Here is a 230686-nt window from a genome sequence, read left to right as displayed (position 1 = left end):
CTTTTCCTGGTATTCGGCATAGGGCGGAAAAGCCTCAACGGCCCGCTGCCACCACTCCTCGCGCTCGGCACCGTCGAGCTCGCGAGCCGTCAACGTGACAACCTTGTCGCCATCCTGCAACGTCACCGCCGGATTCGCCTTCAAATTGAAGTACCAAACCGGATGTTCCGGAGCGCCGCCGTGGGACGCGACAATCACGTAACGACCATCCTTCTCGACCCGCATCAGCGGTACGTAGCGCTGCTTGCCCGACTTCGCTCCGGTGACGGTCAACAGAACGATCGGTCGGTCGAATACCTCGACTCCATCGGTCGTGCCTCGACTCAAGATCTGTTCGGTCTGGTCGCGCACCCAGCCCCTCGGGCTCATTTCGATTTCGTCAGCCATACCTACAGCGAACACCCGGCCAGCGCCACTGCATTCCCCGGGTGTCGCCCTGCACCGCGCGTCGCCGCGCGCCTCGGTGACCCCTGCGCGCAGGAGTACAGTGGAGTCGTTTAGACAGGCTAGCTAATTTCGCCGCAGGCTGTAGAGAGGAGACGGGCGTGACCCGCACCGAGAACGACACATGGGATTTGGCGTCCAGCGTCGGAGCCACCGCGACGGCGGTTGCCGCACAGCGGGCGATCGCGTCCCAGGGCCCAGACGCGTTGTTGAACGACCCCTGGGCGGATCCGCTCGTCCGGGCGGTGGGCGCAGACGCCTTCATCAAGCTTCTCGGCAACCGGCTCGACCGTAGCGATGACCCGCTGCTGAACCGCCGGGCCGTGCGGGAGCAGATCACCGTGCGCACCCGATTCTTCGACGACTTCTTCGTGCAAGCGACCGAATCGGGTATCCAGCAAGCGGTCATTCTGGCGTCCGGCTTGGACACCAGGGCTTACCGCCTGCCCTGGCCGGCGGGGACGGTCGTATACGAGATCGACCAGCCCGAGGTGATCGAATTCAAGACGCGAACTCTGACCGAGCTGGGCGCCACACCGAGTGCTGAGCGCCGCACCGTGGCGATCGACCTGCGCGACGACTGGCCTTCGGCGCTCGTGGCAGCGGGGTTTGACGCTCAAAAGCTGACTGCGTGGAGCGCCGAAGGGCTGCTCGTTTACCTGCCGCCCGAGGCGCAAGACCGTTTGTTCGACAACATCGCCGCGGCTTCGGCGCCGGGCAGCCGGATTGCCACCGAACACATGGATCTGCGCGACATCCCCTCGGACTGGGCGAAGAAGTTGACCGAGCGGTCTCAGCGCATTGGCTCCAACATCAATCTGGCGGAGTTGTTCTACACCGGTGAGCGCAACAGCGCGGCCGAATACCTGGCCGCGCGTGGTTGGCGGATCGATATACGGACAACCCAGCAGGCGTTTGCCGCACACGGCTTCGCAGTGCCGAACGACGAACTGGCTTCCTTCGGCGACGCATCGGGGTACCTGACGGCCACGCTCCAGTAGCGCATATCAGCCTCATTGACACATATCAGCTAACTTGATATAAAGGGGACTATGACGCAGCCGACCCAAGAGATGTTCGAATCCGCCTATCGGGGTGAGGCTCCCGAGATGGGCGAGGGAAACCGGCCACCGTGGAGCATCGGTGAGCCGCAGCCCGAGATCGCCGCCCTGATCGAGGACGGCAAGTTCCACGGCGACGTGCTCGACGCCGGTTGTGGCGAGGCGGCGGTATCGCTGTACCTCGCCGAGCGCGGCTTCACCACGGTAGGCCTGGACCAGTCGCCCACCGCCATCGCGTTGGCAACCGAGAAAGCCGCCCGGCGGGGCCTGACCAGCGCCACCTTCGATGTCGCCGACATCAGCGCCTTCACCGGCTACGACGGCCGCTTCGGAACCATCGTCGACAGCACGCTTTTCCACTCGATGCCCGTCGAACTGCGCGAAGGCTACCAGCAGTCCATCGTGCGGGCCGCCGCACCGGGAGCCTCGTACTTCGTGCTCGTCTTCGACCGCGCCGCGATGCCGGCCGAAGGCCCCGTCAACGCTGTCACCGAAACCGAGCTGCGCGATGTCGTCTCGAAGTACTGGGTGATCGATGAGATCCGGCCGGCGCGCATCCACGCCAACGTGCCTGAGAGCTTCCTGGCCGGCTTTGAGGCCTTCGCCGGCGCCGACATTCGTGACGAGGACAACGGTCGCAAGTCCGTGGGCGCCTGGCTGCTCTCCGCGCACCTCGGCTGACGAACGTGGCGAACGGCGCCGCGGTGGTCAGCCAGAAGCGATTGCCGCAGCGCCGTGAGCAGCGCAATCAGCATCGACCGATCGGGCCGGGTTTCGACACCCGTCATTCGGGAGATTCTGATGGCACTGCAGCCGTTCAGAGGAGATCTCGGTGGATCAGCAAGTGAACTTCGACCCGCCCGCTGCGCCCGAGGACGCCCGCAAGGCGACCGAGGAACAGCGCAAGTTACAAGAGCAACTCGAGCACCAGGATGAGGATCCCGACGGGCCGGCATTGCACCAGTCTCGGCACGACCTGCCCGACGAGAGCACACGATAGCTCCGCCCAGCGGCTCTCGGCCAGCGAATGTCGCCTCTCAGCAGCGCATTTCGTCTTGCCGTGACGCCGCGTTGCCCGGTGATTGCGGCCGACGCGCAGATGCAGCCGGCCGCCGGTGGTCGCGGGCGACTGCCGCCGCAGCCTCCCATGTCAGCATCATCCCGCCCAGGGCCGCCGTCGGGATTGCCCATAACCGCCGGACCATCAGCGCGCTCTCGCATCGATCGACATAGTTGTGCGCCGTGCCGGCCGCGTTCGAGGCCTGGGTCAATTCGGTTGTAAAACCGTTGCCGCACTTGACTTGCCAGCCGAACTGATCAAAGGCGTCGATGAACACCGGGAAGTACAGTGCGAAGGTTCCGCCGGCCAATAGCAGCACGGCGCCGAAGACGATCAGCGGCACTCGGTTAATCACGCGGCCCCCTAAGTCATGCACACGTTGGCGAAAAGCAGCACCGGCCACGACACGATCGAGCCGAGGAAGGACACCACCAAATCGGCGCCGTGCATGTCGTGCAGGTGCTGGGTATGGGTGCTCGACCAGATCACGCCAACGATCAGGTACGGCGTCCCCAGCAGTATCGCCAGTCCCAGCAGTTCAGCGATGGTCAATTGATACTCCAGAAGTGTGCGAATCCTGTTGAGCATGGGCATGCCTTTCGCGCGGGCGCCTGCCGAGCTTGACGGCGGCCCACCGAAGCAATGCGGACTCCGGCACACCCGGCACGCGGACTAGATCCGACTATGTTAATGCCGATTCGGGCGATTCGATAGTCCGGTGCGCCCGTCGCCGTCGGTCAGGCGCGGCCAATGAGAGCGGGAGATACGCTGCCGGAAGCGGGCGTTCAGCTCGCCCGGACGCACGGCCGCGATGGACGTCCCCACAGCAAGTGGGGATGGGTTCCGCGGCAAAGGGCATCCGCGACGACCGGTCAGCGACGTTGTCGGCTGCCGGGTGGCGCAGGGGGAGAGGAGGCGGGTCGCCCCAACACCGTCACCTCCATCAGGCGACGCACCGTGAGGCTGGCGGCAGCACTGGTGTCGGAGAAGACCAGGCGCCCGACGTCCACCGCAAGCGCGAACGCGGCGTGGACGGCATATCGGGCCCGGCCCAGGGTGAGTTCCGGGCTGGCCGCGACGGCGAGGCTGGCCCAGGATTCGACGGTGGAGCGCTGAATGTTGTAGAGCAGCACCGCGTCGGTGTCGGGCAGGTTGTGGCGCTCGGTGTAGTACACGCACGCCAGTTCCGGGTTGGCGAACGACCGGTTGACGTAGGCCTCGATGAGTTGCGTGAGCGCCTGTTCCGGGTCGGCGTCGGTGGCCAGCATGCTGGAGAGGTCACCCGAGAGTTGGTCGGCGGCGCGCCGGTAGTAAACCGCCAAAATGGCGGCCTTCCCCGGAAAGTATTGATAGATAGTGGCAACCGGTATGCCGACCGCTGCGGCGATGTCCTCCATCCCGGTTTCGCGATAGCCTCGCTCGCTGAATAGGCGCATCGATTCGTGCAACAGGAGCTCATAACATCCGGCGGCGCTGGTCAGTGTCACGGGGCGCGGCTGGTCGGATCCGCGACCACGCTGGCTCGGCAGCTCGGTCCGCAACACGGCGGTCGCGATATCGGTCAGCGCCGCGCGAATTTCGGCATTGCCCAACCGAGAACGATGGTCGGTGATGCTGCCAATGACACTCAGTGTGGCCGCCGACAGTATCCAGCGCTGCCGCGACGTCAATTTCGGCCGCAACCTGATCAGCGGACGTTGCAGGCGCCGGTTGATCAATTTGATCTGTTCGGCCAGAGCGCGCTGATCGTCGCCGCGCAGGTAGCGGCCCTCCCACCGATACAGCCCACCCGCGGTGCGGTTGACGATCGTTGTGTCGATCAGCGCACCGGTGAGTGCGCTGAGTTGCTCCTCGGGATTTCCGTCGGCGGGTAAAGCATCCGCGAATGCCGTGGCGTCGACCAGTTGCTGTCCCAGCGCCAGGAAGACCTCGCGAAACAGGTCATATTTGCCCTGCGAGTGGCGGTACAGCGCGGCAGCCGAGATTCCCACCCGCGCCGCGATGTTCTCCATGCTGACCGCGTGATAGCCCAACTCGCTGAATGCATCGGTAGCGGCGCGCGCGATCTGGATCTTGCGGTCCTTCGGGCGCCGCTTTACCTGGTCCGCGGAGGAGCGGCTGGCCGACGGCATACAGATCACCGTAGCGGCCAGGGAGGCCGTTCGGGCGATCGTTAGACGACGGAATCGCGGAGCCGGCCAGCTGCGCATCCATGCCATATGCCCACCGGAGAACGCCCCGTCCGATACCGTGTTCCATTGGGAATGCGGATGGAGCTCACGAGGTTACGACGGGCTGCGACTGGCCTGGCGTGCGCCGGGCCGGTATTCGCCGCTGCGCTGATGCTCGCCGGCCGGGCCACCGCCGATCCGGGGCAGCCTCCGCCGCCGTTGCCGGTGTTCACGCCGGCGCCAAGCGATTGGTCACCGAACGTCTCCATCTGGCCGTACAACACATTCGCCGCACGGGTGACACCAGAGATGATCGGGGGAATGTCGGACTCCTGCCAATGGTACAAGTCGCAATTCGACCCGCTGATGGGCCAGGTCAACGACTTCAACCGGTACCTCGGTGATCAGCATGACGACTACTCGGCCGGCAGCGTGCAGGGAAACGCTCACACCGTGGTCGCCAATATCGATCAATCGACGGCCTTTCTGGCTCCTCGAGTAAAGCCTTTGATCATCACCAACGAGCCCGACAACCTCGGGCCGTATTCGCCGGTATACGGCGGCGAACCGATGACCCACTTGGCATTTCAACTATCGCGGATCAGCGACAGCATCAAGAGGAAGGACCCGTCAGGAGTCACGCACGCGAACATCGTCGCGGCCACCGGCTGGGGCAGCTCGCTTCGCGACTCGGGCGCATGCGACTGACGAACCATCGCCGAAACGCTTCCGCACAGTCGCCAACCCGGGACGGGTTGGCGACTCGCTTCCCCGAGGTGCCTTCAGACCGCCGCAGCTTGAGCGGCGATGATCAAGAGCGCCAGGCGATTCGGGCCACCCGATGGAAGTTCTCGCCCAATACCGCGCTGATATCGCCGGCCCTCCACCCCCTGCGCCGGAGGTGTTCACCGAGCGTCAGGAAGATCTCTGGCGGCATCCACTGGATCGGGCCCCAACGGGTGTAGCTGTCGTCGAACAGATGTGGATTGCGCTGCAGCTCATCGATGAAGTCGGCTGCGTCGAAGGAGAAGTCGGTGCTGACACCGACGTGCTCGATGCCGATCAGGTCGACGGCGTATTCCAGATGCCGAGTCATCGCGTCCAGTGTGGGCGTGTTGGGTCCCAAGAAGATGCCGACCCCGGTGATACCGACGACGCCGCCGGTTTCCGCGCACGCTCGTGCCTGATCATCGGTGATGTTGCGCGGGTGGTCCCAGACTGCGCGCATGCACGAATGGCTGTAAATGACTGGGCCAGAAGATACCTCGCACATATCCAGACCGGTGCGAGCGCTGCAATGCGAGCCGTCCGGGACGACGCCGACGGCGTTGAGCTCGGCAACGACCGCCCGGCCCCATGCGGTCAGGCCCGCATCGGTGTGGTCGAGGCAACCGCTGCCGGCGCGGTTCGCGTTGTTATAGGTCGGCAACAGGGTGCGAACACCGAGGTCGGCCAACCTTCGCACATTCGCGAGGTCGTCATTCAACGGCCGTGAGTCCTCCAGGTCGAACACCACCGCTATGCGTCCCCCTCGCGCCGCCGCATCCACCTCGTCGATGGTGTCAGCCACGGCGAAGTCCGCGCGGGCGTCGATCGCGGCGCGGTAGTGCCGCAGGAGCGCCACGGCATCGTCGAAACTGTGGGGTGAGTACCCCGCGTTGACGGAAAGCACTGCGCCGGTGGCGCCTTGATACCGAGTCAGCGGATCGATGTCGGCGTCGGTCTTGAGCGGTAGACAGGTGTGCTGGTCCCAGAGCAGCGTGGTCATCGATGCGATCTCTCCCGCTATCGGCTGTATGCGGCGAGGGCGGTGGCGAGGGCCTGATCGGGCAGCCGGGACCAGGGCAGCGGCTCGGGCGGATCCGGAGGCGGATCGACCAGCCGGCGATGCCACCAGCCGACGTCCCACCATGTTTCATGCTTGAAGCCGACGCCGGAAAAGACGCCCACCGGCGTGAAGCCCAGCGCTTCGTGTAGTCCTACGCTGGCGGGATTGGGTAGTGCGATACCCGCATAGGCGTTGATATAGCACTGTGCGACAAGCACATTCAACAGCACAGCGTAGAGCCGGCGGCCGTGTCCTTGGCGGTGAATCGATTCGTCCAGGTACAGCGACACATCGACAGACCAGCGGTAGGCCGCACGTGCGCGATGCGGGCTCGCGTAGGCAAAACCCTTGACGTCGTCACCATCGGCGACGACCAGCCAGGGCAGAAGCGCAAGCGTTGCGGTGATCCTCGACCGCATCTCTTCGGCATCAGGGGGCGCCGTCTCGAAGGAAATCGCCGTGTCGCGCACATAGGGCAGATAGAGTGCCGCCACCGCATCGGCATCCTGCGGCGTCGCCATTCGAGCCCTCATGACCACACAACGCTAGTCGGGCGCCGATGATCAGGAAAACAATTTAGACATAAGCACTTCAGCGAGCCGCCGGTGGGTGGTGTTCTGCGAGGCGGCGAGCTGCCAGCGGCCGTCCCTGCGCACAGCCACGCTGGTGTTGACACGAGCCCTGCGCCGGTTACGCCGTCGCGCCCCTTTGACCACCGACGCGTTCGCGTGCACCAGCGCGACATCAGCTGGCGTAAGCCCCTGGATCGCCTGCGGCCCAACCTGTTACCTGCTGATCGAGGAGCGCACGAATGGCTTGTTCGTCGGCCCGCTGGTCGCCACTTGTCACGATGCCTCCCGCAGTTGCACCACTATAACGGCCGGTTAGGCGATGTCGGCGCTGATCATCGAGGCGATCGCGCCGCGCGGCACCGATACCCGCGTAGCCTCCATCGCCGGCTGCAACGCGTTCTGGTCGAAGAAGAACACGATCGCGTCGTTGGTGATCGCAAAGCTCTGGTAATTCGCCGGCTCTAGACCGGTGGCCGGCGGAATCGACACCTTCGCCCGATACCGGTCGGCCAAGGTCTTCTGCACAATCGGCAAGATGGCCTGCAGCGGTTGAGTTCCCGGCTGGAATAAGGCGTCGAAGGTGATCGGCTGCCGATTGGCCAGGTTGTAGTTGAACGATTTGTACCAGACCAGCGGATGCGCGGCGCCAAGGTTCTGGTACATCTCGGTGACTACCGACTGGGTGCCCGTGGCCGGGGGACCCGAGCTGTATCGGGTACCGGTAACCTTCAACGCAGTCGGCGATTTCAACGTATTCAGCGGTCCGCGGGCGTTGCGAAAATCGTCATGGGTCTTGGTCAAATAGCCGATCATCGTCTGCTCATCGGGATAATCAGCCGGAAACACCATGCCGATATCCGACAGGGGCTCTGAGGCATCAAAATGGCACATGTGATTCGCGTCGACGCTCGACGGATTGCACAATTGCGGGTCCGCGCCGGCCACGGCAGTGCCGGTGAAGGCTAGCACCGTCACAAGGAACGCCACCGCCCCCGCTGACCACGTTGATCCGCTGCGCCGCCCGATGTCCGACTTCACCCACGCCTCCGTTGATATTCCGCAGGGTGCATTGTCACAGATCGCTGCGGCGGATGGGCCATGGTGGGCAAGCCTATTGGCGACGCCTCCCCGCCGCGCTCGTTCGGGATCTCATCGCCGTGCGTCCTGCAGCTGGACCCGCGGCAGCATGGCGGGCATGCTCTGGCCCGCTGAGCGGCTCCCGGCGGATGCCCTCGAATGGACCCAGCATGCCAGCCCGCCCAGCACCAGGCCGACCGCAATCCCCTTGTCAGGACGCTGGCCCAGGATGATCCACGACAACACGCCGGCCGCCGCCGGAATGACGGCGAACAGCATCGCCACCGCCGTCACACCGTGGGTGTTGATGGCGCGCACATAGAGGCTCACCGCCAGCGTGGCATTCAACAGCACCATGCCGCTCACCGCGATCACCGCCTTGACGCCGTCGTGCACCGTAAAGGGCGTGACGACCGCAAGGGCCGAGGCGGGTATCAATCCGACGGCGTTCTGTATGGCGCTCGTCACGCGAAAATCGACACTGCGGCAGAACCTCTGTTGATACACCCCGCCGGCCGAAAGGCCAAGCAGCCCAACGACAAGCAACAGGATGACCGGGTCGGCGCCGTGCGTGCTCATCAGCCTGCGCGAGCAGGCGGCCAACACAGCGGCCACGCCAAGCACCAGCGCAACCACCCGCAGCGCGCCGAGCGGTTCCCGCAGAAACATCGCCGCCAGGATGGCGGTGGCCACCGGGTTCATCGCAATCACCACCGCGCACAGCACCGCGGGCGCTCCGAGCTGAACGGCCTCATACAGGCAGCAGAACTGCACGCCCTGGATCAGCAGACCCGTCACCAGGACATGGCCCAGCTGCGCTCCCCGGGGCCAGCCGGCCCTGGCCACCATCGACCACGTGGCCAGAATCGTTGCGGCCAAACTGAACCGGAGCACCAGGGCGGCCATCGGCGTCATCGCCGTAACCGCCAGCGTCCCGATCGGATATCCGAGCGCGTAGAAGAATGTCACCGCCGTGGCGGTGGTCGCTGGCATGCGCGGCAAAGGCATGCCACCCATGTTCGCGTGATCGACCGACGCAGTCCAACGATTATTGGCGATCATGATCGATCGCATCACCTTATCGGTATCCCTATCAGCGGCGATGATTCAGCCGACAACGCCAGTGATTGATTAGTCAAGACGATCGGATTACAGTGCGTCTGTGGCCCAGGTGCTCGATATCGCTCCGCTGCGCAGCCTCGTCGCCGTCGCCGACTGCGGCGGCTTCCACCGTGCTGCCGCCGCTCTACATCTGAGTCAGTCCGCGGTCAGCCAGCATCTGCGCCGAATCGAAGCCGTGGTCGGCGAGCCGATAGTCCAACGCTCGGGACGCGGGGTCGTCTTCACCGACGTCGGCCAGAAGACACTGCGCCACGCCCGCACCATACTGGCCGCGCACGACGCCGCCCTCGACGACCTGGGCGCGACCGAACACAAGGCCCTGACCATCGGTGCCACCGAACACGGCGCCGACGTCATGCTGGGCGGGCTGTCCCGCGTGTTGCGCGAGCGACTCCCCGATCTACGGGTGCGCTTCCGGCTCGACCGCAATGTGTCGCTGGCCGACTCGATCGACCGCGGTCTGATCGATTTGGCCATCATGCTCGACGGGGCGGGCCTGGATCGCGCTAACGCGTCGGGACTTGTCCAGTTGCAATGGGTTTCAGCTCGCTCGCTGGCGCTCTCACGACGAGACCCGCTGCCGCTGGTGATTTTCGCCGAGCCGTGCACATTGCGCGAGCCGGCCTTCGCAATTTTGGAGAGCCACCATATCGAGTACGAGATCGCCGCCGAGTGCGGCGATCTGTCCGGCCTTTACGCGGCGGTGCGGTCGGGCCTTGGCGTGGCACTGCTGCCGATGATCGGCAAGTTCCCCGACGGGCTGAGTCCGGCCGAGGGCCTGCCATCCGCCAACAGCGCCTCCATACTGGTGCGGGGCCGCTCCGGAATCGACCACGGACTGCTGCGCACGGTCGACGATGCGGTACGCGATTTGCTCGCCGCCGCAACCTGATTCGAAAGAGACCTCACCGGGGCAAGCGCAGCGCGAAGCATTGGCCGGCGACGCACCGGCCAACAGCGGCGCCGAATCGGCAGCACACCGGCCGGCTAACCGCCGACAGTCGTCCCGATGGCGCAGCAGCTGTGCGGCACCGCGGTCGACCGCTCTTGGAGTTTGCTGCGATACTTCTCCTGTGGGTCCGAACAAACTCGGCCGCCTCTTGATGCGAGCCGCACCCGTTTTCAATGCGCCGGTGGCCGCGCTGGCCAACTCCCGTCGCTTTGGCCGCCTGATCAATCGCAACATCGCGATGCTGACTTACACGGGCCGACGCTCCGGGCGCACGTACAGCATCCCGGTGGCCTACCGACGTTCCGGGGGCGACATCCTCATCAGCGTCGGCATGCCCGAGGCGAAGACGTGGTGGCGCAACTTCCTCGACACCGGCGGGCCGCTGACGCTGCGCCTGGACGAGGCCGAACATGCCGGACACGCCGTCGCCACGCAGGACGAAAAGGGAGCTGTCACCGTCACTGTGCGGCTCTCCGGGGCGAAATCTTGAGTTCCACGATTGACGCCCAGCCGAACCGCGGCCGGCTGCTTCAACGCGAAATCCGGTTCAAAGCAACGCGTTTGAGCTTCGGATGTGGAGGACGATAAACTGTTCGCCCGTTCGCGTCAGATGCCGATCACCCCGTCTTGGTTCAGCACGGCGCTCGACCAAAAGCCAGAACACTGCGACGTCGATGTCGACGGCTGCCGCATACACCTGCGTGTCTGGGGTGCTGATGACCATCCTCCGGTGGTGCTCGTGCATGGCGGCGGAGCACATTCGGGCTGGTGGGATCACATCGCGCCGTTCTTTGCCAGCACCCATCGGGTGATCGCGCCGGATCTGTCCGGGCATGGCGATAGCGAATCGCGTGACCATTACGACCTGCGCACCTGGGCAAGCGAAGTGATGGCGGCCGCGGCGGCCGCGGGTCCCGCCGGACGGCCGACGATCATCGGCCACAGTATGGGCGGTTGGGTCGTGTCCACGGCCGCGATGCACTACAGCCAGCAGATCAACAGCATGCTGGTGATCGATTCGCCGTTGTGGGAGCGTGCGCCGGAGGAAGGGCGACTGCGCAGGCGCAAACACAATCGTTACCAAACGAGGGATGAGATCCTGGCCCGCTTCACGGCCGTGCCTTCGCAGGAGTTGATCCTGCCCTATGTCCGAGAACACATCGCGGGCGAGTCGATACGCAAAACCGACGGGGGATGGGTCTGGAAGTTCGACCCGGCCATCTTCGCCGGTGAGTTTCTCGAGCCGACGCCCGCCGACGAGGAGTCATTGGAGACCATGCTGGCCGCGATGCGTTGCCGCGTGGGGTATTTGCGCTGCGAAGCCGGTTTGGTGCCGCCCGATATGGCCGAACGGATCCGCTCCCTGCTTCAGTTGCGTGGCCCTTTCGTGGAGTTGGCCCTGGCCGGTCACCATCCGATGCTGGACCAACCGCTCCCCCTGGTCGCGACCCTGCGAACCCTCCTGGAATTCTGGTCGATCACCTAGGCAGGAACGGGCTGCGGGCCTCAAGCCCTCGCGCGGCGGGCCAGTTTCGCCGGTTGGTCGATGATGAGGGCCTTGCCCTGCTGACGGATCCATCCGCGTTGGGCGAAGTCGGATAGCGCCTTGTTGACCGTTTCACGCGAGGACCCCACGAGTTGGGCCAGTTCCTTCTGCGTCAGGTGGTGCTCGACCAGGACCGAGCCGCCGTTGCTGGTGCCGAATCGCATTGCCAGATCCAGGATTTGCTTGGCCACCCGGGCGGGGACATCGGTGAAGATCAGGTCGCTCAAGGCGTTGTTGGTATGCCGGAGTCGGCGCGCCAACACCCGCAGCAGCTGCTCTGCGATTTCGGGACGTTCGACGATCCATGTCCGCAGGGCATGGCGGTCCATCCTGACCGCCTTCACCTCCGTCAGGGTGATCACCGTGGAGGTTCGCGGGCCGGGATCGAACAGCGCCAGCTCACCGAACACATCCCCCGGCCCCAGCACCGCGAAGACGGTTTCGCGACCGTCCACCGTCTGATGGCGGATCTTCACCGTGCCCGACAAGATGACGTAGAGGTCGTCACCCAGCTCGCCTTCGACGAAGACGGTCCGCCTGCGTGGGAACGCTACGTGCTGCAGGTGGCGAGCCAACGCATCGACCGCCTCAGGGGCGATCCCCTGGAATATGCCGGCTCGCGCCAATACTTCGTTCACGCCGCCCCTTTCAACGCGTTTCGCACGGCGTTGCGCGCACTAGGCGCTGCTCCAATCTGGGGGCGTCTCGGCTCGCCACCCAGACCTTACACGAGGCCGGAGATTCGTAACGTAGCAGGTCACGACCACCGCTTCGGCGTGAAACGGTGGTCGAGCGGGCCGCTCAGGCGGCCGGCGTGGTGATGCTCGATGCGATGGTCACCTCGGAGTATTGGCTCCCGCATGCATCGCAATCCACCTGATATTCGAGCTTGGCGTCATCCCGCTCAAGAAACCGGTACTGCGCCCACGCCATGCACCGCGGGCACCGCGCACGACCGTGCTCGATTGCCATTCGCCAACCCCCTGAACTTGCCACAGACACACTGGAAGTACCCAGTTCCGAGCCCCGCTAACCATCGAGGTTGAGCCGCCCGCGGTGCCGGCGTCCGGTGGCGTTGTGCGGCTAAAAATTCAGCCCCGAATACATGACCCGCCCGGGATCGTACTTCTGCCGCACGGCACTCAGCTGCGAGAGGTTCGGGCCGAAGTAGCGCGAGGGCGGCTGGTTGGTCTCGAGGTAATTCACGTAGCCGCCGACCGAATACTGTTGCACCGCTTGATGTGCCGTGCTGAGCCAATTGGTCGCGGCCGCCGGATCGCCCGTCTCCACATACCACTGCACCAGCGCCGACTGCCGGCGCCATGGAAAGGCGGTGGCGCCCGGCGCCACCGTGGCGAGGGCGCCGTCCAGCGCGTGCATGATGGCCAGCATGCGGCCGGCTCCGCGGGGAAAGGCATTGACCGCCGCGGCGATCCCCTGTGCCACGCCCGCGTTGACGGTGGCGAACACGTCGGATCCGCCGACATACCCGAGCGGAGACGGGTTGAGGTTCCCGACGGCCAGATAATTCACCAGATCCAGGTAGTTGAAGGTGTGGTTCTCGGTACCCGACGGCTGCAGTCCCACCGCTTGGGTGATCGCGGCCGCGGCGCTGTTTCCCGATCCGGCCGGGCAGGTCGCCAGGATCCGGCAATGCATCCCCGTCGCGTCGACGGTGGCGTCCGCCAGCGCCCAACTGCTGCGATCGGCGGTGCGTAACCAGTTCTGCCAACCGACGAGAACCTGCGCGAAGGACTGCGGCGGAAAGTTGAGGTTGACGACGTCGACGTCCTTGGTGGGAAACGTGGCGAACGTGAGCGAGGTCGTCACACCGAAGTTGCCGCCACCGCCACCGCGCAGCGCCCAGAATAGGTCGGGGTTGCTGGCGGCGGATGCTGTCACAGCTTGACCGCTGGGCAGCACCACCGACGCCGACGTCAACTGGTCGCACAGCAGGCCCGCATGCCGTGACTGGGCCCCCATGCCGCCGCCCAACGCGTGCCCCGCGGCACCGACCGAGGGACAGGTGCCCGTCGGCACGCCGCGGCCGGCCGCGGCCAGCGTCCGGTGCATCGTGTACAGACTCGTCGCGGGCGTCACCGTCACCTGCCCCGTTGCGGCGTCGTAATTGGCGTCCCCGGGCAGTTGGCGCAGGTCGAGCACCATGGCGCCGTTGGCGGTCGAGGCGCCGATGTAGGAATGGCCGCCGCTGCGTGGGGCGACCTTGAGGTTGTGGGCGGCCGCGAACGCCATCGCCTTCTGCACGTCGGCCGCGGACGTGGGTGCGACGACTGCCGCCGGCGTCAACCCGTTGTAGTTGGTGTTGAAAACCTGCTTGGCCCCGGCAAATTGGGGGCTATCCGGAAGCAGCACCTTCCCGCCGAGGGCGGTGGACAGGCTTTCCCACCCGGTAGGTCTCGGATCGGCGGTCACCCGGGGCGCGCCGAGGACGGCGCCGGTGGCCAACGCGCCGACGGCGCCCCGCAAAAACGCCTGCCGCGAGATTTCACGCGCCATCGTCGGACTCCCGCGATTGCGTCATGCCCGAATTGTCGACCACGAGACCCGTAGTGCCACACGACGTGTCGGGGGGTGACCGAAACGTGCTCGAACCGTTACCGCCCCCGGGCACGTGCGCCAGGCTGGCGGCTATTCGCCGACACCCTTTGACGGCGGTTGGATCAAATACCCCAGAGGGGTACGGTGGCGCCATGTACGCAACGCAGGTTCGCTGCAAGGCTGCGGTGCCGCAGGCGGTGTTCGTAATATCACGATGTTGCATGCCATGATCGGTGACCCGGCGCTGCGCTGGGCCGTCACGGTCCTATTCGGCGTCAGCGTCGCGATGTATGCGTACGTCGCTGTCGCACAACGCGATCAATGGACGGGGACGGTCAATCACCTGATACACCTGACGATGTCGATGGCGATGGTTTCGATGGTGTGGCGCATGGGGGTCGACCTCCCGGCGGCAGGGCCGATTCTGTTCTTTCTTCTTGCCGGGGTCTGGTTCGTGGGCACCGCCGTGTGGGCCCAGCCAGTATCCCGTCAGCGACTGAAAATGTGCTACTACGCGGCGATGATGGGGGCGATGGCATGGATGTACGCGCTGATGAGCGGAGTCCTGTCGGGTGTTCCCGCACGCCTTCACTCACGGCCCGACTCGACGGCTATGAACATGCCAGGGATGAAGGTGCCCTCACCCGAAATGCCTGCAGCGCCGGCGGAATTCTCTTGGATCGCCGCCGCGAACTGGATGCTGATGGCTGGGTTTGCCGCGGTTGCACTGTATTGGTCGTACCGCTTCGTCGGCGAACGCCGCACGACCCTGGTGCCGACGACCGCGCGGCCGTTTCGGTGGGAACCGCTCTACCAGGCCTCCACAGCCGCCGGCACCGCGCTCATGTTCGACGCGCTGCTCTGGTAATGACGGGCCGTAGCGGCCTGTGTGCTGACCGTTTCCTAGCCGGCGCCTTTACCGTTGTCGACCCGATAGACAGCCCCATGGATGGCGGTCGCGGCGTCGCTGGCGAGGAAGGCGATCACGTTGGCGACGTCGAGGGGTTGCATCATGCCGCGCGGTGCGGCCGTGCGCATGATCAGGTCGTAGTTGGGATTGTCTGGCGCGCTGAATTGTTCGATCTGCGGCGTGAGCATGCCACCGGGGCATACCGCGTTGACGCGCAACCGATCCGCGGTGTATTCCACGGCCAGCGCGCGGGTGAGGCCGATCAGGCCGTGCTTGGCGGCGCAGTAGCCGGCCGAATACGCCTGCCCCTCGACGCCGGCGATGGAGCTGACGTTGACGATGCTGCCGCCGCGTTCCAGTAGATGAGGCAGCGCCGCCCTGCAGAGGTAGAAAGGCCCGTTGAGGTTGACCGCAAGGTCTTGTTCCCAGTCATCGTCGGTCATCGACTCCGTGCGGCGCATCTGGTGTCGCCCGGCGACGTTGACAAGGACGTCGAGTCCACCGAAATCACGGACACACTGCTCGACCGCGTCCCGGCAGGCCCGCACCGAACCGATGTCTACCGACGCGAATTTGCCCCGCTCGACGGCGGCGAACACGGCGGCCAAGCGATCCGCATCGCGGCCGATACCGAAAACCGTTGCGCCCTCGCGGGAAAACAATTTCGCCGTTTCGGCGCCCAGGCCCGACGACGCGCCGGTCACCAACGCCACTTTGCCCTGCAGTACAGCCATATCAGTGCACCCTAGTAGGGCCGCAGCCGCGCCACTGCACCGTGTCGAACCTGAAGCGGCGCAATGGCTTTTAACCCCCATCCGGCGGCCATGCCTGGGACCGCTTGGAACCGCTGCTGGATCCGCCGCGCAGCGATCATCGCGAGCAGGTTGAAGGCTTGCCTGCCCAGCGCGATCCGACTCGTTCGCTTCTTCCAGCTCGGCGGTGTCGAGGCCGTACGCCGTCCGAAGTAGTAGCCGATGCATGCTGCTATCGCGAGCGCGGCGATGGCCGCGATTACCGTCACGTGTTGAGCGTCCTGCGCCGCCGTCGCGGCAAGGTCACGCACGGGCTACACCTCGGCCAACAACGCCTCGGCTTTGCCTCTTCCGCGCCGCCGTGGCTCTAGCCCCTACGATCTGGGTGTGGACGAGATGCCCCACTACACGGGCCCGATCGAGCCCCGCAACCGCAACATCTTTGGAGCCTGCCTGTCGCTGGCCGGTTTGGCGGCGATGATGCTCGCGCTTTCGCTGTTGTTGATCGCCGAGAGCAATCAAGCTCTGGCGTTCAAATTGGAAGCCGGCTTCTTCCCGCCGCTGTCCGAAGCCGCAGTGCAGTCAGCGCGCACCGAAGTTGTGATCGCGGCCGTGTTGACAGTCCTGGCGACCGCTTCGGCGGTGACGGCGGTGATCTTCCGCTCGACCATCGCGTGGCGGATCGTCGGGGGGGTCACCCTGCTGGCATTCATCGTGGTCGGCCCGCTGCTGTGGGTCTGCTACGACATGGCGTTCTGAATCGACGGTCTTAGCAACGTGTTTCGCGGCAGGTGCTCTCGCGTGGCAAAGGCGACGAGGTCGGTAGGTGGTGAACCGGAAGTCCGAAAGCGTTGGCTTGGTGCAGCGATGGTCGACAGCAATTGGCCAGGACGTTCGCCGTCCGACCTCTCAGCCCCCGGAGGGCGGCCGCCGCATGATGTTGCCAAAGATCGGCGGTCCATATCCTTTCTCGTCCGGCTTATCCCGCTGGGCCTTCCGCGCTCCCGGCGGCATCGGCGGAACGAACATCGGGATCAGTGGAGCGCCTTCTGCAGAGGTTGCCACCAACGGGGCCTCGGTGGCAGCCAACTGAATCGGGGAGGTGACCGCCGAAGGCGGGACCACGAGGTTGCCCACATACAATCCTTTGCTCATATTCGCGGTGACCGAAGCTTCCACCGCCCCGGCCTCAGCGGCGGGAGGAGCGTAGAGGTTGGGCACCCCTCCAACGGCCTCTGGACCGGTGAGGTTGTATGCGAGAGCGAGGTTGCGTGGGGTGGGAGCCAGCACGTCTGGGAACTGGCCGGGGACGAAATCATGGCCTCCAGTGAACGCAGCAAGGGCGTTGAACGGGAACCCGCTCTGGACGACGCTAGCTTCCTGATTAAGGAAGAAACCGATGGTGGGATTCGAGAAGAAAGGATCCGTCGGAAGGTTCAACGCGGGCGGATCGGCAGCGGCCTGTGCAGCGGCTACGGCAGCGCGCTGGTTGGCCACGCCGGCTGAGTTGGTGGTAGCGGCGGGAGACGAGAATGTCGGCATCGCCATGGTCTGCAACCTGCTGGCGTGGTAGGCCATCAGCGCGGTCGTGTTACCCGCCCACATCTCCATGTACTGGGCCTCGGTGGCGGCGATGGCCGGAAAGTTGATGCCGAAGAAGTTCGTCGCAATCAGGTGAGACAGCAGTGCGCGGTTTGCGGCCACGACGCTCGGATGCACCACAGCTGCCTGGGTGGCGACGAATGAGCTGGCCATGGTGGTGGCCGCCACCGACATCTGAGCGGCTTGCATCGCCGTCGTGTTCAGCCAGGCGATGTAGGGAACCGTAGCGAGGGTCATCGCCGTCTTTGATGGTCCCTGCCAGGGGGTGGCGGCCACGGTGCTGGCGTAGTCCGAGGCCGTGCGCCCCAGCTCGATCGCCAACTGGCGCCATGCGGTGGCAGCGCTGAGCAATGATCCAGGCCCCGGCCCAGAATGAATTAGTGCTGAGGTGATCTCGGGAGGAGCCGAAAAGTCCATGCCCGCCCCGTCAAAGGTCGACGTCGTTAGCAGATGCGGCAAAGCCGTGCACGGTAGCCATGCTGGTAATCCTTCAATGTCGGGCTAACGGTGCCGGGGCACTTTAGTGGTCTATCACAGGGGGAGCTCGAGCGGTTGAACATTGAGCAAACTTTGCTGCTGGCGAGCGTCCGGTTGCATCACGCAGCTCCGCGCGGTGATCACGCCTACGTGAGCATCTCTTTCCATGCCGGGCGTTGGCTTTACTCGGTCGGTTTCGGCGAAGACAGTGCGACACTGGTATTGGTGACGACGACACGGCCACAGCTGAGCGGTCAGAGGAAGCAGTTGAGATGAAGACGGCAATAACGAGGGTGTCGGCGGCGGCGGCGGCCATCGCGCTGGCATCCCTTTGTGTATCCCACGGACAAGCGCACGCCGACGATCCCTGCGACGGCATCACCGATCCGGTCGACCGCCAGGCCTGCATCGACCATTCAATCCCGGATAACCCCTTGCGTACAGCCCAGGGCGATTGCCAGGCGAGCCCAGCTTACGGAGCGCTGGGCCAATTCTGTCGAAACTGAGATCCAGCCGGAACTTGCCAACATGCCTGCGGCACAGGTTGTTCCGTACCGCTTGCTGATTTCGATGCGCCGGTCCAATCAAGCAGCGCGGCGTGACAGGTAATCGGTCGAAAGTCGTCGCAAATCAGCGTTGACGAAGTCTCGCCCAGCCGGCGGCTAGCGTCATCCCTGGCGAGCCGAGCATCAGCTGCAGTATCTGCAGTGGGTGCAGGGTGGGCCGGACTTTCAGGTAGCTGTACAGGCGCAGGTCGATCACCTTGCCCTCGTGGTCAAATCGCCAGACTTCGATACCGCAACCCTGGTGACGCCCGCGCGGTCCACCGCGCCACTCGTTGACGATGGTGTCCTCGGTGGCGGCGACAAGCTGCTTTTCAAGTGTGAACCGGCGCGCTTTGAATGCCGCGCAATTCCTGGCGTACGCGTCGTGGATGGCGTGCACGCCAATCGATTCCTCGCGTGCGCCGTCGGTGATCATCACCGCCCGCGCGTTGGGGGCGTAGAGGTCATACACCATCTCGGTGAGGCATTCGTTGGTCGCGCGCGCGACGGCTTCGACGAAAGCGGCGGCGTCTTCGGGCCGCCGCCCTAGCTCGTGAGCCGCCGCCGTCGGCCCCGTCATCGATCGCCACCCCGCCGGGTCGACTGGATCGCGGAAATGCCCGCAGCAAGGATGATTCGCGTACCCTGCCGCAGCAGCGCCGCCAACGCCCGGGGTCGGCGCACCACCGACGCAGCCATTGTCAGCGCATCGCAATACAAGATCCGCCGCCGTACCCGTCCGGACCCGTCGAGCTCATAGCGGTCGATCGCCGGTACGGAGACCGACGTGCCGCCGAGCGTTCCCTTGATCAAGAACTCGATGTAGACGAGGTTGTCAGCGGAAACCGCCCAGTTCACCACGTCGATGTGCAGGTCCGGCATGAGAGTGAAGACTCGGCGCCAGTACGCGCTGGCCTGCTCGCGACCACGCACGTCGGCAATTAGCGGTTGGGTATAACAGACGTCCGGGTGGGTCAGGGCGTCCAGACGTCCGATCGTGGGTGCGGCCCACACCTCACGAAATTGTTGCACGAATGCGGCTGCCGTCGCTGAGGCTGGTTCGTCGAGTTTTCCTGTCATTTCCCTCGTTTCGATCGGTTGGATTGGTCAGACCCGGCGGGCCGAGGCGATCGCAAGCCAGTCGTCGCCGGTCAATCTGCTGGCATGCGCCGAGTCATAGCGCTGTAGTAGTGCGGACACGGTCGCATGCTCGCAGCGCTCAAAACCATGGGCCGCCAGCACAGCGTCCAGATCCGCTGCGGTGAAGCCACTTCGGTACGCTTCGCCGCGCCGCGCCACCACCCGGGCCACCCGCTGGGCGCTTTTCCACCGGGTGGTGCCGGTGATGACCCCGGCATCGACATAGTCGACGACGAGGTGACTGCCCGACGCGCACAAGACAGAGAGATCGGCAAGCGTCTGTTCGATCGTGTGGCCGGTGAGGTACGGGCTGACCCCGAGCCACACGATCACGCTGCGCTTGAACGGATCGAATCCGCTGGCGAGTAGCCGTTCGCGAAGCGCGTCATGCTCGAAATCGCATGGCACCCATACCGTTTGGCACTTCCGGGACGACGGCAACAGCCTCTCGATTGTGGGGCGCTTATCCGTCTGGGTCGTCGGCGCGTCCACCTCGAAGATGGTCAGCGGGATCCCGGCCAGGCGCAGGCTGGTCGTGTCGAACCCGGCACCGAGCAGCACCAGTTGATCGATGCCATCGCCGATCGCGGCCTGACAGACGTCATCGGTGTAGCGGACCCTCAACACGATGTGAGCGTGGAGTCCACCGCAGAGCCGGTCGAACACCCGCACGGCGGCGCCGGCCGGCAGCCGGTGAACCAGCATGGCCCGCAACGCCGGATGACGCACGAAATGCCGCGAGTACGGGTCGTCGAGGAGGCCACGGCGAGCGAACTGCAGCGTTTCTGCTGCCCGCTGCGCTGCGTTGACCTGGGCAGTCAAACTCGCCTTGGTCTCCACGCGTCGGGCGGGCACCACTCCTCCTCTTCCGCGCTGCGGTGATTTCGCGATCACGCGTCCGAAACTACAAGGCAACCGGTTCGCCTGTATGGTCCAATTTGATGCCTAATTCGTGGACCAGTAGCGGCACCGGCGTCGACCTGCACCTGGAGCTTGCGCCGAGCCGCGGTCGCCGCGAGGCGCTCGAAGATGCGCTGCGGCAGGCCATCCGCGACGGCCGTCTGGCCGCCGGCGAACGGTTGCCGTCCTCTCGCGCGCTGGCCGAGCAACTCGGCATGGCACGCGGAACCGTCGTCGAGAGCTATGCACAGCTGGTGGCCGAGGGATACCTGCGTACTCGGCCCGGTGCGGGCACCGAGGTGGCCCACGCGTTGCATCCGCGGCCACAGCCCGATGCCGAACCGGTTGCTCCCCGCATCGTCGCGGATTTTCGCCTCGGGCGCCCGGACCTGAGCATGTTTCCCCGCACGGAGTGGCTGCGCGCACTGCGGCAAGCCTTCCAGGTCACCCCGCATTCCGAACTCGGTCCGCTGGATCCGCGCGGGTCCCCGCGGCTGCGCGCTGTGCTCGCTAACTACCTGGGCCGGGTGCGCGGAGTGCTCACCAGCGCCGAGCAGATCGTCATCTGCAGCGGTTTCACGCAGGGCTTGCGGCTGGTGTGTGACGCGCTCGCCGCCGCCGGAGCCCAGGCCATCGCCCTGGAGAATCCCTGCCTTCCCGATCACCGCGCGACAGCCATCGCCAGCGGGCTCGAGGTCGTTCCCCTCGACGTCGACCGCGGCGGCGCCCGGGCGGAAGGATTCAGCACATCATCGATTGCGGCCGCCGTCCTCACCCCCGCCCACCAAGCCCCGCTGGGGGCGACGCTGGCCGCCGATCGGCGCGCACACTTCGCGCGCATCGCCGCGCAACGGGGCGCGTATGTGATCGAAGACGACTACGACGGGGAGTTTCGCTACGACCGCCATCCCGTCGGCGCGCTGCAAGGACTCGCCCCGGAGCATGTCATTTACGCAGGCAGTGCCAGCAAGATTCTGGCTCCCGGCATCCGTTTAGGGTGGCTCGCCCTGCCCGCCGATTTGCTCGGCGCGGTCATCGAGGCCAAGCGCCGCGCCGACCGCGGCACCGACATCCTCGCCCAATTGGCTTTCGCGGAATTGATCGAGTCGGGCGCGCTCGATCGCCACGTCCGACGGATGCGCCGGCGCTACCGGCAGCGCCGCGACGCTCTACTGGCCACCCTCGGCGACTCTGCGCCGGCGATGTCGGTACATGGGGTCGCCGCCGGTCTTCACGCTGTCGTCTCGTTACCCGCGGGAATAACGGAGGCTGACGTCATGGTCGCTGCGCGCAAGCGGGAGATTGCTCTAACCGCGTTGGCGCCGTTCTGGCACCGCGACCCCGGCACTGCCGGAATAGTGGTGGGCTACGGGACACCGTCGGAACACGAATACCCAGCGGCAGTCGAACGTCTCGGACACTTACTGCGCGCTGTCAATGCGCGCAGATATGCGTAACTGCAACGTCAGCGCGCCATGTTGGTGAACCGCGACAGGTGCAGCTGGTGCGCGACCGTCACGGTCTTGGTGGGGCCGTTGCGGTGCTTGGCGAGAATGAAATCCGCCTCTCCTCCGCGTGGATCATCGCGCTCGAATGCGTCCGGGCGGTTCAGCAGGATCACCATGTCCGCATCCTGTTCCAGGGATCCCGATTCGCGAAGGTCCGACAGCATCGGCTTCTTATCTGTGCGCTGCTCGGGACCGCGGTTCAGCTGGCTGATCGCGACGACGGGCACCTCGAGCTCCTTGGCCAAAAGCTTGAGTTGGCGCGAGAATTCGGATACCTCGAGTTGTCGCGACTCGACCTTCTTGCCCGACGACATCAACTGCAGATAGTCGACGACGACCAGGCGCAGGTCGGATTTCTGCCGCAGCCGACGCGCCTTGGCGCGGATCTCCATCATCGTCAGGTTGGGCGAGTCGTCGATATACAGTGGAGCCTCGCTGATTTCGCTCATCCGGCGCGCCAGCCGCGTCCAGTCTTCGTCGCTCATCCGGCCCGAACGCATATCGGCGAGTTTGATCTTCGCTTCCGCCGACAGCAGCCGCATGACGATCTCGGACTTGCTCATCTCCAGCGAGAAGATGACGCTGGCCATGCGGTGCTTGATCGAGCATGATCGCAAAAAATCCAGACCCAGCGTCGATTTCCCCACCCCGGGCCTGGCCGCCACGATGATCATCTGGCCGGCGTGCAAACCGTTGGTCACCTCGTCGAGTTCGGTGAAACCGGTTGGGACGCCGCGCGCCACACCGCCGTTGGAGGCGATGGCATCGATCTCGTCCATGGTCGGCTGCAGCAGATCCTCGAGCGGAACGAAATCCTCCGACGTCCGGCGCTCGGCCACCTCGTAGATCTCGGCCTGCGCGCGGTCGACCACCTCGGCCACGTCGGCACCCTCGGCGCCCGCGTAGCCGTACTGCACAACCCGGGTGCCGGCCTCCACGAGGCGCCGCAGGAGCGCCTTTTCGGCCACGATGGTCGCGTAGTAGCTCGCGTTGGCCGCGGTCGGCACCGTCGAGATCAGGGTGTGCAGATAGGGTGCCCCACCGATGCGACGCAGCAGGTTGCGCCGGTCCAGTTCCGCGGCGACCGTCACTGCGTCGGCCGGTTCGCCGCGCCCGTACAGGTCCAGGATCGCGTCGTACACATTCTGGTGGGCGGGCCGGTAGAAGTCGCCGGGCCGCAGCCGCTCGAGGACGTCGGCGATGGCGTCCTTGCTGAGCAGCATGCCACCAAGCACCGCCTGCTCGGCCGCCATGTCCTGGGGTGGTTGCCGCCCGAAGTCCTCGCTCGGCGGCGGGGAATCCATGCCCGACGCCAAGTCATCGACGACCGCCACGGGTTCCCTCCTCCCCTGGTTCACGCATCCGAACATACATTCGATAGCCGACAGCGAGCGTAGGTCAAGACCCTGACAACCTGCGCCGCACAGCACCCGTACGCCCGGCGCCGGGACGACGTTAAACGTTGCTGGCTAGTACGCAAAGGGGGTGCTGTTTATGAAGGTGTGCATCGTGTGTGCATATCCGTCGACACCTGTGTTGAGCGGGGTGTGGAGAACCTGTGGATTAATGCAAAGGGCTGGGACATCACTGCAGATACCGGCCATACAACGGCATCAAAATCGTGTGGACAAGAATCTCTACGGCGTGTCGCCGCAGGTTACTGCGCCGGGCGTGTTGGCTTTCCGCCATATTTTCCCAGCGTTACGGGCCGGTAAAGCGCCCCCGGGAAATGCACCCCAGAAATTGTTCGCCAGCGCGCGCCTCCGCGATCCGCACCAACGGAGGGCGCCCTCGCGGCTGCAGTACAACGAAGCCCGGCGGCGGCCCATCAAGGCCACCGCCGGGAACGAGCAAACGTCGGGTGCTTAGCTCTGCGCGACGACCTCGAGCGCGACCTCGACGTCGACCTCGGGGTGCAGGTGCACCGCCACCGGGTGGGTCCCGACGGCCTTGATGTGCGATTTGGGCAGCCGCACGATCCGCTTGTCCAGGTTGGGGCCACCGGCCTTCTTGATCGCGGCGACGACATCGCCGGCGGTGACCGAGCCGAACAGTTTCCCGGAATCGGCCGCGGTCTTGACCGGCAGCGAGACCGGTCCGAGCGCCTCGATCGCCGTCTTCAGTTCGTTGGCGTGCCCGAGGTCGCGCACGGCCTTGGTTTCGCGGGCCCGGCGGATATCGTCGGCCTGCCGCTGCGCGCCGCGGGAGGCCACGATCGCCAGACCGCGCGGGAGCAGGAAGTTGCGGCCGTAACCGTCCTTGACCTCGACTGTGTCGCCGACGGTGCCAAGGTGGTCGACGTCAGCCGTCAGAATCAGCTTCATCGTTTCGTACTTTCGGTAGGCCTGCGGCGACTATCGCGCCGAGGAGGTAAAGGGCAGCAGCGCCACCTCACGGGCATTTTTCACCGCGATGGCGATGTCACGCTGGTGCTGCACGCAATTGCCGGTGACCCGACGCGCGCGGATCTTGCCGCGCTCGCTGATGTACGTACGCAGCAGCGCGGTGTCCTTGTAGTCGATCGCTTGATCCTTCTTGGCGCAGAAGACACACTTGCGTGCCTTGACCGGCTTTTCTGGAGCCGGCCGCCTCTTGTTGGACTTGGCCATGTCTGTCTTTCTTTCCGTTCTCTATTACTGAAGTTTTGTCGAATCAGAAGGGCGGTTCGTCGTCCCCGCCGCCGAACGAACCCGATGCGGGCGCACTGCCCCATGGGTCGTCCGCGGGTGCGCTGCTCGCCGGCGCCGATTGCTGGCGGGATCCACCGCCACCGCCGCCGCCACCGCCGAAGCCGCCGCCTCCACCGCCACCGCCGCTGCGGCTGGCCTTGTTGACCTTGGCTGTGGCGTACCGCAGCGACGGGCCGATCTCGTCGACCTCCACCTCGACGACGGTGCGCTTCTCACCTTCACGAGTCTCAAAAGAGCGCTGCTTGAGCCGGCCCGTCACGATCACCCGGGCACCACGCGTGAGGCTCTCCGCGACGTTCTCGGCAGCCTCGCGCCAGATGTTGCACCGCAGGAACAGCGCCTCACCGTCTTTCCATTCCCCGCTCTGGCGGTCATAGATCCGCGGCGTCGACGCCACGGTGAAGTTAGCGACGGCGGCACCCGACGGGGTGAACCGCAGTTCGGGGTCGGCGGTCAGGTTTCCGACGACGGTGATAGTGGTGTCACCAGCCACAATTTCCTCCTGGGGCCGCTTCTGAGACGGTGTCCTGGCTGAGCCTACGCAAGTCCACCCACGGTGGACGCGCGACGCAGCCGAAGCTGTTAGTGCTTGTCGGTGCGCATCACCTTGGTGCGCAGTACCGACTCGTTGAGGCTCAGCTGCCGGTCGAGCTCGGATACCGTCGCCGGCTCGGCCTTGAGGTCGACGACGACATAGATGCCTTCGGCGTGCTTGGCGATCTCGTAGGCCAGGCGGCGCCGGCCCCAGATGTCGACCTTGTCGACGGATCCACCATCTTTGCGGACGACGTTGAGGAACGTCTCCAGGGATGGGGCCACGGTGCGTTCGTCGAGCGTGGGGTCAAGAATGACCATGATTTCGTATGGACGCATGGAAACCTCACCACCTCCTCTGGTCTCAAGCGGCCACGGGCGTTCCGTGGCAGGAGGGTCGCCTGCGTCGGCAACCGGATCAGGCTACCGGATAGTGGGCTGACCAGAAAAATCCGGCCGATTCGGCAACCTCGCTATTGCCGGGCGGTCAGGTATTCCTCGGCTCTTGCCACCGTCGCGGGAGCCGCCTTGGCGAGCGCGCCCGAGTCGAAGGGCGGGTGCGGGTCGTATTCGATGAGCAGCTGAGCCGCCTGTGCGGCCTCGCGATCGACGAGCAGTTCCACCAGACGCAGGGCCACGTCGATGCCGCTGGACACCCCGGCGGCGGTGATGATCCGCTGCGGCAGGTGTTCGACCACTCGCTCCGCAACGTAGCGGGCGCCCAAACCATTGAGGAGTTCGGCGGCCCGCCAGTGGGTGGTGGCGGTGAGCCCGTCGAGCAGGCCGGCCGCGGCCAGCAGCAGGGCTCCGGTGCACACCGAGGTGGTGAACCTGGTGTTGGGATGCACCGCCTGCAGCCACCCCCGGATGGCCTCGTCGTGAATCAGCTGCCGGGTGCCGATGCCGCCGGGGGACACCACCACATCGGGAGCGTCCACCTCCTCGAAGGTGGCGTCACAACTGACGCCGAGCATTCCGTTCTCGGTCCGCACCTCACCGCGGTGGTGCCCGACGAACACGACGTCGATCGACGGAATGCGTTGCAGGACCTCGTACGGACCCACCGCGTCGAGTGCGGTGAATCGGGGAAAGATCGGGATGGCGACCTGCGTCATGACCTGGCGCCGCTTGCCAGTGCGGGTTGCTCGTCGGCTTCGTCGTCGGACGCCGGGATGCTCGAACGGCGCGACCCAACCGGTCGCAGCCAGTCCGGCAACCAGCCGGGCGGGGCGTCAGCCGCGCGGTCGAACGGTCCGCCCGCCGGATCGTCCGCCCGCGCGCCCCATCGCACCAAATCCTCGCCGGGGCGGTATATCTGGCGAATCACCAACGCACACAAGACGATAACCGCGACGTCGCGCAGCAACACGGTGGTGGTGAAGAACTGTTCGGGCAGCGAGCGGTTGGGGTTGCCGTACAGGTAATACATCCGCGGCACCCACACCAGCGCGTCGACGGTCATCCATGCCAGCAATAGCCGGCGGTGCGGCAGAGCCAGCACCGCCAGCGGCACCAGCCACAGCGAGAACTGCGGGCTCCACACCTTGTTGGTCAGCAGGAAGGCCGCGACCACCAAGAACAGCAGTTGCGCCACCCGCGGACGTTGCGGCGCGGTCAATGCGATGAATGCGATTGCGGCACAACACGCCACGAACAACACCGCGACGACGGTGTTGAGCACTGTCGGCGGCTGCCAGAAACCGAGCTTGGGATCGAATCCCCGCCAACCGGTGAAGGACTTGATGACGTTGTACAGCGAGTCCATGTCCTCGCCGCGCCGCGTGTTGAGCCGGAAGAACTCCGACCAGCCGCGGGGGAAGAACACCAGCACGGGCAGGTTGACCACGAGCCAGGTCACCCCGGCGGCCACCGTCGTGCGGACCCACGCGCGCAGCTGCCCGGTCCGGATTCCCAGCAGCAGCATCGGGCCCAAGAACAGCAACGGATACAGCTTCGCCGCGGCACCCAGGCCGATCAGCACGCCGGCCGGCACCGGTTTTCGTCGCGCCCACGCCAATAGCCCGGCCATCGCGAATGCCGTTGCCAGCGCGTCGAAGTTGGTGAATATCTGAAAGATCAATATCGGCGAGCCCGCCACCAAGGCGGCGTCCCAAATCCGCCGCCCGGCCAGGCCCGCGGTCGCCCAGACGGTGGCCAGCCAGGCCAGCGCCAGCCCGAATGCCGCGATATCGAAGAACATCACCACCTCGGCGACAACCGGAAGCGGAGCGAGCTTGCTCAGCGCGGTGTAGGTCTTCGCCAGTGCCATCGACACGTACTGATAGACCCCCGTCAGCACTGGATACTCCATGTAGCGCACCGCGGGCCGGCCGTCGTAGCGGATCTGCTGGGCGCCGGTCGAGTCGGTCTCGATCCAGCTCGATTTATAGGGAAACTTGCCTTGGCTCAACAACTCTGCGCTGTAGAGCGGCACGGTGTCGGAGTAGCACAACTCGTAGTAAGCGCGTTGGTTGTCCCAGTTGGCCACCCGCTGATCGCCGGTCCCGGTGCCGGTGCTTTGCAGGCAGGCCGCCTTCGTCGACCAGCCCAGCGCCAGGAAGACCAGCCCGATCATGAACATCACCCGCAGCGGGGTCATCAGCCGCGAGCGGCCGATCAGCGCGTGCCGGCCCACCGGTCCACCGACGACGTCGGCGAGCGCGGCGCCCAGAAAGTCGTTGCGGCTCGGGCAATCTCGGGTGTCGGCGCTGCGCAGATCCGCCGCCAGCGGCTGCGGTGAAGTGGTCGCGCCGACCTCTGCGGCGTCGGTCACGGTGGCGGTTGCGGCGCTTGGGGTCCACCCGGCGGGACGCCACCACCCGGGGGGCCACCGAACGGGGGGCCGCCGAACGGGCCGCCCGGCTCCGGACCACCCGGCGGGCCGCCGGGCGCCGGTGGCGCCGCGGTGATCGTCGTGGGCGGACCGACCGGAATGGTGATGCCCGGCGCCACTTCGATGGTGGGCTGGATGACGGTCTCCGAGGGCGGCGGTGGCGGCGGTGGCGCGACGGGCACGCCCGCATAGCCGCCGATCTCGGTCGGCTTCGGGAAGGATTCGTTGGAGGTGCCCTTCAGGGCCCCGTCCATGGTGGATTTCCAGATGTCCGACGGCAGCCCCGAACCGTAAACCGCTCCGCCCGAAGCGGTTACCAGCGGGCTGTCGCCTTTGGCCGTGCCCACCCACACCGCCGTTGACAGCGACGGTGTGTAGCCCACCATCCAGGCGTCCTTGTTCGAGGTGGTGTCGCCGAGTTGGGTGGTGCCGGTCTTGGCGGCCGACGGCCTACCGCCGGCCAGCGCGTGGCCGCGGGAGTAGGCGGCGATCGGCACCATGGCCGCGGTGACGTTGTCGGCGACGGCCTTGGGGACGCGTTGCTCGCTCTTGTTGTCGGAGTTGGCGGCGTCGAAGAGCACCTGGCCGTCGGAGTTGACGACCTTCTGCACGAAGTGCGGTTGGTGATAGACGCCGGAGGCGGCCAGCGTGGCGTAGGCCGAGGCCATGTCGAAGACCCGGGTTTGATACTGGCCGAGCACAATTCCGTTGTTCGGTGGGCCGCCCTTGCCGTCCTCGGACAGGGTGTGGTCCACGCCGGGGAAGCTGGTGGCGACACCGGCTTGGTGCGCGGCGTCGGCGACGGCCTGCGGGCCGCCCTTGAGTTTGAGCATCAGCCGGTAGTAAGAGGTGTTCAGCGACATCTTGAGCGCCTGGGCGAGGTTACAGGTCCCGCAGCTCTCGCCCTCGACGTTGGTGATCTTGATGCCATCGACCGTCAACGGGGAACTGTCGACCTGATAGCCCAGCCCAATGCCCTGCTCGAGTGCGGCCACCAACGCGAACACCTTGAACGACGACCCGGTCTGCAGTCCGGCCTGAGCGAAGTCGAAACCGTTGGCGTCGGTGCCGCCGAAGTATGCGCGGATCGCGCCGTCGTGCGGGTCGACCGAGACCGCCGCCGAGCGCATATCGGGGTCCTGGCCGTCGAGGTACTTCGACACCGCCTTCTCCGCGGCCTGCTGAGCCTTGGGATCGATGGTGGTGGTGACCTGCAGGCCCTGCGTGTTCAGGGTGCGCTCGTCGATGTTGAACAGCTCCATCAACTCTCGGGTCACCTGACGCTCGATCAGCCCGTTGGGCCCGGTCGTCTGGTTCTGCGCGCGCGCCTGATCCGGCGGCACGGTCGGCGGAAACTGCTGCGCGGAACGGTCACTCGAAGACAGCGCCTTGGTTTCCACCATGCCGTCGAGCACCCACGCCCAGCGCGCACGGGCGCCCTGCGGATCGACCGCCGGGTCCAGTGTCGACGGGCGCCGGATGAGCGCCGCCAACAGCGCGCCTTCGGAGACGGTGAGCTGTTCGACGGGTTTGTTGAAGTAGGCCTTGGCGGCGGCCGAAATCCCGTACGCGCCCCGGCCGAAGTAGATGATGTTCAGATAGGCCTGCAGCACTTCGTCTTTCGACCACTCCCCCGACATCTTGGTGGCGATGACGAGTTCCTTGGCCTTGCGCATCAGGCCGCTGACTCCGTGCTGGGCCGATCCGACCAGCGCGTTCTTCACGTATTGCTGGGTGATCGTCGACCCGCCCTGCAGGTCACCGCTGCCGAACAGGTTGTTGTTCACCGCCCGGGCGAAGCCGCTGAAATCGAACCCGGGGTTCGAGTAGAAATTGCGGTCTTCCGCGGCGATCACCGCCTGGCGCACATGCACGGGAACCTGGTTGATGTTGACGTCGACCCGATTGCCCTCCGGCGGAATGATCTTCGCGATCTCCGAGCCATCGTTGGCCAGGATCGTCGAAACCTGGTTGGTGCGAAGGTCTCCCGGCTTCGGAATGTCGACGATGAAGTACGCCATCGCGAACGTGACGATCGGCAGCAGCACCAGCACCGCCGCGCCGATGTAAGCCCCGCGCCGGACCCACAGCCAGTTGATCCGCTCGGTCCAGGCCCAGTCGCGCCACGGTGGGGCGGGCCGCCCGCCGGGACCGTCAGGTCCTCCCGGACGTCCGGGGCGCGGCGGCCCTGGGGGCGGTCCGCCGGGCGGACCACCGCCGAGGCTGGCCCGCTCCTGCCGGCCGGACGCCGGACCCCGGCCGTCCAGTGCGGCCTTGACCTCGTCGAGCGCGTCGCGCCGCAGAGGCGTCGAAGGGGGGCCGGCCAGCGCGGCTTTGACTTCCTCGATGGGATCGGAGCGCCGGGGCGCCCGGTCATCTCTGACCGGCGGCAGGATCGTCGTCATCCGATCATCGGGCGGGGCCTGACGGCGACGGTTGATCGTCGGCGGCGGCTCCCGACGCTCGGGATCCCGCCTATCGGCGGCCGGGCGGTCGGGCCCCGGACGCTCGTCAGCACTCTGATTGCCCACACGCTCAGTCGCTGGCCCACGCTGGTCACCGGACGACTGACTGTGGCGTCCTTCGTTATTCAATGGCCGTGCGGGCGTTGTTGCGCGCCGTCCGCGTGCGTCCGGTGCCCCTGGGCGGAGGTGCCGGGCGCGCGGCGCCGAGCACATACGACTTGACGAGATGGTTCCAGCTGCAGGTCCGGCAAACCTCCACCACGTGGACGGCGAACTCGTCGAAGCGGGTTGCCAGCATCACCAATTCTTCGGCCGTGCGCGCCGAGCCCGACACCGCGCCGAGGTGTTCCCCGAACACCCATGACACCAGCGTCAACTGCTCCTTGCGGCAGATCGGGCACATGACCTGGCTCGGTTTCCCGTGAAACTTGGCGGCGCGCAGCAGATACGGGTTCGCGTCACAAACCTCGGACACGCCGGTGCGGCCCGAATACACCTCGGCCAGCAGTGAGCGCCGCCGGAGCGCGTAGTCCACCACTTGTCGCTGCAGTCGCACGCCCACCAGAGTACGTCGCCATCCCGAGCAGGGATACGCAACCGAAGCGTGGCGGTCCGTCCAAGGGAGTCGACGGCGGTTTCTGCGCCGACCGGGACCGGACTTCTACGATCATCCCCGTGGCGAAATGGCTCGGGACACCGCTGGCGCGCGGCGCGACAACGACTACCCGCGCCAAGGACACCGACCGCCAAGACACCTGCACGCTCCTCGACGACGCCCTGGCCGATGGCGAACTCTCCGCCGAGGAGCACCGGGAGAGGGTGAGCGCGGCCACCAAGGCGGTGACGCTGGGCGAGTTGCATGCCCTGCTGGACGATCTGCAGACCAATGCCGGGCGGCCACAGCCCGCGCTCGGCTCGGGGCCGAAGATGACGCGAGTCGGCGGGTGGGGGGTCCTGGCCGCCGCCTTCGTCGTGTCGGTGTTGCTGGGCATGGGGATCGGGTGGGGGCTGTACGGGAACACCCGCTCGCCGCTGGACTTCACTACCGACCCGGGAGCCAAGCCGGACGGCGTCAACGCCGTGGTGCTGACGGCGCCGACACAGCTGCACTCGGTCGGCGGGCTCACCGGGCTGTTCGAGCAGATGCGCAAGCGGATGGGGGACACCATCGGCTATCGGCTGGTGATCTACCCGACCTACGCGGTGTTGGACCGCCCGGACCCCTCCGACGACCGCCGGAAACTGGACTACACCTACCGCGGCGGCTGGGGCGATCCGACTAGTTCGGCCAAGAGTTCCACGGACGGCCCCGTCCCCGTCGACCTGAGCAGATTCGACGTGACCAAGACGGTGGGCATCATGCGCGGCGCCCCCGAGACGCTGCACATGAGGCCGTCTGACGTGAAATCCACGTACCTGATCGTCGAGCCGGCGACCGATCCGACCACTCCGGGCGCGCTCTCGCTGTCCGTGTACGTCTCCAGCGACTACGGCGGCGGACACGTCATCTTCTCGGGTGACGGCACCGTCAAGCAGACCAGTCTGCCCACGTAAAGGCCGGTCCCCCGGCGCTTTCCGCGCCCAGGCTGTGTGACGAACTCCAAACCAACACTTGGTGGTGTTGTGGCTAATATATCGAGACGATACGATTGCGCGAGGCGTCGAACCGTCGTAACCGGCCACGCAAATCCTTCAGGGAGGTGATTCGATTGCTGGAGCTTGCCATTCTGGGTCTGCTGATCGAGTCGCCCATGCACGGCTATGAGTTGCGCAAGCGGCTGACCGGTCTACTCGGCGCGTTCCGGGCGTTTTCGTACGGATCGCTCTACCCCGCCCTGCGGCGCATGCAGAGCGAGGGGCTGATTGCCGAGAATGCCGCCCCGGCCGGGACGCCGGTTCGGCGGGCCCGGCGTGTCTACCAGCTGACCGACGAGGGCCGCCGGCGCTTCGGGGAGCTGGTGTCGGACACCGGTCCCCACAACTACACCGACGACGGCTTCGGGGTACACCTGGCTTTCTTCAACCGGACTCCGGCAGAGGCGCGGATGCGCATTCTGGAAGGCCGCCGCCGTCAGGTCGAGGAAAGGCGGGAAGGTCTGCGCGAAGCCGTTGCGCGGGCCAGTAGCTCGTTCGACCGCTACACCCGCCAGCTTCATCAATTGGGGCTCGAGTCAAGTGAACGCGAAGTCAAGTGGCTCAACGAGCTCATCGCTGCGGAGCGGGCTATGCCCGGCCTCTCCGAGCAAAAGTAAACCCCGGCACGAACGCAGCATCCCAGTCAGTGGTTAGAGGTTAGGAGAACGCCCATATGAGTGAGCATCAGCCGCCAAAGGCGGAAGGAGCGCAGTCGGAGGTACGAGTCGCCATTGTCGGCGTCGGTAACTGCGCGTCTTCGCTGGTTCAGGGCGTGCAGTACTACTACGACGCCGATGCCAACAGCACCGTGCCCGGTTTGATGCACGTGAAGTTCGGCCAGTACCACGTCCGCGACGTGAAGTTCGTCGCCGCGTTCGACGTGGACGCCAAGAAGGTCGGCTTCGACCTGTCCGAGGCGATCTTTGCGTCGGAGAACAACACGATCAAGATCGCCGACGTCCCGCCCACCAACGTGACGGTGCAGCGCGGCCCGACGCTGGACGGCATCGGTAAGTACTACGCCGACACCATTGAGGTGTCCGACGTCGAGCCCGTCGACGTGGTCGCGGCGCTGCGTGAGGCAAAGGTCGACGTGCTGGTGTCCTACCTGCCGGTGGGATCCGAAGAGGCCGACAAGTTTTACGCCCAGTGCGCCATCGACGCAGGCGTGGCGTTCGTCAACGCGCTGCCGGTCTTCATCGCCTCGGACCCGGTGTGGGCCAAGAAGTTCGCCGATGCCGGCGTCCCGATCGTCGGTGACGACATCAAGAGCCAGGTCGGCGCGACCATCACCCACCGCGTGATGGCCAAGCTGTTCGAAGACCGCGGCGTGCAGCTGGACCGCACCATGCAGCTCAACGTCGGCGGCAACATGGACTTCCTCAACATGCTCGAGCGCGAGCGCCTCGAGTCCAAGAAGATCTCCAAGACGCAGGCCGTCACCTCCAACCTGCAGCGCGAGTTCAAGACCAAGGACGTGCACATCGGCCCGTCCGACCACGTCGGCTGGCTCGACGACCGCAAGTGGGCCTATGTGCGGCTCGAGGGCCGCGCCTTCGGTGACGTGCCGCTGAACCTGGAGTACAAGCTCGAGGTGTGGGACTCGCCGAACTCCGCGGGCGTCATCATCGACGCGGTGCGCGCCGCCAAGATCGCCAAGGACCGCGGCATCGGCGGGCCGGTGATTCCGGCGTCGGCCTACCTGATGAAGAGCCCGCCGCAGCAGCTGCCGGACGACATCGCCCGCGCCCAGCTCGAAGAGTTCATCATCTCGGGCTAAGCACCCTTTCGCCCGCGAACGTCGAGTTGTTGCGGCGGCAATGCCCCATAAGGCAGCCCAACAACTCGACGTTCGGCCGGGGTCGGTGCGGCGCGATCGCCGAACCATCGACACGATGCTGTGCAGCTGCTTAGCATCATGTCTCGATGACCGTTCAGCCCGCAGCGTTTCTGCGCACCACCCTCCCCCTCGACTTGTCCGGGCTCGCCGGACTCGACAGCGGTCGCTACCACTCCCTCTGGCTGCCCGATCACATGGTCAGCTTCTGGCCGGACTCGATCTGGACGCCTGAGTTCACCGACCTCGCGACCGCGTCCCCCTCGCCGCACCGCCACCTGGACGGCCTGGCGGTGGCGGCCGCGGCGGCCGTGCTGACCGAGCGGGTTCCTCTGGTCAGCGCCGTGGTCGACACCGTGCGCCGCCACCCGGCCATGCTCGCGCAGACGGCGCTGACCATCGATCACCTCGCCAAGGGGCGTTTCATCCTGGGACTGGGCAGCGGCGAGAGCGAAAACACGGTGCCCTACGGCTTCGACTTCTCGCGGGCGGTCAGCCGTTTCGAGGAGGCGCTGGCGGTGATCCAGTTGCTGTGGCGCAGCGACGACCCGGTCGACTTCGCCGGCCAGTTCTATTCGCTGCACCATGCCCGCTTGGACACCGAACCCTACGAAGGCAGGTTGCCGCCGATCTGGATCGGCGCAAGCGGTCCGCGGATGCTCGACATCGCGGGCCGGTACGCCGACGGGTGGTGGCCGGCGGGCGCCTGGACTCCCGAGCACTACGCCCAGATGCTTTCGGCCGTGCGGTCATCCGCCGAACGCGCCGGCCGTGATCCGATGGCGATCACCCCCTGCTTCATCCAGGTGTGCCTGATCGGTGCGGACGACGCCGCCCTCGCCGAGATTCTGCGGGCGCCCCTGGTCAAGGCGTTCCTTCTGCAAGTTTCAGCAAAGACGCTGCGCGACTTCGGCTTCGAGCATCCGATGGGTGAGAACTGGCGGGGCTTCCAGGACATCGACCCGGCCGTCCTCACCCGAGAGCGAATCGCGGAGTTTCTGGACAACGTGCACCCCGAGATGATTCTGGCCCTCGTCCCCCATGGCACACCCAAACAGGTCGCCAAGATCGTCAAGACGTACGTCGACGCGGGCCTGCGCGTGCCCAAGATCCTCGACTACGGCGCCATGGCCGGCTTGGAATACGCACAGGTTTCGGCAGCTAACGTGCGCGCGGCCGAGGACGAACTGATACAACTCTGCGGAGACCTGCCGTGACAACACATTTGGACGCCGCAGAGATGCTCGTCGCCGCCGGGGCGGAGACCGGGCTGCGCGACTACGGCGATCCCACCTTGCCCGAACGCTTCGCTGTCGCCGTCGACCACCTGAACGATCTGGGCATGGATGCCGATGGTCGCTTCGAAGCCGCGCAGGTGTGTCGTTGGCTGCTGACGTCGCGCCTCGAATTCATCGAGGACCGCAACCGCTACCCGATTGGCGCCGAAGTGATCGAGTCGCCGATGTTCGTCACCGGCGAACCACGTTCGGGGACAACGCTTATGCACGCCCTGATGTCGGTCGACCCGCGCGCCCGGGCGCTGCGGTTCTGGGAGGTGATGTATCCCTCCCCGCCACCGGGGCTGGCCGCACCCGACGACGACCGCCGGAGGCGCGCCGACGCCGACTGGCGCGAGATCAACGCCAAGATGCCGAAGTGGCTGCGCAGCCACCCGTACAACGACATGCTGGGCGACGGCCTTCCCGAAGACGAACGCACCTGGGCGTTCGATTTCCGGGTGATGACCCCGACCGCGTGGTGGCGGGTGCCGATGCAGTCGCTGGTCGGCGGTTTGGCGACCGACCCGGCCGCGCAGTATCGGCTGCACAAGGCCATGCTGCAGCAGCTGCAATACCAGCGGCCGCGAAAGTATTGGGTGCTGAAGGGTTTTCACGGCTTTCGGCTCAAAGAGATGTTCGACGCCTACCCCGACGCCACGCTGGTGTGGCTGCACCGCGATCCGGTGCAGGTCGCCGCCTCGCGCACGATGATGATGGCCGACATCGCCGAGGGCATGGTCGGTCCGGTCGACCTCCACGCCCTGGCGAAGCAGCATCTGGAGCTGACCCGCGCCGGTGTCGCCAATACGATGAGCAATCCCATGGTGGACGATCCGCGCATTCTGCATATCCGCTACACCGACTTCGTCGCCGATCAAATCGGCACGGTGCGGCGCTATTACGCATTCGCCGGCCGCGAGGTCACGCCCGAAGCCGAATCCGCCATGCGTGACTACCTGGCCAACAATCGCGGCGACCGGTACGGCAAGTTCCGCTACTCCACCCAGTTGCTCGTCGATATCGGCGAAGACCTCGACGCGCTGCATGCCGAATTCCGGCCGTTTCGCGAACGATTCGGCGTCGAAATCGAAACCCTTGACTGACGTGACGACACCCCACAAACGTCTGTCGGTCCACGACGTCACCTTCTTCGGAGCTTCGCTGGCGGAGATGGAACAGCATTGGGCGCAACTCGGTGTGTCGCGATTGAGCGTCTTGGACAGCGAACTGCTCGACCCGACATTCCCAAAGCTATTGCGGCACAACAAATACACCGTCGAGGCGGTATGCCACATCTTCGGTCACGGCCGACTGGACATCGGGGCGCACGCGGCACGCGACGCCCTGTTGCCCGTGATCGACGCCGCGGCCGGGGTGGGTGCGCGCGTGGTCTACCTGCTGACCGGCGGTCGGGGCGCTCTCACCTGGCCGCAGGCCGCCGACCGCTTCAGCGCCATGATCGGTCCGTGCGTCGAGCACGCGAAGCAGGCCGGCGTGGCGCTGGCGATCGAGAACGCCTCGAGCCTGTACGCCGACATTCACCTCGCCCACACCCTGCGCGACACCGTCGCGCTGGCCGAGATGAGCGGGCTGGGCATCTGCATCGAGTTGTTCCACTGCTGGGCGGAGGGCGATTTCGAAGCGATGGTGCAACGGGCACTGCCGCGAACCGAGCTCATCCAGCTCAGCGATTACGTGCTGGGTGACCGTGCGCTTCCGGGTCGGGCGGTGCCCGGCGATGGAGTGATCCCGTTCGAAAGGTTCATCGCCCAAGCCCTGGCCGGCGGCTACGCGCATGGATTCGACCTGGAACTGATCGGGCCCCGCATCGACGCGGAGGGCCGCCTGCAATCCGCCCGACGCGCCTGCGACGTCGTCGGCGCGATACTGAACAGATTGGGTGCCTGACAATGGCTTTCGGCGACGGTCCCGACGACGAGGCACTGCACTCGGCGTGGACCGAATTCTGTGCCAGGCTGCAACGCGCGGGCGAACAAGTCTTCAAAGACGCCAACCCGCCCACCGGTGTGCAGCGCGTTGACGCCTATCGATTCCTCACCCAGAACCTCGGGCAGGCCTTCGATCTCGCACTCGAGACCCGCGACACCGGCTACCCGGTGCTGCACACCTTCTGCGGCCCGACCCGCAAGCTCGGCGGCGACTGCGCCGACTTCACCTATCAGCAAGCCTGGATCGACGGGCACTCGACCTATCGGCTCACCGGCACCCGCGGCACCGCGCGCTTCTTCAACGTCACCGTGCAGGGGCGACGCACGCCCGGCCCGGGCGTCCTGCACGAACCGTTCGGTGATACACCGCAGGCCAACCTGCTCGGCCAGCAGCTCGATATCGATGACGGCGGACGGTTCGAGCTGTACATCGGCGGGCCCGAACGCGGACCGAACTGGCTGCCCACCACGCCGGAGTCACGAAAGCTGTTCATCCGCCAAGGGTTTGATCGCTGGGACGAACAACCGGCGCAGATGCGCATCGAACGCATCGACATGGCCTCCCCCAAGCCATTGCCCGCCCCTGCCGACATGGTCGACGCGATGCGCTGGGCCGGTGATTTCGTCGCCGGCCTGATGTCCGATTGGCCCGAATTCCCCTTCACCCACGGCGGGGTGGACGCCGAGCACCCGAACGCGTTTCCGCGCGTCGGCGCCAGCGACGCCGACAACAAGCGGGGCCGGGCCGCCGCCAACATGTATTGGGAGCTGGCGGCCGACGAGGCGCTGATCGTCGAGTTCGACGCCCATGACGGGCTGTGGATGTTCACCAACATGGGCGTCTTCTTCAACAGCATGGACTACCTGTACCGCCCGGTGAGCTACACGCCGAGCCGCACCAAGGTCGACCACGACGGCCGCATCCGGCTGGTTATGGCTCACCGTGATCCCGGTGTGCACAACTGGCTGGACACCCAGGGCTTCGAGCGCGGCAACCTGACCTACCGGCACATGCTCGAGGGCGAGCCCGCGGTGCTGGAGACCCGGGTCGTCAAGCACGACGAACTGCTTAGTGCCCTGCCCGAGGGCACCGCCATGGTGAGCGCATCAGAACGCGCCGCCGCGATGTGGGAACGCTTCCACGGCATTCGCCGCCGTTACCCTTTGTAGCCAGGTCTAGGGTCAAACATCGTGACCGAGATTTCTGAAGACGAACTGGCCGGGCTGTCCGAATTCTCGCTGCTGTCCGAAAACGCCGAGCAGGCCGGAGTCTCCGGGCCCCTGCCCGAAGCGGAGCGCGTCGAGTCCGGAACGGGCGAAAGCAGAATCAGCGCCCTGCGCTGGGGCAGCACTCCCCCGCGGATCGTATTCGTGCATGGCGGCGGGCAGAATGCGCACACCTGGGACACCATCATCGTCGGCATTGGTGAACCCGCGCTGGCGGTAGACCTGCCCGGCCACGGCCACTCCGCCTGGCGCGAGGACGGCGACTATTCGCCGCAGCACAATGCCGACACCTTGCTGCCGATTCTGCGCGAACACGCCGCGTCGGCGGACCTCGTCGTCGGCATGTCGCTGGGCGGGTTGACCGCGATCCGGCTGGGGGCGGTGGCGCCCGAACTGGTCAAAGAGCTGGTGCTGATCGACGTCACTCCGTCTGCGCTGCAACGACATTCCGAGATGACCAAGGAGCAGCAGGGCACGGTGGCACTGATGCACGGGGAACGCGAGTTCCCCAGCTTCCAGGCGATGCTCGACTTGACGGTCGCCGCGGCGCCGCACCGCGAGGTGAAGGCACTGCGCCGCGGGGTGTTCCACAACTCGCGCAAGCTGGAAAACGGCAAGTGGACGTGGCGCTACGACGCCATCCGCACCTTTCCCGACTTCGCCGGCCTGTGGGACGACGTCGACGCCTTGTCCGCTCCTGTGACCCTGGTGCGCGGCGGTTCATCGGGTTTCGTCAGCGACGAGGACGCGGCCGAGCTCAGCCGTCGCGCAAAGCAATTCCGCTCTGCCCACGTCGTCGAGAATTCCGGCCATTCCGTCCAAAGCGACCAGCCGCGTGCGCTGATCGACATACTGCGCGGGGTGCTCGACGCGCGCTGAGCCATCATGACCGACCACCACCGCCGCACCAGATCCACCGGGCGGCCGCGCGACGCCTCGATCGACGACCGCGTTCTGTCGGTGACGCGTGAGCTTCTGGTGGAAGTGGGCTGGGACGAGCTGAGCGTGCGCTTGGTCGCGGCACGCGCCGGCGTAGGACGGTCCAGCCTCAACCGTCGCTGGTCGTCCAAGGCGGAGCTTGTGCTGCACGCCATCCTGGGCGAAACACCCGATTTGGCACCGTTTTCCGGCACCGATCTGCGCGGCTGGATCGACTGGGTGGTGCGCGGCAGTCACGAGCTGTTCAGCAGGCCCGACGTGCGGGCCGCGGTGCCGGGTCTGCTGCTGGCGCTGCGCGAAAACGATGGCCTTCGGGAGAGGTTGTGGGAGAGCTTCAGCGGCCCGGCGGTGGAGTTGTTCGCGGAGCGAGTGCACCCGAACACGCCGTCGCAACGGCGGCGTGCCGATCTCGACGCGCGGGCGTCGCTCGCGATGGCGGCCGGCGCGGCGCTGTTCGTCACGACGGTCGCGCGTGACGACGACTCCGAAGCGCTACGGCGCCGGATCGCGGCCCTGTTGGTGACGGCCGTCAGCGCGTCCACCGGCGAGCAGTGACTCGACGATCGCCGCTCTAGGGGATCGCCAGGTGACGCCGAGATCCTGCACGGTCTTGCTGTCGTCGGTGGGAGTGGCGGCGGTAAGCAGCACCGCCGCTTCGTAACTGAGCCCGTCGCCGAGCGCGACGTATCGGCCGACGAAGTCGGCAAGACGACCGATGGCACGCAGCACGCCGGGCGACGTGGGGACCCGCCGCACCCGCCGACCCAGCCCCTCTTCGAGTGCGTCGATCATCTCGTCGAAGGTGAGCAGCCGCCCTCCGCAGACGTAGCGGCGGGGGCCCCGGCCGCTTTGCATGATTCGCGCGTGCGCCTCGGCCACGTCCCGCACGTCGACCATCTGCATGCCCCCGCGCACTGTCGGGGCGATTCCCCAGCGCACGATCGGCGCCCAGCCCTGCTCCGTGACGCCTGCGGCGGTGCCGAAGGCCGGCCCCACGACGCTCGAGGGATACGTAACCACGACCGGCGCGCCGGTCTCCTGCAACCGCCGGGCGGCGCGGTCGGCGTACCCCTTGGTCTTGGCGTACGCGCTGCGCCCGGGCGCCGTGGGAGTGTCGGGGGAAATGATGCCGTCCGGTGGGGGGAACAGCGCGCTGTAGCTGCTGACGAGCACCACCGGGTCGAGCCCGAGGTCGACCGCGCGGGTCAAGATCGCCTCGGTCGCATAGGCATTGACGTCCCACATCAACTGGGCGCGGCGTTCGTCGGTGCCCACCACGCCGGCGGCATGCAATACCGCGTCGGCTCCGGCGAGCAGCTCGTCGACCGTCGAGGCGGACCGCACGTCACCGGCGAGGACCGATACTGGCCCGAGCGTTCGTAGCCGGTCGATGACGGTGCTCGGCTCGTTGGGCGCCGCCAGCAGCTTCACGTGATGACCGGCCTCGAGCAATGCGCGCACCGTATGCGCCCCGAGGTATCCGGTTCCGCCCGTCACCGCGACATGCATCGATCATTCTCCGCCCTGGGATCCGCCGTCGTGCTATATTTCGGTGCCAATGGTATCGAAAGTGGCTTTCACCCCGCTTCGCCTGGGGCCCTTGCACCTGAAAAACCGCTTCGTCAAAGCGGCGACGTTCGAGGGCGTGATGCCGCGCGGCCGCGTCAGCGACGCGCTGATCGACTTCCACACCGAGGTGGCCCGCGGCGGGGTCGCCATGACGACCGTCGCCTACTGCGCGATTTCCCCCGGCGGCCGTGTGCACCGGGACACCATCGTTCTGGATCGCGAAAGGGTGCCGCAGCTTCGCCGGTTGACCGACGCCGTACACGCGGCCGGCGCGCTGGTGTGCGCCCAGATCGGTCACGCGGGACTGGTCGCGAACACGCTGTCCAACCGGACGGCGACCCTGGCGCCGTCCACCCGCGTCAGCGCACCGGCGATGGGACTGGTTCGGGCGGCCACCTGCGAACAACTCGGAGCTGTCGTCGACGACTTCGGCGCCGCCGCCCAAAACGCGGTCGACGCCGGATTCGATGCGGTCGAAATCCACATGGGGCACGGCTATTTGCTCAGCTCGTTCTTCAGCCCGAATCTGAACAGGCGCTACGACCGCTTCGGTGGCGACACCGTGCGCCGCGCGGAGCTGGCGCGTCGCGTCGCCGAACGGGTCCGGCTCGCCGTCGGTCAGTCCGTCGCCGTCACCGCCAAGTTCAATATGGACGACGGGGTCCGCGGCGGCTTCTGGCTGGACGACAGCATCCCCACGGCGCGGCTTCTCGAGCACGACGGACACCTGGACGCGTTACAGCTCACCGGCGGTAGCTCGCTGCTGAACCCGATGTACTACTTCCGCGGCGATGTTCCACTCGACGAATTCATCGCCTCTCAACCCCGGCCGGTCGGGCTGGGCCTTCGGGCAATCGGCCGGCGACTGTTCCGCAGCTACCCCTTCGAAGAAGCATTCTTCCTGCCGCTCGCGCGTCAGTTTCGCACCGCGCTGTCGATGCCACTGATGCTCCTGGGCGGCATCAACCGGCTCAACACGGTGGAAAGTGCACTGAACGAGGGCTTCCAGTTCGTGGCGATGGCCCGTGCGCTGCTTCGAGATCCCTATCTGGTCAACGGATTTCGCGAGGAGACAGCGACGGAGGGCTTGTGTATCCACTGCATGAAATGCATGCCCACCGTCTACAGCGGAACGCATTGCGTCGTCCGCCGGCAGGTTGAGGCGGCGCCGGCAGGTTGACGGGGCCTACGGTGGTGCCATGACCTCTGCGTTTCCGATCCGCATCGGTGTCCAGCTGCAGCCGCAACACGCGCCGCAATACGGCCAGATCCGCGACGCCGTGCGCCGCTGCGAGGACATCGGCGTCGACGTCGCCTTCAACTGGGACCATTTCTTTCCGCTCTACGGCGATCCCGACGGCGCGCATTTCGAATGCTGGACGATGCTCGGGGCCTGGGCCGAACAGACATCGCGCATCCAGATCGGCGCGCTGGTGACGTGCAACTCCTACCGCAATCCGGAGCTGCTGGCCGATATGGCCCGCACCGTCGACCACATCTCCGACGGCCGGCTCATCCTGGGCATCGGTTCGGGTTGGAAACAAAAGGACTACGACGAGTACGGCTATGAATTCGGGACCGTCGGCAGCCGCCTGGACGACCTGGCGACCGCGCTACCTCGAGTCCAAGCTCGACTGGCCAAACTGAACCCGGCTCCCACCCGCGACCTCCCTATCCTGATCGGCGGCAAGGGCCCACGAAAGACGCTGCGAATGGTCGCCGAGTACGGCGACATCTGGCACGGCTTCACCACCGTCGAGACCTATCCGGCCGCGGCGGCCGCGCTGGAAGACCATTGCGCCGCCGTAGGGCGCGACCCGTCCACCATCGAGAGGTCAGCCGGCGTCGAGGACAACAGCGGCGTTCGCCGCGGCGAGGGCGTCGACGGATTGATCGCCAACGCCGAAGGCCTCACCGCGCTGGGCGTGACGCTGCTGACCGTCGGTGTGAATGGGCCGGAATACGACCTGACCGCCGCCGAAGCGCTGTGCAAGTGGCGCGATAGTCGTTAAACCGGCCGCGCGGCATTGAATTGATCGGCCAAACACCTAAACGCACGCGCCAATTCGTGAGAAACTTCCACCGCCAGATGGCCGAGCCGGGTGTGAAAGAGACTCAACAAAAGATGCCGAAGAAATACGGGGTCAAAGAAAAGGACCTGGTTGTTTCGCACATCCTCCACCTTTTGTTGACCGGGAAGCTGCGCACTGGGGACCGCGTCGATCGTAATGAGATCGCAGTGGGCCTGGGAGTGAGCCGGGTCCCGATTCAAGAGGCGCTGGTCCAACTCGAACACGACGGCATTGTCTCCACGCGTTATCACCGTGGCGCGTTCGTCGAGCGGTTCGACGAAGACACCGTCCTCGAGCACCACGAACTCGACGGGCTGCTGAACGGGATTGCGTCCGCCCGCGCGGCGACCAGTCCAACGCCGCGGATTCTGGGACAGCTCGACGGGCTCATGCGCTCGCTTCGCACCGCCAAGGATTCGCGCACCTTCACCGACACCGCCGCCGAATACCGGCGCACCGTCAACGACGAGTACGCCGGTCCGCGGCTGCATGCCACGATCCGCGCCTCGCAGAACCTCATCCCCCGCCTGTTTTGGACGACCTTTCAAAGCGGGCGCGACGAGATGCTGCCGTTCTATGAAGACGAGACCGCGGCGATACAACGGCGCGACCCCGAAGCCGCGCGGGCGGCGTGCGTCGACCGCTCGTACCTGATGGCCCAGACGATGCTGGCCGAACTGTTCCGGCGGCGGGTCTTCACCCCGACCGACGACTTCAGTCGGGTGGTTGCGGGCCCGCCACAGGTCATCTCCGCGGACACCGCCCGCCGCGGAGCGCCGCTGTCGCTGTGAACGGACGCTGATCGGGCCCTGCCGCCGTTCAGTCGTTACGGTGACTCTGATGAGTTCGCGCGTGGGCCGGCACACCAAACGTCGCGGGAGGGCGTTCGGCCTGGCCGCGACAGTGCTCATGGTATGCGGCGTCGTGTTGGGCGGACCGGTTGCGCCGGCGGCCGCCGACTCGAATCAATGCGCACCGGCCGGCGTGGACAGCGCCCGGACCCTGCCCAAAGACCTGGCCGAGAACCCGACCACGGGCGAGGACGACCGCGACACAACGGCATCGGTCGAGCCGATCGGCGCGGTCGACGTCGACGGCCTGGGCCTGAGCACCCCGGGCGTCCTGACGGTCGGCACGCTGTCGGACGCTCCACCCAACATCTGCATCAATCCCACCGGCGAATTCAGCGGCTTCGACAACCAATTGCTGCGCGCCATCGCCGACAAGCTGGGCCTGCAGGTCCGCTTCGTCAGCACCGACTTTTCCGCGCTGCTCGCCCAGGTGGCGTCGCGGCGATTCGACGTCGGCTCGGCAGCGGTGAAGGCCACCGACGCCCGTCGGCGCACCGTCTCATTCACCAACGGCTACGACTTCGGCTTCTATTCGCTGGTGGTTCCGCCCGGTTCGGCCATCCACAAGTTCAGCGACCTGGCGGCCGGCCAGCGCATCGGCGTCGTGCAAGGCACCGTCGAGGAGTCCTACGTCGTCGACGTCCTGCATCTGCAACCCGTGAAGTACCCGGGCTTTGCCACTTTGTACGCCAGCCTCAAATCCCGCCAGATCGATGCGTGGGTGGCGCCGGGAGCCCTCGCGGCGACCGTCATCCGGCCGGGTGACCCGGCGGTGGTCGCCGCAAATACCTACAGCCCAGGCAATTTCGTGGCCTATGCGGTCGCACAAGGCAACAAGGGTCTGATCGACGCGCTCAATTCCGGGCTGGACGCCGTCATCGCCGACGGAACCTGGGCGCGCCTGTACACCCAATGGGTGCCGCGGACGATGCCGCCCGGCTGGAAGCCCGGCTCCAAAGCCGCGCCCTTCCCCAAACTGCCGGACTTCGCCGCGATCGCGAAACAACACCGCTCGGCCGCGGGCCCGCCCGCCCCGAAATCACCACTGGCGCAGTTGGGTGAGTCGTTCTTCGACTGGGATATGTACCGGCAGGCCATTCCCATTCTGTTCACCACCGGATTGCCCAATACCTTGATTCTGACCAACAGCGCCCTCGTGATCGGCCTGGCGCTGGGGATGGTGTTGGCGATGGCGGGAATCTCGCACCGGCGCTGGCTGCGCTGGCCGGCGCGGGTGTACACCGACATCTTCCGCGGGCTGCCCGAAGTGGTGATCATCCTGCTGATCGGGATGGGCGTCGGCCCGTTGGTCGGCGGGCTGACCGACAAAGATCCCTACCCGCTCGGCATCGCCGCGCTGGGGTTGATGGCCGCCGCCTACATCGGCGAGATTTTGCGCTCCGGAATCCAAAGCGTCGATCCCGGGCAACTGGAAGCGTCCCGGGCGCTGGGCTTCAGCTATGTCACCGCGATGCGGCTGGTGGTGGTACCGCAGGGAATCCGCCGCGTGCTGCCCGCCCTGGTCAATCAGGCCATCGGGCTGCTGAAAGCCTCTGCGCTGGTGTACTTTCTCGGCCTGATCGCCGATCAGCGAGAGCTTTTTCAGGTCGGCCGAGACCTCAACGCGCAGACCGGCAGCCTGTCGCCGTTGGTGGCCGCCGGTCTGTTCTACCTGCTATTGACCATTCCGCTAACGCATTTGGTGAATTACATCGACACTCGCCTTCGCCGCGGCCGGCGCGCCGACGCGCCCGAGGACGACGCCGACATGCTTGCGACGACATTCGGCCAGGAAATCACGTGACCTCCGGCATTCACGCACGCGCGTCAGTCTCGCTGGCGGCCAAAGACCTTCACCAAACCCTGGGCGCAAGCAAGGTGCTGCGCGGCGTCGACATCGAGGCGCCCGCGGGCAGCACCGTGGCGATCATCGGGCCGTCCGGCTCGGGCAAGTCGACGCTGCTGCGCACCTTGAACCGCTTGTATGAGCCGGACAGCGGGGACATCCTGCTGGATGGCAGATCGGTGCTGCGCGATGATCCCGACGAGCTGCGCCAGCGTATCGGCATGGTGTTCCAGCACTTCAATCTCTTCCCGCATCTCAGCGTTCTGGAAAACGTTGCGATCGCTCCGCGAAAGTTACGGCGCCTGCCCGCCGACGAGGCGCGCGACCTAGCGCTGATGCAGCTGGACCGAGTTGGCCTGAAGCACAAGGCCGGTGCGCGGCCCAGCATGCTGTCCGGCGGGCAACAACAGCGGGTCGCGATCGCCCGTGCGCTGGCGATGGCGCCGCAGGTGATGTTTTTCGATGAGGCGACCTCGGCGTTGGATCCCGAAATGGTCAAGGGAATACTGCAACTCATTGCCGACCTCGGCGCCGGCGGCATGACAATGGTTGTGGTGACTCACGAAATGGGTTTCGCGCGGTCGGCATCCGACGCCGTTGTGTTTATGGATCACGGCAAGGTCGTGGAATCGGGCCCTCCTGAGCAGATATTCGACGCCGCAGAGACCGAACGGCTGCAGCGTTTTCTGTCCCAAGTGCTTTGATCTGCGCTATCGAGTGCGCGATAGCTCCCTTGTAAGCCCCTGATATCGGGATAGACTCCCGATTTATGGCAGACAGCGAATCGACCCCGGCCGAGGTAGCCGAACTCGCCGAAGGTTTGCACCGCGCTTTGTCCAAATTGTTTGCCATTCTGCGCCGCGGAGACCCCAGCGGCGCTGCGGCCGGAGAGTTGACCCTCGCCCAGTTGTCGATCCTGGTCACGCTCCTCGATCAAGGGCCCATTCGGATGACCGATCTCGCCGCACACGAGCGGGTGCGGACTCCCACCACGACCGTGGCGATCCGGCGGCTGGAGAAGGTGGGCCTGGTCAAGCGCTCCCGCGACCCGTCCGACCTGCGTGCGGTGCTCGTGGACATCACCCCGAGGGGGCGGGCGGTCCACGGCGAATCGCTGGCCAATCGGCGCGCTTCGCTGGCCGCGATGCTCAGCCAGCTCCCGACGTCCGACCTCAACACCCTGATGCAAGCGCTGGCCCCGCTGGAGCGGCTGGCCTCCGGTGACCCGACGTCTGGACCCGCCGGCGTGCCACCCGAACGCAAGGAGGCCTGAAAAGCGCACCACATCAACGCTTTTCAGTTGATCCTGGGACATCGGTAAACTGCAGGACATGCCCAATGCACTCATCACCGGCGCCGGCGGCGGTATCGGATCGGCCATCGCCGCAGCGCTGGCACCCACGCATACCTTGCTGCTGGCGGGCCGCCCGTCCGATCGGCTCGACGCGGTCGCGCAGCGACTGGGGGCCACCACGTTTCCCCTGGATCTCACCGACTCCGGCGATATCCAGGCCGCCTGCGAAATCGTGGACGAACTCGACGTGCTGGTGCACAACGCGGGGGTGTCCATACCCGGCACTGTCGCCGACTCCAACGTCGACGATTGGCGTGCCACCTTCGCCGTGAACGTCTTTGGACCGGTGGAACTTACGCTGGCGCTGCTGCCGGCGCTGCGGCGCGCCCGCGGGCGGGTGGTGTTCATCAATTCCGGGTCCGGCCGGACCGCTTCGCGGAGTATGGCCTCCTATTCGTCCAGTAAGTTCGCGCTGCGCGCCTTCGCGGATTCGCTGCGCAGCGGCGAACCGGACTTGAAAGTGACGACCGTTTATCCGGGACGGACCGACAGCGACATGCAGCGAGAACTCGTCGAGTTCGAGGGCGGCAGCTATGACCCGGCCAACTTCCTGAAGCCCGAAACGGTCGCGGCCGCCGTCGCTAATGCGGTGGCCACCCCGCCCGACGGTCACTTGCACGAGGTGGTGCTGCGGCCCGCCGAGCGCTAGGTGCCGCTACACGACCAGGTTGACCAGTCGGCCCGGGACCACGATCACCTTGCGCGGGTTGGCACCCGCTAAAAACGCCTGGACCTTCTCGTCGGCCAGCGCGGCGGCCTTCAGCGTGTCCTGATCGGCGTCGGCCGCCACCAGCACCCGTCCGCGCACCTTGCCGTTGACCTGCACCGGGTATTCGATCGTGTCGTCGACCAGATAGGCGGGATCGGCGACCGGGAAGGGGCCGTGCGCCAGCGAGGTCTGGTGGCCCAGTCGCAGCCACAACTCCTCGGCCATATGCGGGGCCAGGGGCGCCAGCATCAACACCAGCGGCTCGACGGCCGCCCGGGGCACCGCGTCGCGGTGCTCCTTGGTGAGATGGTTGGTGTATTCGATCAACTTGGCCGCAGCGGTGTTATTGCGCAGTGCGGCATAGTCTTCCGCGACCCCGGCAACGGTCCGATTCAGTGCTCGCAGCGTGTCGGTCGCCAACTCATGTGCCGGGCCGTCGACCACGCGGGTGTCACCGGTCTGCTCGTCGATCACCAGGCGCCACACGCGCTGCAGGAAGCGGTGGGCTCCCACGACGTCCTTGGTCGCCCAGGGGCGCGAGGCCTCCAGCGGGCCCATCGACATCTCGTAGACCCGCAGCGTGTCGGCGCCGTAGTCGTCGCAGATCTCGTCGGGTGATATCGAATTCTTCAGGCTCTTACCGATTTTCCCGAACTCCTGGAAGACCTCGACCTCTCCCCCGGGTCCCGGGTAGACGAACCGGCCGTCCCGCTCGACCACTTCTTCCGCAGGGACGTACGAGCCGCGCGCGTCGGTGTAGGCGAAGGCCTGGATATAACCCTGGTTCACCAACCGGCGATAGGGCTCCCGAGAGCTCACATGGCCCAGGTCGTAGAGGACCTTGTGCCAGAACCGCGCATACAGCAGATGCAGCACCGCGTGTTCGGCGCCGCCGACGTACAAATCGACGCCACCGGGATCCTGCGGCCCATGCTCAGCCGGCCGCGGACCCATCCAGTAGGCCTCATTCTCCTTATCGCAGAACCGTTCCGAGTTGTGCGGATCGGTGTAGCGCAGTTCATACCAGGAGCTGCCGGCCCACTGCGGCATCACGTTGGTGTCGCGGCTGTAGGGCTTGAGGCCGTCGCCGAGGTCCAGCTCGACGTGCACCCAGTCCGTCGCCTTGGCCAGCGGTGGCGACGGCTCGCTGTCGGCGTCGTCGGGGTCGAACAGCACGGGCGAGTAGTCCGGCACGTCGGGCAGCTCGACCGGCAGCGCGGCTTCGCCGAGCGCATGCGCACGCCCGTCCGTGTCGTACACGATGGGGAACGGTTCGCCCCAGTAGCGCTGCCGGGCGAAAAGCCAGTCGCGCAACTTGAATTCGATGCACGCGCAGCCACGACCCTCAGCCTCCAGGCGCGCGGTGATCTTCTCCTTGGCCGCGGCCACAGCCAATCCGTCGAGGTGGCCGGAGTTGACCAGCACCCCGTCGCCGGCGTAGGCGGCCTCCGAAATGTCACCGCCGGCAATGACTTCCACGATCGGCAGCGCGAACTCGTGGGCGAAGTCCCAGTCGCGCTGATCGTGACCGGGAACCGCCATGATCGCCCCGGTGCCGTAACCGGCCAGCACGTAGTCGGCGATGAAGATCGGCACCGGTTTCCCGTTGGCGGGATTGACGGCGTAACTGCCCAGGAAGGCGCCGGTCTTCGCCTTACTCTCCTGGCGTTCGAGGTCCGACTTCGATGCGATCGCCTGCCGGTAGGCGGCGACGGCCTCGCGCGGTGTGGCGGCGCCGTATTTCCAACGTGCATCGGTGCCGTCCGGCCATGCGGCCGCCACCAAGTTGTCGACCAGGTCGTGCTCGGGCGCCAGCACCAGGTAGGTGGCGCCGAACAAAGTGTCGGGGCGCGTGGTGAACACCTCGACATCGACGGTCTCGCCGTCGGCGCCGGTCGCCGCGAACAGCGCTTTGGCGCCGGTGGACCGGCCGATCCAGTTGCGCTGCATGGTTTTGACCGGCTCGGGCCAATCCAGTATGTCGAGGTCGTCGAGCAGCCGGTCGGAGTATGCGGTGATTCGCATCATCCACTGCCGCAGTCGTTTCCGGAACACCGGGAAGTTGCCGCGATCGCTGCGGCCGTCGGGGGTCACCTCTTCGTTGGCCAGCACGGTGCCCAGACCGGGACACCAGTTCACCATCGAGTCGGCCCGGTAGACCAGTCGGTGGGCGTCGATGACGTCCGCCCGCTCCCCCGCCGACAGCGCGTCCCAGTCGCGCCCGTCCTCGAGGCCGCGGGCACCGGAAGCGAATTCGGCGACCAGCTCGGCGATGGGTCGGGCCTTGTTGGCGGCGGTGTCGAACCAGGCGTTGTAGATCTGTAGGAAGATCCATTGGGTCCACTTGTAGAACTCGACGTCGGTGGTGGAGAAGCTGCGCCGGCTGTCATGGGCGAGGCCCAGGCGTCCCAGCTGGCGCCGAAAGTTGACGACGTTGGCCTCGGTACGGGTGCGCGGGTGGGTCCCGGTCTGCACCGCGTACTGTTCGGCGGGCAACCCGAAGGCATCAAACCCCAACGCATGCAACACATTACGGCCGGTCATCCGGAAGTACCGGGCGTACACGTCCGTTGCGATGTAGCCGAGCGGGTGGCCGACGTGCAGCCCCTCCCCCGACGGGTAGGGAAACATGTCCTGCACGAACAACTTGTCGTCGGGGACCGGGGCTCCATCTGCCGGAGCCAGCGAACCGACCGGGTTGGGCACGTTGAACGTCCCGAGCTTCGCCCAGTTTCCCTGCCACGCGGCCTCGATACGGCCCGCCAACGCCGCGGTGTAGCGATGCGGCGGCGCGTCAGATTCGGGCACGGCGGCGCCAGAGCTGCTCGCCGGCGAAGCGGTCGGGGAGTCGGTCACCTGAACAGGGTATAAGGGAACCCCAGCGGCCCCGCCGGGCTACAGGTTGGTCTCGGTTCCGTTGCGCGCCGATCAGAGGTTCATCCCAGGTGTGTTTCGAGCCTGTTCACCGCCTTTGACCTCTAGTTACAGTCAGCCACTATCGACGGCTTCTGGTACTTGAGCCATTGGAAGGACCGACGCAGATGATTGAGATCGTCCCCGCCCACCGGGCACTCCTCGGCGGTGTGGTCGCTGGCCTGATCGGCCTGGCGGTTGTCGCGGGCGGCACGGCATCGGCAGACCCGTTGCCTCCGGCGCCGGCGCCCGCCCCCACGGTCCCCGCGCCGGCACCTCAGAACCTCGGGCCAGAGCTCGTGCCACCGAGCCGATACCTCGCGGCCCCGCCGGCCGCCAATCAGATTGCCCCGCGGGCCACCGCCCCGGTCCCCGCAACCACGGTTCCGGCCGCGGTCCCCCCGGCGGTTCCGGCCGCGGTTCCGGCGGCGGCCCCGGTTCCGGCGACGTCGGGAACGATTCACGAATTCCTGCAGTCGAAGGGCGTGAAGCTGGAGGCGCAAAAGCCCCAGGGCTTCAACGCACTCGACATCACCCTGCCGATGCCCCCGCGCTGGTCCCAGGTGCCCGACCCCAACGTCCCCGATGCGTTCGCGGTCATCGCCGACCGGCACGGCAGCAGCATTTATTCATCGAATGCCCAGGTGGTGGTGTACAAACTCGTCGGTGCCGTCGACCCCAGAGAGGCCATCACCCACGGCTACGTCGACAGTCAGAAGCTGCTGGCCTGGCAGCCCACCAACGCCTCGATGGCCGATTTCGGCGGTTTCCCGTCCTCAGTCGTCGAAGGCACCTACCGCGACGGCGATTTGACGCTCAACACGTCGCGGCGCCACGTCATTGCCACGTCGGGACACGACAAGTACCTGGTGTCGCTGTCGGTGACCACCGATCGCGCGGTGAGCGTCGCCGACGCGCCCGCCACCGACGCCATCATCAACGGATTCCGCGTCAGCGCCCCCGGCGCGGCCGCCCCGGCGCCGCCCCAGGCTCCCGCCGCCTCTCCGGTCGGGCTGCCCGCCCAGCCTCCCGCGGCTACACCGGTCGCGCCTGCCGCTCCGGCACCGGCCGCCGTTCCGGTCTCCCCGGCACCCGCAGTGGCCCCAGCCGCGCCTGCCGCCCCGGCACCCGGTGCCGCTCCGCTGGTACCGCTGGCCCAGACGTCACCCGCGGCCCCGGTCGGGCTTCCCGCGCAGGCGCCGGCGGCAAATCCGCAGCGCACACCCAGCCTATTGGCGATGTTGCCGGGACTGCCCCCGCTACCGAACTTCTCGTTCCTCCAGCACTGAAGGACGACCGCGCCGGCGCCCGCAGAGCCGGGTGCGTGGGCCGGTGAACCGGCTCGTATTGTGAGCCCATGCTGATTGCGGGCGTGCTGTGCGTGTGTGCGGCGGTGGTCTCGGCGGGGTTCGGCACCTGGTCGCTGGCGCATAACCGGAGTTTCGGCGCCACCGCATTGGCGCTGCGCGCGATGGCGCCGACACAATTGGCGGCCGCCGTGATGCTGGCGGCGGGTGGCGCGGTGGCGGTGGCCGCGGTCCCGGACACCGCGCTGGTTGTGCTCGTCGTCTGTGTGGTGGGCGCACTGGGGACGTTGGCCGCCGGCTCGTGGCAGAGCGCGCGCTTCGCGCTGCGCCAGGAAGCGGCCGCCCCCGCCTGCGCCGGCAGCTGCGCCGGATGCACGCAGTCGTGCCACTGATCTGAGCCGGGGGAACGGCCCTAGTTCCGGCTGATGTCGATGGGGTGGGTGGCGAGCAGCGAAAGCGGCAGCGGCTGACGACGCAGGACTTGGCCCCACAGGTCGGACCTCGGACCCACCAGCACGTCGGATGGCAAGGCGGACAACACAATCCAATCGTCGCGCTCGATCTCGCCTTCCAGCTGACCGATAGTCCAGCCCGAGTACCCCGCGAAGATCCGCACCCCTTCGACCGAAGGCGCGATCACGTCGGGATCGGCGTCGAGATCGACCATGACCACCCGCCCGTCCACATGCCGCAAGCCGGGCACGTTCTGGGGGTCCGCGCCGACGCGAAGCGTCGCCAGACACAGCGCCGCATCACGCTTCACCGGCCCGCCGATGAACATCGTCTTCGGCTTGGCCGACAACTTGGTCCACTGCGGCAAGACGTTGTACACCGCGGTGTCGCTGGCGCGGTTCAGGACGACGCCCAACGTCCCTCCGTCGTTGTGCTCGACGATGTAGATCACGCTGCGCCGAAACGTCGGTTCGAGAAGGTCGGTGTTGGCGAGCAGCAAAGTGCCCGCACGCACCCGTTGCGCGGCGGGTGCGACGTAGTCCTCTGGATCCTCCGGCGGCGGCACCCCACCATCATCGCATCCGGCGCATCGTGGCCCGGGCCAATCGAGACCGTGGGCCACGGAGATTTGTACTGTGGTTGGACGGCTCTGATCGCGCGAGCATTGTCAGCCCCAATCGTGGAAGTCGGTTTCGGTGATCCCTACCCGGATGCAGTCCAGCGCACCCGTTGAAGTGTGGCGGTCGGTGCGCGGCTTGCCGGATTTCTGGCGGCTGCTGCAGGTGCGTGTCGCGAGCCAGTTCGGTGACGGCCTGTTTCAGGCGGCGCTGGCGGGTGCCTTGCTGTTCAACCCTGATCGGGCCGCCGATCCTCTTTCCATAGCGCGCGCCTTCACGGTTCTGTTCTTGCCGTATTCGCTGCTGGGTCCGTTCGCCGGGGCGTTGATGGACCGTTGGGATCGGCGGCTGGTGCTCGTCGGCGCCAACGTGGCCCGGCTGATCCTCTTCGTCGCGATCGGCACGATCCTGGCGAGCCGGGCCGGTGATGTGCCGCTGCTGCTGGGCGCCCTGTTCGCCAACGGTCTGGCCAGGTTCGTCGGGTCCGGGCTGTCGGCCTCGCTGCCGCATGTGGTGCCGCGCGAGCAGGTGGTGACGATGAACTCGGTTGCCACCGCGGCCGGGGCCATCGCGGCGTTCTTCGGCGCAAACTTCATGCTGGTGCCCCGATTCATTTTGGGGGCCAGCGACAAGGGCGCCTCGGTGATCGTGTTCCTCACGGCGATTCCCGTGTCGATCGCGTTGCTGTTGTCCTGGCGGTTCGGTGCGCGGGTGCTGGGCCCCGACGACACCCGGCGAGCGATCCACGGACCCGTCATCTACGCGGTGATCACCGGCTGGCTGCACGGCGCACGCACGGTGGCGCAGCGTCCTACGGTCGCCGCCACCCTGTCCGGCTTGGCCGCCCACCGGATGGTCGTCGGCATCAACTCGCTGCTGGTCTTGTTGCTGGTCCATCACATGCCCAACTTGAAAGGTGGGGGATTCGGCACCGCCCTGATGTTTTTCGGCGCCGCGGGCCTGGGCGCCTTTTTGGCCAACGTCCTGACACCACCCGCGATCCGCCGGTGGGGGCGCTACGCGACGGCGAACGGCGCGCTGGCCACGTCGGCGATCATCGAGGTCGCCGGTGCCGAGCTGCTCGTCCCGGTCATGGTCGCGTGCGGCTTCTTGCTGGGCATCACCGGGCAGATGGTCAAGCTCTGTGCCGACACCGCGATCCAGATAGACGTCGACGACGCGCTTCGCGGGCATGTGTTCGCCGTGCAGGACGCGCTGTTCTGGGTCGCGTTCATCGTCTCGATCACGGCGGCCGGCATCTTGATTCCCGACGACGGGCACGCGCCCACCTTCGCGCTGTTCGGATCGGTGCTGTACCTGGTCGGCCTGGCCGTGCACGGCATCATCGGGCGCGGCGGCGGCCCAGCGAGCGATCGTTAAGGTACAGACGTGAATTGTGCGATGGCCGCGGCCGACGGTCCAGGCCCGCGATGACCGGTCCCGCCCCCATGGTCGACGACCTGCGCGCCGAAAGCGACGCGCTCGACGAGCTGGTCGCGCCGTTGTCGCCCGACCGCTGGGCCGAGGCGACGCCGGCGCCCGGCTGGACCATCGCACACCAGATCGGCCACTTGCTGTGGACCGATCGGGTGGCTCTGATCGCGGTTACCGACGAGGTTGGGTTCGCCGAGGTGTTGGCGGACGCGGCCGCCGACCCGGCGGGCTTCGTCGACCACGGCGCCGAGGAGCTGGCGGCGCTGGCGCCGGCCGAGCTGCTCGCCGAGTGGCGGCTCACGCGGGCGCGGCTGCACGACGCGCTGCTCACGGTGCAGTCCGGTCGCAAGCTCCCGTGGTTCGGCCCACCGATGAGTGCGGCGTCGATGGCCACCGCACGCCTGATGGAGACCTGGGCGCACGGTCTCGATGTCGCCGACGCCCTAGGCGTGACCCGCCCCGCGACCGAGCGCCTGCGGTCGATCGCTCACCTGGGAGTCCGCACCCGCGATTTCGCCTTTGCGGTCAACGATTTGGTGCCACCGGCCGAACCGTTTCTGGTCGAGCTGCGCGGTCCCGGCGGCGACACGTGGACCTGGGGGCCGCCCGAAGCCGAGCAGCGGGTCAGCGGGTCCGCCCAGGACTTCTGCTTCCTGGTCACCCAACGGCGTCCATTGAGAGCCCTCGACATCACGGCCCGGGGCCCCGACGCCCAGCGCTGGTTGGAGATCGCTCAGGCTTTCGCGGGGCCTCCGGGCACCGGTCGATGAGCGCGTGAACGCGCGAAGAGAGCCGGGGCCCCATCCGATCAAGCACCGGTCGATGAGCGCGTGAACGCGCGAAGAGAGCCGGGGCCCCATCCGATCAAGCACCGGTCGATGAGCGCGTGAACGCGCGTCAGTGCAGCGGCCCGCCGTAACTCGCCTGGTTCTCGGCCTCGGCCTCCTCGCGCAGCGCGGCAATCGCGAGATTCAACCTTTCGGCCAACTCGACGTGCCCATATCCGGTCATCACCCCGGGATGCAAAGTCAGTTTCAGCAGCCGGCCATCGGAGTTCGCGACGGCATACACGTCACCCAGATCGACGCTGTAAGTGACCGCTTCGGCGTGCGCCACAAGGGCTTCCCACTTGTCAGCCGCCTCGCTCAGTTCCCGAAGAACCGATTCGACGAGATCCTTCTCGCTGAGATTCGCGCGACTGCCCGAACCCGCCACCATGACAGTATCGTCGACCCCTCCGACCAGCGTCAATTCATATGCGAGCAGGTTCGCGGCCAACCTGCCAGGCGCTCACCCGGCAAGCTTCTGATACCAGGCGAGGTGGTAGTTCGCCGACACAGCATCTCCGCTGGCGATGCCCTCGGTGGCGGCCATCAGCAGGCACTTGAGCAGGAGCGCGGGATTGACGTTCGGATACTGAACCAGGAGCTGGTAGCGCGAGGTGTCGAGATGGACGCGCAGTACGTCGACCTCCTGATCGACGACAACCGTTCCGGCGGCGGCTGCTTGCGCCAACCTCGACACGATCTTGGGCAGATCACCGCGCCCACGCGTGGCCGCGCTCAGCACGCCCGCCAGATCGTCGATCGTGGGCAGCGCGCGCGGCTCCACCGAGGACTTGGTCGCCGCGAAGTTGACCGAGCGGTGCAACGAATCACCGGGAGCGTAAGTGACGGCGCGCACGGTTTCGCCGATCAGTGCGGCGACCCTGCCGCTGCGACGCTCGGGCTCCAACAACCGCACGCCCGCCGGAAGGGTGATGCCTGAAGGTATCCATCCGTGCGCGAGATCGGTGACCAGTACCGTCGTACCGTCGGCACGATCTCCGATCGCCCAATTCAGCCGCGGCTCCTGCCGGACCACGAACTCGAGCAGCCGGTTCAGCCGCTCATTGTCGAAACCCGCTGAGATCGAAGGCTTTTCGGCGCGAGGGTGGGTCGCGGAGGTGGCCCTGTCGCTGTCCGCGGCGGGCGCGGCTTCTGCAGTCGGTTCCTGCGCGACCGCTTGCGGCGTCGGCTCAACGGTGACCGGCTCATCGATGACCGCGTGGTGTCGCCCAGAGTCGGCCTGGTCCGGTGCCGGCCCGGGCGCACCCTGCACGGGTGCCTCGAACACCGGCTCCGCCTGTGTGACCACCGGAATGACCTGCGTCTGCTCGAGGTGCAACGCGTCACCCTCGGTGGTGGCCGGGCCGCTGGTCGCGCGCTGCTCATCCTCATCGGCCGGCTCGACGATCGCGTGGTGGCGCCCGGAATCGGCCCGGTCCGGAGTCGGTTCGGGGTCGGGCTGCGCGGGCGTCGCTGATTCGGGTTCGTCCTTGACCACCGGGATGACTTGGGTCTCGCCGAGATGCGCCACCTCGGCGGCGCGACGGGCGGCATCGTCGGCAGGCGCTCCCTGCCGGGCTGACAGCGGTGTACCGGGGTCGGCGACCGGCTCGACCGCGGGCTCGCGACGCCGCCGTCTTCCCGTGCGTGGGGCTGCCTCGGGTGGTGGAAGCCGCGCGGGCGCCTCGGCGGCGGGCTTGGCCTCGCGGATTGTCGGCAGTACCTGCGTCTTCTTCAGATCCGCGTCGGACGGCTCGCGCCTCGGTGGGGGAATGGCGGGGGCTTGGGCCCCGCTCCGCATGGCGTGCAGATAGCGAATCGTCGATTCGACTCGGCGTACCGCACGGCCGCGTGCCTCGTCGATGACCCGCGCCTCCGCCGCTTGGCGAGCAGGGTCGGTCATCCCGGATCGCTTCAGCAGCTTCAGCTCGTCGTTGGCGGCGTGCGCAATTCGTTGCAGGTCGGCCTTGAGATGCTCAGCGAGAGTGGCGGTTTCGGGGGTGACCGTCGACAGTTCGGCAGGCCACAACCCGCCTGTCACCCAGGGGGTGCAGTCGATAGGGGAGCTGAAAGCGGGCGTCGCCAGTGATTCCCGGGTAGCTCTCCGGAGGCGCTGACGCGCCGACATCCGACCGAAGACCGCCACTGGCTAAGCGTACCGGGAGCCAGCCGGCGACTTATGCGGTCGGTGAATTGTGCGGTCGCACGCCCCTGGGTAGCGTGAGGACATGGCTGATTCTGCACTGCAGCAGCAACTCGATGAGGTGCGTGCCTTCCTCGCTCGCGCGCGAGAGTTGTTCGGCCCCAATCCGGTAGAGCCGCCAGCGGGTATCGCTCCCGATCCCAGCGTCGCCAAGCCACGCTTACGCTAGGTCGGCGGCGCGCCTGCCAGGCCGCTAGATCGCGCCGCTACGGCGACGCAGTTTGTGTGCCAGCAACTTCTCGATGGCCGCATCGAGATCCCGGGGGGTCGGGACCGCTGCGGACGGGGTGTGCCCGGCCGCGACGATCTCGTCTCGGATTTCCAGCAACGCTTTGAGGCATGACACGTCGGCGGTCAGCAGGATGCCCTGCGCCAGCGTCTCGGCGTCGGTGTCCATCGCCTCTTCGCTCAGCGCGACGCTGTGCATATAGCCGCCGCGGCAGGAGCGGACCAGGATGTGTCCGCTCGGGTGGACAGTGTCGAAAGCGGGATTCGCGTCGGTCATCGACCGCGGTCGACGATGTCGCCGAACTTTCCGGCCGCCTCCTGCTCGTGCTGTTCCCACATCGTCGCCGATACGTTGAGTTTGTCGGCCAGATCTGCGTGGTCAGCAGCTTGCTGCTCATAGCACTGGCGTCGCAGTTCGAGCAGCTCACGGCCCGCGTCGCGCAGTTCGCTGAAGATCGGCCCGAGGGAATCGAGACTCTCCTGGATCGCGGCGTGCGACGACGGAACGGTACGCAAGTACTCCGAGGTGTCCTGGTGATGCGCGGCAGCCTGACGTAGGTGCGCAGGCACTACATGAATCGAATCTGCCATCCGCTGTCTCCTGTTGACGATCGCCGGTTGTTCCGGCGAGCTTGGTCAGGTGGTCGACGTAGTCGCCGGCCGCGTGGGTGTCGGTGGGTCAGGCTTGGCCGGCGCCGTTACTGCCGCATTCGACGCCGGCGGGTGCTCCCAGCCTAGGAAGCTGGGCCCACTCACGGTGGCGATGTGTTGAATTTGGCCATCCAGAAGCACCTTGCCGGGGCCGAGGGCGAGCGCATGACGATCGGTGAACATACCGATATCGCCGGGCGCAACCTGCAGGGAATCGATCGGGCTGGGGACCGCGGTTCCCGGTGGGGGAATGGTCATCCCCTGCTGTTGGAAGGCCTCCGCTATCGGCGTGCCGCCGACGGCGGCCGTGATCGCCGCTGCCAGCTGTGGGCTGGCAGCGGTGACCGTTTCCCCGTCAGGCAACGTCAGCGTTGTCGGATGGGCCGACGGCTCATCGGATGCCTCGCGTGGCGGCCCAGCGGCCTCGTCGCCCGGTTCGTTCGATCCGTCGCGCGAGCTCTGGTCCTCGTCCGGCAGCTCCTCGTCGGCCAGCTCGTCCAGACCAGGTTCGGTCCCGTCACCGCCCTGCAGCCCGGACAGCGGGAGCCTGCCGGGTCCTTCCCAACCAGCCATCGATGCGGGCAGAGAACCAAACCCGGGGAGCGATCCGCCGCCAAAGCTGGGCACGGCGGGCGCCATCGGCTGCTGCGGCACGGCCGGCATCGCGGCCACACCGGCCGGATCCGGCCCCGGAACATCGCCCGGCAGGGCGTCATCGTCGGCCAACAAGGAGTCCAGCAGCGGATCCCAGTCGGCATCGCCATCGGTCCCTTCGCCTGTGGCCGAAGGGTCAGCCGGCGCCGGAGCTCGCGGGCGTTCGTCCTCGGCGTTCGGCTCGTCTTTGGAGGCGTCGTAGAGCGACGTCCAGGCGGCCATCAACGCCGACTTCGACGTGTCATCCAGGCTGGCGTTCAGGACAACCTCGCGAATGTCCCGGAGCTTGCCGATGAGGAACCGCTGGAAGTCACGCGCCCCGGCCGGGGTGTCCAGGTCCGACCTGATCCGCACCGCGGCTTCGGTCTCGTGCTGCAATCTGGTGAGGGCTTCGCTGCCGTCAACCGCATGCAAATGCGCGTTGAGGATCGCCGAGATTACCTGCAGGTCCAATTGCGAGCTCGCCGAATTCTGTTGTGCAAGAGCAGCTTCGGCGTTAGCGATGGCATCGGCCGCATCGCCCGTTTCGCGATCCGGGGGTGCCGGCGCTTCGGCGGATGGCCGCGCCGGCGGGTTGGCCGTCTTTTCGGCGCCGAATACGACGGCGTGCTGTTGGCGGATCTTGCGCAGGATGGCCTCGATTTGTTCGGGGCGGGTGGTCGGGTTGAGCGCTGCGGTCACTTCGGCCGGCGCCAATCCCGCCTGCCATGCGCTCGGATCGCCGGTGCGTTCTCGGACGTATTCGACCGCGGCAAGCAGGTCGTCGTAGACCGACATCAGCCAAACAGCCGGCGCGGCTTGCCCGAAAGCTGGTGCGGGAAACGACGCGACCCCTCCATGTCCGGCGACAGTACTCAGGGGCATAAGTGCCGACAATTCACTCTGCTGCATGGTGTGGACTATTTCGGGTTAGCCGCTATCGGCGCCGTACTGGATCCGAAGGCTCTGCAACACAGCGGCTTTCGCCTGACCTAACTCGCGGGCTTCGGCCACGACCGACGCGATCTCACGTTGCTTGTCCAGTAGAAACTTTCGGAACTCGCGTGCGCCCATGGGGGTATCGAGGGCGAGGTCCGCCTGGTTCACTGTTGCGTGGTCGATCTGCTCGGCGATGGAATCCAGGCGCCTGACGCTCTCGCGCGCTGCGTCGTGAGCGCTGGTCAGCACCTCGTTCAGCACCCGATCGGCTTCCGACGCAATGCCGTGCTGACCCGCCAGCGCCGACCGCCGCGCCTCGACGGCCTCGAATGAGGGCCCCGGCTGCTCCGTCATCGGCTCACCCCCGTCGTCGTGCCCGCGTCACCGGGCGGTCGTGGCTCGTCATACCGGTCGGCGGATCGCAACGTTGTTGCCCAGCCGGCTTATTCGCACCGAGGCGCCCGAATAGGGCGCTTCCACTACGAGATTGTTCCCGATGGCCAGCTGCACATGGCCGGCGTGCGGAAACACCAGATCACCCGGCCGCACCTGGGAACGGGGCACCGCGATGCCGTCGTTGATCTGCTGATAAGTGGTGCGATCCAGGTGAATACCGGCCTGCGCGTAGCTCCACTGCACCAGCCCGGAACAGTCGAACTGGTCGGGTCCGGTCGCACCCCAGACGTAAGGTCGGCCCAGTCGAGACAAAGCGGCGCGCACCGCCAGTCCGGCCCGATCATTCCGAAGCCCGCGCAGTCTCGATACCCCAAGCCGACGATCGTGCCGGAGCCAATAACGTAAGGCCAGCAGTTCGGCGTTGCGGTGTCGCGCACGCGCGCGCGCCGACACCACATGCGCCCGCTGGGCCCGCAGGCGAGTCACGCGTCGGCGCGCGGCCTCCCGCTGGGCCAGCGGCGTCGCCGGCCAATCGTTATCCGCCCGGGCCGCATCCAGTACCCTTCGGGTCAGGTCACCGGCCTGTGCTCGATCGCGGTGCGCGCCGGCAATGATGTCGGTGGCCGCGGCGTCGGTATCAGCCGCCGCGGTGAAACGTTGCCGGCCGTGCACCACCGCGAGTTGATAACCGCCGTGGGCCATCCTGTCGCTCAACGTGGCGGCTCGCTGCAACAGGTTGCGGAAATGCGCGGTGTCTGCGTTCAGGGAGGGCGGCTGGGTGGTGCCGGCGAACAGTTGGTGGGCACGGCTCAACGCCGCGATTTCGGATCGACTCACGACGCCCCCTTGTCGTCCTGGCTTGCCTCGTGTCGGCCCGACTCGACCGCCTCCGTGAAGGCGCGGACGCGGGGAAGCGCACCCGGCGCGATCACCCCCCGATTGCGGATGTCCCACATCTCGTCGACATCCACGCCGACCAAGGCGGCGATGATCGTCTCCGGTAAGGGCGACTGGGCGCATGCCCGATCGAAACGCGCGCTCAAGCTGGTGGGCATTCGCTCCAACAGCGCCGCACGCGTCGCCTCCAAAGCTTGCAAATGCTCCATCAGCCGGCCGGTCGAGTCGGCGCCGGCGTTCACGGCCACCCGCCAGGAGCTGGCGGCGAGCATCTCTGCCTTCACGCATTGCGCGATCACAGACAGAATATACGTCTCATATTCGTTTGATGTTGTCGCGGGCAGTCGATCGATGACGGATTTGAGGGCATCGAGCTGCGCTTCGGCATAGCCTTCCAGCACTTCTGTGTCGCTATGACGGTCAACCACCACCGGGCCGCTGCGTCGCGCGGGCATGGGCGCCGGTGGCTGCGCGGACATCAGGCGCGCCAGCTCGGCCTCCGGGTCGGCGGCCACCAATAGCCGCGAGTAGGTGCCCGGCGGTAGACCGAGCCCATTCTCAATCTTCTGAACTGTACTTTTGTGCGGCTTTCGGGCACCCCGCTCGAGGAAACTGAGTCCCATGATGCTGACCCCGGTCGCGGCCGCGAGGTCAGCCAGTGACCAATCGCGTGATTCACGCAATGCGCGGATGGCCGCGCCGGCCGACTCACGGGTCACCGCACGCTCCGGCCATGGGCCGGATATTACACAGCCAGCGGCGCCGATATCGCTATATACGTTTTTGTCACGTTTCTCTTGCGTTCGCGGGCCGCTTATGTATACGCTTCTGCCTACGTTTCACGCTCGACAAGGAGACCGACATGGGACACCCCTGCGCAGCCAATCCGGAACTTTGGTTCGGCTACCCCGACGACGACGGCGGCGACGGCGCCGCGAAGGCGCGCGCATACGAGCGGTCGGCCACCGAGGCTCGCATCCAGTGCCTGCGCCGCTGCCCGCTCGCGCAGCAGCGCCGCTGCGCCGCGCACGCCATCGCGCACCGCGAGGAGTACGGCGTGTGGGCCGGGGTGAAGCTGCCGGGTGGCCAGTACCGCAAGCGTGACCAGCTCGCTCGGGCACACGACGTCCTACGGCGTATCGCTGCCGGCGAGGTCAATGCTCGACAACTGCCCGAGAACGCGGCTCTGCTGGCACGCCACGAACACGAGTCGGTCGCCGTGCCGGCGGTCGTGCTCCACCTGCCGCTGGCGCAAGTCAAACCTCGTTCGGCTGCCTGACATTTCGTCCGAAGCCGGTGGTGGCAGTTTGCTAAGCCCGTCAACGGGGTAGTCCGCGTCGGCAAGACCAGTCTGTCGACCTAGAGGCGCCACATGACGTTCGACCTGACCCCGACGGCGGCACAACATGACCTTGCCCGGCGTACGCACGAGTTCGCAGAATCAGTAATACGCCCAGTAGCGCTGGACTACGACCAGCGGCAGGAATTTCCCTGGGCAGTGCTGGAAGAAGCGGCCCAACAAGGTTTTTACAGTCCGCTTTTTTACCGCGATCTGATCGGCGATCCAACCGGCATCTCGTTGCCCATGTTCATGGAGGAGCTGTTCTGGGGCTGTGCGGGCATCGGCTTGGCCATCGTCATGCCGGCGTTGGCACTTTCAGCGATCGGTCAGGCCGCCTCGCCGGAACAAATGCTGGAATGGGCGCCCGAATGTTTCGGCACACCAGGAGATCTCAAGCTTGCCGCCCTGGCCATCTCCGAACCCGAGGGCGGCAGTGACGTGCGCAACCTGCGCACCCACGCGCGGCGCGACGGTGACGACTGGATCATCGACGGCCACAAGATGTGGATCGGCAATGGCGGCATCGCCAATGTGCACGTGGTCAACGCCGTGGTCGACGAGGAGCTCGGCCATCGCGGCCAAGCCCTATTCGTTGTGCCCGGTGGCACACCCGGACTGAAACTGGTGCGAAAGCTGGACAAATTGGGCTGCAGGGCGTCCCATACCGCCGAGTTGCTCTTCGAAGGCGTTCGCGTTCCGGGTGCCAATTTGCTTGGCGGACAAGAGAAGCTCGAACACAAGCTCGCCAAAGCCAGAGAAGTAGTAGCGGGTGGAAAGCGGTCCGGATCGGCAACGCTGGGCACCTTCGAGCAGACCCGCCCGATGGTGGCCGCTCAAGCCATTGGCATCGCTCGCGCGGCGCTCGAGTACGCCACCGCGTACGCCACCGAACGCGAGGCTTTCGGTGGACCCATCATCGACAACCAGGGCATCGCCTTCCCGTTGGCGGAGTTGGCCACCCAGATCGACGCCGCTCGGCTGCTCACCTGGCGTGCGTCGTGGATGGCGGCCAATAACGTTCCCTTCGAACGGGGCGAGGGTTCGATGTCGAAGATGGCCGCCAGCGAAGTCGCGGTCAAGGCCACCGAACGTGCGATCCAAACCATGGGCGGCTGGGGCTACATCACCGATCATCCGGTCGAGAAGTGGTATCGGGATGCCAAGCTGTACACCATCTTTGAGGGCACCAGCGAGATTCAGCGGATGGTCATCTCCAACGCGCTGGGCGCCGCCGTGGGCACCCCGCCGCTGCATGTGGTGCTGGAGCCGTCCGGCGGACCGCTGAACCGGGTATTCGGGCGGGGGACTCCGCTGCGATCCCGCGTCGCCGACAACGCCCTGTCGGTGAAGGATCGCGTGCCCGAGCCCGTCATGCGGCTTGCCATGAAGGTGCTGCGGCCGCCGCGCAAGTAAGAACGCCGGGTACGGTCGCGGTGGAAGGCGCCGCATGAGGAGGCCCGCGACGGAGGGTGGAGGATGAGCAATCTTGAAGCCTCCCCGGCCGAAGTCGCTTGTGCTGCTTCACAACATCTGGGCGATTCACCGACGGTGGAAATCCTGCAACCGCGGGACGTCCCGTTGGGCGGCCCCAGGGCGATCCGGGTGCAACGTACCCTTCCGCAACGGCAGCGTTCGCTCGTCGGGGCGTGGTGCTTCATCGACCATTATGGGCCGGTCGCCGCGCGAATGGACGTTCCTCCGCACCCCCACACGGGACTACAAACAGTCAGTTGGTTGTTCGGTGGGGAAGTGGAGCACCGTGACAGCGCCGGCGTGCGTGCGGCCGTTCGGCCCGGCGAGCTGAATCTGATGACCGCGGGGGCGGGCATCTGCCATTCGGAAGTTTCGGTTGATTCCGACGCCCGACTACACGGTGTCCAGCTCTGGGTCGCGTTGCCCGCATCCGCTCGCGAAACAGCGCGAGATTTCGCTCATTACGCGCCCGAGCCCGTGGCGCTGGCGAGTGCGCAGGCGCGCGTCTTCTTGGGCGAGCTGGCCGGCAGCCGATCGCCGGTACCGACGTTTACGCCGTTGCTGGGCGCCCAGATTGACCTCGAGCCTTCGGCCACGCTGGACATCGACGTGGACCCGGCCTTCGAGCATGGGGTGCTGAATGATTCGGGGACCGTAGACGTGGACGGGACGGCCCTGGCGATCGCCGAGTTGGCCTACCGAGGTCCCGGCCGGGCCCATTTGCAGGTGCACAACGCGGGGGAGGGACCCGCGCGGGTGCTGCTGCTCGGCGGTGCCCCGTTCACCGAAGAATTGGTGATGTGGTGGAACTTCGTCGGACGAAGCCACGAGGACATCGTCAATTACCGCCGACTGTGGGAGGACGCCGACGACCGATTCGGCGCCGTCCAGGGATACCGGGGAGCGCTCGCCCGCCTACCCGCCCCGCCGTTGCCGACCGCTCGGCTGCGGCCCAGGCCTACACCGCAAAGAAAGGGAAGCACAGATGACAACCGATAAGACCGGTGCGGAAGCCACCGTTAGCCTTCAGGACGGCAAGTACACGATCGCCGTCGAGGGGAAGACGGTAGGGCTGGCCGATTTCGCCGACCGCGGTGATCAGCGCGTCTTCTACCACACCGAAATCGATCCGGCGTATGGCGGACGCGGGCTGGCGACCATCCTCGTCGAGGAGGCGCTCAACGAGGCGCGGGATGAGGGCAAGCGCATCGTTCCGGTGTGCTCGATGATCGGCACGGTGCTCAAGAAGCATCCTGAATTCGACGACATCACCGACCCGGTCACTCCGGAGATCACGCAGTGGGTGCGCTCGTAGGTGGCAAGTTCAGCGGTGAGCCACATTTAGCGGTCGCTCGCTGCTGTGCCCCAACCATCGAAGCATCAAACCCGAAAAGTGGCTCGCCTATCAGGCTCGGCTACTCGCCCTCCGGAGCACAAAAGTATTTAATTGCAAGCGACTTCGCCAAATTTAGAAGTTCCTGACACGATCGGTCCGCCTCTGCGTCACTAAAAAGTTGTTCGAGGCGTGCCAAGTTTTCGCGAATCCAAGCTGCTGTTTCCTCTGAAGATACGGAGCTCATCTCATCGAAGCCATCCAGGTACTGCCGAACCAGCGGTATCCGAAACCAGTTATCTGGCACCGTTGCCAACTTGGTTGGTGCAACGGCAAAACGAACCTGACCCCTGTCGTTGGAAAGATCCCAGCTGACGACCGGGCCAGCCAAGCTCAGGGAAGCGTTAATAGATGGGCTTCCTGAAGTGGTCGAGTCGGTAATGCGGTAGTCGGGGTTTAAATACAGAAAATCGAAGTACCGCAGGAAGAATTCTAGGAGGGTTTTCACTCTATCGCGCTCCTTCGGGTGGCGTGAGTCGACTGCTGCACGACGCCGACAGAGAGCGTAAAGCGTTCGCGATCGGTTTTCCCTAGATTGCGGGCCGTAAATGTAGCTAGCTCGCGCCGTCTGATTTCGGCCATCCCCAGCTTTTGGATGAGTTCGAGAGACGTAAAGCCGCCAGTTCGTCACATACGCGCGGCGCGGTCCACTTATCCGCGAATAGTTCCTCAACACGGTGCAGGTTTTGCGACAGCCAATTGGCCTGTTCCACTGGCTGGCCCTGCGCTGCGTCATCGGTCTGCTCCAAGTACTGGCGGATGAGTGGAAGCGCAAAATAATCGGAGAGATTTTGAATGAATGGTATCGCTACGAAATAGATTATGCCGCGATCGTTCACAATATCCCATTGAAGTTGCTCGCTGGAAAACGAAAGCGATGCATCAATATACTGAAGACCTCGAGTAGACGAGTCTGCGATTTTGTACCTTGGGTCGAGGTAAAGAAAGCCAACATTGTGAACGATGAACTCTAACAGCGTCTTCACTGCTAACCTCCGATCTTTGGCGGTAGCACGGTATAGCAATCGATTACTTGTATCGGTGCGCCTCAGGGTGGTGACAGTCCGAGAGTTCGCAGCGGTATAGGGTTTTTGTTCAGTTCGATCTTTGCGGTGGGACTACTTCGGCCCTGCGGTAACCATGAGTTCGATGTCATCTACAGATTTGTCAATGAGATGGCTGAAAATGGTGGCATTCACCACGGACAGGACGGCACAACCGTGGTCCGAACAAATCTTGTACCTGCTATCGACTTCAGATACTTCCACATCCGGGGCAAACCCTTGCCTTGCAAGGTCAGCGCCCAGGGGGCCCGACGCGAGGTCAGACCGCACGGTCGTAGCCCAATTCCAGATCAGATATTTCTCTGCTAAGGCGAAGTTCGACAGCTTTGCCTCGCCGCTACGTCGCTGGCCGCGGTCATTAACCGTATCCACTATCCACCAATTACCATCGTCACGTAGATGCACAGAATAGCCGTCAGTTTCGAAGCAAATCGCGCAGTCTTCGCAATCGGACGTGATGCGAATATCGCCGCCGCCCAATCCTGGCGCCCAACGACGCCAATTTACCGACAAGCGAGAGAAATCTACCATTAATTAATCCTTCTCAAGTATCCCCACCTGACCAACTCCGCGACATCACCAGTCTCTCCATATTCGTTGATGATGCGAAACTGCTGGCCACCCCCCGGCTGATGGAACCAGGGAGCTACTTTTGACTGCTCGATGTGCCAGCCCGGCGGGAGCCGAGCGGGGTCGTTCACGACGTACTGAAAGTACGGTTTGACAGCACTATCTGGTGGTAATGCCAGCTCGGCAAACGGAGTTCCTTCGGGAGCTAAGTATCCGCCGACGGGATAGCCGAACCGGCCGATTACCGTCCCAGCCGGCAGTTGAGCGTCTGGAACGACAGTCCCGGGTACTGCATAAGGTTTGGTCGCTAGCGTGTCGTCGGGATATCGCAGGCTGCCGTCAGGATGGGTGAATTCGGGGCCCGGCTCAACGGGATGGTATCCGTCGAACAGAGGATGGTCGGAGGCAAGTGGTGGCGGCGGCGGGTGATCCGGCGGCAGCGGCACCAGGCTATCGGGCACGGGCGCGACGGGAGGCGCCGCGGGTGCGTGTTCGACGGGTACGTCGGCCGGCGGAGTGTGCTCGACCGGAGGCGGCTCAAGCGGGTGAGTGCCCGGAACGGGTTCACCGCCGATTCCGGGCGTGCTGCGCGGGGGGAGATCAAAAGCCTCACGCAGCTGTGTGCCACTGAGGCTCTGGGCCGTCAGACTTTCCGACGTCAGGCCCTCGAAAGCTTCACGGCCGAACAGCATTTTCGCGCCCTGTAAAAGTGCCTCCCCGCCTGCCTTCAGCCCTGGCCCACCGACGGCAAGGGTGATGGCGGTCCATAGCGGTTCGGGCGTGGCCTGCACCTGCCCGGGGTCAGGCGTGCGCATGCCGGTCAACTTGCCGCCGTTGAAGGTGTAGTACGTACCGGTGGCTTGGTCGAAGAACTCACCCGTGCCGTTCTTGAGCTGGCCGAAAGCTTGTACGGACTGCCCGTTGACGTTGTAGGTGAACATGAAATGCCCGTCGGGAGTGACATTTATCGATGCGGGGTCGATGCCGTCGTAGTCGGGTATCTTGCGCAGGCCGTCGAGAGCTTCCTTAAGGTCTGCCTTCAGTTTGGGCAGCCTGGCATTGGCGGCATCGCCTTCCGGCGAGCCTGGACCGTGGATATAGAGGTCTGCCGCGGCTTTGTTCAGCGCGTCTCGCGCAGCGCGCACCTTGGCCAGCTGGTCGGCTACCGCCTGTTTTATGGCTTGGCGAATGTCGGCCAAGGCGGCTTGCTGGTCGGGAGACGGCGGAGCGACCCCGTCGGCGTCGGCACCATGAAGTGGCGCGCCGTCGTACCCTTCGGCGTGAAGATTGGTCAGCGACTTCTGCAGGCCGTCGGAATAGCCGTTGCGAATTGATTGCAGTGCAGCCAGTGCCGCCTTGGTGTCGCGCACGGCGTCGTCTTCGCAGGTGTTGATGAAGGCATGCACGGCGTCCTTATCGGCGCCGCTGAGGCTGGTGTCGTTTAGCAGCGCCACAGCGTGGACTACCGAGTCTGAAATGTTTTTCAGTTGCGCATCTAGGGTGGCGATCCGCGCGGCGCCTGCCTTTTGTGCATCGGCCAATGCCGCAGCGATGTTTTCAAGATCTGTACCGATCTTGGGCAGTTGCAAGGACTGCGCGCCCAGAAATTGCACGACCCGTTGAACTTCTGCGGAGTCGTTGATCGGATGACCGCCATCCTGGTGATTCCAGGCGGCTTCAAAGCGGGTGAGGGCTTGCTGGAAAGCGTTGTCGGATTCCGCAGTGCATCGGCCTGCGCGATGGAATGCCTTGGCTAGATTGGAAATTTGCAGAGGGCTGCCGGATTGCAGACTCGCGTTGATCGCCCATGGGTCGCCGCCAGCTTCAGCGATCAGCGCATTCTTATCTATATAGGGAAGTCCCATGACACCGTTGAGGGCTAGCGAGCTGCGGGCATCTCATCGCGGGCAGAAATTTCCAACCGTCTGAGCTGCCCATAGCGTTACTTATCACTGGACGCGGGTCAATTCACTCTGCTCGCGGAGCCCGGTTAAGCAGTTGAGCGCTCCAGCGCGTACAGCACCATCCGCCGATTCGGCATGTCGTGTTCGCCGAGGAATTCGCAACCCAGCGACTCGCAGAGGCGGCGCACCGTCGTGTTGCGGTGGTCTGGATCGAACATGATCCGTTGACACGCAGGGTCTTTGACCAGAAGGCTCGCGATGACCTTGCGCAGCATCAGGGGACCAAGGCCCCGGTTCATCAGCTCCTCGTCTGCGATTGCCCCGTGCAGTCCCAGATCGTGTGGCTGGCTGTCGTAGCACCGAGCGATCGAGTCCCTGGCGGCCCGGTAGATCTCCAAGTAGCCGCGGTCCACACCGTCGATGCTGAGGATCAGCGGCCGCGAGTAGGCGCCGTCGACCTGTGCTCGCAAGTGTTTGCGCCAACGGGTCACCGGCCAGTCGTACTCCCAGGTGGTGGCCAGGTGCGGGCGGTTCATCCACTCCGCCACGATCTCTGCGTCTGCTCCGTCGGGGTCGGCGACGCGAATCATGTTTGGCGGCAACAATTCTGGAACCGGCGGAGGAGGAACCTGGCGGACCGCCTCGGAGATATGGGTGAGCTCGCGGGGGAGCGCGGCTACAGGTACGCCGGTCACGACGGAAGAGTGCCGAGCGGTTGATCGTCGACGGCGCGGGGTCGAGGGGGATTAGTCAACGTCACGGGTCGGACCCTACCGCGTCAAATTAGGTTAGGCTACCCTGACCCGCCCTTGGGTGGCGTGTCTCAATCTCGGTCGAGGCCATCAGCCGCCCGATCGCGCCGGCGATCGGCGGCCCGCATCCTGTGGGCCTGGGCCTGCTGGCAATCACCACAGCCACAACAGGTTTGAATCGTGCCGTCACTCTCACCGTTTGGTGCGGACGCTCAAGGTCCGGTCTGAAATGATGATCCCGTGACGGGCCCCTGCGCCGAATGCGGTTTCAGCTATGACCTGCGGCGTGCCGCAACCGCCGGCGATGACATCCGCGAAGGGGCAGCCGAAGTCGGTGCGCTTCTTTGTAGTGACGGCGACGTACGGTTGCGTGCGCGGCCCGACGTGTGGTCTCCGCTGGAGTACGGGTGCCATCTACGCGATGTGCTGCTCGTGCAACGCGAGCGGGTGCTCGCGGCGCGGCGGGTCAATGGCGCCGACTGCGCGTCCATGGGTCGCGAGGTACGCGCCGAGCACGACGGCTACATCGAGCAGGATCCCGTCGGAGTTGCTCGTCAATTGGCCGACGCCGCAACGCTATTCAGCAATGTGCTAGCCCGGCTTTCCGCCGATGACTGGGACCGCACGCTCGTCTATCACTACCCCGAAACCAGTGAGCGGTCGTTACGCTGGGTCGCGGTGCACACCGCGCACGAAGTGCAGCACCATCTTCTCGACATTCGTCGCCAACTATGACCCCGACCCGGCGTTCGGCTAGAAGCGTCGCTGAATCCCGGCGCTACAGTGCCGACATGCATGTCGATGCGGTCGCGTTCAGCGAACGGTGGGTGCGCAACTGGAACGCTCACGACGTCGAAGCCGTCCTCGCCGACTTTCATGACGACGTCGTATTCACATCGCCGGTGGCAGCCGAGCTCTTCCCGGAAACGCAGGGCGTGGTCCGCGGCAAGGCAGCCTTGCGCCAGTACTGGACAGGGGCCTTGGCACGCATGCCGGATCTGAGGTTCTCCGTCGAAGGCGTCTACCAAGGCATCGACACGATCGTCATCGCGTATCGCAACCAGATCGGCGAGCCGGTCAACGAGGTCTTGACGTTCCGCGACGGCGCGATCGTCGAGGGACACGGAACCTATCGCCTCGCCGGTACGTAGCGAGGCGAATGCAGTTCCACAAAAACGAAAGTCACGACCCCTTTCGAGGCCGTGACCTGTCGTCGAACCGCTCAGTGTGGGCGAAGGGGGACTTGAACCCCCACGTCCCGAAGGACACTGGCACCTGAAGCCAGCGCGTCTGCCATTCCGCCACTCGCCCGGAAAAACAACCGATGGACCATATCACTCTAATGGCCCGATTCTCGAACCGGCGAAGCGGGATCCGAAGCCGTACCGCACCGAACGGCCGGTGGCGCGCACGGCTCTGAACTGGGCCGATTCAGTTCTCACGATTTCGAAAGTGCCGCAGCGCCACGATGTCCCGATACGATGCGGGAGTGTGCCAGCGCTGGGGTGATTCGTTTGCCGACCAACGGCAATACCTGATGGCAAGTGCACGCGAACGGTAGGACATGAGTAGCCAACGGGGGCTGGTCACGCGGATCGAGCGCAAACTCGAGGCGACGGTAGACAACGCCTTTGCCCGGGTATTCGGTGGATCGATCGTTCCGCAAGAGGTTGAAGCCCTGTTATGCCGCGAGGCTCGTGACGGCGTGCAGAAACTTCACGGAAACCGCCTTTTGGCCCCCAACGAATACATCATTACCCTCGGTATGCACGACTTCGAGAAGGTGAGCGCCGATTCGAATCTCAGGTCGAGCGGTTTCGCGAGGTACTTGACTGACTACATCCACGAACAGGGGTGGCAAACGTATGGTGAGGTGGTCGTTCGGTTCGAGCAGTCGTCGAACCTGCACACCGGCCAGTACCGCGCCCGCGGTGCTGTCAACCCTGATGTCCAGCCCCGCCCGACGGTCGACGACCCCGTCCGGCCACAATCAAATAACGCGTTCGGCGAAGAACGAGGAGTAGCACCAATGACTGACAATTCTGGCTACCGCGGGGGTCAGGGGCCGGGCCGATCCGGCGACGAGTACTACGACGACCGCTACGGGCGCCCGCAGGACGACGCGCGCGGTGGCCCAGACCCGCAGGGACCACCAGACCAGCGGGGCGGATATCCACCCGAACAGCAGCACGGCTACCCACCTCAGCAGGGCTACCCGCCGCCCCGCCAACCCGAGCAGGGCAGCTACCCGGACCAGGGTGGTTACCCCGAACAGGGACACGGCGGCGGCTACACACCTCAGCAGGGCTACCCGGACCAGGGCGGCTATCCGGACCAGCGCGGCTACCCCGACCAGCAGGGCCAGGGCGGCTATGCCCCTCAGCAGCAGGGCTACCAAGACCAGCGCGGCTATCCCGAGCAGGGACAGGGTGGCTACCCGCAGTCCTACGAGCAGCGTCCGCCCGCGCCCGGCGGCTACGGCGGCCAGGGCTACGACCAGGGGTACCGGCAGGCCGGCGGTTATGCCCCTCCCGGTGGTCAGCAGGGCGGTGGCCAGCGGGGCTACGGCGGCTACGGCGATTACGGTCGCGGTCCGGCCCGCCAAGACGAGGGCGGCTACGCCCCGCCAGAACAACGACCCGGTTACCCCGAGCAGGGCGGCGGATACGACCAGGGCTACCAGCAGGGCGGGGGATACGGCCGCCAGGACTACGGCTCCGCCGAGTACACCCAGTACTCCGAGCACGCGCAGGGCGGGGCGTACGGCGGTCAAGCCGGCGGCTACCCGGAGACCGCCAGCCCGGAGTACGACTACGGCCAGCAGCCGGAGTACGGCCAACAACCGGAATACGGACAGCAGGCCGACTACGGCCAGTCCGCCGACTACGGGCAACAGGGCGGTTACGGCGGCTACGGCCAGGGCGGCTACGGCGCCGGTGGAACGACGATCACCCTTCAGCTCGATGACGGCAGCGGCCGCACCTATCAACTGCGCGAGGGCTCCAACATCGTGGGCCGCGGACAAGACGCCCAATTCCGGTTGCCCGACACCGGCGTGTCACGGCGTCACCTCGAAATCCGCTGGGACGGACAGGTCGCGCTGCTGTCGGATCTGAACTCGACCAATGGCACCACGGTGAACAACGCACCGATCCAGGAGTGGCAGCTGGCCGACGGCGACGTGATCCGCTTGGGCCATTCGGAGATCATCGTCCGGATCCACTAAGCCACTGGGCTTAACGCTGCCGTGCTTTGCCCCGTGTCATCCGCCGTCCAAGTATCGTGACGTAGCCGATGTGCTCGGAGTCACGGGCGCCAGGGATGCGACGCTAGGACGGAAAGGACGCCAGATGCAGGGACTGGTACTGCAGCTGACGCGCGCCGGTTTTTTAATGCTGCTGTGGGTTTTCATCTGGTCCGTGCTGCGAATACTTCGGACCGACATCTACGCGCCCACCGGTGCCGTCATGGTGCGCCGCGGCTTGGCGCTGCGCAGCACTCTGCTGCCGTCACGCCAGCGCCGGCATGCGGCCCGCTATCTGGTTGTCACCGAAGGCGCGCTGGCGGGCGGCCGCATCACGCTGAGCGGACAGCCGGTGTTGATCGGAAGGGCTGACGACTCGACGCTGGTGCTCACCGACGACTACGCCTCGACGCGGCACGCCCGGCTGTCTCAGCGCGGCTCGGAGTGGTACGTCGAGGATCTAGGATCGACCAACGGCACTTACCTTGACAGGGCGAAGGTGACGACTGCGGTACGAGTTCCGATCGGAACGCCGATTCGAATCGGCAAAACGGCGATTGAGTTGCGCCCGTGATCCGGGCCTACGACGATGGTGCCGGAGCACCGGGGATCGTGGGGGCACGCCCGTGACCTTGGTCCTGCGATATGCCGCGCGTAGTGATCGCGGCCTGGTACGCGCCAACAACGAAGACTCCGTCTATGCCGGCGCGCGACTGCTCGCGCTCGCCGACGGCATGGGTGGTCACGCGGCCGGCGAGGTGGCCTCCCAACTGGTGATCGCGGCCCTGGCCCACCTGGATGACGACGAGCCGGGCGGCGACCTGCTGGCCAAGCTCGACAACGCGGTGCGTTCCGGCAATGCGGCCATCGCCGCCCAGGTGGAAGCCGAGCCAGAGCTCGAGGGGATGGGCACCACCCTTACCGCGATCCTGTTCGCGGGCGACCGCATCGGAATGGTGCACATCGGCGACTCGCGCGGCTACCTGCTGCGCGACGGGGAGCTGACCCAGATCACTAAGGACGACACATTCGTCCAGACCTTGGTCGACGAAGGCAGGATCACCCGGGAAGAGGCGCACAGCCACCCGCAGCGGTCGTTGATCATGCGGGCGCTCACGGGTCACGAGGTCGAGCCGACGCTGACCATGCGCGAGGCGCGCGCCGGTGACCGCTATCTGCTGTGCTCGGACGGGTTATCCGATCCGGTGAGCGACGAGACGATCCTCGAGGCCCTCCAGATACCCGACGTCGCCGAGGCCGCCTACCGCCTCATCGAGCTGGCGCTGCGTGGCGGCGGCCCGGACAACGTGACCGTAGTGGTCGCCGACGTGGTCGACTATGACTACGGGCAGACCCAACCGATCCTCGCCGGCGCGGTGTCGGGCGACGAAGATCAGATGACCCTGCCCAACACCTCGGCCGGGCGCGCCTCAGCGATTCGGCCCCGCGATGAGTCTGCCAAACGCGTTGCGCCGCAACCGGAGACACCGCAGCGACCGCGGTGGCCGCGGCGCAAGATGTTCTTTGCCGGCGCCCTGGCGGTGCTGTTGGTGCTGGCGGGCCTCGGCGTCGGATGGTGGGTTATCCAGCGCAACTATTACGTGGCCGAGTACAACGGTCGGGTCTCCATCGTCCGCGGAATCCAGGGCACCCTGCTGGGCATACAGTTGCAACATCCCTATCTGGTGGGCTGCCTCAACACCCGGAACGAGCTCTCTCTCGTCAGCTACGGGCAATCCGACGGCCATGCCAATTGCCAGCTGATGACGCTGCAAGACCTGCGCCGCCCCGGACAAGTCCAAGTTCAAACCGGACTGCCGGGCGGCAGCCTGGACCAGGCCGAGTCGCAGCTGCGCCAGCTGCTGGCCGAATATCTATTGCCCATCTGTCCGCCCCCGCGCGCCACGTCTCCCCCCGGATCACCGGGCACCCGCGGCGAAACACCAGAATCCGGCACGACAGCACCACCAGCACCACCGAACACCGGCTCTCCGAGCCCCAGCCCCCCACCGGGCGCGAGCGCCAACGGCCCCGCGAACTCCGCGCCGGCAGGCCCGACGACCACGTCGCAGCCAGTGACCGCGCTTCCCGGGCCGCCACCTCAACCAGGCATCGATTGCCGGACGGTGGCATGACGACACAGCTGCAGCCGCCGGTCGCGGTCACACCCCCGTTGCCTACCCGGCGCAATGCCGAGTTGCTGCTCCTGGGCTTCGCCGCACTGATCACCGTCGCCGCGCTGCTGATCGTCGAAGCCAACCAACAGCGCGATCTGCACTGGACCGCCATCAGCTACGGGCTGGTGTTCCTTGTCGTGTTCGGCTCGGCGCACATGGCCATCAGGCGCTTCGCGCCCTACACCGATCCGCTATTGCTGCCAATAGTGGCACTACTCAACGGCCTTGGCCTGGTGATGATTCACCGATTGGATCTGGTCACCAATCAGCTCAGCGGCCGGCACCACCCCAGCGCGACCCAGCAGATGCTGTGGACCCTGATCGGCGTCGTGACCTTTTCCCTGGTGGTCACGTTTTTGAAAGACCATCGGCAGCTTGCGCGCTACGGCTACATATGCGGCCTGGCCGGTCTGATCTTTCTGGTGATTCCCGCCCTGTTGCCGGCATCGCTGTCCGAACAGAATGGCGCCAAGATCTGGATTCGCCTGCCCGGCTTCTCAATTCAGCCCGCCGAGTTCTCCAAGATCCTGCTACTGATTTTCTTCTCCGCGGTGCTGATCGCCAAGCGCGGCCTGTTCACCAGCGTTGGCAAGCATTTCATGGGTTTGACGCTGCCCCGGCCCCGCGACCTCGCGCCCCTGCTGGCGGCGTGGGTGATCTCGGTCGGCGTAATGGCCTTCGAAAAGGACCTTGGCACTTCGCTATTGCTGTACACGTCATTCCTGGTGGTGGTCTACCTCGCCACCCAACGCTTCAGTTGGGTGGGTATCGGGCTGGTGCTGTTCGCCGCGGGAAGCGTTGTCGCGTATTACATTTTCGCCCACGTCCGCGTGCGGGTACAGATGTGGTGGGACCCGTTCTCCGACCCCGACGGCAGCGGCTACCAGATCGTCCAGTCGCTCTTCAGTTTTGCCACCGGCGGGATCTTCGGGACCGGCCTCGGTAACGGTCAGCCGGATACGGTGCCCGCCGCCTCAACCGATTTCATCATCGCCGCGTTCGGCGAAGAGCTGGGGTTGGTGGGTTTGGCGAGCATCCTGATGCTCTACACCATCGTCATCGTGCGGGGCCTGCGCACGGCGATCGCCACCCGTGACAGCTTCGGCAAGCTGCTGGCCGCGGGCCTGGCGTCGACCCTGGCCCTTCAGCTGTTCATTGTCGTCGGCGGGGTAACCCAGCTCATTCCGCTGACGGGGCTGACGACTCCCTGGATGTCCTACGGCGGCTCATCCCTGCTGGCGAACTACGTGCTGCTGGCCATACTGGCGCGGATCTCGCACAGCGCCCGTCGTCCCCTGCGCACCCGCGCCCGCAAGCCGTCGATCGCCGCGGCCAGCACCGAGGTGATCGAGAAAGTATGAACGCCTCGCTGCGCCGTATCTCGGTGACCGTGATGGCGTTGATCGTGTTGCTATTGATCAACGCCACGATGACGCAGGTCTTCGCCGCGGACTCGTTGCGCGCCGATCCGCGCAACCAGCGGGTTCTGCTCGATGAGTACTCGCGCCAGCGCGGCCAGATTGTGGCGGGCGGGCAGCTGTTGGCTTATTCGGTCGCCACCGACAACCGCTACCGCTTCCTGCGCGTGTATCCCAACCCGGCGGAGTACGCCCCCGTGACCGGCTTCTATTCGTTGCGCTATTCCAGCACCGGTCTGGAACGCGCCGAAGATCCACTGTTGAACGGGTCCGACGAGCGGCTGTTCGGCCGCCGGCTGGCCGACTTCTTCACCGGCCGCGACCCGCGTGGCGCCAATGTCGACACCACGCTCAAGCCGCGGGTCCAGCGCGCCGCCTGGGATGCGATGCAACAGGACTGCGGCGGACCGCCGTGCAAGGGCGCCGTCGTCGCCCTCGAACCGGCGACCGGCAAGATTCTGGCGATGGTGTCATCGCCGTCCTATGACGCCAACCTGCTGTCGTCGCACGATCCCGAAGTCCAGGCGCAGGCGTGGCAGAAGCTGCGTGACGACCCGAACAATCCGCTCACCAACCGCGCGATCTCCGAGACATACCCGCCGGGGTCCACCTTCAAGGTGATCACCACGGCGGCGGCGCTGCAGGCCGGCGCCTCCGACACCGAACAGCTGACCGCCGCACCCTCCATTCCGTTGCCCAACAGCACCGCAAGTTTGGAGAACTACGGCGGCGAGCCGTGTGGAAACGAGCCGACGGTGTCCCTGCGGCAGGCGTTCGCCCTGTCCTGCAACACCGCGTTCGTCCAGCTCGGGCTCCTCACCGGATCCGATGCGCTGCGCAACATGGCGCGCTCGTTCGGTCTGGACAGCACGCCGAGCGTCATCCCGCTGCAAGTCGCGGAGTCGACCGTGGGGATCATCCCGGACGCCGCGGCGCTGGGGATGTCGAGCATCGGCCAGAAGGACGTCGCGCTGACGCCCTTGCAGAACGCCGAGATCGCCGCGACCATCGCGAACGACGGGGTGACGATGCAGCCCTACTTGATCGACAGCCTCAAGGGGCCCGACCTGACCACGATCAGCACCACGGCACCGTATGAGCAGCGGCGCGCCGTGTCGCCGCAGGTCGCCGCTAAGCTGACAGAGCTGATGGTCGGCGCCGAGAAGGTCGCACAGCAGAAAGGGGCCATTCCCGGCGTGCAGATCGCATCGAAGACTGGTACCGCGGAGCATGGCAGCGATCCGCGGCATACACCGCCGCACGCTTGGTACATCGCTTTCGCGCCCGCACAGACCCCGAAGGTCGCTGTGGCGGTGTTGGTGGAGAATGGCGCCGACCGCCTGTCTGCGACGGGGGGTGCACTCGCCGCGCCGATCGGACGGGCTGTGATCCAGGCCGCGCTACAGGGAGGACCATGAGCCCGCGAGTTGGTGTGACGCTGTCCGGCAGATACCGTCTGCAGCGCCTGATCGCCACCGGCGGCATGGGTCAGGTGTGGGAGGCGGTAGACAGCCGGCTGGGCCGGCGCGTCGCGGTCAAGGTGCTCAAGCAGGAGTTCTCCCAGGATCCCGAGTTCATCGAGCGGTTCCGCGCCGAAGCGCGTACCACCGCGATGCTCAACCACCCGGGCATCGCGGCCGTCCACGACTACGGCGAGAGCCAGCTGGACGGGGAGGGCCGGACTGCGTATCTGGTGATGGAGCTCGTCAACGGCGAGCCGCTGAATTCGGTGCTCAAGCGGACCGGCCGACTGTCGCTGCGGCACGCACTGGACATGCTCGAGCAGACCGGTCGTGCGTTGCAGGTGGCGCATGCCGCCGGCCTGGTGCACCGCGACGTCAAACCCGGCAACATCTTGATCACCCCGACGGGCCAGGTGAAGATCACCGACTTCGGTATCGCCAAGGCCGTGGACGCCGCTCCGGTGACCCAGACGGGAATGGTGATGGGCACCGCGCAATACATCGCGCCGGAACAGGCCCTGGGCCACGACGCCACCCCGTCGAGCGACGTGTACTCGCTGGGCGTCGTCGGGTACGAGGTGGTATCGGGCAAGCGGCCGTTCACCGGTGACGGTGCCCTGACGGTGGCGATGAAGCACATCAAGGAACCGCCGCCGCCCCTGCCCGCGGAGCTGCCGCCCAACGTGCGCGAACTCATCGAGATAACGCTGGTGAAGAACCCGGCGATGCGGTACCGCAGCGGCGGGCCGTTCGCCGACGCCGTGGCCGCGGTACGGGCCGGCCGTCGCCCGCCGCGGCCCAGTGCGACACCGCCCGCCGGCCGGGCCTCGCCGGCAGCCATCCCGTCCAGCCCGACCACCCGCGCCGCTGCGGTGTCCCCGAGCCGAAGCGCCGCGCCCCGTCGCTCGCGGCCGACGACCGGCGGCCACCGCACGCCCCCTGCCCGTCGCACCTTCTCCTCTGGTCAGCGCGCGTTGCTGTGGGCCGCCGGTGTGCTCGGCGCGCTGGCAATCATCATTGCGGTGCTGATCGTCATCAATTCGCGGGCGGACCAGCAGCAACAGCCGCCGACGGTGACCGACACGGGGACACCGCCCGCCTCGGGGCCGCCGCCGACCAAGACTCCGAGCGGTGCTGGGGCCCGTCCCGAAATGCGAATTAATTGGCCCGATGCCGGGACAATAGGGACCTCCGGCTTCCACAACGTGCCGGCCCGACACGGAACACCGCAATGACCACGCCGCAACACCTGTCCGACCGCTACGAACTGGGCGAAATCCTCGGCTTCGGCGGTATGTCCGAGGTTCACCTGGCCCGTGACGTCCGACTGCATCGCGACGTCGCGGTCAAGGTGCTGCGCGCGGATCTGGCCCGCGACCCGAGCTTTTACCTGCGCTTCCGGCGTGAGGCGCAAAACGCCGCCGCGCTGAATCACCCGTCGATCGTCGCCGTCTACGACACCGGCGAGGCCGAGACGCCCACCGGGCCGCTGCCCTACATCGTCATGGAGTACGTCGACGGGGTAACCCTGCGCGACATCGTGCACACCGACGGCCCCCTGCCACCGCGCCGGGCCATCGAGATCATCGCCGACGCGTGCCAGGCGCTGAACTTCAGCCACCAGAACGGCATCATCCACCGAGACGTCAAGCCGGCCAACATCATGATCAGCACCACCAACGCGGTCAAGGTGATGGACTTCGGCATCGCCCGCGCGATCGCCGACAGCGGCAACAGCGTTACCCAGACCGCCGCGGTAATCGGAACCGCGCAGTATCTCTCCCCCGAGCAGGCTCGCGGTGACGCCGTCGATGCTCGTTCCGATGTGTATTCGTTGGGTTGCGTTCTCTACGAAATCCTCACGGGCGAACCACCTTTCACCGGTGACTCGCCGGTGGCCGTTGCCTACCAACATGTTCGGGAAGACCCGATCCCGCCGTCGCAGCGGCACGAAGGCATCTCCGCCGACCTCGACGCCGTGGTGCTCAAGGCGCTGGCCAAGAATCCCGACAACCGCTATCAGACCGCGGCGGAGATGCGTGCCGACCTGATTCGGGTGCACAACGGCGAGAAACCCGAGGCGCCCAAGGTGCTTACCGACGCCGACCGGAGCTCACTGATGTCGGCCAATGTGGGCAACTCCGGCCCGTCCCGGACCGACCCGCTGCCCCGTCAGGTTCTCGCCGACGCGGGCGAGGACCGCAGCGTCGGCTCGGTCGGCCGCTGGATTGTCGCGGTGGCCGCGCTCGCGGTGCTGACGATCGTTGTCGTCATTGCTTTCAACACATTCGGCGGCAATACCCGTGACGTGCAGGTGCCCGACGTGCGCGGGCAAGTGTCCGCCGATGCGATCGCGGCGCTGCAGAATCGCGGCTTCAAGACCCGCACCCTGCAGAAGCCGGACTCGGCCATCCCGCCCGACCATGTCATCGGCACCGATCCGGGCGCCAACGCGTCGGTCAACGCGGGCGACGAGATCACCATCAACGTCTCCACCGGGCCGGAGCAGCGCGAGGTGCCCGACGTGTCCTCGCTGAGCTACTCCGACGCGGTCAGCAAGCTGAAGGCCGCCGGCTTCAGTAAGTTCAAGCAGGCCAATTCCCCGTCGACCCCGGAACTGCTGGGCAAGGTGATCGGGACCAACCCGCCGGCCAATCAGACGTCGGCGATCACCAACGTTGTCACGCTCATTGTCGGATCGGGGCCGGAGACCAAGCAGGTTCCCGATATCGCGGGCCAAACCGTCGACATCGCACAGAAGAACCTGACCGTCTACGGATTCAGCAAGGTCACCCAGGTGCAGGTGGACAGCACCCGCCCGGCCGGTGAGGTGATCGGGACCAATCCGCCCAAGGGACAGATGGTTCCGGTGGACTCGGTGATCGAGCTGCAGGTGTCCAAGGGCAACCAGTTCGTCATGCCCGACCTGTCCGGCATGTTCTGGACCGACGCCGAACCGCGGCTACGCGCGCTGGGCTGGACGGGAATTCTGGACAAGGGCGCCGACGTCGACGCCGGCGGCTCCCAGTCCCATCGGGTGGTCTATCAGAACCCGCCGGCCGGCTCCGGGGTCAACCGGGACGGCATCATCACGCTGAAGTTCGGTCAGTAGCGGTCGGGTCGGCCGGAAAGTACGGCCGCACCGCGGCGTGCACGTCGTTCTCGAGCCGCCGCACCAATGTGTCGTTACGCTCCCACCCGCAATCGGCGAGCCAGTTCGCCAGCATTCGATGACCGCCCTCGGTCAGGATCGACTCCGGGTGGAACTGGACGCCGTGAATCGGCAGTTCGGTGTGCCGCACGCCCATGATCACGCCACTGCGGGTCTGAGCCGTCACCTGAAGCACGGGCGGCAGCGACTCGGGCAGAATGGTCAGCGAATGGTAGCGGGTCGCCGTGAAGGGATCCGGAAGTCCTTGTAGCACACCGGTATTGCTGTGGTGGACGCTGCTGGTCTTGCCGTGCAGCAGTTCCGGGGCGCGGTCGACGGTCGCACCGAATGCGACGCCGATGGCCTGGTGCCCCAGGCAGACCCCGAGCAGCGGAGTCCGCTCGGCGGCACACGCCCGAACCATCTGGATGGACGCGCCCGCGCGCTCCGGGGTGCCCGGCCCCGGGCTGAGCAGCACCCCGTCAAACTGACCGGCCACTGCGGCCTCGTCGGACAGGCGGGTGTCGTCGTTGCGCCAGACTTCAGCGTCCACACCGAGCTGACCGAGGTACTGCACCAGGTTGAACACGAAGCTGTCGTAGTTGTCGACGACCAGGATCCGCATCGTGCCAGGTTACCGTCCGATGGCCGTGCCGATACCGGTCAGTAGGCGTCAGTAGCCGATCGGGCCGTCGGGCCGCGCGGAATGCAGCCGCTCGGGCTCGAAATGGCCGACGACCTGCACGTCGGACTTGACCTCTTCTTGGTAGCCGAGGCCGAAGCGGACGACGTACTGCTTGTACAGGACCACCAGGGGAGCGGCGGCGAGGGCGGCTTGCATGGCCGTCGCGTTGCCGATCGCGGTGATCGTGTACGGCGGGCTGTAGGTGCGCCCGTTGAGCAGCAGCGTATTGCCGACACAGCGCGGCACCGATGTCGCGATGATCCGCTGATCCTGCATCTGGATCGCCTCGGCGCCGGCGCTCCACAACGCGTTGAGCACCGCCTGGATGTCCTGCTGATGCACCACCAGGTCGTCGGGGGATGCATCCCGGGGGAACCGCCCATTGGCGTCGCGCTGCGCATCCGCGAGGGTCACCACCAGGCCCGGTCCGTGCACCGGGCTCATCCCCGCCTCACCGGCGAGCTGGGCGGAGCGCCGCAGCATCGCCGCGAGCGCCGCATCCGGCGACCGCCCGTGCGCGGCGTCGATCTTGCCCGCCAGGGCTTCGCGCTGGGCATTCAGCCGGTTCACCGAAGACTGGGTCTCGCGGACCAAGTCCACCAGCCGCGGGGCATCACTGCGGCGGATTTCGGCGCCGCCGGAGACTCCGTGGGTGGCGGCGAGCAGAAGTCCGGCCAGCAGACAGACGACCGGGACGCCGAAGCGCCATGGCGACCGGCGCGTCTGCGTCATCGCGTCTCCATTTCCTGGTCACCGTTGCAGGTGAGTTAGTCTCGTAGCCAAGCCATGGGTTGCAGTTGCAGTGTTTATCGTTGCACCCCGTCCCGCTCACCGTGTCGTTGAGGTAATCCGCGAGGTAATCATGCCCAAGTCCAAGGTCCGCAAGAAGAACGACTTCGCCGTCAGCTCGGTCAGCCGCACCCCGGTGAAAGTCAAGGTCGGACCATCGAGCGTGTGGTTCGTCGCGCTGTTCATCGGCCTCATGCTGATCGGTCTGGTCTGGCTGATGGTGTTCCAGTTGGCCGCGGTCGGCAGCAACGCGCCGACCGCCCTGAACTGGATGGCGCAATTGGGCCCCTGGAACTACGCCATCGCGTTCGCTTTCATGATCACCGGCTTGTTGCTCACGATGCGCTGGCACTGACCAGGACGGTCGGCGTAATGAATTCATTTTCGGTCTAATTCGACACCGCGTCAGCAACTATCCGGCCACCCAATCACACGCGTGTGATTTATCCCCACTGTTGATAGCTGATGTGGATAACTGCATAGGCAGTGGTGGGAGGGGTTAAGAAGCGCATGCAGCAAACACAATGGGAGCCGCACGCCGCCGGAATCGCTGGTTGTGGAGCCGCGGGCGTTTTGATGGCTATCGCCGCTGTGACCGTGGTCACAGACCCGCCCGGCCGGATTCTTGCGGGCGTTGCCGCGGCAGGTCTGATCTTGTTTGCCGGCGTGTCGTGGCACGCGCGTCCCAAGCTGGCAATCACGCCCGGTGGTCTCATGCTGCGCGGCTGGTTCCGGACGCAGGTATTGCAGCATTCCGACATCAAGATCATCCGCATCATCGAGTTCCGCCGCTACGGACGCAAGGTGCGGTTGCTCGAGGTCGAGACGGCCGACGGCGACCTGGTGCTGTTCTCTCGCTGGGACCTGGGGACAGACCCGGTAGGCGTGCTCGACGCACTGACTGCAGCCGGCTACGCGGGCCGTCAGCGGGACTGACCTACGCCCGTCCGGGCCGGTTCAGGAAATCGTGATCGACTCGATGACGACCGGCTCGGTGGGGCGGTCGTTGCCGTCGGTGCCGGTCGTCGCGATCGCATCGACGACCTTCTGCGACTCGGCGTCGGTCACTTCACCGAAGATCGTGTGGCGACGGTTCAGGTGCGGGGTCTGGCCCACCGTGATGAAGAACTGCGAGCCGTTTGTGCCCGGGCCGGCGTTTGCCATCGCCAGCAAGTAGGGCTTGTCGAATTGCAGTTCGGGGTGGAATTCGTCGGCGAACTTGTAGCCCGGGCCGCCGCGACCGGTTCCCGTCGGGTCGCCGCCCTGGATCATGAAACCCCGGATCACCCGGTGGAAAACCGCGCCGTCATAGAAGGGGCCGGAGGAGCCTCCCGATGCATTCTGCGTCGAGTACTCCTTGGTGCCCTGTGCCAGGCCGACGAAGTTGGCGACGGTCTTGGGCGCGTGGTTTCCGAAGAGGGCGACCTTGATGTCGCCGCGGTTGGTGTGAAGCGTGGCGGTAGCAGTCTGAAAGGGGCTGTTGGTCACGGCATGAGAGTCTGCCACTACGGGCGGGCGTCGCCGCACGCGGTGTCACCCACGCCGAATCCCGCGCAAATCGCGGCGAGTACACACCGCGGACGCCGACGTCCCTATGCTGGCAGTCTGTTCAGAAATCGGCCGGCGCCACGGCAGGCTCAATCGGCGGGACAGAGAGGCGGCAGATGAGGGCGAAGATGGATTCCCGGCTGACCCCGCGGCAGCGACTTTCCCGCGGCCTGACCTATTCGGCGCAGGGACCGGTGGACGTCACCCGGGGAGTTGTCGGGCTGAGTGTTCAGTCCGCGCGGTCGACCGCCTCGCAGTTGCGCCGCCGCTACCAAGAGGGGCGGCTGGCCCGGGACCTCGCCTCTGCCCAGGAAACCTTGGCCCAGGAGCTGGCCGCCGCCCAGGAAGTGGTCACGAGCCTGCCCCAAGCGCTACAGGACGCGCGCCGCGCGCAGCGTCGCGGTAAGCGCCCGTTGGTTCTCGCGGGGGTCGCCGTCGCGGTCCTGGTCGGGGGTGCCGCCGCGTTCAGCGTCGTCCGGCGCTCCGTGCGCGCGAAGCCTCAGGAGCCGCAGTCGCGGCCGCCCAGCGTCGACGTGCAGCCGCGTCCCTAGGGTCACCGCACGACCAACCCCAACCGTTCGCGGCGCCGGACCAGGATGCTCGGCAGCCATTCCCCGATATCGGCCGCATCGATCCAGGTGGTGCGCTGCAGCAGCATGCGCAACACGATGGTGGCTTCCAACCGGGCCAGTGCGGCTCCAACGCAGAAGTGCACGCCCTTGCCGAAGCTCAGATGACTCTTGGCGGCGGTGCGGTCCAGGCGGAATTCGTTTGGGGCCTCGAAGTGCACCGGGTCGCGGTTGGCCGCTCCCCACATCAGCAGCAGGTGGGAGTTGGCCGGCACCTGGGCCCCTCCTAGCGTGGTGTCGCGCCACACGTGGCGGTAGTGACCGCGAAATGGCGGCTCGAACCGCAAGGTCTCTTCGATGAAAGTGCCTAGTAATTCGGGGTTCTCGCGAAGCTGCCGTTGGATTGCGGGACGGTCGGTGAGGATCCACGCCGCGCTGCCCAGCAGCGATGCGGTCGATTCGCCGGCGGCGCTGAACAGCGTGAGCATGATGCCCAACGCCGGGAGTTGCTCGAGTTCCCCCGAGGCGCAGCGCGCCGCAAGGTCGCCCATCAACCCGGAATCTGGCTTGCCGCTGGCCTTTTCGAAATGCTCCAATACGTAGCCGGACAGCTCCATCGCGGCCAGCCCGGCCTGCGTGACCTGTTCGGGAGTGACGATCCCGTCGAGCAGTGTGGTGGTGGCGTAGCCGAGCCGAATGAGTTTGTCGGCGTCGTCGTCGGGCAGGCCCAGCAGCTTGCAGACCACCATCATCGGCAACCGGTTGGCGATGGCGCTCATCCATTCGATCTGGCCGTCGCGCAGGTTCTCTTCCCAGAGCCGGTCCGCGGTTCCGACGGCGAATTCCTCGATGATCCGCACGCGTTTGGCTGATAAGTGCGGCAGCAGAAGCTTGCGATGCAGCGCATGCACAGGGTCGTCCGCGGTGGCCAACGCGTGCATCGGGGCTCCGGGCAATCCCATGTCGAGCGGTGTGACGGTGCCGTCCTCGTGAAAGACCATGGTCGCCGTCAGGTTCGACGAGAAGTCGTCGACCCGTTCCACGGCCTCTTGCACCGCATCCCAACCGCACACGGCGTAGAACACCGAGTCGCCGATCCGGTGCACGGGTGCCTCGGCGCGCATCCGGTCATACAGCGGGTAGGGATCCTGTATCGCCTCGCTGCCGAAGAACCGGGTTGCGCTGTCCAAGACCGTCATGCGCTTCAGGCTCGGTGCCTCTCGCCCCGGCGGTCAATGGATCGCGGGAAAGTTGAGGGGCGGTCGCGGCAGACGTCGAGCGCGGATGACCGCGTGGACCGCCCGCCAGCAGGCCGTTCGGTTGAGAGAGATCGCCACAAAATTCTCAGGCTGCGAGAACTGTTTCTGTGCTCCGCATTGTGGGGGAACATGGGTGGATGCCGCGTGACGACTGGTTGGTGGGCCGCGACCGCCGTGGCGAAGCCGTCGAACGGATCTACGCCGCGGCCGCCGACATCATCGCTCGCCGGGGATACGAAGGATTCACGATCGAGGCCTTGGCGGCCCGGGTGCACTGCTCACCCGCGACGATCTACCGGCATGCCGGCGGTAAGGCGGCCATCCGCGACGCCGTCGTCGGTATTCAAGCGGCTCGCATCGTCGATAAGATCCGAGAGGCCATCAAGGACCTTCGGGGCCCCGAGCGCGTCGTGACGGCCACGATCATGGCGCTGGAGCGCCTGCGCTCCGACCCACTGGCTCAACTCATGCGGTCGATCCACGCGGCCCCGGTCAGCGATTGGGTCATCAGCTCGCCGACCGTCACGGCCCTGGCGGCCGAAATGCTGGGGCCCGACAATGACGATCCGCTGGCCGCGCAGTGGCTGATCCGCGTCTTCCTTGCGCTGTGGGGATGGCCGCTCAAGGATGCGGCCGCCGAGCGCGCCTTGGTGGAACGGTTTCTGGGTTCGTCGTATACGAGGCAGCGGGGCTAGGCCCGCAGCGAGCAGCCGCCGCTGTCAGGGCATCTCCTCGCTCCACGCGATATGTCCCTCGAAGCCAAGGGTTTTCGCCAAGTCACGGTAGCGATCCCTGAGGCGCGTGTAGGCCTCGACGTCGCCTTGGGCGCGCGCCAGCGCGGCGCGCATCCGCTGCAGCCAGGTCTCACGCATCGCCAGGTGCCCATCGGCAGGCTCGGACGCCACCCGTTCGATTGCGGCCGCGGCTTCGCTGACATCGCTTTCGGTCCCGCGGTCGAGCAGCGTCTCCACCAGGACACCGGTGGTCAAAGTACCCCACGAAAGCCCTTGTCCCCCAAGCATGAGATGGTCGACCGCGGCGCGCATGAGCGGTATCGCATGGTCGCGCTCGCCGCGGCGCGCCTGCTCGCGTGCCACGTACACGTCGAGCATCGGTATGTCGCACAGGAAGTGCCCCCCGCGCCGGAACACTTCGCGGACCTCGGCCAGAAGTTGCTGTCCGCGATCACGCTCGTCGTCCGTGGGGCGGTGCACCAGCGCCAGCCCCAAAGTCAGCCAGGCGACGCCCAATTGGAGGTTGTCGCCGGACGGTTGGGCGATCACCAGCGCATCCTCGATCTCGCGCAGGGTGGAATCGTCGGGTCGAAGCGCACCGGCCGGTATGCCCGTGGTGTACACATAGCTGACGACCGTGACGTAGGACAGGGAGTCGGCGCCGTGCGCCATGGCAACGCCGCGCTTCAGGTCGTCTCGCCATCCGGTACGACCCAGGGCCCAACGGGCGGTGCCCCGCTGGGCGAACGCGAGCGCGAGGGGCGACCCGAAGAGGAAATTGCCCTTGGTGGGGTCGCCGTCGGCCAGGTCGATGACCCGCTGCGACAAGCGGTGCATCTCGGCCCACTCGCCGGTCCCTATCTTGGCGCGGATCGCGGTGAAGGAGAGCCCAACCGTCAAAGTCGGGTCTCCGATGGACTCGATGAGGGCGACGGCCTCCGAAGCCAGCCGCGACGCCTCGCGCACCCTGTCCTGAAACGCGTGATCGACCACCAGCCCCGCCATCGCGATGGCCAGCGACGCCTTGTCCCCCGCGGCGTTGCACAATGTGCGCAGCTCGTCGAAACGGTCTCCGACGTCGTTCACATGCAGCCGCCAGGCGATCCCGCACAACATGGTTCGGGGGGCGATGCACATGGTGACCAGGTCTGGGTCATCGGCGGTCAACGCGTCGGCGATCCGCGTTGCACTTTCCCAACTGAGCCGCGCCGCGGCGATGTCGCGGTATGTCGCCCAGGTTGCCGCGCGCATGTGCCAGCCGTAGGCGTCCCGCAGGTCGCCCGCGGCTTCGAGGTGTTCGGCGATCAGCGCCGCGTTCTGGTCGGCGGATTCCGGCTCACGCGCCTCGATGGCGCCGGCCAGCCGCCGGTGCATCACGGCGCGATCGGACCGCAGTTGTGACTCGTAAGCCACGCTGCGAATCAGCGGGTGGCGGAAGGCGAATTCCGCGGTGGGCGTGAAACGGACCTGATCGATCAACGCGGCCTTCACGAGCGTATCGAGGACGGGTGCATTGCCCACCGCCTCGAGTAGCTCGGGCGTGAATCGCGAGCCGATCACGGCCGCGGCGTTCAGCGTCTGCTTGGCATCAGGGTCCAGACGGTCGATGCGCGCGGCGATGGTGGCCTGCAGCGTCGCCGGGACGGTCACCTCGGCCAGATCCGCACCACAGGTGAAACCGCCGCGGTCGCCTTCGAGCACCGCTCGCTCGGCGAGCTCGCGCACCATCTCCTGCGCAAAGAACGGGTTCCCGCCGGCCCGTTCGGCGACAAGCGCTTTGATCCCGGCGACTGACGGATCGGGGCCCAACAACTCGTCGAGAAGCGCCGCGGTTTCCGCCTCGCTCAAGGGCGAGAGCGAGATCGTCTGCGCTCCAGGCACACTCGCGAGCAGACCGGTGTATTCGGGGCGGTAGGTGATCAGCACCATCGACGGCGTCCGCGGAATGACCGCGAGGAAGTCCGCCACCAGCGAGTCGCTGACCTCATCGATCCAGTGCGCATCCTCGATCACGTAGAGGACAGGTTGGGTGCGGGCCAGCGACATCGAGTTGATCAGAGCGGTCAGCCGCCGTCGCCGCGCGTCGGGATGAATCGTCGGAGGGGGGGTGTCAGGGTCTCGGATGCCCATCAGGTCGTAGAGCAACAGCACGTCCTCATCGGAGGCGTCGGGGATCCTGGCCCGTACCTGTGCCCGGGCCGGCTCGTCATCGAGCTCGGCGATTCGGAGCCCCGCACGCAGCAGCGCCGCCGCCCCGACAAAAGGGACATCACTGGTGTGTGACTCACAGAAGGCCGAGACCACCTCGACGCCCTTGCTGAGCGCCAACGCGACGGTCTCGTCGGCGAGTCGCGTCTTGCCGATGCCCGCCGGCCCGGCGACACAGACCACGCATCCGCGCCCGCCCTTCGATCGATCCAGCAGGCCGGCGATCGTTGTGACTTCCAGCTCTCGCCCGACCAATGCGCCTTGCAGGTCGCGACTTCGTTGCGGCCCGCCGGTCAGGCCGATCAGACGACGGGCCAGCACCGGGTTGGCGCTGCCTTTGATGCGCACCTGCTCGGCGTCGGCCAGCATGGCGACTTGCTGAACGAGTCGGGCGGTGGATTCGCTGAGCATCACTCCACCCGCCGGCGCCACCGATTCCATCCGCTGCGCCATTCCGACCTGTTCACCGATGGCGGTGTAGCCCAACGCTTTCGAACCGAGTTCGCCCGCGATCACCTGACCGGAGTTGAGCCCCACCCGCAGTTGAAGGTCCACTCCGTCGCGCTCGCGAACGTCGACGGCGAGCGACTTGACCTCCTCCTGGAGGCCCAAGGCCGCCAGACAGGCGCGAAACGCGTGGTCCTCCATGGTTACCGGTGCCCCGAACACCGCCATGATGCCGTCGCCGGTGAACTTGTCCACCGTGCCCCCGTAGCGGTGCACCACCTTGGTGCAGCGGTGCACCAGTGCGGCCATGATTTCGCGCAGTCGCTCGGGGCCGACGGTCGCTGCGATGTCCATGGAATGCACTACGTCGGCGAACAACACCGAAACCTGCTTGTATTCCGCAGGTGCGGCGGGTTCGGCGACTGCCGCGCCGCAGCCGTGGCAGAACCGCGCATCGTGGAGGAGTTGGGTACCACACGCCTGGCACGCTCCTACGGCCGCCATCCGACCCTCCGCCGATCCTTGCCCCCCGCGTTTGCTGGAATCTTCACAGAATAGGCCGTCGGGCCCCCCACTAGGGAGTGTTAGCTCCTTCACTCAGACGCCTGCGGCACAAGATTTTGGTGCCAAGCGCCTCAATCCTTGGCAAAGGCGAACATCCGGTAGGAGGCCTGGCCGTTTTGCAGCCGGCGATGGATCAACGACCCAACCCCACCCGCGTAGTCATCAGCCAGGCCGCGCAGCAGCGCGATGTTCGGTAGGCGACGCGTGATTTGATCGACGAACCGATTCTGCTCCAGTCCGCGCATGACCTCCGCGTTGATGACCCGTTCGGACAGCAGCCGCATGGGGATGTTGGCCAGGTCCGCCTCCCAGGCGGCGATTTCGTCGGCGTAGCGCATATCGGCGTACAAGAACCGCCCGCCGGGGCGCAGCACGCGTTCCACCTCCGCGAAGAATCTGGGAACGTCCTGATAGTTGATCGCGGCTTCGACGTTCACCACTGCGTCGAAGGACCCGTCGGGGAAGGGCAGGCTTTCGGCGTTGCCCTGCACGAACTTCAGGCCGGACAGAGTGTGCCTCTTTCTGCAGAACTCGATGCCGACCGGGTTCAGGTCCAGGCCCGTATAGGTCGCCGGGCGTAGGGTCCGCATCAAATACGATGCGCCGCCACCGTGGCCGCAGCTCACCTCCAGCACGTCCTTGCCCGCCAGGTCCGCCTGCGCGGCCGTGCGGTGGTAGAGCTGAATCGGAAACCGATCGAGCTCATCGGCCGCCGTCAGCGGCAACGCCATCGGCGGGTCCTCTTCGTATCCGTAATTCAGGAACAACACGTCGTCCCTGATGAGCAGGCGGCTAAGAAATTGGTAGCCGTATTTGAAGCGCAGGTTCAAAAGCTTCAGCAAGACCGGGTTGCGATTCAGCCGGTCGATGATGCCTTCGATCGGGGTGTGTTGGAGCCGCTCATCGTCTTTGCTGCAAAACCGGCGTGGTGATAACGGCCGAGGTAACCTGACGCCCATGCTCAAGTCTCCCATTCCGGCCCTGCTGCGCGAACGAGCCAGTCTGGCGCCGAATCGGACGGCGTTCACGTTTATGAATTATCAACGGGACTGGGCCGGCATCGAGGAGAGTTTGACGTGGGCGCAGCTGTACCGGCGGGCGCTGAACGTTGCCGACGAGCTTCGGCTGCACGGGTCAACCGGTGACCGTGCCCTGATACTGGCGCCCCAAAGCCTCGACTACGTCATTGCGTTTCTCGGCGCGATACAGGCCGGCTTCATCGCGGTTCCGCTGGGCGCCGACAGCGACGAACGGGTCGGCTCGGTGCTGCGCGACGCGTCGCCCGCTGCGGTTCTCACGACGTCCTCCGTCGCTGACGATATCGCCGGTTGTCTCGGCCCGAAGTCGCGCGATGCGGCCCCATCGCTCATCGCAGTTGACTTGCTGGATCTCGATTCGAAGAAGGCGCCCGCTACCAGGGTCGAGAGTTCAACGGACACAGTGTATTTGCAGTACACGTCGGGATCGACGCGCACCCCGGCCGGGGTCATGGTGTCGCACAAGAACATCCTGGCCAACTTCGAGCACATGAATGCCGCCTTCTTCGGGGACCACGGGGGAGTCGCCCCACCGGACAGCACGATGGTGTCCTGGTTGCCGCTCTATCACGACATGGGTTTGCAACTTGGGGTCATCTTTTCGGTTCTCACGGGATTTCGCAGTGTGCTGACGAGTCCGGTTTCCTTTCTGCAGCGGCCGGCCCGATGGATGCGATTGCTGGCACAGAACAGTCGGGCGCATTCGGCAGCGCCTAACTTCGCCTTCGAGTTGGCGGTCCGAAAAACCTCAGACGATGACCTTGCCGGGCTCGACCTCGGCGACGTGTCGTGCATCTTCAACGGTGGCGAGCGGGTACAGCCCGCCACCCTGCAGCGCTTCGCCGAGCGGTTCGCCCGCTTCAACCTCCAGTCCAAGGTGTTGCGCCCATCGTATGGATTGGCCGAGGCAACGTTGTACGTCTCAACCCGTGAGGCGGGTCAGCCACCGCGGATCGTGCATTTCGACTCCGAAGAACTGACCGCGGGCCACGCGAAGCGCCAGTCAGACATCGGCGGCACGGCGCTCGTCAGTTACGGCGTGCCGCGGTCGCCGATGGTGCGTGTCGTGGATCCCGAGAGCCGTATCGAGTGCCCGGCGGGAACCACCGGTGAGATCTGGGTGCACGGCGGCAACGTCGCTAGCGGATATTGGCAGAAGCCGAGCGAGACGCAGCATACGTTCGGCGCAACGTTGGTCGCCCCGTCGGCCGGAACCCCTGAAGGGCCTTGGTTGAGAACCGGGGACCTGGGGTTCATCTCCGACGGCGAACTGTTCATGATCGGCCGTACCAAGGATCTTTTGATCGTGTACGGGCGCAACCACTGTCCCGACGACCTCGAGGGGACCATCCAGAGTGTCGCACCGGGACGGTGCGCGGCGATCGCTGTTCCGGACAAGGGCACCGAAAAGCTCGTCGCCATCATCGAACTCAAGAACCGGGCTGCCTCTCAGGAGGGGGCGGGGGACGGGTTCGACGTCGTCAAACGCAAAGTCACTTCCGCGATTTCCGATGTGCACGGGGTCAGCGTCGCGGATCTCGTTGTGGTAGCCCCGGGTTCGATTCCCATCACCACCAGTGGCAAGGTCAGAAGAGCGGCCTGCGTCGAGCGCTATCGCCAGAATCAGTTCGCCCGCTTGGACGCTTAGTGCCCCGGACACGGACGATCACGGAATTGACGTACTGGTACCAGTATTCGTCGCGGGAGAACGGGCCGGGGTTCACGATGCGACACGCTCGGTGGCGGCTACCGCTACGTCACAGGTATCAGTCATTCGTCGACGGCAAATACGGTGTCGAGATCGGCGGCCCGAGTGTGCTTTTCAGAACCGTGCTGCCCCTTTATCAACGGGTCAGGGGGCTCGATGGCGTCAACTTCTCCGCGGACACCATCTGGGAGGGACGCATCGAGGCCGACGCGGGTTACCACTACCACCGCAACAAACGCGGTCGCCAATTCATTGCCGACGCCACCGACCTGCCCGGGCTCTCGACCGCCCGATACGATTTCGTGCTGTCCTCGAACTGCTTGGAGCACACCGCAAACCCGTTGAAGGCTCTGGTCGAATGGAGAAGGGTCGTCAAGGCGGGCGGAGCACTGGTGCTCGTGGTCCCGAACAAGAAGCACAACTTCGACCACCGGCGCCCGGTCACGAAGTTCGAACACCTGCTGGCTGATTTCACCGCCGATGTCGGCGAGGACGACCTGACTCATCTCGATGAGATCCTGGCCCTCCACGACTTACGCAGGGACTGGCCGGCACGCGGGCGTCAGCGGTTCAGGAAGCGAAGCCTGAACAACTTTTACAACCGAACCCTTCACCATCATGTTTTTGATGTCGAGCTGATCGAGGAGATGCTGGAGCGCGTTGGATTCGGCATCGTGGACGTGACAACCACGCGAACCGACCTTTTCGCGCTCGCCGTGAAGACCGGCGCCGCGGCCACACTGCCGGCACCGCATGCAGCCGATCTCGTCGCGGCGCCATGAAACGCGTGCTGGGTACGAAATCCGCGCGCGCCATCGATACCATTCGATACCGACTGAGCCCCAACGCTTTACGGTTCATCTGCGAAAGCCATCTGGAGCTTCCATCGCAGCCGCCTTCCGGTCGTCGCACCCTCCTTTTGTTCGCACACTTCGATGTCCAAGGCGTCGTCGACCCATACGTCACCTACTACCTGAAGGCGCTGCACGGGCTCGGGGCAACCATTGTCTTCGTTTCTGCCTCGCCCGTCCTCTCCGCGGAATCGGTCGCCACCATCCGCCCGTTCTGTGCGGGCATTTACACCCGTCGCACGCTTTCCTTCGACTTCGGCTCGTGGCACCTCGCGTGGTGCGTCCTCCGGCAGCGCGGATGGTCGCTTGATCAGTTCGACCGTTTCGCCATCGCGAACGACAGCGTCTTCGGTCCCCTCTTCCCTCTCGAGGAGATGTGGGGTTCCTTCCGCGGTGCCGACATGTACGGCGCCATCGAAAACACCCAGATGTTTTCCCACCTCCAGTCCTTTTTCCTGGCGTGGGATCTCAATTCACGCACCCGCCCCTTCCTCAACGACCTGTGGGCCGAGTTCCAGTACCCCGTGCACAAAGGCACTCTCATCTGGCGGTACGAGGTTGGCCTGTCCAGGCGCGCGCGTAACGCCGGGCTCAGCGTCAAACCGTACGTCTCCGCCGCCGCCATAAGAACCTGCGGTGGGCACCCATCGCAGCGATGGGGCAGCAAACGGTCGGGGCGAAACAACGGCACCCTCTACTTCTGGGACGACCTCATCGAGGACTTCGGGTTCCCCTTCCTCAAGGTGACCGTGGTGCGCGACAAGCGCTTGCGCAAGTCGATGACGCACCTGCGCGATGTCATCGAGCAGCACACTCCCTATCCCTATCGACTCATTCAATCGAACGTCGAAAGGCTCGGCGGCAGAAACCATGTCCTGCCCTAGGCGGGGCTCAGATGCTGCCCAGACCCGCCGCGATCAACGCAAGCCCCGCCACTGTGGGCACGGCGATCAGAATCCGCCGCCGGTGCGCTACGGCAAGCCTCTGCAGCTGCAGCATGAGCGCCCGGGTTTTTGCCGGCATGACCAGGTAGCCGATGAGCGGGATCTCAACCAGAGCCAGCACCACGAGGGTGAACATCACGACCGCGCTCAGCTGAGTGCCGAATGCGGCGCCCGAGGAGACGATGACGATGAGCACGACCAGGTAATCGATCGGCGGCATCGTCGACACCAGACCGATCCCAAACGCGAACCACGGGTTGCCGCCTTGCAACGCGCGACCGGCGCGGGCCCTGATCCGTGCGATCGCGGTTGACGTGCTTTGGCGATCCGGGGCCTCCGAAACGGCGCCGTAGATCGACACTTCGACACGCTGTCGCGTCCGATACCTCGTTGACAGCACTCCCGCGATCAGCAGCGCGAGCACGCCGATGGTGATCTGGAAATACCCGCCGGTGAATCGGAAGACTGCGGAGCTCATGTCTCCCATGACCAGCGGCACCGAATCGCGCATCACCAGCTTCAAGCCGAAGACCGCGATTCCAGGGGCGATACCGGCCGCCAGGCCGCCCAGCCAGTATGCGATCAGGTTGTGCTTGGGCCGCATGCGCGACATCAGGGCCACGACCACGACCAGGCGCGTCGGGTCCGTCGCGACCCATAACGCCACTACCAGCACCGTGGCCCACATCAGGCAACGCGCTTCCGGTGAACGACCCCCTCGATGAGATCGGCCGCCACGGTGACGCTTTCGGCCGGATCGGTCAGGTGGGTGGCGACTTCACCGGCGCGCGCGACGTAGTGCGCCGCGCGGATCCGGCGTAGGTGTGCCACCAGCGAATTTCGGGTGATCGTGCAGAAGCGTTGAGCGCGGCCGACTTTCAGCCGGACCGTCGCGGCCGCCCATAGCGGCTGATCGGCTACGTCCCAAAGGATCAGCATCGGGATTCCGGCCCGAAGGGCTGCGGCGGTGGTACCCGCGCCGCCGTGGTGGACTGCTGCGCGACAAAGCGGAAGGATGGCCCCATAGTTCACCGGGCCCACCAGTTTCACCTCGTCGGGGTGCTGGATGCCGGTGGAATCGCGCGCATCGCCGTAGATCAGCGCACGTTCACCTAGTTCCGCGCAGGCCGCGCCGATCATGGCGATCGTGTCGGCGGAGGATTGGATCGGCGTGCTGCCGAAGCCGAAGTAGATGGGCGGCGCGCCCGTGCCGATCCATTTCGCGACCTCAGCGTCGGCATCCGTCGGCAACTGCAACGTCAGCGCGCCGACGATGGGTCGCCGGCCGTGCCATTCGGCGGCAAGCTTGGGAAAGCAAGCCTGCTCGTAGGCCTGGATTTCGAGAGATCCGCGTTGCGCCATCCGCTTGGCCGCGGGCGCGGCTGCCCGCGGCAGCCCCAGTTCGCGTCGTTGCGCGTCGTCGGCGTCCTTGGTGATGCGCCAATACAGCCACCACGCCGCCCTCAATGTAGAGCGAACCAGGGGAGTGGGCGACGGTATGGAAGGCAGGGCGAGTTGCCCGTTGACGCAGATCGGCATGTGGTGGATCGCCGCCAGCGGAATGTCGTAGTACTCAGCGACGTTGGCGACGACGCCGTGGTAGGTCTGGCCGGTTACGAGCATGTCGGCGCCGTCCGCGAGTTCGGCCAACGTCCGGCTCATCTGCGCCCAGCCCGCAACGAAGAGGTCCCTGCCTGAGCGCATGAAGTCGATGGGATTCTGCGGCCTGAAGGCGTGGTGAACGAAGTCGGCAACCGCGCTGACCTGCTCGTGCGAATCCGGGCCATACCCGACCGCGCTAAGGCCGGCCGACCGCACAAAGCCGATGAGGTTGGGCGGGGCCGCGATGCGCACGTCGTGCCCCCTGCGCAGCAGTTCCACACCGACTGCGGCGCATGGCTCTACGTCCCCGCGAGTCCCATGGGCGGCCAACACGACTTTCATCGGCGCAACCCGATATCAGGTTTCATCAGGACACCTGAACCGCTGCACCTGTATACCGGCCGTCCGCGGCACGGTGCAACACCGATTTCATCGCACTGACGTACCGGATCACCGAATCTTTGGCGATCGTGTTTTTCGGCAGGTTCACCCACATCGACACCTCATCGAAGAGGCGGATTATCGAGAAGTAGAGGTGCGCCGGATCCCTGGGGTCGCAGTAGATGCTGACATTCGCATCCTTCATGTGGGAGGTGACGGTGGCAGAGAAGGGAGGAAGGCCCGCGTCCATGTAGTTGACCATCGTGCAGTTCGGGCCCCATGCCCTGAGCCACGGTGCCAACTTCAATATCTCGTTGAACGACACGTTGGCGAGGTCCATATTCGAATCGAAGGACGCCTGCGCGGCCCGGGCGGTCGCTTCGAAGGATGCCGGGTTCACCGGCACGGTGAAGGGCACCACGCCGGTGAACCAGCCCATCGTCGAGAATTCCGCCAACGACCTGCGCTTATCGGTCGGTGCAAGGCCGTAATATGTTGTAGCGCCCGTCAACTCGTGCTGCGCGAGAGCTATGCAGGCGAACAAACCGCCGCTGACTCGGGCACCCGCCGCGATGCAGCGGGATTCGAATTCGGCCGTCTGCTTCTGATCCATCAGCCGATCGACCACCACGTCGCCGCCCGTGGCCTGCGAGAGATCACCGAGCGGCAGCGGGAAGTCCGGCAAGGTCCCGCCGTTGCGCTCGGCGAATTCGATCCACCTGCGAACCTGGGTGGAGTCCGCGGACAGGGATGCTACGTGCTGCTGTTCTCTGATGCAGAAGTCGTCGTGACTGGCCGGGGGCGGCGCCTGAACGAGCGCACGGCCGGCCACCAGGACGCGATAGTTCATCACGATCTCGGTGTAGAGGCCGGCGATAATCGTTGGGTCGCAGTGCAGGTGGTCGACGATCGCAAAAATGGTGAAGTGGTCGTCGCGCGCAATGATGCCGAACCTGAAGCAATCCCACTGCAACGGGTCCGGAGTCGACAGCACGAACTGGTGCCACTCCCGTGGCGTCATGTTGTCCTGCCGGACCGGAACGAAGTCGATGTCGGCGGGGTCCACGATCGTGTGCCGCACAATGCTTTCCTCATCGCCGTACTCGAACCAACTGTGATACGTCTTGTGCCGGCGCAGGTGAGAGTTGATGACGTAGCCCATGGCTCGGACATCGCATCGGCCAGGCTCGTCGCCGGAGCCGATCACCAGCCGCGCATAGTCGAGCCCGCGTGCGGCGTAGCGGGAAAAGCCGCGAAGGTGTGCGTCCTGCATCGCGCTCAGCGGCACCGCACTGATCGGAGCTTGCCGGGCTTTCGCCAGCGAAGCGGGCGATGGCTGCCAAGTCACGATCCTTCCCGCCTCGGGTGTCCAGTCGTAGACGGTTCCCACGAACAGCCCCCGCGTTGGCCCTGCACCTATGAACACCCACGCCTCCTTCAGTCCACCTGCGGCTCGGCCCACGCCTTGACGTGTTGACTTGTCTCAAGGCCGCCGAGACGACCCGCGGGAGCCAGCCTTTCGCACAGGAGCCCGGCCAGGCCCTGGATGGTGGTGATGTCGTTGGTGGTGACCCGGATCCCGGTTTCGGCCTCGATGCGGGTGCGCAGCTCGAGGTTGCCCATGGAGTCGAGGCCGTATTCGGAGAGGGGATGATCAGGATCGATGGTGCGGCGCAGAATCAGGCTGACGGCATCGGAGATCATCCGGCGCAGTCGAACGGGCCATTCGTCCGATGGCAGCGCGTATAACTCGTTCAGCAGTTCGCCCGTGTCCGAGGTGCTTTGGTCGTTGGACCGGAACAGTTCAGCGAACCGGCTGCGTTGCGCGTAGGCGGCGAACCACGGCGTTCCCGTCAACGTTGCGTAACCGGAGTACGGACGGTCGTAACGCAGCAGGGCCTGAAACGCGTAGGCACCTTCGTCCGCGGTGAAAGCCGTGTCACGCCAGTGTGCGATGGCGGTGCCTTCGCCGTCGCGGCCGGGCGTCGTTTCTTCGCCCCCCTCGGCTCGGACTTCGGCGGCGCGACCCACCTCGGCCCACAACGCCCACCCGATCGCCGTGGCGGGCAGACCCTGGGTTCGCCGCCAGCGCGCGAATGCGTCCAGCCAGCCGTTGGCGGCCGCGTACGCCCCCTGCCCGGGTGAGCCCACCAGGCCCACGGCCGAGGAGAACACACAGAACCAATCCAGCGGGAGCGCGGCCGTGGCCTGGTGTAAGTTCCACGCGCCGTGGACCTTTGGAGCCCAGTTGCGGCTGATGAGATCGTCCGTCATATTGGCCAGCATCGCGTTTTCGAAGACCGCAGCGGCGTGCAGCACCCCGCGCAACGGAAGCCCCGTCGCGGTCGCAGCGCTCACCAGCCGCGGCGCTGTGTCGGCTGCGGTGATGTCACCGCATTCCACCGCGATGTCGGTTCCCATCGCCCGTATGAGCTCGATCGTTTGCAGCGCCTTGGGATTCGGCTCTGTGCGTGAGCTGAGCACGATGCGACCGCAGCCGCCTTCGGCCATCTTCTCGGCGAGAAAGAGGCCTATGCCACCGAGGCCGCCGGTGACGATGTAGGAGCCGTCGTGCCGGAAAGGCCGGGCCTGCTCGGGCGGTACCACGACACTGCTGTGTCCGGACTGGGGTATGTCGAGCACCACCCTGCCCGCCTGCTCTGCCGCGTTGATCGCGCTGACAGCGCCGGCGGCATCGCCGAGCGGACAGCGAACGATCTCCGGTAGTGGCAACTCGCCGTCTGCGACGAGCCGGTACACCGCGCGCAGCAGGTCGCCGACTCGGTGTGGATGACTGTGCGACATCAGTGCCAGGTCGACGTGATGCAACGTGAGATTGCGATGCAACGGGACAAGTCCCGGCCGGGTGCCTGCGTAGACGTCGCGCTGACCGATCTCCACAAATCGTCCCCCGATGGACAGCACTTCTAACCCGGCGCGCTGCGCGGCGCCGGGTAAGGAGTTGAGCACGATGTCAACCCCGCCGCCGTCCGTTTCCCGGCGGATCTGCTCGGCGAAGTCGGTGCTACGGGAGTCGTAAACGTGTTCAACGCCCATGTCGCGCAATAGATTCCGGTGCTCGTCGCTGCCCGCGGTGGCGAAGATCTCGGCTCCCGCGGCGCGCGCAATCGCGATGGCCGCCCGTCCCACGCTGCCGGTGGCGGAGTGAATCAACACTCGGTCACCCGCGGCGATCCTGGCCTGATCGTGCAGCCCGTACCACGCGATCGCGTGCGGCGTACTCACCGCCGCCGCCTGGGCATCCGTGAGGCCCTGCGGCAGCGTCACGGCCAGGCGGGCGTCACATGTGACGAACGTGGCCCAGCAACCGTTCGTGGAGAAGCCGCCGACGTGGTCGCCCGGACGATGGGTTGTGACCCCGGATCCGACCGCGGTCACCACGCCGGCAAAATCCGTACCGAGCCGGGGTGTATCCCCGTCGGCGCTGGAATACGGGTCGCAGGCCAACAGCACATCCGCGAAATTGACGGCTGCCGCGTTCACCCTGACCTCTATCTCGCCCGGCCCGGGCGGAACGCGTTGAAGCGCAGTCAGTTCCATCGTGTCCACGTCGCCGGGCGTGCGGATCTGCATGCGCAGGCCATCGTGCTGGTTGTTCACCGCGACCGTTCGCCGCTCCTCGGTGCGTAGCGGTGCGGGGCTGAGGCGCGCGGTGTACCACTGGCCATTCCGCCAGGCTGTCTCGTCCTCGTCCGAACTCCCCAGCAGTTGCCGCGCCAGCTGCTCGGCCTCGCTGTTCTCGTCCATGTCGATCTGGGTGGCGCGCAGATGCGGATGTTCGGTGCCGATCGCTCGCACCAGGCCGCGCAGCCCGGCCTGCTGGAGGTTGGCCACGTCACCCGGCAACACGTTTCGTGCGTTCCGCGTGACGACGTAGAGGCGGGGAGGTGCTTCGCCAATGTCCGCGATTCGCTGGGTAATTCGCCCCAGGTGACGCACTTGGTCCTCGCCGAGCCGGGCCCACTCCTTCTGCGGGGCATCGTTCTCGGGGTCAAGGAGTATGGCGATTGCGCTGACCTGGTCGGCAAGGTGCATGCCGAGCGCCTCGGCAGTCGCCCCGTGATCTGCATGCCGCGGCCAGGTCATGGTCGCGCACCGGGCGCCCTCGGCTTTCAACGCGTCGGTGAGCCTGGTCGCCACGACGTCGGCGGTCGCGGAAGCGCTGATCAGCAAGCACGTTCCGACGCCGATGGGCTCCACATCCGGCAGCGTTCGCTGCCTCCACTCGACGGACAGCAGCCGCTCGTTCAGCACGCGATCGCGGTTGACGCTCTCCGATGTCCCGGTGCCCAGTTGCAAGCCGCGCACGGCCAGCAGGACCGTCCCGCGCTCGTCGAGCACATCGAGATCCGCCTCCAACCCGGCCGGGTCGGCCCGTGTCACCGTCGTGTAGCAGTAACGCGCGGTGCGGGCGGAACCGTAGGCACGGATTCGGTCCACGCCCAGCGGCAGCAGCAGACCAGCGCTGCCGGCAAGCCGGGCCCCGGGATGGGCGGCGACCGATTGGAAACAGGCGTCCAGCAAGGCGGGATGCACCGTGTAGAGACCTTGTTGCGAGCGGATGGGCCCGGGCAGGCCGACCTCGCCCAGCACCGTGTCGAACGTCTCGTCGCAGTGGTGCACCGCAGCCAATCCCGCGAATGCCGGTCCATACTGCAAGCCGTGCGCGTCGAACTGCTTGCGCAGTTCGGTCCCGTCGAGCCGGCGCGGGTGGGCCTTGATCAGCTCGGCCATGTCGTACGCCGGTGGCTGGTCCTCGTCTGCCCCCGGATGCAGCATCGCGGCCGCCCGCCGAATCTGGATGCCGTCCTGGACGGTCTCTACCGCGAAATCGATTGCGCCCGTTGGGGTCACCGCCGCAGCCACCGACACCGGTGTCTCGTCGTCCAGCAACAGCATCGCCTCGAAGCGGATGTCGCGAACTTCGGACCTCTCGTCAAACACCGTGCGAGCCGCGGCCAACGCCATCTCACAGTAGGCCGCGCCTGGAAGCGCCGACACATTGTGGACCCGGTGGTCGCCCAGCCAGGGCTGAGCCGCGGTGCCGACCTCGCCCTGCCACACGTGGCGCTGCGGCTCTTCGTGCAACCGGACATGCGCCCCCAGCAACGGGTGCACCGGAACCGTGCTCGCGCCGCGCGCCCGCAGATCCGGGCTCTTGCGGGTCAGCAGCAACTGGCTGTGGCTCCAGCTGGGCAATGGTGCATCCACCAGCTGACCGCCCGGGAAGAGCACCGAAAAGTCGATTGCCGCACCGCTACCGAACAGCTCCGCCACCAAGCCGCGAAGCCCGTGGGGCAGCGCTTGCTCTCGGCGCATCGCGGCGAGAGCGGCCGCCGGCATGCCGATGCTTCCGGCAGTCTGCTCGACGGCGTGGGTGAGTAGGGGGTGCGGGGCCAACTCCGCGAAGACCCGGAAGCCGTCTTCCAACGCCGCCTGCACCGCCGCGGCGAAGCGCACCATATGGCGCAGATTGTCCGCCCAGTACCAGGCATCACACCTGGGCTGTTCACGCGGGTCGAACGCGGTCGCGGAGTAAAAGGGCAACTCCGTTGTCCTGGGCTCGATCTCAGCCAGCGCGTCGACCAGCTCGTCGAGGATCGGATCGACCTGCGGAGAGTGCGAGGCGACATCGACCGCGATCTCGCGCGCCAACACGTCCCGCTGCTCCCATGCGGTGACCAGATCGCGCACCGTCGCTGCGCCACCGCCGATCACCGAAGAATGGGGTGAGGCCACCACCGCCAGCACGACGTCGTCGATGCCACGCGCCATCAGTTCCAAAAGCACTTGCTCGGCCGGCAATTCCACCGATGCCATCGCTCCGGAGCCGGCGATCGTGGACATCAGCCGCGATCGGCGGCAGATCACGCGGACGCCGTCCTCCAGCGTCAGCGCTCCGGCCACCACCGCGGCCGCCGCTTCGCCCATCGAGTGGCCGATCACGGCCCCCGGCCGCACACCGTATTGCCTCATCGTGGCCGCCAGTGCGACTTGCATGGCGAACAGCGCGGGCTGTATCCGGTCAATCCCGCTCACCGTGTCGGGTCCTGAAATGGCCTCGGTGACAGAGAATCCCGACTCCTCGGCGATCAAGGGCTCCAACTGGGCCACGGTCGCGGCGAACACCGGTTCCGCCGCGAGCAACTCGCCGCCCATCGCCGCCCACTGCGAACCCTGGCCGGAGAACAGCCATACCGGGCCGCGATCGTCGTGTCCGGCCGCGGCCTGATAAGGGAAGTGGCCTGCGGCGATCTCGCCCAGACCGTCGGTCAGCTCCTCGATGCTGCGTGCGATGACCGCCGCGCGGACCGGCCGGTGCGCCCGCCGGCGAGCGAGGGTGTACGCCAGATCCGTTGGGGCAAGGTCCAACGCGTGTGCGCCTGCCCACTCGGCAAGACGCGCCGCGGTTTGCCGCAGTCCGCTGGCCGACGTGGCCGACAGGGCGAACAGCAGCGGACCGTCGGGGCCGGGACCGGTTTGCGCGGCCGCCTCGGGTGCCTGTTCTACGATCGCGTGCACATTGGTTCCCGAGAAGCCGTACGACGACACCGCGGCCCGCCGGGGGCCGTGGTGACCGCTGCTCGGCCAGCCCGTATTCTGCCGTGGCACAAAGAGGTTGGTCTCGATCTCGGCCATGTCGTCGGGCAGCCGGGTGAAATGCAGATTACGTGGAACCACGCCGTGCTGCAGCGCGAGGACCGTCTTCATCAGCCCCAGCGCCCCGGCAGCCGATTGGGTGTGCCCGAAGTTGGTCTTCACCGACGCCAGCGCGCACGGCCCGTCGTGGCCGTAAACCTCTGCCAGGCTTGCGTATTCGATGGGATCACCCACGGGCGTACCGGGGCCGTGCGCCTCGACCATGCCGATGGTGCGGGCGTCCACACCGGCCACGGCCAATGCCGAGCGGTAGACCTCGACCTGTGCCGTCCTCGACGGGGTCACGATGTTCACGGTGTGGCCGTCCTGGTTGGCGGCCGTACCCCGGAGTACGGCCAGGATCCGGTCGCCGGCGCGGAGCGCGTCCGGCAACCGCTTGAGCATCAGGACGACGCATCCTTCGCCCGCCACGAATCCGTCCGCGGCGACGTCGAACGCGTGGCAGCGTCCGGTCGGCGACAGCATTCCGATGGCGGAACCCGAACAGGACTTGCGGGGTTCGAGCGACACCGAAGCGCCGCCCGCCAGGGCGATATCGCTTTCGCCGTCGTGCAGGCTGCGGCAGGCCACATGGACCGCCGCCAGGCCGGACGAACACGCGGTATCCACGGTCATCGCCGGACCCCGCAGTCCCAGCGTGTAGGCGATCCGCCCCGAGCCCATGGCGAAGCTGTTGCCCAAGTATCCGTAGGGCCCCTCCAACGCGTCGGCCTCGGCATGCACGAATTGGTAGTCGTCATGCATCAACCCCATGAACACGCCGGTGCGCGCGGCGGCCAGCGCATGGGGGGTGAAGCCGCCGTGTTCCATGGCCTCCCATGAGGTCTCCAGCAGCAGGCGATGCTGCGGATCCATCGCGGTCGCCTCTTTCTCGGTGATGCCGAAGAACTCGGCGTCGAAGCCCGCGACGTCATCGAGGAACGCCCCCCACTTGCACACCGACCGGCCCGGCACCCCGGCCTGCGGGTCGAAATATTCGTCGGCGTCCCACCGCTCCGGTGGAACCTCGGTGACCAGGTCGTCGCCGCGCAGCAGCGCCTCCCACAACTGGTCCGGGGAGGTGATGCCGCCGGGCAGCCGGCACGCCATGCCGATGATCGCGACGGGGGTTACGGGTGCCTTGCCTAGCGGGACCACAGACACGGCCGATCCTGAGTCCACACCCGATGACGAACTGGCCCGAACAAAGCCGTTTCCTCCTCCCCGCGAAGGTGGAGTTTGCGCTATGGGCTGCCTTATCGCTCGGTAGCGACCGGTCAGTTGTCGGGCATGTTAGCTGATCACCACGGGTCCGCGGGGGTATCCGGAAACCCAGGTTGTGTGCGAGACAAGAGTTAACTAGAAGGCGGTCGGCCCGTCGCTGCGCGTGAGACTTGTGGAGCCTAGGGGAATCGAACCCCTGACACCCGCCTTGCAAAGGCGGTGCTCTACCAACTGAGCTAAGGCCCCTCATCGTGACCGAGTGGCTGACCTTGGTCATCCACAGCCACGTGCCAGACCTCGACTCCACGTCGCGACCACGCCACCGCCGCCAATACGGCGATAAGTCCCAGCGGCAGTGCGAGTCTTACGCAACGTCTTGACGGGCACATGGTTGTGGGCCTAGGAGGACTCGAACCTCCGACCTCTTCGTTATCAGCGAAGCGCTCTAACCGCCTGAGCTATAGGCCCGTACTCGCGTACGGCCGAGCGACGAGATTACCGCAATCCCCGCCCGACTCCCAAAATTGCAGCACTCATGCTAGTCGCGGTCCGCCAACGTGACCTCGATGCCGCCGATCAGATCTGTCGTCAGGTTGTAGACGAATGCGGCGATGGTGGCCGCCGCGGTCAGCAGCACAATGTTCACCAGCCCGATCAGAACGGCACCGCCGAAAATGGTGCCGCTGGACACCAGTTCGCCGCTGCTGCCGCTGGTGTTGTTCAGCAAGTCCCCGACGTTGCTGTTCAACTTCGACCACACACCCATGCCGCCGAGCACGAGGTACAGGAATGCGACGGCGATCATCCAGACGAAGAACAGCGCCACCGAGAGCAGCAGCGACACCTTCAACGTGCTCCACGGATCGATGCGGCGGATCTGCATGCTGGCGCGCACCGGGCCGCGCGTGCGGCGTGATACCTGCACCCGGCTATCGCGGTTTTCTCGGCCCTCCCGGGTTTCGCCGGCGGCCGGACGTCCCGCCGATGAGGCCGGCGATTCCGCGGCCCGCTCGGGGGCGGGCTTGCGGTGCGGGCCGCGCGGCACCGGGCCGGACAGGTCGGGTAATTCGCTGGCGTAGGCCTCGGTCGGCGAATGTTCACCGCGGGTGGCCGCGGGCTCCGGCTCTTTGGCGTGCGATCCGGCCCCGGCCCCCGGCGCCGCGGTGCCGGAGATGAATCGGTTCAACCGGGCTTCGACGCCGCCCGCCTGGCCCGGTGGTCGCTTCTCGGTGAACGGCTCGTTCTGGCGAAGGCCCGGGTCCTGCGGCCGGGCACCACTGCGCTGCCACGGTGGTCCATCCCCGCCCTCCTGAGCGCGGCCCGCCTGTGCGGGCGGCGCCCCGTGGCGCGCACCGGCGCGTTCGGTCGAACCATCCCCGTTGGGGCCATCCCCCTGCTTGGGGGTGCCCGGCTCGTTCGGTGAGGTCACCCCGACTCCTTTGGTCAGCTACCCAGGCCGCCCAGGCGGTGGCAGTCGCGTTATGTCTGGTCGGGCTGAGTCTAGTGGCTCGCTACCGACTAACTGTCTGACTCCGCACCGTCGCTTTGCTCGACGACCTCGTCCGCGTTTTCTTCGGCGTTGCGGGCGATGGCCAACAGCGTGTTCTCCTCACCCAGGTTCATCAGGCGCACGCCTTTGGTCTGCCGTCCCGCCTTGCGGACCTGGCCCGCTGCGGTGCGGATGACGCCGCCTCCCGAGGTGATTGCGTAGAGCTCGCTGTCCTCATCGACAATCAACGCACCGACCAGCCTGCCACGCCGGCGGTCGTACATCACCGTCAGGACTCCCTTGCCGCCGCGGCCCTGCACCGGATACTCCTCGATCGCGGTTCGCTTGGCGTATCCGCCCGACGTCGCCACCAGCAGGTAGGTGTCTTCGCGGACGACGTTGAGTGACAACAGGTAGTCGTCGGCGTTGAACCGCATGCCCTGGACGCCGGACGTGGCGCGGCCCATCGGGCGCAGCGCTTCGTCGGTCGCCGAGAACCGGATGGACTGGCCGTTGGCCGACACCAGAAGCAGGTCATCCTCGGCGGAGCAGAGCACCGCACCAACCAGCTCGTCGCCGTCGCGCAGGTTGACCGCCACGATCCCGCCCGACCGGTTCGAGTCGAAATCGGTCAGCTTGGTCTTCTTCACCAGACCGTTGCGGGTGGCCAGCACCAGATAGGGCGCGTCCTCGTAGCTCTTGATCTGGATGACCTGAGCGATCCGCTCCTCGGGCTGAAAGGCCAGTAGGTTCGCGACGTGCTGACCGCGAGCGGTCCGCGAGGCCTCCGGAAGGTCGTAGGCCTTGGCCCGATACACGCGGCCCTGGGTGGTGAAGAACAGGATCCAGTCGTGCGTCGAGCACACAAAGAAGTGCCGCACGATGTCGTCCTGCTTCAACCCGGCACCCTGGACCCCCTTGCCGCCGCGCTTCTGGCTGCGGTACAGGTCGGTCTTGGTCCGCTTGGCGTAGCCGGTCTCGGTGATGGTGACCACCACGTCTTCGCGGGCGATCAGGTCCTCGTCCGCGACGTCACCGTCGGCGGCGATGATCCGGGTACGGCGCTCGTCGCCGTGCTTGTCGACGATCTCGGCGAGCTCGTCGTGCACGATCCGGCGCTGCCGCTCGGGCTTGGCCAGGATGTCTTCCAGGTCGGCGATCTCGGCTTCGATCTTGGCCAGGTCGTCGATGATGCGCTGGCGCTCCAGGGCGGCCAACCGGCGCAGCTGCATGTCCAGGATGGCCTGGGCCTGAATCTCGTCGATGTCCAGCAGCTCGATCAGGCCGGCCCGCGCGATCTCCACGGTCTCCGACGCCCGGATCAGGGCGATCACCTCGTCGAGCGCGTCGAGCGCTTTGACCAGACCGCGCAAGATGTGTGCGCGTTCGTTCGCCTTGCGCAACCGATAGGTGGTACGCCGGATGATGACGTCGAGTTGATGCGCGACGTAGTAGCGGATCATCTGGTCGAGCCGCAGCGTGCGCGGCACCCCGTCGACGATCGACAGCATGTTCGCGCCGAAGCTGGTCTGCAGCTGGGTGTGCTTGTAGAGGTTGTTCAGCACCACCTTGGCCACGGCGTCGCGCTTGATCTCCACCACGATGCGCAGACCGACCCGGTCGCTGGACTGGTCTTCGATGTTCGAGATGCCGGCCAGCTTGCCGTCGCGGACCTGCTCGGCGATCGAGGTGATGAAGTTGTCGTGGTTCACCTGGTACGGCAGCTCGGTGATCACCAGCGAGGTGCGGCCGCGTGAATCTTCTTCCACCTCAACGACTCCGCGCATCCGGATGGAGCCGCGGCCGGTGTTGTATGCGTCGTGGATGCCTTGCGACCCGACGATCAGGCCGTAGGTGGGGAAGTCCGGGCCCTTGACCCGCTCGCAGACCGCGGCCAGTGTGGCCTCTTCGTCGGCCTCGTGGTTGTCCAGGCACCAGTAGACGGCTTCGGCCAACTCCCGCAGGTTGTGCGGCGGGATGTTGGTCGCCATGCCGACCGCGATACCGCCGGAGCCGTTGGCCAGCAGGTTGGGGAACCGGCTGGGCAGCACGGTCGGTTCCTGCACGCGGCCGTCATAATTGGGGATGAAATCGACTGTCTCCTCGTCGATTTCACGCAGCATCTCCATCGCGAGCGGGGTGAGTCGCGCCTCGGTATAGCGCATTGCGGCCGGCGGGTCATTACCCGGCGAGCCGAAGTTGCCCTGCCCGTCGACCAACGGGTAGCGCAGCGACCACGGCTGCGCCATCCGGACCAGGGTGTCGTAGATCGACGAGTCGCCGTGCGGGTGGTAGTTACCCATCGTCTCGGCGACCGAGCGGGCCGACTTCGCGTGGCCACGGTCCGGGCGGAAGCCCGAGTCGAACATTGCGTAGAGCACCCGGCGGTGCACAGGCTTGAGGCCGTCCCGGACTTCGGGCAGCGCCCGGCCGACGATCACGCTCATCGCATAGTCGATGTAGCTGCGCTGCATCTCCTGCTGGATATCGACCGGCTCGATGCGGTCGGCGGCATCGCCGCCGGGCGGCAGCGTGGTGTCTGTCATCTATTCCTCGTTCGAGTTAGACGGGTACGTCTTAAACATCCAAGAAGCGAACATCTTTGGCGTTGCGGGTGATGAAGCTGCGGCGGGCGTCGACGTCCTCGCCCATCAGGATCGAGAACAACTCGTCGGCCGCGGCGGCGTCGTCGAGGGTGATCTGGCGCAGCACCCGCACCGACGGGTCCATCGTGGTCTCCCACAACTCCTTGGCATCCATCTCGCCCAGACCCTTGTAGCGCTGAATGCCGTCCTCGGCGTTGATCTTCTTGCCGGCCTTGCGGCCCTCGGCGAGCAACCCGTCGCGCTCGCGGTCGGAGTAGGCGAATTCGGGGTCGCTGCGCTGCCACTTCAGCTTGTACAGGGGCGGCTGCGCCAAGAACACGTGTCCGTTCTCGATCAGCGGCCGCATGAACCGGAACAACAGCGTCAACAGCAATGTCGAGATGTGCTGCCCGTCCACGTCCGCGTCGGCCATCAGCACGATCTTGTGATAACGCAGCTTGGTGATGTCGAACTCGTCGTGAATGCCGGTGCCCAGCGCGGTGATGATCGCCTGGACTTCGGTGTTCTTCAGAACCCGGTCGATGCGGGCCTTCTCCACGTTGATGATCTTGCCGCGCAGCGGCAGGATGGCCTGGAACATCGAGTCACGACCGCTCTTGGCCGAGCCGCCGGCCGAATCACCCTCCACCACATACAACTCCGACTTGCGCGGGTCGGTGGAGCGGCAGTCGGCGAGCTTGCCTGGCAGCCCGCCGAGGTCGGTGGCGCTCTTGCGGCGGACCAACTCTCGCGCTTTGCGGGCGGCGATGCGGGCCTGGGCCGACGACACGGCTTTGTTGACCACGACCTTGGCGTCCGCGGGGTTGGCTTCGAACCAATGCGTGAGTTGTTCGTTGCAGACCTTCTGTACGAACGACTTGACTTCGGTGTTGCCCAGTTTGGTCTTGGTCTGGCCCTCGAATTGCGGTTCGCTGACCTTGACCGAGATCACCGCGGCCAGGCCCTCGCGGATGTCATCGCCGGTGAGGTTCGGATCCTTGTCCTTGAGCAGCTTCTTGTCTTTGGCGTACTTGTTGACCACCGTCGTCAGGGCGCTGCGGAAGCCCTCTTCGTGGGTACCACCCTCGTGGGTGTTGATGGTGTTGGCGAAGGTGTGCACCGATTCCGAGTAGCCGCCGTTCCACTGCATCGCGATTTCGACCTCGTGGCCCGGACCCTTGCCGTCGAAGTCGATGATGCTCTGCTGGATCGGGCTTTTGGTGCGGTTGATGTGCTTGACGAAGTCGACGAGCCCACCGGGGTAGTGGAAGGTGCGGTGCTTGACCTTATGTGGCGCAGTGGATTCCGCGGCTTTTTCCTGCGCGGACTTGGGCGCTTCGGCGGTGTCGCTGACGACCTCGTCGACGACCTCTTCGTCGCTCACCCGCTCGTCGGTGAGGTTGATCGTCAGCCCCTTGTTGAGGAAAGCCATTTCCTGCAGCCGGCGCGCGACGGTCTCGAAGTCGTACTCGGTGGTCTCGAAGATCTCGGGATCGGCCCAGAATCGGATGGTCGTGCCGGTGCGCTTGGTAGCCTCGCCCTGTTTGAGGGTGCCGGGCACGGCGCGGTCGTAATATTGCGACCATTCGTGGCCGTCGCGGGCGATGTCCACCTCGAGGCGCGTCGAGAGCGCGTTGACCACCGACACACCGACGCCGTGCAGACCACCGCTGACGTTGTAGCCGCTGTTCTCACCGCCGAACTTGCCGCCGGCGTGTAGTTGCGTCATCACCACGTCCACGGTGGGGGCACCGGTCGCGTGCATCGCCACCGGAATGCCGCGGCCGTTGTCGGAGACCTCGACGCTGCCATCCCCGAGGATGCGGACGTCGACCTTGTCGGCGTAGCCGGCCATCGCCTCGTCGACCGAGTTGTCCACCACCTCCCAGATGAGGTGGTGCAGGCCACGCTCTCCGGTGGATCCGATGTACATGCCGGGGCGTTTGCGGACGGCCTCGAGGCCTTCGAGCACGGTGATCGCCGAAGCGCCGTATTCGTCTTGTGCCTTCTTCTTCTGGGCAGCCACGGTCGGAATGCTCTCCTTGGGGTTTCATGCGGGCGGTTCCTGATCACCGCAACAGTCGCATCCCGTCAGTCTAGCGTGAGCACCCGCCCGCACCGATATTCTGGGCGCGTTTCTACCCAGCTAACCGCGCCGTGCGGACGATTTCTCTATTCTGGCCGCGTCCCGACGTATGTCGAGGGGGTCCGCGTCGTCCTGGCGGATTTCAGGGGCTGTGGACAAACCCGCGTCTGGGGATCCGCGGCCGGGTCGTCGACCCCCTAACCGTAGGTGTCGCGCGGGCCCCGTCCAGCGATGTGGCGCGGCCCCTTGCGCCACGAGGGCGCGGCCGGGCCGGTGATTTTCAGCGACGTCACCACTCCGTTGCCGACGGCGGCCGCGATCTTGGCCAGTAACTGTGACTGGATCATCCGCAATTGGGTGGCCCACGCCGTCGATTCGGCAGCCACGCTGAGCACCCCGTCCTTCAGGGCGGTCGGTGCGGCGTGGTCGGCGATCTGGTGGCCGACGACGGTCGCCCAGTTGCCGAGCACCGTCCCCTCGGCGACTTGGGCCGACCAACCGCGTTTCTTCGCCAAATCACGCGCCAGCCTGCCCAGGGGCTGGGGATCGCGGGCATCGGGACCCGGTCCAGACCAACTGCGTCGCTGGCCCGCCACACGGCGCGGGGCGGGGGCGGCCGCGCGGCCGCGGCCGGCGTCTTTCCCCTGAGCTCGGGCCGCCGCGCGCGCTTCCTCGAGGGTGCGCCGGACCAAATCGATCCCGCTCAGGGCGTTCGACGGCTCGGTGCGAGGCGACCCTTCGTCCCCGCCGGTCATGAGCGCATCTCCGATACCCGCCCGGCGTCGCTGTCGCGCAGGTCGACATAGATCTGCCTGGCATCCCAGCCCGCCGGAATGTCTTCGAGCACAGCCGCCGTGACCAACACCTGTTCGGCCGATTCGGCCACCGTGGCCAGCGCGCGGCGGCGGGCGGCGTCGAGTTCGGCGAACACGTCGTCGAGCAACAACACCGGTTCGCTGTCTTCGGTTCGCAGCAACTCGTAGGCGGCCAGCCGCAACGACAACGCCAACGACCACGATTCCCCATGGCTGGCAAAGCCTTTCGCGGGCTGGTCGCCGAGCCACAATTCCAGATCGTCGCGGTGTGGCCCGACGAGGCACATGCCGCGTTCCAGCTCCGCATCGCGGCGCGCCGACAAGGCCGTCAGCAAGGCGGCTTCCAGGAAGTCACGGTCGGCATCGGCGATATCCGCCGCGGCGCCGGCACCCAGGCTGGATCGATAGCCGATGGAAGCGGCACGCGATCCGGGGGCCAACAGCTGATAGGCCTTCTCCACCTCGGGTGCCAATTGGTTCACCAAACCGATGCGGGCGGCCATCAATTGGGCACCGTGCTCGGCGAGGCGGCTGTCCCAGACGTCGAGAGTGTCCAGTGCGCTCTGGTCGCCGCGATAGCGGACGCCGGACAGGGATTTCAACAGCGCGGTGCGCTGCCGCAGGACTTTGTCGTAGTCGGCGCGCACCGCGGCCACCGCCGGTCTGCGAACAGTCGCCAAGTCGTCGAGGTAGCGCCGCCGGTCCGACGGGTCACCCCGGACCAGGGAGAGGTCTTCGGGAGCGAACAACACCGCGCGCAACACCCCGATCACCTCGCGGGTGCTGCGCACCGGTGAGCGGTTCAGCCGGGCCTTCTTGGCCCGGCCCGCCGCGATCTCCAGATCGACCGCGCACTCCCGGCCGTCGTTGACCACGATCGTGGAAACCACGGCGCGGTCGGCACCGGCGCGGATCAACGGCGCGTCCGTTCCCACCCGATGGGAGCCCATGGTGCTCGAATACCACAGTGCCTCAAGAAGATTCGTCTTCCCAAAGCCGTTGGATCCGATGAAGACCGTCCGACCAGGCTGCAATTCGAGGTCGGCGTGTGCCCAGGACCGGAAATCGCGCAGTCCCAAATGCCGGACGTACACCTAGCCAGGCAACCGGACAGGCATCAACAAGTAGACGTAATCGGTCGGTAGGGCGCTGTAGGGGCCCGTGCCCGTCGGGTGGCTGTCGTCGCTCAACGCCGGGCGCAGCAACGCCGGTTTGCCCGGAGTCGTGAAACCAAAAGACACCCGCTCGGAATGGACCGATCCCAGCCCGTCGGTCAGATACGTCGGGTTGAACGCGATCGTCAGCGGCTCTCCGACGAAATCGACCGCCAGATCTTCCTCGGCGCGGCCGACGTCGTCGGCGCCGGCGGATAGCCGCAGCGACCCCTCGGTGAATTCCATCCGGACCTGCGCGCCCCGGTCGGCCACCAGTGCGACGAGCTTGATGGCCTCCGTCAGCTCCGCCACATCGATGGTCGCGACCGCCGTGTGCTCGGCCGGCAGCAACTGACGGAACTTCGGGAATTCGGCATCGAGTAGGCGCGTGGTGCTGCGCTTGCCGTTACCGCTGATGCCGAGCAATCCGTCTTTTCCGACGCCCGATCCCGCGCCCAACGACAAGCGGACCTCGGAGCCGTCGGCGCCGGTTCGGGCGGCTTCGGCCAGCGTCTTGGCCGGGACCAGGACCGCGGCGTCGATGTCGGGCGAGGCCGCCGACCAAGTCAGCTCACGGACTGCCAAACGGAACCTGTCGGTGGCTGCCAAAACCACCGTGTCCCCGGAGATCTCCACCCTGATCCCGGTCAGCATCGGCAACGTGTCGTCACGGCCGGCCGCGATGGCAACCTGGCTGATCGCTTCGGCGAACAGATCAGCGGGCAACGTCCCGGTCTCCTCCGGCAGCGCCGGCAACGTCGGGTAATCCTCAACGGCCATCGTCGGCAGCGAGAACCTGGCGTTTCCGCAATGCAGCGCCACCCGGTTACCGTCGACGTAGAAGTCGATCGGTTTGTTGGGCAACGCCCGCACGATGTCCGACAGCAGCCGACCGGATACCAAAACGCTTCCCGGAGAAGCTATTTCGGCTGCAACCTGCGCTTCGGCGGAAACCTCGTAATCGAATCCGGAGATCGTCAGGCCCTCGTCGGTCCCCGACAGCAGCACACCGGAAAGCACGGGCACGGCAGGCCTGGACGGCAGATTCTTCGCCACCCATGACACCGCGTCTGCGAAAGACTCCCGCACCAAACGAAATTTCAAGTCGCTGAGGCCAGCCGTTGTCGTCGCCGCGTCCATAGCGTCCCTTCACCTACCCAGCGTTTTCGAATCCAATTGGCTAGCCGCCCCCGCTAGCACGGGGCTCCGCCACGAACGCCGATGGCGGTAATGCCAACGACGACCGCAACGGCAGTCGAAGAACAACCGTAGATCCTTCGACGCCATCTTGAAAGCTAATCGCAAAGCCCGACAACCCGGCCCGACGAAGGTCCGGACGACGGATGTGCGCGGCGCGTCCCCAAGCCTGTATTTCAAAGAAGAACCGATGAAGATATCTCAGTACCAGTATTAAGTCCTGTGCATTCTGGGGACAGCATCGCCTTGGTGCAGCTAGCGCCACGATCGGGTTGTGCATCGCGCAGTGAACGCCTGTGGGTGACGTGTTGGGCGGGTGGGGACGAACGACGGCTGTGCACCCCGGCGGCGTTGATACACGGTTGATTAATCGCGTTGTGCACAGCCCTGCCCACATGCCCTCGGTGGGACTCGTGTGACAGACGCGCGTGAAGTTTCTCGAAAAAATTCCGAACACGGGCGGCCGAAGCCCGAAAATCGCTCGTTCCGCGGCGCTGGGGAGAGGAGGGCTCAGCGCTTGGAGCGCTGGCGGATGCGAGTGGTGAGCTCCTTGACGTGATCAAAAACCTCACGCCGCTCGGCCATCTCGGACAAGATCTTGCGCTGCGCGTACATGACCGTCGTGTGATCGCGGCCGAAGGCCTGCCCGATCTTGGGCAGTGAGAGATCGGTGAGTTCGCGGCACAGATACATGGCGATCTGGCGCGACTGCGCCAGCGCCCGGGTCTTCCCCGGGCCGCGGAGTTCCTCCACGGTGGTGTCGAAGTATTCGGCGGTAGCCGCCATGATGGTGGCCGCGCTGATCTGCATGGTGCTGGCATCGGCGATCAGGTCGCGCAGCACGATCTCGGCCAGCGCCTTATCGATCGGCGTTTTGTTCAGCGAGGCGAATGCGGTCACCCGAATGAGGGCTCCCTCGAGCTCTCGTATGTTGCGTTCGATGCTGCTCGCGATGAGTTCCAGCACGTCGTCGGGGACCGCCAGGCGCTCCATCTGAGCCTTCTTGCGCAAGATGGCGATGCGCGTTTCCAGCTCGGGGGGCTGCACATCGGTGATCAAGCCCCACTCGAACCGCGTTCTGAGCCGGTCTTCGAGGGTGGCCAGCTGTTTGGGCGGCCGGTCTGACGAGATGACGATCTGTTTGTTGGCGTTATGCAGGGTGTTGAAGGTGTGGAAGAACTCCTCCTGGATACCTTCCTTGCCCTCGATGAACTGAATGTCATCGACGAGCAGCACGTCGACGTCGCGGTAGCTGCGCTTGAACGCGACCTTGCGGTCGTCGCGGAGCGAGTTGATGAAGTCGTTGGTGAATTCCTCGGTGGAGACGTACTTGACCCGCATCCCCGGGAAGAGCCGCTGCGCGTAATTCCCGGCGGCGTGCAGTAGATGGGTCTTGCCCAGACCGGACTCACCCCAGATGAACAGCGGGTTGTAGGCCCGGGCCGGCGCTTCCGCGATCGCCAGGGCGGCGGCGTGAGCGAACCGGTTGGAGGCGCCGATGACGAAGGTGTCGAACGTGTACCGGCGGTTGAGGCTCGTTCCGGCGGCCACGGCCGGATCGATCGCGTGCGGACGCTCGGTGAAGTAGTTGGGCCAGCCCGGCTGGTTGTCGTTGACGGTTTCGCTGTTTTCGAAAGCTTCCTCGGTGTCGACGGCCGCGTCGTTGGCGGGGAAGGGCTGGTCGGATCCGGGGAACGGTTCCGCCGGCGGGATGAGCGCGTCGTCCACGTCGTCGGGCGGGGGAGCGATGCGGACTCCCAGCTGGATCTGCTGCCCGAGCCGGCGGCTGAGCGCGTCGGTGATCGGGGCCCTGAGATGTCTTTCGATCTCGTTTTGCACGAAACTGCTCGGCACCGACAGCAGGGCGAATCCCTCGACGATGGTCAGCGGGCGGACCAGATTGAGCCACGCTCGTTGCTGCGGAGTGAGGGGAGTGACAAGGGTCGCGCGATTGGCGGCCATGCCGTCTGCGGTGGGTTCCCCGTTGAGTTCGGAAACGACCGCATTCCACACTGTCGTGAAACTGGAACCGGGGTCATCGGTCAACGACGCATCTCCCTGGTTCTCGAACGTCCCGACCCGATTACACCGCGCTTGGTGACAAAACAACTGTCCACATAGTTATACACAGGTGTGGACAGGATGATCGTAGGCGAGCCACAGCCTACTGGCCGGCTCGCGATCTCCGCGCTGAAAGAGAACCTCGAGGGGTTGTCTCAGCTAGTCGATCCACCATCCTCGCTTCGTTGCCGAGCGCCGCTTGTCGTCTAAAACGACTTCGCAGAAGCTAACAGTTTTCCGTTCGGCTGCCAACAGTTCTGCCGCATTCCAATCGGGTCGTTTAGGGTACGTGGGGCTTGCTTCGGCTCGTTATGGTAGCCACGGCCGCGGCGAGTGTGATCGAAACGGAAATCTTTCTTCTCGCCACGCCGCGGGTTCGTTGTGGCAAGCCAGGTTTGACCAGGCGAAGGCTCGTCAGTACCCTCAAACAGTCGCCCGAAAGTCGGCGATACGGCTGCGACCCGAACCACCTGGGGACCGCGCCGGCCAGCAGCACCAAGACCACCTCCGGTCGAACCGCAGACGAGCCCGATGCGAAACGTCTGAGCGGCCGGACGGCAGCACAACGAGGAGAACGTCGTGGCCAAGGGCAAGCGGACCTTCCAGCCGAATAACCGGCGCCGAGCCCGCGTGCATGGCTTCCGCTTGCGGATGCGTACACGTGCCGGGCGCGCGATCGTGTCCGGTCGCCGCCGCAAGGGTCGCCGCGCGCTCTCTGCCTGATCGCAGCGTCAGGTTTTTCAGCGGTGCTTCCCGCACGCAACCGCATGACGCGGTCAATCGACTTTGACGCGACGGTGAAGCACGGGATTCGTCTCGCGCAGCCGGACGTCGTCGTGCACCTTCGCCGGGGATCGGACTGCGATGAAACCCGCGCGCCCCGCGTCGGATTGGTGGTGGGCAAGCCCGTCGGATCCGCCGTCGAACGGCATCGCGTTGCTCGCCGGCTGCGGCATGTCGCCCGCACCCTGCTGGGAGAGCTCGGCCAATCTGATCAGTTGGTGATCCGTGCGCTGCCGAGCAGCCGGACCGCCTCCTCGGCCCGACTCGAGCAGGAGCTGCGCCGCTGTCTGCGACGAGTGCCAACGGCCGGGAGTCCGTCGTGACCGCGTGGGCGCGGCCGCTCGCGTTCGCCCGTGCGTCCGGAAGGCTGGCCGCGCGCGGCGTGATTTTTCTGATCCAGCTGTACCGGCAAATGGTGTCGCCGCTACGCCCGGCGACCTGTCGCTTCGTCCCGACCTGCAGCCAGTACGCGGTCGATGCGCTCAACGAGTACGGCCTGATTCGGGGGAGCTGGTTGGCTGCGGCCAGACTCGCCAAGTGTGGACCATGGCATGACGGCGGATGGGATCCGATACCGGACCGCCCCGGAAGCCACGTGAATTGCCAAGATGCCAGCGACGCCCGGGCTGTCCGAGCGTCGCGAGGGGAGAGTGGATCCTTTGTTTGATTTCTTCAGCCTCGACTTCGTCTACTACCCGGTGTCGTGGATCATGTGGGTCTGGTACAAGTTGTTCGCCTCCCTGCTGGGGCCGTCGAACTTCTTCGCCTGGGCGCTGTCGGTGATGTTCTTGGTCTTCAGCCTGCGCGCGCTGCTCTACAAGCCTTTCGTTCGGCAGATCCGCACCACTCGCCAGATGCAGGAGCTGCAGCCGCAGATCAAGGCGCTGCAGAAGAAGTACGGCAAGGATCGCCAGCGCATGGCGCTCGAGATGCAGAAGCTTCAGCGCGAACATGGCTTCAACCCGATCCTGGGATGCCTGCCGATGTTGGCGCAGATCCCGGTGTTCATCGGTCTGTATCACGTGCTGCGCTCGTTCAACCGGACCACCGGCGGCTTCGGGCAGCCCCACCTGTCGGTGGCGCAGAACCGGCTGACCGGAAACTACGTCTTCACCCCGACGGACGTCGGGCACTTCCTGGACGCCAACTTGTTCGGCGCACCGATCGGCGCCTTCATGACGCAGCGCACGGGGTTGGATGCGTTCACCTTCTTCAGCCGGCCGGCCGTCATCGCGGTGGGCCTGCCGGTGATGATCCTGGCCGGTGTCGCGACCTACTTCAACAGCAGGGCGTCGGTCGCGCGGCAGAGTCCGGAGGCGGCGGCCAACCCGCAGACCGCGATGATGAACAAGCTCGCCCTGTACGTGTTCCCGCTCGGCGTCGTGGTCGGTGGGCCGTTCCTTCCGCTCGCGATCATCCTGTACTGGTTCGCGAACAACATCTGGACCTTCGGGCAGCAGCACTACGTCTTCGGGATGATCGAGAAAGAGGACGAAGCCAAGAAGCAGGAAGCGATTCAACGCCGGGCGGCGAATGCGCCGGCGCCGGGTGCGAAGCCGAAGCGAAATCCCAAGGCGGCATCGCCGACCGGAAACGGTTCGCCGGCGCCCGACGGCGACACCGACGCGCCCGCGGCGACGGATGCCGATGTGGCTGACGGCCCGGCACCTGACGCGAGCGGGGGCCCGAGCAACCGCACGCCGCGGCCCGGGGCCAGACCGAAAAAACGCAAACGCTGATACGGGCGGAATAGCTATCAGGGCCGCCCGCACAGGGCGATCCCAATTGGGCTGGGGCCCATGGATTGAGGAGAGAAGACATGGCAGACGCCGACACCACCGAGCGCGACGTTGATACGGAGATCGACGCACGATCGGCCGCCGAAGATGCCGCAGATGCCGGTTCGGAGGAGATCGATGACCTGGAGGAGCGGTTGGTCGCCGAGGGAGAGATAGCCGGCGACTACCTCGAAGAGTTGTTGGACCTGTTGGACTTCGACGGCGACATCGACTTGGACGTCGAGGGCAGCCGCGCCGTCGTAAGCATCGATGGCAGCGACGACTTGAACAAGTTGGTGGGTCGCGGCGGCGAGGTTCTCGACGCGCTCCAGGAACTCACCCGACTGGCGGTGCACCAAAAGACCGGAGTGCGAAGCCGATTGATGCTCGACATCGCGAGCTGGCGCCGGCGGAGGCGGGAGGAGCTGGCAGCGTTGGGAGACAAGGTCGCGCGTCGGGTGCTCGAATCCGGCGAGCGCGAAGAGCTTGCGCCGATGACGCCGTTCGAACGCAAGATCGTGCACGACGCCGTCGCCGCGGTCTCGGGGGTGCACAGCGAGAGCGAGGGCGTTGAGCCCGCGCGTCGCGTGGTTGTCCTGCGCGGCTGACCCCACAGAGTTACAGCGGTGTAGTTTCCCGCCGCCCGCCGGCCTGCGTGGGTCGCGTGCACCGACTAGAGGATGTTTCACGTGAAACATGGCGGCCCCACGAACCCCGGGGCGGACCGCTCGGGGGACGCCGGGAACCACAGCGGCGAAGACGCCGCAGCCGCGATCTTCGGCGACCGGTTCGAAATCGCACGACGGTATGCGGAAATTCTCGCTACCGCGGGGGTGGAACGTGGGCTGCTCGGCCCGCGCGAAATCGACCGCATTTGGGACCGCCACATTCTCAATAGCGCGGTACTCGCCGAGCTCCTCGACCGGGGCGAGCGCATTGTCGACATCGGCAGCGGGGCGGGGCTGCCGGGGATACCGCTGGCGATCGCGCGGCCCGATATCGAGGTCGTGTTGCTCGAGCCGCTGCTGCGGCGTAGCGAATTTCTCAACGAGGTCGCCGACGAACTAGGGTTAGCCGTCGAGGTGGTCCGAGGCCGTGCGGAGGAACCGGGAGTGCGTAACCGGTTCGGGGAGAGGGATGCTGCGGTGTCGCGAGCGGTTGCGTCGTTGGACAAGTTGACGAAGTGGAGCTTGCCTTTATTGCGGCCCGCCGGGCGGATGCTCGCCATCAAGGGGGAGCGGGCCTTCGATGAAGTTGAACAATTCCGGCGTGTGATGACAGCATCGGGCGCCGCTGATGTCAGGGTGGTGACATGTGGCGCGAACTATTTGCGTCCCCCCGCAACCGTAGTTTCAGCGCGACGCGGAAAGCCGCCGCACCACAGATCGGCACGGACCGGGAAGGCCGGAAACCGATGACTTCTTCAGGCGATTGGCCCCCGGCCTCGCAAGCGCCGGCAGGCGTCCACGGAGCGGGCGCGGCGGGCCCAGCGGCGGCGAATTCGGACGTGCCGGCACCGCCGCCGGTCGCCTCCGCGCCGACCGCGACGGCGAATGTTTCACGTGAAACAGTGGTCGATTTCGACACCCCGATCGGAGCGGCCGCCGAACGCGCGATGCGGGTGCTGCACACCACCTACCCGCCGCTGCGCAAGCCGTCCCGGCGCCGGGTCTTCACCGTCGCCAACCAGAAGGGCGGAGTCGGCAAGACGACGACCGCCGTCAACCTCGCCGCCGCGCTCGCACTACAGGGACTCAAGACCCTCGTCATCGACCTCGATCCGCAGGGCAACGCGAGCACAGCGCTCGGCATCACCGATCGGCAATCGGGGACGCCCTCCTCCTACGAGGTCCTACTCGGCGAGGTCGCCGTGCACGACGCGCTGCGGCAAAGCCCGCACAATGAACGCCTGTTCTGTATCCCGGCCACGATCGATTTGGCCGGCGCCGAAATCGAATTGGTCAGCATGGTGGCGCGCGAGAACCGGCTGCGCACCGCACTGGCCGACCTCGAGAACCTCGATTTCGACTGCGTCTTCATCGACTGCCCGCCATCGCTCGGGCTGCTGACCATCAACGCGCTCGTCGCCGCGCCGGAGGTCATGATCCCGATCCAATGCGAGTACTACGCCCTCGAGGGCGTCTCGCAATTGATGCGCAACATCGAAATGGTGAAGGCGCACCTGAATCCGAAGCTCGAGGTGAGCACCGTGGTGCTGACCATGTACGACGGGCGCACCAAACTCGCGGACCAGGTCGCCGAAGAGGTACGCCGGTATTTCGGGAGCAAGGTGTTGCGCACGGTCATTCCGCGCAGCGTGAAGGTTTCCGAGGCACCGGGCTACAGCATGACCATCATCGATTACGACCCCGGCTCACGCGGGGCGATGAGCTACCTCGACGCGAGTCGCGAACTCGCCGAGCGCGACTGACCACCGAAGGGACGACCATGACGCAGCCGCTACGCAAAAAGGGTGGCCTCGGCCGGGGCCTGGCTTCGCTTATCCCGACCGGTCCCGCGGAGGGCGACTCGGGGCCGGCGACGCTTGGCCCGCGGATGGGCGACGCCGCCGCGGACGTCTTGATCGGGGGTCCGCCACCGCAGGACGCGTCGTCGATGGGGGCGGTCTATCGCGAGATCGCGCCGGCCGACATCGAACGCAACCCGCGTCAGCCCCGGCAGGTTTTCGACGAGGAAGCCCTGTCGGAGCTGGTGCACTCCATCCGCGAGTTCGGCCTCTTGCAGCCGATCGTGGTGCGAGCCGTCAAGGATTCCACTACCGGTGCGCGTTACCAGATCGTGATGGGGGAGCGGCGCTGGCGCGCGGCTCAAGAGGCCGGCCTGGCGACCATCCCGGCCATCGTGCGCGAGACCGGCGATGACGATCTGCTGCGCGACGCCCTGTTGGAAAACATCCACCGGGTCCAGCTGAACCCGTTGGAAGAGGCGGCCGCCTACCAACAGCTGCTCGACGAATTCGGCGTCACCCACGATGAACTGGCGGCGCGGATCGGCCGGTCGCGGCCGTTGATCACCAACATGATCCGATTGCTCAAGCTGCCGATCGCGGTTCAGCGGCGGGTGGCCGCCGGAGTGCTGTCCGCCGGTCACGCTCGCGCCCTCCTGTCGCTCGAGGCCGGCCCCGAGGCTCAGGAGGAGCTGGCCACCCGGATCGTCGCCGAGGGACTCTCGGTGCGGGCAACCGAGGAGGCCGTCACGTTGGCCAACCGGAGTGGTACGGCCACGCCGACGGCCCCGCGCCGCAAACCCATCCAGATGCCGGGCCTGCAAGACGTTGCCGACCGGCTGTCGAACGCCTTCGATACCCGCGTCACGGTCAGCCTGGGCAAGCGCAAGGGCAAGATCGTGGTCGAGTTCGGTTCGGTGGACGATCTACAGCGGATTCTCGACGTTATGTCCCCGCCCAAGGCGTGAACGAGGACACCGTGTAATTACGTCACTGTGACACTCGGACAACTTCTGTGACAAATTCATCCGTCCCGGGTGCTGTGGCTCGACGAAACGGCATGCGCATCAACGACTTTCGAACATAGGCGGCCGCGGCGGCGCCACGAGGCCGGCCGTGATGCGCGCCAATCTCGATGACCAGGCCAAAGCTGGCCCGATGACGACCACCTCTCCTATCCTGGAGGGGTTGCCGGCGCAGATGGCTGCAGTACCGCACAAGAGCCAGGAGGCTAGTGTCCGCTCGAATCATGCCGCTACGGCTCGAGGCGTTCGAGCAGCTTCCCAAGCACGCACGCCGGTGCGTCTTCTGGGAAGTCGATCCAGCGACCCTCGGTAATCAGGACCACCTCGCCGACCCCGAATTCGAAAAAGAAGCGTGGCTGTCGATGGTGATGCTGGAGTGGGGATCGTGTGGGCAAGTCGCCACCGCGGTCCCGGACGAGCGAAGCCAAGCCGAGCCCCCGTGTCTGGGATACGTGTTCTACGCGCCGCCGCGGGCGGTGCCGCGGGCACAGCGGTTCCCCACCGGTCCGGTGTCCGCCGACGCGGTGCTGTTGACGTCGATGGGCATCGAACCCGGGCCGGCGGCCGACGACCTCCCGCACGGCTTGATCGCCCGGGTCATCGATGAACTGGTACGCCGCGGCGTGCGCGCACTCGAGGCGTTCGGGCGTACCCCGGCGGCGTCGGAATTGCAGGATCCGCGCTTGGTCGGACCCGACGTACGGCCCGTGCTGGAAGCCGTCGGCGACTGCTCGGTGGACCACTGTGTCATGGATGCGGAATTCTTGAAGGACACGGGTTTCGTTGTGGTAGCGCCACATACGTACTTCCCGCGGCTGCGGCTGGAACTCGACAAGGGCCTCGGCTGGAAGGCGGAGGTGGAGGCCGCCCTGGAGCGCCTGCTGGAGAACGCACATCTGGAGCAGCCGGTCGGCGCCGGCTCCACGGCAGCGGGGTCTACGACAGCGAATGCGCCCGAAACCGCCCCGGGCGGTTGAGGATTAGGAGCCGCCGAGTTGGCTGGTGCGTTCCACCGACAGCTCGTGGGCCAGCAGTTCGGCGAACGTGAAGGTGCCGGTGGGGCGGTCGTTCTTGCCCAACAGGTAGAGCCGCTTCACCGCGGCGAGGATCCCCTCGGCGATGGCGTCGCGGGCCTGCGTCGAGACCAGCATCGAGCGGTCCCGAGGGTTGGTGATGTAGCCGACGTCGACCTGTACCGTCGGCATCCGGGTCAGGCGCAGCAGATCCCACGTCCTGCCGTGCGTCCGACAGTCCCGTAAACCGGTGCGAGCCACCACTTCTCGCTGAATGAAGTCGGCGAGGTTGCGCCCGATGGTGGACACCGAACCGTGCGAGTTGCCGAAGTGAAAGGAAGCCACCCCGTTGGCCGCGGCGCTGATCTGACTTTCGCAGCGCAGGCTGATCATCAGGTCGGCGCCGACGTTATTGGCGGTGGCGGCGCGTTCGGCGTCGAGGGGGCTGCGGTTGACCGGTCGCGACAGGAATGTCTCCATGCCGATGGCGGCCATCCGCCCTTCCAAACGACTGCCTAAGTCCCACAACACATCTGCTTCGCTGATCGGTCCCGACGGGCCCTGCATGATCGTGCCGTGGTCCGCGCCGCCGCGGCCCGGATCGATGATGATCCGCTTGCCAGACAATTTGGGGCCAGATGAGCGAACGAGCTCTTCTTCGCGGAGCGCGTGCGGAGATCCGCCGGTGACCCGCGAACTCAGGAAATGGAAGGAGCGCAACGTTTCTGGGCCGCAGATACCGTCGGCGGAAAGCCCGTACTCGCGCTGGTAGGACATCAATGCGTTGTGGGTCTGCAGGCCGAAATATCCGTCGACCAGGCCGGTGTAGAAGCCCAGATCTTGCAGCCGCGCCTGCAGCGTTGCGACGTCGTCGCCGAACAGCGGGGCCCCGAATTGGTGATACAGCGTGCGGGCACCGAGCCGATACGACGCCTCCTTGAGCGCGCGGTAGGTCGCTTCGCCGACGATGCCGTCCACCAGCAGGCCGCGATGCTGCTGGAAGGCACGGACCGCTTGGTCGAGTTCGGCGTCGAAGAGTTCGAGGGCCACGTGCCGGCCGGTGTTGAGATCGTCCTCGGAGCTATCCAGCAGGCCCAGTGTGACCAGCGTCGCCCGAATTTCGGTCACAGCTGCGCTGTGGTCACCACAACGCAGCGCGTCGCCGTATTCGCGGCGCGGACTCGACATACCAAGGGCCCTCCGGGACTATTGACAAGCTCAGATGTTGGGCAACAGCTACCGGTATTGTCGCAGACGCTTCTCAGATTTCGGAAAACCGCAGGCTGTGCGCGGGGCGTGGTGCGGCGACGTAATCGAAATCAGCTGAGGTTGGGAACCGCGTCCGAGAGCTCCCGCAGTAACGCCGCCTTGCCTTTCGCGCCGACGATCCGCTTCACCGGCTGCCCGTCTTTGAACAGGATGAGGGTGGGGATGGAGACCACCTGGAAGTTCTGTGCGGTTTCGGGGTTGGCGTCCACGTCGAGCTTGGCGACCGTGAGCTGTTCGCCCCGCTCGCTGGCGATTTCCTCTAGAACCGGCGCCACCATCTTGCAGGGGCCGCACCACGTTGCCCAGAAGTCAACCAGCACAGGCTTATTGCTGGATAGCACGTCGGTTGAGAACGACGCGTCAGAGACTTCTATTGTGGCACCGGCTTTTTCGGCGTCGGTCATTGTGGTGCTCCAATCAATGTGTCGGTACTGCCCGGAAATTCGGTTGCGTCGCCTTGCGCGGCGGCGCTGGACTCTTCGTGGTCCGCGAGCCAGCGCTCGGCGTCGATGGCCGCCGAGCAGCCGCTGCCGGCGGCGGTGATGGCCTGGCGATAGGTGCGGTCCACCAGGTCCCCGGCGGCGAACACCCCTTCAATCGACGTACTGGTGGTGCGGCCACGCACCAGCACATAGCCCTCGGGGTCGGTCTCCAAAACGTCGCGCACCAGCTCCGAGCGCGGGTCATGGCCGATCGCCACGAACACCCCGGTCACCGCCAACGTCGAAACCTCACCGGTGCCGGTGTCGCGCAGCCTCAAACCCGTCACCGTGGACTCGCCCTCGACCGCCTCGACCGCCTTGTTGGTCACGATGGTGATCTTGTCGTTGGCCCGGGCGCGGTCCAGCATGATCCGCGACGCCCGGAACTCCTCGCGCCGGTGCACCAACGTCACGCTGCGGGCAAACCGGGTCAAAAACGTCGCCTCCTCCATCGCCGAGTCCCCGCCGCCGATCACAGCGATGTCTTGATCCTTGAAGAAGAACCCATCACAGGTCGCGCACGAGGACACGCCGCGGCCCAGCAGCTCCTGCTCGCCGGGCACCCCCAAATACCGCGCGGCGGCACCCATCGCCAAGATCACCGACCGCGCCCGCACCGTCTCACCCTCAGCCGTGGTCACCGTCTTGACCGGACCGTCGAGCGAGACCGATTCGACGTCCTCCATCCGCAGATCCGCACCGAAGCGCAACGCCTGCTCACGCATCTCATCCATCAACTCCGGACCGGTGATCCCGTCGCGAAAACCCGGAAAATTCTCCACCTCGGTGGTCGTCATCAACGCCCCACCGAACGACGTCCCCTCAAACACCACCGGCGCCAACTGCGCCCGCGCCGTATACAACGCCGCGGTATACCCAGCAGGACCCGAACCAATAACGATCACGTCATGCACAGTGTCGGAGGTCATGAAAACCTTTCAAACGATTCGTCTCTGGATCTGTGTAAACACCAGCGTAGGCACGGCTGTTCCCGGGTGGGTCGCACCAGCTATCGCACCACATTAAGGGCGGGGAACCCCGGTGTTGGCCAGTAGGCCGGTATCGGCGGCGCTGCAGTTGGGGGAGACCGCAAAGACGGCCAGGACGTGAGGGCTGTCGCCGGGTACCACCAGAACGACGCCGGGGCGGGCATTGATCTCGACCGGGCGTGCGCCCAGGATCGGCGTCGACGCCGGATAGCCGAGGCCGGTGAGGCAGGAGGCGCGCCGCCCGGGGTCGTCGAGCGTCCCGTAGTCGGGGCTGCGGTCGAGCAGGCCGAGGATCTCGTTCCGCGAGAGCGGGATCTCCATCGGTGGTGTCGACAGCGTGATGTGCTGGACGTCGCCAGGGGTATCCGGGACGGGTTCGGGAGCATGCAGGAGCGCGACGGTCCCGACGCCGATCGCGAAGAGCACCGCGCACAGGCCCGCCGCGGCCGCGATAGCCCGGGCCGGACGGATGTGTGGGCGAGCGGAGTGAACGGGCGGTTCCGCCGCATCACCGGAAGCGGGCTCTGCGGAACGCAGCGCCGCCGCGATCCGGGCCGTTACCCGCGGGGGCGGGTCGGGTGCGGAGCCCTGGTCGGCGCCGACGGCGGCGACGTCGTTGCGGACCCGGTTCAAGGCACCCAGCACGGCGGCGGCTTGCGGGTCAGCGCGGACTTGGCTGCGGAGGCGGGCGGCGGTCTCGTCGTCGAGGAGCCCGGCCTGTAGGTCGGCGAGCAGTTCGACGGTCAGCGGTCGGTCTGATCCCGGGTTGCGGTCACTTGCCGCATCGTCGTCCGGTGCACTCATCGCACACAGTGTCCGTCATGCGCGCCCCGATGGCCACGCATAGCCCCGCGCGGCCGGTTGCATGTCGGACACAGTCAGGGCTGGCCGGCGGCGTCTGGCAGGGCGTGTGTGTCGGCGTCGAGATAGCCCAGCAGCTCGGCAAGCCGGACCCGGCCGCGAGCGCAGCGACTCTTGATCGTGCCTTCGGCGACGCCGAGCAGGCGGGCGGTGTCGGCCACCGAGTAACCCTGCATGTCGACGGCCACCACCGCGGCCCGCTGTTCGAGGGGGAGCCGCATCAGGGCGCGCTGCACGGCCAACTTGGTCTCGACCTGAGCCGTGCGGTCGGCAACCGGATAGATGTCTTCCAGCGGCACGGTCGGATGCGCTTTGGTGCGGCGCAGCCGGTCCAGGCAGGCGTTGACGACGATGCGGTGCAGCCAGCTGCCGACGGCGGCGTCGTGCCGGAATGCGCCCGCACCGCGATGCGCGGAAAGCATGGCATCTTGCAGCGCGTCTTCCGCGTCCTCGGGCGTGCGGGTGGTCAGCCGGGCAAGCCGGTGCAGGTGCCGCTGGTGCCGTCCGAAGAGCTCGCCGAAGGCGTGACGGTCGCCGGCCACATGGGCTGCGAGCAGTTCGGCGTCACTGCGCTCGTGCTTGGCGTTTCTCCCGAAGCCCACGGCCGGACATTAACCAATCGCCTATGGCGCGGCACTTCACTTGGACGGGCTCATGTGAGTGGGTCGAACGGGCCGCGGATCAGGACGCGGCCTGGACCGTGATCTCCGAGAATCCGGCTTGGCTCTTGCCGTTGGTGGATCCCAGGGTGGAGATCCACACCAGCAGATTCGACGTCGGCGAGCCCGCCTTGACCGGGATCACGTTGTGGCCGGGCTTGAGCGTGAAGCCAGGGGTCAGCACGGTGGTGTCGCTGAGGCTGGACGGCGTCGGCGAGGATGCCGCGCGGATCTCGACCTTGGTCCCGCTGCTGGGGGTGTCGATGCTGACTTGGCCGACGACGGTGGGGCTGGGCAGCTGCAAGATCAGCCCCTCGCCCTGCTTGAAACTGGGGAAGGGCACGGCGTCGGTGTACACCTCGGTCGCCCAGGCCGTCGAGGGATCGCCGTCGATGGCCTGCCCGGCCGTCCCCGCGTTGTCGGCGTCGCCGTCGGGGGAGAAGACCGTCGCTTTGGTGGGTTTGACGACGCTTCCCGCGGCCGCGGGCGGCGCGCTCGACGACGCAGGCGCGGATGACGACGACGAGGGCCCGTTCAGTCCGAGCTCGTCCTTGTTGAGGCCACCGCCGACGTTGCCGAAGATCTTGCTCACTATCGACGCCAGCACCAGCAGGGCCACCACGATGACGGCGAGGCCGGCGCCGACCCCGATGAGTACGTTGCGCCGACGGCGGGCGAAGGCCGCCTGCTCCTGACCGGGTGAGATCAACGCCGCCGAGGGCGAAGGCGAATCGTCGATGGGGCCGAGGACCTCAGTGCGGTCGGCGACCGCGGTGGCCTGCTGAAGGAGGTTCAAAAGCGTTGAGGCGCTGCGTATTCCGCCGTCCTCCTGGACCGCTCGGACGGCGACCGCGGAGATCTGGAAGGGGATATCGCGGTCGAGGGACATCGGCTCGACGGGGTTGCCGGACGGGTCGCGTTCGGCCGCCGCGAGCCCGCTGCGCACCCCGCTCTCCACGATCGGCCACCGATTGACCAGTAAGGCGTAGAGCGCGGCGCCGATGCCGCGGATGTCGTCCTGCGGGTTGGCGTCGGGCATCGTCGCCGGGTAGGCCAGCACGACGTCGCCTTCGATGCTGACCCGCACTCGGCTGGGGTGGTCGATCGACAGGGCGACGCCGGCGCGGTGGGCCGCGTCGGCGGCGGCGGCCAGCGACTGCATGGCCCGCACAGCGCCCACCGGCGAGGGTGCGGTGTCGGCCACCTCCTGCAACGAGCCGCCGCGGATCCATTCGGATACCACCAGGCCGCCGGAGCCGGTGTGCACGACGTCGAGGACGCGGGCGATGCCGGGTTTGTCGATGCGGCTGAGCCGCAGGGTGCGCGACAAGATCTCTTGGAGGACCTCGTCGGGCAGGGCGCCGTCCGGGTCGACGAAGGTCAGCGCGACCTGCCGGTCCAGGGCGGTGTCCAGCGCCTGCCAGAACTGCAGCGGTGGGGCGCCGCCGTGGAACACCAGCAGCCGGTACCGGCCGCCGGCGATGCGGGCGCCGGGAACAAGGTGCACGTCATCTCCGGTGGAATCCGCCGTACGGCCGCGCGGCGCCTCGAACGGGGTCTGTGCATGGCGGGAGCCGGGGATATCGCCGTTGAACTGGTCCGACGGGCGAGACGGGGCGGACGGCTTTGGCCCGGCGGCGGGAATGTCGGGCTGGAAGTCGTCGGCGATCGGCCGCGGCAGCGAAGTATCTGAGCCTGTACCGGGGCCAGAGCTGGGGGCTGCGCTCTCCATCGGGCGGTCGGTCACCTCCGGTCCTTTCACTAGCCGGGCTCGGTTTGCCCGCTCCGGAGGCCTGCGCCGGATCGGCTCCTGGACCGCATTTACCCCAGGCGGGGACGAATTCCTCTGCTCAGGGTACGTGACCGGGCGCCGGTGGGACGATCGATCCGTGGCACTCGGCTTGCGCGGGCGCGGTCCGCGGCCCGTGATGCGGTAGCGCAGGGCGTCCAGGGCCGCCCGCGCCTCGGGGACCTCGGCGCGCAGCATGACCGCGGCGGTGATCGGCAGCATGATCAGCCCCAGCGCGACCAGGCGAAGCAGGGAACCGGCGCCGCCGTGGTCGGTCAAAGTGTTCAGCCCGAGCAGGCGGTCGACCACATGGGCGATCAATCCGGCCAGCATGGACGCGGTGAGCGTCACCAGGATCGTCCGGACTTCGCCGACGCCGATCAGGTGACCACCGGCCGGCAGCAGGGCCCTTCGCAGCAGGACGTAGCCGATGATGGCGCCGGCGAGGAACCCGGCGCCGTTGGCCAGCCCCAGGAAGCCGGCCACCAGCTTGGGGTCGTCGGTGAGGTGCGGCGCCAGCACTGAGCCGAGGATCTTGACGGCCGTGATGACCAGGATGATGACGATCGGCGTCCACGGCTGTTCGCGCGCGTAGAACACTCGGAGCTGCAGAAGCACCAGCCCGTAGGGGATCAGTGTGAACGCCGAGAGGGTGATCGCGGCGCCCAGGTATCCGGCGTCGACGGTCCCGAAATGGCCATAGGCGAACAGCGCGCTGCCCATCGCGGGCCCGCCGACGGTCATGAACGCCACGATCGGGATGAGCGTGATCAACGTCAGCCGGGTGGCCAAGGACAGGTCGCCGAGCACGGCCTCGGTGTCGTCGGCGGCGGCGTTGCGGCTCAGCCGCGGCATGACGACCGTCAGCACCGTCACGCCGATCATGCCGAACGGCAGCATCAGGACCAGCCAGGTGTAGTTGTAGATCGCAGGTCCCGATGCCGCTGCGGTGCTGGCGATCTGGTTCCCGACCACCAGGCCGAGCTGGCTGATCAGGACGTAGAGCACCATGGCGGCGGCCATGGTGCCGAAGCGCTTGAGGCGCTGGTCTATTCCCCACAGAGGACGCAGGTCGACGCGTTGGCGGCGCAGCGCCACCAGCAGCAGCCCGGTTTGGGCGAACACGCCCAGCGTGGTGCCGACAGCGAGCACCAGCAGCTTGGCGTTGCCCATCCGGACGGGATCGACCGAGAGCTCGCCGGGAACCAGTGCGTAGACCGCCAGGGTGACCAGCGCGACGACGTTGTTGACAACCGGCGCCCACGCCGTGGGCCCGAACACGTTGCGGGTGTTCAGGATCGCCATGAACACCGATGTCAGCCCATAGGCCAGGACCTGGGGAAGCAGCAGGTAGGCGAAGGCGATGGTCAGCGGCTCGTTGACTTGCGGGTTGCGGCCCAGCATCAACCGCACCAGCAGCGGGGCGGCCACTACCGACAGCGCCGTGGCGAAGATCAGCAACGCCGTCGTCAACGTGACCAGGCGCCGCACGAACGCCGCGCCGCCGTCGGGGTCGCTTTGCTCGGCGCGGGCCAGCACCGGCACGAAGATCGCGGTGAAGGTCGCCTCCAGCACCAGCGCCGCGACGAGGTTGGGCAGCTGGTTGGCCACCGAGAACGCGCTGGACAGTGCGGCGCCCAAGATCGCGGCCAACAGCACCACCCGGGCGAAGCCGGTCAGCCGGCTGATCAACGTGGCGAAGGCCATCGCCCACGACCGCGATACCAGCGCCGCGTCAGACAGCTCGGGGCGCCGCCGATCGATCTCGGCGGCAACGGGCGGCAGTGGACCGGTCGGCGGCGAGCCCGCCGCACGGGACTGCGACGGCTCGGGCAGGCGGTGGTGCGGGTGGGCCTGCCGATAGGTGGGGGTCATACTCGGTGCTCTTGTTCGACCCGGTCGTCGTCGGGGTCAGCGGCGGGCCGGGCATCGGGTGGGTCGGGGCGGTCCAGGTCGGCGGGGTCGGGCTGGCCACGGAAGCGATGCCACAGCCGTCGGCCGGCCAGCAGGATCAGGACCGCCGCGGCGGACAGCGTGATGGCGAACAGGACCTTGCCATAGGCGTTGGAGTGCACCGACAATCGCACGGGCTCCCCCAGCCGCAAACCGTCCGGAGTCCGTAGGGTCGCGTCAACGGCGACGCGCTGGGTGAAGTTCACTTCGACCGGGATGCGCAGCGGCAGGTAACCCGGCGGCAGTTCGATCTGGCCGATGTCGGTGACGTTCATCCCCGGCGGCGCGTCGACATGCAGCCGCACCCGGATCGGGACGGCCAGGCCGTTGTGCAGCGCCAGCGGCAGCGGGCTGTGCTCGGTGGCCAGGGTGTAGGAGCCGCCCGGGTTGACGATCGTCACCGCGCCGAACAGGTCGTTAACCGTTTTGCCGACCACCACGAGGCGCTGCTGGGCCAGCCCGTTGCGGGTGTCGGGTGGTTCGGATTGGCTCAGCGCGCGCAGCATGTCCTCGCGCAGCGGCGCGGTGTACTGGACGCCGGTCAGCCCGGTGCGATCGTCGGTCATCAGCGATGCCGTCAGGCCCCACAGCCGGCCGACCTGCCCGCTGATGCCGGCGGTGACGTCGTCGCTGAACTGGCCGGGTGCGGAGGCGTAGGCGCCGACGCCTCCCTGCGGCTCGGTGCGGGCTGGTGCCGATTGGTTGGCGTCGGCGACCACGGCCGGCAGCGGTCGCGGTACCGCCAGACCGGAGCGGATGGTGGTGGTCAGGGCGGTCAGGATGACCTGGGCGTCGTCGGCCTGCAGATTCCACGTCGACGGCGGAACCAGGATCTGGGTGCGGGGCTCGTCGCGGTCGAGCGCATGCCAGAAGATCGAGCCCAGCGCGTCCTGCCGGCGCGCGGTCGCGGAGTCGTGGCCCAGGCGAACCGTCAGGGACGAGTCCAGGTACGTCGGCACCCCGGGGGTGGTGCCCGCCCCGGCCAGCGCGGCGCCGACGGCGGGGTCGAACGGCGCAACCATGACTTGCGGGGACAACCGCCGCGGCGCGGTGTCGGCGCCGCTCCCGGGGGAGCCCTGCGCCTCGGTGGCCGACAGGTCGGCCGCGGCGATGGCGACCGTGTTGTCGCTGGCGCTGAGCAGCTTGACCATGCGGTTGGTCAGCGGACCGTTCGGCACCAGCGTGGCGCCGCGGATCGAGGAGACGTCCAGAATTTTGTCGACGATGCTGTTGGGATTCGTGGTGGCGATGGCGCTCAAGCCGGGATCGTTGACGCGCTGGACGGCGTCCAGGTCGGCTTGCGCGTAGGGGAGCGGGGCCACACACGTCCGGTGGGCCAGGGCGCGTAGGCGGTTCAGCCATTCGGTCGCGGCGGCCTGCCCGGCGCCTGGGTGGGTGGGGGTGCCGGGCAGTTGGGCCGAGTCGTCGGGGGAGTTGGACACGACATAGCCGGCGGTCATCGCGTTGACCGTGACCAGCAGATCCGGGTCGATCGCCAGGCACAGCGCACGGCCGACGGCGCCGTCGGGGTCGACGTCGTGACTGGTGGCGACTTCGGCCGAGGCCAGCAGGATGTCGAGCCTGCCGCCGCCGGCCAGCGAGGTGGCCAGCTCGTCGTCAACCAACCGCACCGGGATGGTTCCGCCCGGCACGCCGGGAGCCAGCCTGGGCCGGTCGGCCAGCGGCCACAGCATGGTGATCAGCACCGGTTTAGAGGTGTCGGGTGCGACGGCGGAGCCCACGTCGTCGGCGCGGTCGGGCGGCACGCCCACCACGGGCAGCAGGAAGCGCGCATTGTCCAACCGGGCGGGTGCACCGTAGTCCGGTGTGCCGTTCACGTTGACCAGGACGGGGTAGATGCCCGGCTTCTCCGCGCCCAGCGACGGCTTGGTCAGGGCGCGCAGTGGGGCCGACAGGGTGAAGCCGACCTCTTGCCCGCGTTGCATTTCGGGCGCCACTGTGAGGAAATCCGCGGCCGCCTGATACCCATCCGTGTCGCCGTCGAGGGTGGTGCGCAAACCCGCGGAGGCGGTGACGGGTCCCGCGTGCTCGAGGCGGACCATGACGTCGCGGACCGGCCGGTCGCCGATGTTGGTCACCATGCCGCTGACGGTCACGACGGGCGGACTGCTCGTGGTGACCACGTCGGGAGTGACTTGATCGATGCGAACCCGGACGAACGGTGTCACCCCCGGCTCGCCCGCCGCCGCACGCGGCGTCACCGGCCCGGTGAGCACCGCAAGTCCGGTCACGATGGCGAGCACGGCGGCGATACGCACCAAGCCGGCCCACCGGAGACGCGGAGCTGTCACGGCCCCGGTCCGTGGCCGTTCTTTCGGCCCGTGGCCGGTTTGTCAGCATGCCGAGTCCGCGAATGGGTCTGAGGGCGGCGCCGCGGGGAGCCGGGCGGCAGCGGGGGGAGCGAAGCGGGACCGTCGCTTTGTAGCTTGTCGATCAGCTCGTCGGCCACGCGGGCCAGCCGGCGTTCGTCGGCGTAGGCCAGCCGGGACGGCAACTCGCCCATCGGGACCCAGGCCACTTCGGCGACTTCGAGGTCCTCGTCGGACAACTCGCCGCCCGAGAAACGCATTAGATAGTGGTGCACGGTCTTGTGCACGCGGCGGCCGTCGGTGACGAACCAGTAGTCGATGCGGCCCAGCGCGGCGAGCACGCTGCCCCGGATGCCGGTCTCTTCGGCCACTTCTCTAATAGCGGTCTGCTCGGCGGTCTCACCGAGTTCGATGTGCCCCTTGGGCAGCGACCACAGCATCCGCCCGCGCCGGTCGATGCGTCCGATCAAGGCCGCGACCTGAGACTCGCGCGGTCCGTCGAGACCGTCGATGACCAGCCCCCCGGCCGAGGTTTCGTGGACGGTCCGCAGCTGATCCGGTCCGCGGCGAGACGCCTGGGATCGGCGCGATTTGGTGGCTGTCGAGTCTCCGGTCGCTTGACCGGTGGCCTGCTCCTCGGACGAAGCCGCGGCGCCACGGCCCCGGCGCCGCCCCCGGCGCCGACGCGGTTTGCCTTGTTCGCCGTCCGACACCCAAGCGATAGTAGCTGGCACGGCATATTCTCCTGGAGATGCTCGCCGCGGGCTGAGTGCGCGAGGTCACGGCGGAAGGCGTGCGTCTCGTCCAGTTCCCAGTCCTGGGTTTCGGTCAGATGGGGCCTATCGCGTGGGCGATAGCCCACACAGCGCCAAAGATAAGTAGCGAGAGCGGCCCGGAGAGGCTGCCGATGAGCATGCCGCGCCCGATCTGACCAGTTGTTCCCGGAGCCTGCATGACCACAGCTGAGATCGCCATGTAAATCAATACGACCGGCAGCACGAAGACGATTGAATACGGCATGAAAAGCCACGTGGTGAACTCGACGATGAGAACGTGAAGAATTGCAACCACGAAAGCGACCGGGCCATAACGCGGTTTCGATACCTGGACCATCGATTCGTCGGCCAACACAAGACCTTTCAGCGCAAGATTAGATAGGCGTAGACAATCCCACCGATAAGCACAGTGGCGGACGATCCCGCAATGCTAAGCGCAAGACCGTGATTGCGCGGCGACGACGACCTCAGGAACGCGACGCTGACTAGCAGCGCTGTCACGGCCGTAACGCCGGTCGAAGCCAGCATCCATGCTCGCTCACCGGCGTACGCACTGTGCGTTTCGAACGGCCACTTGCCCAGCAGCCACATCGTGGCAAGCAGCAATCCCAAGACGATCTGCACGACGACTGGCGCCGACAATGTCGCCACGCGCCATGCGCCTGAGTCCAGCTCACGAACTCGAAGTAAAGACCGCATCTTCTGTTGCTTTCAATAATCCATGGTCATGCGGGAACCGCAGTTCCGGTGGGCAAGGGAGGCACCGACGGTATGTCGGTAACCGGGCCAAAGTCAGTCGCAGGCAAAGGAGCCGGCACATCGTATTTCGTGTTCCAGCCACCTGTGTCGAACGGTGCGAACGCCTTTCCGCCGAGGGGGCCGACGTCGTGATGGCCGGGCAGATTGAACGCCGGCCCCCAGGATCGGCCGGATTTGGCGGGGTCGATCAGTACTGTGCGGGTGCCGCCGTTGGGCATGTCCTGATACACCTCCAAGGACGGATAGTCGGTGCGCGTTCCGTTAACCTGCACACCTCCTGGCCCGGGCGAGAAAACGAGGTCGCCGTTGACCGTTACTGTATGGCCCGCGAACGGGCCCGTGGGATCTCCGGTGATTACAGGAGCAAAAGGGTTGCCCGCGTCGTATTTGATCCGAACGGATCCATCTGGAAGTTGCGTCACGCTGCCTTTGGGTATGCCGACCTTCACCCGGCCGGGCCCGCCGGTGGAATTCTCCTCGACGGAAGGATTCTGCCGTAACACGACGATGCCGTTCTCGTAGTCGATGTATGTGGTGACCTTGGTGTCTTCCGGGTCGAAGTTTGCATTAGGTCCTCGGTTGTTCCCAAGGTCTCGCTTCCATGGCGGAAAGCTGGTCACGTCGCGTTGTTCGATCCACTGCGAGACACGGACCACTCCCTGCCCGGGTACGGGGCGGATCCTGACCACACGGATCTCCGATTTGGCGCCGTTGAACTTGGGGTCATACGTCTGCGAATCCAGCGCGGCCGCAGTCTCCCAGTCGGCGTCCGACGTCGGTTCACGGCCAAAGACCTGTTTGAAGGCCTCAATCTGGTTATGACGACGCTGATCCTGCGAGGGCGATTCCGGAACATCGCCGTCAAGTGCCTGGATCGGCGGGTCGTACCCGTCCTGCTTACGCAGGTTGGCCATCGAAGCGTGCAGCTGATGAGAATATTGATCGCGAATTCGCGTCAGATTGCTTACCGACGCCTTGGTGTCATCGATCGCGTGCTTCTCGAGTCCGTCGATGTAGTGATCCAGCAACTGCCTCTCCGAAGCCGTCAACTGAGCGTTCTTCTCCAGCTCCACCGCCTCGCCGATTTGATCGTCGAGATCTTGCAGCGCTCCTTCAAGCGACGAAATCTCGCCCTTTCCGGACCGCTGAGCCTCGGCCAGGGAGGCCGCGACGTTCTCCAGATCCGCGCCGATCCTGGGCAACTGAGCTGCTTGTACCCCGAGCGCGTTCGTGGCCCGCCGTACCTCGGCCGAGTCGTTGATCGGGTTCTCGCCGTTCTCGCGTGTCCAGGCTTTGTCGAAGCGACTCCGCGCCAGGTTGAATGCGGCTTCCGCTTCGCCTGTGGATCGCCCCGCGTCATGAAACGCTTTTGCGAGATTCGAGATCTGGGCCGGCCGCCCGCTCTGCAATGTGGCATTGATCTTCCACGGGTCTCCGCCCGCGAACATGATCAGTGCGCCCTTGCTTATGTATCGGAGATGCACCGCATCGTCCCGCCGCCAACCCTTCTTGTCGCACGTAACGGTACTGACGCGCCACGCCGGGTCAATTCACCCTTGGTGACGTGCGAGGCTCCTCACACGGGCTTTTCGCGAGCGGCCGACTAGGCTGATCGAACGTGCCAGACGCCGCCCAGGATGCCGACCTGCTGACCGCCGCCGCGGTCGCCCTGAATCGGCATGCGCCCATGCTGGCCGAGCTCGGCTCCGCTTTCGCCGCCGCCGGCCACGAGCTCTACCTCGTCGGCGGTTCTGTACGAGACGCGTTGTTGGGCAGGTTGAGTCCCGACCTGGACTTCACCACCGACGCACGCCCCGAGCAGGTGCAACAGATCCTGCGTCGGTGGGCCGACAACATATGGGACACCGGGATCGAATTCGGGACCGTTGGTGTCGGTAAGGGCGAGCACCGCCTGGAGATCACCACTTTTCGCGCCGACACCTACGACCAGGTGTCCCGGAATCCCGAGGTGCGATTCGGCGACCGCCTGGAGGACGATCTGGTGCGGCGCGATTTCACGGCCAACGCGATGGCCGTGCGGATCTCGCCAGAGGGGCCGGGCGAATTCCTGGATCCGCTGGGCGGTTTGGCGGCGCTGCGCGCGCGGGTGCTGGACACGCCTGCCGCGCCAGAGGTGTCCTTCGGCGACGACCCATTGCGGATGTTGCGCGCGGCGCGGTTCGTCTCACAGCTCGGCTTCGGCGTTGCACCGCGAGTGCGAGAGGCGATCGATCAGATGGCCCCGCAGCTGGCGCGGATCAGCGCCGAACGAGTAGCCACCGAACTGGACAAACTGGTGCTCGGCGACGACCCAACGGCCGGCATCGATCTGCTGGTGCAGACCGGCATGGGTGAGGTGGTGCTGCCCGAGGTCGGCGGCATGCGGATGGCCATCGATGAACATCACCAACACAAGGACGTCTACGAGCACTCGTTGACGGTGTTGCGCCAGGCGATCGCCTTGGAGGACGAGGGTCCGGACTTGGTACTGCGTTGGGCCGCACTGCTGCACGACATCGGCAAGCCCGCGACTCGGCGCCACGAAGCCAACGGCGGCGTCAGTTTTCATCACCATGAAGTCGTCGGCGCCAAGATGGTGCGAAAGCGCTTGCGGGCGTTGAAGTATTCCAAGCAGATGGTCGAGGACGTCTCGCAACTGGTGTATCTGCATCTGCGGTTTCACGGCTACGGCGACGGGAAGTGGACCGATTCCGCGGTGCGCCGCTACGTCACCGACGCCGGCCCGCTGCTACCCCGACTGCACAAGCTGGTGCGAGCCGATTGCACGACCCGCAACAAGCGCCGCGCCGCGCGGCTGCAGGCCAGCTACGACCGGCTCGAGACGCGGATCGCCGAGCTGGCCGCCCAGGAGGATCTGGCCCGGGTACGCCCCGACTTGGACGGCAACCAGATCATGGAGTTGCTCGGCATCCCGGCCGGCCCCCAGGTCGGCGAGGCATGGCGGTTCTTAAAGGAGCTCCGGTTGGAGCGCGGACCGCTGGACAACGACGAGGCGACCGCAGAGTTGTTGGCGTGGTGGAAGTCTCGGGGGAACGAGTAGCGGCAGCCACGCGTCCGAATATGCATGGACTACTGCATGGCTGGTGATAACGGCGCCGCCTTCTGGCACGGGCAACCCGACCTCGATCTGGACCACGACGGGCGCTTCGAATCGATCGGACTGGATTTCGACCACGACGGATTGCGCGACGACGCCCTCGCCGATCTCGACGGCGACGGCATCGTGGATCACGCTGTGCTGGATATCGACAACGACGGTACCCCCGAGGCGTACTTCACCGACGACGGATCCGGGACATGGGCGGTGGCCATGGACCGAGGCGGCCAGCTGCGCTGGTTCGGCCTCGATGGTGTCGAACACACCGGCGGCCCCCTGGTCGACTTCGACGCGCACGGGCGTGCCGACGCCCGCCTCGTCGATACCGATGGCAACGGGTTGGCGGACCGCGTCTTGCGTTCCGACGAAAACGGCGTGACCGGCTATGTCGACACCGACGGGGACGGCAAATGGAATGTGCGGCTGACCGATTCGGATGGCGACGGCCTCGCCGACGGTGCGAGTTCGCTCTGAGGGTGGCGCTGGCCTAGCGACGGCGCGATGTTATTGCGCCACATAAGCATTCCATTTCTCGTCGCCGAAGCCGGCGGAGATCCCTGGTCGACCGATGCCAGCGTGCAAGCGGGCCGCCCAGCACAGATCTCGTCGTTGGCGCGGGCGTTCCGCGACGCCGGAGCGAGCACGTCTGAGGCGGTCGTTGCCTTCGAGGCCGCTCGCCGTCGCTTCGAAGCGTCGTGGAACCGCCAGAACAACGAGCATCCGATCAACGACGCCGATGAGGTAGAACGCGTGACCCGGTCGTTGGGTCTGCAGGCCGAGCGATTGCCCATGATCGCAGTCGAATTGGAGACTATTGCCGCAGCGTTGGCCGAGGCTCAGCGAGCCTCCGCGTGGTACCTCGCCGCACTGGAGTACGACCTGGAAGTCATCGACGACGAGCTCTGCGAGGCCCTCGCAGACAACGACCACTGCGCGGCCGACGATCTGCGCGGTGAGGCGGTTACCGAAACGAAAGCGATAGTGCTGGTACTCCGGCAGGTTCGCGATCGGTATTCGGTCAACCTTACGGCTGCGTTAGGGGATCTCCGCGTCGAGGGGGTCGACCCGGCAGACATTCAAGGCGTCGACGAACTATCGATTCCGTCGGCGGGCAGCAGCTCAGAGGAGGGCAGGCGATGGTGGGAGTCGTTGAGTGCCAACCAAAAGCGACTGCTGATAGACCAGCACCCGCGCGAGTTAGGCAACATGAACGGCATACCGGCCGACGTGCGCGACGCGGTGAACCAGGCGGCGATGAAAGACGACCTGCGCAAGGTTGAAGACGCCGCCCATCAGCGCGGGCTGGTGCCCTCGGCGCTCCGCGAGGACGCGCTCAACAACCGGAAGTCGGATGTGTTCACCGACCCCGGTGATTACGGGTTGTGCGCCACCGACATTTCGCGATACCAGAACGCGGTGAAGACGAACGACTTTCTCGAGCGCGACAAAAGGTCCGATCTGCCGGAGGGGCACCCGGTCATGCAGTGGGCCTACGACCCGCTGGCTTTCAACGGCAAGGGCAGGGCGGCCGTCGCGATCGGCAACCCGGACAAGTCTCGTAACACGGCGGTCATCGTCCCGGGCACCAACAGCAGCGTGCGGGGAGGGTGGATGTCCGACGGGACTGACGACGCGATCAACCTTTACGTACAGTCAATGAAAGCCGACCCCAGCCACTCGACGGCGGTGCTGGCCTGGATGGGTTACGACGCACCCGAATTCGGCCAACCGCATTGGCAGCAGGCCATCACCGATCCCGCGGAATTGGAGCAGGTTGGCACCCCGTGGCGGGCGAGGCAAGCAGGGGCGCTGCTGGCCGCGGATGTCAACGGCCTGGCCGCGACACATGAGTCGTCGTTCCCGTCGCACGTGACGGTTCTTGGACATTCCTACGGTGCCACCACCGTTGCCGATGCGTTTGCGAACAGCGGCATGCGCGCCAACGATGCTGTGCTAACCGGTTGCCCAGGAACCGATTTGGCGCATCGCGCCGCGGACTTCTTACTCAACGGCGGCAGACTGTATGTGGGCGCCGCGTCGACCGATGCGATCAGCTGGATCGGTGAGACGGGCGGCGGCCTCCCGAACGGACTGAACGAGACGCTAGGCGGGCCGGTGGGACCGTTGGCAGGGCTGGGCAGCGACCCGGCGCACGCGGGATTTGGGGCGGTGCGGTTCCGTGCCGAAGTCGCGGGCTCGCACAGCGTCATGCCCTGGTTCACCGACCATTCGCGCTATTACGACGTGGGCAGCGAATCGCTGCACAACATCACCGAGATCGTCGTCGGGCACGGCGATCGGCTGGCCGGCGAGGGCATGCTGGCGCCGGACCGGGCCGCAGCGCGCATCGCCCTTCCTTTCCAGTTACACACCCCCTTGGGCACGGTTTCGCTGCCGCATGTCGAAATCCAGGTGCCCGTGACTGTCGATCCGGAATGGGATCGGCCCGCGCGATCGGTCACCAATGACCATGGTTTCTAGGGGTCCTCGTGCTGGCGGCTCCGCCTGGTCCGTGGGTGAATTGACCACCCCCGAAGGCGCATTTAGCCTGATCGAAAGGTGTACGCGGCGTCGAGACCGTTTATCGGATCAGATCGGAAGGAGTGCCAGTGTTCGTCGATACGGATCTTTTGCATTCCGGAGGCAATCAGTCCCACCGCGCAGGAGGGCACGCCCAGGACGGGGCGGATCAGTTGGCTGGCGGAACCGTGGCAGCGGGGATGTTCGGTGACTTCGCGGCGGCCGACGCCTTTCACGGCGCGGTCTCGGCCGCGCACGGTCAGCATGTGAAAACCCTGCAGGCCCACAGTGAGACGCTCACGGGTGTCGGCACCAAGGCACATCACGCGGCCAAGGGGTTCACCAACATGGACGACAACAACGCCGACGACATGAAGGCGTTGCGACCGAGTTCTGGTCCCCCTGTACAGAGCGTTTAAAGAGTGCCGTGACGGAGGACCCAGCTTCGCTTCTGGGTGAGGGTTCGCGACCCAACGCCGCGGCCAAGTTCGCGGATGTGGCCCCCGATCACTTTGGGTGCGATTGTCTTGACTTCAGCCTCGACCGCAGCAGCTGTCGTTGCGCTGAGGGCGGCCACGTCGCGGTCGTCGGGTGGGAGTCAGGCACCCACGGTACCTACAGCGTCGCGGAACCATTTGCGGCGCAGCAGGAGTTGTGTGACGCGTACAAGCTCGCCGGGCGTCGGTCGAGATCGACACGAGCGGAGCCGTAAGGGCTGTGGCTCGCGTCGCACTTGTGAACGGACCGCGCATGCTCGACGAGCAGTTGCCAACGGACCGGCTCTGAACGCCAAAGATCTAATGCACCTCGCGCACCGGCAAAGGCCTAACGCAAATTGGATGCGCTTGGCAGCTTCCTACAGGTACCGACTACCGGACCGCGCTCGATGACATTGTCGCCGAGGACGCGGTCATCAGGCAGTGATGCGGGGGGAGGTGGCGTCTGACCCGCGGCTGCACTATTTTGCGGATTGCGTACACAATCGTCGATATGCCATTTGGCGCGCCGTCCATAGATGAGGAGGATGCATGGTGGGGGATTTGCCTCCAGCTCCAGGGGAGGGGCCGACCACCGGCCCACCGCCAAGCCCAACGCCTTGGGCGGCAACCTTTCCCACGCAGCCGCCGCCACGCCCTCGGACATGGCCGGCGATCGCCCTAGCCGCATTTGCCGTCCTACTGGGTGTTGCGGCCCTGGTTGTCGCGTTGACACGACCTACGAGCAGTCAGTCAGTTGCATCATCAACCACGTCGACGACAGCGCCGTATAGCGCGGACCAGACTGCGGCTGCACATCAAAAGTTGTGTGACGCCTACAAGCTCGCCGCGCGTGCCGTGCAAATAGAGACGAACGGCAACAGCGCGGAGCGTGCAGGGATTGCAACTGTCAACGGGGCGGTGCTTATCGAACAAGCATTAAGCGCTACCCCAGCGTTATCGGCCGATGACCGGGCAACTGCTGCTGCTTTGGCCGGGGCATACAGCAATGCTGCGGCCGTGGCTAGCCTGGGCGATCCTGCAGCGTGGCAGTCGACCATAACTGATGTGAACGCCAAGGATGCCGCGATGAAAAAGGTATGTGGTATCGGATGAACTTGTCGTCGTAGCGCTTTCCTCACGATCGGTGGGCCCGCATGCCTCTGAAGCGCTTAAGGACGCGTAAAGAGGCTGCGAGGTGAGGAAAATTCGCGGTGTGCGCGGTGAATTGCTTGGCTTCCGGTTGCCTGCTCCACTATTGATGGGGAGTGAAGGAAGCGTATTCGTTTTGCATGGTGGCGCATGCGTGCTTGTCGATTAGAGGAGGACATGGTGGGAGACCTGCCTTCAGGCCATGGTGAAGGGCCATCTGCCCCGCCGCCCGCCGGAAGTTGGCCGCCACCGCATTTCCCGCAGCCAGCATCTCATGCACGCCCATGGTTGCCGATCGCGGTAGTCGGGACCGCAGCAATAGCTGTGGCTGCGTTAGTCGTAGCACTAATACGACCGACAACCTCGCAACCGTCGGTGACCACCACCACGACGCGCACCCCTACGCCCGCTGAGACCGCCGCCGCGCAGCAGCGACTTTGCGAGACCTATAGGGTGGCGGCGCGGGCCGTGCAAGTTGACACGAACGGCAGCGATAAGGCGTTCGCACGCATCGCGCTTACCAATTCCGCCGTGTTGCTTTACAACGTTTCTAACGACCCAGCTCTAGACGAGCAGCATCGGAGCGCTGCCCAGGCTCTAGCTACGGCATACCTGACAGACACGGCGAAAAGTAGCGACGGAGCTGCTACCGAGGCGGAATTTCAAGAGGCTGTCGCGGAAGTGAACGCCAAGGATGCCGCAATGAAGAAGGTATGTGGTGGCGGTTGATCTTCCGCCTGGTAAATGGTCAGCTGCGCTTGTCGGTGCGTGGTGGCCAGCGCCGTCAACGAATCTGCGCGCAGGCGCGCAACATTGGAGTCGGGCGTCTGCGGAGCAGCAAGGCTACTCGCAGCACCTCCGAAATCTTTGGACGAAGATCGCGGCCCACAACGACGGCCACACGGCCGACGATCTTATCTCCCGATATCAACAGGGCGAGAAGTTTCACTTGGATCTCGCGGAGAAGTACCGGACGAAGGCGGCGGCCTTCACTTCAGGCGCGGACGCCATCGACTATTTGCGCAGCCGTCTGGCGGAGATAGCGAATACGGGCAATAAAGAGATAGACGACATACTCGCTTCGAAAAAGCCGCCCCCCGAGCAATTAGCGGAAGTGCAAGCTGTCCAGGCGCGATGTAATGCCGATGCGGCGAATGCCAGTCGGGACGCTGTCGACAAGCTAGTGGCAGCGACGCAGAAGATCCTTGATGCCGAAGGTGCCGGTGGGGATGCGCGGAGTTGGGCGCGTGCAAATGGGTTCGATGTCGGGGAAGCGCCACTACCCAAACAAATCAGCCAGCAGGATTTGAATCCGCCGGCCACGACCGCTTTCGGTGGCAAGCAAGGCGTCGATGCACCATCGCCTGGCAACGGGCCGCCGGCCCCGGCCTTCGGGCCGAAGCAGGGCACCGGTGCACCTTTAGGCGCTGCCCCGGCCGGGCCTGCACCTGGTCAATCCGCTTTTGGCGGCGCGCAGGGAGCAACTGGAACGGCTCCAGGCGCGCCGCCAGCAGCCCCCGCAACAGGCGTCCATATGCCCACCACCGGCGGATCGGTATCACCCGCAATGCCTGGCGCCCCCAGCGCGGCGCCAGTGCCAGCTTCACCTGTCGGCATGGGGCAGGGCCTCCAACCCGGAATAGGACAAGCCTTCACATCCGGCTTAGCGACCGGCCAGTCGACAGGGCCTGGCGGGCAAGCGTTTACGGCGGGGCCGCTCCAAGCGATGGAGGCCGGCGGGCCTCAAACTCCTCCGGCGGCACCGTCGGTGACACCGACCGTGCCCAGTGCGGGAGCATTCATCCCAACGGGCACACCGGTCGACGCGCCACCACCGCCGGCGCCCGCGCCAGTAGCCACCGGAGGAGGCACACCAGTTGCGCCCGTAATGACCGCCAGCTCATGGTCGTCGCCCGCACCGACACTGGGCGGCACCTCGTCCATTCCCTCTGGTTCGCTGCCCGCCTACGGTTCCGACCTACGCCCGCCAGTGGTGGCGCCCCCGTCGGTGCCTTCTGCGCCCTCCGGTCCCGTGTCGGGTGCGCCGGTAGCGTCTTCGCCAGCATCATCCCCCTCCGCGGGCGGGGCAGGCGGACCACTTATGTCTCCTGTGGAACGGACGGCCTCCGGGGCGGCCGCAGGCCCGGCCGGCGCGGGGTCATCCACGATGGTTGGCGCATCGGCAGCTTCAGCGGCGACGGGCGCGACCGCTGGCACCGTGTCCGCAAGGACGGCCGAGCAGCAGCGGTTACAGAGGCTGGTCGACGCGGTCGCGCGCCAGGAGCCGCGGCTGTCGTGGGCGGCGGGACTGCGGGACGACGGCACCACGACGCTGCTGGTTACTGACCTCGCCGGCGGTTGGATTCCACCCCACGTCCGCTTGCCCGCGCACGTGACCCTGCTCGAACCCACGGCGCGGCGTCATGATGCCAATGTCGTGGATTTGCTGGGCGCCGTCACGGTCGCGGCTGCCCACCACGCCAACACCTACGTCGGCGAGCCGGGTCCCGACGAGCCCGCGCTCAGCGGTGACCGGCCAGCCCGGTCGGCTGCGCCCCAAGTCGAAGAGCTGGGGCCAACCCTGGTTGATGCCGTGCGCCGCCGGGACGGCTTGCCACGCATCGCCCAGGCCGTCGCGGCGCCGGCAGTGCGGAAAACCGGTGTTCTGGACAGCGAAAGCGGGATGTTGCGCGAATGCGCCGCAGCAATCCAGCATGCGGTGCTCGCGGCCTATCCGAATCACGACCCAGCAGTGGTGGGAGATTGGATGCTCTTGGCGGCCATTGAGGCGCTGATCGATGGCCACGAGTACCTCGCGAACTATCATTTGGCGTGGTTTGACGCGATCAGTCGTCGGAGTCACTAGAGCCGATTTACGACCTGAATACCGATTTAGCGGCGCTGTGACAAAATAGTGCGACATAAGGATGCCGTGGTGAGCGGCTCAAGCACTTGTGGGATCTGCGAATGGGGTGGAGGTGAGTTGTGGGCGGCGACCCGAAAACAAAATTCACACCCGGCTCGACGGTTGACCCAGTCCCTGTGCACCTGCCGGGTGCCGGTCCGCTTCCGCCCGGAGGCACCTCATTCGCCGACGGTTGGCAGGGGGTTTTAGGCGGAGCCGGAAACGCCGGCGTCCCCAAAGACGCTGCGGACGCAGCCGCGGCAGACGCGGATCGCCGTGCCCATGCCGCCGATGCGGAGGCCAAGTTCCCGGCCAACGAGGCAAATAGCCAGCAGGACATGCAAATGGTCCAGCAGATGCTGCAGAGCGTGACCGGTGCCATCGGTGGCGCGATCGGAGGCATCATGGGCCCGATGACGCAGCTGCCACAGCAGGCGATGCAGGCTGGTCAGAGTGCCCTTCAGCCGCTGATGAGCGCAATGCAGGGCGCCCACGGCGCGGGTCTTGCCGACAGCGCGCATCTGGTCGACAACGTCGGCAGCGGCGGTGGCTCCGGCCTGGGCGGTGGCTCGGGCTTAGGCGGCGGCGGTGGAGGCCTCGGGGGCGGCGGCACCACGCCGGCCAGCTCGCTGGGGCCACCGCCGGTGCCGACGTCGTCCCCGCCAACCACACCCGCGGGCGCGAAGGCGCCGATGATGCCGCCGACCGGTGGCATGCCCGCCATGCCCGGGCAATCCGGCATGACCGGCATGCCGATGATGCCACCGGGCGCGATGGGCGCCGGCGGCGAAGGCGGCAAGAAAGACAGCCCGGTCGAGAAGCGGGTGATGGCACCCGGCGTGCCCAACGGCCAGCCGATCAAGGGCCGTTTGACGATTCCGCCGAACGCCCCGGGCAACAAATCCGGCGAGGCAAAGCCGACCGTCGTCACCAATAGGCCCAACCGCCGGATCGTGATCATGCCGTCCGAGGACGAGCCAAAGGAATAGCCGGCGAAACATCCCAGCCCACCGGAAGGTGACTGGTCGGACGGTTCGCCCGGCAGTAAGGTCGCTACGTAATCGCGGTCGGCCGATCCCAACGCACGCACCAAGTTGGGTTGCCCGTTATTGACAGCAGAACTGTCGATACGTGCACTATTGGTAAGTCTGCAGCGACCGCGCAATGCGCGGCCAGGAGTGTGTGGGAGTACTAGCGCGAAGTGTCCGGCAAGGATGCGGCGTCAAGAGGGCGCACAGGTGAATCACGGCGGGGAAGTCGGTGACCGATCCTCTGAAAATGCAAGCGGTCACGGCGTTGTCTCGCGCCCACAATCTGTTCGCGGGCTTCACCACCGACCACGGCATCGATGATGCACAGGCCCGCGCCGCGGCGCTCACGCATCGCACCGCTGGCCTGCCCAGCGCGGCAGCTACTCGGTCGGATACCTCAAGAAAGCGGTTGACACGGTCGGCCCATGCGGACCGGATGCTGGGGCAGATCATCACCGCGGCGCGGGCCGATCACACGCACAGCCACGCTGCGACGCGAACGGTGCTCGATGCCGCCTTAACCGACACGACACCGGCCGCCGATACACCGATGGGTCGACGCGAGGCAGAAGTCCGTATGGCGGCGCGGCTGCGGACCCAACATCGCCATGTCGCCGGATCGCGCCGGCGGGCGAAGCTGCTCGCGCGCAGACTGCGACGCTTGCACTACCTTCGGGGGCGGTCGATGCACCACAGCCAGGCCAGCGGACGCCCGGCCGTGTTGGCGGCCATCCGTAAAGCCTTGGACATCAAGGGCATTCACGACCCGGCGGCGCGCGCTCGCTGGGAACGCGGCATGGATCTGGTGGCCCGCCGCGAATCCAACTACAACGCCAACGCGGTCAACGACTGGGATTCCAACGCGGCGCGGGGCACACCGAGTAAGGGCGCCTGGCAATTCATCGCGCCGACCTTCGCGGCGTATCACCAGCCGGGGACCTCGCGCGACATCCACAATCTCGTAGCGCAGGCGTGTGCGTTCATCAACTATGCGATGGGCCGCTACGGGGTGGCAGTGGACGCCGCGAATTTGGCTGATCGGATTCAGCAGGCCGATCCTCACCGAGCACCCAAGGGGTACTGAGCATGCCGCTGAGTTTGTCTAACCGCGACCAGAACTCCGGGCACCTGTTCTACAACCGGCGGCTGCGCGCGGCGACCACCCGTTTCTCGGTGCGCATGAAACACGACGACCGCAAGCAGACGGCCGCGCTGGTGTTGTCGGTACTTCTGGTGGCCATCGCGTCGGGCTGGATGCTGCTGCTGAATGTTTTGAAACCGACTGGCATCGTGGGTGATTCCGCGATCATCGGCGACCGCGATTCCGGGGCGCTCTACGCCAGGATCGACGGGCGGCTGTATCCGGTGCTGAATTTGACGTCCGCGCGGCTGGCCACTGGCACGGCGAATCAGCCGACATGGGTGAAACCGGCTGAGATAGCGAAGTATCCGACCGGGCCGCTGGTCGGTATCCCGGGTGCGCCGGCGGCCATGCCGGTTCATCGGGGGGCGACGTCGGCGTGGGCGGTGTGCGACACGGCGGGCCGACCGCGCAGCTCCGAGCGGCCGCTGGTGACTTCGATTGCCGGGCAGCTCGAGGGCTTCGACCGCGCCACACCGCTCAGTGATGACGCCGGGGTGTTGGTCACGTTCGAGGGCAACACCTATGTGATCTGGGGCGGAAAGCGCTCGCAGATCGATCCGTCGAACAGGGCGGTCACGCTGAGCCTGGGTCTGGACCCGGGAGTGACTCTGCCGGTGGAGATTTCGCGGGCCCTCCACGACGCGTTACCGGCGACCGAACCACTCGGTGTGCCCGCGGTGCCCCTGGCGGGGACGCCCTCGACGTGGGTGTCGGGCTCACAGGTCGGCGCGGTGCTGCAGGCCCAGACCGCCAGTGGCGGCAAGCAGTTCTACGTCCTGTTGCCCGACGGAGTGCAGAAGATCACCAGTTTCGTCGCCGACCTGTTGCGCAGCGCCAACTCGTACGGCTCCACGGCGCCCCGCGTCGTGGCTCCCGACGTTTTGGTCAACATCCCCGAGGTGTCCTCGCTCGCGGTGGACTACTACCCGACCAAGCGCCTGAATTTCATTGACACCGCCGCCGATCCGACCACCTGTGTCGGATGGGAGAAGGGCTCGACGGATCCGCAGGCGCGCGTTGTCGTCTACAACGGGCGCGGACTTCCCACACCGTCGTACCTGGACAACCGCATCGTTCACCTGGTGCGTGACGACCGCGACCCGGCCTCGGTGGTCGCCAACCAGGTGCTGGTGTTGCCGGGCGCGGCCAACTTCGTCACGTCGACCAGCGGCGTGGTCACCTCCGATTCCCGCGAATCGTTGTTCTGGGTCTCCGACAACGGGGTGCGGTTCGGCATCACCAATGACGACACGACGTTGCGCGCGCTCGGGCTCGATCCGGGATCGGCGGTCCAGGCCCCCTGGCCGCTGCTGCGGACCTTCGCCGCTGGCCCGGCGTTGTCAAGGGAGGCAGCGCTTTTGGCGCGGGACACCGTCCCGGCGCTCGGCAAGGTGGCTGTGGTGACGACATCGGCGAAGCCGGGAGGCTAGAGAATGTCCAAGAAAGCGTTCCCCATCAACCGCGTCAAGATCGAGCCGCCGAAACCCGTGCGGGTAGCGCCCAGCGCGCCTATCGCGCTGCCAGAACGCGAGCCGCGCAACATCTGGGTGATGATCGGGGTGCCCGCGCTGATCGTCGCGCTCATCGGCACCATCGTCATGCTCTACGTCTCGGGCGTGCGCAGCCTGACCACCGGCTTCTTCCCCCTGATGGGGATCGGCGCCTTCAGCATGCTGGCGTTCTCCGGCCGCTTCGGTCGTGCCCGCAAGATCACCTGGGGCGAAATGGAAAAGGGTCGTCGCCGCTATCTGCGTGACCTCGACGGCAACCGCGACGAGATCCAGACCGCGGTGTGTGCGCAACGCGAATGGCAGAACTCCGTGCACTCCGATCCGCGCGGGCTCGGCGCCATCATCGGCGGCCCCCGGATGTGGGAGCGCGGGCGCGGCGACGCCGACTTCCTGGAGGTGCGGCTCGGCACGGGCGTGCAGCACGCGCCGGACTCGGTGCTTTCGGTGACCTGGCCCGACATCGCCTCCGATGAGGAGCTCGAACCCGTCACCGGGCAGGCACTTCGCGATTTCATCCTGGAGCAGCGCAAGATTCGCGACATCGCCAAGGTGGTCAACCTGCGCTCGGCGCCCGGATTCAGCTTCGTCGGCGAGGATCTCGACCGGCTGCGGTCGCTGATGCGCTCGGTGCTGTGCTCCCTGGCGGTGTTCCACAACCCGCGCGACGTCAAGTTGTTGGTGGTAACCCGCAACCCCGAGGTGTGGTCGTGGATCGTCTGGCTGCCGCACAACCTGCACGACGAACTGTTCGACGCGTGCGGGTTTCGGCGCCTGATCTTCGCCACGCCCGAGGAACTCGAAGAGACCCTAGGTGCTGAGCTGCACATGAAGGGCAAGCGCGGCGCCTGGACGCCGCTGGCCGCGGCCAGCCCCACCGCGATGGGCTCGGCCCTGGAAACCGGCAGCGACACGGTCGATCTCGGCCCGCACCTGGTGATCATCGACGACAACACCGGCAGCCCCGACGCGTGGGAGAGCGTCGTCGGGCAGGTCGGCAAAGCGGGAATCACGTTGCTGCGCATCGCCTCACGCATCGGCACCGGCGTCGGCTTCGCCAATGACCAGGTTTTCGACCTCAGCGAACGGCACAGCTCACCCAACGGATCGGTCAACGGCGAAGTAGCCCTGCACCGCAACGGCTCCGACGCCGACGGCGAAGACGACCGCCCGGCGCCGCTGCTGCGGGTGCGCAACAAGTTCTTCGCCCACGCCGACCAACTGTCCGTGCACCGCGCCTACCGGTACGCGCGGGCGATGGCCCGCTGGTCGCCGACCAGCCGTAGCGAGATCGCCGACTCTGTCAGCGGCGCAACCGAACTCCTGCGGGCCCTGGGCATTAGCGACCCCCGAGACCTCGACGTCGACCGGCTGTGGGCCGAGCGGCGGGGACGCGGCGACGAGCGTTGGTGCGAGGTGCCCGTCGGCGCCAAACCCAACGGCGAGCTGCAGAACATCACCATCCGCGCCAAAGACTTCGGCGGCTTCGGGTTCCACTCCGTGGTCATCGGTACCAGTGGCTCGGGGAAGTCAGAGTTCTTCTTGTCGTTGGTCTACGGCATCGCGCTGACCCACTCCCCGGAGACGTTCAACGTCATCTTCGTCGACATGAAGTTCGAATCGGCAGCCCAGGATATTCTGGGCATTCCCCATGTGGTGGCCGCGCTGTCGAACCTCGGCAAGGACGAACGGCATTTGGCCGAGCGAATGCGCAGGGTCATCGACGGCGAGATCAAGCAACGCTACGAGCTGTTCACGTCGGTGGGCGCCCGCGACGCCAACGACTATGAAGAGATCCGGCTTGCCGGGCGCGATCTGCCCCCGGTGCCGGTCCTGCTCGTCATCGTCGACGAATATCTGGAGCTGTTCGCCAATCACGAGAAGTGGATCAATCTCATCATCCACATCGGCCAGGAGGGCCGCGGCGCGAACGTTTTCTTCATGCTGGGTGGGCAGCGGCTGGACCTGTCGTCGCTGCAAAAGGTCAAGTCCAACATCGCGTTCCGCATCGCGCTGCGCGCCGAGTCCGGTGACGACAGCCGCGAGGTGATCGGCTCGGACGCCGCCTACCACCTGCCGTCGAAGGAAAACGGCTTCGGTCTGCTCAAGGTGGGGCCGCGTGATCTCGAACCGTTCCGCTGCTTCTATCTCTCCGCCCCGTTCGTGGTGCCGAAGGCCAAGGAGGTCGCCACCACCGTCGACATGACGCTGACCAAGCCGCGGCTGTACAACTGGCAGTTCCAGCCGCTGGACGCCTCCGATGCCACCGCGCTGGAGGCGGCCGCGGCCGTCGACGCCGAACCCGACGAATTCCTCTACTACGACGACGGTTTCAAACGGAAGAAGATCGTCGACGTGCTGCGGGAGTCGCTGCACGAGGTGCCGCACCGCTCACCGCGCCGGCCGTGGCTGGAGCCGCTCGAGGAGCCCGAGTCCATCGACGCCCTGGTCGCGGGATACCGCGGCAAGCCCTGGCACGTCGACTACGGGCGCAACGCGGGGCTGATGTTCCCGGTCGGCGTCATGGACATCCCCGAAGAGTCGAAGCAGATTGTCCATGCGGTGGACGCGTTGCGCAGCAACGTGATCGTGGTGGGCGCCAAGCAGCGCGGCAAAACCACCACGCTGATGACGCTGATGTGCTCGGCCGCAACCATGTACAGCCCGTCGCGGGTGACGTTCTTCTGCATCGGCGGCGCGACCCTGGCCCAGGCCGCCTCGCTGCCCCATGTCACCGACATCGTCTCGCCGAAGGACGCTGAGGGCATCGAGCGCATTTTGAGCAGCATGGACGCGTTGATCGACGCCCGCGAGGACTCGTTCCGACGCCTCAAGATCGACCTCGACGGCTTCCGGGAACGCCGCTTCGCGCCGGGCAGTGACGGATTGGGCGGCACCGACGCCAACGACCCGTTCGGAGATGTCTTCGTGGTGGTCGATGACTACGACGACCTGTACTCGAAAGACACTGTGCTGGGCGACCGCATCATCTCGCTGAGCAGCCGCGGCCCCGAATACGGCGTGCACGTGATGTGCAGCGCCGGTGGGTGGATTCACGGCCAGCGGCAGAGCCTGCTGCAAAACGCCACGGCACGAATCCAATTGCGGTTGGCCGACCCCAGCGAGAGTCAGATGGGGCACTCGTCGCTGGAGTCACGCGACGCGGCGCGGCGGACGCTGAACCGGCCCGGCTTCGGCCTGACCGACAGCCTGCACGAACTGCGGGTGGGTGTTCCGGCCCTGACCGATCCGAACACCGGCGTGGTGGTGAGCATCGTCGACGTCGGGGCCCGCATCGCGGAGGTCGCCGGAGTCACCAAGCACGCCACCCTGCAGCGTCTGCCTCAGCGGGTGGCACTGAAGGCGATTCTGGAGTACGAGGCCGCACACCCCAGCGGCGAGGACCTCTCGCTCGCGTTCGCCATCGGTGAACGTCACGAGCTGGGGCCGGTGCCCATCAAGCTGCGCGAGAGCCCCGGATTGATGATTTTGGGACGGCAAGGGTGCGGAAAAACCATGTCGCTGGTCGCCATTGGCGAGGCGATCATGAACCGATTCAGCCCCGAGGAAGCGCAGCTGACGCTGATCGACCCCAAGACCGCACCGCACGGTCTGCGCGACCTGCACGGGCCCGGCTACGTCAGCGCCTACGCCTACGACCAGGACGAGATCGACGAGGTGATCACCGCGCTCGCACAGCAGGTCCTGCTGCCCCGGCTGCCTCCGAAAGGCCTGAGCCAGGAGGAGTTACGCGCACTCAAACCGTGGGAGGGCCCGCGGCACTTCGTCCTGATCGACGACATTCAGGACTTGCGTCCGGACCAAAGTTACCCGCCCAAACCTCCGGTGGGCGCCGCGCTGTGGAAGCTGATGGAGCGTGCGCGGCAGATCGGATTACACGTCTTCACCACGCGCAACAGCGCGAACTGGGCGACGCTGCAGATGGATCCGTGGATGCGTTTCCAGAACTCGGCGAAGGTGGCGCAGCTCTATATGGACAACGACCCGCAGAACCGGATCAACCGCAACGTCCGGGCCCAGACACTGCCGCCGGGGCGCGGCCTGCTGGTCAGCGTCGACGGAGACGTCGAAGGCGTACTGGTCGGACTGCCCTCATCTGTCATACCGCCCCAGCAGTAACCAGTTGCGGCTCAGGCGTTTTCGCCGATGGCGCGACGGTGCGGCGGGGGAGCGGACTCGGCCACCAGAACCACCGGCCCAACAGCGCCATGATCGACGGCACGATGAACGCTCGCACCACCAGCGTGTCCAGTAACAATCCGACCGCGATCGTCGTACCGATCTGGGCGATGCTGAGCACGCTGCTACTCAGCAGCGCCAGCATGGTCAGCCCGAAGATGACGCCGGCAATCGTGACCACCCCTCCGGTACCGCCAAACGCGCGGATGATGCCGGTCTTCAGGCCCGCCGCCGCTTCCTGTTTGATGCGCAACGCGAGCAGCAGGTTGTAATCCGCGCCGACGGCGATCAGCGCGATGAAGGCGATCGGCGCGACGGCCCAGTGCAAGTCATGATGAAGCAGGTGCTGCCAAATCAGCACGCTGGCACCGATGGCCGAAGCGTATGAAGTGACGACGGTCCCGACGACGACCAGTCCAGCGACGGGGCTGCGCAACATCGCGGTGACGATGAGGAAGATGAGGACCAGCGCGGCACCGACCAACAGCTCGGTGTCGCCGGCCACGAAGCGCTGTAGGTCGGCGGTCACCGGGCCCACTCCAGCCAGGTCGATCTCGGTCGGGGTGAGGGTGCCCTCCTTGGTGGCCTCGTCGATGGCGGCGCGCACCTGCCCCGCCCGTTTGGCACCGTCGGCGCCCCACTCCGACCCGTCGCCGTACACCAGCAGGTAAGCCGCACGCCCGTTTTCGGAGATGAGGTGGCTAAGCGCCGTGGTGTAGCGCGGGTCGGTCAACGCCCGCTGCGGCATGTAGAAGTCCCCTGCCGCGCTGCCCTGGAACTGCGTCGCGATCTCGTTCATGTAATCGGTCAACTGGCGCAGTTGCGGACCGAGCGTATCGGACAGACTCAGCAAGTCGCGGGTGGCCGAACGGGCTTGCCCCAGGGCGTCTTTCATCGACGCCACGCTCTGCGGCAGGGTGGCCATCGCGGCGGCGGCCGTGCTCGACCCGCTGGTGAGTTTCGCCGCGCCCGAGCCCAGCCGGGTAGACGTCTGCACCAGGCTATCGACGGGCTGGAGGACACGGTCCACCGTTGAGCAAATCGGATTGGTGGCGCAGTCGGGAGTGCGCTCGACGAAGTCCCGCAGCGGGTCAAGGTAACCCGATACCGTCGTGACATTGCTCTGCAGTCCGTCCATCCCGGCCCGCATGTCTTGCGCGGCGCCGGACATGTCGGCCAATCCGGCGCTGCCACCGCGCAATCCGTTGCCCAACCCGTCGACCGCGGCTTGGGTCCGCGCCAGCGCGCTGTCCAGCTCGGAAACCCGCTTGAGCCGCTGGGTCAGCGAATCCATGGTGTCACCGAACTGACGACCGAGCACACCGGCCTGATAGGTCAACGTCGCCTGTTCGGGCACCTTGCCGTCGGGACGGCTGGCGGACTGCACTGCACGCACACCCGGTACGGCCATGACGTGGCGGGTGATCCGTTCGATGGCGATCAGCCCGGCCGGGTTGCGCAGGTCGTGGTCGGCCTGGACGGCGATGACGTCGGGCAGCAGCGCGTTGGCCGCGAAATGCCGGTCGGCGCTGGCATAGCCACGGTTGGAGTCGGTGGCCGACGGCGTGGCCGCGGGTTCGTTGAAGCCGACCCGCATGCTCACCAACGGCAGCGCGACCAGCAGGGTCAACGCCAGCGCGGTGACCAGGATCGGGCCGGGCCAGCGGGCGACGGCCGTTCCGACCCGGCGCCAGCGCCGCGCGGTTTTCGACGGCCGCGGCTCGAGATACGCGCGCCGTATCGCCAGGCTCATCAGCGCGGGCGTCAAGGTCAGCGCCGCGACCATTGTCGCCAGAATGCCGATGGCGCAGGGCAATCCTGCGCTGCGGAAAGAGCCCACCTTCGCGAAGACCAGGCACGCCAGCGCCACCGACACGGTGAGCGCCGATCCGATCACCACGGGCGCGATGGACCGGTAGGCCTGCGTCAGCGCCTGGGCCGGAGCCACGCCGCGGCGCCGGCCTTCGTGGTAGCGGCCGACCAGGAAGATCGCATAGTCGGTTCCGGCTCCCAGCGTCATGGCCGCCATGAGCGCCACGGAAAACAGCGACACCTCAACCACATTGGATTGACCGAGCGCCGCGACGACGGCGCGGGCCAGCGCCAGGGCAAGTCCGACCGAGATCAGCGGGATCGCCGCCGCGACGGGTGATCGATAGACCACCAGCAGCAACAGCAGGATGAGGCCGATGGTGGCGGCGGTGATCCCGAGCATCTGCCGATCGATCGCGGAGAATTCGTCGACGATCGTGGCTCCGGGGCCCGTGACATGGACTGCCAGACCGGTAGGCGGTGACAGCTTATGGACGGTCCCGCGCACGGCGTTGATCGAATCGCGCGCCTGCGCGGTGCCGAGCATGCCGGCCAGCCGGACCATCACGCTGACGGCCTTGCCGTCCGAACTCTGCGCGCCCGCGGCCGTGGCCGGCTGCGACCACAGGTCTGTCACCGCATACACGTGGCGCTGATCCGAGCCCAACGCCGTCGTCAGCGCGTCGTAGAACTGGCGATCCTGCGGCGTCAGCCGCTGATCGCGTTCCAGCACAACGTAAACGAAGTTGTTGCTGGGCGTCTGGTTGAACAACTGTGCGGCCCGGGCGGCGGCCGTCGCGCTCGGCGCGCTGGGCGGCATGAAGGACCGGGCATGGGAGTCCACCACCCGCTCAAGTTGTGGCACCGCCACATTGGCGATTCCCGCCGCCAGCACCCAGAGGCCGACGATAAGGACCGCGTACCGGCTGGTCCATCGCGCAAGGCTGCCCATTCGGTCATGCAACGGTCTGCCGATCACCGTTGGGCCCGCCGAACAAGCCGACGGCCACGTGCTCACCGCGCGTAAGCGAGCGCACGCGCAGCGAGCGACGAGTGCCGATCTTCACCAACGCGTGCAGCCCGGCATGGGCGGCCTCGAGATCGGCACGCACCTGTTCGGCAGGCGCGCCCTCGTAGGCGGCCTGATCCAGCTTGGCCACCAGCATGGTGATCCAGCGTTGGCCGAGCGAGAGCATCAAGCCCTCCTGGTCGCCGAACAGCTCGGACACCTCGGATGAGTTGTCGATCAACGCAAGTGCCGCCTCGGGGTCCGTCTCGGCGGCGCGTATCACCTCGGCCATGAAGGCCATGCGGTCGTGCAGCAGTGTCCATGTCATGACTGAAACGCTAGGAAAGCAGCGGCCCGCGGCGCGTCGTGCCGAAGTGCAGTCTTTGTCTCCTACCACGGGCGGAGGCGGGTGCCGCCCGCAGGAGGATGTGACGAGGCAGCCGGCTCTTCTAGGATTGGACGATGTTGCATGCCGCAGCGGATCACTTGCGGGAACTGCTGCGCCGGCGAAGCGAGCTGATTCCCGTCGGTATCACCTGGGCGGCGCTGATCTCCGTCGATGTCGCCCTGGTGCTCGGCGGGGTGATCGGGACGCTGCAGCGGCCCGTCTCGGATCTGCCGGTGGCGCTGACGGCGTTCGCCCTGGCGCTGTCCCCCTCGTTCGCGTTCTTGATCTTCAACACGAAGATGACCCCGGGGCCGCTGTGGGCCACCTGGACGGCGTCCACCGCGCTGACGCTGTTTGGCACGTCCACGCCCATCCACGCCGATTTCGCCCCGGCGTTGCTGGTCCTGATGGTCTTGGTCGTCGCGACGTTGGCGTCGGTGCTGGGCGGGATCCTGGCGAGCCTCTCGGCGGCGGCGCTGTTGCTCACCGCATCCGCCCTGCATCGCCTCGACACGGTGGTGCTGTATCTGGGTTTCATAGCGGTGGGATGGCTGCTCGGTTACCTGATGCGAACCCAGCGGCTGCTGCTGGCGGAACAGATTGAGGCACAAGACATGTTGGCCGAGCACGCCGCCGCCGACGAACGCCGCCGCATCGCGCGCGAAGTGCACGATGTCATCGCCCACTCGCTGAGCATCACCCTGTTGCACGTGACGGGTGCGCGCCGCGCGCTGCAGCAGGATCGCGACGTCGATGACGCGGTCGAGGCCCTGGAGCAGGCCGAGCGGCTCGGCCGCCAGGCCATGGCCGACATCCGTCGTACCGTCGGGCTGCTCGACAACTGGCCGAGCAAGACCGCGCAGACCGCTCCAGAGCCCGGCATCGACGACATCGCGGTGCTGGTCGAAGGTTTTCAGCGGGCCGGTTTGACCGTCGCGCTGTGCGTCGAAGGGCCCACCGATCACGTGTCGGCCGCGGTCGGCCTCGCGCTGTACCGCATCACCCAGGAGTCGCTGGCCAATATCGCCAAGCACGCCCCAGAGTCGAAAGCCGGTGTGGTGTTGGATATTTCGGCGGTGTCGGCGAGGCTGGCCATCACCAATCTGCTTCCCGCGGCGGTGGCGGCCTCGCCGTCGGCCGAGGGACGCGGCTTGCGTGGTATGCGCCAGCGGGTGGAGCTGCTCGGCGGCGCGATCGACGTCGGCCCCACCCGCGACGGCTGGTCGGTGTGCGCGGAAATACCGCTGCACGAAGGCGATGTCGCCTGGCGCCCGTGGTGGTGCAAGGGATGATCCCAGACAATTCAGCGACGCCCGAGATCACCGTGCTGCTCGTCGACGACCAGGACCTGGTGCGGTCGGGCCTGCGCCGGATCCTGCGCCGCAAGGATGGTTTCGTCGTCGTCGCGGAATGTGCCGACGGTGACGAGGTGCCGGCCGCGGTGGCCGAGCACCGGCCCGACGTCGTCGTGATGGATCTGCGGATGCGCCGCGTCGACGGGATCGAGGCGACGCGCAGGCTGGGTGGCAGGCCGCCGGTGCTGGCCCTGACCACCTTCAACGAGGACGAGCTGCTGTCGGGAGCGCTGCGTGCCGGCGTGGCCGGCTTCGTGCTCAAGGACTCTTCGGCCGAGGAGTTGATCCGCGCGGTGCGGGCGGTCGCCAGGGGTGACAGCTATCTCGATCCCGCGGTCACCTCGCGCGTGCTCACCACGTACCGCAAGGCCGCACCCGGTCCCCGCGGCATCGCCATCGGCGAACTGACCACCCGCGAGCTCGACGTCCTGACATTGATCGGCCAAGGGTTGTCGAATACGGAGATCGCCGACAAACTGTGCATCTCCGGCGTCACCGTCAAGAGCCATGTCGGCCGCATCTTCGGGAAGCTCGATCTGCGCGACCGGGCCGCCGCGATCGTCTACGCCTACGACAACGGCATCGTCGTGCCGCGCTGAAGACCTAGTAAGGCGCCGACTGTTCCGCCAGGTTCAACAGCACGTAGGCCATGCACATCAGGAAGTTCAGCACCACCACGATCAGACCCGCGAACATCAACGAACGGGCGCCGCGCTTCTTGAGCCGCTTGTAGCGCGCGGCGCGAGATTCGCGGTCGAGCTGCATCGCGATCAACGCGAAGTTCACGTTGAGCAGTTCGTGCGCGGCCAGCGGCGCGCCCGCTAACATTTCTCGCAGCCGCTCCGGTGCCGTTCGAACGCCCACCCGTTCGAAACTCTGGCACAGACGTCGCGTCCGCCGCCGGCGGAGCGTGTGATACGGCAGCCGAAGGTGCCGCGCAAGTTGCCCTCGATTGCCCCCCCAGGGGTAAGACGGGGTCATCACAAGCGGGATTCTAAATCGCTGGACGCCACTTTCGCGCCGTGAACGCGAATTATGTTGCGAGATATCACTTCGGCGTTCCGACGCTCATTTGCTGGGACGCGGGAGCGCCCGGCGCAGAATCAATGCGCTACTAGTGGTGTCGATGCGCGAGATACGAGGTTTCCACGATGTTTGCGGCCGGTAGAGCAGGGCGAGGGTGACCCGTTGAGCAGATCGGGCGGTCGGGTTTGTCGGTGGTGGCTGCGATGATGGCGCCATGTCTCCGACCGCGATTGCAGCCAGCGTCGAAGTGCGCCCCAAGGATCGTCTCGAGGTGCTGTTCGAGGAGATGGCGGAGTTAACCGGTCAGCGCAACGCGATCGATGGGCGCATGGTCGAGATCGTCGCCGAGATCGATCGCGACGGGCTCTGCGGGATCACGGGCGCACGCTCGGTTGCGGCGTTGGTGGCCTGGAAGCTCGGGGCGTCCTCGACGAACGCGCACACGATGGCTACCGTCGCGCGCCGGTTCGAGGAGTTTCCCCGCTGCACGCAGGGCATGCGGGAGGGCCGGTTGTCGCTGGATCAGGTCGGGGTCATCGCGGCGCGCGCCGGCGAGGGCTCCGATGGGCACTATGCGGCGCTGGCCCAGGTCGCCACGGTCAACCAGCTGCGTACCGTGGTCAAGTTGGAACCGCGGCCCGAGCCCGATCCTGGGCCGCAACCAGAGCGATCGATCACCAAAGCCGCCAACGAGGAGTTCACCTGTTGGCGGATCAAACTTCCACACCTGGATGCGGCGAAATTCGACGCGGCGCTGGCGTCTCATCGGGATGCGCTGATCGCTCAGTGGAAGCGCGAGCACGGCGAGGGCGTCAGCGATCAGGCGCCGCCGCTGCCAGGCACCGCCGACGCGTTCATGCGCCTGGTCGAGACGGGTTGGGACGTCGAGGCGGCGCGGCGTCCCCATGGGCAACACACCACCGTGGTGGTGCATGTCGACGTGGAAAAGCCCGCCGCGGCGCTGCATCTGGGTCCGCTGCTGTCCGAGGCCGAACGCCGCTACCTGAGCTGTGATGCCACCTGTGAAGCCTGGTTTCACCGCGACGGCGAAGTCATCGGCGCCGGCCGTGCGACGCGGGTGATCAGTCGGCGGCTGCGCCGCGCGCTGGAGCATCGCGACCGGATGTGCGCGGTGCCAGGCTGCGGGGCCACCCGTGGTCTGCACGCCCATCACCTCCGGCACTGGGAAGACGGCGGCCCCACCGAACTGGCCAACCTGGTGTTGCTATGCCCGTACCACCACCGGCTGCACCACCGCGGCGTCATCACCATCACCGGACCCGCCGACAACCTCAGCGTCACCGACAACTCCGGGCGACCCCTGCACCCGGGATCGCTCGCGCGCCCACCAACCCAACCCCCACCCGCCGTCCCTCCCTGCCGTGGGCCGCTCGGCGAACGCGCCGACTGGTGGTGGTACACACCGTTCCAACCCCAGCCACCACCGACCAACAATTGAGTCGGGTTAGCGGGGTCACTACCGGCAGTGCATCGTCAAGTGTCAAACACGTTGCTACATCAAGACTTTCGTTGATGTGACCGGGGCCGATCACCCGACCCATACCGCCTGCGACCCAAGACCCGTCAACACCCGCCGCCGGTCATGCGCTCTGAGTCGGGCAGTTCGAGGTAGCGCTCCAGGTTGCGATGCATGTTGATCACGCGGCGTTCCTCGCTGGACAACACCAGATGCGTGAAGCCGGGTTGATGCATGCCCCGTTGCAAGCCGGGAAGCACCGCGATGTCCTGGGTGAGCACCAGGCCCGGTTCGGCCTCCCCGGCGGTCGTCCGCATATCCGTCGGCTTGTTGTGCTGCGCACCGGGCGGCAGCCGGGTCATCAAGAACATGATCAGCTCGCCCTTGTCGGGGGAGGGGTCCGCGGCGGGCCGCGAGCACATCACGGTCAGGTGATCGGCGTTGGCCAGCAGCGTCATGTTGGGAAAGACGTTGTACTGGTGCAGCCGGGTCATGCGATCGGTATCGGCCCAGGCGAGGTCGACGCCGCGCTCGGCCGCGAATGCTCTAGTGCGCGCGGCGATAAGGTCCTGAACGGTCTGGCCGGACTCGCGCGCCGGGATGGGCGTGCCTTCGGCAGCCCCCATCAGCGCGCCCTGCGTCTCAACGTAGGCGTCCCAGACCTCTTCGTCGGACAGGGCGCCGTCAAAGCGTGGGCTCTGCACGCCATAGGGCTGGTCCGATTTCCCGGTGTGGCCCCAGATCTGTTGCGGCGCATGGATATCGTCGACGCAACGCAGCAGTTCCGGATGCAGGGTCTGGATGTGGTACGTCTCGCTGTAGCCGTCGGCGATGGTCTTCCAGTTGGCGTCGACCTCGATGGTGAGCGTGGCGTAGCAGCGGAAATCCTCCAGGTGGCACCACGCGATGTCGTCGGGCACCGCCTCGAGGTATTCGGTCAACGAGACCGCGCCAGGATCGAGGTTGACGAAGACGAGCCCGGCCCAGGTCTCGACCCGCGCCGGTATCAGGGGAAAATCGGACATCCGCAGCGAGCCGAAGCCCTTACGGTTGGGCACCCGTTTGAGCGCACCGGCCAGGTCCCAGGTCCAACCGTGCTAGCCGCATTTGACTTCGCGCAGGCCGGAACCGGATCCGGTGCACAGCGAATTGCCGCGATGCCGGCAGACGTTCTGGAAGGCGCGGAGAATCCCGTCGTCGTCACGGACGATCAGCACCCCATATGGGCCGCAACGGTATTCGAAGTAGTCGCCGGGTGTCGCCACGTGGTCGACCATGCAGGCCAGTTGCCACACCCTCGGCCACATCCGCTGCGCCTCTAGCGCGGCGAAGGCGGGGGAGTAGTAGCGCTCGGCGGGCACCAGCGTCGGGCTTTCCGGCGGGGTGCCGATGGCATCCTCATCGCGGGCGCGCGCCGGATTGCCGGCCACCGTTGCCATGAGCTCTTAGCGCGCCCCGCGGACCAGGCGCCCGGGGCGGGCCCCGGTGTCGACGTCCTTGCGGCGGGTGACGGTCCCGCTGACGATGGTCGCCGCATAACCGCTGGCGCCCTGCAATATTCGGTTCCCCCCGGCCGGCAGGTCGAAGGCCATCGCCGCCGGGTGCAGGGTCAGCGCGTCCATGTCGATGACGTTGATGTCGGCCTTCTTGCCCGGCTCGATGGTGCCGCGGTCGGTGAGGCCGAACAGGTGGGCGGTGTCGCGAGCTTGCTTGCGGATCACGTATTCCAGCGACAGCTTCTCACCCCGGTGCCGGTCCCGTGCCCAGTGCGTGAGGAGGAAGGTGGGGTAGGACGCGTCACAGATCATGCCGCAGTGGGCGCCGCCGTCGGAGAGGCCGAGCACGCCCGCCGGGTGCAGCAGCATCTCCCGGATCGCGTCGCAGTTGCCGTCGGCGTAGTTGAACAGCGGCAGCATCAGCATGGAAGTTGCATTCGACTCCAACATGAGGTCGTACAGCGTGGACAGCGGATCGTCGCCGCGCGCCTTGGCGATGGCGGCGACGGTGCGGTCCGGGGTGGGCTCGTAGTCCGGCGGGTCGCCGAGCGCGTACAGCCTGCCCAGCGAGTGCTGCACCAAGGCGAACATCCCGTCGAACAACAATGTGGGATCGGCGGGCAGGTCATCCTCCGACAGGATCGCCGCCTTCACCGCGGGGTCGGCCAACCGCTGCGCGAGCTCGTCGCGGCTGCACTCGGCCTTCAGCCGGCGGTAAGTGGGCCGATGACTGAAACCGTGATGGCCTTGGAAGCCGATCATCATGCCGAACGGCCGCGCCGCGATCTGGGGGTAGAGGCGGGCGCCCGCGGCGTGCGCGTCCGCGGACAGGTCGAGCATCTCGCGCCACAGTTTCGGATCGGCGTCTACCTGGATCAGGGCGAAGGACACGGGACGGTCGATCTCGCCGCTCAGTCGCCGCATCCAGTCCAGTTCTTTCTTGGGCCCGATGATGTCCTCACCCGCCGCGCCCTGCGGTGCCAGCTCGAACACCGCCTGACCGCCCGCCGCCATCGCGCGGCCGAGACCGAACAGCTCCTCCTCGGCGGCGAACGTGCCGGGCACCGGTTCGCCGTCCATCGCGCGATGGCCCATCGTGCGCGAGGTGGAGAATCCGAGCGCGCCGGCCTCGATCGCCTCACGAACCAGCCGTCCCATCGCCTCGATGTCCTCGGGGGTGGCCGGCTCGTTGCGCGCGCCGCGCTCGCCCATCGCGTAGGCCCGGACCGCGCCGTGGGCGATCTGGCTGCCCACGTCGACGGCGAACTTCTGCTTGCCGACCGCGTCGAGGTACTCGGGGTAGCTTTCCCAGCCCCAGGTGATGCCCTCGGTCAGCGCGGTGCCGGGAATGTCCTCGACGCCCTCCATCAGCTCGATCAGCCACTGCTCACTGCCGGGCCGCACGGGCGCGAAGCCGACGCCGCAGTTGCCGGTCACGATCGTGGTCACACCATGGCCGCTGGACGGCTCGAGCAGGCTGTCCCAGCTGACCTGGCCGTCGTAGTGGGTGTGGATGTCGACGAAGCCGGGGGCCACCACATGCCCTGTCGCGTCGATGGTTTCGGCCGCTTCCCCGCTCATCGCGGGGCCGTTGGCCGAGCGTCGCACGACGTCGACGATCTTGCCGTCCTTGATGCCGACATCGGCGGCATAGCGCTCCGCGCCCGTGCCGTCGACGACCGTGCCACCGATGATCTTCAGGTCGAACATGAGACTCCTCTTCGCCGCCGGTGCTGTCTCGGGAGGGCTGAGCGGCTAGCCGCGCAGCATTTCGCTACGGTAGGTAGCGTAACTCTCGGCGCGACGAAGGCAATAGCCTCAGCCGAATTGGGTCTGTTCTACAGAGAACCCTTCAGCCCGGCGACGGTTTCCAGATCATCGAGCGCCGCGACGCCGCGGCGCAGGCCCTCCATCGCGATGTTCTGGACCTGCATCCCGCCCATCCCGGCGGTGATCAGCGCGGCGACGTATGCGTACAACGCGCCCTGGCGGAATCGCAGCCACAGGTCGTCGCGGTCCAACTCGGGTCCGCCGGCCGCCATCAGCGCCCGACGGTAGTCGTCGAGGAGGTCGCGCTGGTTGGCCTGACGGTCCTCCGGCGTCAGGCTGGTGATCAGCGTGTAGGCCAGTTCGCGCGACGGGTGTCCCCGGCGCACCGCCTGCCAGTCCAGCAGCCCGGCCTTCCCGCCCTGGAAGTACATGTTGCCCGGATGGGCGTCGCCGTGCATGACGGTGTGCGGGGGAGCGTCGATGAGCGTGGCGACGGCGCGGTAGTTGTCGGCGATAAAGCGGCCAGTGTCGACGGGGACGTCGACCAGGGAAATGCGCTCGGCGAGCCGCTTGATCGAAAGGTGCATCAGCGAACCGGTCAGCAACGACGTGACGTCGCCGGACGGCGTATACAGCCAGCCCATCGGACCGCGCCCGTCGCGCGGGAGCCGGCCCCAGAAGGTGGCATGCAGTTCGGCCAGCAGCTCGATGATCAGGCTCGCCTGATCGGCCGACAACGGATGCAAGGTGTCGGGGAACTCGCACGACTCGGCCGGCAGGTCCTCCAGGACCAGCAGGTAGCGGCCCGTCCGGGCGTCGAATGCCGCGCCGTAGCAATAGGGCACACCGATGACTTGAGGCGCGAGCTCACGGTAGAACCGCACCTCGGTGTGTCCGAGGCGACCGAGTTCGCCCATCAGCCGAGTGGCGGCGCTTTGCGCCGCGACCTTGACGAACACCGAGTCGGGCACGTTCTTTCCGGTCAACACCAGCCGGCCCCGCGAGGACGTGCCCGCGGCCCGGCTGAGAACGCGGATCGACCGGACGGTGGTACCCATGACCCGGGACAGGACTGTGGGATCGATCCCGTCGACCGTCCGCGGCAGACCGAATCTGCCGCCGATCGCTGCGTCGGTGGCCACCCGGCCCGCGCCTCGGCCCAGGTGGGCGGCCAGACCGAGAATCGAGAAAGCTTGCGCAAGAGGAGTCTTCATGTCCATCCACCCTGATTTGCGAGCCGTCCGCCCATGCCGGTGATGTTACGGGATGCGTTGTGCCGCTTGGCTGTCTGACGCGAGCTGACCGCGCCACGGGCGGTTTGTGCGATGAATCCTTTTGCCGCCCAATGGCTTAGCCAGGAAAGCGTGATTGCAGCAATGATCAGGCGCTACAGCCGGGCCGCGTCAGGCCGGTCCACGTCAACGTGACACGAGTTCCCTGCCGAGTGCGGTTGATGCTGACGTCGTCGGCGAGCGCCTCCATCAGCGGGATGCCACGGCCGCGCATCTGCTGCTGGTACTGAACCGGCTTTTTCTGTCGCCACCGGCCGCGGTCGTCGACGGACACCGCCAAGGTGTCCGAGCCGCCGTCGTAGGCCGCCCGCACGTCGACGGTCCCGCGCTCCGCGGCGTCGACGTACGCGAACTCCGCCGCATTGGCGATCGCCTCGTTCACCGCAAGCAGGAGATCACTGAAGCGGTCGTCGTCAAGGGAGAAATATCGTCCGAGCCACACCCCGAACTCGGCGCGGATCCGGGCCGCGCTGCGCGCGTCGGCGCCCACTCGCGTCCGCACGAAGCGGGATTGGTCATCGATGTTCGACACGTTCTGCGGTTGATCAGAGCGGCCCATCGTCCCCAGTTGCGTGCTCACTTCGCCGAGGCTCACTCACCAGCGATGCCGCTCAGCGCTCCGTCGAGGCTGCTGTAGAGCGAGAGCACGCTGTCGATTCCCATCAGCTTGATCGGCCGGCTGGTGGCCGAGCCGTTGGCGACCACCGCGAATTTCGTCGGCGGCTCGATCTCCGCCTGCGTGGTCACCAGGACGGTCATCCCGGCCGAGGCCAGGAAGCCGACCTTGGAGAGGTCAACGATCAGTGCCGCGGGCTTGGTGGCCATCGCGGTCTGGATGGCGTCGGCCAGCAGCGGCGAGCTGAGCATGTCGACCTCGCCGGAGACGGTGAGTACAACCGCCTGGTCTACCTGATGTTTGCCGACTTCGAAAGCGGTTGGATCGACAAGATCGCCGGATTGTTCGCCCATGGTCTATCACTCACATTCGGTTCCGTGCGGGACACCGCTAGCTCTAACAGCCATTGCCATATCCGGGGGCTGTGTATTCAACCCTCGGGGAACACGGTTGCCTACGGAGGAGACGCACTCCGTCGATCTGCGCTACTGAATGCAGATACAGCTACAAGTGTTTAGTCAATGGTAGGACACGCGGCGTACCACGCTCAAAACGCTGAACGATTTCGGGCGCCGCGCCGTCGTCCGGATGTGCCTAATGGGCGGCGCAGAAGTTGCACGGGGCAGCGGCCCGTGCGTGAATTGCTACCACCGGCTTCGTCCTGCGCTTGTGCGGCGTGGCCTGCGCAAACGGGAAGGGCGGTGGGCCGTGGAATCCCGTGATCGCGACGGCGGGCAACACGATGACGGGTCGCCCGCCGAGCCGCCGGAGACCCCGGCCACGCCGTCGCAATTCGGCGCGCTGAACCGGCGTCGCGCGCTACTGGGCATGGGCGCGGTAGCCGGGTTCGCCGCGGTCGACGTCGGTGGGTTCGCGTATGCCGGTGGCTGGCTGCGTCCCGGCGCGCTGACTCCGCCCGGGATCACGGATCGCTTTGAGCGCGTCTACGGCCGCCATGACGGCTTCCGGCGAAACCACGCCAAAGGCCTGAGCGCCACCGGGACGTTCGTCAGCAACGGAGCAGCCGCGGCGATATGCCGGGCCGCGGTCTTCCGGCGCGGGAGCATTCCCCTGATCGGGCGGTTCTCGCTGTCCGGTGGGCTGCCCGACCAGGCCGACAAGTTCGACACCGTCCGGGGGCTGGCATTGTTGTTCGACGGCCCCGACGGACGGCAGTGGCGCACCGCGATGATCAACATCCCGGTCTTTCCGGACAGCACGCCGCAGGGGTTCTACGACCGGTTGCTCGCGTCCAAGCCGCTGCCAGGCACGGGCAAGCCCGACCCGCAGCAGATGGCCGCGTTCCTGCAGCGCCACCCCGAGACCGCCGCGGCCATGCGCGTCATCAAGCAGACACCGCCGAGCATGGGATTTGCCGACAGCACCTTTTACGGGCTGAACGCCTTCCGGTTCACCAACGGCGCCGGCGTGACGGTACCGGTGCGCTGGTCCGCGATTCCCCAGCAAGGCGTCGACGTGACGGCGTCGCCACCGGCGAGGGACTACCTGTTCGACGCCCTGATCCGCACCCTGGCGTACACGCCGCTGAGGTGGCGGCTCGTCCTCACCGTGGGCGAGCCGGGCGACCCGACCCATGACGCCACCCAACCCTGGCCTGCTGCGCGGCGCACCATCGACGCCGGCACCATCACCATCGCTGCGGTCCAGACGGAAGACGCCGGCAACGCGCGCGACGTCAACTTCGACCCGCTGGTGCTGCCCGACGGCATCGCCGCCTCCGATGACCCACTGCTCGCCGCGCGATCGGCCGTGTATGCCCGCTCGTTCACCCGCCGCGCCGGCGAATCCAAAGCGGCCAGCGCGGTCGACGTCGAAGCGGTCCTCCAATGACGCGCGCGACCGCCGGGGCGCGCTTCACCGTGCCGTCGCGCGTTCTGCACTGGTTGATGGCGCCGATGGTCATCGCACAACTGCTCATCGGCGTGACCATGATCGCCGCACTGAGCTACTACCCGCTGCTGCTGGCCGTCCATCGGCCCCTCGGCCTGCTGATCCTCGCCTTCGCGCTGGTTCGGCTGGCGAACCGGATCAGGCACCGGCCGCCCGCTTTTCTGGCCACGATGAGCGCAACCGAACGCCGCATCGCGACGTGGTCGGAGTACCTGCTCTACGGCCTGTTGCTGGTCCAGCCCGTGACCGGGTGGGCGATGTTGTCCGCGGCGCGATTCCCGATCACGCTGCTCGGGCCGGTCGCGCTGCCCGGCATCGCGCCGCGCGACGTCGACGTTTTCGCGGTGCTGCGGGGGTGCCACGGCGCTTTCGCGCTGCTGCTCTTCCTGGCGTTTACCGCCCACATCACGGCGGTACTCTTCCACACGCTCGTTCTGCGTGACCGGCTGCTGGACCGCATGGCGCTGTGGCGCTGAAGCTCGGCGGTCAAACTGCTGAGACCGAAATCGCAGTCTGACGACCTGTCTGCTCGGGCTCGAAGTGGCCGAATATGATCGGCACGATTCAGACTTGAGCGCGCGGGCACGGGCCGGGCGTGCGGCGGCCGTGAGGGCCATGAGGAAGCGGGAGAGTTCAATGTCGAACCAGCAGCAAGCGGAACGGATGACGTCGGGGAAGGGCTTCATCGCGGCGCTCGACCAGAGCGGCGGTTCGACGCCCAAGGCGCTGCGCCTGTATGGCATCGAGGAAAACGAGTACTCCTCCGAGAAGGAGATGTTCGACCTCATTCACCAGATGCGCTCGCGGATCATCACGTCACCGGCGTTCACCGGGGACCGCGTGCTGGCGGCCATCCTGTTCGAGCAGACCATGGACCGTGAGATCGCGGGCAAGCCGTCGACCACGTACCTGTGGGAGACCAAGGGCGTGGTGCCCATCCTCAAGATCGACAAAGGTCTGGCGGACTCGTCCGACGACGTTCAGCTGATGAAGCCGATCCCGGGCCTCGACGAGCTGCTGGACCGGGCCGCCGGCCTGGGCGTCTTCGGCACCAAGGAGCGCTCGGTGATCGGCGGCGCCAACGCCAAGGGCATCGCGGCCGTGGTCGCGCAGCAGTTCGAGCTCGGCCACCAGGTGCTCTCGCACGGCCTGGTGCCCATTATCGAACCCGAGGTGACCATCTCGATATCCGACAAGGCCGAAGCCGAAGGCATCCTGCGCGACGAGATCACCAAGCAACTCGACGCGGTGCCCGAGGGCCAGCGCGTGATGCTCAAGCTGAGCCTGCCCACCGAGGTGAACTTCTACCGCCCCCTGATCGAGCACCCGAAGGTGATGCGGGTGGTGGCCCTTTCCGGCGGCTACTCCCGCGAGGAAGCCAACGAGCTGTTGGCGAAGAACACCGGCTTGATCGCCAGCTTCAGCCGCGCCCTGACCGAAGGCCTGACCGTCGACCAGTCCGACGAGCAGTTCAACGCGACGTTGGACAAGGCGATCCAGTCGATCTACGACGCCTCCGTCGCCGGCTGAGCTATCCCGATGGCGGCGACCCGCTGCGCCCGGCTTCGCCGCGCTTGCGATCGCCGCTAATAGCGGTGCCGGGCCATGCGCGGTGGCCCGGTGCCGCCTTCGTCGGAGACCAGAGCGGGCACCATTTCACTGGTCACCAAGCCCTCGTCGCACGTCAATTCGTCGATGACGCCGAAGGATTCGGCGATATTGGCCGGGGTGTCGATCACGATGGTGACGACGGGCACCCGGCGGGTCAGCGAGAGCAGTCCGTCGCCGTGGGGCGGGCGTTCGCCGTGGAAGCCCCAGACGCCGCGCAGCACCGTCGCGCCGTCCGCGGTTCTGGCCCGGCGCAGCCGCTGAACGATCCCGCGGTGGATCGGCACACCGCCGTGGTGTGCCGACTCGGAGGTGTAGATCGTCAGCTGCTGGAACAGCGGCAAGCCGCGCTCGTCGACGCCCGGTAGGGCGTGCGGCCGCTCCAGGAACTGGCCGTCACGTTTACACACCCGGACCCGTTCGAGGGTGATCAGGGGCCTGCGTAGCAGTTCGCCGATCTCCGGTAACACGCGACCGATCAGCCCGCCGGATCCGACGGCGACGATCATCATCGGGACGTCGGCGTTGCGGCCAAAGAAGCTGGCGCGCTGGCGCTTTCCGTGCGTGACACCGTCCACCCCGAGCAGCACCGTGGCGCCTGCGAGCCCACGCCGGTGCATCAAATCGCAGAGGGCGATGTATGCCGGTGAGCCGTTGACGCGTTGCTTGCGGCCGACGTAGATCGTCATCTTGACGGCGTCGCCCAGGTCCTCGGCCGGCTGCGGCGCCCCGACGTTGTCGTAGAGCAACCGGGCGCGCTCCAGGGTGACCAGGCCGCGCTGCTTGACGGCGAGCACCGGTTGGAGCAGGGCCTCGATCTTCGTCCTCGTGTCCACCGCGATGATCGCCACCGGCGGGTCCTCGGACAACGTCAACGACTCGTCGGTGCGCAAATGGTGACCGGTGCCGAATCCGCCGATGCCCCGCAGCAGGACGCCGCAGGCGATCCGGTGCTCTGCGTACAGGCCGAGCAGGACATCGGAGACGAAGCTGTCCCCGGTCCGCCTACGCTCGGCCAGATAGGTGGTGAGCTTCAGGCAATCGTCGTCCATCGCCGCTCCCGTCGCCTTGCCGGCAGCCTACCCGTTCGCAGACGTCAACCGCCGCAGCGTGTTCGGCGGACTGCGTCAGGTTCCGGTTAGGGCGTCCACGATGAGCCGGGTGGTCCGTTCGGCTCGCCGCCGCGAGTAGGGCTGCGCGCCGGAGAGAATCGGGTACACCACCCCGCCGACGATCGCGTCCGCCGCGGACTCGGCGGTGGCCTCGCTGACGCCGTCGGCCAGCAGCCGGGCCCGCACGCTGTCGTGCAGCGGCGCACTGAAACCGGCGCGCAGTTTGACGGCGGTGTCCTCATGCTCCATGCAGGCAACGGTCAGCGTGCGCAGCATGGCCGAACCCCGCGGTGTCGTCAGGCTTGTGAACAGCTTGCCCACCCAGCCGACCAGATCGGCGGCGAGGTTGCCGCTGTGGTTGACCGACGCGATCAGCTTGTCGGCGTCTTCCAGCATGACGTCGGCGACCAGCGCGGGGCGGGTGGGCCACCAGCGGTAGATGGTCTGCTTGCCGACACTGGCGCGCGCGGCGACCGCTTCGATCGTCAGCCCGTCGAAGCCGCGCTCGAGGAGCAGTTCCCGGGTGGCGGTGACGATCGCTGTGCGGGACTTCTCGCTGCGCCTCCTCGGCGAAGTCGCTTGCGCGTTCGCCGCGCTCAGATCGGTTGGCATCTGGTGGTCCTCGCTTCTGCGAACTGAAGATCGAAAGCCGGTAATCGGGCGCGCTTTACATATCCTGACTCGCGCCGGTACTCTTCCACAAGACGAGACGGTCCGTCTTGTAACGAAAGGATAGCAGTCCGTGCGGCCAACGCCAGTTACCTCTGGGCCGTCCTCGTGACCCTGGGACTGAGCCCGGAGCAGCAGGACCTCAGCGACGCCGTGGGCCAATTCGCCGCCCGGAACGCTCCGATTGCCGCGACGCGTGACAGCTTCGACGACCTTGCCGCAGGACGCGTGCCGAGATGGTGGGATGCGCTGGTTGCCAACGGTTTTCATGCGGTACATCTGCCCGAAGACCTCGGCGGCCAGGGTGGACGGCCGATCGATGCCGCGGGCGTTCTCGAAGCGGCGGGCAAGTCGTTGTTGCCCGGACCGCTGCTGCCGACGGTCGCCGCCGGAGCCGTCGGGCTACTGGCCGACTCGACGCCGAGCGCAGAGTCGTTCCTGCGCGACCTCGCGTCCGGCAGCACTGCGGCGGTGGTGTTACCCGACGACGACGGCGGTCTGCAGGCCCGCGCCGAGGACGGGCACTGGGTGATCAGCGGCGCGTCACAGGTAACCCCGGGCGTCTGCGCGGCGCGGGTCATCCTGGTCGGCGCCCGGACCCAGGACGCCGCAATCGTCTGGGCGCTCGTCGACCGCGAACGGCCCACGGCCACAGTCGAAGCCATTGCCGGCACCGATCTTGTCGGCGACGTCGGGATCCTGCGCCTCGCGGACTACCGGGCGCCGGAGGCCGATCTGCTCAGCGGCATCGACCCGGAGCGGGCACGCTGTGTGGTCGTCGGACTCGTCGCCACCATGACCGCCGGCATCGTCCAGTGGTGCGTGCAGGCTGTCACCGCGCATCTGCGCAGCCGGGAGCAATTCGGCAAGGTGATCGGCACCTTCCAGGCCCTGCAGCACAACGCGGCAATGCTTTTGGTGAACAGCGAGCTGGCCACCGCGGCCGCGTGGGACGCGGTACGCGCCGTGGACGAACCACTCGACCAGCACCGAATCGCCGCCGCCGGCGCGGCCGTCATCGCGATCTCGCCGGTCCCGGATTTGGTGCTCGACGCCCTGACGATGCTCGGCGCCATCGGCTTCACCTGGGAACACGACGTGCACCTGTACTGGCGGCGGGCCATCAGCCTGGCGGGATCGATTGGTCCGGCGAACCGCTGGGCGCGACGGCTGGGCGAGCTCACCTGCACGCAGACGCGTGACATGTCGGTGAACCTCGGCGACGCGGAATCCGAATTCCGTGCCTGGGTCGCCGAGACACTGGATGCGGCAATGCAATTGCGCAACGACACACCCGCGCCGCACGGCGACTACGCGGACCAGGCCTCCGGACCCCAGCGCACGTTGATCGCCGACGCGGGCCTGATGGCGCCGCACTGGCCGGCACCCTGGGGCGTCGGGGCGGATCCGTTGAAACAGCTCATCATCGACGAGGAGTTCGCCAAGCGGCCCGGGCTGGTCCGACCATCGCTGAACATCGCCGAGTGGATCCTGCCCTCGGTGATGGCTGCCGCACCAAAAGACCTGCAGGAAAAGATGATTCCGCCGACCCAACGCGGCGAGATTCACTGGTGCCAGCTGTTCAGCGAGCCGGGAGCGGGCTCCGACCTCGCGTCGCTGGCCACGCGGGCGACCAAGGTCGACGGCGGCTGGCGGATCAACGGCCACAAGATCTGGACATCGCTGGCGCAGTACGCCGACCTCGGCGCGCTTCTCGCGCGCACCGACCCCGAGGCCAGCAAGCACCGCGGCATCGGCTATTTCATCCTCGACATGCGATCCCCCGGGGTTCAGATCCAACCGATCAAGACGGCGACCGGGCAGGCACACTTCAACGAGGTGTTCCTCAACGACGTCTTCATTCCCGACGAGATGCTGTTGGGCGCGCCGACCGACGGTTGGAACCTGGCGATCGCCACGATGGCCGAAGAGCGTTCCGCCATCGGGGGATACGTCAAGTTCGACCGGGCGGTCGCCCTGCGCCGGCTCGCCGCTCAACCCGGGCCCGACCGTGAGGACGCGTTGCGTGAGCTCGGCGAGCTCGACGCCTACACCAATGCGATCAGGGCGCTCGGGGTGCGCGAAACCATTCGGCTGCTCGACGGCCAGGCGTCCGGTCCGGCGTCCAGCATCGCCAAGGTGGCGATGAATGTGCTGCTGCGCCGCACCTTTGCCGCCACGCTGCAGTTGACCGGGCAGGTCGCGATGGTCGACGACCCCGACGCGGCCGTCGTGGAACCCTATTTGCACCTGCCGGCCGAGCTGATCGGCGGTGGAACCAGGGAGATCCAGCTGAACATCATCGCGCAGATGATCCTCGGCCTACCCCGAAAGTAAGGCACAGCATGGGATTACGTGGAGAAGCCGCGATCGTCGGATACGTCGAGCTGCCGCCCGAGCGGCTCAACAAGGCCTCGCCCGCGCCGTTCGTCCTCGAACAATGGGCGGAGCTGAGCGCCGCCGCGCTCGAAGATGCGGGCCTGCCCGGCGACGTCGTCAACGGGATCGTCGCCTCACACCTGGCCGAGTCGGAGATCTTCGTCCCCTCCACGATCGCCGAATACCTGGGCGTGGGTGCACGATTCGCCGAGCATGTCGACCTGGGCGGGGCCAGCGCGGCCGCCATGGTGTGGCGAGCCGCCGCGGCCATCGAATTGGGGATCTGCGACGCGGTGCTGTGCGCGCTGCCGGCCCGCTACATCACGCCGATGTCGCCGAAGAAGCCCAAAGCCTACGGCGACGCGCTGTACTTCGGCTCGTCGAGCAACCAATACGGCTCTCCCCAAGCGGAATTCGAGATACCCTACGGCAACCTCGGCCAGAACGGGCCATACGGCCAGGTCGCCCAGCGCTATGCCGCGGTCCACGGCTACGACGAGCGCGCGATGGCCAAGATCGTCGTCGACACCCGCACCAACGCCAACCACACCGACGGCGCGATTTGGAAGGACAAGCCGCTGACCGTCGAGGACGTGCTGGCCAGCCCGGTCATCGCCGACCCGCTGCACATGCTCGAGATCGTCATGCCCTGCGTCGGCGGCGCCGCGGTCGTCGTCGCCAGCGCGGACGTCGCCAAGCGGTCGCGTCATCGCCCGGTGTGGATCAAGGGATTCGGCGAACACGTGCCGTTCAAGACCCCGACGTACGCCGAGGACCTGCTTCACACCCCGATCGCCGCCGCGGCGGACACCGCGTTCGCCATGACCGGACTGAGTCGTGAACAGATGGACATGGTCTCCATCTACGACTGCTACACCATCACCGTCCTGCTCTCGCTAGAAGACGCCGGCTTCTGCGAGAAGGGCAAGGGCATGGAATTCGTCGCCAACCACGACATGACCTTCCGCGGCGACTTCCCCCTCAATACGGCCGGCGGGCAACTGGGCTTCGGTCAGGCGGGTTTGGCCGGCGGGATGCACCACGTGTGCGACGCCACCCGCCAGATCATGGGCCGCGCGGGGGCCGCGCAGGTCGCCGACTGCAACCGGGCCTTCGTGTCCGGCAACGGCGGCATCCTGTCCGAGCAGACCACCCTGATTCTGCAAGGGGACTGACAGATGACGTTCGAACGACCGGTGCCGGTGAAAACGCCTACCAGCGCACCGTTTTGGGATGCGCTGGGTGAGCATCGCATCGTCATTCAGTACTCGCCATCGCTACAGTCCTACGTGTTCTATCCGCGGGTGCGCGCGCCGCGCACCCTGGCCGACGACCTGGAGTGGCGCGAGATCTCCGGAATGGGCACCCTGTACTCCTACACGGTGGCCCACCGGCCGGTCAGCCCGCATTTCGCCGATGCCGTGCCCCAGCTGCTCGCCATCGTTGAATGGGACGAGGGCCCAAGGTTTTCCACCGAACTGGTCAACGTCGAGCCGAATGCCATACGGGTCGGAATGCGGGTGAAGCCGGTGTTCTGCGACTACCCCGAACACGAGCTCACACTGCTGCGTTACGAGCCCGCGGATTGATCTAGGTCGACGACCGCACCACCAGGCGGGCGATGTCGGTCAGCTCGGGAGACGGGGGCGCGGGGTGACCCAGCCGTTCGAAGACGGCGGCAAGCGCGGCGTCGGCAACCGCGCAGGGATCGAATTGCACGGTGGTCAGCGGCGGTGTGCTCACGACGCCCATCGGGCTGGCGTCGACGCCCATCACCGCGAGGTCGCCGGGACAGCGCAGGCGTGCCTGATGGATGCCGTACAGGACGAGGCAGGCGATCTCGTCGCTCTGCGCGCACACGGCGGTGACCCCGTCGCGCACCCAGCCGGTGACGACGTCGGCGGCGTTGTCCAGGGTGACCTCGTCGACCCGCACGGCGGGGAGGTCGCGCCTCTGCGCCGCCCGCGAAACACCCTCGAACCAGTAGTCACCCAGCGGGCGCCATCGGGCAATCCCGGTGTAGGCGAACGCGATTCGGCGGTGTCCGCGCTCGACCAGGTGATCGACCCGCATCTCGCCCACGGACAGATGCGGGTCCTTGAGCGCGGGCAGTGTTCCGATCTCGATGTGGGGAATGCCCGCGTTGGTCACCGCTTGGCGTGCGGCTGCGCTCAGGGGGAACAGGCTGGTGATCGCGACGGGGTCGAGATTCTCGATCGCGTCGACCACGTGCTGGTCGTCGTCGGTTTCGAAAATCTGCACCTGCAGGAAACCCTCGCGGGCCAGCGCGGTGGTCATCCGGCTGCCGGCCTGCATCGGCATCTCGCCCACGGCCACGTGGGGCACCACGTAGAGCACCACGCCGCTTTTGCCGCGCGCCAGGTTACGGGCGGCGAGGTTGGGCCGATAACCCAAAAGTTTGGCCGCGCGGTACACCGCGTCGCGGGTTTCCGGCGAGATGCGGCGGCCCCGCGCGTTGTTCAGCACATAACTCACCGTGGCGGTCGACACGCTGGCCAACCGGGCCACGTCGGCGGTGGTCGGACGCGCAGCTTTGTTGGTGCTCAACTTCCGTTACCTTCCGGGCCCGGTCATGCCCCATGGTGGCACGCGACGCGCAGAGGTATCGCGCCGTATCGCTCGGGAAGTTCGTGCCGCGGCAGCTCCAAAGGACTAATAGTCACTACTACGGCGTGTGCGCGAGATTCCGGGCTGGACGGCTGCGCGCACCTGTGCCGTTGCACTCCAGTGGTTTAGCTCGTCAGCGCACCGCGACCGACGTTGACACTGTGATGCACGGCATTGTCTACTAGTCGATAACCGGCGACCGAGGAGCGCGGCATGAACAAGGACGATCTGATCCTGATCAGCGTGGACGATCACATCGCCGAGCCGGCCGACATGTTCGACGCGCACGTTCCCGACGCATACCGGGATCGCGCGCCCCGGGTGGTCCTCGAGCCGGACGGCGTCCAGCAGTGGTACTACGGCGAGATCCGGGGACGCAACATGGGTCTCAATGCCGTCGCGGGGAAACCGCGCGAGATGTACAACATCGACGCCTCACGCTACGACGAGATGCGGCCGGGCTGCTTCAACGTGGACGAGCGGGTGCGGGACATGAACGCCGGCGGCCAGCTGGCGGGGTTGAACTTCCCGAACTTCACCGGCTTCTCCGGTCAGGTGCTCAACCAGGGCCCCGACCGCGAGACGAACCTGGTGATGATCAAGGCCTACAACGACTGGCACGTCGACGAATGGTGCGGGGCCTACCCGGGCCGGTTCATCCCGTGCGGCATCCTGCCGCTGTTCGACGTGGCCGAGGCCGCCAAGGAGGTGAAACGGCTGGCCGACAAGGGTTGTCACGCCGTCACGTTCTCCGAGAACCCAGAGGCGCTGGAGATGCCCAGCATCCACACCAAGTACTGGTACCCGCTGTTCGAGGCCGTCTGCGAAAGCGACACCGTGCTGTGCACCCATGTCGGCTCCGCGTCTCGGTCTCCGCAGGTGTCGACCGACGCCCCGCCCAGCGTGCAGATGACCGCCTCGTCGATGATGAGCATGTTCACTTTCACCGAGCTGATCTGGGCGCAGTTCTGGGCCGACTTCCCGCAACTGAAGTTCTCGCTGACCGAGGGCGACGTCGGCTGGATCCCGTACTTCCTCTGGCGGGCTGAGCACGTCTACAACCGGCACTCGGGCTGGACGCTGGCGACCTTCCCACCCGGCTATGACGGACCCACCGACGTGTTCAAGCGGCACTTCTACACCTGCTTCATCAGCGACAAAGTCGGTGTGCGGAACATGGATTGGTTCAACGAGGACATGCTGTGCTGGGAGTCCGACTTCCCCCACTCCGACAGCAACTGGCCCTTCGCGCCGGAGGACATCGTCGCCACCATGGGCCACCTCGACGACTCGGTCATCGACAAGATCACTCACCAAAACGCCATGGCCGCATACTCATTCGACCCGTTCCGATTCATCCCGAAGGAGCATGCGCGCGCCGGCTACCTGCGCGCGCAGGCGACCGACGTCGACGTGGTCACCCACGTCGGCCGCAAGGCAAGTCAGCGTGACCGTGACGCCTGGACGCGGATGACCCAGTTCGCCCTGCAGGCGCAGGCATCGGTGACGGTCGAGGCTCCCGATATTTCCGGGCGATCCGCCCGGCGTCGCGCCACTACCCTGGGCAACTGAGCGTGGGAGCCCAAGCGCCCTTCGCGGACTGGCGCGTGCTGGAGTTGTGCAACGGCCTGGCGGCGTCATACTGCGGCAAGATGTTCGTCGACGCCGGGGCCGAGGTCGTGAAAATTGAAGCGCCGCAGGGTGATTCGATGCGCGACTGGTGGGCCGGCGGGCCGCCCGGGGCGTTGTTCGGCTATCTGGCCGCCGGTAAGAAGTCCGTCGTCAATCACGGTCAGGCCGAGATTGCGTCGCTGCTGGCCGGCGCCGACCTGATAGTCACCGACCTCACCGACGGATGGACGCTCGACGCCATCAGCGCACACACCGCCGCGTCGGCCGTCGTGGTCGCCATCACACCATTCGGCACCACCGGCCCCTATGTCGAAAACCAGGTCATCGCAAACGAATTCATCCTCCAAGCGCTGTGCGGATCGATCGCCGGTCGCGGTTGGCCCGACGACGAACCCGTCCAAGCGGGTGGCCGGCTCGGTGAGTGGCTGGCGGGGACGTTCGCGGCGGCGGTGGCTGCGGCGACCGTCCGGCACGCGGCCCGAAGCGGCCGCGGTCAGGTCATCGACGTCTCGACGTACGAGGCCATGGCGCTCGCCATGGGTGGCCTGTCCGCCATGTCGGCCAGCGTGTTGGGCGCCGATTCGCTGCTGCACGAACGCAGTTTGGAGCTGCCTTCGATCGTTCCGACGGCCGACGGCATGGTCGGGTTCTGCACCATCACCGCCCAGCAGTTCCAGGACTTCTTGGTGATGATCGAACGCGCGGATCTCGTCGGCGACGCCGAGCTGGCGTCGTTCACCGGGCGGGTGGAGCGCCGCGACGAGTTCCTGCGCATGGTCACCGAATGGACCGGGCGCCGGACCACCGAAGAGATCGTCGACCTCGCGGTGGCATTTCGGATTCCGGTGGCGCCCATCGCGACTCCCGAGATGCTTCCCAAGATCGACCACTTCGTGGAACGCGGCGTGTTCGTCGAATCACCGTCCGGGGTGCTGGCGCCGCGGGTGCCGTATCGCAGCGACGCGATGGCGACCGGCGCGCCCGCGGAACCGCCGCAGCTCGGCGCCGACACCGGACGCGTGCGGTGGCCGGCGCGCCCCGAGTCGCCGTGTGGCGACGACGCCGACGCGCTGCCGTTGTCCGGCGTCCGGGTCACCGACTTCACCGCCTTCTGGGCCGGGCCGGTCGCCACCCAACTGCTGGGCGCCTTGGGCGCCGACGTCATCAAGATCGAGGGCGTGCGCCGGCCCGACGGCATGCGGTTCTCCGCGGGCCGGCCGCCCGACTGGGACCAATGGTGGGAATGGGGCCCGGTGTTCTTGTGCAGCAACAACAACAAGCGGGGCGTCAGCGTCGAACTCGGCACTGAGGCTGGACGACAGCTCGCGCTCGGGCTCATCGCCGCGAGCGACCTCGTCGTCGAGAACTTCTCCCCCCGGGTGATGGCGAACTTCGGTCTGGAATGGGATGCGGTGCGCGCGGCCAACCCGCGGGCGATCATGGTCCGGATGCCCGCGTTCGGCCTCGACGGCCCGTGGCGCGACCGGGTCGGCTTCGCGCAGACGATGGAACAGGCGACCGGCATGGCGTGGATGACCGGGCACGCCGACGGCCCTCCGGTGATCCCGCGCGGGGTGTGCGACCCGATCGCCGGCCTGCACGCCGCCTTCGCCGCCGTCGCGGCGCTGGCGATCCGCGACCGCCAGGGCAACGGAATGCAGGTGGAATCGACCATGGTCGAGGCCGCGCTGAATGTGGCGGCCGAAATGCTGGTCGAGTACTCCCGCAACGGAATCGCGATGCGCCGCAATGGGAATCGTGGCCCGGCGGCCAACCCCCAGGGCGTCTACCGATGCCGCGGCGAGGACGAGTGGGTTGCGCTGGCCGCTTTGGACGGCGCCGCCCGGGCGTCGCTGGCCGGCCTGCTCGGCCAGCCCGCGCCGGAGGAATCCGGCTGGGCGGAGCGGGCCGACGACGTCGACAAACTGATCTCCGCCTGGGCCGCGGGGCAATCGGTGTCCGAGGCGGTCGAGGCGCTGCGCGGGGCCGGTTTGGCCGCCGCGCGTGTCACACCGGCCGCGGCGCTGCTCACCGATCCGCAGCTGCGGGCACGCGGCTTCTGGGAGACGGTCGACCATCCCGTAGCGGGCTCGTTCCTTTGCACCGGGATGCCTTTCGCGTTCCTCGGCAGGACGCGGCGCTGGATCCGGCGGGTGCCGCCGCTCTATGGCCAGCACACCGATGAGGTGCTGACCGAGGTCCTCGGGCACGACCGGGACGACCTGGCGGCCTTGCGGCGGTCGGGAACCATCAGCGCCCGGCCGGCAGGTCTGTGACATGGCGGTCAGTCTGTGCGTGCCGCCCCGGGCCGGGGAGCTGTGTGCGCCGGTGCGATTCTTGGTGCGTCAGGACTCCGTGGTGATGGAGCTGACGGCACGGCACCGCATCACCAGCGTCGAATGGGACGACGACGAGCATGCGGTCGCGATGGTCGTCGAGATCACCGACCCGCAGACGGCACGGCCGGTGGACGTGCGAATCGATGTCGTGGAGCCGGGCGCAGTGCCCGCCAACTCACGGGCCACGACGATCGGGACCATCACGCGCGGCGGGCGTGAATACGACGTCATGGGAACGTATTTGGGAGTTGTCGCGGATGAGAACTAGCCCGACCACGCGCACCGCGGCGATCGTCGGAGTGCACAACACCCGGCAGGGCCGCCGCCTGGACGGCGAAACCTCGCGCGGCCTGGCGATCAAGGCGATTGTTGGCGCGTTGGACGATGCGGGACTGACCCTCGACGACGTCGACGGCATCAGCGCGAGCCCGCACTCGACGTCGCTGATCTACGACCTGCGAATCGGGCCGGCCTGGCAGGGCCTGGCTTTCGGCGTCGGTATGATCACCGAAGCCGTCACCGCCATCGAGCACGGCATGGCCGACGTGGTGGTGCTGGTCGCGGCCCAGGCCGGCGAGTACCGGGATCACGAGGCCACCGCGCCCTGGACCCGGCCCGAAAACGAATTCGTCGCGCCCTGGGGCATGTTCACCACCGCCGAGTTCGCACTCATCGCGCGGCGTCACATGCATGTCTATGGCACGACGCGCGAACAACTTTCGATGGTGGCGGCCACCATTCGCAACAACGGCTCGCGCAACCCCGAGGCCGTGTACTACGACCGTGGGCCGTTCAGCCCGGAGGACATCACCGCGTCCCGGCCCATCGCCGACCCGTTCCACCTGCTGGACTGCGCCACCACCTCCGAGGGTGGGTGTGCTTTGGTCGTGGCCAACATCGATGCCGTCGACGTTGCGGGCCAACCGATCTACGTGCTCGGCAGCGGCGCGGACTTCCACGGCCCGTCCTACCAGCATCCGCCCGCGTACGACCTCGCCGGCCGGCGCGGGGATCACGTCAACGGTGTAGTGGGCCGGCGCGCCGCAGAGTGTGCGTTCAACCACGCCGGGCTGCGCCGCGACGACGTCGACGTGCTGGAACTCTACGATCCGTTCTCCTTCGAAATCATCCGTCAACTCGAGGCTTTCGGGTTCTGCGGGGACGGCGAGGGCGGCCCGTTCGTCGCCGATGGTCACATCGGCATCGACGGCAGCCATCCGATCACCACCGACGGGGGGACCATGTCGTTCAGCCACGCGGGAGCCAACCCGCAGATGATGCAGCGCGCGATCCGCGCGGTGCAACAGCTGCGCGGGCAAGCCGGCGACCTTCAGGTCCCCGACGCCCATGTCGCGTTGTGCAGCAACGGGGGAGCGGGGGCCCTGTTCACGACCGTGCTGATCCTGGGAGACGAACCACGATGACCTCCGACCCGTTGCGGCCTCAGACCGGACCCGTCCCGCACGCGAGCAGCCACGTCAGCGGGCCGTTCTGGGAGGGATGCCGGTCCCACGAGCTGCGCTACCAGCGCTGCGCGGCTTGCGGATCGGCGAACTTCCCGCCGACCGAGCATTGCCGCCAGTGCCTTTCCGAGGACATCAGCTGGCAGCGGGGCAGCGGGCGTGGCGAAATTTACAGCTGGACGGTCGTATATCGGCCGGTCACAGCGGAATTCGAGCCACCCTATGCGCCGGCCATCGTCACTCTCGACGAGGGCTACCAGATCCTGACCAATGTCGTCGGCGTGGCGCCCGAGGATCTCGAGGTAGGCCTGCGGGTGCGCGTGGAGTTCCACGCCACCGGGCCCGACGTGATGCTGCCCTACTTCACCGGCGCGCAGACGGACAGCTCGTGAGCCCCAGGACCGCGAACGGCCTGCCGGTGACCGCCTACCTGGTGCTGGGGGTGCTGGCGGCCAACGACGAGCGACTCACCGCCGGCGAGATCAAGATGCGCGCGGAACTGTCGGTCGGCCACTTCTATTGGTCCCCGTCGGTCAGTCACGTGCGGCGCGAACTGACCCGTCTGCTGCAGCGGGGGATGGTCAGCGAGACCGGCGCGCAATCCGGCAAGCGTGCGATCACCTTGTACGAGACCACCGATGCCGGCCTCGACGCGCTGCGTCGCTGGGTCCAGCACTTCCCGGGCCAGGACCAGGTGGTCATCAAGCATCCGGTCATCCTGAAGACCTGGCTGGCCCGCGGCCAGGACCCCGAACACGTCCTCGACACCCTGGAGCGCCACCTCGACGCGACCCGGGCCCGGCTGGACGAGGCACTGTGGTCGCGGCAGCGGTCGGTCGATCTCGGCATCACGAACGACCCCGAGCAGCGCTACTCCTTTGCCGTGTTGGACTACGCGATTCGCGGGCTGTACGCGGAGATCTCCAACATCTCGCAACTGCGCGACGAGATCGCCTGCGGCACAGCCCGAGACCCGGTCAAACGGGTGCGACGGTCGAAGGGCCAGATCCGCCGCCGGGCACCGAGGAACCCGGGGTAGCCGCGTAGGCCGTGCCCCGGGGCTCGCGCTCCCACAGCACCTCGTCCGCCCCGACGTCCGTTCCCTGAGCGATCAGCTGGCGCTTGAGCACCTTGTGCGTTGCGGTGCTGGGCAGGTCGGGGGCGATGCGGACGTAGCGCGGGCGCGCCTTCGGGGACAGGTCGGGCTGTGCGTCCAGGAACGCTTCGAATTCGGCGGGCGCGATCCTCTGGCCGTCGTTGAGGACGATCGCTGCCATCACCTGGTCGCCGACGTGGTCGTCCGCGACGGCATACACGGCGACACGGCTGATAGCGCCGTGACGCAACAGGATTCGCTCGATGGGGGCGGCGGCCAGGTTCTCGCCGTCCACCCGCATCCAGTCGGCCGTGCGCCCGGCAAGGTAAATCCAGCCGTCGGCGTCGCGGTAGGCCAGGTCGCCGGACCAGTACATGCCGTGGCGCATACGTTCGGCGTTGGCGTCCGGATCGTTGTAATAACCGGTGAAGAAACCCGAGCCCGCCGTGTTGACCAGCTCGCCGATCGCCTCGTCGGGGTTGGCCAGCGCCCCGTCGGCGTCGAACCGGGCCACCGCACATTCGGTCACGGTGTCGCTGTGGTAGATCGCGATGCCGTCCATGCCCTTGCCGATGGATCCCTTGGGGGTGCCTTCCTCGCGGATCACGATGACGGCATTCTCTGTGGAGCCGAAGCCGTCCTCGACCTGCACACCGAAGCGGCGGCCGAATTCGTCGATGTCCTTGTCGTTGGCCTCGTTACCGAAGGCCACCCGCAGGGGATTGTCGGCGTCGTCGTCGCGTTCCGCGGTGGCGAGGATGTAGGCCAGCGGCTTGCCGACGTAGTTCATGTAGGTAGCGCCGTAGCGGCGGATGTCGTCGAGGAAACTGCTCGCCGAGAACTTCGCCGGCACCATCGCGGCACCGGAGCACACCGCGGGCGCCCATCCGGCGACGACGGCGTTGGAGTGAAACAGCGGCATCGAGACGTAGCAGGTGTCGCGTTCGGTGAGGGCGAAGCGCTGGACCAGATTGAGACCGGCGAACGTCGCCATGAGGTGGGATACCTGCACCGCCTTCGGGTTTCCGCTCGTCCCGGAGGTGAAGATCATCATGAAGGCGTCCGCCGCGGTGACCTCGCGGTGCGGCTTCAGATCCCCTGCGGCGTCGACGAATTCGCTCCACTGCGGCGTCGAGGAGTCGAGGATCTGCGTTGCGCCGAGATCCAAGCCGTCCAGCAGCGGCCGGTGTTCGGCGTCGGTGACGACAAACTGGCAGTCGGCGCGCCGAATGTCGGCCGCCAGCGCCTCACCGCGCCGGGTGGTGTTCAGGCCGCACAGGACGTAGCCGCCCAGCCCCGCCGCCGCCATCTGGCTGACCATCTCGGGCGTGTTTCCCAGCAGGGCGCCGATGTGCATCGGCCGTTGCGGGTCGGCGGCGGCCAACAGTGCGGCGGCCCGCGCGGCGGCGCCCGTCAGGTATTGACGCCAAGTCCATTGCATATCGCGGTATTTCACCGCGATTCCAGCATCGGATGAGCGGGTGCGCAGCAGCGCTTGAATCGTGTCGTCAGCCATCCGTTTGGATCCACCCTCACTCCGCTCGCCCTACGAGACGAGACGGTCCGTCTTATAGTAGCGGGCGGCTCGGCGCCGCGGTAAGTGCCCTGCCGCCTTGCACCACCTCTGTGTTGTGAAGTTTTCATACTTATTTCGCTCACGATTCCGTTTCGGGGACCGCGTGTATCGCGAGGCCGTTGAGGTCGAACGGCCATCATTGGCTCATGCTGTTCGAGTTGCACAGGTCGCTGCTCCTGCTCAGGAATCGCGCGCGGGAATTTCGTCGTGAACTCTCACAATCGCGATCGGCGGACTTGTCCGGCCGGCGGTACCAGGCCGGACCGCCAGCGTCGAAGGACGACGGCCAAAGTTGATGCGCGGCAGCGCTATCCGCCCACCATCATCAACCCGCCATCCACGGCCAGCAGTTGGCCGGTGATGAAACCCGAGCCGGGTCCGGCCAGGAACACCAGCATCGGACCGACGTCGCGGGCGGGATCGCCCAACGTGCCGCCGAGCGGGATCATCATTTGCATCTGCTGGTCGATCAGCGCCGCGGCGTCCGGGCCGAGGAACTCGCGCAGCCGGTCGGCACCGGCCGTCTGCACCGCGGGCGCGAGGGCGTTGACGGTGATGTTGTCGGCGGCCCAGGCTTTGGCGGCCGATCGCGTCCACGCCTGGACCGCGCCCTTGGTCGCGGCGTAGACGGCCGAGATCGGGCTGCCCATCACGGCTTCCGAGGAGCCGAAGTTGATGATGCGCCCGCCCTTGGGTTCCTGGTCCTTCATCACCGCATGGGCGGCCTGATTGGTGAGGATGGTCGCCTTGATGTTGGTGTCCAACAGAAACGAGATGTCGTCGGCGCCGATGTAACCGGGAACGCCCGCCTGCCACAACCCCGCGGCGTTCACCAACACGTCGAGCCCACCGAGGCGCTGGGCGGCCGCACCGACCATCGCCGCGACCGCCTCGGCCTCGCGCACGTCGCACTGCAACCACTCGGCCGCGAGCCCGTCCGGCGGTGGTGTCTGGTGATAGGTCGCCGCGACCTCGGCTCCCGCCGCCGTGAGGACTTCGACGGCGGCCGCGCCGATGCCGGTGGCGCCGCCGGTGACCAGGATTCGCCGGCCGAGCAGGGGAGGCGTCGAATCTGACATGCGTTGACGCTACCGCGAGCGGCGGGATCCGCCGCGGTGGCGTCGGCCGGTCGGCGGTCAGGCGCGCACCGCGATCGTCGAGAGCAAGTCGGCGAGCCGGTCCGGCTGATCGACCATGGAAAAGGTTCGGGCCCCCGCGATGACTTCGAGGCGGGCGTTGGGAATGGTCGCGGCCAGCCTCGCCCCGTCTTCCTGCTCGAAGAACACGTCGTCGGCCGACCACGCGATGAGCGTCGGCTTGTCGAAGTCGTACAGCCGGGCCGCCACCGTCGTGGTCACCTCGGTGCGCATCGAAAGCGTGAACTGGCGCAGGTCTTCGGCGATGCGCGGGTCGGAGAGCCCCGGCTGCACCCAGGCCTCGGTGAGGGCGTCGATGTTGCGATGCGCCAGCCCGTCGAACGCGCGCTTGCGCGCCGCCGGCAGCCGCATGGCCTGTGCGGCGGCCCGAAAGGTCGGCTTGGTCTTCGCCGCCAGAATGACCGGCTTGAGGATTGGCGGCGGAAAGTGTTCGAACGCATCGCAACTCGTGAGCACCAGCGCACCCAGCCGCTCGCGATGGTGCACGGCCACCAGCTGGGTGACGACGCCGCCGGTGTCATTGCCGACCAGCACCACGTCCCGCAGGTCCAGCGCGTCGAGTACCTCGGCGACCATGCCGGCGACACCGGTGATGGTCCGGTCGGCGCCGCGGCGCAGCGGCTCCGGATGCGCGCCCAACGGCCAGGTCGGCGCGATGCAGCGCAAACCACGGGCGGCCAGGCGCTCGCTGACTTGGCGCCACAGCTGCCCGCCCATCATGTACCCGTGCACGAAGACCACCGGCCTGCCGTCCTCGGGTCCGGTTGCTTCGTAATGGATGGTTCCGGCACTAATGTCGATCGTCGACATAGCAAACTCCTACTGCAGAGATACACTTACAAACAGGCTGCCTGTTCGTAAGTTACCAACAGGTTGTATGGAAAGCAAGAGACGGACCCAGGAAGAGCGCTCCGCGGCGACCCGCGACGCGCTGATTGCGGCTGCCCGCAAGCTGTGGGGACTACGGGGCTACGCCGACGTGGGCACGCCGGAGATCGCCACCGCGGCCGGGGTCACCCGGGGCGCGATGTATCACCAATTCGCCGACAAGGCAGCCCTATTCCGTGAGGTCGTCGAAGTCGTCGAGCAGGATGTGATGGCGCGGATGGCCGTCGTTGTGGCCGAATCCGGGGCCGCCACGCCGACCGAGGCGGTCAGGGCCGCGGTCGACGCGTGGCTCGACGTTTCCGGCGATCCCGAGGTGCGCCAGCTGATCCTGCTGGATGCGCCGAGCGTGCTCGGCTGGGCCGAATTCCGTGATGTCGCACAGCGATACAGCCTCGGCATGACCGAGCAGATGCTCAGCGAGGCCATCCGGGCCGGCGAACTGGTCGAGCAGCCGGTGCGGCCGTTGGCGCACGTGCTGATCGGCGCGCTCGACGAGGCGGCCATGGTGATAGCCACCGCCGACGACCCGCAACGGACCCGTCGAGAAATCGGTCAGGTGTTGCACCGGCTCATCGACGCGATGTTCGACGCGCGGTGACGGCTGTGGCCGCTGAACCAAAGCCTATGGCGTAGGTTGTCAATGCCCTTGCCGCAGTGCATGAGTCGCGGACGCCTTGGTGAACTGGCTGATAGCATCGGCCGCCACTTCGGCGCCGTCGCGCCGGCGGATCTCCGCACCGAAGCGCCCAGCCGCTTCCCGGTAGGTCGGGTCCTGCAACACCTTGCCGATCGCCGCACGGATGCGCCGCACACCGGCGTGTTTGCGCAGCAGGATCCCCGCACCGAGGCGTTGGATGGCGGCACCAACGCGACGCTGGTCGATCAGCGTGTTGGCGGGCACGATCACCAGTGGCACACCAAAAGACAGCGCCCGCATCGCCGTGCTGTGCCCGCCGTGGCCGACGACCAGGGAGGCGGTGGCCAGAACCTCGTCGTGGTCCAGCCAAGCGTGCAGCGACGAGTTCGCCGGCACGCGCAGCCCGGCTGAGTCGATGGCAGGTCCGACCGTTACCGTCGCGCGCACGGGCAGGGGTTCGATGGCGTCGAGGATCCGTTGTAGCATGCGCCGCTGCCCCGCATAGGCGACGGTGCTCAGGCTGACCAGAATCCGGGGCTCCGGCAGCGGGGTCGCCGCAGCCGGAATGCCTTGCCAGACAACGCCGACATGTCGGACCGCGGGCGCGCCCCGCACCGGGTCGAGTTCGGCGCGGGCGGTGACGATGTGGAGCGCGCCGGTTCGCTCGAGGTGGTCGGCCGGGGTGCCCTTGAGGCGCAGGAGCCATCCGATCGGGCCGGCGGCGAGGTCTTGCAGGGTCCGATGAAAGTAATGTCCGAACACCACTGTTGGGAAGCCTTGCGCCGCAACCTCGTAAACGGCCGCGGTCAGTAACACGTCGACCACCACCACGTCGGCGTGGTACCGGCGTGCGGCTCGCACCGCCTCCCGGCCCAGCCGGCGGTCCATCGCGACCCGGACCATGCTGGCCATCATGCCAAGCAGCGGCCGCTGCACCGTCGGATCGAAATGTGTTGCGGGCGTGAAGGCCTCGAATCCGAACCCGTCGGCCTCAACGCGCTGACGCACGCCGTGGTGACCGAGGAAACGAACCTCGGCGCCGCGGGCGCGCAGCGCCCGGGCGACCGCCAGCTCCGGCGGAATGTTGCCGCCGCCGTCGAACACGACGAACAAAACCTTCATGGCGCCGCCCGCGCGCCGGCGCCCTGTGACACCGTGAGTACGCCGTCGATCATCAGCAGCATGCGGTTGCGGACCTCGGCGACGGTCAAACCCCGGTCGCGCCGAAGCAGCTTCCAGCCGTATACGTCGGTGGCCACGACCAGCGCATCGATGATCCGATCCCGTTCGATGGGTTCGAGGGGCAATTCGGTGCCGAACACTTTTTCCACCCACTCGCGATGCAGGGTTCGTCCCGCCTCGCACATCAGCCGCGCTCGCGGATCGTCATCTTCCTCGGCGAGCAAGCCGAGCACCATGTCCCCGCGCGCCTCGTAGTGTTCGATCAGCACCGTCATCGCCGTTTCAGGGTCGCCCGGTGGCGGGACTCTTTCGGCCAGCACGGCTTGGCGGACAGCCAGATACGCCGCCTCGATCAGCGATTCGCGGCTGCCGAAATGCCGAAGCACCGTCTTCACCGTGACACCGGCGCGCTCGGCGACCGTGCCCAGCGTGATACCCAGAGAGCGTTCCGCTACGACCGCATCGATGGCCGCCTCCACGATGGCGTTGCGGGTAGCCGCCGTCGACTCCTTGCGAGCTCGCATGTCGTAGCGTCGCGATTTCGTGTCCATGATGATGTACATCAAACCACCATTTGATGTCCCCCGCAATAGACATCAACTTGCGGACGATTGGGGAACCAGCATCGCGACGCGTGGCTGAAACGGCCGAACTCAACAGGCCGGACGGGAAGTGCGCGGGCTCTCGCCGCTACGGGGTTTTGAGAAAGACGTCGTTGAGCGTGACGGTGCGCAGGTTCCGATCGCGGATGAAGTCGACGAGCTGCGGATAGACGTGCGTGACCGGCAGATGGTTGAGGTGCCCGATGACGATGGCCTGCGGTGTGAAGTACTGATCGGCCATCTGCACGATGTACTCCTCGGTGATCAACGTCGAGTCCGACAGCGACCCCGACCACAGGGTGGGGACCTTGTAACCGAGGTCGGCGGCCACCGCGTCCACGGTGGCGTTGCGCTTCGCGTAAGGCGGCCGCCAGTACGGCTTCGCGCCGATGCCGTAGGTATTCTTCAAAAACGCGTCATTGCGCGAGAGCTGTTCGGCTACTTGCTCTTTCGTCAGCGTGGTCATGTCCGGGTGCGACCAGGTGTGGTTGCCGAGCTGGATCTGCCCGCTGTCCACCAACGGCCGAAGCAGGTCCAGGTTCTCGGTCCACGAGTCGTAGATCCCGTTGACGAAGTAGGTCAGCCGTATGCCGGTGTCCTTGGCGAACTGCGTGTAGGCGCGCACCACCTCGCTGTTGACGCCGTCGTCGACGGTCAGGGCGAGCAGGTCGCCCTCGCCGGGGATTTTCATCAGGGCACCGCCACCGGGCAGCGGGATGCGGGCACTGAGCGGCGGGGGCGGCAACAGGGCCTGCGGGGCGGCCGGGCCGGAGGTCGGTATGTCGGCCGCGGGGGCTTGGGCAAACGTGCGGGGCTGCGGATCGACGATGAGCCGCGCGGCGCCTACGCCGGCGACGACTGACGCGGCGAGCGATCCAAGGAACTGGCGGCGGTTCATGGCAGACAAGCGAACGCGTCGATCAACTGATCACGCGGTGACAGAAATGGCGAATTCGGCCCGAATAATCGCCCGGTTATTGTCGCGCGCTGCGCATTAAGCCGGTTCCCGCAGGAACCGCCGTTGGTGCACAACATCGAGGCCACAGCCGCGAACCGTACCATTCGCTGCGCCCGAATGTCGGCTCCGTTACGGGAGGGTCAGCTGTGAATTCTCATCGACCCGGTTATCACCCGTGAACGGGAGCCGATCGGGGCGTCAATGCGGTTCCCCGACGGCGGCCCGTTGCGGCAGTTGCACCGGTTCGACGTTGGGCGTGCCCAGCGTCGAGGCCAGCCAGGGCAGTGCCGTGGCAAACGCCTGGGCGGCGAACGGCCAGTCGTGCTTGCCGGGCTGTGTAACGACCGCGCAGGCGATCCCGTGGGCGGTTCCGGCGGCGCACAGCGCGTTGGCGGCGGCGTCCTGTCCTTCCGGGTTCGCGGCCGGATCGGTGGTGGCGGCGCTGAGGGTGGGGCTGGCTTCCTCGGCGACGTTGCGGGCCTCCGACGACGAGGGAACGTCGAACCATCCCGATAGCCCGGTGTAGTGGCCATGCCGGTTCATGACGGTGATCGGGTCGAAGTCGGCCCACGCGGCGGTGTTGCCGCCGAACAGCTTGGCCAGGGTGGCCTCTTTGGAACCGATGCTGGGCCCGCGATCACCGGCGATGTCCACGAACGCGCTGAACAACTCCGGATGCATGACGGCCAGGTCGACGGCGCAGGTACCACCCATCGACCATCCGGCGACCCCCCAGTTCGCCCGGTCCGGACTTACGCCGAAGTTCGACACCATGAAGGGCTCGATGTCCTTCGTCAGGTGGTCGGCGGCATTGCCCCGGGCGCCGTTGACGCACTCGGTGTCGTTGTCGAATGAGCCGGTGGGATCGACGAACACCAGCACCGGGGAGAACCCGTGATGGGCGGCGGCGAAATCGTCGATCGCGGTGAATGCGCCGCCGGGACCCAGCCAGTCCGCCGGGGTGTTGAAGGCGGAGCCGATCATCATGACCGTCGGCAGCCGGGGTGGGGGATTGCTGTTGAACCATGCCGGAGGCAGATAGACCAATTCCCGACGGTGGGCGAAGTGGGAGCCCGAGGGGGCGTTGTCGTCGATGTCGACCGGCACCACCACGCCTTTGGCCGGCCTGGTTCCGGCGACCTGCATCTCGGTGACCCGCAGCCGGTCGATCTGGTCGGGCAACGGGGCCGACGTCAGCTGATTCCACGCGGCGAGCACGGTGGGGAAGTAGCCGACCCATCCGTTCAGGGCCAGTCCCGCGCACAGGACGCACAGCGGCACCGAGAGCACCGCGAGACCGCGGCGCCACCAGCCGGTGCCCGGCCAGCCCACCAGCGTGACCGCGGCGGCCAACCCGCCCAACGCGATCCAGAGCCACAGCGCCGTCGGTGCCGGATCCCCGGCCACCCCGAGCGAGGTGATGTACCAGTACGCCAGCGCGGTCACCGCGACGGCCGCGACCAGCGCCACGGGTAGCACCAGCTTCAGCCAGCGCCGCGAACGCCAACGGATCGCGACGAGCAACGCGAGCAGCGCCAGGCCCTGCACGGCCGGCGGAAACCAGCCGTGCAGCAGGGACAGCTGTCCGAAGAACTGCTCCAACGGTCGTGACCTCTGCTAGATCGATTCGCTGCGCGCGGTGAGGTGAGTATCGAGGGGCCGTTCGGGGTCACCGAAGGCGGCGGCCGGACCAACTATCCCATACGATCACGGCCCGTCACCCGACCGTTTCTGCGTGTGGGCCCACCGGATGGGCGAGCCGGCCGCCCAGGTTCACGCGTTGGTGATGACGCTGGCGAACGAGCGCAGCCGCAGGCTGTTACCGACGACCAGCAGGCTGGAGGCGGCCATCGCGGCGCCGGCGAACATCGGGTTGAGCATGCCGAGCGCGGCCAGCGGGATCGCGGCGAGGTTGTATCCGAACGCCCACACCAAGTTGGTCTTGATGGTGGTCAGCGTTCGCCGGGAGAGCCGGATCGCGTCCACGGCGGCGCGTAGGTCGCCGCGGATCACCGTGAGGTCGGCGGCCTGGATCGCGACGTCGGTGCCGGTGCCCATGGCCAACCCCAGGTCGGCGGCGGCCAGCGCCGCGGCATCGTTGACGCCGTCACCGACCATGGCGACCACCTTGCCCTCGGCTTGCAGGCGTTCGACGGCGGCGACCTTGTCGGCGGGCGTGGCATCGGCGATGACCCGCGCGATGCCGAGTTCGCCGGCGATACCGGTGGCGACCGTGGCGTTGTCGCCGGTCAGCAGCACCGGCGTCAGGCCCAGCCCGGCGAACTGCCGCACCGCCTCGGCGCTGGACGGTTTGACGGTGTCGGCGACCACCAGGATGCCCCGGACCCGGCCGTCCCAGCCGACGGCGACGGCGGTCTTGCCCTCGCTCTCGGCCCGAGCCTTCGCCCCGGACAGGGCGGGGTCGGGCAGCATCCCGCACTCGGTCAGCAGGCTCTCACGCCCGACGACGACGACGCGTCCGTCGACCTTCCCCCGCACGCCCCTGCCGTGGATTCCTGTGAACTCGGTGGGCGTCGGGAGTACGCCGAGCTTCGCCGTGGCGGCGCGCGCGATCGCTTGTGCGACGGGATGCTCGGAGGCGTCTTCCAGGGCGCCGGCGTAGCGCAACAGCGTGGTGGGCTCGGTGTCGACGCCGGCGATGAGGTCGACCAGGGTCATCCGGCCGGTGGTGACGGTGCCCGTCTTGTCCAGCACGATGGTGTCGACGCCGCGGGTCGATTCCAGCACCTCGGGCCCGTTGATGAGCACGCCGAGCTGAGCGGCGCGCCCGGTCCCGACCAGCAGGGCGGTCGGAGTCGCCAGCCCCAGGGCGCACGGGCACGCGATGATCAGCACCGCGACGGCGGCGGTCAAGGCGGTCGTGAGCGAGAAGCCCGCCGCGAGCCAGCCGGCCAGGGTCGCCACCGCAAGCGCGATGACGACGGGGACGAAAACCCCCGCGACACGGTCGGCGAGGCGCTGCGCCCGGGCCTTGCCGGACTGGGCCCGCTCGACGAGCTTGGCCATCTGCGCGAGCCGGGTGTCGTCCCCGACGCCGGTGGCGCGGACGACGAGCCGACCGCCGGCGTTGACGGTGGCGCCGGTGACGGCGTCACCCTCGCCCACTTCGACCGGGACGGACTCGCCGGTCAGCATGGAGGCGTCCACGGCCGAGGAACCCGCGACGACGATCCCGTCGGTGGCGATCCGTTCCCCGGGGCGCACGACGAACTCGTCGCCGACCGCGAGCCGTTCGACCGGGACACGGGCCTCGGCGCCTGCTCGCAGCACGGCGACGTCCTTGGCGCCCAAGGTCAGCAGCGTGCGCAGGGCGGCACCGGCCGCCCGCTTGGACCGCCTTTCGAAATAGCGCCCGGCAAGGACGAACAGGGTCACGCCCGCGGCGACCTCGAAGTAGACGTGGCACGGGGCGCCGTCGCGCCCGATGGTCAGCTCGAAGTCATGCCGCATGCCCGGTTGGCCCGCCGTCCCGAGAAACAGGGCGTACAGCGACCAGAGGAATGCCGCCAAGGTGCCGAGCGAGACGAGGGTGTCCATGGTGGCCACGCCGTGTTTGAGGTTGGTCCATGCGCCCGCATGGAACGGCCGGCCGCACCACACGACGACCGGGGTGGTCAGCGCCAGTGAGACCCAGTGCCACCGGGGGAATTGCAGGGCGGGAAACATGGCCATCGCGATGACCGGGCCTGCCAGCACGACCGCGGTGACCAGACGCCGGCGCAGCGAGGTCAGCTCGGGATCATCTGATGTCTGCTGGGCCACCTGGTCGCGGCGGCGCTCCGGCTCGCGCGGTGGCAAGGCGGCGCCGTAGCCGGCCCTCTCGATCTCGTCGATGAGAATTTGCGCGTCATAGCCGGCGGGAGCCGTGACAGCGGCCTTTTCGGTGGCGTAGTTGACGGTCGCGGCGACGCCGTCGAGCTTGTTCAGCTTCTTCTCGATCCGCGCCGCGCAGGAAGCGCAGGTCATCCCGGTGATGTCCAACTCGATCCGGGGGGCGGTGGTGGGTAGGGCGCCCTCGTGGATCTCGCGCGGGGGCGTGCTCATGCGACCGTGACGGCCTCAAAGCCGGCCTCGTCGACCGCACCGAGGACGGCGTCCGCGTCGACGGGGTGCGTGCTGGTGACGACGAGCCTGCCGGTGGTGGCGCTGACCGTCACGTCGTCGACGCCCGGGATCTGGGTCACATTACTGCGAACAGCGGCCTCGCAGTGGCCACAGCTCATCCCGCTCACCCGATACTCGCTGGTGGGCATGCCGCTCCTTCTCGATCCCCCGGCAGTCTTGACCACCCCATTCTGCCTGCTCGGCCGAGCGGCCTATTGGCGCAGGTGCGATCCGCCGCCTGGCGAACGAGCTCACGTCACACGTAGCCGACACCGATATCGACCGATACCTGGCTTGCGGTGACCAGTCTGGATTGGTCGGAGGCAAGCCACGCAACGGCGTCAGCGATGTCTTCGGGCTGTGCAATACCGTCGGGTAGCAGGGGTTTGTGCAGGCCTCGCAGATGCGGGTAGTCGTCCGCGGCCGATCGCAGTGCATCCCGCATCCGGCCGGTCCCCATCGGGGTGGCGACCGCCCCGGGGTTCAGGCTGTTGACGCGAATGTTGTACCGGCCGAGTTCGGCGGCGAAAGCGCGTGCCATCCCCACCACGGCGTGTTTGCTGGCCGTGTAGTGGATCATGAACGACTGCATGTTTATGCCCGCAGCCGATCCGATCAAGATGATCGAGCCGCCGCGGTCGCCGTCGATGATGTGCTGCGCGCCCGCCATCACGGTGTTCCACGTGCCAACGACGTTGGTGTCGATGGTGTCCCGGAACGCCTGTGCGGATATCTGATTCCAAGGAGAGGGGCTGCAGATCCCGGCGTTGGCGACGATGATGTCGAGCCGGCCGAGCTGACGCACGGCGACTTCCACTTCTGCTTTGAGCGCATCCAGGTCGCGAATGTCGACCTGTGCGGCGAAGACCCTGCGTCCGCGTGCGGTTACCAGCCGCGCGGTCTCGGTCAGATCGTCGGGCGTTGGCGAGTCGTAGGGAACGCTCGGCGGCAGCGGGCCGGCGATATCAACCGCGATGATGTCGGCTCCCTCGGCGGCGAGGCGTGCCGCGTGTGCCCGGCCTTGGCCGCGGGCGGCGCCCGTGATCAGCGCGACCTTTCCCGAAAGTGACTGATTCATCAGCGGGGGTCCTTTCAGTCGCCGGCGTCCTCGTCGGGCGGGTTCCGGCGTCCAAGCATGCCCTAGTCGTGCCGCCGCCTGGGATCCGAACATTCCCGAACCGCAGAGCCAGTGGGATTACGCTGCCGGGTAGTGGAAGGAGACATCATGACCGTCACTGTCGTCGAACGGGGGCCTCGCCAGGTGAGCCGCAGGGTCGAGGTGGCCGCCCCGGCCGCGGAGCTGTATGCCATGGTCGCCGATCCACGCCGTCACCACGAACTGGACGGGTCGGGCACGGTCCGCGACAACATCAGCGTGCCGCCGCAACTCGTTGAGGGCTCGAAGTTTTCGACGCACATGAAGATGTTCGGCCTTCCGTATCGGATCACCAGCACGATCACCGCACTCATGCCGAACGAACTGGTGGAATGGCGCCACCCGCTGGGCCACCGCTGGCGCTGGGAATTCGAGGCGGTGTCTCCGACCCAGACCACGGTCACCGAGACGTTCGACTACCGCGACGCCGGTGCGCTGAAGAACAAGCTGAAGTACTACGAGCGCATGGGGTTCGCCAAGGCGAACGCCTCGGGCATCGAAGCGACTTTGACCAAACTGCGCGACCGGTACGCGGGCTGATCAATACTCCGCCGGATCGGCTGCGTCCCAAGGCATCACGCCGGATACCCAATGGTTGAGTTCCTTGGCCTGGTCGTTGCGGTGCAGATGGCGGGGCGGGGTCGCGAAGGTTGAGCAGGGCCGGCAGCGGATGACCACCCGGTTCTCGCGTTCACACATTTCCTGGATGTGGGGCCGGGCTTCGTCGCCCAGTGGTTGGCCGGACATCCGGCCGCCAACCGCCATCATCACGTCGACGGCCAGATCCCGGTCCTGGTCCAAGATCGCGTCGGCATAGACCTGCAAATAGGAAAAGGGCCAACGCTCGTCGAGCACACACAGGCTGACCTTGCCGTCACGTTCGACGACGCGAGCCTTGCCCCGGCCGGCCATGGTGGAAACGAGCAATTCGTCGGTATCGGTGGGGATGTAGTACACGATCGACATGCCCGGGCCGTCGTTGCGGCGACGGTAGCCGAAGACGCAGGTGCGATGGGTGCGCACGAACTCGCGTCGTTCGGAGGGGAGCATGTCGCGGTCGGTGGGAACGGTGAAGGCTTCCGCCGCCAGGGGGAGCAGCATGGCGAATGTTCCTCTCTGCCAGAGTGCTTGAACCTCGAGCTAATTATGGATACAGTGTCTCCGTAATAAGTGCGGGTGTCAAGCGGAGGGAGAGCCACCTTGCGCGACGTGGGCGACAGCGACGGGCCGCGCCGTTCCCGCGGCCGCCCCGCCCTCCCTGTGGACCGCATCCTTGCCGCGGCCGTCGAGCTCGTCGACGAGCAGGGGCCGGAGGCATTGTCGATGCGGTCGGTGGCGCAGCGCCTGGGGTCGGGCACCGCCACGCTGTACCGCCACTTCTCCAGCCGGTCCGAGTTGGTCTCGATGGTCATCGACAAGATTCTGGGCGAGGTCGACCTCGGCGCGGACGAGCTCGCCGCAATGCGGTGGCAGGACGCCTGTATTCTGTTCGCGCAACACATGTTTGACGCGCTGAGCCGACATGGCAATGTCGCACCCCTGTTGATCGAGTACACGCCGATGGGCCCGAACGCGTTGGCCCATCGCGAGCGCTGCCTGGCCATGCTCCTCGACAACGGGTTTTCGACGGCGGTCGCGGCCCGCGCGTACGCGACGCTGGCCCGCTACGTCCTGGGCTTCGCGATACAACTGTCGTCGGTGCCGGCGGAGGGCGATCAACGGGACGCCGAACTCTCGGTGGCCTTTCACCGGCTCGATCCGTCCCGCTTTCCCGCGACGGTCACCGTCGCCGACGACCTGCCCGTCCCGCTGGGCGACGAATTCGCGTTCGGGTTGCGGCTCATCGTCGCCGGGCTCGAGCGGTTGCGGAAGTGAACGCGACCGGGACCTGAACCGTGGGTTGGGTGGTTGGTCGCGTTTCCGCTCCAGAAAGGACTTGGCCCGATGATCGAACGCACCCCCGCGCAATCTGCGGCGCCGGCGCTGACCCGGTGGGGTCATTTTGTGAGCCGCTATGGCCTGGCGCTCGTCTTGGCGTGGATCGGGGTGGGCAAGTACGTGAAAATGGAAGCCCGCGTGCTCATTGCGCACAGTCCGCTGATGAGCTGGGTCTACGACGTCTTCAGCGCCACCTTCGTCGCGCGCGCACTTGGAACGATGGAAATCGTTGCGGCCCTTCTTATTACGCTACGGCCGCGGTGGCCGCGGCTCTCAGCTGCCGGCAGCGCGCTGGCGGTGGTGCTGTTTGCGGGCACGCTCAGTTTTCTGTTCACCACCCCGGGGGTGGTCGTGACGTACGCCCACGGTATTCCGGTGCTCTCGGCGCTGCCGGGCCAATTCCTGCTCAAGGATCTGGCCTTGTTCGGCGTCGCGTTGTGGACGCTGGGCGACTCGCTGTCGGCCGTCGATGAACGTCGCTCGCCGCAGTAGTCACTTGGCCGAACGCCGCGGTCCGTCAGGCCGCGCGTCAGCGCGTGGATCGCAATCACCGCGACGCCCATTGTAAGGTCGAGGCCACGGAGAGGAACTCGACGCCGTGACCGAGACCGTTGGCCAGGCGCTTGATGTCGACGCGCTACGACGCAAGTACGCCGAAGAACGCGCGCGCCGTATTCGCGCGGATGGCATCGATCAATACGTCGAGATGGCCGGCGCATTCGCCCGATACGCCCAAGACCCGTGGGCGGACGGAAACCTGGTCCGCGAGCCGCTCACCGACGAGGTGGACGTCGCCGTCGTCGGCGCCGGATTCGGCGGCCTGTTGACCGGGGCGCGGTTACGACAGCTCGGCGTTCGAAGCGTGCGGCTGATCGACCGGGCGGCCGACGTCGGCGGCACCTGGTATTGGAACCGCTATCCGGGAATCGCTTGTGATGTCGAGTCGTATGTGTACATGCCGCTGCTCGAGGAGCTGGGCTACACCCCAACCGAGAAGTACGCGAAGGGGCCGGAGATCTTTGCGCATTGCCGGCGCATCGCCGAGCACTTCGACCTGTACCGCGACGCCTGCCTGCAAACCGAGGTGCGGGAAATCCGTTGGGATGCAGCCGAATCTCGCTGGATCATCCGCACCGACCGCCGCGACGAAATGCGCGCCAGGTTTGTCTCGATGGCCAACGGCTATCAGGCCAAACCGAAGTTGCCGGGCATCGAAGGGCTCGGTGCTTTCGGCGGGCATGCGTTTCACACCAGCCGCTGGGACTACGCGTACACCGGTGCGGAGCTGGAGAATCTGATCGACAAGCGCGTCGGCATCATCGGAACGGGCGCCACGGCGATCCAGTGTGTACCGCACCTCGCCGCTGCCGCCCAGCGGCTCTACGTCTTCCAGCGCACTCCGTCGTCGGTGGACGTTCGGGCCAATTGCGCCACGGACCCGCAGTGGGCCAACACTTTACAGCCCGGCTGGCAGCGCGAGCGGATACAGAACTTCCAGATCCTCACCGCCGGAGGCCACGCCGACCAGGACCTGGTCGCCGATGCCTGGACGAGCATCACCCGCAAGCTACCGGTCATGCGTCAGAACCCCGACGGCCTCGCCGATCCCGGACAGCTCGGCCGCGACATCGAGCTGGCCGACTTCGCGAAGATGGACGAGATCCGGGCGCGCGTCACCGCGATCGTCTCCGATCCCGCCACCGCCGAGGCGCTCCAACCGTGGTACGGATACTTCTGCAAACGACCCTGCTTCCACGACGAGTATCTGCAGACGTTCAACCGGGACAACGTCACCCTGGTCGACACCCGCGGCCTCGGGGTGCAGCGCATCACCGACACCGGTGTGGTGGTCGAAGACGTGGCCTACGAACTCGACTGCCTCATCCTCGCAACGGGATTCGAGGTGGGCACCGACTACTGTCGCCGCACCGGATTCGCGCTGATCGGCCGAGACGGTGTGTCGCTCACCGAACATTGGAACGACGGCGTGCGCACCTTTCACGGCCTGTGTACGACCCGGTTCCCGAACTGCTTCATCGAAAGCATCGCCCAGGCCGGGCTGACGGTGAACTTCCCCTACCTGCTCGACGTCCAGGCCGGCCACGTCGCGTGGATCATCGCGACCGCACTCGCCGAAGGCATCACCGAAATCGAGGCCGCACCGGCCGCCGAAGCCGCCTGGGTCGACACGGTCGTCGCCCGGTCGGTCGCGAGTGCCGAGCGCGCCAAGACGTGCACGCCCGGCTACTACAACCGGGAAGGCAAGGCCGACAGGAAGACTCGGCAGGGCAGCTTCTTCTTCGGCGCACCGACCGAGTACGCCGACATCCTGCAGCAGTGGCGCGCCGACGGCAACCTGGACGGCCTGCTGGTCCGTCGCGCCGGAGACGGACCGTGACGAGTCGAAAAGCGCAATCGCTCTACGCCATTGGGCGGATGCGAGCGGCGACCCGGCGGCGCCGCGGACCGAAGGTGGCCATCATCGGCGCCGGCTTCGGCGGGCTCGGCGCCGCCGTGGCGCTGCGCCGCGCGGGCATCGACGACCTGGTGATCATCGAGGGCAGCGACGGCGTCGGCGGCACCTGGCGGCGCAACACCTACCCCGGCGCCGCCTGCGATATTCAGAGCCACCTGTACTCGTTTTCCTTCGCCCCCAACGCATCCTGGAGCCGCACCTACGCGCGCCAGCCGGAAATACTGGCCTACCTCGAGTCGGTGGCCGACGACTTCGATCTGCGCCGCCATCTGCTGCTCGACACCACGGTGCGCTCGGTCCGTTGGGACCCGCACGCCGCAGCGTGGCATTGCGAGCTGAGCCGCGACGGGCAGCCGTCCACCCTGACCGCCGACGTCGTCGTGTGTGCGGTCGGCCTGTTCGGTTCGCCCAAGCTTCCTGACATCGACGGCGTGAGCGAGTTCGCCGGCCCGGTGCTGCACACCGCGCGTTGGGATCACGACCTCGATCTGGCCGGCCGCAACGTCGCGGTGATCGGCACCGGCGCAAGCGGGGTGCAGCTCGTGCCCGAGCTGGCGAAGTCCGCCGGGCGCGTCATGGTCTTCCAACGCACGCCGCCGTGGATGGTGCCCAAGGACGACCGCCCATATAGCGCAACCGAATTGGCCCGTTTCCAGCGAAGCGTCCTGGCGTTGCGCCACACCCGCTGGCAGATCTGGAAGTTCCAGCACGACAACACCGCGACCTTCGCCGACGACCCCGTGGTGACGGCGCGCACGCGAATCGCGACGTCGTTCCTGGAGCGCACCGTCGACGACGAGGAGCTGCGCCGGGCGTTGACACCGGACTATCCGTTCCGCTGTAAACGGGTGCTGCTGGGTGACGACTATTACCGAGCACTGCAGCGCGACAACGTCGAACTGATCACCGACCCCATCGCACGCATCGGCCGGACGTCGGTGACCACCGCATCGGGCGCCGAAGTCGACATCGATGCGATCGTGCTGGCCACCGGCTTCGAGACGTCTCGCTATCTGTCGGGGATCGACGTCGTCGGCGCCGGTGGACGCCGGCTACACGAGCACTGGGGCGACGACCCGTCCGCCTACCTGGGGGTCGCGGTCAGCGGATTCCCCAATTTCTTCATGCTCTACGGCCCTAACACCAACCAGGGCGGCAACTCCATCGTCTACATCCTCGAGGCCGGCGCGCGACTTGTCGCCAGCGCGGTGAGCCGACTGGCACGCCGTGGCGGATACCTCGACGTGCGGCCCGAGGCCGAAAAGCGCTACAACGACGCACTTTCCGGCGACCTGGAGCGCACCATCTGGACGCAGTGCGACAGCTACTTCCGCTCACCGTCCGGCCGGATCGTCACGCAATGGCCGTATACCGAGCTGGAGTACGCGCGCCGGACCTGGCGGCTCAGGGCACGAGAGTGGATACACGGCGGGACGCGTGATGGTGCGGGACTGACAAAGGCCGGCATCGGCGCGCGGCAATAGCCAACCGGAGTCCACGCGCGTGCTCGCGCCGCCCCAAACACGGTGAGCGTATTTATCTTCAGAGTGATTTTCACGGCTGTCGACGGCTGGCCAGATCGTTAACATTCTTAAGAATGTCCGGTCCCAGACGGGGCCGTCTGGCAGATCAGCAGGAGCGGTGAGCGGAGGTGTGGCCGGCGTGGTGAAACTGCTGCCGCCCGGCGCGGCCCGCCCGTCGCTGCGCCTGCCCTGGCTCAGCATCCTGGGCGTCCTCGCCATCGTCGTCGCCACGGCCGCGATCGTGCTGAAAAACCTACCGACGGGTGGCTCCGACGAAATCCTCAACGTCTCCTACGACCCGACGCGCGAATTGTTTTCGGCGCTGGACAAGGAATTCGTTGTCGAATACCACGCGCAGAGCGGAAACACGCTGCGCATCAAGGAGTCTCACGGCGGCTCTGGACGCCAGCTCCGCAGCGTGCTGGATGGCAGTCAAAAAGCCAGCGTCGTGTCGCTGGCCCTGATCAGCGACATCGACACACTCAGCAAGCGGGGTCTGATCGCCGGCAACTGGCAACAGCGGCTGCCCAACGCCTCGGTGCCCTACACCTCGACGATCGTCTTCGTCGTCCGCAAGGGCAACCCCAAGGGAATTCGCGATTGGCCAGACCTCATCAATCCCGACGTGGCCGTGGTGTCGCCCAGCCCGCGGACTTCGGGTAACGGTCAACTGAGCGTGTTGGCGGCCTGGGGCGCTGTCACAACCCGCGGCGGCAGCCCGGCGCAGGCGTCCGCCTACGTGAAGTCGTTGCTGCAGCACGTCGTGGTTTCCGACGCCGGAGCTCGCAGCGCCGGAGATAGTTTTGCCCTGGCCAAGATCGGCGATGTCCAGCTGACTTGGGAGAACGAGGCGCTGCGCGAGGTCGCCGCGAACAAGGACGAACTGGAGCTCGTGTATCCGCCGGTCAGCATCCTCGCCCAGCCCGCCGTCGCCTGGGTCGACGCGAACGTGACCGACCCCCGGGCGGCCGCCCACGCGAAGGCCTACCTCGACTATTTGTTCAGCGACGCCGCCCAGGAGCTGGTGGCGAAATTCGGGTACCGGCCGTACAAGCCGGCGATCTTGGCCAAGCACGCCGACCGGCTGCGGCCCTTGTCGTTGTTCCCGATCAGTGCGATCGCCAAAAGCTGGAGCGACGCCCGGGAACAGTTCTTCGGCACCAACGGAATCCTGGACACGATCTCGGCGCCGAACGCGGCGTCGGGCGCTTAACGGAAAGACTCGGAAACGTGGGTGTGCGTGTGAATTACGACCTGGTGAAGGGCCGGCATGATGTGATCGCCGGCCTGACCGTCGCCGCCATCTCGTTTCCCCAGGCGATGGCCTATGCCCTGATCGCCGGGGTGGATCCGAGGTTCGGCGTCTACTCGGCGATCGTCGTGACCATCGTCGCGTCGATCTTCGGGTCGTCCTCACACCTGATCAACGGTCCTACCAGCGCCATCTCGCTGTTGGTGTTCACCGCGCTGGCCTTCATCGACTCCGAGAACGCCAAGGAACTCTTCGAGGCGCTCTTCCTGCTGGCCGTGCTCGTCGGCGCATTCCAGATCGTGATCAGCCTGTTCAAGCTCGGCAACCTCACCCGCTACATCTCCGAATCGGTCATCATCGGCTTCATGGCGGCCGCGGCCTTTCTGCTCGCCATCGGACAGCTGGGCAACGCCCTGGGCGTCCGTGACAAGGGCAATGGCCACATGCAAGTACTCCGGCGCGTCTGGCTCACCCTGACCCACGGCGATCACATCAATTACCGCGCACTGACATTGAGTGTCACGGCGGTGATCCTGGCCGTCGTGCTGCGCAAGCTGGTCCAGTGGTTCGGATGGCCGCAGGTCGACATGCTCGCGGTGCTCGTCATCACGGCGCTCATCGCCTACCTCGCCGGGTGGTCGACCCCGGGCCGAAGCGGCCACACCGCTGTATCGGTGGCCGCCAAGATCCCGCGGAGCCTCCCCGGCGCGCATGTCCCGGAGGTGCACCCGGAGTGGCTGCCGCATCTGTCGACGGGCGCGCTGGCCATCGCCTTCGTCGGCATCATCGAGGCGCTGTCGATCGCCAAAGCCATTGCCTATCAAACACAACAGAAGATCGACTACAACCGCCAGATCATGGCCGAAGGCCTGGCCAACCTGACCGGGGGCTTCTTCCAGAGCCTGCCCGGGTCGGGCTCACTGTCGAGGTCGGCGATCAACTTCCAGTCCGGCGCCGTAACGCGGTTCTCCGGGATCGTCTCGGCCGCAACGGTCGCCGCGGCTTTGCTGCTGTTCGCCCCGCTGCTGCGTTACGTTCCGCAGCCCGCGCTGGCGGGGCTCTTGCTCGTCACGGCGGCGCGCCTGGTCGATTTCAAGCGCCTGATCTACACCCTCAAGGCGTCCCGCTATGACGCCGGGCTGGTGCTCGTCACGGCCTGCACGGGTATCGCCGTCGACCTCGACAAGTCGGTCCTGCTCGGGGTGGTCCTATCGATCCTGCTGTTCGTGCCGCGGGCGGCCAAGCTGAAATCCAAGGAACTCGTCGTCACACCCGAACGTGTAGTGCGCGAACGTATTCCGGGCGACGCCGCGGACCCCTCGATCGCCATCTACGATCTCGAAGGTGAGCTGTTCTTCGGGGCCGCACCGGAGTTGGACCGTTACCTGGCCGGGATCAACCATCGCATCGCCGAACAAGATCTCGCTTTCGTGGTGCTGCGCCTCAAGCGGGTGCGCCACCCGGACGTGGTCTGCATCGAGCGCATCGAGCACTTCCTGCGCGAGGTGACCGAGCGGGGTGTCACCGTCCTGCTCGCCGGGGTGCGCCCCGACACGCTCGGCGTCCTGAACAATGTCGGCTTCCGGAATTGGTTTCCCGCCGAGCAGGTCTTCCCCGAGGAGGACGAGGAGTTCTCGGCCACCCTCAAAGCGGTGCGCTACGCCCACAACCGCCTGGCCGACCTCAAAGTGAAGGAGCCGTTCACCGGCACGCCCGAACTCGCCCCGCACTCCGAGTTGTACTACCTCGTCTAACCCGCGGCCGACACCCTGGCGCGTTCGGTCATCGAGGCGATCACGCCGCCGTCGCTGAGAATGTCCGTGCCGGTGAGATATCCGGCCTTCGCGCTGGCGCAGAAGGCGAGCAGCTCGGCCATCTCTTCCGGCTTGCCCCACCGCGGGACGGCGGCGTTGGCCACCATGGCGCCCGCGCCGGCCTGCTCTTCGAGCCGGCCCATCTCGGTGTCGATGGACCCCGGCGACACCGAGACGATGCGCAAGCCGCGGGTGTTGAAGCGCTCGGCCTGCGACTGGCTGTACCACTTCACGAAGCTCTTGCTGATGGCGTAGGCGAGGCCGGATCGCGCGTCTTCGGGGGCGATGCCGCACGCCGCCAGCATGGCGTCCATGAACGCGTCCGTGTCGCTCAGCGCTTGCGGAAACTGTTCTGCCGGAATGACTTCGGCGGGAAGGATGTGCGCGGCCATCGATGCCACGTTGACGATCACCGCGCCCTCGTCGGCGCCCGCGAAGAACTCCTCGTTGACGTTGACGGTGCCGACGGCGTTGGTCCGCATGACGTAGTCGGCGGCGCCCATGCTCGGGCTGACCCCGGCGGTGTGGATGACGGAGACAACGGACCCTAGGCCGGTCGCGGCGGCGAGCAGGTCCGCGACGGCGCGCCGGTCGGTGACGTCGCAGTCGACGGTTGTCGCGGCGATCCCGAGGTCTTGCAGGGTCGTGGCCGCGGCCGCCAACCGGTCCTGCCTGACGTCGCAGAGCACCACGGTGTGGTCGCGACCGACGATTTTCGCCGTGGCCAGACCCATGCCGCCCGCCCCGCCTGTGATCACCGACACTCGATTCATACCTGGGACCGTATACGCGGTGTGATTTCGGGCGCGGGCGGGTGACCGTGCGACGGCAGCTACCGCGGGTGGACTGAATCTCCAGGTTCGTGATGTGGGTGACCGCTGTGCCGAATGGCCGTCCCGAAGAACGGCGCCCGGAGAGTGGCGACCACGTGGCGGCGGTTGACGACCAGCCCGACGACGGCCACCGCGACGTAGACGGCGCAGAGCAGCAGCCGCCCCTGTGTCGAGAAGATCGGGAACTGGACGACGAAGAGCCCGAGCAGTGCGCACGCGGCGAACCGGTGGAACCGCAGCGCCAGGATCAGCGCCACCCCCATCATCGTTTGGGTGGCGGTCAGCAGCACCTCCTCCACCTGGCGGGAATCCAGTTGCAGGGACACCCCGCCCCCGCCCAGCAGGTGGGCGAGCGGCAGTGACCCGATCAGCAGAGTCCACTGGTTGACCTTGGAGGACAGCAGCGTGGCGATGGCGGCCGTGCCCTTGCCCCGGGCGGCGAAGATGGTCGCGATGATGAACTCCGGTGCCTCGGAGGCCAGCGGGGCCAGCCACTGCACCAGCAGGAAGCGGTTGATGCCGAGTTGGGCGCCGGCGGCGACCAGGTTGTCGGCGAACGGCTTAGCGCACAGCAGGATCACCGCGCCCGAAACCAAGAACAGGCCGATTACGGTGACGCGCCGCCGGCCGTCGGGCAGGTCGCCCAACGCGGCGGCGGTGCCGATCAGGTCGGGCTCTTCGACCTCGCCGTGGCTGATCTTGTAGAGGTAGAACCCGAACCAGGCCAGCAACGCCAGCCCCAGCCCGAGATGGATCTGGCCACTCGCCGGGATCGCGAACGCGAGGACGCCGGCGATCGACAGAAATCCGAGTTCGACCCGGTTTGCTGGCTCCAGCGTCAGACCGGTGGGCTTCGCCGACCCGGTCTTGCGCGCGACCATGATGCCCACCAGCACCACGACGGGCCAACCCAGGCCCATCAGCAACCGATTGGATCCGGTCATGTTGGCGGCGGCGTATTGCGTGTAATCCGCGTTGTGGCCGGACACGTAGGCGTAGTACAGGTCGACGGCGTATTCGGGCAGCACCGCGATCAGGGCGAGCAGCGCCGTCGCCAGCCCGCCGGAGACATCGATTTGCGCCGCCTCGGCCGCCCAGGCCAGCAAGAAGCTGGCCGCCACCACTGCCGCCCCGAAGATCAGCAGGGCGAGCACCGCGCCGGTGTGCAGTCCGGCGATGCGGACGACCACAGCCGGGACGACGAACGCGCCGGTGATCAACCCCGAGCGGGTCAGGGTGCGGCGGCGCCAGCGCGTCGTCGACACGGTCGCTGCGGGCCTGTCTATGGCGAGCATCGTCATCCTTCGCGCTGCTGATCGGGTGGTTAGTTCGGCTCGATGCCGTGGCGATCCGGTTACCCAAAGTACGCGCGGCCTACACGCTCAGCAACGCAGCGGGTCGGCCGTGAGAACAGTGCGTGCAAGCCCATATTTGCTGCACAGGGGACTGGGAAAGCAAGAGTTAGGCTGCCCTGATTTCGAACTTTGGCAAACCTCGCTGCCATCTAATAGGACGCGCAGCGAACCATCGCGGTTCCGCCGCTTGCCCTAGGCGTCCGGTCCCATGGCAGCGGCGGCGGCCTGGGCGAACAGCTCAACGGCCTGATTGCGGCTCAGCGATGCCAGCATCTGCGCTGCGGCGCGCATGGTGTCGCCCACCATCAGGGTGGGGCCGTTGCCGAGGTTCTCGAAGGCCTCGGCGATGACGTCAGGCACGGCCGCCGCGTCCGGCGGGACCTCGTCGGGGGAGCCGATCAGGCCGCGGCTGTATTCGAGTTCGCGCAACGCCGGTGTGTTGGTCTTGCCCAGGACGAGGCCCAGGACGTCGACGCCCTTGTCGTGCAATTCGGCCCACAGCGCCTCGGCGAAGACCATGTCGAACGCCTTCGAGGCGCCGTAGGCGACCATGTTCGGTCCGCCGGCCAGCCCGGCGCCCGACCCGAAGATGACGATGCCGCCGCTGCCTCGCTCCACCATCGCGGGCGCGAAATGATGGCACAACTGCATGGGCACCATGCAGTTGCGTTGCACCATCGCCTCGGCGGCTTCGATCGGATTGGCAAGGAACGGTGTGAAATTCGGGTCGGCTCCGGCGCAGTACACCAGCATGCCGATCTCCAGGTCACCGGTTGCCGCGGCCACCGCCGCGGCGGCACCGGGCTGCGCGAGATCGATTGTGACAGTGCGGGTTTGCATCGGCGCCTTGGCCTCGATGTCGGCCGCGACGCGGTCGAGCACGGCTTGCCTGCGGGCCAGCAGAACCACGTTGACGCCGCGCTCGGCGAGGCCTTCGGCGAACGCCGCGCCCACGCCATCCGAGGCGCCGGCCACCAGCGCCCATGGCCCGTATTTCGTCGCGAAAGTCATCTACTCGCCCCCGACCGTGGCGATGCGAACCTGGGTGTAGCGCCGGCGGGCGATACGCCAGCCCGTCGGCGTGCGCACCAGGTCATCGTCATAGAAACCGATCGCATTGACGCCAGAGTTGTTGTCGCTAGCCATGATCAAGCCGTCGATATAGGTGCGTGCCGTGGCCTTGTCGCCGTCGAGCGTGACGGCCTGGTTGGTCAGGCGATGCAACGTGTGCCCCGCCGGGGCGTGCACCTGCTCCATGAAGTCGGCGACGGCGTCGACGCCATTCCAGGTGCCGATCGCGCCGTAGTCCAGTCGGCAGTCGTCGGTGAAGACGGTGCGAAACAGCGGCCAGTCGCGCCGGTCGATCCCGGTGGCATAACGCACCAGCAACTCGGAGATGTCTTGCCGGTCATCGCGTTCGCTCACGGGACGTCTCCATTCGGACGGACGACGACCCGGGGCGGGCCGTCGGACCTGCGGGCCTGATCGAGGGCATCGGGCACCTCGTCGAGGCCGATGATCTTGCCGACGCTCGGCAGCGGATCCAGTCGGCCCGCGACGATGGCGTCGAGCGTGCCGTACCAGTCCTGGGGGTGCGGACCGCCGCCGAACTGAATGGTCACACCCTGGCGGGTGGCGGTGGTGATGTCGAGGGTGTCGCCGGTGTACCAGCCGCCCGCGCAGTAGATGCGGGTGCCCAGTTCGGCGGATTCGACCAACTCCTGGATCAGTCCGGACGCGCCCACGCATTCGAATACGACTGCCGGCCCGGGCAATCCGCGCTGCGCGCGCACCTCGTTGAACGCGTCGAACGGGGACTTCTCGCCCGGGTCGACCAGCACGTGCGCGCCGAACCGGTCTCGGGCTAGTTCGCGCCGGTCGGCGTGAAAGTCGGCGACGACGATGGGCTCGATGCCGCGGCCGGCCAGCGCCGCGACGGCCGAGAGCCCGATAGCTCCCGCACCGATGACGATGGGAATCTCGCCGTGGTTCAGTTGCGCCGAGCGCACGTAGAACTCGCCGACCGCAAACGCGTCGGTCAATGCGACGGCATCGTTGGACACGTCGCCGGGGACCGGCTTGGCCGCCACTTCCGAAACCACCAGCAGCTCAGCGAAACTGCCTTGGGCTTCGGGATGCTGACCGATGATGCGCATTCCGCCGGCGCCGCCGTCGACCAGGCGCACCGGCATGGCCGTCACGCGCGTACCGACGGCGAACTGGTCAGTGCAGCCAGGCCCGTGTCCGACGACCTCGCCGACGAATTCGTGGCCGAGCACGATGTCGCGCTCGGTGTCGTACAGCGAGCGGCCGGTCGGGTCGTCGATGGCGAGCTCGGGATGATCCATGAAATGCACGTCGGACGCGCAGATCGCGGTGCTCAACGTGCGCAGCAACAGCTCACCCGGCCCGGGCTTCGGGTCAGGCGTCGCACGGACCTGTAAGCGGCCGTCTCGCAATACCACAGCGCGCAATGGACTAGCTTTCTCGGATAATCGATATAAGATCTCGAATGTTCGTACAACTGTAAAAACGGAGTGGTAGAGGAGTCAAGCAATCCGCGGTTCGACGTCAGCGCCGACCGCCCGCGTGCTCGATGTCGTCGAGCTGCTGGCGCGGTCTCCACAGGCGCGGCTGCGCTTCTCCGACGTCGTGCGCGAGCTGGATCTCACCCAGGCGACCGCGCACGCGATCCTGAAAACGTTGTGCGATCGCGGATGGGCGAGCCGCGATCCGGTCGCGAAGACGTTCGCGCTCGGTCCCGCACTCGCCGTGGTGGCCGCCCGCACGGACACCGCCCGCCCGCTCGCGCATGCGGCGCGGTCCGCGGCGCTGCGGCTGTCCCGCGAGGTCGGCTACGCCTGTTCGGTGGTCGAAAAGTTCGGTGATTCCCTGGTGGTCACCGCCTTCGAGGGCGAGCCGGCCACGCAGCCGTCGGGGATACCGGGTGACCGCATCCCGTACGCCCCGCCGTTCGGGGTGGCCATGGCGGCCTGGGACACCGAGGAGGAGCAACGCGCGTGGGTCCGGCGGGGCGCGGGCGACAACGCCGACCGCACCCAGCGCCTGGAGCAGGTGTTGGCGCACACCCGGGATCGAGGGTTCGACGTCGACTGGACGACTCCGGCTCTCGCGCAGGCGGTGCAGGTGGTCGGCACGCTGGACAGCAGCGAAATGCCGACCCCGGTGCGGCACATCATGGATCAGCTGCTGGTCGAGTTCACCACCATCGGATTTCTCTCCGATGACAACCCGGGCCGGCGCAAGCAGCCCGTGGTGACCATCGCCGCGCCGGTTTTCGACGACCGGGCCCGCGTCGCCCTGATGGTGGCCGTGCACCCGCTGTGCGCGCTGACCGCGCGACAGATCCGCGACATCGGCAAACACCTGACCGACGAGACCGCCGCCCTCAGCGGGTCGCGGCCACAGACCGATACCGCCGTGTAGCGCATCACACACAGGAACGGGGGCGTGCGTCGGGGTAGCCTCGCCTGGGAGGCGAAAAGTGGTGGCACATAACTACGTTGTGGACGAGTTGGCCGATTTCGTCGTCGGCGCGCGGCAGGGGGATCTGAGCGGGCGGCCGCGCGAACTGTTGAAACGCAATGTCCTGGACAGCATCGCTTGCGCCGTGGGCTCGCTGGACGGCGAGCTCGTCCCGACGATCCGCGACCACACCGCAGCGTTCGGTGGCGCCCCGACGGCCACGCTGGTCGGCGGGGGGCGAGCATCGGTGGACCAGGCCGCCTTCTTCAACGCGGTGCTGGTGCGTTACCCCGATCTGCTCGACACCTACCTCACCGTCGGCGGGCTCTGCCACCCCGCCGACAACCTCGGCGCCTTGCTGGCCGTGGCCGAGCACACCGGCGCCAGCGGAGCCGACTTCCTGCTGGCGCTCGCGGTCGCCTATGAGATCCAATGCCGTTTCAGCGCACAGGTTCCCGTGATGGCGCGCGGCCTCAACCACGCGCTGCAGCTGGCGATGTCGGTCGCGGCGGGCAGCGCGAAGCTGCTGGGGCTGAGCGCCGGACAGACCGCGAACGCCATCGCGGCCGCGGCGGCCGACAACGTTTCGCTGGCGACGGTCCATGCCGAACCGGTGTCGAACTGGAAGGGCATCTCGCCTGCCAGCACCGGCATGCGCGCCGTGTACACGACGATGCTCGCCGCGCGCGGGATTACCGGACCCAGGTCGCTGTTCGAAGGCCCGCACGGATTGGTGCAGTTGTTCGATCAGCCCATCGATCTCCACCCGGCCGACCGCGGCCTCACCTGTGTCGAGCAGACCTACCTGAAGCAGTACTGCTCGCTCATCCACGGCCAGGTCGTCATCGACGCGGTCCTGGCCGTTCGCAGCGAAAACGGTTTGCGCGGTGCGGATGTCGACCGTGTGGTCCTCGAGGTCTTTCAGGGGGCGTACGACTTCGCCGGTGGGGGTGCGTATGGCGACAAGCAACACCCGATCACCAAGGAGCAGGCAGACTACAACCTCAAGTACCTGACCGCGGCCGCGCTGCTCGACGGGGGAGTCGGCCCCGAACAGCTTGAGAATAGCCGGGTTTCGCGTGCTGACGTCCAAGACCTGTTGTCGCGGGTGCGGGTCGAGGCGGCCGACGACCTGACCGCCGACTATCCGCAGCGCACCGCGGCGCGGGTGCACGTGTTTACCATCGGCGGGCAAGAGTTCAGCCGCGAGCAGTCGGATTACGAGGGATCGCCCACCCGCCCGATGTCCTGGGAACGCGTCGTGGACAAGTTCGCCTGGCTCGCCGAACCCTTCTGCGAGGAGTCGCTGCGCGATGACATCGTCGCCGCCGTCGCGCGTCTCGACGAGATCGGAATCGCCGAACTCACCGGACTCCTCGGGTTGGTGCCTCCCACCGCCCGGTGCGCTCGCAGCAAGCCGCGTTTCTGACGTCCGCGCGCCCCCTTGCGTGGCCGACCGTCGGCCATGAATGATCCGGCCATGGGCAAAGAACACCGCCACAATCGGTGGGAGCTGGTCACCTGCGCCGTGGCTGGGCACGCCACCTATGCACCGGACGAGAAGTCGCTGGCCGACCGGTTGAGCGGCAGCACCGGACTGGGCGAAGTGTGGCGCTGCCTGCGGTGCGGCGAATTCACCGTGGGCGAACCGCACGGCCGCGGCCGCGCCGAAGACGCGCCGATGATCATGCGCGGCAAGGCCTTACGCCAGGCCATTATCATCCGTGCCTTGGCGGTGGAACGCTTGTTGCGGGCGGTGGTGATCGGATTAGCCGCTTACGCGGTGTGGAAGTTCCGCGGGGCGCGCGGCGCCATCCAGGCCACCCTCGATCGCGACCTGCCGATCTTCCGCGCCGCCGGATTCAAGGTCGATCAGATGACCATCGTGCACGAACTGGAGAAGGCGCTGGCCGCCAAGCCGTCCACCCTGGCCCTGCTGACCCTGGCGCTGGTGGGATACGCGCTGATCGAGGTCGTCGAGGGGGTCGGCCTCTGGCTGCTGAAGCGGTGGGGCGAATACTTCGCGGTGATAGCCACCTCGGTCTTCTTGCCGCTCGAGATCCACGACCTGGCCAAGGGCATCACCATGACCCGGGCGGTGACCTTCGCCATCAACGTCGCCGCGGTGATCTACCTGCTGGTCTCGAAACGGCTGTTCGGGCTGCGGGGCGGGCGCAAGGCCTACGACGAGGAACGGCGCGGCGAGCAACTGCTCGACGTCGAGAAGGCCGCCGCGGCGAACTGACCCCGCACCCGGCAGGCCCGCCGAAGTGACAGGCATACTGCCCGTCGGAACGGAGGAATCAATGGGCACCTATGCCATCACCGGGTCGGCTTCCGGGATGGGACGCGAGACCGCCGCGCGCCTTCGGGACAGCGGGCACAAGATCATCGGTGTCGACATCAAGGACGCCGATATCGTCGCCGACCTGTCGACACCCGATGGACGCAAAGCGGCGGCCGACCGCGTCCTGACGGCCTCGGGCAACCGGCTCGACGGTGCCGTGCTCGCGGCCGGCCTGGGTCCGGGCCCCGGTCGCGACCGCATCCGCCAGATCGCTGCGGTCAATTACTTCGGTGTCGTCGAACTGCTCGCCGCCTGGCGCGCCGCGCTGGCCGCCGCCGAACGCGCGAAGGTCGTTGTCGTAGCCAGTAATTCGACGACGACGGTTCCCGCGGTGCCGCGCCGGGCGGTCAGGGCGCTGCTTGCCCACGATGCCGATAGGGCGGTGCGGACCGTGCGGCTATTGGGTCCTGCGGCGCCGACGATGATGTACGGGGCATCCAAGATCGCGGTCAGCCGTTGGGTGCGACGACACGCCGTGCTTCCGGAGTGGGCAGGGTCGGGGGTGCGACTGAACGCATTGTCTCCCGGTGCGATCATGACGCCGCTTCTGCAGGAACAGCTGTCGAATCCGAGGCAAGCCAAGGCCGTCCGGTCGTTCCCGGTCCCCCTCGGGGGCTTCGGAGACGCGGGACACATGGCGGACTGGATGTGTTTCATGCTGTCGGACGCCGCCGACTTTCTCTGCGGCAGTGTAGTATTCGTGGACGGCGGTACCGACGCGTATTTCCGCCCCGATGACTGGCCAAAGGCGGTACCGGCACACCGATTGCCGGGTTATCTGCGCCGGTTCAAGGGTTTTCACTAGACGCACTGTTGCGTGCCCTTCGTTGCGTCACGAATGTGCCGTACGCCACAACCGGGCTTTTCGTGACGTTTACCGCGGCGCGGCGCCGCCGTAAATCCGCTGCGGTGCAATTGACTGAGTCGGCGCACATGCCGAAAGAACAAAGGAACACATTGTGGCCACACTTCCGGCCTGGGTCAGCCAGGCTCCCGCCACTTTCGACGTGGTCGCGCCGCTGAAGACGCGCGCCTCCCACGTAGTGCACGCGGTGCTCAGAAGCTCGCGGCGACCGGCGGCCACGGGTCCGCGCCTGATGCCCAAAGGCGTCGAACGCTGCTGACGGGCGGATCGACGTCCCGCCGGGCTTTATCGCCGATGCCCGCCTAATCCGGCGGAACGGCCGACTGCGCCGCCCGATCGCGTTCCCGCCGTCGCGCCCGGGAGGCGCGCAGATTGACGGCGTTACCGCACGTTTTGGCGTCGTGCCAGACCCCGCTGTTGTTTTTCGAGCGGTCGTAGAACGTCGATCCGCACCGGTGGTTGTGGCATCGCTTGAGCCGCCGCCAGGTGCCGGCCTGCTGGCTCAGCAGCACCTCGGCCCACAACGCCGACGCCAGCCAGCGCCAGCCGCTGGCGCTGGGTTCCAGCAGCACCTCGCCCGAATCGGACAGCGTGACGCAAGCGGTAATGCCGCCGGCGCCCGGCCCACTCGGCGGTTGGCCGGCCACCAGCTGCTCGACGGTGGCCCGCAAGCCGCGAAGCCTGGCCAGGTCCGCATCGCCCAGCTTCGGGGGGTGCAGGGTCACGCCGCGCGCGCACGACCACGCTCGCACCGCGGCGGCGGCCCAGTCGCGGGCGAGGATCGGGTCGGCCAGCAGGTCCGGTCCATACCCGTCGATGGCCCTCGTGTTGAGGAAGTCCTGGACCAGGCCCAGGCCGCCGGGCGCCGCGGCGCACCCGTATCGCTGTGACGCACCCCACGGCGAAGACATATCCAAATACTACTTGCCTATGTCGCATCCGGCCAGTACCGTGACGTAAGCAAAACAGTTTTGATTCAGTCAAGGGAGTAGGGACATGGTCAACGTCAAGGGGTCGACGGTGGTTGTCACCGGTGGACAGCGCGGACTCGGCAAGGCCATCGTGGCCGAGTTGTTGGAACGAGGCGCGGCCAAGGTCTACGCCACAGCGCGGGCGCCCAAGCCCAGCCAGGATCCGCGCGTCGTCAGCGTCGAATTGGACGTCACCGAACCGGAATCGGTGGCCGCCCTGGCGGCCGTGGCGCCGGACGCCGACATCGTGATCAACAATGCCGGTGTGCTCGGCGCCCGAAGCCTGCTCAGCAGCGACATCGACGAGGTGCGAGCGGTCTTCGAGACGAACTACTTCGGCGCGCTGCGGGTGGCCAAGGCATTCGCGCCGATACTTGCCGACAACGGCGGCGGGGCGCTGGTCGACATCGCCTCGATCCTGTCCTGGATGCCCGGATCCGGGGGGTACGGAGATTCCAAGGCCGCGCTGTGGTCCACGACGAATTCGCTGCGTATCGAACTCGAAAAGCAAGGCACCCTGGTTACTGCCGCGCACCTGAGCTTCACCGACACCGAGATGACCTCCGGCTTCGACGCACCCAAGAACGACCCGCGCCAGGTGGCGCGCGCGATCGTCGACGGCATCGAGGGGGACGCCACCGAGGTGCTGGCCGACGACGACACCCGCTACGTCAAGGCGGCGCTGGCCGGGCCGATTGAGGCGCTGCCGCGGATGGGGTGAACCCACAGTCACCAACCGGCGGACCCGCCGACGTGTTTGGATAGCGGCATGGAAGAGGAACGCATCGTGAGCGCCACCCGCGTCATCTCGGCCAGCGCCGCTCGCATTTTCGAACTCATCGCCGACCCGGCCCGGCAGCCCAGCTGGGACGGCAACGACAACCTCGCCTCGGCCGCTCCGGGGCAGCGCGTCCACCAAGTCGGTGACGTGTTCACCACGACCCTGACCAATGGCGCGGTACGCGAAAACCACGTCGTCGAATTCGTCGAATGCAGCAAAATCGCTTGGTGCCCGGCGGAACCCAAGAAGCAGCCGCCCGGCCACCGGTGGCGCTGGGAGGTCAGCCAGATCAACCCCACGCTGACCACCGTGACCCACACCTACGATTGGACGGCGCTCAACGACCCCACCCGCATCGAACGAGCCCGTGCGACGACGCCCGACATGTTGCGCGAGTCGATGGACAAGCTCGCCGTGCTGGCGCAATCGCCGGAATAGGACCGGCCCGCGGCCGTCGGAAAAGCCCGGCGGATCAGCCTTTCTTACCGCGGACCCACTGGAACGTGCCCAGGTTCTTCACCCGTACGCTCGCAAAACCGTTGTCTTCCAAGACATCGCCGATTTCGTCGTCGTCGAACGCATGCGCCCCGACATTGGGCAGCAGCTGCCAATAGCGGGCCAGGCGCCCGGCAGTCGGGACCATCACGGCCAGCCTGCCGCCAGGCCGCAGCACCCGCGCGATCTCGGCAAGGGCGGCCGCCGGATCCGGCACCAATTGCAACACCGCGGTCGACACCGCCACGTCAATGGTGCTGTCGCGCAGCGGAAGTCGTTGTGCGTCGGCCTTGATGAAGCCGACCTGCGGCCCGGCCTCGTTGCGCACGGCGCGGGCAAGCATCGGCTCGGAGATATCGACGCCGAGGGCCAGCCCGTTCGGTCCGGCGGCACGCGCCAGCGACGCGGTGACATTGCCCGGACCCGAGCCGACGTCCAGCGCGATACCGCCCTGCGGGACGTCCAACCACTCCAGCGGCAGTTGCCACGCGCTGATCCAGCGCCGGGAAAGCGCTTGGGCGTTGTCGTAGAGCATCGATCCGATCGGTGACGCCCAGGCCGCCTGGATCGGGCCGGTGTTCTTCTCGACTGGGCCGTCGTTGCCGGCGCCGAGCAGGTTCAGATAACCGTGGCCCACGTCTGGATCGGCCGGCGGGTCGATCAGCAGGTCCAGCGCTCGCCGCAGGGCGGGAGGCAGCGAGATGTGCACGTCGGTCATGCGTACTCCTTCGATCAAATGCCAAGCCAGACGCCAGAAATCGAATGGAAAGCCGCGTAGCGTCGGCTCCGGTAAGTCCCCGCCCGCAGCCTACGCCGGGGACGGCGACACTTCGACCGCCGCGATTTGTCGGGTGGGTTACCGGTGGGCGACGGCGTGCTCGCGGACCAGGGCGTATAGCCGCCAGTAACCGGGGACGCCCTTGAGCGCGGTCTCACCGCGGTCGCCGAACCGGTGCCGCGAGCCGGTGACGATGTCGCGCAGCGTGGATGACACCAGTACCTCACTGGGCCCCGCGAGCGCCGCCACCCGCGCGCCGATGTGGACGGCCATGCCTGCGACGTCCGCACCGCGCATCTCGACTTCGCCCGCGTGAATGCCGACCCGCACCTCGATGCCCAGAACGCGAACGGCGTCCACGATGGCGTCGGCGCAGGCGATCGCCGCGCTCGGGCTGCTGAACGTCGCGACGAATCCGTCTCCGGCCGTGTTGACTTCGCGTCCGCTGAACCGCTGCAGTTCGTGACGCACGATCGTGTCGTGGTTGTCCAGCAGGTCGCGCCAGCGGTGGTCGCCGAGCATCGCGGCGCGCTCGGTGGAGCCGACGATGTCGGTGAACACGATGGTGGTGAGCAGGCGCTCGGCGTCGGATCCGCCACGCACGCCGGTGATGAACTCCTCGATCTCGTCCAGCATGGGCGCGGTATCGCCGACCCAGTACAGGGTGTCGCCGCCGGGGCACTCGACCAGGCGCGCGCCGGGGATGCGCTCGGCGAGGTAGCGCGCGTGCTCGACGGGGCTGAAGCCGGGATTGTCGCGGTGCAGGATCAGGGTCGGCACGGTGATCCGAGGCAGCCGGTCGCGGACGTCGCCCTGCCTGACCTTGTTGATGAACGCCCGCGCCATGCTGGGTGACGCGGCCCGGTTACCGGCCATGTCCCACCACGAGCGGAATGCGTCGTCGTGCGCGACGCTGGGGGCGATGATGCCGAGCATGTCGAAACCCTGCTCGACGGCGTCGGGCTCCATCCCGATCGACGTGAAGCGATCGGCGGCCTCGAGCTCAGCGCCGATGGGGTAGTCGGGGCCCCGCAGGGTGCGTGCCGCACCGTTGGCTATGACCAGACTGCTCACTCGGTCGGAGTGGTCGGCCGCGAGAACCACCCCGGCCAGCGTGGTGAAACCCGGGGCGAAGACGGTGGCTCGCTCGCAACCGACCGCGTTCATCACCGCGAGGGCATCCTGCGCCCACGATTCCGGGCCGAGCATGTCCAGCGAGGGAATCCGGGACGACAGGCCGATGCCGCGCTGATCGAAGCGGATCACCCGGCAGAAGGAGGCCAGCCGTCGATGGAACCGATACATCGAGGGCTCGAGGTCGACACAGTCGATCGGGATCAGCGGGCCCGGCAGCATGAGCAGGTCGATCGGGCCATCGCCGAAGACCTGATAGGCGATGTCGATCTCGCCGCAACTGGCGTACCGGGTCCGCGGAGCCGCAGAACTCCCAGCCACGGGTCAAGGCTAGTTCAGGACGCCGACAATGTGAGCGCCGTTAGCGGGCCTGCTCCCGGCTGATGATCGGAACCAGATAGCGGGCGGCGTACTCGCGCACCGCGGCCGGGTCCGAGGTGTCGAGCCGGTCGGTGGGAAAGACGATGATGCCGAGGGCGACGCGAAGCAGGATGTCGGCGACGTTGTCCAGGTCCGGCTCGGGCAGGTCGGCCCCGCAACGCCGAAGGGTATGGGCGATTCCGTCGGCGAACTGGCGAATCGGGAAGGCATGCGACCGGGAGAACATGCCGAAGAGTTCGGGTTCGCTGTCGGCGATCCGCGAGTACAGCGGTGAATCCTGGACCAGCCGCACCCCGAGCGCGAAGGCCTCGACCACAGCCTGTTGCGGGTCACAGCCGGCGGTCGCTTGATCCAGGGTGCTGAAGAACAGTCCGGCCTCGCGCCTGACCACCTGGGCGAACAGCTTCTCCTTGGTCGGAAAGCGCCGGTAGATGGTGCTGCGGCTGACCCCGGCCCGGGCGGCGACGTCGTCGATGTTGGCGCGGCGCACCCCGTAGGTCTCGAACACGCTTCGCGCGGTGTCCAGGATGGTGCGGTCGAGATCGGTGGTTTCGTCGAAATTGCGCTCAAGGCTGCGGTTCTGCATGTATCACGACCTTCACGGCAATCTCGCGGTACACAGAATGCTAGCCTTGGAACAAAGATACAGTTTTGTGTCGGCGTTCCACGACGCGCCACGCCAGCGCAGCGCCGGGCGACAAGGAGGTGGGCATGACCGCCCAGAACGACGGGTGGGCCGCGGCGACCGCCGGCTCGCGTTTCGACACCGGCGTTCGCGAGGCGATGCCCATGCCTGTCGACGACGAGGTCGCCGACGCCGCGACGCGGCTGGGGCCGGACTCGTTGATCTGGAAGTTCTATGGCGACGTCCGGACCCAGTTCTTCGGGTTCCAACGTACCGCCGGGGTGGAGAACTGCATCGAACAGCTCGCCCAGGGCGTGCTGGACCACTCCGTGATCTTCAGCGACACGCTGGGCCGGGCCAAGCGGACCGCGCCGCCCCTGATGAACACCGTCTACTCAGACGAGCCCCACGAATGGGGCCGCAAGGTGCGCGACTTCCACAAGACGATCAAGGGCACGGTCAGCGACGGATCGAGATATCACGCGCTGAACCCGGAGCTGTTCTACTGGGCGCACGCCAGCTTCGTCGACCAGGTCATCTACAACGCCGACACATTCATCCGCCGGCTGTCGCGCGCCGAGAAGGAACAGATCTTCACCGAGGGCAAGCTCTGGTACAGCCTGTACGGCGTCAGCGACCGGGGACAACCGCAGACCTACGACGACTTTCTGGCCTACTGGGACGAGATGCTCGACCGGTTCGTCCCGCACAAGACCGTGCTGTACGGCACCGGCTACATCCGCAAGGGCATACCGGGTCCGCGCCGGATTCCCAAGCCGGTCTGGAAGGTCCTGTCGGCGCCACTGAACGCCTACACCCGGCTGATCGTGGTCGGAACGCTGCCGCCGCAGATGCGCGAGGTGTGCCAGCTGCAGTGGGATGCCAAGAAGGAGAAGCGTTTCCAGCGCATCGCCGCGGCGATTCGAGCGCTCAACCCGCTGCTCAACCGGCTGCCCGTCCGGGTGCTCTACACGAGCTGGGCCGCCGCGGCGTGGCACCGCGCGGGCGTCGATCCGCGCCGGCTGCACAACCAACCGGCCGCGTAACCGAATCGGGTCGCGTTTTTCGTGACACCGCGCGGGCGGATAGGGCATCGTGGTTAGCCGGCTCCGCATTGGGGCATTCCGCTCTGTCGGCCGAGTGGCCGGTCGAGCTAGCCGATGGCAGGGCGACCCCGAAGGAGAACCGCGATGCAGATGACGGGCAACACCGTTCTGGTCACCGGCGGCGGCAGCGGCATCGGCCGCGGCCTGGCGGAATCTTTCCACCGATTGGGCAACCAGGTCATCATCGCCGGCCGGCGCAGCAACCACCTACGTGCCGTGGCGGAGGCCAACCCGGGCATTCAGACCCTGTCGCTCGACCAGGGCGACCCCGCCGACATCCGGCGGTTCGCCACCGAGCTGACCGACCACTACCCGGACCTCAACGTGGTGATCAACAACGCCGGGATTCAGCGGGTCGAGGACCTGACCGGCAGCAGCGTCGGCCTGGCCGAGCAGAGCATCGCCATCAATCTGCTGGGCCCCATCCGGCTGACGTCGGCGCTGCTGCCGGCGCTGCTGCGCAAGCGGCACGCCACGATCCTCAACGTGACGTCCGGGTTGGCCTTCATGCCCAGCGCGCTCACCCCGACCTACTGCGCCGCCAAGGCGGCGCTGCACTCCTACACCGAATCGCTGCGGTTCCAGCTGCGGGACACCTCGGTGCAGGTGATCGAGATCATTCCCCCGCACGTGCAGACCGCCCTGCAGGGCGAGCGGGGATTCGATCCCCGGGCGATGCCGCTGGAGGACTACGTCACCGAGACGATGACGCTGCTGCAGACCCAGCCGCAGGCCAAGGAGATCGTGGTGGAGCGCGTCAAGATGTTCCGGTTCGCCGAGCGCGACGGCACCTACGACGACATCTATCCCCGTTTCAACGAGACGATCACGGCGATGCTCGGCACGTAGGGGCAGCGCGCTGAACATCGCGTGCACACAGATGAAACTCCCTGTGAAATAAGGCGATACGGTGGCACGCGCGCCTGACCAGACGCCCCGCGTCGTTGGCATACCGGTCCATGATGGGACAGGATCGGGGACATGGCCGATGTCGACTTCTCGCTGTTGGACGTCCCGCGCGCGGCGCAGGTCGATGATGCCGACGCCTATTTGCGCGCGGCGATCGCCTGGCATTTCGGCGACGACACCGGTTCGCCGTTCTGGTTGAGGGCCGCCCACACGCTGGGCTTCGACCCGCTGACCGACATCAACACCTTCGCCGACCTTCGGCTGTTTCCCAACCTGATCAACGAATTGCGCAGTGTTGCCGTGGAAGACCTCATTCCTCGCGGTTACGCGGCCGAAGGAGCTGCGCCGCCGCTGCCCCAGATTTTCGAATCCGGCGGTACCACCGGAGCCCCGAAACGCACTGTGCAGATGCCGGATTGGGTAGCACAGGTCGTCGAATGGCAAACCGAGGACTTCGCGGTGGGCGGGTTTCGGCGGGGGCAGGGCTTTCTCTGCCTGATGCCGAGTGGGCCGCACGGTGTCGGCTACTTCTCCCGGCTGGTGTCGCAGCGACTGGGCGCGGCTTTTCACGCGATCGACATCGATCCCCGCTGGGTCAAGAAGATCGCCGCCCGCGGCGCCGCCGGCGAGGTGGCGGCCTACGTCGACCACGTCGTCGAACAGGCCGCCTTCGTGTTGCGGACGCAGAATGTCGCGAACCTGCACACCACCCCGCCGCTGCTGGAGGCGATCGCCCGCAACGATCGGATCGTCGACCTGGTCAACGACAAGATCCGTTACCTTTTGCTCAGCGGCGCGCATGTGGACGCCGACACGCTCGACCTGTTGCGCGGCATCTTCCCGAATACGACGGTCGCCATGGCGTTCGGCAGCACCATGGTGCTGTCGCAGGCGGTCACCCGCATCGTCGACGGCGACGCGTTCGTCTTCGACCCCCGCACCCCGTATGTGGTGTTCTGGGTGGTCGATCCCGACACCGGGCAACGCGTGCCGTACGGGCAGCGCGGCCAGGTGGTGATGAACCACGTCAGCAAGGGCATGTTCATCCCGAACAATCTGGAGCGCGACCTGGCGATCAGGATGCCCGGACCCGCGGGCGACCTCAGCGATTCGGTCAGTGCGGTGCGACCGGTGACCACATTTGAGGGCGAGGCCGTCATCGAAGGCGTGTACTGAAGCGTGGCCGTCGAACACGGTTGCCCCGCAACCGATTTGGTAAACCTGGACGCACTAGGCCCGGACGGCGAATATCGAACCCGCAAACGCGAGGTCATCACCACGACCGCGGGGACCCCGGTCGCCGAGATGAGTATGGTTCCGCCGCTCTACGTTTCGCGGACGCTGGGCGCGCAGCGCAACGTTGCACCGCTGCCGGCCGCCCAGCGCGTGGCGGCCCTGGCCCGGGCCGCCGAGATATTTGTCAACGGCGTGATCGCCGGTCTGGATTTCGAGGCCTACGTCGGGTTGGCCGGCCGGATTTCGGGCATGCCGATCGCGATCACCCGGGCCGGGGCGAGCGGGGTGGCCGACGCCGTCACCGAAGCTTTCGATGCCGTCCGGCCGGCTCGGCCTTTGGGTGCGGCGCTGGACTGGCGCGAGGAGCGCACCCGCGGGGGCGGTGCGCTGTGGGTGCGCCGGGGCGAGGTGTTCGGCGTGCACGCGGCCGGAAACGGTCCGGGCGTCCACGGGCTGTGGCCCCAGGCGCTGGCGCTGGGCTACCGGGTCGCGGTGCGCCCGTCGCGGCGCGAGCCGCTCACGGCGCATCGGCTGGTGTGCGCGCTGCGCCAGGCGGGCTTTCGCGCCGAGGACGCCGCCTATCTGCCCACCGACCACGCCGGTGCGGACGAACTCATCCGGCGCGCCGACCTCGCGATGGTGTACGGCGGCCAGGAGGTGGTGGACAAGTATGCCGGTGATCCGGCGGTGATCGTGAACGGGCCGGGCCGCAGCAAGATCGCGATCACCGCCGACCGGGACTGGCGCGACTATCTCGACCTCATCGTCGATTCGATCGCCGGTCACGGCGGCATGGCGTGCGTCAACACCACCGCGGTGCTCTACGAAGGCGATCCCACGGCACTGGCCCGAGCGATCGCCGAACGATTGGCGGCGATCGAACCGCTGCCCAGCGACGACGAGCGGGCGAGCCTGCCCACCCAGCCGGTCGAGAAGGCGCGCGCGCTCGCGAACTTCCTGGCCGCCAGAGCCGCCGGGTCAACCCCGCTGCTCGGCGCCGATCAGGTGGTCGCCGAAGTCGGCGACGGCTACGCCGTGCTGCGCCCGGCCGTCCATCTGATGACCCAACCCGATGTGGACAAACTCAACGTCGAGCTGCCCTTCCCGTGTGTGTGGGTGTCGGCATGGTCGCGCCAGGCCGGCTCGGCTCCGTTGCGGCATTCGCTGGTCGTCACCGCGATCACCGGGGACGAGACGCTGATCGACGACCTGGTCGCCGAGCCCACCGTCAGCAACGTCTACTGCGGGCACCATCCGACGTGGTTCCAGGCACCGCAGATTCCGCACGACGGCTTTCTGGCCGACGCCCTGATGCGCAACAAGGGCTTCATCAGGGACTGACCGGCGATGTTATTCGCCGAAGCCGCCGTGCGGCGACGCGACCGGAGCCGGCCCGCCCATACCCAGGTGGCTGGAGGCGAAGGAGACGCCTTTGTCGATCATGGCGCCGTCGTCGGCGTAGGTGTCGTGGGCGGAGAAGTTCATGCCGTCGGAGCAGACCGGGTCTTCGGTGGCGCACACCTTGACGGTCTTGTCTTGGTAGAGCGGGCCGATGACCACGGGCGGTTCGCCCAGGAAGTTCATTGCCCGCACGTTGGGCATGCCGAAGAGCACGACCGAGGAGACGTGGCTGGCGACGTCGGGGGACAGCGGTTTGGGCACGGTGTTGGGGTCGATGCCCTCGGGTACGGCGGCGGAGGTGACAAAGCCCATCACGGCCGCGCCCTGGGAGTAGCCGCCGAGCACCATTTTGGTGTTGGGGCAGTCGTGGGCCATCGAATTGACATGGGCGCCTGCGTCTCTGACGCCGTCGATGCCGGTGTCCCATTGGTCGCTGGCGGGGTAGTTGACCGGGTAGACGTCGAAGGAGCGTCCGCCCACGCGCTGGCGCAGGGAGTCGACGAAGGCTTGGCCGGTGGGGCCGACGCCGGGTGCTTCGCCGGTGCCGCGGGCGAACACCACTTGCACGTCCGGACACTGGGCCGAGGCGGAGGGGACGATCGACGTGGACACGGCCGAAACGGCCACGCCCGACGCTGCGAGAACTACTGCTGAACCGAGGAAACGAACGATGTGACGCGCAATCATGCCGCCATTGTGCCCAGCCGACACGCCGCTTAAACACAGGAAACACCGAAATTAACGTGTTCTCATAAAATAACCGCCGCGGATGCGGACGGGCTGAGATCGGTTGTGCGCGGCGCGCATCCGGCGCCGCCGATCGCATCCCCGACGGGCCATCGTCATCGCTGGCCGCCGCCGGAGCCGTCACGGCCGGGCCGGAGCGCGGGCCCACGATGCAATGTGGTCTGCTACTTGTGGTTACGAGCTCGGGGCGCGGTGAAGCAACAGCCGCCCTCGGCAAGCGGCTCGAGTGGATGCGGCGGCGAAGTTGAACGCGATAGCGCAGGCCCTGAACGCGGTCACGGACCGCGTGGCCAACCCGGCGCGGGTGTCGGACCCCGATAAGTTGCGCCGCACCGTCTTCGGCAAGACCGTCTTGGTGACCGGCGCCTCCTACGGCATCGGCGAGGCGACCGCACGCAGCCTGGCCGCCGCCGGGGCGACCGTCCTGGTGGTCGCCCGGTCCGAGGAACGGCTCCGCGACGTCACCTCGTCGATCAACGCCGGCGGGGGCAAAGCGGTCGCCTATCCGGCCGACCTCACCGACGAATCCGCGGTGAGCAGCCTGACCAAACAGATCACCGAGGAGCACGGCCCGCTCGACATCGTGGTGAGCAACGCCGGCAAGTCACTGCGCCGCTCGCTGCATGAGCAGTACGACCGGCCGCACGACTTCCAGCGCACCATCGACATCAACTACCTGGGACCGGTGCGGCTGCTGCTGGGGCTGCTACCGGCCATGCGCGGCAACGGCAGTGGGCACATCGTGAACGTGTCGAGTGTCGCCGTGCGGGTGGCGCCGGGCCCGCAATGGGGTGCCTATCAGGCGTCGAAGGGCGCCTTCGACCGGTGGCTGCGCAGTGTGGCCCCGGAGCTGCACACCGACGGTGTCGATGTGAGCACGGTCTATTTCGCGCTGGTCCGAACCAGGATGATCGCGCCCACCCCACTTTTGGGCCGCCTTCCCGGAATGTCGCCCGACCAAGCCGCCGACGCCATCGCCAAAGCGATCATCGAGCGGCCGCGCACCATCGAACCGCCCTGGGTGTTGCCGGCCGAGCTGGCCTCCGTGCTACTGGCCGGCCCGGCCGACTACGCCGCCCGGCTATGGCACCGCCGGCTCTTCAGCGAGCCCGACAACGACGAGGCCGACGATGACCAATGACCGCGTGGTGACCACCGCCGCCCGGGCCCTGCTGCACTCCGGTCTGCTCAATCCGCCGCCGCCCCTTGCGGGTTTCCGGCTTCTCCGCGAGGCGCGCCGGGGCGGCACGAATCCCTACACGCTGTTGGCTGTGACGACCGCGCGTTGGCCCGACCGGACGGCGATCGTCGACGACGACGGCGCGCTGAGCTATCGGCAGCTGCAGCAGCTGACCGAGTCGCTGGCTCGGCGGTTGTCCGCCGATGGTGTCGCACCCGAACAGGCGGTCGGAGTGATGTGCCGCAACGGACGCCGTTTCGTGGCGGGCGTTTTCGCCGCCGCCCTGCTGGGCGCCGACGTCGTGCCGATGAGCACGGAGTTCCGCAGCGATGCGCTGGCGGCCGCGGTGCAGGCTCACCGCATTTCGACCGTGGTCGTCGACGGCGACGAGTTCGCCGAGCGGGTCCGCGCCGCGGATGAATCGGTTGTCACCGTCGACCCGGCGAGTGTCGGCACCGACGACGGCGCGTCCAGGCCCGACGTGGCCGCACCCGGCCGCATCGTGCTGCTGACGTCGGGCACCACCGGGAAACCCAAAGGGGTGCCGCGCACACCGCAGCTGCGCTCCGCGGTGGGTGTGTGGGTGACGATCCTCGATCGCACCCGGTTACGCACCGGCTCACGAGTTTCGGTGGCAATGCCCATGTTTCACGGGCTGGGGCTGGGCATGCTGATGCTGACACTCGCGCTCGGGGGCACCGTTCTGACACGTCGGGAGTTCGACGCCGAAGCCGCGCTGGCCCAGGCGTCGCTGCACCGCGCCGACGCCTTCACCGCGGTGCCCGTCGTACTCGCCCGCATCCTGGACCTGCCCGAGCAGGTGCGGGCGCGAAACCCGCTGCCCTACTTGCGGACCGTGATTTCCAGCGGCGACCGCCTCGACCCCAGCCTGGGTCAGCGATTCATGGACGCCTACGGCGACATCCTCTACAACGGCTACGGCTCCACCGAGGTCGGCATCGGTGCGCTGGCCACGCCGGCGGATCTGCGCGAAGCTCCCGAAACCGTGGGAAGACCCGTCGTGGGGTGCCCTGTGCGCATCTTCAACAAGAACGACAAGCCGGTGGGCCCGCGGGTCACCGGGCGGATCTTCGTCGGCGGCGAATTGACCAGCGAGGGCTATACCGACGGAGCGGCAAAAGCCGTGATCGACGGCATGACCAGCACCGGCGACATGGGCTATCTGGACAACGCGGGCCGGCTGTTCATCGTCGGCCGCGAAGACGACATGATCATCTCCGGCGGCGAGAACGTCTATCCACGTGCGGTGGAGAACGCGCTCGCCCAGCACCCCGCCATCGCCGACAGCGTGGTCATCGGTGTCCCGGACGAACGCTTCGGGCAGCGGTTGGCCGCGTTCGTGGTCGCGCAGTCCGGCGGCGAGATCGATGAGGCGGAGCTGCGCGAGTACCTGAAGGGCCGGGTCTCTCGCTTCGAACAGCCGCGCGACATCAACATCGTCGACAGCATCCCGCGCAACCCCGCCGGCAAGGTGCTGCGCAAAGAACTGCCCCGCTGACTTTTACTCCTCGCCGGGCTCCAAAGCGGCGACCTGCTTGGCCAGCCAGTTGGGTGCCAGCGCCGAAATCGCGGTGGCACCCGCCGTCGAGCCCAGCACACCGGACCAGGCCACCGGCCCCAGCGGCGTGCACCCGAAGAACTGGCTGAGCCCCGGGGTCTGCACGATGCCGACCAGGACGCCGGCGCTGCCCAGGGCGGTCGCCACGACGAGCGGGCTGTGCCGGCGGGTCAGCAGCGTCTGCGCCAGCTGCGTCGTCACGAGCGCGGTCAAACCCATTGTCGCGGTGCGGCGTTCGGTACCCGGCGTCCATCGCCCGATAGCCCAGGCGGCCGTTGCGCCGGCGGCGGTGACGGCGCCGCGGGTGACGATCTGGCGCATCAGCGGGGCATCGAGCGAGGGCGTGGGCCCGGTCAGCACCTCGCGGCGGTGCAGGCGGCGCGCCTCCTCGGCGGCTTCGGCGGATTCGTACTCGGCTTCGTCGGGCTCGACGTACTGCGACGTGACCGCCACCGCGAGCGCGGGGAACATGTCGGTGAGCAGGTTGACCAGCAGGAGCTGACGGGTCCCCACCGGGGCGCGGCCCTGGCCGAAGGCGGTCCCGATGATCGTGAACAGCACCTCGCCGACGTTGCCGCCCACCAGAATGGTGACGGCGTCGCGAACGCCGCTCCACATGCTGCGGCCCTCGACCAGGGCGTCCATCAGGACGCCCAGATCCTCGTCGGTCAACACGATGTCGGCGGCCCCGCGAGCGGCCGACGATCCGCGACCGCTCACCCCGATGCCGACGTCGGCCATCCGGATGGCGGCGGCGTCGTTGGCGCCGTCACCGACCATCGCGGTCACGCGCCCGCAGCGCTGCAGGGCGGCCACGATCTGCACCTTCTGTTCCGGGCTGACCCGGGCGAACACCTGCACGTCGGCGACCAGCCGGGCGCACGCGTCCTCGTCGAGGCCGGCGAGTTCGGCGCCGGTCACCACCTGCGCGTCGGCGGGCAGGCCCAGCTGCCGGGCGATCGCCCGCGCGGTGACGGGATGGTCGCCGGTGATCAGCACCACCTCGCGGCCGGCGTCCACCAGCGCTTCGATCAACGGGCGCGCCGATGCCCGCGCGGTGTCGGCCAAACCGACGTAACCGAGCAGCTCGAGGTTCTGCGCCGCGGCGTCCACGGCGTCGGCGTCGGTGTCATCGTCGTCGGTCTCGTGCTTCCAGCCGCGCTGCGCCACCGCGAGCACCCGCAAGCCCTGCTCGGCCAAGCCGTGCACCACCGCCTCGGCCCGCGCCTGGTCGGCTTTCGGGTCGGCGAACTTGCAGCGCGGCAGGATGACTTCCGGAGCTCCCTTGAGGACCAGCACCGGCGCGTCGGCGGGGTGACCATTGGTAGTGCCGTCGTGGCCGACCGTGCCGATCGCGGCGGCGAAGCCGCGACTGGACTCGAACGGCACCTCGGCGAGCATCGCCCAGTCCGAATCACCTTGGCCGTTCAGCGAACTCGCGGCGGTGAGGATCGCCTCGTCGGTGGCATGCGCATGCCCCTGGCCTTCCTGCGGCTGGGCGGATGCGCGTGCGGCGGCGCGCAGCAGACCGGCGGATTCCGGGTCGGTCAGCTTCGGGAACGGGTCGTGCGGATCGACATCGTCGGGCACGGCGCACACCACCCGTAGCCGGTTCTCGGTCAGCGTGCCGGTCTTGTCGAAGCAGATGGTGTCGACGCGGCCCAGCGCCTCGATGGAACGTGGCGCGCGGACCAGGGCCCCGCGCGCCGTCAGCCGCTGGGCGGCCGAGAGCTGAGAAAGGGTCGCCACCAGCGGCAGCCCCTCGGGGACCGCGGCCACCGCGATCGCGACGCCGTCGGCCACCGCCTGGCGCAGCGTCGCGCGGCGCAGCAACGCCAACGCCGACACCGTTGCACCGCCGGCGAGCGTCAGCGGCAGCACCTTGCTGGTCAGCTCCCGCAGCCGGGCCTGGATTCCGGCCGACGTCTCTACGTCCGCGACCGCCGAGATCGCGCGGTGCGCGGCGGTGCCGACGCCGGTCGCCACGACGATGCCCCGGGCCCGCCCCGCGACGATGGTGCTGCCCTCGAACAGCATGCTGGCGCGGTCCGGGTCGTTGACCGCGACGGGGTCCTCCTGCTTGTCCACCGGCAGCGATTCGCCGGTGAGCAGGGACTCGTCGACCTCGAGGTCTTCGGCCACCAGCACGCGGGCGTCGGCCGGCACCACCTCGGGTGCGGTCAGGTCGATGACGTCGCCGGGCCGCAACGACTTGGCGGACACCGTGACGGTGCGGGTGGCGTGCCGCGCGGCTTCCAGCCGGCGTTTGGTCGTCGCGACACCAGGAACGACGACCCGGCGCACCAGCTGATCCTGCTCGGCGAACAGCTCGGCGGCCGCGGCCTCGGCCCGTAACCGTTGCGCCCCACCGGTTATCGCGTTGACGGTCATGACGCCGGCGACCAGCAGCGCGTCGATGTTGCTGCCGACGATCGCCGACGCCGCGGCCCCGACGGCCAGGATCGGGGTCAGCGGGTCGGCGAGTTCGGCCCGCGTGGCGGACGCCAGCCTGGCCGCGTTGAGCAGCGGACCCCGCAGTGGCGCCAGCGCCGGGCCGTACGACAGGTCGTCGAGACGACGCCGCCATGACGGCTCGGTTTCGACCGCCAGGGGCCGGGAACCGCCGGCCAGCCGCGAGTAGACGATCTCGGGATCCAACGCATGCCAGGCGGTGAGCGGCTGGGGGGTGGGATCGGGCAGGCGCAGCACCCGGGTTGCCGACAGGGTCCCCGCCACCAGCGCGGTGGCCGCGGCCGCGTTGACCGGGTTGAGCCATCGGCGAAAGCTCACGGGATTCGTGGGTGCTTGTTCTTCGCCGGTGACGAGCAGCAGCCCGGCCAGCGTGGTGCCGCCCTGGGCAAGGTGCACGGCCGATTCGCTGGCCGACCGCGCCACCGGGATCGCCGACAGGATCCGCACCGCGTCGGCCAGGTCGGTGCCGGTGATGATGTCTGCGGTCCACGCCGTCGCGGCGCGCGGATCGTCAAGGGCCACACCGACGTCGGCGATAGCGAGCGCGGCGAGGGTGTCGGTCGACGCGAAATCGCGGTGCAGGGCGGTGATCAGCAGGACGGGTCCGCGATCGACTCGCAGCTCGCGGACCACGTTCAGCAGCGGCGTGCCCGGCGGATGCGATGCGCCCACGCTGGCGGAGAGGTCCTCGGTGCCGGCGACGTGGCGTAAGACCACCCGCGCACCCGTCCGGTTCGCGGTCTGGAACAGCGGAATCGCGTAGGGGTCGACCTCCCAGCCGACGGCGACGCTGCCCACGCATTCGCCGTCGACGATCAGGTCGGCGTTTTCCAGACCCTCCGCGGGCTTGCCCGACGGCCTGCCCTCCGACGAAACCCATCTCAGGCGCGCACCGGTGGCCGGGAGTTCGTCCGGGTCGGGCTCGGGCGCCTCCTCACCGTGCAGCAGCGCGTCGGCGACCTCGTAGACGCGGTCGTCGTCCCAGCCGGGCGCGTCGCCGCGCACGCGCAAGACGGCACGATGATCGCCGCGCAGCGCGGCCCCGTCGATGACGACCACCTTCACGCGGTCCAGCCGGCGCAGCGCGCCAGGGTCGAGGACCAGTTGCCCGGAGTTGGCGAGCCCGCGGCCCAACACCGCCGCGAACGCCTGCCGGCCCATGTGCGCCGCCCGCGGTACAGCGGCTTCGATCGCGCCGGCCGCGTCCTCCGTACCGCCCCCCGCGACCAGCGCGCTCGCCGCGGCGATCAGCGCGCCGTTGGCCGCGGAGTCGACATAGCTCTCGACGGGGCCCGCCATGGACCCCTTCCCGGCGTCGATCGCGACGTCGATGGACCCGCCAACCACCACGTGCGAAGCCTCACCGGCCGCGGCGGCCGCCCAGCTGTGCCGTGGCTCATGGGACTTGGCACCGGCGGATGAGATGACGGGCACCACCGGAGCTTGCGGCCGCTGAGGCGAGGCCAACGCCGGCTCGCGGTCCCGCCACACCCGGCGGTGGGCGGTGGCCTCCGAGATCTGCAGGGTGCGTTGGGTCAGGTCGAGCAGCGGAGTGCCGATCGCCTGGGTCAGCCCGTAAGCTGCGGCCGTCGTGGCGGCAAGCGCGATATCGGTGCCCACCCGGCCCAGTCGCGATTCCAGGATCGCCACCATGCGCGGCTGATGGTTGATCAGGGCGGCCGCGGCCCGGGTGGTCTTGGGTGCGGCGGGCAGGCGGGTCACCCAGCCGGTGACCGCGCCACTCACCGCGACGATGTCCAGGGCGGCGGCAGTCAAGGGCACCAGAACCGCCAGCGGGTTACCCGGGTCGGCGAAGGGCGCGGACAGCGGCGACGACACCGAGGTTGCCGGAGCGATGTCGTCGGCCAGGGTGACAACCGCCTCCCGCACCTCGTCCAGGACGGTGCCGGGGTCCGCGTCGTCGGTGAATTCGACCACCAATCGGCCCAGCGAGCCCTCGACATGGGCCTTGGCGACGCCGGCGATCCGGCGAACCGGCTCTTCGACGACGGCCGCGTACTCGTCCCACCGCGGGAACGGCAGCAGCGGGTCGAGGTCCAGATGCACCCGTCGTCCGCTCTGCCAGCGCACCGGGGGCAGGACGCGGGCCGACGAACCGTTGGTGGAGCCGCCGAATCCGATGGCGCGGCCCGTAGTTTCAGCCACCGACTGAACCACCGGACCGGCCAGTTCCGTGACCGGACTGGTCAGCGTCTGCAGCGCGCCCACGGCCTCCGCCGCGGTGGACACACCGGCCCGCACTACCTGCGCGGCTCCGCCGGCTACGCCGGCGACGACGCTGGAAACGCCGGGAATTTTCACTCGTCACCCTTCAACTTCGTCTACGCGCCTAATGATCCTGACGTGTGGAGGAGCTGTCCACACGCGGGCGGGAAGGTGAAACCGTGCGACGACGCCGATGACGATGCAGGTCCGGCCTCCCTTAGAGAGCAAGGGTGCGATTACGTCCCTGGACCAAGGTTACCGGGTTGGCGACAAACCAAACGTGCTGAACAAGCCGGGGTCGAGGAAGACGGTGATGCCGGCGATCCCGGTAGCGCCGGTGGTCAGGACGTGAATGGAATGGGCCGCCA

208 protein-coding genes, 3 tRNA genes and 3 pseudogenes (2 of these 214 cut by a window edge) are annotated in these 230686 nt (G+C 66.8%); 107 read left to right on the top strand and 107 right to left on the bottom strand.

Annotation, left to right across the window (positions count from 1 at the left end):
• Positions 1-387 carry the 5' portion of a nitroreductase family deazaflavin-dependent oxidoreductase gene (locus tag AC5Y7E_RS01635; RefSeq protein WP_499947260.1) on the bottom strand. Its footprint begins 36 nt before the window's first position, so only the first 387 of its 423 coding nucleotides appear in the window; the start codon lies at positions 385-387; its stop codon lies beyond the left edge, outside the window.
• 158 nt (positions 388-545) lie between these two features.
• Between AC5Y7E_RS01635 and AC5Y7E_RS01630 the strand changes: the two genes are divergently transcribed.
• From AC5Y7E_RS01630 to AC5Y7E_RS01620, 3 genes are all read left to right on the top strand, one after another.
• Entirely contained in the window at positions 546-1445 is a 900-nt protein-coding gene (locus tag AC5Y7E_RS01630) for a class I SAM-dependent methyltransferase (RefSeq protein ID WP_499947259.1), read from the top strand.
• Between the two features lie 51 nt (positions 1446-1496).
• On the top strand, positions 1497-2186 hold the full coding sequence (locus AC5Y7E_RS01625; protein ID WP_499917342.1) for a class I SAM-dependent methyltransferase: 690 nt from the start codon (positions 1497-1499) through the stop codon (positions 2184-2186).
• Positions 2187-2337: 151 nt separating this feature from the next.
• Entirely contained in the window at positions 2338-2505 is a 168-nt protein-coding gene (locus AC5Y7E_RS01620; protein WP_499917343.1) for a hypothetical protein, read from the top strand.
• Between the two features lie 37 nt (positions 2506-2542).
• On the opposite strand, the gene AC5Y7E_RS01615 is transcribed toward AC5Y7E_RS01620, so the two are convergent.
• The 3 genes from AC5Y7E_RS01615 to AC5Y7E_RS01605 all read right to left on the bottom strand — a co-directional run bounded on the left by AC5Y7E_RS01615 (position 2543) and on the right by AC5Y7E_RS01605 (position 4697).
• Positions 2543-2917: a hypothetical protein gene (locus AC5Y7E_RS01615; RefSeq protein WP_499947554.1), complete on the bottom strand. Its 375-nt coding sequence runs from the start codon at positions 2915-2917 to the stop codon at positions 2543-2545.
• 11 nt (positions 2918-2928) lie between these two features.
• Positions 2929-3153: a hypothetical protein gene (locus AC5Y7E_RS01610; RefSeq protein WP_499917344.1), complete on the bottom strand. Its 225-nt coding sequence runs from the start codon at positions 3151-3153 to the stop codon at positions 2929-2931.
• Between the two features lie 284 nt (positions 3154-3437).
• On the bottom strand, positions 3438-4697 hold the full coding sequence (locus tag AC5Y7E_RS01605) for a TetR/AcrR family transcriptional regulator (RefSeq protein ID WP_499917345.1): 1260 nt from the start codon (positions 4695-4697) through the stop codon (positions 3438-3440).
• A gap of 138 nt (positions 4698-4835) precedes the next feature.
• On the opposite strand from AC5Y7E_RS01605, the gene AC5Y7E_RS01600 reads away from it, so the two are divergent.
• On the top strand, positions 4836-5444 hold the full coding sequence (locus AC5Y7E_RS01600; RefSeq protein ID WP_499947258.1) for a hypothetical protein: 609 nt from the start codon (positions 4836-4838) through the stop codon (positions 5442-5444).
• A 103-nt stretch (positions 5445-5547) separates the two neighbouring features.
• Here the strand turns inward: AC5Y7E_RS01600 and AC5Y7E_RS01595 are convergent, their stop codons facing one another.
• The 5 genes and pseudogenes from AC5Y7E_RS01595 to AC5Y7E_RS01575 form a co-directional block, all read right to left on the bottom strand.
• Entirely contained in the window at positions 5548-6504 is a 957-nt protein-coding gene (locus AC5Y7E_RS01595; protein ID WP_499947257.1) for a dipeptidase, read from the bottom strand.
• Positions 6505-6521: 17 nt separating this feature from the next.
• On the bottom strand, positions 6522-7085 hold the full coding sequence (locus AC5Y7E_RS01590) for an arsinothricin resistance N-acetyltransferase ArsN1 family B (RefSeq protein ID WP_499947256.1): 564 nt from the start codon (positions 7083-7085) through the stop codon (positions 6522-6524).
• Between the two features lie 42 nt (positions 7086-7127).
• Positions 7128-7413, bottom strand: a pseudogene (locus AC5Y7E_RS01585) (SgcJ/EcaC family oxidoreductase).
• A 35-nt stretch (positions 7414-7448) separates the two neighbouring features.
• Entirely contained in the window at positions 7449-8123 is a 675-nt protein-coding gene (locus tag AC5Y7E_RS01580) for an esterase (RefSeq protein ID WP_499947552.1), read from the bottom strand.
• A 162-nt stretch (positions 8124-8285) separates the two neighbouring features.
• Entirely contained in the window at positions 8286-9206 is a 921-nt protein-coding gene (locus AC5Y7E_RS01575) for a DMT family transporter (RefSeq protein ID WP_499947550.1), read from the bottom strand.
• A gap of 169 nt (positions 9207-9375) precedes the next feature.
• Between AC5Y7E_RS01575 and AC5Y7E_RS01570 the strand changes: the two genes are divergently transcribed.
• The 3 genes from AC5Y7E_RS01570 to AC5Y7E_RS01560 all read left to right on the top strand — a co-directional run bounded on the left by AC5Y7E_RS01570 (position 9376) and on the right by AC5Y7E_RS01560 (position 11773).
• Positions 9376-10227, top strand: coding sequence for a LysR family transcriptional regulator (locus AC5Y7E_RS01570; RefSeq protein WP_499947255.1), 852 nt, complete (start codon positions 9376-9378; stop codon positions 10225-10227).
• Between the two features lie 211 nt (positions 10228-10438).
• On the top strand, positions 10439-10777 hold the full coding sequence (locus AC5Y7E_RS01565) for a nitroreductase/quinone reductase family protein (RefSeq protein WP_499947548.1): 339 nt from the start codon (positions 10439-10441) through the stop codon (positions 10775-10777).
• A 120-nt stretch (positions 10778-10897) separates the two neighbouring features.
• On the top strand, positions 10898-11773 hold the full coding sequence (locus AC5Y7E_RS01560; RefSeq protein ID WP_499947546.1) for an alpha/beta fold hydrolase: 876 nt from the start codon (positions 10898-10900) through the stop codon (positions 11771-11773).
• 20 nt (positions 11774-11793) lie between these two features.
• Here the strand turns inward: AC5Y7E_RS01560 and AC5Y7E_RS01555 are convergent, their stop codons facing one another.
• Positions 11794-12471 (bottom strand): Crp/Fnr family transcriptional regulator, encoded by a 678-nt coding sequence (locus tag AC5Y7E_RS01555; RefSeq protein WP_499917353.1) that lies wholly within the window; start codon positions 12469-12471, stop codon positions 11794-11796.
• Between the two features lie 445 nt (positions 12472-12916).
• Positions 12917-14350, bottom strand: a complete 1434-nt coding sequence (locus AC5Y7E_RS01550; RefSeq protein ID WP_499947254.1) for an FAD-dependent oxidoreductase — start codon at positions 14348-14350, stop codon at positions 12917-12919.
• Positions 14351-14618: 268 nt separating this feature from the next.
• Here AC5Y7E_RS01550 and AC5Y7E_RS01545 point away from each other — a divergent pair, with 268 nt between their 5' ends.
• Complete coding sequence (locus tag AC5Y7E_RS01545; protein WP_499947253.1) at positions 14619-15260, top strand: DUF5134 domain-containing protein; 642 nt, start codon at positions 14619-14621, stop codon at positions 15258-15260.
• Positions 15261-15295: 35 nt separating this feature from the next.
• On the opposite strand, the gene AC5Y7E_RS01540 is transcribed toward AC5Y7E_RS01545, so the two are convergent.
• Together AC5Y7E_RS01540 and AC5Y7E_RS01535 are read right to left on the bottom strand one after the other, a co-directional pair.
• Positions 15296-16036, bottom strand: a complete 741-nt coding sequence (locus AC5Y7E_RS01540) for an SDR family NAD(P)-dependent oxidoreductase (RefSeq protein WP_499947252.1) — start codon at positions 16034-16036, stop codon at positions 15296-15298.
• An 11-nt stretch (positions 16037-16047) separates the two neighbouring features.
• Positions 16048-16323, bottom strand: a complete 276-nt coding sequence (locus tag AC5Y7E_RS01535) for a hypothetical protein (protein ID WP_499947545.1) — start codon at positions 16321-16323, stop codon at positions 16048-16050.
• A 118-nt stretch (positions 16324-16441) separates the two neighbouring features.
• On the opposite strand from AC5Y7E_RS01535, the gene AC5Y7E_RS01530 reads away from it, so the two are divergent.
• The gene (locus AC5Y7E_RS01530; RefSeq protein WP_499917356.1) at positions 16442-16813 is read left to right on the top strand and encodes a hypothetical protein; all 372 of its coding nucleotides are present in this window, start codon (positions 16442-16444) and stop codon (positions 16811-16813) included.
• 150 nt (positions 16814-16963) lie between these two features.
• On the opposite strand, the gene AC5Y7E_RS01525 is transcribed toward AC5Y7E_RS01530, so the two are convergent.
• From AC5Y7E_RS01525 to AC5Y7E_RS01510, 4 genes are all read right to left on the bottom strand, one after another.
• Complete coding sequence (locus AC5Y7E_RS01525; RefSeq protein WP_499917357.1) at positions 16964-18073, bottom strand: PPE family protein; 1110 nt, start codon at positions 18071-18073, stop codon at positions 16964-16966.
• A gap of 690 nt (positions 18074-18763) precedes the next feature.
• Positions 18764-19258, bottom strand: a complete 495-nt coding sequence (locus tag AC5Y7E_RS01520; RefSeq protein ID WP_499947251.1) for a nuclear transport factor 2-like protein — start codon at positions 19256-19258, stop codon at positions 18764-18766.
• Positions 19255-19758, bottom strand: a complete 504-nt coding sequence (locus tag AC5Y7E_RS01515) for a nuclear transport factor 2 family protein (RefSeq protein ID WP_499947250.1) — start codon at positions 19756-19758, stop codon at positions 19255-19257. Before AC5Y7E_RS01515 ends, AC5Y7E_RS01520 begins: the two co-directional genes overlap by 4 nt.
• A gap of 27 nt (positions 19759-19785) precedes the next feature.
• Positions 19786-20673 carry a class I SAM-dependent methyltransferase gene (locus tag AC5Y7E_RS01510; protein ID WP_499947249.1) on the bottom strand — a complete coding sequence of 296 codons (888 nt, stop codon included), beginning with the start codon at positions 20671-20673 and terminating at the stop codon, positions 19786-19788.
• Positions 20674-20759: 86 nt separating this feature from the next.
• Here AC5Y7E_RS01510 and pdxR point away from each other — a divergent pair, with 86 nt between their 5' ends.
• Positions 20760-22175, top strand: a complete 1416-nt coding sequence (gene pdxR / locus AC5Y7E_RS01505) for a MocR-like pyridoxine biosynthesis transcription factor PdxR (RefSeq protein ID WP_499947248.1) — start codon at positions 20760-20762, stop codon at positions 22173-22175.
• An 8-nt stretch (positions 22176-22183) separates the two neighbouring features.
• Here pdxR and dnaB read toward each other — a convergent pair whose 3' ends face one another.
• The 9 genes from dnaB to AC5Y7E_RS01460 form a co-directional block, all read right to left on the bottom strand.
• Positions 22184-23560 carry a replicative DNA helicase gene (dnaB, locus tag AC5Y7E_RS01500; RefSeq protein WP_499917365.1) on the bottom strand — a complete coding sequence of 459 codons (1377 nt, stop codon included), beginning with the start codon at positions 23558-23560 and terminating at the stop codon, positions 22184-22186.
• A gap of 531 nt (positions 23561-24091) precedes the next feature.
• Complete coding sequence (gene rplI, locus AC5Y7E_RS01495; protein WP_065029504.1) at positions 24092-24550, bottom strand: 50S ribosomal protein L9; 459 nt, start codon at positions 24548-24550, stop codon at positions 24092-24094.
• Between the two features lie 30 nt (positions 24551-24580).
• Positions 24581-24835, bottom strand: coding sequence for a 30S ribosomal protein S18 (gene rpsR / locus AC5Y7E_RS01490; RefSeq protein WP_003874730.1), 255 nt, complete (start codon positions 24833-24835; stop codon positions 24581-24583).
• A gap of 43 nt (positions 24836-24878) precedes the next feature.
• Positions 24879-25409 carry a single-stranded DNA-binding protein gene (locus AC5Y7E_RS01485; protein WP_499947247.1) on the bottom strand — a complete coding sequence of 177 codons (531 nt, stop codon included), beginning with the start codon at positions 25407-25409 and terminating at the stop codon, positions 24879-24881.
• Positions 25410-25498: 89 nt separating this feature from the next.
• On the bottom strand, positions 25499-25789 hold the full coding sequence (gene rpsF / locus AC5Y7E_RS01480; protein ID WP_007771721.1) for a 30S ribosomal protein S6: 291 nt from the start codon (positions 25787-25789) through the stop codon (positions 25499-25501).
• Between the two features lie 134 nt (positions 25790-25923).
• Positions 25924-26565 carry a DJ-1/PfpI family protein gene (locus AC5Y7E_RS01475; protein WP_499947246.1) on the bottom strand — a complete coding sequence of 214 codons (642 nt, stop codon included), beginning with the start codon at positions 26563-26565 and terminating at the stop codon, positions 25924-25926.
• Positions 26562-28223, bottom strand: a complete 1662-nt coding sequence (locus tag AC5Y7E_RS01470; protein ID WP_499947245.1) for a glycosyltransferase family 87 protein — start codon at positions 28221-28223, stop codon at positions 26562-26564. The genes AC5Y7E_RS01475 and AC5Y7E_RS01470 overlap by 4 nt, the downstream gene beginning before the upstream one ends.
• Positions 28220-30877 (bottom strand): transglycosylase domain-containing protein, encoded by a 2658-nt coding sequence (locus AC5Y7E_RS01465; RefSeq protein WP_499947244.1) that lies wholly within the window; start codon positions 30875-30877, stop codon positions 28220-28222. The genes AC5Y7E_RS01470 and AC5Y7E_RS01465 overlap by 4 nt, the downstream gene beginning before the upstream one ends.
• Positions 30870-31304, bottom strand: a complete 435-nt coding sequence (locus tag AC5Y7E_RS01460; RefSeq protein ID WP_499917371.1) for a DUF5318 domain-containing protein — start codon at positions 31302-31304, stop codon at positions 30870-30872. Before AC5Y7E_RS01460 ends, AC5Y7E_RS01465 begins: the two co-directional genes overlap by 8 nt.
• A 119-nt stretch (positions 31305-31423) precedes the next feature.
• Here AC5Y7E_RS01460 and AC5Y7E_RS01455 point away from each other — a divergent pair, with 119 nt between their 5' ends.
• The 9 genes from AC5Y7E_RS01455 (at position 31424) to AC5Y7E_RS01415 (ending at position 40170) form a co-directional block, all read left to right on the top strand.
• Positions 31424-32302 carry a DUF1707 SHOCT-like domain-containing protein gene (locus tag AC5Y7E_RS01455; RefSeq protein ID WP_499947243.1) on the top strand — a complete coding sequence of 293 codons (879 nt, stop codon included), beginning with the start codon at positions 31424-31426 and terminating at the stop codon, positions 32300-32302.
• Positions 32303-32457: 155 nt separating this feature from the next.
• On the top strand, positions 32458-33000 hold the full coding sequence (locus AC5Y7E_RS01450; protein WP_499917373.1) for a PadR family transcriptional regulator: 543 nt from the start codon (positions 32458-32460) through the stop codon (positions 32998-33000).
• Between the two features lie 56 nt (positions 33001-33056).
• Complete coding sequence (locus AC5Y7E_RS01445) at positions 33057-34163, top strand: inositol-3-phosphate synthase (protein ID WP_499917374.1); 1107 nt, start codon at positions 33057-33059, stop codon at positions 34161-34163.
• Between the two features lie 146 nt (positions 34164-34309).
• Complete coding sequence (locus AC5Y7E_RS01440; RefSeq protein WP_499917375.1) at positions 34310-35437, top strand: LLM class flavin-dependent oxidoreductase; 1128 nt, start codon at positions 34310-34312, stop codon at positions 35435-35437.
• Positions 35434-36603 carry a sulfotransferase family protein gene (locus AC5Y7E_RS01435; RefSeq protein ID WP_499917376.1) on the top strand — a complete coding sequence of 390 codons (1170 nt, stop codon included), beginning with the start codon at positions 35434-35436 and terminating at the stop codon, positions 36601-36603. The genes AC5Y7E_RS01440 and AC5Y7E_RS01435 overlap by 4 nt, the downstream gene beginning before the upstream one ends.
• Before the next feature lies 1 nt (position 36604).
• Complete coding sequence (locus AC5Y7E_RS01430; RefSeq protein WP_499917377.1) at positions 36605-37408, top strand: sugar phosphate isomerase/epimerase family protein; 804 nt, start codon at positions 36605-36607, stop codon at positions 37406-37408.
• A gap of 2 nt (positions 37409-37410) precedes the next feature.
• Positions 37411-38619 carry a DUF1214 domain-containing protein gene (locus AC5Y7E_RS01425; protein ID WP_499917378.1) on the top strand — a complete coding sequence of 403 codons (1209 nt, stop codon included), beginning with the start codon at positions 37411-37413 and terminating at the stop codon, positions 38617-38619.
• 21 nt (positions 38620-38640) lie between these two features.
• Positions 38641-39555, top strand: a complete 915-nt coding sequence (locus tag AC5Y7E_RS01420; protein ID WP_499917379.1) for an Rv0045c family esterase — start codon at positions 38641-38643, stop codon at positions 39553-39555.
• A gap of 6 nt (positions 39556-39561) precedes the next feature.
• Positions 39562-40170 carry a TetR/AcrR family transcriptional regulator gene (locus AC5Y7E_RS01415; protein ID WP_499917380.1) on the top strand — a complete coding sequence of 203 codons (609 nt, stop codon included), beginning with the start codon at positions 39562-39564 and terminating at the stop codon, positions 40168-40170.
• Here AC5Y7E_RS01415 and AC5Y7E_RS01410 read toward each other — a convergent pair.
• Positions 40108-41124, bottom strand: coding sequence for an NAD-dependent epimerase/dehydratase family protein (locus AC5Y7E_RS01410; protein ID WP_499917381.1), 1017 nt, complete (start codon positions 41122-41124; stop codon positions 40108-40110). The genes AC5Y7E_RS01415 and AC5Y7E_RS01410 overlap by 63 nt on opposite strands.
• Positions 41125-41173: 49 nt before the next feature.
• On the opposite strand from AC5Y7E_RS01410, the gene AC5Y7E_RS01405 reads away from it, so the two are divergent.
• The 7 genes from AC5Y7E_RS01405 (at position 41174) to AC5Y7E_RS01375 (ending at position 47956) form a co-directional block, all read left to right on the top strand.
• Positions 41174-42364, top strand: a complete 1191-nt coding sequence (locus AC5Y7E_RS01405; protein WP_499947242.1) for an NADH:flavin oxidoreductase — start codon at positions 41174-41176, stop codon at positions 42362-42364.
• 19 nt (positions 42365-42383) lie between these two features.
• Positions 42384-43196: an LLM class F420-dependent oxidoreductase gene (locus tag AC5Y7E_RS01400; protein ID WP_499947241.1), complete on the top strand. Its 813-nt coding sequence runs from the start codon at positions 42384-42386 to the stop codon at positions 43194-43196.
• Positions 43197-43309: 113 nt separating this feature from the next.
• Entirely contained in the window at positions 43310-44047 is a 738-nt protein-coding gene (locus tag AC5Y7E_RS01395; RefSeq protein WP_499947240.1) for a GntR family transcriptional regulator, read from the top strand.
• Between the two features lie 49 nt (positions 44048-44096).
• A complete protein-coding gene (locus AC5Y7E_RS01390) occupies positions 44097-45911 on the top strand; it encodes an ABC transporter substrate-binding protein/permease (RefSeq protein WP_499947239.1) in 1815 nt (604 codons plus the stop codon).
• Entirely contained in the window at positions 45908-46657 is a 750-nt protein-coding gene (locus AC5Y7E_RS01385) for an amino acid ABC transporter ATP-binding protein (protein ID WP_499947238.1), read from the top strand. Before AC5Y7E_RS01390 ends, AC5Y7E_RS01385 begins: the two co-directional genes overlap by 4 nt.
• A gap of 65 nt (positions 46658-46722) precedes the next feature.
• On the top strand, positions 46723-47226 hold the full coding sequence (locus AC5Y7E_RS01380; RefSeq protein ID WP_499947237.1) for a MarR family winged helix-turn-helix transcriptional regulator: 504 nt from the start codon (positions 46723-46725) through the stop codon (positions 47224-47226).
• Between the two features lie 58 nt (positions 47227-47284).
• Positions 47285-47956, top strand: coding sequence for an SDR family oxidoreductase (locus AC5Y7E_RS01375; protein WP_499947236.1), 672 nt, complete (start codon positions 47285-47287; stop codon positions 47954-47956).
• 6 nt (positions 47957-47962) lie between these two features.
• Here the strand turns inward: AC5Y7E_RS01375 and leuS are convergent, their stop codons facing one another.
• Positions 47963-50872 (bottom strand): leucine--tRNA ligase, encoded by a 2910-nt coding sequence (gene leuS, locus AC5Y7E_RS01370; protein ID WP_499947235.1) that lies wholly within the window; start codon positions 50870-50872, stop codon positions 47963-47965.
• 185 nt (positions 50873-51057) lie between these two features.
• Between leuS and AC5Y7E_RS01365 the strand changes: the two genes are divergently transcribed.
• Positions 51058-52218 carry an LpqN/LpqT family lipoprotein gene (locus AC5Y7E_RS01365; RefSeq protein WP_499947234.1) on the top strand — a complete coding sequence of 387 codons (1161 nt, stop codon included), beginning with the start codon at positions 51058-51060 and terminating at the stop codon, positions 52216-52218.
• Positions 52219-52286: 68 nt separating this feature from the next.
• A complete protein-coding gene (locus AC5Y7E_RS01360) occupies positions 52287-52628 on the top strand; it encodes a hypothetical protein (RefSeq protein ID WP_499917391.1) in 342 nt (113 codons plus the stop codon).
• A 20-nt stretch (positions 52629-52648) separates the two neighbouring features.
• Here AC5Y7E_RS01360 and AC5Y7E_RS01355 read toward each other — a convergent pair whose 3' ends face one another.
• Positions 52649-53254, bottom strand: coding sequence for a YqgE/AlgH family protein (locus AC5Y7E_RS01355; protein ID WP_499917392.1), 606 nt, complete (start codon positions 53252-53254; stop codon positions 52649-52651).
• 99 nt (positions 53255-53353) lie between these two features.
• On the opposite strand from AC5Y7E_RS01355, the pseudogene AC5Y7E_RS01350 reads away from it, so the two are divergent.
• Positions 53354-54686 (top strand): annotated as a pseudogene (locus AC5Y7E_RS01350) (MFS transporter).
• Between the two features lie 50 nt (positions 54687-54736).
• The gene (locus AC5Y7E_RS01345; protein ID WP_499917393.1) at positions 54737-55510 is read left to right on the top strand and encodes a TIGR03084 family metal-binding protein; all 774 of its coding nucleotides are present in this window, start codon (positions 54737-54739) and stop codon (positions 55508-55510) included.
• 127 nt (positions 55511-55637) lie between these two features.
• Here AC5Y7E_RS01345 and AC5Y7E_RS01340 read toward each other — a convergent pair whose 3' ends face one another.
• Together AC5Y7E_RS01340 and AC5Y7E_RS01335 are read right to left on the bottom strand one after the other, a co-directional pair.
• Positions 55638-55958, bottom strand: a complete 321-nt coding sequence (locus tag AC5Y7E_RS01340) for a DUF2710 family protein (RefSeq protein ID WP_499917675.1) — start codon at positions 55956-55958, stop codon at positions 55638-55640.
• Between the two features lie 72 nt (positions 55959-56030).
• The gene (locus AC5Y7E_RS01335) at positions 56031-57713 is read right to left on the bottom strand and encodes a DUF5632 domain-containing protein (protein ID WP_499947233.1); all 1683 of its coding nucleotides are present in this window, start codon (positions 57711-57713) and stop codon (positions 56031-56033) included.
• A gap of 82 nt (positions 57714-57795) precedes the next feature.
• Between AC5Y7E_RS01335 and AC5Y7E_RS01330 the strand changes: the two genes are divergently transcribed.
• Entirely contained in the window at positions 57796-57939 is a 144-nt protein-coding gene (locus AC5Y7E_RS01330) for a hypothetical protein (protein ID WP_499917395.1), read from the top strand.
• A gap of 24 nt (positions 57940-57963) precedes the next feature.
• Here AC5Y7E_RS01330 and AC5Y7E_RS01325 read toward each other — a convergent pair whose 3' ends face one another.
• From AC5Y7E_RS01325 to AC5Y7E_RS01300, 6 genes are all read right to left on the bottom strand, one after another.
• Positions 57964-58275 carry a DUF2694 family protein gene (locus AC5Y7E_RS01325; RefSeq protein WP_499917396.1) on the bottom strand — a complete coding sequence of 104 codons (312 nt, stop codon included), beginning with the start codon at positions 58273-58275 and terminating at the stop codon, positions 57964-57966.
• A complete protein-coding gene (locus AC5Y7E_RS01320; protein ID WP_499917397.1) occupies positions 58272-58589 on the bottom strand; it encodes an ESX-1 secretion-associated protein in 318 nt (105 codons plus the stop codon). The genes AC5Y7E_RS01325 and AC5Y7E_RS01320 overlap by 4 nt, the downstream gene beginning before the upstream one ends.
• Before the next feature lie 45 nt (positions 58590-58634).
• Positions 58635-60080 (bottom strand): DUF4226 domain-containing protein, encoded by a 1446-nt coding sequence (locus tag AC5Y7E_RS01315; protein ID WP_499947232.1) that lies wholly within the window; start codon positions 60078-60080, stop codon positions 58635-58637.
• Between the two features lie 132 nt (positions 60081-60212).
• Positions 60213-60575: a DUF4226 domain-containing protein gene (locus AC5Y7E_RS01310; protein ID WP_499947231.1), complete on the bottom strand. Its 363-nt coding sequence runs from the start codon at positions 60573-60575 to the stop codon at positions 60213-60215.
• A gap of 48 nt (positions 60576-60623) precedes the next feature.
• Entirely contained in the window at positions 60624-61454 is an 831-nt protein-coding gene (locus AC5Y7E_RS01305) for a C40 family peptidase (protein WP_499947230.1), read from the bottom strand.
• Positions 61451-62233, bottom strand: a complete 783-nt coding sequence (locus AC5Y7E_RS01300; protein WP_499947229.1) for a helix-turn-helix domain-containing protein — start codon at positions 62231-62233, stop codon at positions 61451-61453. Before AC5Y7E_RS01300 ends, AC5Y7E_RS01305 begins: the two co-directional genes overlap by 4 nt.
• Positions 62234-62376: 143 nt before the next feature.
• On the opposite strand from AC5Y7E_RS01300, the gene AC5Y7E_RS01295 reads away from it, so the two are divergent.
• The 4 genes from AC5Y7E_RS01295 (at position 62377) to AC5Y7E_RS01280 (ending at position 65644) form a co-directional block, all read left to right on the top strand.
• Positions 62377-62793 carry a WhiB family transcriptional regulator gene (locus AC5Y7E_RS01295; protein WP_499947543.1) on the top strand — a complete coding sequence of 139 codons (417 nt, stop codon included), beginning with the start codon at positions 62377-62379 and terminating at the stop codon, positions 62791-62793.
• A 93-nt stretch (positions 62794-62886) separates the two neighbouring features.
• Positions 62887-64269 (top strand): acyl-CoA dehydrogenase family protein, encoded by a 1383-nt coding sequence (locus AC5Y7E_RS01290; protein ID WP_499947228.1) that lies wholly within the window; start codon positions 62887-62889, stop codon positions 64267-64269.
• 63 nt (positions 64270-64332) lie between these two features.
• A complete protein-coding gene (locus tag AC5Y7E_RS01285) occupies positions 64333-65328 on the top strand; it encodes a pirin family protein (RefSeq protein ID WP_499947227.1) in 996 nt (331 codons plus the stop codon).
• Positions 65315-65644, top strand: a complete 330-nt coding sequence (locus AC5Y7E_RS01280) for a GNAT family N-acetyltransferase (RefSeq protein WP_499917405.1) — start codon at positions 65315-65317, stop codon at positions 65642-65644. The genes AC5Y7E_RS01285 and AC5Y7E_RS01280 overlap by 14 nt, the downstream gene beginning before the upstream one ends.
• A gap of 100 nt (positions 65645-65744) precedes the next feature.
• On the opposite strand, the gene AC5Y7E_RS01275 is transcribed toward AC5Y7E_RS01280, so the two are convergent.
• The 5 genes from AC5Y7E_RS01275 to AC5Y7E_RS01255 all read right to left on the bottom strand — a co-directional run bounded on the left by AC5Y7E_RS01275 (position 65745) and on the right by AC5Y7E_RS01255 (position 69955).
• Positions 65745-66170, bottom strand: a complete 426-nt coding sequence (locus AC5Y7E_RS01275; RefSeq protein ID WP_499947226.1) for a hypothetical protein — start codon at positions 66168-66170, stop codon at positions 65745-65747.
• Positions 66171-66276: 106 nt separating this feature from the next.
• Positions 66277-66708, bottom strand: a complete 432-nt coding sequence (locus AC5Y7E_RS01270; RefSeq protein WP_499947225.1) for a hypothetical protein — start codon at positions 66706-66708, stop codon at positions 66277-66279.
• A gap of 132 nt (positions 66709-66840) precedes the next feature.
• Positions 66841-67317 carry an Imm61 family immunity protein gene (locus AC5Y7E_RS01265; protein WP_499947224.1) on the bottom strand — a complete coding sequence of 159 codons (477 nt, stop codon included), beginning with the start codon at positions 67315-67317 and terminating at the stop codon, positions 66841-66843.
• Positions 67317-69221: a TNT domain-containing protein gene (locus AC5Y7E_RS01260; RefSeq protein WP_499947223.1), complete on the bottom strand. Its 1905-nt coding sequence runs from the start codon at positions 69219-69221 to the stop codon at positions 67317-67319. The genes AC5Y7E_RS01265 and AC5Y7E_RS01260 overlap by 1 nt, the downstream gene beginning before the upstream one ends.
• A gap of 125 nt (positions 69222-69346) precedes the next feature.
• Positions 69347-69955, bottom strand: coding sequence for a GNAT family N-acetyltransferase (locus tag AC5Y7E_RS01255; protein ID WP_499917408.1), 609 nt, complete (start codon positions 69953-69955; stop codon positions 69347-69349).
• 297 nt (positions 69956-70252) lie between these two features.
• On the opposite strand from AC5Y7E_RS01255, the gene AC5Y7E_RS01250 reads away from it, so the two are divergent.
• Positions 70253-70747, top strand: a complete 495-nt coding sequence (locus AC5Y7E_RS01250) for a DinB family protein (RefSeq protein ID WP_499947222.1) — start codon at positions 70253-70255, stop codon at positions 70745-70747.
• 56 nt (positions 70748-70803) lie between these two features.
• A complete protein-coding gene (locus AC5Y7E_RS01245; RefSeq protein ID WP_499947221.1) occupies positions 70804-71163 on the top strand; it encodes a nuclear transport factor 2 family protein in 360 nt (119 codons plus the stop codon).
• Positions 71164-71240: 77 nt separating this feature from the next.
• Here AC5Y7E_RS01245 and AC5Y7E_RS01240 read toward each other — a convergent pair.
• Positions 71241-71323 (bottom strand) — tRNA-Leu (locus AC5Y7E_RS01240).
• Positions 71324-71576: 253 nt separating this feature from the next.
• Here AC5Y7E_RS01240 and AC5Y7E_RS01235 point away from each other — a divergent pair.
• From AC5Y7E_RS01235 to pknB, 7 genes are all read left to right on the top strand, one after another.
• On the top strand, positions 71577-73238 hold the full coding sequence (locus AC5Y7E_RS01235; RefSeq protein ID WP_499947220.1) for an FHA domain-containing protein: 1662 nt from the start codon (positions 71577-71579) through the stop codon (positions 73236-73238).
• Positions 73239-73362: 124 nt separating this feature from the next.
• A complete protein-coding gene (locus AC5Y7E_RS01230) occupies positions 73363-73830 on the top strand; it encodes an FHA domain-containing protein FhaB/FipA (protein WP_007771646.1) in 468 nt (155 codons plus the stop codon).
• Between the two features lie 52 nt (positions 73831-73882).
• Entirely contained in the window at positions 73883-75391 is a 1509-nt protein-coding gene (locus AC5Y7E_RS01225) for a PP2C family protein-serine/threonine phosphatase (RefSeq protein ID WP_499947219.1), read from the top strand.
• On the top strand, positions 75388-76794 hold the full coding sequence (locus AC5Y7E_RS01220; protein WP_499917413.1) for an FtsW/RodA/SpoVE family cell cycle protein: 1407 nt from the start codon (positions 75388-75390) through the stop codon (positions 76792-76794). The genes AC5Y7E_RS01225 and AC5Y7E_RS01220 overlap by 4 nt, the downstream gene beginning before the upstream one ends.
• Positions 76791-78269: a D,D-transpeptidase PbpA gene (pbpA, locus tag AC5Y7E_RS01215; RefSeq protein ID WP_499917414.1), complete on the top strand. Its 1479-nt coding sequence runs from the start codon at positions 76791-76793 to the stop codon at positions 78267-78269. The genes AC5Y7E_RS01220 and pbpA overlap by 4 nt, the downstream gene beginning before the upstream one ends.
• Complete coding sequence (locus AC5Y7E_RS01210; protein WP_499917415.1) at positions 78266-79549, top strand: serine/threonine-protein kinase; 1284 nt, start codon at positions 78266-78268, stop codon at positions 79547-79549. Before pbpA ends, AC5Y7E_RS01210 begins: the two co-directional genes overlap by 4 nt.
• Complete coding sequence (gene pknB, locus AC5Y7E_RS01205; protein ID WP_499917416.1) at positions 79546-81426, top strand: Stk1 family PASTA domain-containing Ser/Thr kinase; 1881 nt, start codon at positions 79546-79548, stop codon at positions 81424-81426. Before AC5Y7E_RS01210 ends, pknB begins: the two co-directional genes overlap by 4 nt.
• On the opposite strand, the gene AC5Y7E_RS01200 is transcribed toward pknB, so the two are convergent.
• The gene (locus tag AC5Y7E_RS01200; protein ID WP_499917417.1) at positions 81404-82090 is read right to left on the bottom strand and encodes an aminodeoxychorismate/anthranilate synthase component II; all 687 of its coding nucleotides are present in this window, start codon (positions 82088-82090) and stop codon (positions 81404-81406) included. The two genes, pknB and AC5Y7E_RS01200, sit on opposite strands and share 23 nt — an antisense overlap.
• A 48-nt stretch (positions 82091-82138) precedes the next feature.
• Positions 82139-82882, bottom strand: coding sequence for a DUF881 domain-containing protein (locus AC5Y7E_RS01195; protein WP_499917418.1), 744 nt, complete (start codon positions 82880-82882; stop codon positions 82139-82141).
• Between the two features lie 130 nt (positions 82883-83012).
• Here AC5Y7E_RS01195 and crgA point away from each other — a divergent pair, with 130 nt between their 5' ends.
• Both crgA and AC5Y7E_RS01185 read left to right on the top strand, forming a co-directional pair.
• Positions 83013-83294: a cell division protein CrgA gene (gene crgA, locus AC5Y7E_RS01190; protein WP_499917419.1), complete on the top strand. Its 282-nt coding sequence runs from the start codon at positions 83013-83015 to the stop codon at positions 83292-83294.
• A gap of 155 nt (positions 83295-83449) precedes the next feature.
• Positions 83450-83875 (top strand): PH domain-containing protein, encoded by a 426-nt coding sequence (locus tag AC5Y7E_RS01185; protein WP_499917420.1) that lies wholly within the window; start codon positions 83450-83452, stop codon positions 83873-83875.
• 21 nt (positions 83876-83896) lie between these two features.
• On the opposite strand, the gene AC5Y7E_RS01180 is transcribed toward AC5Y7E_RS01185, so the two are convergent.
• Positions 83897-84445: a peptidylprolyl isomerase gene (locus tag AC5Y7E_RS01180; protein ID WP_499917421.1), complete on the bottom strand. Its 549-nt coding sequence runs from the start codon at positions 84443-84445 to the stop codon at positions 83897-83899.
• 158 nt (positions 84446-84603) lie between these two features.
• Between AC5Y7E_RS01180 and cwsA the strand changes: the two genes are divergently transcribed.
• Positions 84604-85038 (top strand): cell wall synthesis protein CwsA, encoded by a 435-nt coding sequence (gene cwsA / locus AC5Y7E_RS01175; protein WP_499917422.1) that lies wholly within the window; start codon positions 84604-84606, stop codon positions 85036-85038.
• A gap of 2 nt (positions 85039-85040) precedes the next feature.
• Here the strand turns inward: cwsA and AC5Y7E_RS01170 are convergent, their stop codons facing one another.
• Complete coding sequence (locus AC5Y7E_RS01170; protein ID WP_499917423.1) at positions 85041-86255, bottom strand: cytochrome P450; 1215 nt, start codon at positions 86253-86255, stop codon at positions 85041-85043.
• A gap of 197 nt (positions 86256-86452) precedes the next feature.
• On the opposite strand from AC5Y7E_RS01170, the gene AC5Y7E_RS01165 reads away from it, so the two are divergent.
• Complete coding sequence (locus AC5Y7E_RS01165; protein WP_499917424.1) at positions 86453-87010, top strand: TetR/AcrR family transcriptional regulator; 558 nt, start codon at positions 86453-86455, stop codon at positions 87008-87010.
• A gap of 24 nt (positions 87011-87034) precedes the next feature.
• Here the strand turns inward: AC5Y7E_RS01165 and AC5Y7E_RS01160 are convergent, their stop codons facing one another.
• Positions 87035-90208, bottom strand: a complete 3174-nt coding sequence (locus AC5Y7E_RS01160) for an AAA family ATPase (RefSeq protein ID WP_499947218.1) — start codon at positions 90206-90208, stop codon at positions 87035-87037.
• Between the two features lie 131 nt (positions 90209-90339).
• Positions 90340-91227, bottom strand: coding sequence for a phthiotriol/phenolphthiotriol dimycocerosates methyltransferase (locus tag AC5Y7E_RS01155; RefSeq protein ID WP_499947217.1), 888 nt, complete (start codon positions 91225-91227; stop codon positions 90340-90342).
• On the opposite strand from AC5Y7E_RS01155, the gene AC5Y7E_RS01150 reads away from it, so the two are divergent.
• Genes AC5Y7E_RS01150 through AC5Y7E_RS01140 form a run of 3 tightly spaced genes read left to right on the top strand, consistent with a single transcriptional unit; the run spans position 91226 to position 94748 of the window.
• Positions 91226-92953, top strand: a complete 1728-nt coding sequence (locus AC5Y7E_RS01150; RefSeq protein ID WP_499947216.1) for an AMP-binding protein — start codon at positions 91226-91228, stop codon at positions 92951-92953. The genes AC5Y7E_RS01155 and AC5Y7E_RS01150 overlap by 2 nt on opposite strands.
• Positions 92954-92979: 26 nt before the next feature.
• The gene (locus AC5Y7E_RS01145) at positions 92980-93795 is read left to right on the top strand and encodes a methyltransferase domain-containing protein (RefSeq protein WP_499947215.1); all 816 of its coding nucleotides are present in this window, start codon (positions 92980-92982) and stop codon (positions 93793-93795) included.
• A complete protein-coding gene (locus AC5Y7E_RS01140) occupies positions 93792-94748 on the top strand; it encodes a rhamnan synthesis F family protein (protein WP_499947214.1) in 957 nt (318 codons plus the stop codon). The genes AC5Y7E_RS01145 and AC5Y7E_RS01140 overlap by 4 nt, the downstream gene beginning before the upstream one ends.
• Positions 94749-94755: 7 nt before the next feature.
• On the opposite strand, the gene AC5Y7E_RS01135 is transcribed toward AC5Y7E_RS01140, so the two are convergent.
• The 13 genes from AC5Y7E_RS01135 to dnaA form a co-directional block, all read right to left on the bottom strand.
• Entirely contained in the window at positions 94756-95475 is a 720-nt protein-coding gene (locus AC5Y7E_RS01135; protein ID WP_499947213.1) for a GAP family protein, read from the bottom strand.
• 20 nt (positions 95476-95495) lie between these two features.
• Positions 95496-96752 carry a glycosyltransferase gene (locus AC5Y7E_RS01130; protein WP_499947212.1) on the bottom strand — a complete coding sequence of 419 codons (1257 nt, stop codon included), beginning with the start codon at positions 96750-96752 and terminating at the stop codon, positions 95496-95498.
• Between the two features lie 25 nt (positions 96753-96777).
• Positions 96778-98217 carry an acyltransferase gene (locus AC5Y7E_RS01125; protein WP_499947211.1) on the bottom strand — a complete coding sequence of 480 codons (1440 nt, stop codon included), beginning with the start codon at positions 98215-98217 and terminating at the stop codon, positions 96778-96780.
• 11 nt (positions 98218-98228) lie between these two features.
• Entirely contained in the window at positions 98229-104615 is a 6387-nt protein-coding gene (gene pks2, locus AC5Y7E_RS01120) for a sulfolipid-1 biosynthesis phthioceranic/hydroxyphthioceranic acid synthase (protein WP_499947208.1), read from the bottom strand.
• 233 nt (positions 104616-104848) lie between these two features.
• Positions 104849-104921, bottom strand: a tRNA-Ala gene (locus tag AC5Y7E_RS01115).
• Between the two features lie 148 nt (positions 104922-105069).
• Positions 105070-105143, bottom strand: a tRNA-Ile gene (locus AC5Y7E_RS01110).
• Between the two features lie 70 nt (positions 105144-105213).
• Positions 105214-106104: a DUF3566 domain-containing protein gene (locus AC5Y7E_RS01105; protein ID WP_499947207.1), complete on the bottom strand. Its 891-nt coding sequence runs from the start codon at positions 106102-106104 to the stop codon at positions 105214-105216.
• An 89-nt stretch (positions 106105-106193) separates the two neighbouring features.
• Positions 106194-108710, bottom strand: coding sequence for a DNA gyrase subunit A (gene gyrA / locus AC5Y7E_RS01100; protein ID WP_499917435.1), 2517 nt, complete (start codon positions 108708-108710; stop codon positions 106194-106196).
• Positions 108711-108741: 31 nt separating this feature from the next.
• Positions 108742-110775, bottom strand: coding sequence for a DNA topoisomerase (ATP-hydrolyzing) subunit B (gyrB, locus tag AC5Y7E_RS01095; protein WP_499917436.1), 2034 nt, complete (start codon positions 110773-110775; stop codon positions 108742-108744).
• A gap of 257 nt (positions 110776-111032) precedes the next feature.
• Positions 111033-111590 carry a DUF721 family protein gene (locus tag AC5Y7E_RS01090; RefSeq protein ID WP_499917437.1) on the bottom strand — a complete coding sequence of 186 codons (558 nt, stop codon included), beginning with the start codon at positions 111588-111590 and terminating at the stop codon, positions 111033-111035.
• Positions 111587-112744: a DNA replication/repair protein RecF gene (recF, locus tag AC5Y7E_RS01085; protein ID WP_499917438.1), complete on the bottom strand. Its 1158-nt coding sequence runs from the start codon at positions 112742-112744 to the stop codon at positions 111587-111589. The genes AC5Y7E_RS01090 and recF overlap by 4 nt, the downstream gene beginning before the upstream one ends.
• Positions 112745-113944, bottom strand: a complete 1200-nt coding sequence (gene dnaN / locus AC5Y7E_RS01080; protein WP_499917439.1) for a DNA polymerase III subunit beta — start codon at positions 113942-113944, stop codon at positions 112745-112747.
• A 567-nt stretch (positions 113945-114511) separates the two neighbouring features.
• Positions 114512-116047: a chromosomal replication initiator protein DnaA gene (gene dnaA / locus AC5Y7E_RS01075; protein ID WP_499947206.1), complete on the bottom strand. Its 1536-nt coding sequence runs from the start codon at positions 116045-116047 to the stop codon at positions 114512-114514.
• A gap of 594 nt (positions 116048-116641) precedes the next feature.
• Between dnaA and rpmH the strand changes: the two genes are divergently transcribed.
• From rpmH to AC5Y7E_RS01030, 9 genes are all read left to right on the top strand, one after another.
• Positions 116642-116785, top strand: a complete 144-nt coding sequence (rpmH, locus tag AC5Y7E_RS01070) for a 50S ribosomal protein L34 (RefSeq protein WP_003874369.1) — start codon at positions 116642-116644, stop codon at positions 116783-116785.
• A 23-nt stretch (positions 116786-116808) separates the two neighbouring features.
• Positions 116809-117168: a ribonuclease P protein component gene (rnpA, locus tag AC5Y7E_RS01065; RefSeq protein WP_499917441.1), complete on the top strand. Its 360-nt coding sequence runs from the start codon at positions 116809-116811 to the stop codon at positions 117166-117168.
• Positions 117165-117512: a membrane protein insertion efficiency factor YidD gene (yidD, locus tag AC5Y7E_RS01060; RefSeq protein WP_499947205.1), complete on the top strand. Its 348-nt coding sequence runs from the start codon at positions 117165-117167 to the stop codon at positions 117510-117512. Before rnpA ends, yidD begins: the two co-directional genes overlap by 4 nt.
• Positions 117496-118584, top strand: a complete 1089-nt coding sequence (gene yidC / locus AC5Y7E_RS01055) for a membrane protein insertase YidC (protein ID WP_499947204.1) — start codon at positions 117496-117498, stop codon at positions 118582-118584. The genes yidD and yidC overlap by 17 nt, the downstream gene beginning before the upstream one ends.
• 80 nt (positions 118585-118664) lie before the next feature.
• Positions 118665-119231, top strand: coding sequence for a Jag family protein (locus AC5Y7E_RS01050; RefSeq protein ID WP_499947202.1), 567 nt, complete (start codon positions 118665-118667; stop codon positions 119229-119231).
• Positions 119232-119303: 72 nt separating this feature from the next.
• The gene (gene rsmG / locus AC5Y7E_RS01045; protein WP_499947201.1) at positions 119304-120041 is read left to right on the top strand and encodes a 16S rRNA (guanine(527)-N(7))-methyltransferase RsmG; all 738 of its coding nucleotides are present in this window, start codon (positions 119304-119306) and stop codon (positions 120039-120041) included.
• Complete coding sequence (locus AC5Y7E_RS01040; protein ID WP_499917446.1) at positions 120038-121054, top strand: ParA family protein; 1017 nt, start codon at positions 120038-120040, stop codon at positions 121052-121054. The genes rsmG and AC5Y7E_RS01040 overlap by 4 nt, the downstream gene beginning before the upstream one ends.
• Before the next feature lie 17 nt (positions 121055-121071).
• Positions 121072-122058, top strand: coding sequence for a ParB/RepB/Spo0J family partition protein (locus AC5Y7E_RS01035; protein WP_499917447.1), 987 nt, complete (start codon positions 121072-121074; stop codon positions 122056-122058).
• Between the two features lie 266 nt (positions 122059-122324).
• Complete coding sequence (locus AC5Y7E_RS01030) at positions 122325-123092, top strand: acetyltransferase (protein ID WP_499917448.1); 768 nt, start codon at positions 122325-122327, stop codon at positions 123090-123092.
• A gap of 3 nt (positions 123093-123095) precedes the next feature.
• Here AC5Y7E_RS01030 and AC5Y7E_RS01025 read toward each other — a convergent pair whose 3' ends face one another.
• From AC5Y7E_RS01025 to AC5Y7E_RS00975, 11 genes are all read right to left on the bottom strand, one after another.
• Positions 123096-124316 carry an N-acetylmuramoyl-L-alanine amidase gene (locus AC5Y7E_RS01025; RefSeq protein WP_499917449.1) on the bottom strand — a complete coding sequence of 407 codons (1221 nt, stop codon included), beginning with the start codon at positions 124314-124316 and terminating at the stop codon, positions 123096-123098.
• A gap of 131 nt (positions 124317-124447) precedes the next feature.
• Positions 124448-124801: a thioredoxin gene (gene trxA / locus AC5Y7E_RS01020; RefSeq protein ID WP_406813330.1), complete on the bottom strand. Its 354-nt coding sequence runs from the start codon at positions 124799-124801 to the stop codon at positions 124448-124450.
• Positions 124798-125808, bottom strand: coding sequence for a thioredoxin-disulfide reductase (gene trxB / locus AC5Y7E_RS01015; RefSeq protein ID WP_499917450.1), 1011 nt, complete (start codon positions 125806-125808; stop codon positions 124798-124800). The genes trxA and trxB overlap by 4 nt, the downstream gene beginning before the upstream one ends.
• 93 nt (positions 125809-125901) lie before the next feature.
• Positions 125902-126672: an RsmA family anti-sigma factor gene (locus AC5Y7E_RS01010; protein WP_499947200.1), complete on the bottom strand. Its 771-nt coding sequence runs from the start codon at positions 126670-126672 to the stop codon at positions 125902-125904.
• Positions 126673-126746: 74 nt separating this feature from the next.
• Positions 126747-127331 (bottom strand): RNA polymerase sigma factor SigM, encoded by a 585-nt coding sequence (gene sigM, locus AC5Y7E_RS01005; protein ID WP_499917452.1) that lies wholly within the window; start codon positions 127329-127331, stop codon positions 126747-126749.
• 79 nt (positions 127332-127410) lie between these two features.
• Entirely contained in the window at positions 127411-131052 is a 3642-nt protein-coding gene (locus AC5Y7E_RS01000) for a lipid II flippase MurJ (RefSeq protein WP_499947199.1), read from the bottom strand.
• A complete protein-coding gene (locus tag AC5Y7E_RS00995; protein WP_499947198.1) occupies positions 131049-133442 on the bottom strand; it encodes a hypothetical protein in 2394 nt (797 codons plus the stop codon). The genes AC5Y7E_RS01000 and AC5Y7E_RS00995 overlap by 4 nt, the downstream gene beginning before the upstream one ends.
• The gene (locus tag AC5Y7E_RS00990) at positions 133439-134173 is read right to left on the bottom strand and encodes an NUDIX hydrolase (protein ID WP_499947197.1); all 735 of its coding nucleotides are present in this window, start codon (positions 134171-134173) and stop codon (positions 133439-133441) included. Before AC5Y7E_RS00990 ends, AC5Y7E_RS00995 begins: the two co-directional genes overlap by 4 nt.
• Positions 134174-134288: 115 nt before the next feature.
• A complete protein-coding gene (locus tag AC5Y7E_RS00985) occupies positions 134289-134591 on the bottom strand; it encodes a hypothetical protein (RefSeq protein WP_499917456.1) in 303 nt (100 codons plus the stop codon).
• An 8-nt stretch (positions 134592-134599) separates the two neighbouring features.
• Positions 134600-134842 carry a hypothetical protein gene (locus AC5Y7E_RS00980; RefSeq protein ID WP_499947540.1) on the bottom strand — a complete coding sequence of 81 codons (243 nt, stop codon included), beginning with the start codon at positions 134840-134842 and terminating at the stop codon, positions 134600-134602.
• Between the two features lie 119 nt (positions 134843-134961).
• On the bottom strand, positions 134962-136443 hold the full coding sequence (locus AC5Y7E_RS00975) for a putative alpha/beta hydrolase (protein WP_499947196.1): 1482 nt from the start codon (positions 136441-136443) through the stop codon (positions 134962-134964).
• 170 nt (positions 136444-136613) lie between these two features.
• Between AC5Y7E_RS00975 and AC5Y7E_RS00970 the strand changes: the two genes are divergently transcribed.
• From AC5Y7E_RS00970 to eccCa, 11 genes are all read left to right on the top strand, one after another.
• Entirely contained in the window at positions 136614-138056 is a 1443-nt protein-coding gene (locus AC5Y7E_RS00970) for a CCA tRNA nucleotidyltransferase (protein ID WP_499947195.1), read from the top strand.
• 24 nt (positions 138057-138080) lie between these two features.
• The gene (locus AC5Y7E_RS00965) at positions 138081-138587 is read left to right on the top strand and encodes a pullulanase (protein ID WP_499947194.1); all 507 of its coding nucleotides are present in this window, start codon (positions 138081-138083) and stop codon (positions 138585-138587) included.
• A 27-nt stretch (positions 138588-138614) separates the two neighbouring features.
• Positions 138615-140594, top strand: a complete 1980-nt coding sequence (locus tag AC5Y7E_RS00960; protein ID WP_499947193.1) for a putative alpha/beta hydrolase — start codon at positions 138615-138617, stop codon at positions 140592-140594.
• Positions 140595-140722: 128 nt separating this feature from the next.
• Positions 140723-141052, top strand: a complete 330-nt coding sequence (locus AC5Y7E_RS00955) for a DUF2563 family protein (protein ID WP_499947192.1) — start codon at positions 140723-140725, stop codon at positions 141050-141052.
• Positions 141053-141661: 609 nt separating this feature from the next.
• A complete protein-coding gene (locus AC5Y7E_RS00950; RefSeq protein ID WP_499947191.1) occupies positions 141662-142225 on the top strand; it encodes a hypothetical protein in 564 nt (187 codons plus the stop codon).
• 411 nt (positions 142226-142636) lie between these two features.
• Positions 142637-142990 carry a hypothetical protein gene (locus AC5Y7E_RS00945; RefSeq protein ID WP_499947190.1) on the top strand — a complete coding sequence of 118 codons (354 nt, stop codon included), beginning with the start codon at positions 142637-142639 and terminating at the stop codon, positions 142988-142990.
• Between the two features lie 1489 nt (positions 142991-144479).
• A complete protein-coding gene (locus AC5Y7E_RS00940) occupies positions 144480-145127 on the top strand; it encodes a DUF5631 domain-containing protein (RefSeq protein WP_499947189.1) in 648 nt (215 codons plus the stop codon).
• A 182-nt stretch (positions 145128-145309) separates the two neighbouring features.
• On the top strand, positions 145310-146155 hold the full coding sequence (locus AC5Y7E_RS00935; RefSeq protein WP_499917676.1) for a hypothetical protein: 846 nt from the start codon (positions 145310-145312) through the stop codon (positions 146153-146155).
• A 289-nt stretch (positions 146156-146444) separates the two neighbouring features.
• Complete coding sequence (locus tag AC5Y7E_RS00930) at positions 146445-147281, top strand: transglycosylase SLT domain-containing protein (protein ID WP_499947188.1); 837 nt, start codon at positions 146445-146447, stop codon at positions 147279-147281.
• Positions 147282-147283: 2 nt separating this feature from the next.
• On the top strand, positions 147284-148771 hold the full coding sequence (eccB, locus tag AC5Y7E_RS00925; protein WP_499917464.1) for a type VII secretion protein EccB: 1488 nt from the start codon (positions 147284-147286) through the stop codon (positions 148769-148771).
• 3 nt (positions 148772-148774) lie between these two features.
• The gene (gene eccCa, locus AC5Y7E_RS00920; protein WP_499917465.1) at positions 148775-152989 is read left to right on the top strand and encodes a type VII secretion protein EccCa; all 4215 of its coding nucleotides are present in this window, start codon (positions 148775-148777) and stop codon (positions 152987-152989) included.
• Here the strand turns inward: eccCa and AC5Y7E_RS00915 are convergent.
• Together AC5Y7E_RS00915 and AC5Y7E_RS00910 are read right to left on the bottom strand one after the other, a co-directional pair.
• Entirely contained in the window at positions 152970-155825 is a 2856-nt protein-coding gene (locus AC5Y7E_RS00915; protein ID WP_499947187.1) for an MMPL/RND family transporter, read from the bottom strand. The two genes, eccCa and AC5Y7E_RS00915, sit on opposite strands and share 20 nt — an antisense overlap.
• Positions 155818-156198: a hypothetical protein gene (locus tag AC5Y7E_RS00910; RefSeq protein WP_499917467.1), complete on the bottom strand. Its 381-nt coding sequence runs from the start codon at positions 156196-156198 to the stop codon at positions 155818-155820. Before AC5Y7E_RS00910 ends, AC5Y7E_RS00915 begins: the two co-directional genes overlap by 8 nt.
• A 134-nt stretch (positions 156199-156332) precedes the next feature.
• Between AC5Y7E_RS00910 and AC5Y7E_RS00905 the strand changes: the two genes are divergently transcribed.
• Positions 156333-157550 carry a sensor histidine kinase gene (locus tag AC5Y7E_RS00905; RefSeq protein WP_499917468.1) on the top strand — a complete coding sequence of 406 codons (1218 nt, stop codon included), beginning with the start codon at positions 156333-156335 and terminating at the stop codon, positions 157548-157550.
• Positions 157547-158212, top strand: coding sequence for a response regulator transcription factor (locus AC5Y7E_RS00900; RefSeq protein WP_499917469.1), 666 nt, complete (start codon positions 157547-157549; stop codon positions 158210-158212). Before AC5Y7E_RS00905 ends, AC5Y7E_RS00900 begins: the two co-directional genes overlap by 4 nt.
• Positions 158213-158216: 4 nt before the next feature.
• Here the strand turns inward: AC5Y7E_RS00900 and AC5Y7E_RS00895 are convergent, their stop codons facing one another.
• On the bottom strand, positions 158217-158477 hold the full coding sequence (locus AC5Y7E_RS00895) for a hypothetical protein (RefSeq protein WP_499917470.1): 261 nt from the start codon (positions 158475-158477) through the stop codon (positions 158217-158219).
• A gap of 376 nt (positions 158478-158853) precedes the next feature.
• On the opposite strand from AC5Y7E_RS00895, the gene AC5Y7E_RS00890 reads away from it, so the two are divergent.
• Positions 158854-160098, top strand: a complete 1245-nt coding sequence (locus AC5Y7E_RS00890) for an HNH endonuclease signature motif containing protein (protein WP_499947186.1) — start codon at positions 158854-158856, stop codon at positions 160096-160098.
• A gap of 125 nt (positions 160099-160223) precedes the next feature.
• Here AC5Y7E_RS00890 and AC5Y7E_RS00885 read toward each other — a convergent pair.
• The 5 genes and pseudogenes from AC5Y7E_RS00885 to AC5Y7E_RS00865 all read right to left on the bottom strand — a co-directional run bounded on the left by AC5Y7E_RS00885 (position 160224) and on the right by AC5Y7E_RS00865 (position 165643).
• Positions 160224-161555 (bottom strand): annotated as a pseudogene (locus AC5Y7E_RS00885) (aromatic ring-hydroxylating oxygenase subunit alpha).
• Positions 161556-161561: 6 nt separating this feature from the next.
• Positions 161562-163322 (bottom strand): N-acyl-D-amino-acid deacylase family protein, encoded by a 1761-nt coding sequence (locus AC5Y7E_RS00880; RefSeq protein ID WP_499947185.1) that lies wholly within the window; start codon positions 163320-163322, stop codon positions 161562-161564.
• 128 nt (positions 163323-163450) lie between these two features.
• Complete coding sequence (locus tag AC5Y7E_RS00875) at positions 163451-164596, bottom strand: phosphotransferase (RefSeq protein ID WP_499947184.1); 1146 nt, start codon at positions 164594-164596, stop codon at positions 163451-163453.
• 166 nt (positions 164597-164762) lie between these two features.
• Entirely contained in the window at positions 164763-165206 is a 444-nt protein-coding gene (locus tag AC5Y7E_RS00870; RefSeq protein WP_499947537.1) for an ATP-binding protein, read from the bottom strand.
• Positions 165207-165265: 59 nt separating this feature from the next.
• Positions 165266-165643: an STAS domain-containing protein gene (locus AC5Y7E_RS00865; protein WP_499917475.1), complete on the bottom strand. Its 378-nt coding sequence runs from the start codon at positions 165641-165643 to the stop codon at positions 165266-165268.
• Between the two features lie 355 nt (positions 165644-165998).
• Here AC5Y7E_RS00865 and AC5Y7E_RS00860 point away from each other — a divergent pair, with 355 nt between their 5' ends.
• The 3 genes from AC5Y7E_RS00860 (at position 165999) to AC5Y7E_RS00850 (ending at position 168731) form a co-directional block, all read left to right on the top strand.
• Complete coding sequence (locus AC5Y7E_RS00860; protein WP_499947183.1) at positions 165999-167141, top strand: catalase family peroxidase; 1143 nt, start codon at positions 165999-166001, stop codon at positions 167139-167141.
• A complete protein-coding gene (locus AC5Y7E_RS00855) occupies positions 167138-167677 on the top strand; it encodes a cytochrome b (RefSeq protein ID WP_499947182.1) in 540 nt (179 codons plus the stop codon). Before AC5Y7E_RS00860 ends, AC5Y7E_RS00855 begins: the two co-directional genes overlap by 4 nt.
• A gap of 160 nt (positions 167678-167837) precedes the next feature.
• Positions 167838-168731, top strand: a complete 894-nt coding sequence (locus AC5Y7E_RS00850) for a fructose bisphosphate aldolase (protein WP_499947181.1) — start codon at positions 167838-167840, stop codon at positions 168729-168731.
• A 56-nt stretch (positions 168732-168787) separates the two neighbouring features.
• Here AC5Y7E_RS00850 and AC5Y7E_RS00845 read toward each other — a convergent pair whose 3' ends face one another.
• Both AC5Y7E_RS00845 and AC5Y7E_RS00840 read right to left on the bottom strand, forming a co-directional pair.
• Positions 168788-169861, bottom strand: coding sequence for a DUF190 domain-containing protein (locus tag AC5Y7E_RS00845; protein WP_499947180.1), 1074 nt, complete (start codon positions 169859-169861; stop codon positions 168788-168790).
• A gap of 75 nt (positions 169862-169936) precedes the next feature.
• On the bottom strand, positions 169937-170533 hold the full coding sequence (locus tag AC5Y7E_RS00840) for a TetR/AcrR family transcriptional regulator (RefSeq protein ID WP_499947179.1): 597 nt from the start codon (positions 170531-170533) through the stop codon (positions 169937-169939).
• Between the two features lie 165 nt (positions 170534-170698).
• Between AC5Y7E_RS00840 and AC5Y7E_RS00835 the strand changes: the two genes are divergently transcribed.
• Genes AC5Y7E_RS00835 through AC5Y7E_RS00825 form a run of 3 tightly spaced genes read left to right on the top strand, consistent with a single transcriptional unit; the run spans position 170699 to position 174558 of the window.
• On the top strand, positions 170699-172927 hold the full coding sequence (locus AC5Y7E_RS00835) for an acyl-CoA dehydrogenase family protein (protein ID WP_499947178.1): 2229 nt from the start codon (positions 170699-170701) through the stop codon (positions 172925-172927).
• Between the two features lie 8 nt (positions 172928-172935).
• Positions 172936-174144, top strand: coding sequence for a thiolase family protein (locus tag AC5Y7E_RS00830; RefSeq protein WP_499947177.1), 1209 nt, complete (start codon positions 172936-172938; stop codon positions 174142-174144).
• 3 nt (positions 174145-174147) lie between these two features.
• Entirely contained in the window at positions 174148-174558 is a 411-nt protein-coding gene (locus AC5Y7E_RS00825) for a Zn-ribbon domain-containing OB-fold protein (RefSeq protein WP_499947175.1), read from the top strand.
• Position 174559: 1 nt separating this feature from the next.
• On the opposite strand, the gene AC5Y7E_RS00820 is transcribed toward AC5Y7E_RS00825, so the two are convergent.
• Complete coding sequence (locus AC5Y7E_RS00820) at positions 174560-175537, bottom strand: LacI family DNA-binding transcriptional regulator (RefSeq protein WP_499947174.1); 978 nt, start codon at positions 175535-175537, stop codon at positions 174560-174562.
• 273 nt (positions 175538-175810) lie between these two features.
• On the opposite strand from AC5Y7E_RS00820, the gene AC5Y7E_RS00815 reads away from it, so the two are divergent.
• From AC5Y7E_RS00815 to AC5Y7E_RS00790, 6 genes are read left to right on the top strand one after another with little or no spacing between them, the layout of a single operon-like run.
• Complete coding sequence (locus AC5Y7E_RS00815; protein WP_499947173.1) at positions 175811-177169, top strand: amidohydrolase family protein; 1359 nt, start codon at positions 175811-175813, stop codon at positions 177167-177169.
• A gap of 2 nt (positions 177170-177171) precedes the next feature.
• Positions 177172-179505 carry a CaiB/BaiF CoA-transferase family protein gene (locus AC5Y7E_RS00810; protein ID WP_499947172.1) on the top strand — a complete coding sequence of 778 codons (2334 nt, stop codon included), beginning with the start codon at positions 177172-177174 and terminating at the stop codon, positions 179503-179505.
• 1 nt (position 179506) lies between these two features.
• Positions 179507-179836: a hypothetical protein gene (locus AC5Y7E_RS00805; RefSeq protein ID WP_499917486.1), complete on the top strand. Its 330-nt coding sequence runs from the start codon at positions 179507-179509 to the stop codon at positions 179834-179836.
• Positions 179826-180992, top strand: coding sequence for a thiolase family protein (locus AC5Y7E_RS00800; RefSeq protein ID WP_499947171.1), 1167 nt, complete (start codon positions 179826-179828; stop codon positions 180990-180992). Before AC5Y7E_RS00805 ends, AC5Y7E_RS00800 begins: the two co-directional genes overlap by 11 nt.
• A complete protein-coding gene (locus tag AC5Y7E_RS00795; protein WP_499947170.1) occupies positions 180989-181423 on the top strand; it encodes a Zn-ribbon domain-containing OB-fold protein in 435 nt (144 codons plus the stop codon). Before AC5Y7E_RS00800 ends, AC5Y7E_RS00795 begins: the two co-directional genes overlap by 4 nt.
• Positions 181420-182070, top strand: a complete 651-nt coding sequence (locus tag AC5Y7E_RS00790) for a PadR family transcriptional regulator (RefSeq protein WP_499947169.1) — start codon at positions 181420-181422, stop codon at positions 182068-182070. The genes AC5Y7E_RS00795 and AC5Y7E_RS00790 overlap by 4 nt, the downstream gene beginning before the upstream one ends.
• Here the strand turns inward: AC5Y7E_RS00790 and fadD1 are convergent.
• The 3 genes from fadD1 to AC5Y7E_RS00775 form a co-directional block, all read right to left on the bottom strand.
• Complete coding sequence (fadD1, locus tag AC5Y7E_RS00785; protein WP_499947167.1) at positions 182009-183643, bottom strand: fatty-acid--CoA ligase FadD1; 1635 nt, start codon at positions 183641-183643, stop codon at positions 182009-182011. The genes AC5Y7E_RS00790 and fadD1 overlap by 62 nt on opposite strands.
• A 368-nt stretch (positions 183644-184011) precedes the next feature.
• Positions 184012-184782: an SDR family NAD(P)-dependent oxidoreductase gene (locus tag AC5Y7E_RS00780; protein ID WP_499947166.1), complete on the bottom strand. Its 771-nt coding sequence runs from the start codon at positions 184780-184782 to the stop codon at positions 184012-184014.
• A 57-nt stretch (positions 184783-184839) separates the two neighbouring features.
• The gene (locus AC5Y7E_RS00775; RefSeq protein ID WP_499917492.1) at positions 184840-185670 is read right to left on the bottom strand and encodes an alpha/beta fold hydrolase; all 831 of its coding nucleotides are present in this window, start codon (positions 185668-185670) and stop codon (positions 184840-184842) included.
• 67 nt (positions 185671-185737) lie between these two features.
• Here AC5Y7E_RS00775 and AC5Y7E_RS00770 point away from each other — a divergent pair, with 67 nt between their 5' ends.
• A complete protein-coding gene (locus AC5Y7E_RS00770) occupies positions 185738-186346 on the top strand; it encodes a TetR/AcrR family transcriptional regulator (protein WP_499947165.1) in 609 nt (202 codons plus the stop codon).
• Positions 186347-186385: 39 nt separating this feature from the next.
• Here AC5Y7E_RS00770 and AC5Y7E_RS00765 read toward each other — a convergent pair whose 3' ends face one another.
• The 7 genes from AC5Y7E_RS00765 to AC5Y7E_RS00735 form a co-directional block, all read right to left on the bottom strand.
• Entirely contained in the window at positions 186386-187507 is a 1122-nt protein-coding gene (locus AC5Y7E_RS00765; protein WP_499947164.1) for a glycosyltransferase, read from the bottom strand.
• Entirely contained in the window at positions 187504-188130 is a 627-nt protein-coding gene (locus AC5Y7E_RS00760; RefSeq protein WP_499947162.1) for a TetR/AcrR family transcriptional regulator, read from the bottom strand. The genes AC5Y7E_RS00765 and AC5Y7E_RS00760 overlap by 4 nt, the downstream gene beginning before the upstream one ends.
• A gap of 127 nt (positions 188131-188257) precedes the next feature.
• Complete coding sequence (locus AC5Y7E_RS00755) at positions 188258-189067, bottom strand: polysaccharide deacetylase family protein (protein WP_499947161.1); 810 nt, start codon at positions 189065-189067, stop codon at positions 188258-188260.
• Between the two features lie 258 nt (positions 189068-189325).
• A complete protein-coding gene (locus AC5Y7E_RS00750) occupies positions 189326-190729 on the bottom strand; it encodes an alpha/beta hydrolase (protein ID WP_499947160.1) in 1404 nt (467 codons plus the stop codon).
• Between the two features lie 171 nt (positions 190730-190900).
• Positions 190901-193192, bottom strand: a complete 2292-nt coding sequence (locus AC5Y7E_RS00745; protein ID WP_499947159.1) for a heavy metal translocating P-type ATPase — start codon at positions 193190-193192, stop codon at positions 190901-190903.
• Entirely contained in the window at positions 193189-193401 is a 213-nt protein-coding gene (locus AC5Y7E_RS00740; RefSeq protein ID WP_499947158.1) for a heavy-metal-associated domain-containing protein, read from the bottom strand. The genes AC5Y7E_RS00745 and AC5Y7E_RS00740 overlap by 4 nt, the downstream gene beginning before the upstream one ends.
• Positions 193402-193508: 107 nt before the next feature.
• The gene (locus tag AC5Y7E_RS00735) at positions 193509-194330 is read right to left on the bottom strand and encodes a mycofactocin-coupled SDR family oxidoreductase (protein ID WP_499947157.1); all 822 of its coding nucleotides are present in this window, start codon (positions 194328-194330) and stop codon (positions 193509-193511) included.
• Positions 194331-194477: 147 nt separating this feature from the next.
• Here AC5Y7E_RS00735 and AC5Y7E_RS00730 point away from each other — a divergent pair, with 147 nt between their 5' ends.
• Positions 194478-194948 (top strand): SRPBCC family protein, encoded by a 471-nt coding sequence (locus AC5Y7E_RS00730; protein ID WP_499917501.1) that lies wholly within the window; start codon positions 194478-194480, stop codon positions 194946-194948.
• On the opposite strand, the gene AC5Y7E_RS00725 is transcribed toward AC5Y7E_RS00730, so the two are convergent.
• A complete protein-coding gene (locus AC5Y7E_RS00725) occupies positions 194949-195509 on the bottom strand; it encodes a pyridoxamine 5'-phosphate oxidase family protein (protein WP_499947156.1) in 561 nt (186 codons plus the stop codon). It abuts the gene before it with no gap.
• 159 nt (positions 195510-195668) lie between these two features.
• On the opposite strand from AC5Y7E_RS00725, the gene AC5Y7E_RS00720 reads away from it, so the two are divergent.
• The 6 genes from AC5Y7E_RS00720 to AC5Y7E_RS00695 all read left to right on the top strand — a co-directional run bounded on the left by AC5Y7E_RS00720 (position 195669) and on the right by AC5Y7E_RS00695 (position 203351).
• Positions 195669-196283: a TetR/AcrR family transcriptional regulator gene (locus AC5Y7E_RS00720; RefSeq protein ID WP_499947534.1), complete on the top strand. Its 615-nt coding sequence runs from the start codon at positions 195669-195671 to the stop codon at positions 196281-196283.
• Positions 196284-196352: 69 nt separating this feature from the next.
• On the top strand, positions 196353-196838 hold the full coding sequence (locus AC5Y7E_RS00715; protein WP_499947155.1) for a YkgB family protein: 486 nt from the start codon (positions 196353-196355) through the stop codon (positions 196836-196838).
• A 106-nt stretch (positions 196839-196944) separates the two neighbouring features.
• The gene (locus AC5Y7E_RS00710) at positions 196945-198744 is read left to right on the top strand and encodes a flavin-containing monooxygenase (RefSeq protein ID WP_499947154.1); all 1800 of its coding nucleotides are present in this window, start codon (positions 196945-196947) and stop codon (positions 198742-198744) included.
• Positions 198741-200306 carry a flavin-containing monooxygenase gene (locus tag AC5Y7E_RS00705; RefSeq protein ID WP_499947153.1) on the top strand — a complete coding sequence of 522 codons (1566 nt, stop codon included), beginning with the start codon at positions 198741-198743 and terminating at the stop codon, positions 200304-200306. Before AC5Y7E_RS00710 ends, AC5Y7E_RS00705 begins: the two co-directional genes overlap by 4 nt.
• Before the next feature lie 178 nt (positions 200307-200484).
• Positions 200485-201558, top strand: a complete 1074-nt coding sequence (locus AC5Y7E_RS00700) for a sulfate ABC transporter substrate-binding protein (protein ID WP_499947531.1) — start codon at positions 200485-200487, stop codon at positions 201556-201558.
• Positions 201559-201575: 17 nt separating this feature from the next.
• On the top strand, positions 201576-203351 hold the full coding sequence (locus AC5Y7E_RS00695; protein ID WP_499947152.1) for a SulP family inorganic anion transporter: 1776 nt from the start codon (positions 201576-201578) through the stop codon (positions 203349-203351).
• Here AC5Y7E_RS00695 and AC5Y7E_RS00690 read toward each other — a convergent pair.
• From AC5Y7E_RS00690 to AC5Y7E_RS00670, 5 genes are all read right to left on the bottom strand, one after another.
• Positions 203348-204184: an SDR family oxidoreductase gene (locus tag AC5Y7E_RS00690; RefSeq protein WP_499947151.1), complete on the bottom strand. Its 837-nt coding sequence runs from the start codon at positions 204182-204184 to the stop codon at positions 203348-203350. The two genes, AC5Y7E_RS00695 and AC5Y7E_RS00690, sit on opposite strands and share 4 nt — an antisense overlap.
• 59 nt (positions 204185-204243) lie before the next feature.
• Positions 204244-205545, bottom strand: coding sequence for a sodium/calcium exchanger protein (locus AC5Y7E_RS00685; protein ID WP_499947150.1), 1302 nt, complete (start codon positions 205543-205545; stop codon positions 204244-204246).
• 246 nt (positions 205546-205791) lie between these two features.
• A complete protein-coding gene (locus tag AC5Y7E_RS00680) occupies positions 205792-206610 on the bottom strand; it encodes an SDR family NAD(P)-dependent oxidoreductase (RefSeq protein WP_499947149.1) in 819 nt (272 codons plus the stop codon).
• Entirely contained in the window at positions 206611-207024 is a 414-nt protein-coding gene (locus AC5Y7E_RS00675; protein ID WP_499947148.1) for a nuclear transport factor 2 family protein, read from the bottom strand.
• Positions 207021-208064 carry a zinc-binding dehydrogenase gene (locus tag AC5Y7E_RS00670; RefSeq protein WP_499947147.1) on the bottom strand — a complete coding sequence of 348 codons (1044 nt, stop codon included), beginning with the start codon at positions 208062-208064 and terminating at the stop codon, positions 207021-207023. The genes AC5Y7E_RS00675 and AC5Y7E_RS00670 overlap by 4 nt, the downstream gene beginning before the upstream one ends.
• Before the next feature lie 124 nt (positions 208065-208188).
• On the opposite strand from AC5Y7E_RS00670, the gene AC5Y7E_RS00665 reads away from it, so the two are divergent.
• From AC5Y7E_RS00665 to AC5Y7E_RS00645, 5 genes are all read left to right on the top strand, one after another.
• On the top strand, positions 208189-209046 hold the full coding sequence (locus tag AC5Y7E_RS00665) for a helix-turn-helix domain-containing protein (RefSeq protein WP_499947146.1): 858 nt from the start codon (positions 208189-208191) through the stop codon (positions 209044-209046).
• A 79-nt stretch (positions 209047-209125) separates the two neighbouring features.
• The gene (locus tag AC5Y7E_RS00660; protein ID WP_499947527.1) at positions 209126-210514 is read left to right on the top strand and encodes an MmgE/PrpD family protein; all 1389 of its coding nucleotides are present in this window, start codon (positions 209126-209128) and stop codon (positions 210512-210514) included.
• A gap of 51 nt (positions 210515-210565) precedes the next feature.
• Complete coding sequence (locus tag AC5Y7E_RS00655) at positions 210566-211330, top strand: DUF2127 domain-containing protein (protein WP_499917511.1); 765 nt, start codon at positions 210566-210568, stop codon at positions 211328-211330.
• Positions 211331-211391: 61 nt separating this feature from the next.
• Complete coding sequence (locus AC5Y7E_RS00650; RefSeq protein WP_499947145.1) at positions 211392-212237, top strand: SDR family oxidoreductase; 846 nt, start codon at positions 211392-211394, stop codon at positions 212235-212237.
• Between the two features lie 154 nt (positions 212238-212391).
• Positions 212392-212556, top strand: a complete 165-nt coding sequence (locus AC5Y7E_RS00645; RefSeq protein WP_499917513.1) for a hypothetical protein — start codon at positions 212392-212394, stop codon at positions 212554-212556.
• 43 nt (positions 212557-212599) lie between these two features.
• On the opposite strand, the gene AC5Y7E_RS00640 is transcribed toward AC5Y7E_RS00645, so the two are convergent.
• Positions 212600-213208: a CGNR zinc finger domain-containing protein gene (locus AC5Y7E_RS00640; RefSeq protein WP_499947144.1), complete on the bottom strand. Its 609-nt coding sequence runs from the start codon at positions 213206-213208 to the stop codon at positions 212600-212602.
• Between the two features lie 85 nt (positions 213209-213293).
• On the opposite strand from AC5Y7E_RS00640, the gene AC5Y7E_RS00635 reads away from it, so the two are divergent.
• Complete coding sequence (locus tag AC5Y7E_RS00635) at positions 213294-213989, top strand: SDR family oxidoreductase (RefSeq protein ID WP_499947143.1); 696 nt, start codon at positions 213294-213296, stop codon at positions 213987-213989.
• Between the two features lie 48 nt (positions 213990-214037).
• Positions 214038-214487 (top strand): SRPBCC family protein, encoded by a 450-nt coding sequence (locus AC5Y7E_RS00630; protein ID WP_499917516.1) that lies wholly within the window; start codon positions 214038-214040, stop codon positions 214485-214487.
• Positions 214488-214521: 34 nt separating this feature from the next.
• Here AC5Y7E_RS00630 and AC5Y7E_RS00625 read toward each other — a convergent pair whose 3' ends face one another.
• The 3 genes from AC5Y7E_RS00625 to AC5Y7E_RS00615 all read right to left on the bottom strand — a co-directional run bounded on the left by AC5Y7E_RS00625 (position 214522) and on the right by AC5Y7E_RS00615 (position 217423).
• On the bottom strand, positions 214522-215262 hold the full coding sequence (locus AC5Y7E_RS00625; protein WP_499947142.1) for a methyltransferase domain-containing protein: 741 nt from the start codon (positions 215260-215262) through the stop codon (positions 214522-214524).
• A 138-nt stretch (positions 215263-215400) separates the two neighbouring features.
• Positions 215401-216777, bottom strand: coding sequence for a bifunctional lipase/adenylate cyclase LipJ (gene lipJ / locus AC5Y7E_RS00620; RefSeq protein WP_499947141.1), 1377 nt, complete (start codon positions 216775-216777; stop codon positions 215401-215403).
• Between the two features lie 40 nt (positions 216778-216817).
• Positions 216818-217423: a TetR/AcrR family transcriptional regulator gene (locus tag AC5Y7E_RS00615; RefSeq protein ID WP_499917519.1), complete on the bottom strand. Its 606-nt coding sequence runs from the start codon at positions 217421-217423 to the stop codon at positions 216818-216820.
• Positions 217424-217548: 125 nt separating this feature from the next.
• On the opposite strand from AC5Y7E_RS00615, the gene AC5Y7E_RS00610 reads away from it, so the two are divergent.
• The 4 genes from AC5Y7E_RS00610 (at position 217549) to AC5Y7E_RS00595 (ending at position 222054) form a co-directional block, all read left to right on the top strand.
• Entirely contained in the window at positions 217549-218508 is a 960-nt protein-coding gene (locus tag AC5Y7E_RS00610; RefSeq protein WP_499947140.1) for an oxygenase MpaB family protein, read from the top strand.
• Between the two features lie 144 nt (positions 218509-218652).
• The gene (locus AC5Y7E_RS00605) at positions 218653-219417 is read left to right on the top strand and encodes an SDR family oxidoreductase (RefSeq protein ID WP_499947139.1); all 765 of its coding nucleotides are present in this window, start codon (positions 218653-218655) and stop codon (positions 219415-219417) included.
• Positions 219418-219549: 132 nt separating this feature from the next.
• A complete protein-coding gene (locus AC5Y7E_RS00600) occupies positions 219550-220653 on the top strand; it encodes a phenazine antibiotic biosynthesis protein (RefSeq protein WP_499947138.1) in 1104 nt (367 codons plus the stop codon).
• A 36-nt stretch (positions 220654-220689) separates the two neighbouring features.
• The gene (locus AC5Y7E_RS00595; RefSeq protein ID WP_499947523.1) at positions 220690-222054 is read left to right on the top strand and encodes an aldehyde dehydrogenase family protein; all 1365 of its coding nucleotides are present in this window, start codon (positions 220690-220692) and stop codon (positions 222052-222054) included.
• Between the two features lie 9 nt (positions 222055-222063).
• Here the strand turns inward: AC5Y7E_RS00595 and AC5Y7E_RS00590 are convergent, their stop codons facing one another.
• Positions 222064-222801, bottom strand: coding sequence for a cutinase family protein (locus tag AC5Y7E_RS00590; protein ID WP_499917523.1), 738 nt, complete (start codon positions 222799-222801; stop codon positions 222064-222066).
• A gap of 304 nt (positions 222802-223105) precedes the next feature.
• On the opposite strand from AC5Y7E_RS00590, the gene AC5Y7E_RS00585 reads away from it, so the two are divergent.
• The gene (locus AC5Y7E_RS00585) at positions 223106-224002 is read left to right on the top strand and encodes an SDR family NAD(P)-dependent oxidoreductase (RefSeq protein WP_499947519.1); all 897 of its coding nucleotides are present in this window, start codon (positions 223106-223108) and stop codon (positions 224000-224002) included.
• A complete protein-coding gene (locus AC5Y7E_RS00580; protein ID WP_499947137.1) occupies positions 223992-225560 on the top strand; it encodes an AMP-binding protein in 1569 nt (522 codons plus the stop codon). The genes AC5Y7E_RS00585 and AC5Y7E_RS00580 overlap by 11 nt, the downstream gene beginning before the upstream one ends.
• Positions 225561-225563: 3 nt before the next feature.
• Here the strand turns inward: AC5Y7E_RS00580 and AC5Y7E_RS00575 are convergent, their stop codons facing one another.
• Both AC5Y7E_RS00575 and AC5Y7E_RS00570 read right to left on the bottom strand, forming a co-directional pair.
• Entirely contained in the window at positions 225564-230414 is a 4851-nt protein-coding gene (locus AC5Y7E_RS00575) for a cation-translocating P-type ATPase (protein WP_499947136.1), read from the bottom strand.
• A 159-nt stretch (positions 230415-230573) separates the two neighbouring features.
• On the bottom strand, positions 230574-230686 hold the 3' end of the coding sequence (locus tag AC5Y7E_RS00570) for a sigma-70 family RNA polymerase sigma factor (protein WP_499947135.1). The gene runs 844 nt beyond the window's last position; the window shows 113 of its 957 coding nt (coding positions 845-957); its start codon lies beyond the right edge, outside the window — the gene reads right to left on this strand; the stop codon is at positions 230574-230576.

The organism is Mycobacterium sp. NGS17 (assembly GCF_059813205.1).
This window is presented reverse-complemented; position numbering and strand designations above follow the sequence as displayed.

What these genes read in the sequence shown, in the direction of transcription:
- AC5Y7E_RS01625 (WP_499917342.1), top strand. Translation starts at nt 1,497, where the DNA reads ATGACGCAGCCGACCCAAGAGATGTTCGAATCCGCCTATCGGGGTGAG.
- AC5Y7E_RS01610 (WP_499917344.1), bottom strand. Translation starts at nt 3,153, where the DNA reads ATGCTCAACAGGATTCGCACACTTCTGGAGTATCAATTGACCATCGCT.
- AC5Y7E_RS01605 (WP_499917345.1), bottom strand. Translation starts at nt 4,697, where the DNA reads ATGCCGTCGGCCAGCCGCTCCTCCGCGGACCAGGTAAAGCGGCGCCCG.
- AC5Y7E_RS01600 (WP_499947258.1), top strand. Translation starts at nt 4,836, where the DNA reads ATGGAGCTCACGAGGTTACGACGGGCTGCGACTGGCCTGGCGTGCGCC.
- AC5Y7E_RS01595 (WP_499947257.1), bottom strand. Translation starts at nt 6,504, where the DNA reads ATGACCACGCTGCTCTGGGACCAGCACACCTGTCTACCGCTCAAGACC.
- AC5Y7E_RS01590 (WP_499947256.1), bottom strand. Translation starts at nt 7,085, where the DNA reads ATGGCGACGCCGCAGGATGCCGATGCGGTGGCGGCACTCTATCTGCCC.
- AC5Y7E_RS01575 (WP_499947550.1), bottom strand. Translation starts at nt 9,206, where the DNA reads ATGCCAGCGACCACCGCCACGGCGGTGACATTCTTCTACGCGCTCGGA.
- AC5Y7E_RS01565 (WP_499947548.1), top strand. Translation starts at nt 10,439, where the DNA reads ATGCGAGCCGCACCCGTTTTCAATGCGCCGGTGGCCGCGCTGGCCAAC.
- AC5Y7E_RS01560 (WP_499947546.1), top strand. Translation starts at nt 10,898, where the DNA reads ATGCCGATCACCCCGTCTTGGTTCAGCACGGCGCTCGACCAAAAGCCA.
- AC5Y7E_RS01550 (WP_499947254.1), bottom strand. Translation starts at nt 14,350, where the DNA reads ATGGCGCGTGAAATCTCGCGGCAGGCGTTTTTGCGGGGCGCCGTCGGC.
- AC5Y7E_RS01545 (WP_499947253.1), top strand. Translation starts at nt 14,619, where the DNA reads ATGATCGGTGACCCGGCGCTGCGCTGGGCCGTCACGGTCCTATTCGGC.
- AC5Y7E_RS01540 (WP_499947252.1), bottom strand. Translation starts at nt 16,036, where the DNA reads ATGGCTGTACTGCAGGGCAAAGTGGCGTTGGTGACCGGCGCGTCGTCG.
- AC5Y7E_RS01525 (WP_499917357.1), bottom strand. Translation starts at nt 18,073, where the DNA reads ATGGACTTTTCGGCTCCTCCCGAGATCACCTCAGCACTAATTCATTCT.
- AC5Y7E_RS01520 (WP_499947251.1), bottom strand. Translation starts at nt 19,258, where the DNA reads ATGACGGGGCCGACGGCGGCGGCTCACGAGCTAGGGCGGCGGCCCGAA.
- AC5Y7E_RS01515 (WP_499947250.1), bottom strand. Translation starts at nt 19,758, where the DNA reads ATGACAGGAAAACTCGACGAACCAGCCTCAGCGACGGCAGCCGCATTC.
- pdxR (WP_499947248.1), top strand. Translation starts at nt 20,760, where the DNA reads ATGCCTAATTCGTGGACCAGTAGCGGCACCGGCGTCGACCTGCACCTG.
- rplI (WP_065029504.1), bottom strand. Translation starts at nt 24,550, where the DNA reads ATGAAGCTGATTCTGACGGCTGACGTCGACCACCTTGGCACCGTCGGC.
- rpsR (WP_003874730.1), bottom strand. Translation starts at nt 24,835, where the DNA reads ATGGCCAAGTCCAACAAGAGGCGGCCGGCTCCAGAAAAGCCGGTCAAG.
- rpsF (WP_007771721.1), bottom strand. Translation starts at nt 25,789, where the DNA reads ATGCGTCCATACGAAATCATGGTCATTCTTGACCCCACGCTCGACGAA.
- AC5Y7E_RS01475 (WP_499947246.1), bottom strand. Translation starts at nt 26,565, where the DNA reads ATGACGCAGGTCGCCATCCCGATCTTTCCCCGATTCACCGCACTCGAC.
- AC5Y7E_RS01445 (WP_499917374.1), top strand. Translation starts at nt 33,057, where the DNA reads ATGAGTGAGCATCAGCCGCCAAAGGCGGAAGGAGCGCAGTCGGAGGTA.
- AC5Y7E_RS01440 (WP_499917375.1), top strand. Translation starts at nt 34,310, where the DNA reads ATGACCGTTCAGCCCGCAGCGTTTCTGCGCACCACCCTCCCCCTCGAC.
- AC5Y7E_RS01425 (WP_499917378.1), top strand. Translation starts at nt 37,411, where the DNA reads ATGGCTTTCGGCGACGGTCCCGACGACGAGGCACTGCACTCGGCGTGG.
- AC5Y7E_RS01415 (WP_499917380.1), top strand. Translation starts at nt 39,562, where the DNA reads ATGACCGACCACCACCGCCGCACCAGATCCACCGGGCGGCCGCGCGAC.
- AC5Y7E_RS01410 (WP_499917381.1), bottom strand. Translation starts at nt 41,124, where the DNA reads ATGCATGTCGCGGTGACGGGCGGAACCGGATACCTCGGGGCGCATACG.
- AC5Y7E_RS01405 (WP_499947242.1), top strand. Translation starts at nt 41,174, where the DNA reads ATGGTATCGAAAGTGGCTTTCACCCCGCTTCGCCTGGGGCCCTTGCAC.
- AC5Y7E_RS01400 (WP_499947241.1), top strand. Translation starts at nt 42,384, where the DNA reads ATGACCTCTGCGTTTCCGATCCGCATCGGTGTCCAGCTGCAGCCGCAA.
- AC5Y7E_RS01395 (WP_499947240.1), top strand. Translation starts at nt 43,310, where the DNA reads ATGCCGAAGAAATACGGGGTCAAAGAAAAGGACCTGGTTGTTTCGCAC.
- AC5Y7E_RS01390 (WP_499947239.1), top strand. Translation starts at nt 44,097, where the DNA reads ATGAGTTCGCGCGTGGGCCGGCACACCAAACGTCGCGGGAGGGCGTTC.
- AC5Y7E_RS01380 (WP_499947237.1), top strand. Translation starts at nt 46,723, where the DNA reads ATGGCAGACAGCGAATCGACCCCGGCCGAGGTAGCCGAACTCGCCGAA.
- AC5Y7E_RS01375 (WP_499947236.1), top strand. Translation starts at nt 47,285, where the DNA reads ATGCCCAATGCACTCATCACCGGCGCCGGCGGCGGTATCGGATCGGCC.
- AC5Y7E_RS01365 (WP_499947234.1), top strand. Translation starts at nt 51,058, where the DNA reads ATGATTGAGATCGTCCCCGCCCACCGGGCACTCCTCGGCGGTGTGGTC.
- AC5Y7E_RS01360 (WP_499917391.1), top strand. Translation starts at nt 52,287, where the DNA reads ATGCTGATTGCGGGCGTGCTGTGCGTGTGTGCGGCGGTGGTCTCGGCG.
- AC5Y7E_RS01345 (WP_499917393.1), top strand. Translation starts at nt 54,737, where the DNA reads ATGACCGGTCCCGCCCCCATGGTCGACGACCTGCGCGCCGAAAGCGAC.
- AC5Y7E_RS01340 (WP_499917675.1), bottom strand. Translation starts at nt 55,958, where the DNA reads ATGGTGGCGGGTTCGGGCAGTCGCGCGAATCTCAGCGAGAAGGATCTC.
- AC5Y7E_RS01330 (WP_499917395.1), top strand. Translation starts at nt 57,796, where the DNA reads ATGGCTGATTCTGCACTGCAGCAGCAACTCGATGAGGTGCGTGCCTTC.
- AC5Y7E_RS01325 (WP_499917396.1), bottom strand. Translation starts at nt 58,275, where the DNA reads ATGACCGACGCGAATCCCGCTTTCGACACTGTCCACCCGAGCGGACAC.
- AC5Y7E_RS01320 (WP_499917397.1), bottom strand. Translation starts at nt 58,589, where the DNA reads ATGGCAGATTCGATTCATGTAGTGCCTGCGCACCTACGTCAGGCTGCC.
- AC5Y7E_RS01315 (WP_499947232.1), bottom strand. Translation starts at nt 60,080, where the DNA reads ATGTCGGTCTACGACGACCTGCTTGCCGCGGTCGAATACGTCCGAGAA.
- AC5Y7E_RS01310 (WP_499947231.1), bottom strand. Translation starts at nt 60,575, where the DNA reads ATGACGGAGCAGCCGGGGCCCTCATTCGAGGCCGTCGAGGCGCGGCGG.
- AC5Y7E_RS01295 (WP_499947543.1), top strand. Translation starts at nt 62,377, where the DNA reads ATGGGACACCCCTGCGCAGCCAATCCGGAACTTTGGTTCGGCTACCCC.
- AC5Y7E_RS01290 (WP_499947228.1), top strand. Translation starts at nt 62,887, where the DNA reads ATGACGTTCGACCTGACCCCGACGGCGGCACAACATGACCTTGCCCGG.
- AC5Y7E_RS01285 (WP_499947227.1), top strand. Translation starts at nt 64,333, where the DNA reads ATGAGCAATCTTGAAGCCTCCCCGGCCGAAGTCGCTTGTGCTGCTTCA.
- AC5Y7E_RS01280 (WP_499917405.1), top strand. Translation starts at nt 65,315, where the DNA reads ATGACAACCGATAAGACCGGTGCGGAAGCCACCGTTAGCCTTCAGGAC.
- AC5Y7E_RS01265 (WP_499947224.1), bottom strand. Translation starts at nt 67,317, where the DNA reads ATGGTAGATTTCTCTCGCTTGTCGGTAAATTGGCGTCGTTGGGCGCCA.
- AC5Y7E_RS01260 (WP_499947223.1), bottom strand. Translation starts at nt 69,221, where the DNA reads ATGGGACTTCCCTATATAGATAAGAATGCGCTGATCGCTGAAGCTGGC.
- AC5Y7E_RS01245 (WP_499947221.1), top strand. Translation starts at nt 70,804, where the DNA reads ATGCATGTCGATGCGGTCGCGTTCAGCGAACGGTGGGTGCGCAACTGG.
- AC5Y7E_RS01235 (WP_499947220.1), top strand. Translation starts at nt 71,577, where the DNA reads ATGAGTAGCCAACGGGGGCTGGTCACGCGGATCGAGCGCAAACTCGAG.
- AC5Y7E_RS01230 (WP_007771646.1), top strand. Translation starts at nt 73,363, where the DNA reads ATGCAGGGACTGGTACTGCAGCTGACGCGCGCCGGTTTTTTAATGCTG.
- AC5Y7E_RS01220 (WP_499917413.1), top strand. Translation starts at nt 75,388, where the DNA reads ATGACGACACAGCTGCAGCCGCCGGTCGCGGTCACACCCCCGTTGCCT.
- pbpA (WP_499917414.1), top strand. Translation starts at nt 76,791, where the DNA reads ATGAACGCCTCGCTGCGCCGTATCTCGGTGACCGTGATGGCGTTGATC.
- AC5Y7E_RS01210 (WP_499917415.1), top strand. Translation starts at nt 78,266, where the DNA reads ATGAGCCCGCGAGTTGGTGTGACGCTGTCCGGCAGATACCGTCTGCAG.
- pknB (WP_499917416.1), top strand. Translation starts at nt 79,546, where the DNA reads ATGACCACGCCGCAACACCTGTCCGACCGCTACGAACTGGGCGAAATC.
- AC5Y7E_RS01200 (WP_499917417.1), bottom strand. Translation starts at nt 82,090, where the DNA reads ATGCGGATCCTGGTCGTCGACAACTACGACAGCTTCGTGTTCAACCTG.
- AC5Y7E_RS01195 (WP_499917418.1), bottom strand. Translation starts at nt 82,882, where the DNA reads ATGACGCAGACGCGCCGGTCGCCATGGCGCTTCGGCGTCCCGGTCGTC.
- crgA (WP_499917419.1), top strand. Translation starts at nt 83,013, where the DNA reads ATGCCCAAGTCCAAGGTCCGCAAGAAGAACGACTTCGCCGTCAGCTCG.
- AC5Y7E_RS01185 (WP_499917420.1), top strand. Translation starts at nt 83,450, where the DNA reads ATGCAGCAAACACAATGGGAGCCGCACGCCGCCGGAATCGCTGGTTGT.
- cwsA (WP_499917422.1), top strand. Translation starts at nt 84,604, where the DNA reads ATGAGGGCGAAGATGGATTCCCGGCTGACCCCGCGGCAGCGACTTTCC.
- AC5Y7E_RS01170 (WP_499917423.1), bottom strand. Translation starts at nt 86,255, where the DNA reads ATGACGGTCTTGGACAGCGCAACCCGGTTCTTCGGCAGCGAGGCGATA.
- AC5Y7E_RS01165 (WP_499917424.1), top strand. Translation starts at nt 86,453, where the DNA reads ATGCCGCGTGACGACTGGTTGGTGGGCCGCGACCGCCGTGGCGAAGCC.
- AC5Y7E_RS01160 (WP_499947218.1), bottom strand. Translation starts at nt 90,208, where the DNA reads ATGGCGGCCGTAGGAGCGTGCCAGGCGTGTGGTACCCAACTCCTCCAC.
- AC5Y7E_RS01150 (WP_499947216.1), top strand. Translation starts at nt 91,226, where the DNA reads ATGCTCAAGTCTCCCATTCCGGCCCTGCTGCGCGAACGAGCCAGTCTG.
- AC5Y7E_RS01155 (WP_499947217.1), bottom strand. Translation starts at nt 91,227, where the DNA reads ATGGGCGTCAGGTTACCTCGGCCGTTATCACCACGCCGGTTTTGCAGC.
- AC5Y7E_RS01140 (WP_499947214.1), top strand. Translation starts at nt 93,792, where the DNA reads ATGAAACGCGTGCTGGGTACGAAATCCGCGCGCGCCATCGATACCATT.
- AC5Y7E_RS01130 (WP_499947212.1), bottom strand. Translation starts at nt 96,752, where the DNA reads ATGAAAGTCGTGTTGGCCGCCCATGGGACTCGCGGGGACGTAGAGCCA.
- gyrA (WP_499917435.1), bottom strand. Translation starts at nt 108,710, where the DNA reads ATGACAGACACCACGCTGCCGCCCGGCGGCGATGCCGCCGACCGCATC.
- AC5Y7E_RS01090 (WP_499917437.1), bottom strand. Translation starts at nt 111,590, where the DNA reads ATGACCGGCGGGGACGAAGGGTCGCCTCGCACCGAGCCGTCGAACGCC.
- dnaN (WP_499917439.1), bottom strand. Translation starts at nt 113,944, where the DNA reads ATGGACGCGGCGACGACAACGGCTGGCCTCAGCGACTTGAAATTTCGT.
- AC5Y7E_RS01050 (WP_499947202.1), top strand. Translation starts at nt 118,665, where the DNA reads ATGGCAGACGCCGACACCACCGAGCGCGACGTTGATACGGAGATCGAC.
- rsmG (WP_499947201.1), top strand. Translation starts at nt 119,304, where the DNA reads ATGTTTCACGTGAAACATGGCGGCCCCACGAACCCCGGGGCGGACCGC.
- AC5Y7E_RS01040 (WP_499917446.1), top strand. Translation starts at nt 120,038, where the DNA reads ATGACTTCTTCAGGCGATTGGCCCCCGGCCTCGCAAGCGCCGGCAGGC.
- AC5Y7E_RS01035 (WP_499917447.1), top strand. Translation starts at nt 121,072, where the DNA reads ATGACGCAGCCGCTACGCAAAAAGGGTGGCCTCGGCCGGGGCCTGGCT.
- AC5Y7E_RS01025 (WP_499917449.1), bottom strand. Translation starts at nt 124,316, where the DNA reads ATGTCGAGTCCGCGCCGCGAATACGGCGACGCGCTGCGTTGTGGTGAC.
- trxA (WP_406813330.1), bottom strand. Translation starts at nt 124,801, where the DNA reads ATGACCGACGCCGAAAAAGCCGGTGCCACAATAGAAGTCTCTGACGCG.
- trxB (WP_499917450.1), bottom strand. Translation starts at nt 125,808, where the DNA reads ATGACCTCCGACACTGTGCATGACGTGATCGTTATTGGTTCGGGTCCT.
- AC5Y7E_RS01010 (WP_499947200.1), bottom strand. Translation starts at nt 126,672, where the DNA reads ATGAGTGCACCGGACGACGATGCGGCAAGTGACCGCAACCCGGGATCA.
- AC5Y7E_RS01000 (WP_499947199.1), bottom strand. Translation starts at nt 131,052, where the DNA reads ATGACCCCCACCTATCGGCAGGCCCACCCGCACCACCGCCTGCCCGAG.
- AC5Y7E_RS00975 (WP_499947196.1), bottom strand. Translation starts at nt 136,443, where the DNA reads ATGTTCGCGGGCGGAGACCCGTGGAAGATCAATGCCACATTGCAGAGC.
- AC5Y7E_RS00965 (WP_499947194.1), top strand. Translation starts at nt 138,081, where the DNA reads ATGGACTACTGCATGGCTGGTGATAACGGCGCCGCCTTCTGGCACGGG.
- AC5Y7E_RS00960 (WP_499947193.1), top strand. Translation starts at nt 138,615, where the DNA reads ATGTTATTGCGCCACATAAGCATTCCATTTCTCGTCGCCGAAGCCGGC.
- AC5Y7E_RS00950 (WP_499947191.1), top strand. Translation starts at nt 141,662, where the DNA reads ATGGTGGGGGATTTGCCTCCAGCTCCAGGGGAGGGGCCGACCACCGGC.
- AC5Y7E_RS00930 (WP_499947188.1), top strand. Translation starts at nt 146,445, where the DNA reads ATGCAAGCGGTCACGGCGTTGTCTCGCGCCCACAATCTGTTCGCGGGC.
- eccB (WP_499917464.1), top strand. Translation starts at nt 147,284, where the DNA reads ATGCCGCTGAGTTTGTCTAACCGCGACCAGAACTCCGGGCACCTGTTC.
- eccCa (WP_499917465.1), top strand. Translation starts at nt 148,775, where the DNA reads ATGTCCAAGAAAGCGTTCCCCATCAACCGCGTCAAGATCGAGCCGCCG.
- AC5Y7E_RS00910 (WP_499917467.1), bottom strand. Translation starts at nt 156,198, where the DNA reads ATGACATGGACACTGCTGCACGACCGCATGGCCTTCATGGCCGAGGTG.
- AC5Y7E_RS00905 (WP_499917468.1), top strand. Translation starts at nt 156,333, where the DNA reads ATGTTGCATGCCGCAGCGGATCACTTGCGGGAACTGCTGCGCCGGCGA.
- AC5Y7E_RS00900 (WP_499917469.1), top strand. Translation starts at nt 157,547, where the DNA reads ATGATCCCAGACAATTCAGCGACGCCCGAGATCACCGTGCTGCTCGTC.
- AC5Y7E_RS00890 (WP_499947186.1), top strand. Translation starts at nt 158,854, where the DNA reads ATGTCTCCGACCGCGATTGCAGCCAGCGTCGAAGTGCGCCCCAAGGAT.
- AC5Y7E_RS00880 (WP_499947185.1), bottom strand. Translation starts at nt 163,322, where the DNA reads ATGTTCGACCTGAAGATCATCGGTGGCACGGTCGTCGACGGCACGGGC.
- AC5Y7E_RS00875 (WP_499947184.1), bottom strand. Translation starts at nt 164,596, where the DNA reads ATGAAGACTCCTCTTGCGCAAGCTTTCTCGATTCTCGGTCTGGCCGCC.
- AC5Y7E_RS00865 (WP_499917475.1), bottom strand. Translation starts at nt 165,643, where the DNA reads ATGGGCGAACAATCCGGCGATCTTGTCGATCCAACCGCTTTCGAAGTC.
- AC5Y7E_RS00855 (WP_499947182.1), top strand. Translation starts at nt 167,138, where the DNA reads ATGACGCGCGCGACCGCCGGGGCGCGCTTCACCGTGCCGTCGCGCGTT.
- AC5Y7E_RS00850 (WP_499947181.1), top strand. Translation starts at nt 167,838, where the DNA reads ATGTCGAACCAGCAGCAAGCGGAACGGATGACGTCGGGGAAGGGCTTC.
- AC5Y7E_RS00845 (WP_499947180.1), bottom strand. Translation starts at nt 169,861, where the DNA reads ATGGACGACGATTGCCTGAAGCTCACCACCTATCTGGCCGAGCGTAGG.
- AC5Y7E_RS00840 (WP_499947179.1), bottom strand. Translation starts at nt 170,533, where the DNA reads ATGCCAACCGATCTGAGCGCGGCGAACGCGCAAGCGACTTCGCCGAGG.
- AC5Y7E_RS00830 (WP_499947177.1), top strand. Translation starts at nt 172,936, where the DNA reads ATGGGATTACGTGGAGAAGCCGCGATCGTCGGATACGTCGAGCTGCCG.
- AC5Y7E_RS00825 (WP_499947175.1), top strand. Translation starts at nt 174,148, where the DNA reads ATGACGTTCGAACGACCGGTGCCGGTGAAAACGCCTACCAGCGCACCG.
- AC5Y7E_RS00815 (WP_499947173.1), top strand. Translation starts at nt 175,811, where the DNA reads ATGAACAAGGACGATCTGATCCTGATCAGCGTGGACGATCACATCGCC.
- AC5Y7E_RS00805 (WP_499917486.1), top strand. Translation starts at nt 179,507, where the DNA reads ATGGCGGTCAGTCTGTGCGTGCCGCCCCGGGCCGGGGAGCTGTGTGCG.
- AC5Y7E_RS00800 (WP_499947171.1), top strand. Translation starts at nt 179,826, where the DNA reads ATGAGAACTAGCCCGACCACGCGCACCGCGGCGATCGTCGGAGTGCAC.
- AC5Y7E_RS00795 (WP_499947170.1), top strand. Translation starts at nt 180,989, where the DNA reads ATGACCTCCGACCCGTTGCGGCCTCAGACCGGACCCGTCCCGCACGCG.
- fadD1 (WP_499947167.1), bottom strand. Translation starts at nt 183,643, where the DNA reads ATGGCTGACGACACGATTCAAGCGCTGCTGCGCACCCGCTCATCCGAT.
- AC5Y7E_RS00780 (WP_499947166.1), bottom strand. Translation starts at nt 184,782, where the DNA reads ATGTCAGATTCGACGCCTCCCCTGCTCGGCCGGCGAATCCTGGTCACC.
- AC5Y7E_RS00775 (WP_499917492.1), bottom strand. Translation starts at nt 185,670, where the DNA reads ATGTCGACGATCGACATTAGTGCCGGAACCATCCATTACGAAGCAACC.
- AC5Y7E_RS00770 (WP_499947165.1), top strand. Translation starts at nt 185,738, where the DNA reads ATGGAAAGCAAGAGACGGACCCAGGAAGAGCGCTCCGCGGCGACCCGC.
- AC5Y7E_RS00765 (WP_499947164.1), bottom strand. Translation starts at nt 187,507, where the DNA reads ATGAAGGTTTTGTTCGTCGTGTTCGACGGCGGCGGCAACATTCCGCCG.
- AC5Y7E_RS00760 (WP_499947162.1), bottom strand. Translation starts at nt 188,130, where the DNA reads ATGTACATCATCATGGACACGAAATCGCGACGCTACGACATGCGAGCT.
- AC5Y7E_RS00755 (WP_499947161.1), bottom strand. Translation starts at nt 189,067, where the DNA reads ATGAACCGCCGCCAGTTCCTTGGATCGCTCGCCGCGTCAGTCGTCGCC.
- AC5Y7E_RS00745 (WP_499947159.1), bottom strand. Translation starts at nt 193,192, where the DNA reads ATGAGCACGCCCCCGCGCGAGATCCACGAGGGCGCCCTACCCACCACC.
- AC5Y7E_RS00740 (WP_499947158.1), bottom strand. Translation starts at nt 193,401, where the DNA reads ATGCCCACCAGCGAGTATCGGGTGAGCGGGATGAGCTGTGGCCACTGC.
- AC5Y7E_RS00735 (WP_499947157.1), bottom strand. Translation starts at nt 194,330, where the DNA reads ATGAATCAGTCACTTTCGGGAAAGGTCGCGCTGATCACGGGCGCCGCC.
- AC5Y7E_RS00730 (WP_499917501.1), top strand. Translation starts at nt 194,478, where the DNA reads ATGACCGTCACTGTCGTCGAACGGGGGCCTCGCCAGGTGAGCCGCAGG.
- AC5Y7E_RS00725 (WP_499947156.1), bottom strand. Translation starts at nt 195,509, where the DNA reads ATGCTGCTCCCCCTGGCGGCGGAAGCCTTCACCGTTCCCACCGACCGC.
- AC5Y7E_RS00715 (WP_499947155.1), top strand. Translation starts at nt 196,353, where the DNA reads ATGATCGAACGCACCCCCGCGCAATCTGCGGCGCCGGCGCTGACCCGG.
- AC5Y7E_RS00690 (WP_499947151.1), bottom strand. Translation starts at nt 204,184, where the DNA reads ATGAATCGAGTGTCGGTGATCACAGGCGGGGCGGGCGGCATGGGTCTG.
- AC5Y7E_RS00685 (WP_499947150.1), bottom strand. Translation starts at nt 205,545, where the DNA reads ATGACGATGCTCGCCATAGACAGGCCCGCAGCGACCGTGTCGACGACG.
- AC5Y7E_RS00680 (WP_499947149.1), bottom strand. Translation starts at nt 206,610, where the DNA reads ATGACTTTCGCGACGAAATACGGGCCATGGGCGCTGGTGGCCGGCGCC.
- AC5Y7E_RS00655 (WP_499917511.1), top strand. Translation starts at nt 210,566, where the DNA reads ATGGGCAAAGAACACCGCCACAATCGGTGGGAGCTGGTCACCTGCGCC.
- AC5Y7E_RS00650 (WP_499947145.1), top strand. Translation starts at nt 211,392, where the DNA reads ATGGGCACCTATGCCATCACCGGGTCGGCTTCCGGGATGGGACGCGAG.
- AC5Y7E_RS00640 (WP_499947144.1), bottom strand. Translation starts at nt 213,208, where the DNA reads ATGTCTTCGCCGTGGGGTGCGTCACAGCGATACGGGTGCGCCGCGGCG.
- AC5Y7E_RS00635 (WP_499947143.1), top strand. Translation starts at nt 213,294, where the DNA reads ATGGTCAACGTCAAGGGGTCGACGGTGGTTGTCACCGGTGGACAGCGC.
- AC5Y7E_RS00630 (WP_499917516.1), top strand. Translation starts at nt 214,038, where the DNA reads ATGGAAGAGGAACGCATCGTGAGCGCCACCCGCGTCATCTCGGCCAGC.
- AC5Y7E_RS00625 (WP_499947142.1), bottom strand. Translation starts at nt 215,262, where the DNA reads ATGACCGACGTGCACATCTCGCTGCCTCCCGCCCTGCGGCGAGCGCTG.
- AC5Y7E_RS00615 (WP_499917519.1), bottom strand. Translation starts at nt 217,423, where the DNA reads ATGCAGAACCGCAGCCTTGAGCGCAATTTCGACGAAACCACCGATCTC.
- AC5Y7E_RS00610 (WP_499947140.1), top strand. Translation starts at nt 217,549, where the DNA reads ATGACCGCCCAGAACGACGGGTGGGCCGCGGCGACCGCCGGCTCGCGT.
- AC5Y7E_RS00605 (WP_499947139.1), top strand. Translation starts at nt 218,653, where the DNA reads ATGCAGATGACGGGCAACACCGTTCTGGTCACCGGCGGCGGCAGCGGC.
- AC5Y7E_RS00600 (WP_499947138.1), top strand. Translation starts at nt 219,550, where the DNA reads ATGGCCGATGTCGACTTCTCGCTGTTGGACGTCCCGCGCGCGGCGCAG.
- AC5Y7E_RS00590 (WP_499917523.1), bottom strand. Translation starts at nt 222,801, where the DNA reads ATGATTGCGCGTCACATCGTTCGTTTCCTCGGTTCAGCAGTAGTTCTC.
- AC5Y7E_RS00580 (WP_499947137.1), top strand. Translation starts at nt 223,992, where the DNA reads ATGACCAATGACCGCGTGGTGACCACCGCCGCCCGGGCCCTGCTGCAC.